The following is a 191,402-nucleotide window of genomic DNA, read 5'->3' as shown; positions in this document are numbered from 1 at the left end:
GCAAGTTGAATGGTATCAACCCGCGCGCCTACCTGGAATATGTCCTTACGCACATCGCCGATCACCAGGCCAATCGCATCGACGAACTGTTGCCCTGGAACGTCGCGAAGCACCTGTTCCCATCTCCACCTTCATCGGGTTGATCGCTTCTGCCTGCGGCAGGCTTAGCCTGCCGCATTCTCAGACGCTTGTCCAAAGAATTCTCGACGGCCCTCGCGCGACGCATACACAGATCCAGGAGAATCAATGTAAGGACGGGCGCGAGGAACCACTGGAGATTCGTGATGTTCACGAATATCTCGGGCGACTGCGGGACGAGGAAGGGAGCGCGGCTACAGCAAGCCCGTAGACGTCGCCGCGCCGGTTTGCCGGAAATGTGCCGTCTCGATAGCGCGAACAACGCTGCGCCGACCATGAAATAGACGGCGACGCAGGTCCACGCAAAACCGTGCGGGAATCGTTCGGGCGCAGCCGCGAGCGACCACCCGCGCACGATGAGCCGCGGCACGGTATGCAGATAATCCGCATAGGACGTCCAGAATGCGCTGATGCCCGTTTTAGCATCTTCACGGATGAAGATCACCCCGTCCTCGGCCCAGAGGAAGCCGTGAAACACTCGGTGCGGGTATCGATAAAGACAGAGGAGTGCGCACACTAGGCCTGCGGCTAATGCTTTAATTTTCACGGTATGTGTTCATTGCCTGAAAAATGAACGGTGCTGCTGTTGCGGCTAGAAGCGACCGGATGGACGAAGTGGCACATCGGCATCGTCCGGTCGCCGCAATCGGTCTGCGGATTACTGCGGCACCGTTGTTGCAACGTCGCGGCTGTCCTCCAGCCTGCACCACGTCTGCGGACCCGTTTGTCCAATTGCGACGATCGCTCCCCCGGGCGGCGCGCTGAAGAAAGCGGTCCAGCCACTGTATCTCGCACGCCGTCCGTATATCTTACGGATGTCGTCTCGTTCTGCGCCGACCACGCCCGTACCCAGGGTATGGCCTGCCGCATCCGTAATGACGACAGCGCCCGGCGTCTCGCGATCGTCCACATCGTAGATCGAACCAGTCGCCCGGAAAATCCCGGCAGTTCCTGTTTTCGCGATCTGATCGATAGCCCCGGTGCAGAGTCGTTGCGCCACCACTTGTCGCGGCGGTTCCAGATAGTCCGGTTGATCCGCGGCGAAAATCGAGATTCGGGCCGCTTCGGCTTGCTTCGCCGTTTCGATTAGCGCGTCGTGAAAGGGATAGACGACGCCGGTGATGTCGGGATCGTAGACATGCGCGCGCAACGCGAGGCCTGCGACGAGGCGTGCATAGGTCACGTTGCGATCGGCATTGAACGCAAAACGCTGCGCGCCGAAGACCATGACGAGCGCGACCACTCCGGTCGCGAATACGGCGCGCCGGCGTCTCGTCGGCGCGTCGCTCAGTAACCCATAGGCAAGCAACGCGAACCAGGCGCCAAGCGACGCAGTCGTATAGCGGGAGGCGAGCGCACTTTCCAGTCCGAACCACAACCGCCCGCCGGCTGTAACCACGGCGTTGCTTGTCACAAAGCCGGCGAACATCAGGAGCGATAGCGCTCGCGGCGGCGTACGACGCCGGCGTAAGGCCTCGACGCAAAATACGATGAGCGCCACAAGCGCAATGCTGCCACACACGTAAGCGCCGAGCATTCCCCGTCGCGCGTGCCACGCGGGCGCGCCAAGATACAGCAGCACGAAGCGGAGCGCATCCAGCGGATGCTCGCGCAAACCGGTGCGAAGGTCGCCGCTGCTCGCCGGCGCATGCCAGCCTACAAAAAACGCGAATACGACGACTGCCGCAATCGCCGCGATCGCCCCGATGTCCCGCCATTTCAACCGCAGGTAGATTGCCTGCACGAGGAGCACAGGGAACACCAGTACGCCGCTTGCCATCGAGAAGGCCGCCACCGACGCGCTCGCCGCGCCGGTGAGAAGCCACAGTCGCGTGTCGACGTAGCGATCTCGGGCGGCCGAAACCGACGCGCGGTCGATGCTATGGAATGCCAGAAGCGCAAACAGGTACACCGCGAACCACTGACTGTCGAAGGCCCAGGTAAAGTTCTCGTTTTGAATCCACGAATACGTAAAAACAAGCGCAGCCCCAGCGACACCCGCGCGTTCGGCTCGAGTCAGTGTCGCACACCGGTAGACCGCGACCCGGATGAATGCGAGCGCGAGGATGCCCGCCAGAATCCAGTTCGCAATCAACGAAAAGACGTTGCGTCCATGGAAATACCACATGTCGGCATAGAAAATCAGACGCGAGACAGTCAGGCGGTGCTCGTTGTGTTGTGCGAAGAACGCGCCCCACGGGTCATGCTGCGCGCGTAGATAAAACCCGATCGTGTCATCCCACGAATCCCAATACGGCACTGGCGAAAAATGTTGCCAGACGGCGAACGCGGTCGAAATGGCCGTGGTGAGTCCGAACGCGAACACAAAGTACAGACTTGCCGTACGAAGTCGGCCATGACCCTTCTGCGAAGTCACAGCGACGCGCGCTTGAACATAAACTTCGGCACCGACCGGATGATCAGCATGATGATCGACCAGAACCACGGCGTGTACAGCACATCCCGGCGTTTTTCGATACCGTGCACGATGTCCTTCGCCACCTTTTCCGGCGTCGCGACGAGGGGGTCCGGCAGCGGCAGGCCGGCGGTCATCGGCGTGGCGACGAAACCGGGCTTGATCGTCATGACGTGCACGCCCGACTTGAACAGACGCGCGTTCAGCCCTTCGCAGAAGGCGCTCAGCGCGGCCTTCGCGCTGCCGTAAAGATAATTCGACGGCCTGCCGCGATCGCCCGCCACGGACGAAAGCACCGCCAACGCGCCGCTCTTTTGCGCTTCCAGCACATTCGCGATGGGCGTGAGCAGCGCAATCACCGAGACCGCGTTCGTGTTGAATTCGCGAACCGCGAGCGCGGGATCGCTCTGGCAAGCGGCTTGATCCGGCAAGGTGCCCGGCGCCACCAGCACGATATCGATCGCGCCGAGTTCGGCCTTGCATGCATCGAGCATCGCGGCGTGCTGGTCGAGGCTGTCGATATCGAGTTGATGGCACACGGCGAGTTTCGCGCCGCGCGCGGTGAGATCGTCCGCGACTTGCTGGAGCCGCTCGCCGTTGCGCGCGACGAGAAAGAAGCGCGCGCCTTGCGACACCCACTGGCGTGCGCATGCAGTCGCGATGGCCGACGTTGCGCCGACGATCAAAATCGTTTTCATATTCTGGTAGTCCGTTCCCAGAAGCGCGACAGCAACGCAGGGTCGCGCAACGCTTCCAGTTCTTGCCATTGAGGGTAGGCGCCGCGAAAATCGGCGCCTGACATATGTGCGTCCTTGGCAGGATAGATACGCCCGCCGGCCTCGCGGACGATCGTGTCGAGTTGGGCGAAAAGCCGCGCGTTCAGCGCGTCGCGCTGCGGAAAATCCAGCGCGAGCGACGCGCCTTCGAGCGGAAACGACATCAGTCCCGGCGAGCGGATCGCGCCGCAGCGCTTGAGCACCGCGAGAAACGAGCCGCCGCCGCTTTTCGCGATCGCATCGAGGATAGCGCGGATCGCGTCGCGCGAAACCGCCGCCGGCACCACGCATTGATACTGCTGAAAGCCCGCGCGTCCATAGATACGGTTCCAGTGCAGCACGCTGTCGAGCGGGTAGAAATACGCGTCGTAACCGGTGCGCGTGCGCACCTCGGTCTCTTTCTGGCGGCGATAGTACAGCTCGTTGCCGACGCGCAAGGTCGCGCGATTGAAAATCGGCACTGGCAGCGTGAATGGCACCGAACGCTTCTTGCTGGCGGCGACTTCGAGCCCGCCGTCGGGCGCGTGATCGCCGACCATCAGAATGCCGCGCCCCAGCGCGCTTCCCCGGCTTTGGCAATCGACCCAGGCAACGCTGTATTCATGCAGCGGATCGAGTTCTTCGGAGAGCGTGAAAAACTCGTCGAGATTGGCGAAGCGAATGCTCCTGACGTCGATCATGCTCGACTGGACCGGCATCAACTGAATCTCGGCCCACACGATCAACCCGGTCAGCCCGAGGCCGCCGATCGTCGCGCTGAAAAAATCGGCGTGCTGATCCGGCGCGCATTCCATCCGCGTGCCGTCGCTGCGGACAAGCATGAAGCGCCGGACGTGCCGGCCGAACGTGCCGCGCACGTGGTGATTTTTCCCGTGGACGTCGTTCGCGATGGCGCCGCCGAGCGTCGCGTACTTGGTGCCCGGCGTGACCGGCAGCATCCAGCCGCGTGGAATCGCGACGTCGAGAATCTGTTCGAGCGTGACGCCCGGTTCCGCGCGCAACACGCCGGTTTCCCAGTCGACCGCGATCAGCCGGTCGAGCGCCAGCGTCTGAATGACCTGTCCCGACGCCGCGAGACAACTGTCCCCGTAGCTGCGGCCATTGCCGAACGGTAGCGTGGTGAAGTTGCCGGCGAGCGCGTCGCACCACACCGGCGAAACGGCATCCCGCCAGGCAACGACATGTGCCTCTTGTGGCGCACGGGGATACCGGCCCCAGGATAGGACGGTCGCCATTGTCTAGGTCGCCGCCCAGAAGACGATCCCGCATAACACCACGATCGCGATGCTCACGCGGTCGCGCGCGGCGAAGACGATCGGGTCGTCGTGCATCAGCCCGCGATGCGCGATGATCCATGTGCGGCTGACCCAGTAGAGCAGCATCGGGCAGACGAGCCAGATGAACTCGGGATTGCGGTACAGCACAGCGGTGCGGCTATCCTGGATATACATCGCGAGCACCAGAATCGCGAGATATCCCGAAGCGGAACCAAGCGACGACACAAGCGGCAGATCGCTCGCCACGTAGCCGCGGCCGCGCGTCTTGACGAGCCCGCGCTCTTTCATCGAATGCAGTTCCGCGTAGCGCTTCACGAACGCGAGACTCAGGAAGATGAACATCGAAAACGCGAGCAGCCAGAACGTGAGATGCGCGCCGATAGCCGCCGTTCCCGCGATGATGCGGACCGTATAGAGCCCGGCGAGCGTAACGACATCGACCATCACGCGGCGCTTGAGCACCATCGAATACGCGAGCGTCAGGATGTAATAGCCTGCGAGCACCGCGACGAAGGCCCACGGCAAAAATGTGCAGGCAATTGCGAACGCCGCGACCAGCAGCACTGGAAAGAGTGCGAGGCCCCAGGTCAGCGGCATCGCGCCGGACGCGAGAGGGCGCCGGCGCTTGACCGGGTGATGACGGTCGTCTTCGAGATCGAGCAAGTCGTTCAGCAGATACACGCTCGATGCGCACATGCCGAAGGTCACGAAGGCAATCAGCGCGAGCACGACGAGCGGAAGCTGGTTGACGAAGTGCCCCGCGAGCAGCGGCACGAAGATGAGCAGGTTCTTCAGCCACTGATGCAGCCGCAGCGACTTCGCCCAGACCCTGAGCGATGGCGGCCGGTTCTCGAACACGCGCTCGACGTTGTCCTGCTTGCGCGCGGCGCGCTCCACGCCTGCATGTGGATTGACGACGTAGGCGCGATCGGCCGCCGCCCAGACGGAAACATCGTCGTGCGAGTTGCCGACGTAGTCGAAACCCTTCTCGCCGTAGGCCTCGACCAGCGCGTCGCGCTTGCGCCCCGCGGACAGGTTGATCCGCTCGTTGGTGGCGAACACGCGATCGAAGATGCCGAGATGCGCCGCGATGGCAGCCGCGAAGCGCTCGTGGCTCGCGGTCGCGAGGACGAGGGTGCGGCCGGCGGCGCGCGCCTCGCGCAGCCAGGCGATCAATTCGCCGTCGTACGGCAGCACGCTCACGTCGATATGCGCCCGTTCTGCAAGCCGCGACTTGAGCGCGGGCTTGCCGCCGCGCGCGAGCCAGCCGAGCGGTTCGTAAAAGCGATGCGGCGAGGATTTAAGGAACGCGAAACCGCTCTCGACAAGGACATCCGAGCGAATCAACGTACCGTCCAGGTCGACGACAATGGGTTTGCTGCACATTCAACTAGTCACGAGATTCGGGTTCGAAACGGAGGGAGGGCACAAACGCCTCGGCGATGGCGCTATTGATGCGCTTTATATTTGTTGCGGACGCTACTTTACTATCGCTCAGCACCGGGTACAAATTCGGCCGAAGGCAGAAGATGCGAATTTTTGCACGAAGTTATCGCATTTGCGGCTATATTTGCTGCCAAATATGATCCATTGTATCAAATCGAGAGTCCCTTAAGGGCGTCGATTAGCTGGGTCAGTGGGAGCCACGAATAGCGTTGGTCTGGCGCACTCCGATGCTCGCGCTGTCCCCAGCCGCCCGGCCACCGAGAAAAGGTGCGTTTTCGCAGAGCTCTGTAGGCAAGTTGAAAGAAGAAAAACAAGAGACGCCCTGAAATAGCGAGCTTTGCATCCGTCTGCCTGCTTAGAAGACGCTAGTATCCTATTACCTATCCGCGTCACTGACGCATCGACCGAGTGCAGCGCACTCCATACGTTTACAGCCAGGCACCCGACGGGTGCACTCTTCCTGAAGCGGCAGCGGCGCTGCCAATCAAGTTAGTCGCCTCATGCGGGAAACTGAGTTCCAGAAGAACCGCATGGCCGCTGACTCTTGGCCCGATTCGCAAAACTCCATCAACTGAAAACAACTTCGCACGGACAGTGCGAACGTCCGCCTTCATATCGTCTACGGCAATCTAGCCAAGCTTGACTCACGCGGTCCCGCTCGGAGCGACCACGATGAGCAAGCTCCCAAGACGGGAATCACTTGCACCATGGGTGCGGATTTCTTTATCGCCCGAACGAAGACTCTGATTACAACTGTTGACAGGTTTGCGCGCAACCATGCAAGCGGCTCCGCCAGTGTCGCCAGCGGGCCTGCAGGCGATTGTTGCGGCGAGCGCGGCTTAAGTCTCGAAAGAGGTATGAAAATCGCGAGCTTTCCGCCCACATTCGATCGCGATAAAGCGCATCATGCTAGTTACCTATCCGCGTTCCAACGCATCGACCCGAGTGCAATGCGCTCCATCTTTCTCTTGCCGTGTGTCCGACGGACGCCACGATCTTCATCCGCAGTGACCCTGCGATTCAGCGCTGTGCACTATGCGGGAAACTGAGTTCTCCAAAAACCGCATCGGCACTGGCTTTTCAAGCGAAACGCAGTTTCGCATCGTCTGAGAACAACTTCGCACGGACAGTGCGAACGTCACCTATGCCTTTCGTCGAAGGCGACTCTCGCCAAGCCTGACTCGCGCGGTTCCAAATCGAGGCGACCGTGATGAACAAGCTCGCAAGACGGGAAATCACTTGCACCCTGCGTGCGGATTTCTATATCCCATTCTGTCGGCTCGCGCTGCCGATACCAAAAAGCGCAAAAGGAATTGCTTGGCTCGACAGGCTAACGCCTGCGGTCAGGTAGCCGTGCATCGGATTCATCCGGCGCATGGATCATCAGGCGGCAGTGCTTCCCTGCGCCGGGTGAATCGAAAATCTGATCTCTAAGATCCCGGAAAGCAAAGCGTGCAGTATTCCAACAACCCGGGACGTTCTTCTGATAGGTGAGAACGTCGCCTTTGATGCGACGGCCATGAAGATCCAATTCAACTTCTCAACCCTGTTGGACAACGCGGGGCTTCCTCAGCGGCTCACCAAAGAGCTCGCCGAACTTTTTAACCGCCACCTATCGAAACCCCATAGCACGACGCGCGTGACGTCGAACGCAATCTCCATCAAGACACAGAGCTACCGCGTGCGGCATCTCATTGCCGGCTTTCGCGAACTACGAAAGGGCGGCTTCGCGCTGCAGTCGCCCTGGAACCTCTCCGAGAAACACATCGCCTACCTCGTCAAGCTTTGGGTCGAGGAAAATGACCAGGCGCCCGGCACAGTCGAGAACAAGCTGACCTACTGGCGCACGCTCGCAGCATGGATGAAAAAGCACCAGCTCGTGGGCACCGTCGATGACTACATCAAGCGGCCCGACGGTTATCGCCGCTATTATGTGGCGCAGGAAGATAAGTCCTGGGAAGCGGCTAACGTTGACGTCAACCAAGTGATCTCCCGGCTTTGCGTGCAGGATCGGTGGGTCGCCATTCAAGTCGAATTGCAAGCGACGTTCGGGTTGCGCGCCCAAGAAAGCATGCTCCTGCGTCCACTGCAATGCCTGCGCGTCTCGGGCCACTTGCACGTGATCGATGGTACGAAGGGCGGCAGGCCCCGGCTCGTGCCGATCGATGCTGAGTGGCAATACGAAGTCCTCATCCGCGCAGCCCGGCTCGCGAACCCGCGCACCGGCTCAATGATTCCGGAGCCATGGTCGCTCAAAAGGTGGTACCGGCATTTCTATCACGTCCTACAGAAAGAGGGCATAACGCGTGGCGGGTTGGGCGTCACGGTGCACGGACTGCGCCACGCTTACCTCCAGAAGATGTACGAGGACATAACCGGTGTGCCCGCGCCGATAAAACTGCCCGATCATCGGCCCGACCCGGAACTCCATCAAAGGGCGATGCAACAGTTGGTCGAAGCTGCTGGACATAGCTTGGCGGCGAAGGCGACGGCCTACATATCGACGTTCGCCACGGCCGAGCGCCTGTCGCGACCTGTGGTGACCTTCGAGCAGGCGATCGCGGCTCTTGATGCGGCGAACGGCGTCAAATCAGAGGCGGCAAAGAGCCTAAAAATCTCAAGGCAGGCGCTTTATCGGATACTTGCAAAAGGCGGCCCGTTGCCAACTGTAACGCCTGCAAACCCCGCCGAGACCGAAGCATCACCAACGTCCGCGCCTAACGAGGTCCTCGAAGGTCCACCGTTGGCTCAGACGATCAACAACGCCGCACCGGACCAGCTTTCACTGCTTGCCGAATAGGTTTGCCGTCGTTATCCGACGACGTTGCAGTCGTCGGATGGCGACGGCTTCCGGGCCTAAGATGCTGTTGATGGTCGACGGTGGTCACGATGAACGGACATCACAGTCCTCTGCGCAAGCAAGCAAGAAGCCGCATCCTTGGGTCAACCCGCGTCACGCGTCGTCTTGCGGCGGTAGTCGCAGGAAGTGGCACCACCGCACTCGTCGCGGATTTCGATGAGCTCCGTGCTCAAGCGATCGCATGGTCATGCTCGTCTCGGACGACGCCGTGCAAGTGCGTCTCTTACAGCGTGTCGTTTGCGCCGGTCGTAGTTGTCCTGCACGGCCTGTTCCTTTGACTCGCAACCGACTATTCCGCACTCGATTGCATCATTCCACGATGTGAAAAGCGTGCCGAATAAGGGGGGTGTGAATATTCGGCACGTTTTGTAACAGGCTAATTTACCAGGAGAATCAAGCGGTTGTCTTGGCCCCGGAACGTCGAGGGACGTTATCCGGATAGCGTTGCTCGCGGCCAAACAACTGCAGGTCCGCGCTGCTCGCCCTGCACCAAGCTAGGAGGCCGGAGAAAACGAAACGCACCGGCCGCGAAGGTATAGTCTACCTTGCGCTATCCTGGCTAAGAAAATTCCTCGGTACCAGACCTAGACAAGCGCAGTCGCGATGCTTTGAGATACCGCGACTTCCGCAGCGCAAAGCGTGACCTCATCGAGGCTGCTTGTATCCAGCCAACGCATTTGTCCGCAATTGGACGAACCGACGCGAGTTCGTGAAGCGGGGAACGTGCCCGAGGCCGACTCCCGGCCAAGCCGTCCACTACTCGGCCGTCGTACTGCTAAGGAATGTTACATGAGTAGTCCGGCCGCGCCAGCGACTTCGCGGAAAGAGCGAGGCCTCCTCAAAATCCCGCGGGACGCCCGAAACGCCATCCGTTTCGAACCCGAAACTCCCGACAGCGTTCCCACTCGCCGTCATTCCACCTATGAGGCAATTATCAACTCTTCTCCGGACTTGGCTTACCACGTGTTGGTAGCGCCAATCGGCGGTGGAATTGACGTGATGAAAGCTGCGTAGAGTACGGCACGACGTCATGTAGCTGTTTTCTGTGAAGTTCGGCCCGAGTCCGCCTATGACAACACCGAACTAACTAATCAGAAGTTGTCGCACGAGGCCGGCGCACGTCGCCGTCGCCGATCATTGCAAAGAGCGGTCGGTGCTATCTCGCGCTGTTGGTGTCCGGACTGTGTGCGGCTTTTCCGCTTCGTTCGAAAGGTTTGTGTAAATGTATCAGGCAGAAAGCGATACCTTTTTCGCGCTCTTTCTACGAAAAGGGAATTATCATGATAATTCCACGGGTGTGTCCGGAGCGCGTGCGCGCTTCTCCGATACGTCACCACGCCGCCTGTTCGTCACGTCACCGCGGGTGACGCATGCTTCGTTGTCTCTTAACCGAGAGCTTGGCTGACAACCGGGTCGTGCCAGACGCGGGCCGGCGTTCCTAGCACGCACTACTTCGGTGTTCACCGCTTTCATCCAGAAAGCCTGCGATAGACGCCTCCGCCGACTCGGGCACAATTTCGGCGCTTCCAGTAATTCGTCACCGGACCTGTTTCCCTTCCTTGTTGACCGATATACGCGCCTGGGCATTGTTCGTTTTTCCGAGCGGCCGATTATTCTCTGGTCCGTGACTCGCTGGACCGCTCGCGTATTGCCTCCATCTAGCAAGCGAGTCTCACCAGAAGTTTTGCGTCCGCGCGAAAGGCATGCGCTAAGCGCGCCGGTAGCTATTCCGCCTTCGCCCGAGCCCGGGCGAGATGCAGTGTGCCGCGCAATTTCGGCGTCGACTCGATCGAAGACAGCGCTTGCAAACGCACGAACCCGCACGTGATCTCTCGGTCAACGCTATCCGGATAGCGGCCCTTTCGGGGAATGACGCACGGAAACGTATAGCTTTTCGTCAGTCGCCTTGCAGGTTCCCCACGCGCGGACGTATGCGGCAGCCAATTGCAGCCGATGCTCTCGCAGGTCTCAATAGCGCTTCTCGAGCAGCGTTACGACCGGAACACACCGCGGCGATCCAATGAGCGGGTCCCCGCAAGTTCAGCAGCGTAAAGCAGCAACGACATACGGCTATACACGCGTGAGCCAGCCTACGTGACAAAACGTAGCCTGGCTTAATCGGATGGGGCGAACTCATTTGGTTGACGCCAGCAATTCACTCGCTTCGCCGATGATTTGCTACGCGTTCGACGTCATGTTTGCGCTTTGCAAACCCGTTTCGCACTGCACCTACATACAGCGTCGCGGCGTTTCAAGCGCCACGCAATGCCTGACGAGCGATGTTTCTTCCATTTTATTGAAAGAGCTATCGAAATCGTGACCTTTTCGAACTTCGGATGCGCGGCGTCGAACCTAAGATTGTTTCTGCAGCACCCGAAACGATAAATCGAAAGCTAGTGATCACCGCAGACCTGGAGCTTTGCAATGTCAAGACGATCCCGCTCGCACGCTCAAACGCAGCCTACCGCCTTTTTTCCAACGCAGGCGTACCTCGGGTACCCCAAGGGTTACCAAAAGGAGCCTTCGCTTAGGCAACGCCGGCGCGAATACGCCGAGTTCTCGCGCAAGCTTCGCGCAATTTTCGCTCCGTTGCTATTGAACCACTATGCGTTGCACGAACACATGATGGTTCAGACCAGTCTGGGATTCTCCGGCGGGGCGGCAGGCGCGGACTGCCTGGCTGTTACTCGCTTCGGCGTCTTTGTCGTCACGCACATTCGGTCGGTTGGTACCCTAAGCTTGACAACAAACGCAAATGAGCTGCTTGTCACCGAGTCCGACACGGCGCACGCAATTCGATGTCCTCTTTGGCAAGCCGGGCCAGTCGTGCATTTCCTATCCGCGCTTTTGGCGGACCTTAAATGCCCTGTCGAGGCCATCGCCATCACAACCGACGACGCTTGCAAGATCGATTTCGACCTTCCCCCTTCAATTATGAAACTGCACGAACTCGATCAGTTCCTGCGACAAAGGTATGCCCCGTTCGTTGGAGTGCAGTGGTCCTTCTTCGATGTCAACCAAATCAGTGCGCGCATCCGGCAGGGGTGTCGTGATTGGGACGAGGAAGTGGCTGAGGCGTAGGCATGTAACGGCTTCGCGCCTGACGAGCGCCGCGCGCGCAATGGTTGGCCGAGTCGGTGCTTACATCGGCGCAGTCTCGAGCACCGGCCGACTCTCCGACCATTGCATGAACTCGGAGATTCGCTAGGTCTCGCCGCTGACGATGTCGTCCGTCACGACACGGCGCAGTTGGTGGCTCGTCATGGCATCCCGACTAACTAAGAACGTTACGCGGCAACATGCGTGTGAGGAAGCATTTTGTAAGCCGCCGATGCGATTTTTGAGCAACTGGCTGCACCAAGCTGATTTCGCAATATTTAGTTGATATCCGTTTAGAATCAAGGACCTGGGTTCCGTGGGAGCGCGAACTAAGTGGAATTATCAGGATGAAGTCTTTCGGCCCGGGTCTAGCGGTACAACACAAAGAATGGGGGTGCAACGAGGAAAGCAAGGGGGGCTGTGACGGCGACGCTAGGATGGAAGCGTGCCTTGAGAGAACTGCAGTTGAGTGAGGGTAACGCGACTCGTAGGCGAGCGCAAGCGGCATGCTGGACAGCGTCAAGCAGGACGTCCGGTTTACCGACATTCATCTTGGCCGGCGCATTGACTCATCTGAATTGCAACTCGTGCTGACCTGTTGCCTCACGTAGTTTGCTACCAGCCGGATTGTCCGGCAGGAGCGGCGCGAGGTGACGAGGCGAATCAGCATGACGACACGCAAGGAGTTGGTCGCAGCACTGCAATTGCGGTATGGCAGCGCGACGTTCAGTGACCGGATCAAGATTCTCGACGAGTTCGTGGCGCTGACCGGGTATCACCGCAAGCACGCCATCCGGCTGCTACGGGAAAAGCCCGGTGCGGCAAGGGGAACGTACGAGCGCAACCGGTTGTACGACGAGGCGGTACGTCTGGCGCTGACGGTGTTGTGGGAAGCAGCCGACCGGGTTTGCGGCAAGCGACTGAAGGCGCTAATCCCGAAGCTGGTTGATGCCATGGAGCGGCACGGTCATCTCGACCTGGATCCGGTCATCAAGGCCAAACTGCTTCAGGTCAGCGCGGCGACCATCGATCGCATGCTGGCCAATGCGCGTGCGCACATTGATGGGCAGCGCAAACGGCGCACGGGTGTGCGCTCAGCCATACGACGCAGCATCCCGGTGCGCACCTTCGCCGACTGGCGCGATCCGCCACCGGGCTTCTTCGAGATTGACATGGTCGAGCACTGTAGCGGGGTGAAATCAGAGGGGGGAGTTCGTCCACACTCTCACGTTGACGGACATCGCCAGCGGCTGGACAGAATGTGCGGCCATGCGGTTCCGTAACCAGATGCTCGTGATCGAAGGATTTGAAAAAGTAGCCGCCGATCTGCCATTCGCGATGCTTGGCGTTGACTCGGACAACGACAGTGCATTCATGAATCAAAGCGTCCTTGACTACTGCAAGGGCCGCGGTCTGGTTCAGACGCGCTCGAGAGCCTACAGGAAGAACGACCAGGCCTGGGTGAAGCAGAAGAACGGCTCCGTCGTGCGGCGCCTGCGGTTACGGTCGTCTGAGCGGTACCGACGCCAGAAACGCACTGGCGCAGCTGTACGCGTCATCACGGCTCTACACTAACTACTTCCAGCCCTCATTCAAGCTGAAATCAAAGTCGCGCGACGGCGCGCGCGTGCACAAGGTCTACCTGACGTCAGCCACACCATGCGATCGGCTTCTGGCGCACGACAGCATCGACTCCGCTATCAAGGAGAAACTGAAGGCACAGTTCGAAGGTCTTGACCCTGTGCGGCTACTGCAGGAGGTGCGAATGGCTCAGCAAATATTGAGCGAGTTCGCGGCCCAGGGCATACGTGCTGAAGCAGCGCCAGCGGAAGAATCAGACATTGCCGTGTTCCTCACGAGCCTCACTGCGGCATGGAGAGATGGCGAAGCACGTCCGACGCACCGGAAGTAGCCCAAAGCAAAGCACTGGTGGAGAAGTCGGGTAGATCCGTTTGCCGACGCGTGGCCGGTTATTGAAGGGTGGCTCGTCGCCGAACCCACTGTTCCGGCCAAGCAATTAATGGATCGGCTGGCGACGATGATACCGGACGCATACGCAAACAAGGCACAGTTACGGACACTGCAGCGCCGGGTCAGAGCATGGCGCGCCGAACACGTGAGGGAAATGGTCTTGGGGAGCCAGCGCAAGGCTACTGAAGCATCGGCTGAAGCGTGAACTCCTCTGGAGAAGTTGAAGACAGGAGGGGCCGGGCGCTGCGCGCCCGGCAACCCAAGAAAGAAAGGCGGAAGGAAAACGAAACGACAACAATCCGTCGGGTAACATTCCTTCGTGAGGCAACACGACCGGACAAAACCATTGTCGCCGCCCGGCATGCGTCATGCCGATCGGTTGCACCCGCAAGCTAATACGAACGCTTGCCGTCCGGTCGATCCGCGTGGGGCTATTGGCAGTGCAGTGACTGACTGACATAAGCGAAAAGAGGGGTTTTTATACCTCTTTTCACCGTGCCAAAGCGAAAGACGCATGTTTTCATACGCCTTTCGTGTTTGATTATGAGATTCCAACTGTAATTGGAAAAAATAGTTGCCCATTCATCCTGCCAGTATGCAATGATCCGGTCGCTCGATTTGAAGGAGACCATAATGAGCAATTCCAAAAGGCCTTATCGATTGATCAGCCGTCGTAGTTGCTGGCGACTCTCGCAGCTCTATCACCAAGGACTCGCTGAAGGAAAATGGACTACGCAACTGGATGCATTGAATGCTCTGGGCGTCAGTCAAGGTGACTTGTCATTGGCGATGCAGCTCCACGAACTACCTGAGAAGATTCTTGACTTGTTCGAAGATCACATCGACATCAGCAGCCATACGGTCCGCGTTATTCGCCACACGATCCGTCGCGATGGCCTTAGCACGGTACTAGGCCGCATCGAGCGAAGTGGGGCTTCCGGCGCAAAGCACTCGAAAAAGACAGTGTTAAGTATCGTCAAAGGTCAAGCGCTGGAGTCAAAGAAAATGCTGCGATGGTCTGGACAAGATCCAGAGAAGATCGTGTCCCGCGCGCTAGATCTTCCCAAAAACATTTCTGATCGATATCACTTGGGTGTGACTCAAGGAGAATGGGACAGTTTCAGTGCATGCGCGAAGGCACTGAGTATATCGCGACGAAATATCAGCGACGCCGTTGCCATCCGGGAGCTGCCAGATTCAATCCGCCATCTATTTCGTGAGAAGGAGTTCACGTTTTCCGTCGGGCGAAAACTGCTCGCGCTCAAGCGCGAACTCGGCCTCGACGAACTACTTTTACGGGCGCGATATAAGGACTCTATGTACGATGTTGGCGGGCGCACTGCCGACAACATCTTGTCGGAACTAAACGACGAAAATATTCGGCCGGCGAGCTCCTTCAGGCGTATCCGGATAAAGAAGGGACGAGGTCCGAATCGGCTTGTTATCGAATGTAAAGATCCAATATTGCTTCTCAGATACCGCCGTGAGATCGAGCAGGCAATCAGCAAGGTTCTGAAGAAGCGGGTTACAGACGTGGAGTACGTCGAGTTGATGCGCGAAATATTCGGCACGCCGCGCCCCATTATGCCGCGTCTGGACCGCCTGCCCGGTACATTCCGGCCGCGTCAATCCTGATCCATCCGCCGTGCTCCGACGCTAGACTCTTTCCCTGGACCGGACTCACGTCAACTGGCCTAGGGGCCTAGGGGACTTCGCGCGCCGTCGCTGTCGCAAAGGCACAAGGGCGGTCACGGCCGTACTCGCCCTCGATATCGCGGCTGACGAATGTGCGTCCATCTTCGCTTGCGTTCGGATCGTTCGCGAGATCGGTGTGTTGCCCGACAAATTCGTCGCATCCCCCGCTCACTGCCTGCCGTTGTAGCTCGATATCGGCAGGCGAAGGCGCGAGGATTCATGAGACTCGACAACCACCCTCTGATATTGCGCTCTATCATCATCCTCTCGGGCGCCTATCACCGTGCCGAACTGTCCGTGCGCAGTCTAAGCATGTAGTGACCCTAACGACGTAGTGATGGCGTGGCGGTTGTCTATCGCAGCCTATCATGTCGGGGGACGATGGAAGGAAGGATCCATACCTTCCGAGCAAGGTATTGCGTATCTAATTCTTTGGAACGTTCGGCAAGCGAGAAATGCGTTGAGCAGTTTTTCGAAGCAACATCGTCCACGCCGGCGAACCGCTAAGCGCGGCCGACTTTCCTCGTAGGCTTAAGGGACCCTTGCCATGGCGCGGCCTCCTTATTTCGCGTCATTTCGACGATCGATCCATAAGGCGAGAGCTTTCTGCTGTGTGCACCCGCGCTTGGCACACGTCACTTCGACTTCTGCGACCGGCTGTCGCCTAGCCAAGGCGTCGCCTTGACTTCTTGATGTAGCAGGCATGCTGGATTTGTCCGAACCAGATCATTGCAGACATGCCAATACAGAAACGTTTGTGCCACGCGCATTCCCCGCAACGAGCGAGACCCACCCATATTCGCGGTTCGAGTGAACACACGTCCGAACGCGAACGCACTCTCACGCCAGTGCGTGCAGCGCCCAAGCATTCCCTCCGGCAAGACCTAGCGCGATCGAAAAGTCCGCCTGCCCTCAACGAGCAGTCCCCGACGGTGCAACTGCCCGCTCGGTGCGCGGATGCGGAAATCCGACATCTTGAAGCGGTGATTCGTCACGTCGCTGGTGCTCATGGCCCGTCTATACCTGCGTACCTGCCTCAGTCCTATTGGCTCATACGGCTAGAGCGAATCGAGCGGAAGACTTGCCTCATTCCGGCTCAGCAGCAACGCATCAAGGCATTGCGAAGGTTGCTGCTGGAGAGTGAGCCGCATGAGTGTCAGTGCGCGTAGGTTCCCCCGGCGGTGCTTCCTAGCGCACCTACGCATCTTCATGTTCGCCTATTACCGCTCGCGTCACTAAATGATGCCCGGTCGAGCTGCGCCAGTAGACGTGGTCCGGCGGTAGGCGGCCTAACTTGCAGATGAGCTCGCAAGCGGCGAGCGATGAGCTTCCTTGAAAGTCCATTCTATTAACAAGAGCCGAGGGACAGAATGAAAAAGCACGATCAAGACGCAATGTCGACACACGATCTGTTGAATGAGACGACCTCCGCCGCTGACAATAGTTTCAGCCATTCCCGCAGCACAGAAGCGACCAACGGGGCGGGCAACCGTCAACGCGTGAGCCGCGCGTTGCTAATGCGCATTGTGCCCATCTTTGAGCGTGCGTGCGATGGCCGGGTGCATCTGCGCCCTGCAATCGAACTCGAACACGCACCGGGCACCAAGAACCCAATAACGCTGGTTGATTGCCTCGCAATCACGCCGTTTGGCGTCTTCGTCGTGAACCGGTTCGACTGGACGGGCCTCGTCAAGCCGTGGACCAGCGAAGATGAACTCGCCGTCGTCGACGACCTCGGCGGCGTGACGGTTCATACGTCGCCGCTGCGTCGAGCGAAGCCGGCCGTGCGGCACTTGCGCTTGGTGCTATCTCAACAGGAATGTCCGGTCGAGAGTATCGCCGTTTTCGGCGAAGCGGGCTGCAGTCTTCATCCGACTGTGCCTGATGGCATCTTGACGTTGCCGGACTTGCACTACTTCTTGCGCACGAGGTTGAACCGTTTTCGCACAACGCATCGGCGCTATTTGGATGCGGATACCCTCGCTTCGCATATCGACTGGTCTTGCTCACACAGGCGCTCGCGCCCGTGATATCGCCGCCCGCAGTCGCTGTTTCGTTGTATCGCAGCGCTGCGGCCGTCACGTGAAAACCCGAGTGAATCCTCGACTGTTGTGTGCGGCACGGCGTCGGGCCAACCTAGCCGTATAGCCCCCGAACGACAACTGCCGCTCGAGCCACCCGCACTGTGACATCGACATCTGCGATGAAACTGAAAAGACGGCGTTTTTTCGAAGCTTTCCAGCGCAAAACCGTCCGATGGGCGCTTTATATTAGTTCGACCCACCGCGTATCTACGCATCGATCTAGCAACGCACGGCTGACGTGCGCGTGCCACTTCTTCGATACCGGCCCCTCAGGGAGATCGCTGTACCGGGTCGCAGGCGAGCTCACTGAGCGACAGGCCATCGTTGTTCATCGTTGTATTCAAGCACTGGTCTTCAAGCCGGGTCGTCCTTCGTGTTTTCGTGCAAGACAAGCGCGGCTTCGTCAGGGACAAAACGCTTTGGCTCGCACGGACACCGATATCTGCTAGACGGCGACGCCCGCGTACCCGTGGTCGCCGGACGTTGCTCGTCGATCCGTTCTCAGCATCTCGGCACCACGCCGGCCCCCACTGCGTGACCAGCAATGCGTCCCGCCGTATTCACCGCTGTTCTATTTCACCACCGTAGTCTTGCTTTCGGCACATCGCCGAAAGCCGCTACTTTCTCAGCCAAGGAGGCTTTATGAAAATTGCCGTACTGGAAGTTCGCTATGCGTGCGGGTTGATCTTGACGGACCGCGTTGTCGTTCGGGCATCATCCCGGCTTATTCTGCCGCCGCGCTTGACTGCGTTGCTTGCCGAGCTCGAGCGGAGCGAGCGCCGCACGTCGACTAGCGTTACGGTAGACGGCGTCACCTATCGCGTGGAAGGCACGCCGGAAGCCGAGCTTGTCCTGGGCTCGAGGCTTGGCTTTGCGGAACGTTTGGTCAGGGGGCTGCAGTCTGTCGCATCACCCAATGCCGCTCAACGGCGCCTGAACCGGCGCTTTGCCCACATGCTGAGCGCCTTCTCGGTGATCGGCGCGTGCTACCTCGTTCAGTCGACCAAGAACTGGGACACACGCGCGATCGTCGAAACAGTGTTGCTCTGCGCCGCATCTGTCGCTCTGTTTGTCACCGGACACCTGTGCTTTGCAGGTGACCACGAATCGACATGATTGCGCATCGAGAACGTTGCCTCTATTGGCTCGATTCGGCGTTGAATCCGGCCATCTGGTCGATGCCAAACCAGTGTCCGCGCTGAAAGACGTTGATCGTGCAAACCACGCCGGCTGGCGTGGTTTGCACAAAACATCAATTGACGAGTGGCTGTGGCCAACTAGCGGGTTCACTCGTCTGGGCACTCGCTCATATCCGCTTACTGCGCGCACCGTATTCGCGTCCTGGCCCGCGTTGGCAGAAGGGCCCTCCCTCAAGCGGATAGTCTTTCGACACCTCGACCTTTGGGACGCTGCCGCGCCGTGGGCAATCGGCCGACGCGACGCCTTTTGATGGTGCCATTTCTTCGTTGATCGCGCGTCGGCGAGGCGAGTCACTCAACGCCGCAGTCACCTACGCTTGTGTGGCCGACGGGAAGGATGGATAGAAAACTCCAGGCAGTTCGACTTTCGAGAGCGGATGCACGCCCGGTACCCGAGACATCATATCGTCGTTGTTGAAAAAGCGGCATGCGCATGTTGCGTGTGTAACTGCCACCCTGATGACCGGCAAGGATATCGGAGCCGTGCAGCCGTGAGCCGACGCCTATCGTGACAGTCAGTATCGCGCGGAGAAGAAAAGCGCAAGGCTTGGAGCATATCTTTTCAAGGTTGATAGGCAAATCTCTCCGTCGCGGCCTCGCCGTCGCGGCCTCGCCGGCGACTTCTCCTACCCTGAAAGTCGTTCAGATGAGCGCCTCGTGGTGCGCATGGTTTTTGAGACCCAATTGCCTCGCGCCGGAGCAAACACATTTGGGTAAGAGATTGAGGGTTTGGTCAAGTGGTCCCGATAGTCAAAGCCGCGCAAACAAAAAAGGAGGGAAGGAGATGGCTGCAAAGATGTGGGTAGCTGCAACAATGGACGGACAAGAAGTCTCTGCCGAGACGATCGACTTTCTTCCCGTGGCTCCGTCGTTGAGATGTATGTATTGCGGTACGCCTGTGAGCTACGTTCCGCAGCACGCACGCGAATGTAGAGGAAGGACCTACCTAGTCAAGGCATATTTCCGCTTGCTTCCGAACGCGGCGCATAACGAGCGCTGCATGTTCAACGTCGAGGAGCAACTCAAAGTCATCGCTCGTCGTTCGCTTGGTCTATTGCAAGCCCTCGAACGAGGCCAATATCGTTTTCGCCTCCTTGCGATTGATGATATGCGTAATTTCGACATTCGTCTAACTCATAACTCGTTCAGCGATTTTTCGCGAAGTAGAAAAGGCGGGAAGAAGCGACGGCGCGTTTTTTTCAAGCGACTCTCGCTGTTTCCTGTCGGCATACATCAATGCGGCTAAGCGTGTTATTCAATTGGGCGCGTTGTGCTCGAGCAATCTCTTTCTTCGAGACCGTCTAGAATTCGTCTTCAATGGGATGTCGGTGAATTGGGCAGACTTCTATTACGAAGAAGAGCGGTTCCTTGCGGCTTATCGTTGGCTAGTTCAGACTGCGGCCTCTTTTCCCATCGCCCTTGTGGGCCGAGTGTCTAACGTTGAGACCATAGAAACTCATGGGCGCTTGCTGTATGTTTTGAACTTCGAGCCGTCATCGGCGCAGTCATATGCTCTTGACTCGACGGTAGGAGAGCGCACTTGCGCCACGGTATGGACCAATCAACCGAATTGGTTGTGTCCGCTAAAGCGAAACGATACGGTGCTTGTTTTCGGCCATTGGCGGCATGCAACAGCGCATACTTTTACTCGCCGTGCACGAAACGACGACACAAAGTTTCGAAAGTATCTCGATCGTCAGTTGTCGATATGGTTACACGTCAAGTCGCAGATCGCACGGCTAGCGAGGTAGTGCGCGATGAAGTTGCCGCTGGACGTCCGGATGCTATCGGCGGGATCATGGCTGTAAGTTGGTTTGATTAATAAACTGTTGCGGCTCGTATCCGTGACGTTGACGGATCCGTTTCTGTGGCGCATTCCAATCACGCCGACACCAATTCCGCGCTGAAGTGGGTTATTTGTTGACTCCAATTGACTACCCACCGGATTAGTTGCGCGATGACGAGGGCTTGTCGATCGATTAGTCGGTTGGTGGAACCGCACCTCATAGGAATGCGGCGCTGGAATTGTGGCATCTGCCATTACCGGTGACGTTAGCAATATCTTTTGGCCGAGACGAATCCGAGGGGATATGTAATAAGCGTCCGCGCGGACGTATCCTCAGTCACTGCTTGTTTTCGTTGAAGGCTCGCAGCCATAACAGGCGCGTGTTCGGTAGCACTCAGGCTCCGCTGGCGTCGAGGAGGGTAGCGGCCTCGCCCAAGCGCGTCAATAGATCGGCGCTGTACTCTTTTTCTAAATGGTGAATTTGTGTGCGGGGTGGAGTGTGCAAAGTCGGGGAAGCTGTTTGCTCGTGCTTCCACGATTGCACGCGTGCATTGCCTCTCAACGTGCTTACCGACTCCCCTCTATCTAGTTTTCGAGCGCATCAGGCATCGATTGCACAGAGAAGCGCATAATGGCTTGGTCCGACCTCATTATTCCGGTGGAAGAACTGACTGTTTCTGTTCAACGCGATTAACTACGGCTGTGTTGCTATCTAGGTGGGGCCGTTTCCTCAATGCCCCAATAACCTCTTTATTATGCCACCGTTTGAACGCTTGGCTTAAAGCAAGAAGAGAATAGCGGGGAATCTACCGACCTGGCTTCAGTCCAGCGCCTAATGACGCAAGATCAGCGAGATCCGCTCCGCCACACTTGCGAATATTGCACTACATCAGTTGCTTCCGCGTAAAGCTGCTCTCCGCGCCAGTTGAACCGCCGGATGAGTGCATTTTCCGAAATTTCCTGCTTTTCTTCATACGCGCCGCTAGACGCACGTCCTTCGTTTCACATGATGTCCCAGCCGCGGCGATCGCTTCTGGCACGATCGAGCGGAAGTCCATGCGTTAGTCCGATGTCTCAATAGGGCAATCGCGGCTTGTCACGATTCTAAGCGCTCGTCTGAGGTAGAGCTCGGCGATCTCGAGCAACGCCTGGAGACAAGCGCGAAATGGAATATCACGCGGATTCTCACGCCGTCTTTTGCGGCGACGACTTACCGCGTCGGCATGAACCCTCTAATTGTTTGCTACGAGCGGTTCATTTCAGCGAAAATGTCGGCTTTCGTCGTCCAGACAACGACCGCGGCAAGCCCAGAAATTCCGTCTTCAAGGATGCAGTTGAACCCACAATCCGTCAACGCAGGCTCAGCTCGATTGATAAGCGTATCTCTCGTCGTCTACCGGCCGCATCGTGCGATGCTGGAGCGTACGTTGCATACGCTCGACACTGCGCTGGATCGCTTCCTAAAGTCGAATCAAGCCACGTCCGCGCCGCTGTACCTCATCAACAACGGCACGGATGAACGCATCGACTGGTCGCAGCTCACCAACGAAGCCCGGCTGCAAACGAACGTCATCGAAGGCCAGGGCAACGTCGGCTACGGCCGAGGCCACAATCTCGCCATCGATCGCACATCGAGCCGCTACCACCTGATCCTAAACCCGGACATCGAACTGGAAAGCGACGCGCTCGTTCAAGCAATCGCCTTCATGGACGCGCACCCCGAAGTCGGTGTCCTTTCCCCGCTGATTCTCGAAGACGACGGCAGCCAGCAATTCCTCTGCCGCCGCTACCCCACCGTCTTCGACCTCTTCGCCCGCGGCTTCCTCCCTTCGCGCCTGCGCGCCCCATTCGCGAACCGTCTCGCCCGCTACGAAATGCGCGACGTAATCGGCGACGAAGAGGTAGTCTGGGACCCACCCATCGTCAGCGGCTGCTTCATGCTTTTCCGCACCGACGTCCTGAAAAAGCTCGGTGGCTTCGACCCGCGCTACTTCCTCTATTTCGAGGACTACGACCTGAGCCTGCGCACGCACGAAATCGCGCGCGTCGCGTACGTTCCATCGGTGCGCGTGTTGCACCACGGCGGCGATGCTGCACGCAAAGGCTGGACGCACATCAAGCTTTTCGTGACCTCCGCGTACAGGTTTTTCAACCGTTTCGGCTGGAAGTGGCTATGACCGGCCGCATTGCGATCACGGGCGCGAACGGTTTCGTCGGAAGGGCGCTGACGCGCATGCTGATGGAGCAGGGCACGCCGGTCACCGCCATCGCTCGCCCGAACACGACCTGCGAACCCGGCGTCGAAACAAAACGCATCGCATCGCTTGACGCCATCACCCGTGAAACCTTCGCCGACGTCCAAGCCGTAATCCACCCCGCGGCCCGCGTCCACGTAATGCGCGACGTCGACACCGACCCGCTCGCCGCCTTCCGCGCGACAAACGTCGAAGGCTCGCTGCGAGCCGCCGATGCCGCCGTCCGTGCCGGCGCCACGCGCTTCGTCTACGTGAGCAGCATCAAGGCGGTCGCCGAACTGGACCCCGGCCGCCCGCTAAAGGAAACCGATGAGCGCCGCCCGCCCGACCCCTACGGCGTCTCAAAAGCCGAAGCCGAAGTGAAACTACTGGAATTCGGCGCCCGCACGGGCCTCGAAATCGTGATCGTGCGTCCGCCGCTCGTCTACGGCCCGGACGTGCGCGCTAACTTCCTGAGCCTGATGAACGCGATCGCGAAGGGCATCCCGCTGCCGATCGGCTCCGTCACAGCGCGACGAAGCCTCTGCTACGTCGACAACCTGGCAAACGCGCTCGCCCTCGCTGCGACGCATCCGCGCGCGGCCGGCCAAACCTTCCACGTCACCGACGGCGACGACCCAAGCGTCGCCGACCTTGCGCGCAGCCTCGGCCGCCATCTCGGCAGGCCGGCGCGCCTAATGCCCATGCCGGTCGATATCCTGAAATTCGCCGGCCGGCTAACCGGCAAGACCGCGCAGATCGATCGCCTTACAGGCAGCCTTCGTGTCGATTCGACGTATATTCGAGATGTGCTAGGCTGGCGCCCTCCGGATTCGCTCGACGCGGGACTTGCCGCCACGGCGCGCTGGTTCCTCGCGACGCGCCGGGGCACGCGCTAGCAAACAAGCTAAAGATCGGCCCAGCCGACACGATCATCCACCATACAAATACTGGGAAATGACCCGCCCGCCGTTGCTGTTCCTGATCGATTCACCGTGGACCTCCGCCGCTGTCGTCGCGGCGCTCGCGCTCGTCGCTTCTGCGCTCATCCTGGCCGTGCTGCTCAAGACCGGCCTCGCATGGCGCCTCGCTACTGATATCCCGAACGACCGTTCGCTGCATACGCGCCCGACGCCGCGCATCGGCGGCTGGGGCATCGTGCCGGTCGCGGTTCTCGCGATGCTGATCGTCGCGCCGTCGATGTGGCTGGCCGTCGCGGGCGCCGCCTTTCTCTCCGCGGTCTCGCAGATCGACGACCGCCGCGGCCTCCCGGCCAGAGTCCGCTTCGCCGCGCATTTGCTGGCAGTCGCCGTGCTGATCGTGCTAAATCCTGCGCCGGTGCCGTGGTGGGCGCTGGCGGCGGTCGGATTCCTGATGTTGTGGCTCGTAAATCTCTATAACTTCATGGACGGAGCCGACGGCCTCGCGGGCGGCATGGCGCTGTTCGGCTTCGGCGGCTACGCGGCGGCGGCGCTCGCCGGACCCGTTCCGCAGATCGATCTCGGCCTTGCCAGCGCGGCCGTCGCGGGCGCGGCGGCGGGTTTTCTGCTCTTCAATTTCCATCCGGCCCGGATTTTTCTTGGCGATTCGGGGTCAATACCCTTAGGCTTTCTGGCTGGGGCCCTCGGCTATTGGGGCTGGTTGAAGGGCACTTGGCCGGTGTGGTTCCCGGCACTCGTGTTCGCGCCCTTCATCGCCGATGCATCGGTGACGTTGTTGAGGCGCCTCGCACGCGGGGAAAAGTTTTGGCAGGCGCACCGCGAGCATTACTATCAGCGGATGGTGCGTTTCGGCATGGGCCACGCGCGCACCGCGTTGGCGTGGTATTTGCTGATGCTTGTCGGCATACTGCTTGCTAATCTAGCATTAGGCTTCTCGCCACTCGGACAGTGGTGCGCGGTGGCAGGGTGGGCAATTGTGGTCGCGGCAGCGGGGGCGGTCGTCGATGTTTCCTGGCGGCGTCATCAGTCCCGTCCTTCCGAACAACCTTGAGGTCCACGCGGATGAATCGATTCAAAGCTTCATGGCTATCGGGCGGCGCGTTCGCATTCGACCTCGTCGCGGTCGCGGGGACGTGGATCGCGGCCTATCTGATCCGCTTCAACGGCACGGTGCCGCCTCACTTCCAGTCCAGCGCGCTGCACGCGCTCCTCTGGGTGCTCCCCGTCTACGGCATCCTATTTCGCGTATTCGGTCTCTATCGCGGCATGTGGGTCTTCGCGAGCCTGCCCGACCTGATGCGTATCTCGAAGGCGGTCGGCGCGGGCGCGCTGATCGTGATGGTCGGCGCGGTCATGGCGCAGCCGATCCCCATCATTCCCCGCTCGGTTCTCATCGTCGGGCCGATCCTGCTGTTCCTCGCGATGGGCGGCGCGCGCGCGCTTTATCGCGCGACGAAGGAGTTCTACTTGTACGGCGGCCTGGTCGGGCAGGGTAAGCCCGTGATTCTGCTCGGCGCCGGTAACGCGGCGGCGAGCCTCGTGCGCGAACTGGCGCGTTCGAGCGAATGGCGTCTCGTCGGCCTCTTGGACGACGATCCCGCCAAGCGCGGCCGAGAAGTCCTCGGACACAAGGTGCTCGGCTCGATCAGCGAGCTGCCGCACTGGGCCGATCAACTGAAAACCGATTACGCGATCATCGCGATTCCGTCGGCATCGGTGGAGGCGCAACGGCGCGTCGCGACGCTTTGCGTGCGCGCGGGCGTCAAGGCGATGGTTTTGCCGGCGCTCACGCCGCTCACGCAGGGCCAGGCGTTCCTCTCCCGCGTGCGCCAGATCGACCTGGAAGATTTGCTCGGCCGCGAGCCGGTTAAAATCGACATGCCGCATGTCGAGGCGCTGCTGCACGGCCGCGTCGTGATGGTGACGGGTGCGGGGGGGGCGATCGGTTCCGAACTGTGTCGCCAGATCCTGCGATTTTCGCCGGCGCAGTTGATCGCCTACGATCAAAGCGAATTCGCGATGTACCGGCTCACCGAAGAGTTGCACGAGAAGTTTTCAGGGCTGTCGGTGATCCCGGTGATCGGCGACGCGAAGGATTCTCTGCTGCTCGACCAGACGATGTCGCGCTTCACGCCGCATATCGTCTTCCACGCGGCCGCGTACAAGCACGTGCCGCTGATGGAAGAGCAGAACGCGTGGCAGGCAGTGCGCAACAACGTGCTCGGCACGCTGCGCGTCGCGCGCGCGGCCATTCGCCACGACGTGCGCCATTTCGTGCTGATTTCCACCGACAAGGCCGTCAACCCAACCAACGTGATGGGCGCCAGCAAGCGCCTCGCGGAGATGGCGTGTCAGGCGCTCCAGCAATCGGCGCCGCGCACGCAGTTCGAGACGGTGCGCTTCGGCAACGTGCTCGGCAGCGCGGGCAGCGTGATTCCGAAGTTCCAGCAGCAGATCGCGAAGGGCGGGCCGGTGACGGTTACGCATCCCGAGATCACGCGTTTCTTCATGACGATTCCCGAGGCGGCGCAGTTGGTTCTGCAGGCGTCGAGCATGGGGCATGGCGGCGAGATCTTCATCCTCGACATGGGGCAGCCGGTGAAGATCGTCGATCTGGCGCGCGATCTGATTCGCCTTTATGGCTTTTCGGAAGAGCAGATCCGGATCGTGTTCACGGGGCTGCGGCCGGGCGAGAAGTTATACGAAGAACTCCTCGCCGACGATGAAACGACCACGCGCACGCCGCATCCGAAACTGCGGATCGCGCGGGCGCGTGAAGTGCCGGATCACTTTCTCGATGAATTGCTGCCGTGGCTGATGCAGCATCGCGTGCTGCCGGATGAGGAAGTGCGGCGGGATTTGCGTAGATGGGTACCGGAGTACCAGACGGCGGTGCCGCCCAGCTTGCAGAGTGTGCCTTCGGTGAAGCAAGCGATTGGCGGCGGTTGAGCGCCGCGCCGTTCAAGCGAAAACAAATTTCTTGTCCAGCCAATACTTGGCGATATATCCGATCACGAGCCCCACGCCGCCCCCGGTAAGCCGCGCGGCTTCCGTGCCGAACACATGGTCGGCGCCGAATTCGAAGCCCCAGAAAATCAGCGTCGTCGCGCCGCCCATCGCGGTATAGAGGATGAAGCTCTGTATCCCGTGCGCGATATCGCGATGCTCGAAGCGGAAGATCCAGAACTTGTCGAGGAAGAACTTGACGGCTAGCCCCACGGCCGTCCCGACCAACACCGAAATCGCCACCGCATATGGGATATGCGCGGCCATCACGAAGAGCTTCTGCGAGCCGAGATTCGCGGCGATCGAAATCGCGGCGAAGATCGAATAGAGAACGACGAGTCGCGAGCGCGTCATCGAAGGCGGCATCGGTTGAACTTGACTCATAGCGACGCCCGCTTGAACAGGAACTGCGGCACGTTGCGGATGATCGACATGATGCCCCACCAGAACCACGGGGTATAAACGACGTTCGTTTTCTTGTCGATCGCCTTGACGATGTCCTGCGCGACCTTCTCCGCGGTCGCAACGAGCGGCCCCGGCAGCGGCAAGCCAGCCGTCATCGGGGTAGCGACGAAGCCCGGCTTGATCGTCAGCACATGCACGTTCACCTTGAACAGCCGCGCGCGCAATCCTTCGAGAAACGCCGACAGTGCAGCCTTCGCGCTGCCATAAAGATAATTCGACGGCCGCCCGCGATCCCCCGCCACCGACGAAATTACCGCCAGCACGCCATGCCGCTGCGCCTCCAGCACGTTCGCGTAGACCGTCAGCAGCGCGATCACCGATACCGCATTCGTATTGAACTCACGCACGGCGACCGCCGCATCGTTCTGGCACGCCTGCTGGTCCGGCAGCGTGCCGGGCGCGACGAGCAGAATGTCGATCGACTGCAATTCCGCGACGCTGCGCTGGACGATCGACGCATGCTCGTCGAGCTTGTCGATGTCGAGGTGATGGCAGGTGGCGACGGCGCCGCGCGCGCTCAGATCTGCGGCGACCTGTTCGAGCCGCTCCCCGTTGCGCGCGACGAGGAAAAAGCGCGCGCCTTGCTCCGCCCACTGGCGGGCGCATGCGATGGCGATGGCGGATGTGGCGCCCACGATGACGATATTCTTCATGACTGGATCATGCGTTCCCAAAAGCGCGACAGCATCGCCGGGTCGCGCAGCGACTCGAGTTGCTGCCACTGAGGATAAGCCGCGCGAAAATCGGCGGCGTTCATGTGCGCGTCCTTCGCCGGATAGAGTCGCCCACCGGCTTCGCGGACGATCGCGTCGAGTTGTTTGAAGAGCGGCCCGTTGCGCAATTCCTGCTGCGGAAAATCGAGCGCGAGCGACGTCCCTTCGATCGGAAACGACAGCAGCCCCGGCGACTTCACATCGCCGCAGCGCTTGAGCACGGCGAGGAACGATCCCGTGCCGCTCGCCGAGATCCGCTCCAGGATCGCGCGCGTCGAATCGCGCGCGGTGGCGGCGGGCACCACGCACTGATATTGTTGAAAGCCCGGCCGCCCGTAGATGCGGTTCCATTCGAGCAGGCTGTCGAGCGGATAGAAATAGCCGTCGTAGCCGACCCGCGACTGCACCGACGGCTTGCGTTGCCGCCGGTAGTAAAGCTCGTTGAATGCGCGCAGCGTGAGGTTGTTGACGAGCGAGACCGGCGGCGTCAGCGGCATCGTTCGCTTGCGGCGCCGCGCGACTTCGAGGGGCCCGTGCTTCGCGTGATCGCCCACCATGAAAATGCCGCGCCCGAGCGCTGCGCCGCGGCTCAGGCAATCGACCCACGCGACGCTGTATTCATGCTCGGCGTCGAGTTGCGTGGCGAGCTCGAAAAACTCGTCGACGTTGGCGAAGCGGATGCTCGTCACGTCGATGGAACTCGAACGGATCGGCATCAACTGAATTTCGGCCCAGAGGATCAGGCCAGTCAGCCCGAGGCCGCCAATCGTCGCGCCGAAGAGTTCCTCATTGAACGACGGCGTGCATTCGCTCTGGCTGCCGTCGCTGCGCGCGAGCGCGAACGCGCGTACGTGCCGGCCGAATGTACCGCGCACGTGATGGTTCTTGCCGTGGACGTCGTTCGCGATGGCGCCGCCGAGCGTCGCGTACTTGGTTCCCGGCGTGACGGGCAGCATCCAGCCGCGCGGAATCGCGACCTGCAGAATCTGCTCGAGCGTGATGCCCGGCTCGGCGCGCAACACGCCGGTCGTCCAGTCGGCTTCGATGATCCTGTCGAGCGGCAGCGTCTGCACGACGTGTCCCGATGCCGCGAGGCAACTGTCGCCGTAGCTGCGGCCGTTGCCGAACGCGAGCGTCGTGCCGTGCTCGGCATGCACGCGGTGCCAGTTTCGCGCGGCCATGTCGCGCCAGGGAATCGGATGCGGCTCTTGAGGAAAATTCGGGTAGCGGCCCCACGAAAGCAGTGCTGCCATCGATCAGGTCGCCAACCAGAAAACGACGCCGCACAACGCAACCACGATGAGGCTCGTCACGTCGCGGGCGGCGAACACGATCGGATCGTCCTTCATGTTGCCGCGATGTGTGATGATCCACGTCCGGCTGATCCAGTAGAGCAGCAGCGGACACACGAGCCAGATCGCATGCGGATGGCTGTAGAGTCTCGCCGTGTTCACATCCTGCACGTAGAGCGCGAGCACCATCACCGACAAGTAGCCGGACGACGCCCCGAGCGAGGCGAGCAGCGGCAGGTCGCTTGCGAGATAACCGCGTCCGCGTGCCGAGGTGCGGCCTTCCTTCTGCATCAGATGAATCTCCGCGTAGCGCTTGACGAGCGCGAGGCTCAGGAAAAGGAACATCGAGAACGCGAGCAGCCAGAACGTCAGGTTGACGCTGATCGCCGCCGCGCCTGCGATGATACGCGCCGTATAGAGCGCCGCCAGAAGCACTACGTCGATCATCACTTGCTTCTTGAACGCGAGCGAATAGGCGAGCGTCACCACGTAGTACCCGGCCAGCACGGCGCAAAAACGCCACGGCAGGAAAACTCCGGCGAGCGTGAACGCCGCGATCAGCAGTATCGGGAAGAGCAGCACGCCCCATATCAGCGGCATCGCGCCGGACGCGAGCGGCCGATTGCGCTTGACGGGATGATGCCGGTCGTCGTCGAGATCGACGAGATCGTTGAGCAGATACACGCTCGACGCGCAGAGCCCGAACGCAAGAAACGCGATCAGCGCCATCACGACGAGTGGCAATTCCGCGACGTGATGCCCCGCGAGCAGCGGCACGAAGATCAGCACATTCTTCAGCCACTGATGCAGACGTAGCGACTTGGCCCACACCTTCAGCGACGGCGGCCGGTTCTCGAACACGCGTTCAACGTTGCCCTGCTTGCGCGCCGCGCGCTCGACGCCCGAATGCGGATTCACCACATACGCGCGATCCGCCGACTGCCACACGGACACATCGTCATGCGAGTTGCCGACGTAGTCGAAGCCTTTCTCACCGTACTCCGCGACAAGCGTATCGCGCTTGGCGTTAGCCGACAGGTTCGTATGCTCGTTGGTGGCGAACACCTTGTCGAAGATGCCGAGATGCTCGGCGATGCGGCGCGCGAAGCTTTCGTGGCTCGCGGTCGCGAGCGCGAGCGTGCGCCCGGCGGCGCGCTCGTGGCTCAGCCAGTCGATCACCTGCTTGTCGTAGGGCAGCACGGTGACGTCGATGTCGGCGTTCTCCGCGAGCCGCGTCTTGAGCGCGGACTTGCCGCCGTTCGCGAGCCATTGGAACGGCTGATAGAAGCGCAGCGGCGTGGACTTCAGGAAGGCAAAGCCGCTCTCGACAAGAACGTCGGAGTGAATCAGCGTGCCGTCCAGATCGACGACGATGGGTTTGCTCATTCGATCCGCCGTTAAGTGTGAAGAATGAGATCGGACTGAAAATCGTACGGGCGTGTGCGTTTAATTGCGCTTAGGAAAGCACGGGCCATTGTGGCTGTGCGAATTGGCTCCCTGGGTGCGGTTGGACACAAAGAAGCGAACTGGGCCGTATGTCAACCAACATACGAAACTCCCGCGACACTCATGCACCGTAAGCGATCAAATTTCGCGTCATTAAAAATCGCGCGCGGTTTCGGCGGAAGGGCGCAAATCGAAGGGCTTTTCACGCTGATTTACCGTTCCGGGAGCATAATTGCCCGTTCGATGCGACAAATTTGCCGATTCGGCTTAAACGAGATGGCACAGCCCAATACGCTCGATGAAGTTTCCGCGTTGACGCACGCGGGTTCGCTTTTGTCGGCGGATGGCGAGATCGTCGCGCCTTACGACCTTGAAGTCGCCGATGCGCTCACTTCCGGTTTTCGACCACTTCCGGCGGTCCTCAACGCGGGAATCGCCGCTTTCGCTTGTGATTACGCCTCGCAACGCAACCTACATGTCATCAACGGCATGGGCGTGACGCTCGGCGATTCGATCATCGGACTTACCGCGCTTTTCGCGATCAGGAAGCGCCATCCGTCGCTCGGCATCACGCTGTATCGGCCGGCGCGTGCGCCGCGCTACGTTCAGCGTCTCTATGAACTGGCCGCGCCGGCGTTGGGGACGATGGTCGACCTGCCCGTCGCGCTCGATTCGCTCCCGCAAGGCGACCTGAAAATCGACATCGGCAATCATCTCTTCTGGCCCGCGTTCGCCACGCTGCCGATGATCGACTTCTTTTTGTGGGCGCTCGGCGTGGCGCCGTCGGATATTCCTTCTGACGATAAGCGCAATCGCTGGTTGGAGACACTGCCGCTGCCTGAGAGCGAACAAGGCAGCTATGTGCTCTTCTGCCCCAACGCGACCACGCCTGTCCGAAGCATCCCGCCATCGATGCATGCGCGACTCGTCGATCGTCTATGGCGCGAGTTCGGCGTACCGGTTGCAGGCTTCGCCAAGGTCGATCACCCGCACTACACCGACGTCGCATCACTCGCGCCCGATACGGCCGATTTCCTCGCGTGGATCAAGCACGCGCGGTACGTCGTCACGTCCGACACGGCCGCGCTGCACGTCGCAGCCGGCTTCGACGTACCGACAACCGGCTTCTTCACGACGATCCCGCCGTCGATGCGAGCCCGCGACTACGCAAACTGCCACGCGGTGAGCGTGCCGCTGCCGGGCCTCGACGGCATCCAGGCGAGCGCACGCTCGACCGATCTTCAGGCACTCGAACGCGCCTATACAACGCTGCTTTCACGCGATTTCAGCCTGGCGCCCTGACGCAGGCTAAATGGAAGCGTCGTACTATCGTCGTTGATTCCCGACCATAACCATTGCGCGCCAGCCCGCGACGCTCGCGCGCGCCAACAACGGAACTCACGCATGGACCGGTTTCTCGCGATGAAAGTGTTTGCGCGCGTCGTCGAAGCGGGCAGTTTCTCCCGCGCCGCCGACGCGCTGCGCCTGCCGCCCGCCAGCGTCTCGCGCACCGTGCAGGCACTCGAAGCGCATCTGGGCGCGCGGCTCATCAACCGCACGACGCGCAGCATCAGCATCACGGAAGACGGCGAGACCTACTACGAGCGCTGCGTGCGCGTGCTCGGCGAAGTGGACGACATGGAGTCGGCGGTCTCGCAATCGAAGACCACGCCGAAGGGCAAAGTGCGCGTGAGCCTCCCCGCGCTGATGGCGAAGAGCACGCTCATCCCGGCGCTGCCCGATTTTCTCGCGAGCTATCCCGACATCACCGTCGAGCTGAATCTCACCGACCGGCAGGTCGATCTCGTGGAAGAAGGGCTCGACTGCGTCGTGCGCGTGGGAGCGGTCGTCGACGAGACGCTCGTCGCGAAGCGCATCGGATGCTACTCGCAGATCACGTGCGCGTCGCCGGGGTATATCGAGAAGTACGGCGAGCCCCAGACGCCCGACGATCTGGATAATCACCTCGCCGTCGGCTACGTGCTGAACAATAGTCGCGTGCGCAACTGGGAGTTCGTGTCCGGTGGCGAGACGCGCGTGATCGCGATGCGCAACCTCGTCGCCGTCAACGATGCCGATTCGTACTTTGCTTGCGGACTCGAAGGGCTCGGCTTGATCCAGGGATCGAGTTACACACTCGAACAGCATCTGAAGAGCGGCGCATTGCGGGAAGTACTGAAGGCGTATCCGTCGTATCCGCGCGTGGTGTCGATTCTGTATGCGGCGAACCGCCATCAGCCGCGGCGGGTGCGTGTGTTCATCGACTGGCTGGCGGCGTTGTATGCGCGCCTGCCTTCCTTGCAGGCCGACAAGGCGTGCAGCGAGTCACGCTGACGTTCTTCAGAAGCCGAGCCGCTGACAAAGCCACGGCGAGTAGTGGATGAACATCGCCTGGAACGGCGCGCGATGCCCGTAAGCGATCGACGATACCGCGAGCAGCCCGAGCCCCGCGAACAGCGCGCGCGGCATGCGGCGCGGCTCGCTGAAAAGCCGCTGCAGAAACAGCAGCGCGATCGCGCCGCCGAGCAACCAGCCGGCGAGCACCTCGATGGGGGTGTGCGCATCCTCGACAATCCGGCACACGCCGATCGCCGCCGCGAGCACCAGACCGCACACCGCGCCCAGGCGATGCCACCCGGCACGCGCGCCCGACGCGAGCAGCGCGAGCGACACGGTCCAGACCGATGCCGCGAGCATCGTGTGTCCACTGATCACGCGAAACTGCACCGATTCGAATTCGAGCCCGCAGCCCGCATAAAGAAACTTCGTGACGCCGACGAGCGCCATGCCCGCCGCGAGCGACAGCAGCCAACGCAGCGCAAGATGCTTGCCGGTCACGCGCAACCAGACCGCGCACGCGAGCGCGAGCGGCAGGAGGAGGCCGGCATCGCCCAGGTTGGAGAGCCAGGTCGTATGAAGCATGCGATCCCGTCAGCGTGTGCTCGTCATGGCGCGTCGAGCTTGCGTCGTCCCGCGAGCCGGTATTCGGTCGGCGAGATCGAGAGGCGCTTGCGGAAGATCTTCGCGAGGCCGTCGCCGCTGCCCGCGCCGCAGCGCCGCGCGATCTTGTCCACCGGCAGGTCGGTCGCGGCGAGCAGCATGCAGCTTGCGTCGAGCCGCGCGCGCAGCAGATATTCCGACGGCGTCAACCCGATCTGCGCCTTGAAGCGGCGCAGGAAATTGCGCTCGCTCATCGCGGCGACGCGCGCCGCATCGGCGATCGTGATCGGCCGCACGTAGTTCTCGCGGATCCAGCGCGCGGCCGCGTCGATCTTCTGGCGCACGCCGCCGCTGTCGGTATCGTCGAGGACGGTCGCGAGCTTTTGCCACGCGCCCGGAATCGAGCGCTCCGACACTTCGCGCGCGACCGCCGCGCCGTAGTCGCGCTTGATGATCGAGAGGGCGGCCGCGATCGGGCCCTTGGGATCGTCGAGCGTCAGCGTCTGTTCGGCGATGACGAGCGAGTTCGCGAGCGCGGACGCAGCCGCAGGCTCCTCGGCGAAATCGAGCGAGCGGTTTTGCAGCGTGAGATTGGCGGCGGCGAGAATCTGCGACCCTTCGCCGATCGCCTTGACGAACGGAATCTTCGGCGCGACGCGTCCGAGGCGCTTCCTCAACACGCTGTCGTGCCGCGCGTGCTGCGCGCCTTGACCGCCCGCGATGAAGAGCGCGTCGCAGTCGTTCATCCAGCGGTTTTCGAGGCTCTCGGTCCAGATGCGCATCGAGCAGCTGCTCGCGACGCTGCCGCCATCGCTCGAAAGAAACAGGAGCGAGTAGTTCGGCGCATCGGCGCTTGCCGTGCCGTTCGCGGCCGGTTTGCGAATCTGGTTGGCGAGGGAAAACACTTCCGAGATCGAACTGACCTCGACCAGTGAGAAATCTTCGAAAATCAGAATTCCGATGCGCTTGGCCATGTCACGCGGCGCAGCATCGGATTCGGGCGAGCGCACGACCTGCAGCCGCCCCATACCATTCCCGTATCCCATCGACAGTCTCCAGCGCGAACCGCTTATCGGGAAGTCATCCGTATGCGACGCACTATACGCGGCGAGTCACTGACGCCGCCACGCTAGTCGGAAAATGACGAGGTGTTGGCAGATGGTTTCGATATTCGAGTAATAAGCTGGCCGTTCCAGTGGTCAGACGAATTATTGTTTGCCGGCGCGTCGCATAATCCTCGTGCCGCCTCGCATGCGAAGGCCGCGACACAATCGACGGGGTGATCAGATGCTCAAGGTGAAGAAGGCAGTATTTCCGGTCGCGGGTCTCGGCACGCGGTTCCTGCCCGCGACGAAGGCGAGTCCGAAGGAGATGCTGCCGATCGTCGACAAGCCGCTGATCCAGTACGCGGTTGAGGAAGCGATCGCCGCCGGGATTACGGAGATGATCTTCGTCACGGGCCGCGGCAAGCGCGCGATCGAGGATCACTTCGACAAATCGTACGAAGTCGAAGCCGAGCTGCAGGCGCGCGGCAAGCAGGCGCTGCTCGACCTCGTGCGCAGCATCAAGCCGAGTCACGTCGACTGCTTCTACGTGCGCCAAGCCGAGCCGCTGGGGCTCGGGCACGCCGTGCTGTGCGCGGAACGGATGATCGGCGAGGAGCCGTTCGCCGTGATGCTCGCCGACGATCTCATCGATGGTCAGCCGCCGGTACTCGCGCAGATGGTCGAGGTGTTCGATCACTATCATTCGTCGGTGATCGGTGTCGAGGAGATCAATCCGAACGATTCGCGCTCGTATGGCGTGATCGACGGAAAGCCTTGGGCCGATGGCCTCTTCAAGCTTTCGCGCGTGGTCGAAAAGCCGGAGCCCGAAGCGGCGCCGTCGAATCTCGGCGTGGTCGGGCGCTATGTGCTGATGCCGCGCATCTTCGAGCATCTGCGCAAGCAAAAGCCCGGCGCGGGCGGCGAGATCCAGTTGACCGACGCGATCCAGTCGCTGCTCGCGCACGAACAGGTGCTCGCGCATCGCTTCAAGGGCAAGCGGTTCGATTGCGGCAGCAAGCTCGGCTATCTGAAGGCGACAGTCGAATTTGCGCTTCGCCACCCGGAAGTGGCGACACAGTTCGACGCGTATCTGCGCGAGCATTTCGCGGCGCGTTTTGCGGCGGAGAACGCGGCGGCGGTGGAAGCGGGCAGCGTGGCCGCGCACGCCGCCAACGACGACGATTTGTCGGAAGCGATCGCTTAAGTCGCCTAGCGGAAATACGCCTTCGTGTTCTCGTGAACGTCTTCGCGCCCGAGCAGTTCGTCGGGCAGCAGCCAGGCGTACTCGCTGTGCTGGTCGAAGCGACCGATCGGCACGGTGCCGGAAAGGTTCATCGCGTAGGCGAGCACGATGTAGTGCGTCGAGATGCCGGGCGCGCCCGCGAAATTGTCGCCGTAGCGGTGCTCGAACACGCCGTAAAGCCGTGACGACGACCGCTCTACGCTCGCCACACCGAGTTCGTCGTTGACGATGCGCGTGAACGCCGCGTCGATCGATTCGTCCTTCTTGATGCGCCCGCCCGGCACGAACCACGTGCCCTGAGCGGGGCGATTGCGCCGCTGTCCCACGAGTACTCGCCGCGTGCCGTCGGTGACGATCAGGTCGATCGAGACGAGTGGCGTGAGCCGGACGACGTCCAGAAAATCCGTCTCGCTAAGCATCTTTGCTCCGCTGTAATTATGTGTGTGCCCAGGCGTCGGCCTCCCCGGTGCTGCTTTGGCCGCGCCTTCTTGCGTATGTTGTGTGTCCCGACGCCGCGATCGGGTGAATCGAGTGTAACGCGCGTCGAAAGCGAACACCCGTGCCGGGCACTGGCGAAATACGCCGAAAGATCGCTTTGGCGAGACAGGTTTCTTGCGTGCGCAAAGTCGTGTTTTATGCGCTTAAGAAGCTACTGTGCGACGTATCCTGCGGGCGTCGCCACATTGGATCGCATGAACTGCGCATTGTCGGAAACGACGTATACCGGCGACTCGGTGAGCGCCAGCGCCACGCGTCCGTTCCTGTACGGCATCGTGGTCGCGTTCCCCATCATGTCGAACACGGTCACGTTGCCGGACTTGTCCGGTGCATCGACGGTCAGGCTGTAGTTCGCCGTGTACGTCGAGCTGAAGCCGCCCGCGCCCGGCCATACCGCATTCCGGTGCGTCCACAGCGCCGTCACGACCTTCCCGCCGTTCAGCCGCTGGAACGCATACGCATAAACGCCCTTCGGCGTGCCGTTCACGGCCCCGAGCGTCGTCGTCCCGTCGATGAGACGCGTCATCGCCGCGACGCTCATCGCCGCCGGCTTCGGGCTGATCTGCGTCTGGCCGAATCCGCCTTGCGCGTTCACCAGATCGAAGAACACGCCGTAGCCCACTTCCGGTGGATCGGCGGAATAGAACACGAAGCTCACGTCCGCGCCTTCGCCGAGCAGGATCAGATGCGTGCGCGCGACTACCGCGCCCTGCGCGTACAGCACGTTCGCGTTCGGCGTGTTCGGGCCGTACTTGCTGCCGATGTCGTAGCTCACGCCCGTCTCGGTGACGAAGAGCTTCGCGCCCGGCTTGACGACGTCGGTCATCGTTCGGCGCAGTTCGCGCATCGCGCCGGGGAGCGTCTTGGCCGGATCGCCGCTGTCGGCGAAACGCTCGGGCGGATGCGACGGCGAGGTGCCGATGTCGTAATACCCGTGCGCGCTCACGCCATCCAGATACTTGCCGATGCCGAGCGGCGCGAGGCGCTTCAGCCACGTCGTGTTGGTCGAAAGCTGCGAGAGCGTGAGACCCATGACGACGGCGTTCGGGTCGGTCGCGTGGATCGATTCGTGGGTCGCCTTGAACATCGCGACGAGATTCGCGTCGGAATCGCGCCAGGGCAGGCCGCCCTCGTAGTCCGGTTCCCAGGTCACCTGATAGTAATTGTTCGTCTGCTGCGGAAAGTAGCGCTTGCGCACCGCGTTCGATTCCTCGCCGACGCGCCGCAGATACGCGCGGTATTGATCCAGCGACGCGGGCGCGTAGCTGTGCGTCCGCTCGTGCGTGGGGCTCGCCCAGCCGGGGATGCCGTCGAGCTGGATCAGCCGCAACAGATCGCCGGGCTTGAAGAACGGCGTGAGGTTATCGGCGGCGGCGTTGAACATGTTCGGGCCCTTCGGCTCGGTCATGTACCAGTTTCGGTTGTCGTTGACCCACGTGAGGCCAAGGTTCGGATAGAGCGGCCGATAACCGTCGCCGGAACAGCACGACTCGCCGGGCTTCAGATACGCGGCGCCCTGTCCGCCGAAGCGATGCTGGTCCGGATGCGCGTAGGCCACGGCGGGGAGCGCGGCCGACACGTCGGGCAGCACGCCGAACGTCGCGATGCCGGCGGGCCGCGTGCCGCGCGCCATCAGCGCGATTTTTTTCGACGCGAAACTCGCCGAGATCGCGAAGTAGCCCGCCGTCTGCGTCGTGCAAGACAGCGTGTAGGTGCCCGCGCGCGCCGCGACGGGGAAGCGGCCGCTCGCGCGCACGGTGTTCCAGGCGTCGCGGATCTGCCAGACGAGCGCATCGGCGGCGGTGGGGCGCGCCGTGAACGCGATGCGCACCGGCGCGCCGCGCGCGAACATGCGCGTGCCGTCGCTGCCGGGGGTATCGGCTTCGATCGGATCGCCCGATTCGGTCGCGGGGCCCGGCGCGCCCGGCGCCTTGCAGTCGAGTTGTGGCACGGCGGGCGGCGCGCTTGGCCGCGTGTCCGCATCGGCGACGGGCGCCATCGATGCCGGCCGCGCCCCCGGCCGCGCCGGCGATACCGCCGGGCTCGCGTACCAGCAGCGCTTGTCGGCGCCTGGGGAGGGGTCGTCGAAGGCGGTGTTGTCGCAGACGACCTCGTCCGTGAATTCCTTGACGACGTGCTGGCTCGCCGTGCCGTACATCACGCGCGCCGTGCCGCGCAGCGCGCAGGTCGCGCCTTCGCGCGCGCACGGGAGCCACGTCGTGCCCTCGATCACCATCGATCCCGACGCGGGCGCGGGAGCCGCCGCCTTCTCATCCGACGACGCCCGGTCGCAACCCTGCATCAAGACCGCCGCGATCAAGAGCGAGATCGCGCGGTACTGTTGCGTTTTTGCGACATTCGGTGAGCACGTTCGACGGCGGCGAGAGGGGGGTTTCATAGCGTCCGCAAGTGGAATTCACGACACGGCGACGGTCCGGCAGGCGCTTCTCGGCGCCGTGCTACCAAAATGAAACGTTTTTGCGACGCTTTCGCGAACTGTGCGGTACGTCACGTTTTTGTCCGAGGCCTGTTGCCCATAGCGCCTCGGCCGATGCGTCCGGACCCCACCCGGTCAACCGGGGCACCACCTGCAAACGCACTTCACACGGCCAATCCAGCATAAGTCAGGCGTTTCGGGGCGGCTAGCCGTTGCGCTGAAGGTTGGCGGACCGGGACAGCCTTCGCGGGTCGCGCCTCGGGCATCCGCCAGGCGCCTGATCCACCAAAAATCCAGCGAGTATCAGGAGTGAAACATGGTCCGATGGTCTGGACCGGGTGATCGCATCTTGCCGGTCTGTTCGACGAGAACCAGTAAAAAATGCCGCATCGCAACATGTCCCCGTTACATCATTCATCGGGAGATTAATGGCTCGCTCGGCACGCTCGCTATGACCCTTTGTCACGAATCATATGAAATGCGCCAAAGCGGATGGCGCTCACGCAGTGCGTCAAATAGCTAATGATTGGCGGACGCATCCGTAGACAAACGAACCGCGTATAGGGGACGAGGAGGCCGTGCGGCAGTGGTGCAGGGCAGCATATGCATTCATACAAATCGGACGTGTTATTCACACATATAAAAGCGGCATACGCTATCCCCCGATTAATTCCGACCCCTCTGCCACTCCGATTTTAAAATGACAACCGATTATTATTTAATCGCCCTCTGGCAATTGCGGCGTCAATAAATTGCCTGTCAAAGTTGATTCAGATCGGTAACAAAGGTAGCAAAAATGTTGAATCAAAAGAAAGGAGCCGAATCGATTGGACATTTCAATGTTTCACGGATGAATCAGTTTCTAACGTCTGAAGTTCTGCGTGCGCTAGCCCACAAACCCTGATGGGGCTTGGAGAGCCTTGTCCGACAAGGGATTCTCCGAAGCCAAGCCGCCAGAAAACGCAACCGGACTGGAAACTGCTCTAACCATTCGGGCGGAGATTGCGTTTGCTTTTTGCGCAATGCCGGCTTGTGGCAGGTCGCTGAATTCGGGGAAGCATTTCAATGTGCGTTCCGCCTCATAGCAGAACAGATTTCCCGGCTTCAGCGCGAAAATCGCAAGCGTAAAAAAGTTTGTCTGTTTATGATTCAAGCCAGCGGACCAATTCCGCCAACATCTCGCTTCCATCGGTCACGCGCAGCCTCCGTCAAATCGGCTACGACGATGATGCACCGCAATGGCAGCGAGCGTTCCACAGGTCGTGGATTACGCAAGCTGCAGAGGATGACCATGCCTTACGCAAATCTCGAACCCGCGGTCATGGGGTGGATACCCACTTCGACCAGAAGCTCGCAGTCCGAGGTGAGACGCATCGCAATCCTGCTGTACGACGGCTTTTCGCTCCTGGGCGCCGGCATCGTCGCCGAGGTCTTCCACATGGCGAACGAGCTGTCGTCGGCGAAGGGCCGGGCCGAGTGCACCTATGACGTGCGCTTCCTCTCGGTCGAAGGCGGCAACGTGGCGTGCTCGTCCTCGGTCAGGGTCTGGACCGACGGGCTCGATGCGCGCCATTACGGCGGCTTCGACGCGCTCTTCGTGGCGGGCGGCAAGGGCGCCGACGACGCGGCCGGCGACGAACGCATCATCGAATGGGTGCGCCGAGTTCATTCGAAGACGACGGTCGTCAAGTCGATCTCCGAAGGCCGTAAGGTGCTGGACGCGGCGGGTATTGGCAACGCGCACGAAACCCATGCGCGCTACGGGTCGTCGACGATGATCCACGTCGTGCGCGACGAGCAGGCGAGCGAAGCGGGCGACCGCTATGAATCGATGAAGGGCGCGCTCCTGATCGTGAAGCGCGACCTGGGACTGGACGTATCGCGTGGCGTGGCCGAACGGCTGATGCCGGGGTCCGCCGCGAAGCTGGTGTCGCTGCTCGGCGACAGTGGCGCGGCGACCGCCGGCGACAAGATCCGGGCGGCGGCGCGCTGGCTGCAGGACAACTGCGAGCGGCCGATCTCGGTGGTCGATGCCGCGCAGGTCGCGGCGATGAGCGAACGCAACTTCCTGCGCCGCTTCAAGATCGAGATGGGCATCACGCCGTCCGACTATCTGCTGCAGGCGCGGCTTGCCGTGACGTGCGCGCTCCTGACGGATTCGGAGCTGCCCGTCGACAAGATCGCCCGCAGGAGCGGCATGGGCAACGGCGACCGGCTCGCCAAGATTTTTCGCAAGCGCCTTCTGATCTCTCCGACCGAGTACCGGATGCAGAGCAGGCGCGATTCGAACGGCTGAGGCCGCTCAAGGCAAGGCGGCTTAAGGCAATTTATTTTCGCCGGCCGGGAGCGAAACGCGCCCGGCGGCACACCGTTTCGAGCGGTATTCAGGCGGAGACTTTTTCCGCGCAACGCAACATCCAGCAGGCAGGAGCCCGACGATGACGAAACACGATACGCAGGCCAAGGACGCAACCGGTTACGAGGGTGGGGTGGGGGTGGACGCAGCAGGCTCGGCCAGATTGGCCGAGCCATGCCGCTCGCTCGTGCCCGTGATCCTTGCCGGTGGCTCCGGCACGCGTCTGTGGCCGATGTCACGCGAGCAGTTTCCGAAGCAACTGATCGGCGTGGTCGGTCCCGACTCGCTGCTCCAGGCAACCGTCTCCCGCATGAAGGGCTTTCCCGGCGACTGGCAGGTCGCGGCCGAGCCCATCATCGTATGCGGCGAGGAACATCGATTCACCACTGAAGAGCAAGTGCGCTCGAGTGGCGTTGCGGCGCGCATCATCGTCGAGCCCGCCCGGCGCGACACGGCGCCCGCGCTGACGCTGGCCGCAGCGCTCGCCTGCGCCGATGGCCACGACGCAATCATCGTCGCGATGCCGGCCGATCATTCGATCGCCGACATCGACGCGCTCCACCGCGCGATCGACATCGCCGCGCAGCATGCCGAAGCGGGTGCCATCGCAACGCTCGGCATCCCGCCGACGCGCCCGGACACCGGCTTCGGCTATATCCACCTGGGCGGCGCGCTGGACGCAGGCGCGCATCAGATCGACCGCTTCGTCGAGAAGCCGGCCGCCGAACTCGCGGCGCAATACGTCGCCGCCGGCACGTACTGGTGGAACAGCGGCATTTTCGTGGTGCGCGCGAGCGTGTGGCTCGCGGCGCTCGAACGCCTCCAGCCGGAGATGCATGCAGCGTGCGTCGCGGCCGTGAAGGAAGGACGCACCGACGGCGCCTATCTGCGCCCCGATGCAGACGCATTCGGCCGCTCGCCGTCCGATTCGATCGACTACGCGGTGATGGAGCACGTCGGCACGGCGAATGCGCCTTGCGCGGGCGTCGTGGTGCCGCTCGTCGCGGGCTGGTCGGACCTGGGTTCGTGGGACGCCGTCTGGGACGCGATGGAGAAGGACGAATCGGGCAACGTGGCCGCGGGCCGCGTCGTGTTCGAAGGCGCGACGTCGAGCTATGCGCGCTCGGAAGGCGGACGCCTCGTCGCGTGCGTGGGTACGACCAACATCATCGTGGTGGAAACGGACGATGCGGTGCTCGTCTGCGACCGCTCGCGCGTGCAGGACATCAAGGGTCTCGTCGCACGCATCCGCGAAGAGCATGCGCCGGAAGCGGAAGCGCATCGCAAGGTGCGCCGGCCGTGGGGTTTCTACGACTCGATCGATCACGGCGACCGCTTCCAGGTGAAGCGCATCGTGGTGACGCCGGGCGCGCGCCTCTCGCTGCAGATGCATCACCACCGCGCGGAACACTGGACCGTCGTGTGCGGCACGGCGCTCGTCACGCGCGGCGAGGAGCAGTTCCTCCTGAGCGAGAACGAATCGACGTACATCCCGCTCGGCGTGACGCATCGGCTTGAAAACCCGGGCAAGGTGCCGCTCGAAATCATCGAAGTGCAGTCGGGCTCGTATCTCGGCGAAGACGACATCGTTCGCTTCGACGATACATACGGCCGTAGCTGAAGTAGCTGAACACACAAAAAAGACGGGACACGCAGCACGGCAGGGACACGGAGGAAGCGGCGGTTTGCGGTTCGTCATCGGAAAAGCAGGACGGGGAGAATCAGGATGCGCGATTTACAGGGACTACTGGCGCGGATATTCGACGTCGCAATGATCATCTGCGGCGCTGCTATCGCGTCGCAGATTCGTTTCGACAACATCGAGGCACATCGCTTCTACGTGGCGTTCGTCGCGTTCGCGGCCGCGTTCTCGCTCGCGCTGTTTCCGTCGTTCGGCGTGTACGAATCGTGGCGCGGACGCTCGAAGATCGTGCTCGCGAGCCAGGTGTCGCTCGCGTGGCTCATCGTGCAGGCGTGCGCACTCGTGCTGATGTTTTCGCTGCACCGGCTCGACTACGTGTCGCGGCTGTGGTTCGCGTACTGGACGGCGATGTCGGGCGGCTTGCTGATCGCCGGGCGCCTCGCCACGCATGCGGTCCTCGCCCGGATGCGCAACGCCGGCATGAACCTGCATTCGGTCGCGGTCGTGGGCTGCGGACGGCACTGCGAGTCGATCATTCGCAAGATCGACCGCTCGCCCGCCTCGGGCTTCCGCGCCTCGGCCGTGTGCAACGCGACGCCCGAAGCCGGCCCGATCAACACCCGCGTGCCGGTCTTCGAAGACATCGTCTCGTTCGTGAATTTCGTGCGCACGCAGAACGTGAACGAAGTCTGGCTCGCGCTGCCGCTCTCGCATGAACGCACGATCCTCAAGTACGTCAACGAATTCCGCGACGACCTGGTGAACGTGCGCTTCATCCCCGATGTGCGGAGCCTTGCGCTCTTCGAATCCGGCGTAACGGATTTGCTGGGCGAAACGGCGATCAACCTGGTGGCATCGCCGCTCTCGCCGAGCGCTCTGCTGCAAAAGGAACTCTTCGACCGCGTGTTCGCGGCCTGCGCGCTGCTTGCCGTCTCGCCGATCCTGATCTGCATCGCGCTCGCGATCAAGCTCACCTCGCGCGGACCGGTGTTCTTCAAGCAGCGCCGTAAGGGCGCGGATGGCCGCGTCTTCCAGATCTACAAGTTCCGCTCGATGCGAGTGCATACCGAGCAGGCCGGCGTGGTTCGCCAGGCAACGCGCAATGATCCGCGTGTCACACGTGTGGGGGCATTTTTGCGCCGCACGAGCCTCGACGAACTGCCGCAATTCTTCAACGTGCTGCGGGGTGACATGTCCGTCGTTGGTCCGCGTCCGCACGCGCTGGAGCACGATGATCTGTACCAGAAGGTGGTATCGGGATACATCCATCGTTATCGGATCAAACCTGGCATTACCGGCTGGGCACAGATCAATGGCTTTCGCGGCGAAACGGATCGCATCGAAAAAATGGAGGGACGCGTCGCACACGATTTGTATTACCTCGGGAACTGGTCGTTCGGCCTCGACATGAGAATCATCGCCGCAACGATCTTTAAGGGATTACGCCACACCAACGCTTACTGATGCAGGGGACGACCAATGCTCATTCAAAAACAACCAAGTACCACGTCGCTGACCAACAACAACCGTGGCACGTCCGGATTCCGGCTCGGCACACTCGCCGCCGCAGCAACGCTGTGCGCGCTCTTCGCAGGCTGCGGCCTGGCGCCGGGCATGCGCATGACGTCGCCGCCGACGCTGGTTGAAACCAGCAACGACGCCGGCGATCCGGCGACCGAAGTCAACATCCCGATCACGCCGATCGATCTGTCGCTCGTGCGCAAGATGCGTGCGCAGCCGGCGTCGACCGGTCCCGATCCGCTCGCGAGCCTCTTCGGCAAAGCGGGTTCCTACGCGCTCGGCGTGGGCGACGTGCTGCAGATCACGGTGTGGGATCACCCTGAACTCGTAGCCGCGCTCGGCCAGCCGAACCCGAACACGCGCACGGCGGATGCCGCACCTGGTTTCGTCGTCGATGCGGACGGCAACCTGCAGTTCCCGTACGTGACGAAGCCGCTGCACGTCGCCGGCAAGACCGCGGAACAAGTGCAGCGCGAGCTGTACAAGGAACTGTCGAAGGTGTTTGTGAAGCCGCAGATCACGGTGCGTGTCGCATCGTTCCGTTCGTCGCAGGTCTACATCGACGGCGACGTGCGCGCACCGGGCTCGCAGACCTTCAACGACATCCCGATGACGCTGACCGAAGCGATCGGCCGTGCGGGCGGCTTCGCGCCGAGCGCCGACCAGAGCCGCGTCACGCTGCTGCGCGATGGCGCCACATACACGATCAACATGGCGGCCATGACGCAGAAGGGCCGCAGCCCCTCGGACATCGTGCTGAAGCCGGGCGACTCGCTGCGTATCGATTCGCGCGAAGAGAACGGCATCTACGTGATGGGCGAAGTGAACAAACCCGCCACCGTGATCCCGATGAAGAACGGCAAGCTCACGCTTTCCGACGCGATCTCGCAGGCAGGCAGCTTGAACCAGGAAACGTCGAATCCGAAGGAAACGTACGTGATCCGCAACGGCCAGAGCGACAAGCCGGAGATCTATCGCCTGGATGCGCGCTCGCCGGTTTCGATGCTGCTCGCCAACAACTTCGAGCTGCAACCGAAGGATGTCGTTTATATCGATAACAGCGGCCTGGTCCGATTCAGCCGCGTGCTTAACCTGCTGTTGCCGGCAATCAATGCTGGTTTGACCGCAGCCATCGTCACGAAGTAAGCCGTTCGCACGGCGCGCGCATTTCGCGCGCGCCGCCCAATGCGCAGTTCAGAACGTAGTTCAGAACGAGTGAGCGACACCATGGCCATGAACTTTGATACACGATATTCGGATGTATCGTCGGGGGACGAGTTACGGTTATCGGACTATCTGGCTGCCGTGCTCGGCAACTGGAAGCTGGTAACGGTTGTCATGTTGGCGGTCATCGCATTGGGCGCGGCCTACGCGTTCCTCGCGCCTCCGACGTATCGCGCGGACGCCCTGATTCAAACGGAAGAAAGCAACGCCGGCGGCAATAACAACAACAACGCAAACGCCAACGCAGTCCAGACCGTCTCGCAGATGTTCGACGCCAAGTCGACCACCGCTGCGCAGATCGAACTCCTTCGCTCGCGCCTCGTCGTCGAAGACGCAGTGCGCCGCATGCACCTCGACATCATCGCCACGCCGCGCTACTTCCCGTTTGTCGGTGGCCTCGTTGCGAGCGCGTTCGCAGCTTTCGACAAGCCGATCCCGGCGGGCTACATGTCGCGCTTCGCATGGGGCAGCGAGCAGATCCAAGTGCCGCTCTTCGATACACCGAAGGAGCAGTACGAAAAGACTTTCACGCTCGTCGCCGGAGAAAACGGCACCTACGTGCTGAACGATCCGAACGGCATCGCGATCCTGACTGGCAAGGTCGGCCAGGAAGTGTCGGGCACGAGCTCGATAGGTCCCGTGAAGCTGAAGGTCGAGAAGCTCGTCGGCGCGCCCGGCTCGCAATTCGAGCTGCAACGCTTCTCGACGCTCGGCACCATCGACGCGCTGCAAAAGCGCCTCACGGTGACGGAAACCGCGCTGCAGTCGGGCATCATCAGCGTGAGCCTCGAAGGCGGCGACAGCAAGCAGGCCGCGGCAATCGTGAACAGCATCGCGCGCCGCTTCACGCAGCAGGACATCGAGAAGCGTTCGCTCGAAGCCGAGCGCACCCTCGCGTTCCTCGACCAGCAACTGCCCGAACTGCGCAAACAGCTCGACGCAGCCGAACAGCGCTACAACACGTTCCGCAATCGCCAGGGCACGGTGGATCTCAGCGAGGAAAGCCGTCTGCTGCTGCAACAGATCGTCGATAACAAGACGAAGCTGAGCGATCTGCAACAGCAACGCGCCGAACTGTCGCTGCGCTTCACGGCGAACCATCCTTCGGTGCAGGCGCTCGATGCGCAGATCGCGTCGCTCGCCGGTGCGCAGACGCGTCTCGGCAAGAGCGTGTCCGTGCTGCCCGATACCGAGCAGACCGCGCTGCGCCTCCTGCGCGACGTGCGGGTCAACACCGAGCTCTATACGAACCTGCTCAACAGCGCGCAACAACTGCGCATCGCGAAGGCAGGGCAGACGGGCAACGTGCGCGTCGTCGACTTCGCCGAAGCGGCCGACGATCCCGTGCGTCCGAAGCGCCTGATCGTGATCCTGATCAGCGCGGGTGTCGGCCTCGTGCTCGGCATCCTGGTGGCGTTCGTTCGCAAGGCGCTGTATGGCGGCGTCGAGCGTCCGGAAGACATCGAGCGGCAACTGGGCGTGCGCGTCTTCGCGATCGTGCCGCGCAGCAATACGCAACTGCGCCTGCAACGCAAGGTCGGCCAGCGCACCGAAGGGCTGCACGTGCTCGCCGCGCAAGCGCCGGAAGATGCAGCGGTCGAAGGCATTCGCGGGCTGCGCACGTCGCTGCAACTGCAACTGGAAGACGCGCGCAACAACGTCGTGATGCTGACGGGCTCGCGTCCCGAAGCCGGCAAGTCGTTCCTGTCGGTGAACCTCGCGACGCTCGTCGCATCGACCCGCAAGCGCGTGCTCCTGATCGACGGCGACATGCGCCGTGGCGACATCCACTCGCATTTCGGCGTGCGTCATTCGCCGGGCCTCTCTGACGTGCTGATGGGCGCGGACGTATCGAGCGCGATCCTGCGCGACGTGCTGCCGGGCGTCGACCTGATTACGAAGGGCTCGCTGCCGTCGCACCCGTCCGAACTCCTGATGAGCGACCGCCTTGGAGAAGTACTCGACGAACTCAAACACCTTTACGACCTCGTCATCGTCGACACGCCGCCTGTCCTCGCGGTCACTGATGCCACCGTCATCGGCAAGCATGCCGGCACGAGCTTGCTCGTCGTGCGTCACGGCAAGAATCAAGTGCAGGAAATCGGCGAAACGATGAAGCGCCTCCATCACGGCGGCGTGAACATGAAGGGCGTCCTCCTCACCGACGTCCCGCAATCGAAGATGCTGATGGGCAGTACCTACGCAGGCTATTACGGATACGAAAGCATCTCCGAATAACGATGCTGGCGGACACAAGTTCGGCGCGTGTCCGGCACGCGCCTTCTCGGCATGGCAAACAGGCGAGGTAGACAATGAACCGCAAAGTGGCTTTGATCACCGGCATCACGGGGCAGGATGGATCGTATCTCGCTGAGTTGCTGCTCGCAAAGGGCTACGAGGTACACGGCATCAAGCGCCGCAGTTCGCTTTTCAACACCGACCGCATCGACCATCTGTATCGCGATCCGCATGATCCGGACCAACGGCTCTTCCTGCACCACGGCGACCTGACCGATTCGACGAGCCTCCTGCGCATCGTCCAGCGCGTGATGCCCGACGAAATCTACAACCTCGCGGCGCAGAGCCACGTAGCGGTGTCGTTCGAAGAACCGGAGTACACGGCGAATGCCGACGGCATCGGCACGCTGCGCATCCTCGAAGCGATCCGCATCCTGGGACTCGAAAAGAAGACGCGCTTTTATCAGGCATCGACGTCGGAACTCTACGGTCTCGTGCAGGAAATCCCGCAGCGCGAAACCACGCCGTTCTATCCGCGCAGCCCGTATGCGGTTGCGAAGCTGTATGCGTACTGGATCACGGTGAACTATCGCGAAGCGTATGGCATGTACGCGTGCAACGGCATCCTGTTCAACCACGAGTCGCCGGTGCGCGGCGAGACGTTCGTCACGCGCAAGATCACGCGCGCGATCGCACGCATCGCGGTGGGCATGCAGGACGACCTGTATCTCGGCAACCTGTCAGCGCTGCGCGACTGGGGCCATGCGCGCGACTACGTCGAGATGCAATGGATGATGCTGCAGCAGGAGAAGCCGGAAGACTTCGTGATCGCCACAGGCGTGCAGTACAGCGTGCGCGACTTCGTTCAGCAGGCGGCTCTTGAACTCGGCGTTCACGTGCGCTTCGAAGGCGAAGGCGTGGATGAAGTGGGCATCGTGGATCGCGTCGAAGGCCGCGAAACGAAGCTCGCGCAGGGCCAGGTGATCGTGCGCGTCGATCCGCGCTACTTCCGCCCGACCGAGGTCGAGACGCTCCTCGGAGATCCGACGAAGGCGCACGAGAAGCTCGGCTGGAAGCCGGAGACGTCGTTCTCGTCGCTCGTGAAAGAAATGGTTCGCTCGGACTTCCAGATCGCACGGCGCGACGCGCTCGTCACGCTGGCAGGCTTCAAGGCTCTCGAACATCACGAGTGAACCATGGACAAGAACGCACGCATCTTCGTGGCGGGGCATCGGGGGATGGTCGGGTCCGCGCTGGTGCGGCGGCTCGCCAGCGCGGGCTACCGCAACATCGTGACGCGCACGCGTGCGCATCTCGACCTGACCGATCAGGGCGGCGTCAACCTGTTCTTCGAGGAAGAGCAAATCGATGTGGTGTTCCTCGCGGCGGCGCGCGTCGGGGGCATCTATGCAAACTCGACGATGCCTGCGTCGTTCATCTACGAGAACCTCGCGATCGAAACGAACGTAATCCACGCGGCGTCGCGCTGGAACGTGCCGAAACTGATTTTCTTCGGCTCGTCGTGCATCTATCCGAAGGCCTGCCCGCAGCCGATCAAGGAGGAATATCTGCTCACCTCCGCGCTCGAGCCGACCAACGAGGCGTATGCGATCGCGAAGATCGCGGGCCTGAAGATGTGCGAGGCCTACAACCAGCAATACGGCACGAAGTTCGTGTCGCTGATGCCGACGAATCTCTACGGCCCGAACGACAACTACGATCTGCAAAGCAGCCACGTGCTGCCCGCGCTGATCCGTAAAGCGCATGAAGCGAAGCTGCGCGGCGACGGTGTGCTCGAAGTGTGGGGCTCGGGCACGCCGTGCCGCGAGTTCCTGCACGTCGACGATCTCGCCGATGCCGCGACCTTCATGATGGAAAGCAACGTCGCCGAGGGCGTGTTCAACGTCGGCGTCGGTGAGGACCTGACGATTCGCGAGTTGGCGCAAACCGTGTGCCGCGTGGTGGGCTTCGAGGGCGAACTCGCCTTCGATGCGAGCAAACCCGACGGCACGCCGCGCAAGCTGCTCGACGTATCGAAACTGGAGCAGATGGGCTGGAAGGCTTCGATCGCACTGGAAGACGGCATCGCCGCAACGTATGCGGACTTTCTCGCGCGGTATGAAGGGCTTTCACAGACGGCGGTCGCAGCATGAGCACGCACCTGAACGCGGACGTAAAGCGTCCCACTTCCAGGGAAGCCAAAAAAATGACTTCGTCGGTCACGATTTTTCATAACGTCGTCTGGTCTCGCCACAAGGGCGCGGTGCTCTCCGCGCTGCACAACATCTCGGGGTCCGGTTCGATCCGCTATTCGATGGTGCAGATCGCCGATACGGAGCACGACCGCCTCGGCTTCTCGGATGTCGATTATTCGTTTCACCGCTATCCGATGAAGAAGCTCTACAACGGATGCTATGAAGACGTGCCCACCTGGCGCATGACGGCGCGCCTCACGTGGGAGGTACTGAAGGCCAAGTCCGATCTCGTCGTGCTGCCGGGTTATCACCGTCCCGAGTACTGGGCGATGATGATTGCGTGCATCGTGACGGGCAAGCGTCGCGCGGTGTTCTGCGATTCGACCGGCCGCGACCGGCCGCGCCGCATGCTGACCTCGATTCCGAAGCGCGTGTTCTTCTCGCTGTGCGATGGCTACTTCGCGTTCGGCACGCGCAGCCGCGAGTACCTGATGTCGCTCGGCGCGAAGCAGGACAAGATCTTCATTCCGTGCCAGGCCGCGGCGCTGCCGCGCTCGTTCTCGCCGGAGACGGCGATTGCGGACCGCCTGCATTACCGCAAGGGCGGCGCGCCGGTGTTCGTGTTCGTCGGGCGGCTGTCGGAAGAGAAGGGCATCGGCACGCTGCTCGATGCATTCGCGGGCGTGAAGCAACTCATTCCCGCGGCGACGCTGCGTATCGTCGGCACGGGTCCGATGGGCGATCAGCTCAAGCAGAAAGCCGTCGATATCGGTCTCTCCGATTCGGTGCATTTCCTCGGCAGCCTGCAGGATGCGCCGCTCTCGCGCGAATATTTCGGCGCCACCTGCATGGTGCTGCCGAGCGTGAGCGAACCGTGGGGCCTCGTCACGAACGAAGCGCTGAGCCACGGCTGCCCGGTTATCGTGAGCGAGAGCTGCGGCTGCGTGCCGGAACTCGTGATCGACGGCGTCAGCGGTTACGCGTTCCCCGCGGGCGACGTTCCGGCGCTGCAACGCACGATGCTCAAAGGTCTCGAAGCATTCGCGGATACCGAGAGTGTCGCGAGACGTTGTGTCGACGTGATCAACCACTTCGATCCGCCGTCGGCTGCGGCGAACATCGCGCGGGGCTGCGCGCTGATGCTGAATCATTGATTTCCTCTATAGGAGAACACGCGGCACCGCAACACAGAAAGGCCATGCGGATGCGGTACCGGTCCGCAGGGCGAGCGCCGGAAACGTCCCGCATCACGATGCTCGGGAGAAGGCGCGACAGTCGGGCGAGGGACCATATGAAAATTCTTATCTACGGGCTCAACTACGCGCCCGAGTTAACGGGAACGGGTAAATACACGGCTGAAATGGCCGAGGCGCTGGCCGCACTCGGTCACGACGTGCGCGTGGTGTGCGCGCCGCCGTATTACCCGGAATGGAAGGTCGCGGAAGGCTTTTCGGGCTGGCGCGGATGTCGCGAGACGCTGCGCGGCGTGCAGCTCTGGCGCGCGCCCTTGTGGGTGCCCAAGCGTCCGAGCGGCCTCAAGCGGATCCTGCATCTCGCCTCGTTCGCGGCGGCTTCGCTGCCGGCGATGATGTCGCATCTGCGCTGGCGTCCGCAGGTCGTGATGACCATCGCCCCGAGCCTTTTGAACGCACCCGCAGCGCTTGCGATTTCGCGCGTCACGGGAGCGCAGTCGTGGCTGCACATCCAGGACTTCGAAGTCGATGCCGCCTTCGACCTGGGCCTTCTCAAGAACGAACGCGCGGGCCGTGCGGCACTCGCCGTCGAGCGCTGGCTGATGCAGCGCTTCGACGTGGTCTCGTCGATCTCGGAGAAGATGATCGGGCGCGCGGCGAAAAAAGGCGTCGCGATCGCGAAAACGTTTCACCTGCCGAACTGGGTCGATACGACGGCGATCTTTCCGCTCGATCGGCGCAGCGAGTTTCGTCGCGAGCTGAACATCGGCGAGCATACGATGGTCGTGCTCTATTCGGGCAACATGGGCGCGAAGCAAGGGCTCGAAGTGCTTGCCGAGACGGCGGCGCGGATGGCCGATCGCGAGGACATCGTGTTCGTGTTCTGCGGCAACGGCGCGACGAAAGCGCAATTGCAGACACGCTGCGCGACGCTGCCCAACGTCCGCTTCCTGTGCCTGCAGCCGCTCGAACGCCTGAACGAACTGCTCAATCTCGCGGACATGCACGTCCTGCCGCAACGCGGTGATGTCGCGGATCTCGTGATGCCTTCGAAGCTGACCGGCATGTTTGCGAGCGCGCGTGCGGTGATCGCGATGGCGCAGCCCGGCACCGAACTCTTCGATGCCGTGACGACGCGCGGTGTCGTCGTGCCGCCTGAGAACGTGGACAGGCTTGCCGAGGCGATCGAGATGCTCGTTGCCGATCCTGAGTTGCGCGCGAACTTCGGCGCGGAAGGGCGGCGCTTCGCGCAGGAGCGGCTGGCACCGCTCGCGGTATTCACGCGGCTGGAAGAGAAGCTGACGGAACTCGTCGAGACTCAGCCTTCGACGGATGCCGCCGATACGCGGACCGTCGATGCCGGCGAGCGTCCGTTCGCCAAGGTCAGCGAGCGGACGGTGATCCTGCGTGTGGAAAAGGTGGACTGACGTTCAGGGCGCTGGCCGTCGGCCAGCGCTTTTCCGATGACGATGTTCCAGCCGCCGAGCACACTATCGTGCCCCTGACGCAACGGCATGTCCCAACTCCCTCACCAGGGCGACTTGTAAATCTCCCTCGGCTTCGCGGGCGCAACCGGCTTGCCGCCCGGCGATTGATAGAGCGCTGCCGCCGCGCCATCCGGCGTCAGCTTCGCATCGCGGTTGCGCGCAAGCGGCCGCAATTGCACGCGGCCGCCTTGCGGCACCATGCCGTCCTGCTGCGCGAGCATCTTTTCGGTCGGCGTAGAGGGTTGCGTCGTCTGCCCATTGGCATTCGCGCCACGCTTGCCGTTCGTGGGCGTGCCGTAGGGGTCCGCGTAGGTTCGCGGGCCGCCGAGCATGTCGAGCTCCGCCGCGTTGCCGCCATCGCCGAGCGGCGCCGCCTGCACGCCCTGCGCGCAGAGCAGTGCAGCAGGCAGGCAAAGCGCCGCGATCAGCGGATGAAACGTCGAACGAATCGTGCGTGCCATGTGGTGCTCTCCAGTGCGTGCTTGCTTGAATCGATGGTGTCGCCGGGCCGTTTCAGCGCCGGGATGCTTTCACGTCAGACGATGCGCGCGACCCTGAAAACAGCATATTCCGAGTCCCCGGCTGCTACCGCCAAAAGTCTTTCCCGTGCGGCCATTCGTGCTGTAGCGCACGCGGGCTGGCGCACGCTTCGCAGATAATCGGATCACCAAAGGTCGGTTCAAGTGACCAATCAGAGGCGACTTGCCCGTCAAGAAACGTCCCTTAAGTACGGTGATAGAGAGCATTCGCAAGTGCATGATTCGCGCTGCGGCGCGGGGCACGGTAATCACGCGGGGATCGGGCAAATGGACAGGGCAATTGGGGAAGATTGCGTCGGCCACGCAGGCGGCACCGAAAGTGCGCCGCAGAGTCCGAGCGTCGGCGCGCCGGGCAAGGTGATCGATCTGTCGCTCGCCGGCCCCGGCAACTTCGTCGCCAAACGCGGCTTCATTACCGAACTCGCGTGGTTCTTCCTTGAAGCGTGCATCATCAACAACAAGCTAATCCCGGTCTCGTTCGTGCGCGTCGCGCTGCTGCGTGCATTCGGCGCACGCATCGGGCGCAACTGCCGCATGCCGCATCCGGTCCGCGTGAAGGCGCCGTGGAATCTCGAAGTCGGCGACAACTGCTGGTTCGGTGTCGATGCATGGATCTACAACCAGACGACGCTGCGGATCGGCTCGAACGTTTGCATCTCGCAAGGCGTATTTCTCACGACGGGCTCGCACGACGTGGCGGGCAACATGGACCTGAAGGTCGCGCCGATCGTCATCGAAGACGGCGTGTGGATCACGTCGAAATGCGTCGTACAGATGGGCGTCACGATCGGCCGCTCGGCCGTCGTCACGCCGATGTCGGTCGTGCACCGTTCGCTGGAAGCGGAAGGCGTGTACGGCGGCAATCCGGTGCGGTTCATCAAGAAGCGCTTTACCGCTTGAGAAGCTGCATCGCCTGAATGCATCGCTTAAGTGCATGGCTCACAGTTCATAACAAGCAATCACGGATGCAAACCGCGGTCAAAGGACGGGCGCATCCTTGTCGCCATTTCGGGGTGACGGAAGAGACGAATAGCTTGGCTGCACAGGCTGCCAGTTTGGCGGACCAGCCATTTCTTCTGGGCCGAATATTCTTGGGGGACAACGCACGTGGGTTCTCGCTGCCGCGCGCAAGCCACGCTTGTATCGCATGCATCGCAGGGAACCGATGACGACGTTCGAATCCTGCACGAGTCCTGCCGCATCGAGCGGTATCGAAGGGACAGTGGCGGGAGTCGGCGTTTCGATTGTGGATCGCGACAGCGGACGGGTTCGATCGAGGGAATCGGTCATGAACCGGGCGAATCGCTGAGCACGAGAGAGAGGGAGCACGGGGCATGTTCATCGACAGCCGAAGAGTAGAAGATCGGGCAGTCATAGAGACCACGGTATGCATCATCGGCGCGGGGGTGGCGGGGATCACGCTCGCTCGCGAAATGGAAAAGCTGGGCATCGCCACGTGCATGCTCGAAAGCGGCGGACTCAAGCCGGATTCGGAGACGCGCGATCTGTATCGCGGGGAAAACGTCGGCGTGCCATATGAGTTCGCCGACGGCTGCCGCAGCCGCTATCTCGGCGGCAGCAGCAATTGCTGGGGCGGCTGGTGCCGTCCGCTCGATTCGTGGGACTTCGACAAGCGCGACTGGGTGAAGGACAGCGGCTGGCCCTTCGGCCTCGACGAACTGCGCCCGTACTACGCCCGCACGCATGCGCTGCTCAAGCTCGGCGAGAACAACTTCGAGCCGGCGTACTGGGAAGCGGCGATTCATCGTAACGATGTGCGGCGTCATCCGTTCCCGAGCGGCAAGGTGCGCGACACGATCTCGCAGTTCAGCCCCCCGGTGCGCTTCGGCAGGGAGTATCGCGAGGATCTGGAAAAGGCGCGGTACGTGCGCGTTTTCTTGCATGCGAACGCGCTGAACATCGATACCGATCGCGCGGCGAAAGAGGTCACGCAGATCGAGGTCGGCACGCTCTCAGGACGACGCTTTTCGATGAAGGCGAAGGTCTTCGTGCTGGCGACGGGCGGCATCGAGAATGCGCGGCTGCTGCTCTCGTCGAACAAGGTGCAGGCTGCGGGTCTCGGCAACGGCAACGATCTCGTCGGCCGCTACTTCATGGACCATCCGCGCATCATGTCGGCGAAGGTGAACTTCAAGAAGCAGTGGGCGCGCAACAAGCTCTACGACATCAAGTATCACTACCAGAACACGGCCGTCGCGGCGCACGGGACGTTCATCTCGTCGCAGTTCGCGTTGACGAAGGACGTGCTCGAACGCGAGAAGCTGCTCAACGCGCGCTCGTGGTTCTACTCGGTGTTTCGCGGCGAAAACACGAAGGGCTCGGAAGCGCTGATCCGCTGCAAGCAGGCGCTGCTCGGCAAGGACCAGCCGGGCTGGAACTTCTCGTCGGACGTGATGCAGATGATGGCGCATCCGGTCGATACCGCGTGCTTCGGTCTCGCGCGGCTGTTGCAGCCGCGTCCGCTCATCACCGAGGTGAAGATCCAGACGATCGTCGAAGCCGAGCCGAACCGCGACAGCCGCGTGACGCTCTCGGACAAGAAGGACAGCCTCGGCCTGAATCGCGTGAAGGTGGACTGGCAGGTGACGGAGCTGGTGAAGCGCACGTTCGATCGCACGGTCACGCTGATCGCGGAAGAACTGCAGCGCGGCGGTGTCGCCGATGTGGAGCTCGATGAACCGCTCGAAGGCAAGCCGTGGCCCGCGCAGCTCGAAGGGACGTGGCATCACATGGGCACGACACGCATGCACGATTCGCCGAAGGAAGGCGTCGTCGACCGGAACTGCAAGGTGCACGGCATGAGCAACTTTTATATTGCCGGCAGTTCGGTGTTTCCGACGGTAGGCGCGAACTTTCCGACCATCACGATAGCCGCGATGACGCTGCGTCTGTCCGAGCACATCGCGTATGCGTTGAAAAGCGCAGACGCCGGCGCGACGGTGACGGCTATCTCAGCCGGTGAACATCCGCAGCAGGAAGAGCCGTTGCCGTTCGCGGCATCGACGCTGCACATGCCTTCTGATCTGGCGCTGGAGATGGGGAAGAAGTAAGAACGAGGAAAAACCCGCCTCGGCGGGTTTTTCGCTTTAATGACGCTCAACGCTCAACGCTCAACGCTCAACGCTCAACGCTCAACGCTCAACCGAAGCGGTCCGCGGTCGCTCCGCGTACGCAAGGTCCCGATTTAACGCGCATTGCCGCAACACGCGCACAAGATCATGCGACATTGCATCGACCGTGAAGCGCTTCGTGAAAGTCGCGAGCGCTTGCGTGCGCATCTTCGCGGCATCGGCGGGGGGCATCGTCAGCCAGGAACGCAGCATGTCGGCCGCGCCCTCGACCGTATCCGTCCCGACGATCCCCGCGCCGTCCGTCTGCACTTCGCGCCAGATGTTGACCTTGTCGGAGATCAGCACCGGCAGCGAGCATCCGAGCGCTTCCGCCACCGCGATCCCGAAGTTTTCCTGATGCGACGGCAACGCGAACGCATCGCTCGCATGGAACGCGCCCCACTTCATGTCGCCGGCGAGCATGCCGCTCCACGTGATGCGATCCGCGATACCGAGATTGACCGCGAGCGCCTGCAATTGCGCTTGCCATTCGCCGCCGTCGGGGCCGGCCATCACGAGGTGCGCTTTCGGATCGAAATCGCGCACGGACGCGAACGCCTCGATCAGCAGATCGCAACCTTTCTTCTCATGAATGCGGCCGAGAAAGAGGATCAGGCGCTTGTCCGCAAGCTGCGGATACTGCGCGAGAAAATGCGCGCGCAGTGTGGGGGCGTCGGTCGGCGGCGGATTCGTGCCGAACGCGACGACTTCTTCGTTCGCGTGATACAGCCTGAACGACTGCCGCGCCAGCACGCGCTCTTCCTCGGCGGTGAAGAGGACGCGCTCGGCATCGCGCAGCACGCGATACTCGGCCCACGGCCAGTAGAGCCATTTCTTCAGATGCTTGAGCGGATACGTGCGCTTGAACCACGGATCGAGCATGCCGTGCGGAAACACGTAATAGGGCACGCCGATACCGCGCAGCGCCTTCCACGTCCCGTAGCTGTGGTACTGCCAAAGACCGTTGACGATCACCGCATCGAAGCGCGCCGCGTGTTCGCGCAGCCACGGCACGAGGCGCGGGCACAAGCCGTAGTTGCCCTTCGACGGACCGAGCGCATGCACCGTCAGCGGAAACGCCGCGAGCGCGGGCGTTTGGGGATCGTCGAGGGTCACGACTTCGACTTCGTGACCCATCGACTTCAGGCTGAGGCCGCTCTGGCGAACGCCCTCGGTGGGGCCGCCCGCGCGAGGGTCGATGGTCGACAGCAGATGGAGGATCTTCATGTGCATTTGCCGGTCAGTCTCTCATCAAGGCGTCGCGCGGGCTGCATCGTGTCAGGCTATGTCAGGCGAGCGGCGCGAGGGTACTCGTGCCGGAAGGCGGCTTCTCACGACCATGATCATGCGTGAGCGACGGTGCCGCCGCCGGATGCGGCGGGAGAAGCTCAGGATCGTCCTGTAGTTCGTGCGGATTGTGCGGGCGCATGCCGGGGTCCATGGGGCCGAGGTCGTGGCCGAATATCGGATGGCGCTGCATCGCGGGGTCGCTGGCGGCGCGAAGGCGCATCGCGTGGGCGATGCGTGCGTAACTCGCGACCAGCAGTCCGAGCGCCACGCCGAACACGAGGCCCGAGAAACGGTTGCCGAGCGGATTGCCGCCCACCGACGTCGCGGGCAGCGCGGCGAGCACGAGCAGCGCGCGCCCGAGCACCGGCAGATACAGCACGTCTGGCGCGCTGCGTCGCCATGCGCGATACGCCTGCGAGCCGCGCCAGAGTGCGAACAGCACGGCGAGCGGCAGCCCGATGCCGAACAGGATGCCGCCCGCGAAGAACTGATAGACCCAGAAGTTATGGCCGGCCGCCCATTCCTTGATTGCGTAGAAATCCTTCGCGCTCATCTGGCCGGCGAGTTCGGGCAGATACGTGGGCGAGTAGTGGTAGTTGTGACCGTAGCCCATGCCCGCGAGGAGCGATACCGTCGACGACGTCGTCTGGTCGTACTGGTCCTTCATTTCGGCGAGACGCGTGACGGTCGTCGGATCGCGGCCCGATTCGGTCGCGGACGAAAAGAAGATGCGCTGCGTCCAGTGTTCGGCGACCGTCGGGAAGAACGCGGCGGCGGCGAGAGTCATGCCGCCTAGCAGCACGCCGATCATCACGGCACGCGCGCTCGACTTGATCAGGCTCTTGAGCGAAGGCGACGCGATCCAGGTCGCGAACGCGAACAGCAGCACCGTGCCGACGAGGAGACTGCGCGTCACGCTCAGCAATTCGATGACGATCGTCACGAGAAAGAGCACGACCGATACCTTCGTCAGCCGTTTCGCGACGACGAATTCATGCAGCAGCAGCCCCTGTAGGCAAAGGAACGTGACCGACACGATCCGGAAGCGCACGTTCTCAAGGCTGCCGCCCGTCGCCATGCCGTAGGCGAAGCTGAAGAAAAGCGAGACGACCATCGACCAGAACATGATCTTTTCGATCTGTTCGAGGCGGTCCTGATTCCACGGATGGCAGGCGACGAAGTAGCCGAGCAGCATCAGGAGAAAGGGCAGCAGCACGCGCAGGTAGTTGCCGAAGTCGTTGCCTTGCAGAACCTGCGTGACCGCGCTGCCGACGATCGTCAGGAGCAGTGCGGCGGTGACGAACTCGCGGAGTTTCGAGCGGCGCGCGAAGTGCGGCGCGATGAGCAACAGTGCGATGCCGCCCGCGACGGCCGGAAGTACGAGGAGAACCTGCAGAACCTTGCTGCCCGTTTCCGCGCCCTTGAAGTCGAGGGCGAGAGGGAACAGGAACATCCACATCCAGAACAGGGCGTACTTGTTGCGCATGTCGATCTCGCTCGTGACTACTGGTCTTTAAGCTCTTCGTGGCGACTGCGAAGCCGCTGCATACCCTTGAAGACCATTGTCGCGCCTCGCGCGCCGGCAGTCACGGCCCTCTCCGGGTACCCCCGTATTTGTGAGTCGAATATAGCAGCGGCATAAAGTGCACGCCTTCGCGGCGGCGCCTAAGAACTAGCGTTCGGCGCGAAACGACAGACTCCCATGTGCGCCACGCCACGCATCGTCTCGCGGGCCTGGAGCACACTGCGGGAAATGTTGCAGCGCCGACACCCGGCGCATCCGATGTCGGCGAACGACCGGATGTTGGCGGATCGAAACGCCATTCCCGGCAGAAGATTCATAGGCCGGAAGAAGACGCGCAACAAGCGCATTTTCGCGCGTTTATTTCGTATGAGCGTGCGTCGTGCCGGGGAAAAACCGGCGCGTGTGGCGTCCGCTCCACAGCAGCGGGTTCGTCATGTAAAAGGTCCCTTACAGCGCTGCTTCGAGCGCAACGAGGACCGTGGTCAACGAGACCTTCGCAACGAGGGGGAACGCATGGGCTGGTTCGGCGCTTCACGCACTCAGTCATCCAGGCAGGCACCGGCACCAGGACCGGCCCGCTCGATCGAACTCGATTTCATCCGCGGAATCGCCATCATCGCGGTGATGGGCTATCACTTCCATTCGTACCCGACGGGCAGCGCAATCATCGCGGCGATCGAGATGCCGCTGAAGAGCTTCGGCCACGAAGGCGTGAACCTGTTCTTTACGCTCTCGGGCTTTCTCGTCGGCGGATTGTTGTTGAAGCAATACTCGCAGGACGGACGCATCGATGCGGGCCGTTTCATCGTCCGGCGGATGTTCAAGATCTGGCCGGCGTACTACGTGCTGATCCTCTTTCATGTATTTGCGGGACGCCATCCGACGAGCACGTTCCTCGTGCAGAACTTGACGCACATGCAGAACTATTTCGGGTCGTCGATTGCGCAGACGTGGAGTCTTGCCGTCGAGGAGCATTTCTATCTGTTCCTGCCTGTGCTGCTGATCGGCTTCGCAAGGCTCAAGCTGAGAGCCAACGCGATTCTCGGCGTGCTTTTCGCGATCTGCATGCTCGTGCTCGTCGCGCGCAGCGCGGCGGTCGCGAATGGCGACTTGAACGGGACGTTCTTCTATACGCAGTACCGCATCGACAGCCTGCTTTTCGGCGTGATGCTCGCCGCGATCTACTGGATGAAGCCCGCCGCATACCAATGGCTCGCCGTGCGCAAGAAGACGCTGATCGCGACGGTCGTGCTCCTCGTCGCGTGGCTCGTGTTCGGCACGCGCAGCGTCGCGCTCGACCAGAGCATCGGCTATACGATCCAGGCTATCGGCTTCACCGCGCTCATCGTGCTCACGCTCGAATACTCGGGATCGATTCGCGGATCGCGGATCTATCGCGGGGTCGGCTGGATCGGGCTTTATTCGTATGGCATTTACTTGTGGCATTCGCTCGCGCTCGCGCCCGGCGACATCCTGATTCGCAAGGCATCGGCGATGGGGCTGCCAGCGATTCCTTCTTGGTTCGCCATCATGGCGGCGCAGTTCGCGATCGCGACAATCGTCGGGTATGTGACGACGCGCGCGGTCGAGTTTCCGTTTCTCCGGATTCGCGATGCGCTGTATCCGGCGAAGCGGAAGCGTCCGATCGAAGTGCCTGCGGCGGGGCATGTTTCGTGATGTAAGTCGCTCTTCGCCAAATGCAAAAAGCGGCGCACGTGCGCCGCTTTTTGCATTTTCAGCGTGCCACCGAAGCCTTCAGATCACCGCCTGCCGCAACGTCTTCTTGAACTGACTGAGCGTATTACGCTCGAGCAAATGCTGTGCACCCGGCGTCGCATGGGGCACACCCGCGAGCACCACATCGAGCGCGCGATTGATCGATGCCACCGAAAGGTCATCGACCACCGGACCCAGTTCCCCCGTCCTGCAGAACCATCCGATGAGCCCATCCGCCGTCGCGATCACCGGCTTGCCGAAGCGATACGCCTGCACGAGCACGCCGCTCATGCCGTAGTGTCCCTTGTAGCCGAGCCACACGACATCGCACGCGGAGAAGAGATCGAGCTCCGCTTCGATCGAGATGAACCTGTCGAGCACGACCGGCGCCGGCACGAGTTTCGAGGTCGCCGCCTTGAGCGAAGCGCGCACTTCCTCGTCCTGCGCGCCCGCGATCACGAGCGTCGGCGCTTCCTTCGACGCGGGCCGCGCGGCAAGCGCCGCGGCAAGCTCGAATATCCCCTTGCGGTCGTTGATCGCGCCATAGACGAGCACGTGCTTGCCGCTGCCAAGTCCGAGACGCGCCTTCGCGAGCTCAGGCTCGGCGGCGCGCGCATCGGGGAACGGATCGGCGAGATATTCGATCGCGGCAGCTGCCGCCGACGCATTCAAACCACGATGCCCGATATCCGTCCACCAGCCGGCGAGCGTCGGATCGATGGTGAGGAGCGTTTTCAGGCCGCGTGTGCGGATCGCGCGCATGAAGAGCTGCGTCTTCGCGGCGTTCACGAGCGGACGACGCGGCGCCCTCACGCCCACCTGATCGTGATGAAAATTCGAGCGCATCGTGATGCCGACCCACGGCGTCGCGCCGAACGGTGAGCCGAGGAAGGGCAGCGCGAGAAAAAAGTAATCGACGTAAGGCACGACCACCAGCGCGACGCCGCGCCCGCGGCTCGCGACGTCATACGCGTGCCGAAAGTCCTGATGAAAGCGCGCATAACTGATCGACGACAGCCCCCGGCGTCCGCTGCGTTCCGGCGGCGCGACGAGCGCTATCTGCAATTCCGCTCGGTCCTCCGCCTGCAGCCGCGCGACGAGCGGATGACTCGCGTTGGAAGGCTCCGTCACGATGACGCAGCGATAACCCGCTTCCATGTAGGCGTTCGCCGCCCATTCGGCGTATCGCCAGCGATGGCCACTGAAGTTCGGCTCGATGATCAGGACGGTGTCGTTTATCATGCGTCGAAAACGTGTCGGAAAAGTGTGAGGTGCGCGCCGTCATGCGTTTTGGCGCGCAGCAAGCGGCATTGAGCCGACGAAACCCAACACTAGCACCGTGGCGCGTGCGACAAGCGCCAAAGTCGCGTGGTTTTCCGGCGTCAAAAGACAGTGGCAAAGCCCACACGATATGACGTTTCGGGCCGATTTCGACTACGGGTTGGCGTCCATTGTGGTCTTTGCCACGATACCTTTTGCATACTTCGTGGGATAAAGCACGGGCGCTCGATCGCTGCGCCCCTAGTCGCCACCTTGAACGCGTGCCGTAGCCGCCACGAGCTCAAAACGCTCGCGAGACGCCACCGCACCGCGGTTTGCAACAGCCAGCAGCGCGGGGAATACCTTGGTGAGATCTGTCCGGCTTTCGTTTCTACCGGCGCGCGCGCGATTCGATCACGATGCGGCGTTTTGGGTACTGCTGCAACAGGTAGTGGTACGGGGGCTGGTCGCGGTCAAATTTCTCGCCATCGGCCGGATTCTCGGGCCGGAGGCGATCGGCGCGGTCAGCGTGGCACTGCTCGCGGTCGCGATCGCCGAATCGCTCTCCGATACGGGACTCGCGCAGGCTGTGGTCCAGGGCCACGACGCGCCGACGCACGGCGAACTCGGTGCCGTCTGGACGACACTCGCGGCGCGCGGCGTGCTGATCGGCGTGCTGCTCGCCGCGCTCGCGCCGTTCATGAGCAGCCAGTTCCATCTGACGGGATCGATCGGGCTCCTGTTTCTCGCCGCCGTCCTGCCGATTCTGCGCGGCATCGCATCGCCCGCGTATTTCATCGTGACGCGCCAGCGCGGCTTCCAGAAGCTCGCGGGCGTCGAGACATCGACGGCGTTCGTCGACTGCGCGGTCGGTCTCGCCTGCGCGCTGGCCGGTGCGGGCGCGTACTCGGTGCTGATCGGCCTGCTTGCGGGCGAACTGCTCAAGACCACGCTCACCTGGACCACGATGTCGCCGCGTCCGCCTGTAAGGCTCGCGTTCTCCGGCATCGGGCACTACGTGAATTTCAGCCGCTGGATCTGGGCGGGCAGTGTCGTGAATCTTCTGCTGAATCAGTTCGACAAGGTGATCGTCGCCAAGCTGCTCGGGCCGCTTCAGTTGGGCGCCTACCAGATGTCGTCGAAGCTCGCGCAGATGCTGCTCGCCGATGCCGCCATCGCGATGTCGCAGTATCTCTTTCCGACGTTCTCCGAGCATCATCGACGGGATGTGGAGTCCGCGCGGCGGCTTTTCAGGCGTTATCTCGTGCTTGCGGCGATCGGCCTCGCGGCGCTCGTGATCGTACTGCGGCTCGTCGCGGAGCCGCTCTTCATGTTCGTGCTCGGGCCCGCGTGGCTCAGCGCCGTGCCGCTCTTTCGCATCTTCGTGATCAACATGGCGATCGGCGCGGTGATCGCGGTGCTGGTGTCGTGGCTGCGCGCCGTCGGCTTGCCGAAGGTCGCGACGCACGCGTCCATCATCCAGGCGGTCGTGCTGTGCGTGACCGTGCCCGTTGCGACGCACCTGTGGGGCGTCACCGGCATCGCATGGGCGATGACGGTCGGGCTCGCGTCGGCGGCGGGGTGGATGCTCTTTCGAACCGTCAGGGAGGCGTGATGCGCATACTGCACCTCGTTCTGGCTCCGCGCCTGTCGGGCGCGGAAGTGCTGGCGAAGGACCTCGCGATCTATCAGCAGCGCGGCGGCGAGACGGTGGGCGTGACCGCGCTCACGCCCCCACACGACGATTTCGTTGCGCTCCAGACCGAACTGGTCGCGAACGGCGTGCAGTGCCTTTTTCCGGAGCGCGTGCACGGGCGTGTCGGCAAGCTGTGGAGCCTGTACCGGACGGTCAGGCGCTACCGTGCCGACGTGCTGTTCGCGCACGCGACGATTCCCGCGTTCTACGCGCGCACGTTGCCGCTAAACGTGCCGGTCGTGTATGTGATGCACTCCGCCACGAACGACTTCGAGAGCCTCATGTTCCGGCGCGTCGAGCGGATGCTGTCGCGGCGCGCGCGGGCGGTGATCGCGGTGTCGCCGTCGAATATCGACGATTACGTGGGCGCGGTCGGCCGCCATCCGTCGATGACGCTGATTCCGAACGGCGTCGACATGGCGCGTTTCGCGCGGCGGCCGCTCGCCGGTATCGACGGTGTCGATGGCGGCGCGCAGATCGTGCAGATCGGGCGGTATACGTCGGTGAAGAACCAGTTGTCGACGGTGCACGCGTTCGAGCGCGTGATCCAGACGGTGCCCGAGGCGCGGCTCTTGCTGTGCGGCGTGATCGAGGACCCGGCGTATCACGCGGCCGTGGGCGATCTCGTCGCGAAGCTCGGGTTGTCGGCGCGGGTTAGCCTGCACGGGCCGCGCTCGGATGTGGCGGACCTGCTGCTGGAGTCGCGCGTCTTCGCGATGCCGTCGCGTTCGGAAGGGCACAGCATCGCGTTTCTGGAGGCGCTGGCATCGGGCGTGCCGGTGGTCGCGAGCACGATCCGGCCGTTCAGCTTCGCCGCGGATTTCCCGGGCGTCCACCTCTGCGATCCCGACGATACCGCCGCGTACGCGAGCGCGCTCGTGGCGGCGCTGCGCGAGCCGCGTTCGGTGCGTCCGCTCGGCGGGCTGACGCTCGCGGATACGGCCGCGAGGTATCTGGCGGTCGCGCATGAGGTGACGAAACGGATGCCACGGGCGGCGGTGGCTTGACGGCGCACTAAAAAGACGTTGCTCGAAGTACCGGAAAGCGGTACATTGTTACCGGTTTCCGGTACTTTCCGCTTTCGAAGTGCCCAATTTCCAAGTGCCGGTTTTCGAGTGCGTACCAGCGAAACGGTATCCCCATGCTCGCCGACTTCCTACTCACCCCCAAACAGCAGCGCATCCTGGGCGCGCTCGTCCTCAATCCGGAGCGCGGCTACTCGCTATCCGAGCTGTTCGCCCTGGGCGGCGGCGGACGCAGTTCGACGCAGGATTTCGTCGCGCGTTTGGTCGATGGCAACGTGATCCGCCAGCCTCCGGCGGGTCGCGCCGTCTACCAGGCGAACACCGATCATCCGTTGTATCCCGAACTGCGGCAGATCGCGGTGAAGAGTTTCGGCCTGAAGGAGCCGATCGAGCGCGCGCTGGCGTCGTTTCGCGACAAGGTGAAATACGCGTTCATCTTCGGCTCGATGGCGGCGGGCACGGCGGGACCGGCAAGCGACATCGACGTGATGGTCATCGGCGATGCGCGTCTCGGCCGCGTTCAGCATGAACTCGATGCGGCGGGCAAGGAACTCGGTCGCGAAGTCCACGTGAGCGTGTATCCGGAGGATGAATGGGAGCAAAAGCGCGCGTCGGACCCGGTGCTGGAATCCATCGACCACGGCCCAAAGATCATTCTCGATGTTTCCTCTTCCGCTGACTAAACACCTCTCGGACATGCTTAATGCCGGCTTTGTCCGCAAGACGCCCTTTGCGGCGAACAACGCCGTGCAGTTCCGGCGCAACACGGCGTCGTTTCTGCAGGCCGCCAAAGACGACCGGCACGCGCCGCTCGTCCGTTACGCGAACGCGTATGAAGCCGTGCATGCGCTGGCGGTCGGCTTCGTCTACCTGTATGGACTCGCGCCCGGCGGTGGCGACGGGCATCGCGTCAAGGTCATCGGCACCTTGCTGGACCATCTGAAGCCCGACCTCGATCTCGACGACCGCTCGGAGATCGAATACGCGACCCGTCAGCGCAACCAGAAGATCTACGAGTCGCCGGCGCCGCCGCCGTCCGTCAAGGCAGTCGACGATTTGATCATGAGCGTTTCGAGCGTCGAAGCGCTGGTGAAGAAGCGCTACGCTGTGTGGTACGCGCTCAGCGTCGACAAGTCGTAACCCCCCATCCCTGAAACTTTCCCCGGTTTGCGCGACGATGCTGCCTGTGCCCGTCGCGAGCGGGCCTGCGCGCGAACGCTCGACAATGCGCGCCACCTCCGCCGCACCGTCACACGTCACACACGCACAGCACACTGACCTTGGCGGCGGCCGAAAAAAGCCGCCGCCGCACAACCAAGGAGCTTCGCAGATGAGCACGATCAAGACGACGGACGGCACCGAGATCTATTACAAGGACTGGGGCAGCGGCAAGCCGGTGGTCTTCTCGCACGGCTGGCCGCTCGATTCCGACGCGTGGGACCCGCAGATGCTGTTCCTTTCGCAGAAGGGCTATCGCGTGATCGCGCATGACCGGCGCGGCCACGGACGCTCGGGCCAGCCGTCGGAAGGCAACGAGATGGACACCTACGCCGACGACCTCGCCGCGCTCCTCGACACGCTCGACATCACCGGCGCGACGCTCGTCGGACATTCGACGGGCGGCGGGGAAGTCGCGCACTACATCGGTCGTCACGGCACGAAGCGCGTCGCGAAAGCGGTGCTGATCGGCGCGGTCCCCCCGCTGATGCTCAAGACCGAGGCGAACCCCGGCGGCCTGCCGATCGACGTGTTCGATGGTATCCGCGCAGGCGTCACCGCCAATCGCTCGCAGTTCTACAAGGATCTGGCGATGCCGTTCTATGGCTTCAATCGGGACGGCGCGAAGGTGTCGCAGGGCATCATCGATTTGTTCTGGCTGGAGGGCATGCGCGGCGGCATCAAGGGGCATTACGAATGCATCAAGCAGTTCTCGGAGGTCGATTACACCGAGGATCTGAAGAAGTTCGACATCCCGACGCTCTTCCTGCATGGCGACGACGACCAGATCGTGCCGATTCACGCGGCGGCTGAACTGGCGTCGAAGATCGTGAAGGGCTCGACGCTGAAGGTGTATCCGGGCGGCCAGCATGGCATGTGCACCGTCGAGGCCGACAAGGTCAACGCGGACTTGCTGGCGTTCCTCGAGTCATAAACCTGCGCGAAAGGCCGGCTAGTCCGGCCTTATTTCTTCAGCGGATGCGCTCGGCGAAACACCATCCAGCGCGGCACCTTGAAGCGCACGATGCTGATGTATAGCCACACGTAAGTCGCCGCGAACACGACGACGAAGCAGAACAGATGCACCGTATGGCGCCAGAAGAGCGTCGCGGGAATCACGGCGACGAGGCACAGGAGCCACAGATACGGCGACGTCAGCGAATTGCGCCGCGTCAGTTCGCGCGCGTTCTGCGCACCGACCGCCCAGCGCATCAGCCGCTTGTACACCAGCATGTGCAGATGCACGCCATCGGGAATACCGGGCGAGATCCCGCGAATGAACTTCTTGCGGTAGATCGAGAAGCACGTCTCGAAGATCGGATACATGAAAAGAAGCACCGGAAACCACGCCGAGACGTCGCGATTGCGCATCACGAGCATGATCGCGAGTTCGGCGAGCATGAAGCCGACGAAGTACGCGCCGCCGTCGCCGAGAAAGATCAGGCCGGCCGGAAAATTCCAGATGAAGAAGCCGATGACCGCGCCCATCATGATCAGCGACGCCGACAGCACGATCGGGTCGTGCACCTGGAAAGCGACATACGCGAGCGACGCGAACATCATCACCGCGACCATCGATGCGAGGCCGTTGAAGCCGTCGATGATGTTGATCGCGTTCGCGAGCGCCGCGACCGCGAGCACGGTGACGGCGCACGAAATCACCGCATACGACAGCAGAAAATCGAGCGGCGGCACGCTGATGCGCGTGACCGCGATATCGAGCAGCGCGTAGGCGAGGGCGGCGGCCGCCATCGTGCAGACGAGGCGCACGAGCGGGCTCACGCGCTTGGTCAGGTCTTCGACGAGGCCCGAGAAGAACGCGGGCATGCCGCACGCGATGATCGCGAGGATGCCGGCCGAGACGGCGGGATACGCCCAGTGAAGCTGGATCGCGGAGCCGGTCAAGCCACACAGGATGCCGACGCCGCCGATGCGCGGCACCGGCGACGAATGGAATTTCTGCACGCCGGCAAGATCGGTATCGCCGATGAATCCCTCATGCAGATGCGCGAATCGCACGATCAGAAGCGTAACGAGGAGCGAAATAAGAAAAGCGAGCGCGAAACTGAGCATGAAGGATGACCGTTGAAAAAGGAAGCTCGCGGACTCGCGCGTTGTGCACGCGAGCCCGCCGGGCCTCAGGCAAAACCGTTCGGATTCTGCGACTGCCAGCGCCAGTGATCGACGCACATGCGTTCGATGCCGTACTCCGCGCGCCAGCCGATCAGCTTCGCCGCGGCGGCCGGATCGGCGTAGCACGCGCCCACGTCGCCCGGGCGGCGCGCGACGATCTCATACGGAACGGGCTTGCCCGACGCCGCTTCGAAAGCTTTCACGACGTCGAGCACGCTGTAGCCCTGGCCCGTGCCGAGGTTTACGACGAAGCTGCGATCGAGCGTCTTGAGCGCATTGATCGCCGCGATATGGCCGCGCGCGAGGTCCACGACGTGGATGTAGTCGCGTACGCCCGTGCCGTCGTGCGTCTCATAGTCGCTGCCGAAGATGCGCAGGCGCTCCAGCTTGCCGACCGCCACCTGCGCCACGTACGGCATCAGGTTGTTCGGCACGCCGGCCGGATCTTCACCGATCAGGCCGCTTTCATGCGCGCCGACCGGGTTGAAGTAACGCAGCGTCGCGATGCGCCACGACGGATCGGAAAGTTCGAGATCGCGCAGCACTTGTTCCGCGATCAGCTTCGACTGGCCGTAGGGATTGGTCGCCGAAAGCGGAAACGATTCGTCGATGGGCACGCTTTTCGGCACGCCGTACACCGTCGCCGAGGAGCTGAACACGAAGTTCTTCACGTTGCGTGCGCGCATCGTGTCGAGCACGACGAGCAGGCTGTCGAGGTTGTTGCGGTAATACTCGATCGGCTTTGCAACCGATTCACCCACCGATTTCAGCGCCGCGAAGTGGATCGCGCCAGTGATCGGATGGTTATCGAACACTTTGGCGAGCGCGGCTTCGTCGCGGGCATCGGCTTCGTAGAACGCGAGCTGCTTGCCGGCGATCTTCTGGACCCGTGCAAGCGATTGAGCATTGCTGTTCACGAGATTGTCCACCACGACGACGTCGTAGCCGTCGTCGAGCAGCTCGACGCAGGTGTGCGAGCCGATGAAGCCGGCGCCGCCGGTGACGAGGATCGTGCCCTTGGGTTGCTTGTTGTCCGTCATGTTTCGAGGTCTCCGGGTGACGCTTGGGTCAGAGTGAAACGCCGGTAATTGCGCGTATTGTGCCTTTATATCGCTCGACGACGGCTTTTTCGTCGAATTCGCGGGCGACCTTGGCGCGGCCCTGCACGCCCATCTCCGCGCGTTGCCGCGCATCGAACGTGAGCATGCGGTCGAGCTGGTGGGCGAGACTGTCCGCGCTTTTCGCTTCGCACAGAAGCCCCGTGACGCCGTCCTCGACCACTTCGCGGCAGCCGGGGACGTCCGTCGCGACGATCGGGCGTCCCATCGCCGAGGCTTCCATCAAGGTGCGCGGCACGCCTTCGCGATATGAAGGCAACACGACGCAATCGGCGTTTGCAATGTGAGGACGCACGTCATGCGCCTCGCCGAGGTATTCGATCACATTGTCGCGCTCCCACGCGTCGACTTCCGTGCGGGAGATCGCGCTCGGGTTATCGACGCCGACCGGCCCGAGCAGTTGGAAACGTGCGTTCGGATGCGTTGCGCCCACGCGCCGCGCGGCTTCCACGAATTCCGCGACGCCCTTGTCCCACAGGAGCCGCCCGATCAGGATGAACACGAACGACTCGCGCTCGGGCAAGGGTTCGAACGCGTATTCGTCGAGATCGACGCCTTCGCCGTGCAGAAGGCGCGCGCGATCCGGATGCGCGAGCAGATCCTGCCTGGCGAATGCCTCGCGGTCGTCGCGGTTGAGGAACCACACTTCGCGCGGAAAGCGGAACGCGAAACGGTACAGGCGCTTCGCGACCATCGCCGTGCGGCTCTTCTGGATGAAGACGTAGCCGAGCCCGGTCGTCACCGCGATCGACGGCACGCGCGCGAGCCACGCTGCGATCGATCCGTAGATGTTCGGCTTGATCGTGTAGTGGAAGACGACGTGCGGACTCGTCGCGCGGTATTCGCGGTAGAGCGCGGCGAGCGTCTTCAGGTCCTCGCGCGGATCGGTCCCTTTGGAGGCGACCGGCAATTCGACGCAGCGGCACCCCATCGCGACGAGCGGCTCGAACGTGCGGTCGCGCGGCGCGATGATGGTGACCTCCGCGCCGCGTTCGGTCAGCATCCGCAGCACGCCCCGCCGATACGTATAGATCGCCCACGCCGTGTTGCAGACGAGGGCGATGCGAAGGCGATTGGGTTGTGCGGTCATCCGGTATGCGTGAGAGAGGGGTTTAGCGGAGCAGGCGAGCCTTGATGCGGCGCAACGCGCGATACGGCAGCACGAGATGCGCGACGCTTTTGACCACGCCGATCCAGTCGGGAGCGTTGCCCGCACGGAAGTAACGCAGTTGCAGGCGCAGCGTTGACAGCACTTGCGTGCGGCGTTTCGTGGCGCTGATACCGGCTTCGTTCGACTCGTAATAGAGGCCGAATTCCGGCAGGTTCGCGCAGTCGTGCCGTTCCATCAGGCGCAGGATCAGATCGAGGTCTTCCGCCGCGCGATATTGCGCGCGATAGTTGCCCGCCTCGCGCACGGCATCGACGCGCAGCATCAGCGACGGATGCGCGAAGCACGAGCGCATCAGCATCACGCGGCGGATCGCGGCGGGATCGGCGGGCGGCGTGAGGTCGAAAAGCGGCGCGCCTTCGGTACTGACTACGTGCGTCCACATGCCGAGCGCAGCGACCCGTGGATGTGCCTCCATATACGCGCGCTGTTTCGCGATGCGTTGCGGCGTCGCGAGATCGCCTGCGTCGATGCGCGCTGCGTAGCGGATGCCGCGCGCGGCGAGAGCATCGATGCCCACAGCCAGCGCCCGCTCGATACCGCCGTTCGCCGGCAGACGCAGGACTTCGATGTCGAGCCCGCGCATCGATGGCGCGACGATCGGCGGTGTGCTGCCATCATCGACGATCAGCACGCGCACGGTCGAATCCTCGCGGAACGACGCGAGCGTGCGTTCGAGTTCGGCTTGTCCGTTAAACGCGGGAAGCAGGATCGCGACGTCGTTCATGCGCTCAGCCTGAAGCGGAGGTAGTAGAGATTGACGCTCGCCGCCACGAGATAACCCACCGCCAGTCCGATCAGCGCGCCGTGTCCGCCGAGACGCGGAATCGCAATCCAGTCGACGACGAACGCCACCGCCAGCGCGAGCAGCCACTTCGCGAGCAACACGAACTTGGCCTGATATTTCAGCACGACGAGATTCCCGATCGCCTCGATCCCGGCCGGGACAGAGAGCCACACCGCCCAGCGGAAGATATCGATCGCGCCTTCGTAGTCCGGCCCGAACACCCGCGTGATGATGAACCCGGCGAGCAGATCGAGCACGATCGCGCCGGCGATCATCAGCGCGGCCGTCATCGCGACGAGTCGGATGATGTTGCGCTTCAGCAGCTTCGTGTCCTGCACGCGATAGACGAAGGCCGGCCCAATGGTCTGCGCGAGCATCAGCGCGAGCGTGATCCAGTTTTCGTTCAGCTGCTGCGCGGCGGAATAGCGCCCGAGATCGGCGAACGAGATGAAGCGTTCGAGCATCAGGCGATCGAGTTTAAGGAACAGATACATGCATACGAGACCGATCCAGAACACCGTGCCCGCGCTCGCGAACTGGCGAAAGAGGCGCCCGTCGAATTCCCAGCCGAGCGTGCCGCCGTGGCGCTTTCTGTAGTAATGCAGCAGCAAGCCCGCGATCGCAGCCGCTTCCAGCGCCCACAGCCATCCGAAGCTCGCGAAACCCGCACTCGCCCGCACGAACGCATAGACGAGCGCGGCCTTTACAAGCGCCGTGAACATGCTCGCCGCGAGCTGCGGCTTGCTGTAGGTCATGCTCTGGAGCCACGCATTGATCACGCCGACGAGCGGCTCGCGAAACAGCATCGTCACCGCGAGCCCGGCCAGCATCGCGCCGACGAGCGCATCGAGATGGCCGAACGCGATCCACGCCCACGTCGCGACGAGCGCGAGCACGGACACGGCCATGCGCAATACGAACGCGCTGCCGAGCACCCGGCCGACTTCGCCCGCCGGCCGATGAACGATGGTCGGCACGAGGATTTCGGCGCCGCACACCCAGGTGAGCGGCGCGAGCACGAGCAGCAGCGTGTTCGCGTACTGCCACTTGCCGAACGCGTCAGGACCAAAATATCGCGCGAGCAGCCCACTGATGACGATCGCGACAACGATCTGCGTCACGCGTTCGAGCCCGAGCCAGACGATATTCGCGAGCGCTTTCGCGATATCGGGGTTGCCGACGCGACTCAGCATGCGGGACCGGGCACGCGATGTGCTGGCGTGGTCCGATCACCCGATGCAATGAGCGAGTCGTGGCAGAAAGAATGTGCGTTTGACCGCTCAGGCGCCGCATTTCGTGCATTCGAGGCTAAGGGGCGGCGGGGCATTGGATTAGAATGTTTGCGCAGGAATTTGCTAGGAAACTGCTGAAAGACTGCGATTATAAGTGTGAACGGGATCGCTCCCATCGAAGGCGCGGCCCGGACGCGAAGCTGCTTGGCCCATGCAACATTGTTGCTTTCGAAGTTGGCCGCACGCGTGGCGCTCGTTCGCGTGCATGTCCGTCGGTCACGACCTGCAAGCCCGCTGGCTGCATCGCCGAGAATCCATCAACAAATAGACAGGTAGCCATTCCATGAGCCAGTCACAGATTTCCCAATCCATCTTCAAGGCGTACGACATTCGCGGCATCGTCGGCAAGACCGTCGATGCGGAAGTCGCGCGCAGCATCGGCCGCGCCTTCGGTAGCGAGATCAGGAAGCAGGGCGGCGACTCCGCCGTCGTCGCGCGCGATGGCCGACTGTCGGGCCCGGAACTCGTCGGCGCGCTCGCCGACGGCCTGCGGCAAGCGGGCGTCGACGTCGTCGATGTCGGCATGGTGCCCACGCCCGTCGGCTATTTCGCCGCGAGCGTACCGCTGCAATTGCCCTCGGGCGAGCGTCGCGTCGATTCGTGCATCGTCGTGACGGGCAGCCACAATCCGCCGGACTACAACGGCTTCAAGATGGTCCTGCGCGGCGCGGCGATCTACGGCGACCAGATCCAGGAACTGTACAAGCGCATCGTCGACGAGGACTTCACGCAAGGCGAAGGCACGTACACCGAGTACGACATCCAGCAGGTTTATCTGGACCGCATCGTGAGCGACGTGAAGCCGGTGCGCCCGATGAAGATCGTGATCGATACGGGCAACGGCGTCGCGGGCGGGCTCGCGCCGCGTCTTTTCAAGGCGCTCGGCTGCGAACTCGTGGAGTTGTTCACGGACATCGATGGCAACTTCCCGAATCACCATCCGGACCCGGCGCATGCCGAGAACCTGCAGGATGTCATCAAGGCGCTGAAGGAAACCGACGCCGAAATCGGCTTCGCATTCGACGGCGACGGCGACCGCCTGGGTGTCGTGACGAAAGACGGCGAGATCATCTACCCGGATCGCCAGTTGATGCTGTTCGCGCAGGAAGTGCTGTCGCGCAACAAGGGCGGCCAGATCATCTATGACGTGAAGTGCACGCGCAATCTCGCGAAGTGGGTGCGCGACCAGGGCGGCGAGCCGGTCATGTGGAAGACCGGCCACTCGCTCGTGAAGGCGAAGCTGCGCGAAACCGGCGCGCCGCTCGCGGGCGAAATGAGCGGCCACGTGTTCTTCAAGGACCGCTGGTACGGCTTCGACGACGGCCTCTACACCGGCGCGCGGATGCTCGAAATCATCTCGCGCGTGGCCGATCCGAGCAAGTTGCTCAACGACCTGCCGAACTCGCTCTCGACGCCCGAACTGCAACTGAAGCTGAACGAAGGCGAGAACTTCGAGCTGATCGCGCGTCTGCAGAAATCGGCGAAATTCACCGGCGCCGACGACGTGCTGACCATCGACGGCCTGCGCGTCGAGTATCCGGACGGCTTCGGCCTCGCGCGTTCGTCGAATACGACGCCGGTCGTCGTGATGCGCTTCGAGGCGGACAGCGAGGAAGCGCTCAAGCGCATTCAGGAAGACTTCCGCCGCGTGATCCTCGCGGAGAAGGCGGACGCGAAGCTGCCGTTCTGACCGTTCGATGTGAAGAAACGGCGCGGTTCCCCCGGAACCGCGCCGTTTCTTATGGCGCCGCCGCATCCCGGCCGCGCTAAAATCGCCCATCTCATTTTGTCCACGCGCCGCGCCGACGTGCGGCGCTCATCGTCCACAGCGTGCAAAAGATCTTGATTGTCCGGGTGTCGTCGCTTGGCGACGTCGTCCACAACATGCCGGTCATCGCCGACATCCGCCGCCGATACCCCGACGCGCAGATCGACTGGCTCGTCGAGGAAAGTTTCGCGAGTCTCGTCGAACTCGTCGACGGCGTGCGCCGCGCGATCCCGTTTTCCTTGCGGCGCTGGCGCAAGCGCTGGTTCTCGGCCGCGAACTGGAGCGAGATCGGCAAGTTCCGGCGCGAGCTGGAAGCGGAAAAGTACGACCTCGTGATCGACTGCCAGGGGCTCATCAAGACGGCGTGGGTGGCGAGCTGGGCGCGCGGGCCGCTCACGGGTCTCGCGAATCGAACCGAAGGCGCGGGGTTCGAATGGCCGGTGCGCTTTTTCTATGACCGGCGCGTGCCGATCGAATCGCGCACGCACGTTGTCGAACGCACGCGGCAGCTCGTTGCGGCGGCGCTTGGCCTGCCAGCGCCGCAACCGACCGACGACATCGACTTCGGCCTCGACACGAAGCGCGCCGCGCTGGCTTTGTCGCAGACGGGGCTGAACCTGCCGGTGCCGTACGTGGTGTTCGTGCATGCCACTTCGCGCGCCGACAAGCAATGGCCCGACGCCGCGTGGATCGAGCTCGGGCAGTCTTTGGTGCGGCGTGGCGCGTCGATCGTCCTGCCGTGGGGCAGCGAGGCCGAACGCGCGACGAGCGAGAAGCTCGCGAAGGAATTCGGCGCGGCGGCGATCGTGCCGCCGAAGCTGTCGCTGCCAGCGGTGGTCGGGCTGATCGATGGTGCGGCGGCGACGGTCGGCGTCGATACCGGCCTCGTTCACATTGCCGCCGCGCTGAAGCGGCCGACGGTCGAGTTGTACAATTTCTCGACCGCCTGGCGCACGGGCGGCTACTGGTCGCCGCAGGTCGCCAATCTCGGCCAGGCGAACCATCATCCGACGCTCGCCGAAGTGAAGGCGGCGCTCGCGGGCTTCGGGTTGCTGTGACACGCGGGCACCGCATCGGAATATCGAAGGCACATGACCGAATCTCAAATCATCGAAGTCGCTTCGTGCGACTGGCAGGGTAAAGACCTCTCCGTGCCGCGCGAGACGCTCGTCGCGGGCGTCGAGCGCGGCAAGGTGCTGTACTTCCCGCATCTGCGCTTCGCAATCGAAGGCGGCGAGAAAGCGCTGCTCGATCCGAAGATCGCCGATCCCAAGCGCAAGAACATCAGCTTGGCGCCGAACGGCGGCGCGCTCGCGGGCGTGCTTGGAGACGCCGTCATGCAGTCGGCGGTGCGTGCGCTCGTCGCGCGCTATCAGGCGAATGCGCGCTCGCTCGTCGACGGGCTTTTCCCCGAATACAACGGCAAGCTGCGCGTCGCGCCGACGAGCCTGCGCCTGCATCAGGTCGAGACGCGCGAAACGTCGTGGCGCAAGGACGACAGCCGCCTGCACGTCGATGCGTTTCCGTCGCGGCCGAACTACGGCGAGCGCATCCTGCGCGTGTTCACGAACGTGAATCCGCACGGCGCGCCGCGCGTGTGGCGCGTGGGCGAACCGTTCGAGGACATGGCGAAGCGCTTCCTGCCGGCGATCAAGCCGCAGATGCCCGGCGCCGCGTGGCTCATGAACCTGCTGCACATCACGAAGACGCCGCGCAGCGACTACGATCACCTGATGCTGCATCTGCATGACGCGATGAAGGCCGATCTCGACTATCAGAAAGCCGCGCCGCAGGAGGAGATGCCGTTTCCGCCGGGCTGCGTGTGGGTGTGCTTCTCCGACCAGACGTCGCACGCGGTGATGTCCGGGCAGTACATGCTCGAGCAGACCTTCTTCCTCCCTGTCGATGCGATGGCGCAGCCCGATTGCGCACCGCTCGGCATCCTGCAGCGCCTGAAGGGCAGGGCGCTCGTTTGAGCGCCGCTCGCCACGTGCGGGGGCGCGCATGCTGAGGCCGATCTATCGCGCGCTATGGTGGATCGTCGCGCCGCTCGCGGTGCTGCGTCTTCTGATCCGCTCGCGCAAGGAGCGCGGGTATCGCGAGCATATCGCCGAGCGTTTTGGCCGCGGCCCCGGGCGGCGCGCCGACGATCTCGCGCCGCTCATCTGGGTGCACGCGGTGTCGGTCGGCGAGACGCGCGCGGCGCAGCCGCTGATCGACGCGTTGATGAAAGCGCATCCCGAAGCGCGCATCCTGCTCACACACATGACGCCGAGCGGCCGCGCGACCGGCGAGCAACTTTTCGGCGATCGCGTGCTGCGCAGCTATCTGCCCTACGACCTGCCGCATCTCGTGCGGCGTTTCCTGCGCGCATGGCGGCCGACGCTCGGCATCGTCATGGAGACGGAGGTGTGGCCGACGCTCATCGACGAATGCAAGCGAGCCGACATGCCGCTCGTGCTGACGAACGCGCGGATGTCGGAGCGTTCGTACCGGCGCGCGGCGAAGTTCGGTCGCGCGACGCGCGAGGTGTTCGGCGGCTTTGCTCGTGTGCTGGCGCAGAGTCCATCGGATGCGGAGCGGCTGACTGCGCTCGGCGCGCGCAATGTCGCCGTGCTCGGCAACCTCAAGTTCGACATGAGCGCGCCGCCCGAGCTGGAAGCGCGCGGGCACGCGTGGCGCACGGCGATCGGCGAGCGGCCGGTGTGGGTCGCGGCAAGCACGCGTGAAGGCGAGGAGGTGCTGGTGCTGCAGGCGTTCGGCGCGCTCGACGTGCCGAATGCGTTGCTGATTCTGGTGCCGCGCCATCCGCAACGTTTCGATGAAGTCGCGGCGCTGGTGGCGGGCGCGGGGATGTCGTGTGTGCGGCGCTCGGCGTGGGCGCCGAAGGCGGTGGCGGCGGGATCGGGCGTGGATGCGGCGCGGCCGTTGCCGTCGAGCGCGCAGGTGCTGCTCGGCGATTCGATGGGCGAGCTCGGCGCTTACTATGCGGCGTCCGATCTGGCGTTCATCGGCGGGAGTCTGTTGCCGCTCGGCGGGCAGAATCTGATCGAGGCGTGTGCCGAAGGCGTGCCGGTGCTGATCGGGCCGCATACGTTCAACTTCACGCAGGCGACGCAGGATGCGATTGCGGCGGGGGCTGCGCTGCGGGTCGATGATCCGCAAGGGCTTGCGCGCAGCCTTCGCGAGCTGTTCAGCGACAAGCCGCGGCGGCTCGCAATGAGCGCGGCGGCATCGGCGTTCGCGGCGCGGCATAAGGGCGCGACGCAAAGGACGGTGGGGGTGTTGGGGGCGTTGCTGGAAACGCAGGAGGAAGCGGCGAAGTGAATCAGGCTGGCGCGATCGCCTCGAGTCGCCTTGCCAACATCCCCGACAAACATTCGTCGAGCCGCACGTTGCTCGCCTCGATGCCGTAAAACGTCGCGCGTTCATGCGAGCGCTGCTTCAAGCCATCACGCAACGCATCGTCGGACAGCACGCGCCAGATCGCATCCGCGAGCGCCGCTTCGTCCCCGACCGGCACGAGCAAACCATACCGCCCCTCGTCCAGCATCTCGCGCGGCCCGGTCGGGCAATCGCTCGCGACCACTGCCTTTCCGAGCGCGAGCGCTTCGAGCAGCACCATCGGCAGGCCCTCGTAGCGCGAACTGAGCACATGCATCTGCGCGCCCGCGATCAACGGATGCGGATTGTTCCGATACCCCTGAAAATGCACCCGCGCCGCGATGCCGAGCTCTTTTGCGAGCGCTTCGAGTTCGCCGCGATTCGCGCCATCGCCGACGATCACGAGGTCTTCCGTCACAGCCCGCTCGCGCACGAGCCGCGCATAAGCGCGCAGCAGCGTGCGATGGTCCTTCTGCATTTCATCGAGCCGCGCGACCGACACGATGTACGGCGCGCTGCAAGGCCGCGCCTCCACGATCGACGCACGCTCGCGAATCCGCGCGATGTCGATCGCGTTCGGCAGCACGAACACGTTGCGCAAGTTGTCGCCGAACATCACGGCGGCTTCGTCGGCCATGTGCTGGTTGAGCGCGGCGATGCTGTCGTAGCGCGCGAACTGCGTCATCAGACGCCTGCGCTTGCGCGGCCGCGAGCCGAGCCGCGCATCGAAGCTGAAATGATTGACGCCGAGCCACGCGACATCGAATTCGCCCGCGATGCGCCGCAGCGACATGTCGAAGTCGACGATGATGTGGAAGCGCCGTGCGAGCGCGGCAAGACGCTCCTTCACATAAGGCCGCACGACGAGCGTATTGAACACGTCGCGGCCCAGGCGGCCGAGCTTCGACAGGCGCTTCGCGTAGCGGCGCGCCTGGAAGTAGTTGAGCCAGGGCTTGTCGGCGAGGATCTCGATGGGGACGTCGGCGGGGATGAGCGCCTTGAAGCGCGTCTCGTACGCGGGCGACGTGAACATCACCGAGAGCGTGACCGCGAAGCGCTTGCGATCGAAGACGCGCAGCCACGAGATCAGCGCGGACTCGATGCCGCCGTCGCCGAAATCGACGATATGGAAGAGGACCGGGATGCGCGCACGAGGCGCCGCTGCCGAAGCGGATGACGACGATGCAACGGATTGCTTCGCCTGATCGTTACGGGTGAGCATGAGAGGCACGGTACGGTTTCTCGCCCGTTGCCAGGCGAGCAATGCGAATTGCGAATCCGCCATGCTACAGCAATCGTTTGGCATGCCGCATAAGCGGCCCGCCGTGCCCTCGTGCTCAAGCCGCGAGCAAGCCCTTCTCTTCGATGAAGCGGATCACTTCATCCAGCCCGTCGAGCGCCTTCAGGTTGCACATCACGAACGGCCGCTCGCCGCGCATTTTCTTGGCATCAGAAGCCATTACGTCGAGGTTTGCACCGACATAGGGCGCGAGATCGGTCTTGTTGATCACGAGCAGGTCCGATTTCGTAATTCCCGGGCCGCCCTTGCGCGGAATCTTCTCGCCGCCCGCGACATCGATCACGTAGATCGTCAGGTCCGACAGTTCCGGGCTGAACGTCGCAGCCAGATTGTCGCCGCCCGATTCGATGAACACGATGTCGGCATCGGGAAAGCGCGCGATCATCTGGTCGACGGCTTCGAGATTGATCGACGCATCCTCCCGGATCGCCGTGTGCGGGCAGCCGCCTGTCTCGACGCCCATGATGCGTTCGGCCGGCAGCGCGCCCGCGACGGTCAAGAGGCGCTGGTCTTCCTTCGTGTAGATGTCGTTGGTGATCGCGACGAGGTCGTACTTTTCGCGCATCGCCTTGCACAGCATTTCGAGCAGCGTGGTTTTGCCGGAGCCGACCGGACCTCCGACGCCGACGCGCAACGGCGGCAGCTTCTTGGTTCGGCGATGAGCGGCGGAATAGGCGGGCGTGTTCATGTTCGATGAGGTCTTCAGGAGCGAAAGAGCCGCGAATACTGCGATTCGTGTCGAGCCGACAGAATGCCCAGTTGCGGCGCGAAAGTGTTGATGTGATCGGGCGGAGTCGCGAGCGCGCGCGCGACGGCGCGATCGATCGGATCGCGCAATGCGACGATGATGCGCTGCCCCGCAAGCTGCCCGAGCGGCACGGCCTTGAGCGCCGCGGCCGCCTGGTTCTCGACCCAACCGAACGCGTAGGCGGCCAGGGCCGATTCGGGCGAGAGGTCGTGCGCGTAGGCGGCGAACGCGAAGGCGGTCGGCTGCGCGATCGGCTTCAAGGCGTTGAGCGTCGCGCGTCGTTCTGCGTCGCCCCATTCGAGCGACGTGCACAACTGCGCGAGCGACCAGCCCATTTGCTGCGTCTCGCGCCGCAGTTCGGCCGATTCGCGGCTCGCGAGAAACTCTTCATCGGCAATGGCGAGCGCGCTTGCATCATGCATGCGCCAGCGTTCGATCTGATGCGCGAGGAACGGCAACTCGCCGCGCGCGAGCACATGCGTGAGACCGCTCGCGATCCAGTTGCGCGCGGTATCGCCATCGTGGATCAGGCCGTGCTCGATCGCGGCTTCGAGACCCTGCGAATAGCTGAACGCGCCGATCGGCAACGCAGGCGATGCGAGATGCAGCAGCGCCGTGAGTTCAGCGATGCGCATGACCGTGGTCGTGGCTGCACGTCGAGTGGTCGTGGTCATGACCATGATGTTCATCGAAGACCTTCTGCGCGAGCGCGTAGTCCTCGGTGAAGGTTTCATCATGACCATGCTTGTGGCCGCCGCCATACGCGCCCGTCTCCGGCTGGAACGGCTGCGATGCGTGTTCGACTTGCGCGCCCAAACGACGCAGCATGTCTTCGAGCACCGGATCGGCTTCGAGCTTCAGGTGATCCGCGCTCACTTCCACCGGCGTGTGGCGGTTGCCGAGATGATAGGCCGCACGCGTGAGCGTCAGCGCATCCGGCGCGCGCACGACGAGCACGTCCTGCGCCGCCGCGATCACGCGAACCAGCGCGCCATCGTCGGCGACGAGCACGTCGCCATCGCGCAGTACCGAGCCGCGCGGCATCACGAGCGCAACTTCCTCACCCGTGTCGAGCGTCGCGGCGAGGCGGCTCTTGCAGCGCGCATCGAAGGGAAGGGTGAGCGTCGCGGCGCGCTTGATCAGCACGGGTGCGAGCTTCGCGGTGAGACGTTTGTCGATCGTACGCATGGTTCAGAAGAGGAAATAGCGCTGCGCCATCGGCAGCACGGTAGCGGGATCGCAGGTCAGCAACTGGCCGTTCGCGACCACCTGATACGTCTCGGGATCGACGGTGATCGATGGTTGCCACGCGTTGTGGATCATATCGGCCTTCGTGATCTTGCGGCAGTCCTTCACCGGCACCACATGCTTCGAAAGTCCATAGCGATCCGCGATGCGCGCATCCGCCGCCATCTGCGAGACGAACGTGAGCGACGTCTTGCCGAGCGCGCCGCCGCGTGTCGCGAACATCTCGCGGTAGTGCACCGGTTGCGGCGTCGGAATCGAAGCGTTCGGGTCGCCCATCTGCGCGACCGCGATCATGCCGCCCTTTACGATCATCGCGGGCTTCACGCCGAAGAACGCCGGTTCCCAGAACACGAGGTCCGCCCACTTGCCCGGCTCGATCGACCCGACTTCATGCGCGATGCCATGCGTGATCGCCGGGTTGATCGTGTACTTTGCGACGTAGCGTTTCGCGCGGAAGTTGTCGTTGCGTGCGCTGTCCTCGGGCAACGCGCCGCGCTGTATCTTCATCTTGTGCGCGGTCTGCCAGGTGCGGATCACGACTTCGCCGACGCGGCCCATCGCCTGCGAATCGGACGAGAGCATCGAGAGCGCGCCCAGGTCGTGCAGGATGTCTTCGGCGGCGATCGTCTCGCGGCGGATGCGCGACTCGGCGAACGCGATGTCTTCCGCAATCGACGGATCGAGGTGATGGCAGACCATCAGCATGTCGAGGTGTTCGTCGAGCGTGTTGATGGTGTAGGGGCGCGTGGGATTCGTCGACGAAGGCAGCACGTTCGATTCACCGCAGACCTTGATGATGTCCGGTGCATGGCCGCCGCCCGCGCCCTCCGTGTGATACGTGTGGATCGTGCGGCCCTTGAATGCGGCTACCGTCGTTTCGACGAAGCCCGCTTCGTTCAGCGTATCCGTGTGGATGGCGACTTGCGTGTCGGTATCGTCGGCGACCGAGAGGCAGTTGTCGATCGCGGCGGGCGTCGTGCCCCAGTCTTCGTGCAGCTTCAGGCCGATCGCGCCCGCCTTGATCTGCTCGACGAGCGGCGCCGGCAGGCTCGCGTTGCCCTTGCCGAGAAAGCCCAGGTTGACGGGCCAGCCGTCGGCGGCCTGCAGCATGCGTTCGATGTGCCACGGACCGGGCGTGCAAGTAGTCGCGTTCGTGCCGGTGGCGGGACCGGTGCCGCCGCCGAGCATCGTCGTCACGCCGCTTGCGAGCGCTTCGTCGATCTGCTGCGGGCTGATGAAGTGGATATGCGAATCGATGCCGCCCGCCGTCACGATCATGCCTTCGCCCGCGATCACTTCGGTGGCCGCGCCGATCGCGATCGTCACGCCGGGCTGGATGTCGGGATTGCCCGCCTTGCCGATGGCGAAGATGCGTCCGCCCTTGATGCCGATGTCGGCTTTCACGATGCCCCAGTGATCGAGGATCAGCGCATTGGTGACGACCGTATCGACGACGTCGTCCGCGACGCGTTGCGACTGGCCCATGCCGTCGCGGATCACTTTGCCGCCGCCGAATTTCACTTCTTCGCCGTAGGTGGTGAAGTCGCGTTCGACTTCGATCAGGAGGTCGGTGTCGGCGAGACGGACACGGTCGCCGGTGGTCGGGCCGAACATTTCCGCGTAGGCGCGGCGGCCGATGCGTAGCGTCATTGCTTTTTATCCCGATAGAGTCAGAGCGGTCCCATCACGAGACCGTTGAAGCCGTAGACGGCGCGATCGCCCGCGAGCGCGACGAGCTCGACGGTGCGTTCCTGTCCCGGCTCGAAGCGCACGGCGGTGCCCGCCGCGATGTTCAGGCGAAAGCCGCGGGCTTTCTCGCGTTCGAAGACGAGCGCCGTGTTGACTTCGTAGAAGTGGTAGTGCGAGCCGACCTGCACGGGGCGGTCGCCGGTATTCGACACGACGACCGACACGGTTTCGCGGCCTGCGTTGAGTTCGTGTTCGCCGTCGTCGATCAGATATTCGCCGGGGATCATGGCGCGGGTTCCTCTTTGATCAGGGGATCGGATGATGGACGGTCACGAGCTTCGTGCCGTCGGGGAAGGTGGCCTCGATCTGGATGTCGGGGATCATCTCGGGGACGCCTTCCATGACGTCATCGCGGGTCAGCAAGGTGGTGCCGTAGTGCATCACATCGGCGACGGTCTTGCCGTCGCGGGCCGCTTCCATCAGCGCTGCCGAGATGAAGGCGACGGCTTCCGGATAGTTCAGTTTCAGGCCGCGGGCGCGGCGGCGTTCCGCTAATAGCGCAGCCGTGAAAATCAGTAGCTTGTCTTTTTCTCTTGGGGTGAGTTTCATCGGTTGGTCTTGTTTCGCTTCGCTTTAGGCGGGTTGCGTTAAGTTACACCGTTTGATGCGCTCGTGGTTCTATGGAACTTGCATTCTTAACGGTCTATTTGCTCTGCCCCTGTCCGGGGCGGGACTCACTTTCTTTGCTGCTGCAAAGAAAGTAAGCAAAGAAAGCAGCTTCCAACCGCCAGCGCTAACAAATCCTCACTCGCATAGAAACGGATTGGCGCTGGAGAGTAAGTGTCGCCCTCACGGCAGAACCGGGCTTGGCTCGCGGACCCACTGTGGCAACGCGCACTTCCTCTGAGTGGTATGCGCTCCGTTTGGCGCCGTCCTCGCTTCGCTCCGACGTCGGGTTCACAAAAGCCATCTTTTGCTTGCGCTCCCTGCTTGCCTTAATTCCCCGCGCCGTGCACCAACGTCTGAGCGCGTAGCGCGAGGACGGATGTATGACTGCTGCACCTCTCCGGTGTACTGCGAGTTGCCACAGTGGGTCCGCGAGCCAAGCCCGGTTCTACCGTGAGGGCGACACTTACTCTCCAGCGCCAATCCGTTGATACGCGAGTGAGGGTTTCTTAGCTTTGGCGGTTGGAAGCTGCTTTCTTTGCTTACTTTCTTTGCAGCAGCAAAGAAAGTGAGTCCCGCCCCGGACAGGGGCAGAGCAAATAGACCGACAAGAAAACAAGTTCCCTAAAAGCGCGAGCGCATCAAACGGTGTTCACTTAACCCCACCCCACCCCACCCCAAGCCATCAAAAATCATTGAATAAACTTCTGCAATTCAATCGTGGTCGGCCGTTCAAAAATCTCCTCCGGCGTGCCGCTTTCCCACACACGCCCTTGGTGCATGAATACGACCTTGTTGCTCACCCTCCGCGCAAAGCGCATCTCATGCGTGACCATGATCAGGGTCATCCCGTCGCGCGCGAGGTCTTCCACAACGGCGAGCACCTCACCGACCAGTTCAGGATCGAGTGCCGAAGTAATCTCATCGCAAAGCAGAACGGTAGGCTTCATTGCAAGCGCCCGGGCGATCGCAACGCGCTGTTGCTGCCCGCCCGACAGTTGCTCCGGATAAGCATTGAACTTGTCCGCGAGACCCACCCGTTCGAGCACTTGCTCGGCAGTCGCGCGAGCCTTCGCCTTGTGCACTTTCTTGACCACCGTCTGCGCCAGCATCACATTCTGGCCAGCCGTCAGATGCGGAAAGAGGTTGTATTGCTGAAACACCATGCCGACTTTCAAGCGCAGCGCACGCAAATCCGCATGGCGCGCATCCATGTGCTCGCCGTCGATTTCGATCGAGCCTTCGTCGATGCTTTCAAGGCCGTTCAACGTGCGCAGCAGCGTGCTCTTGCCCGAGCCACTACGTCCGATGATCGCCACGACCTGTCCAGGCTCGACCGAAAAATCGATGCCCTTCAGGACCTGGTTCGATCCAAACTGCTTCTTGAGACTGCGTGTTTCAACGAGCGGCATTCCATTTCCTTTCCAGCGTGCGCGCGTAGCGAGTGAGCGGATAACAAAGCACGAAATAAATCACGGCGACGAGGCCATACACGAGAAACGGCTTGAACGTGGCGTTCGAAATCATCGTGCCGGCCTTGGTGAGTTCGGTAAAGCCGATGATCGAGACGAGCGCCGTGTCCTTCACGGCCTGCACGCCGAAACCGACCGTCGGCCCCACCGCGATTCGCGCGGCCTGCGGCAAAATCACGTGACGAAGCTGCTCGAAGTAATTCATCGCGAGACTCGACGACGCCTCCCATTGCCCCTTCGGAACCGCCTCGACGCAGCCGCGCCAGATCTCCGCGAGATAAGCGCTCGTAAAGAGCGTGAGGCCGACCGTCGCGGCGATCCACGGCGATACCTCGATGCCGAGCAGCGGCAAGCCGAAGAACACGAGGAACAGTTGCATCAGCAGCGGCGTGCCCTGAAACACTTCGATATAGCCCTTCACGATCGTGCGCAGCAAGCGCGACTTCGATACGCGCATCACGAGCAGCGCAAAGCCGACCACGCCGCCCGCAATGAACGACACGATCGACAAAACGATCGTCCAGCGCGCGGCGAGCAGCAGGTTCGTGAGGATCTGCTCAAAGGTGAATTCGATCATCGCGCGCCTCGCAGATTGCGTGAGAAGAGGCGCTTGCCGGCCGAGTTGAGCAGCAAGCGCAAAATGATCGCCATCACGAGATAGGCCGCCGTGATCAGGAAGTAGGTTTCGAACGCGCGGAAGTTGCGCGACTGGATGTAGCTCGCCGCATACGTGAGATCGGGCACCGAGATCTGCGAGACGACAGCCGAGCCGAGCATCGTGATGACGATCTGGCTCGATAGCGCGGGGAAGACCTTGGCGATCGCCTGCGGCAATACGACGTGCCGGAAGGTCTGTCCGCGCGACATCGCAAGCGATGCCGCCGCTTCCAGATGACCCTTCGGCACCGCGGCGATCCCCGAGCGGATGATCTCCACCGAATACGCGCCGAGGTTCAGCGTCATCGCGAGAACGGCCGCTGTATATTCGCCGAGATGCACGCCCAATGCGGGCAGGCCGAAGAACACGAAGAACAGTTGCACGATGAACGGCGTATTGCGGATCGCTTCGACATAGCCTCGCACGAGGCCGCGTAACCACGTGTGCTTGCTGCCGCTGCCCGCCGCACCCGCTACGCCAACGGCGATGCCGAGCGCCGTCGAGACGGCGGTGAGGGCGAGCGTCGTCGCGCCGCCGCTCGTGAACATGCCGACGTATTCGCCGAGATCGCCAAATTGAAGTTCATAGGCCATTAAAAGCGTTGCCTTAATTTATATGCGTGTTAGAGGCTCGCGGGCAGCGGCTGGCCGAACCACTTCTTCGACATCCCTTCGAGCGTGCCGTCCTTCTTAGCCTGCTCGATGGCCGCATCGACCTTCGCGACGAGGCGCGGCTCGTTCTTGTTCATGCCGACGAAGCACGGCGAATTCTTGATGACGAACTTCGCTTCCGGACGGCGCGGCGGGTTCTTCGCGAGAATCGCAGCCGCGACGATGTTGCCCGCCGCGATCAGTTGCACCTGGCCCGAAAGGAACGCGGAGATCGTTGCGTTGTTGTCCTCGAAGCGCTTGATCGTCGCGTTCGGCGCCATCTGCGTGAGCGCGATTTCTTCGAGTGCGCCACGCGTCGCGCCGACCGTCTTGCCGGTCAGGTCGGCGGGGCCGGCCACCTTGATGTCGGCGGGACCGAACACGCCCTGGAAGTACGGCGCATAAGCGGTCGAGAAATCGACGACCTTCTCGCGCTCAGGCGTCTTGCCAAGCGATGAAATCACGAGATCGACCTTGTTCGTCGTGAGATACGGAATGCGGTTCGCACTGTTGACCGGCACGAGTTCGAGCTTCACGCCCATCGCCTTGGCGAGGACGCCCGCCATGTCGATGTCATAGCCTTGCGGCTTCATGTCGGCACCGACCGCGCCGAACGGCGGATAGTCTTCCGGCACCGCGACGCGCAGCGTGCCGCTCTTCGTGATCGTATCGACGGCGTCGGCGTGGGCCGCGACCGGTGCGAGAGCGAAGAGGGGCACCGCGATGAGGGCGGTGAGAGCCGTGCGGCGCGCGCGGGAAAGCGTGTGATTCATCGATGATCCTGTTATGTGTGTTGCGCGCCTAAGCCTTCTTTGCGTAGGCGCGAGCTTGAGCCGGATCACTTAAGCGAGAGTCATGCCATCGCGCCTAGGCTTAGAGCCCGCAAGCCTTGGCGTCATCGTTCAAGCTAACACGCACAAAATCGGGCGCAATAAAGCGCTGCTTTGGTGCGCCAGATCAAGTCGTCCAGAGACGCAAAGGCTTCGCATCGATGCCGTGGACCAGCGGACGCAACTGCATCCAGCAATCGGTGAGTGCGCGTTGCAGCGGCTCCATCGAGCGGCTGACGGCGCGCACGATCAGCACGCCAGGAGCTACGCACGAGGCGGCGGCGCGCAGGGTGTCGTCGAAGGGAAGATGGGCGGTGAGCGATTCGGCGAGGGCGTCGTCGCAAGTAGGGCCGATGGCCCAGAGCGTGCCGTAGGCGGGGAACGAAGCAAGACCTTGCGGCGCATCGCGCAGCGGATCGTCGGCGCTGAGATGGGCGCGTTCGAACCATCGCAAGCGGCCGTCGCTAGTCCGGATGCTCGATGTGGCCGCGAGTCTGCCATCGGACCATCGTTCGCCCGAGGACTGGCGGCCGAGTTGCATCGCGTCCCAGCCGATGGCGGTGGCGTCGTCGTCGAGAGTCAGCGTGAAGGCGAGCTCCACATTCGACGACTCGAACACGATGTTGTTCTGCGGCAGCCAGTCGAGCTTCGCGCCCGCGCCACCGCGAATGTCGATACGCTGAGTCGCGAGCTTGCCGTTAGACTTGTACCACTTGGTGGCGCCAGGTGTCGTGATGACGGCGTGCGTTTGCGCCGCAAGATCGATGTCGATGGCGAGCCGGTCGCCGCCCGCGACGCCGCCCGGCGGATGCACGATCACCGCGTGGCAAGTCGCATCGCCTTCGGGATAAAGCGGCCGTTGCAGGCGCAGCGGCCCTTCGTGCCTGCGATGCGTGAGCACCGTGCGCGCGTGTTGCCGCGTGAAGCCGAGTTCGAGGCGACCGTGCCATTCGTCGGCGGGTGTGAGCGCTGCGTGGGGTGCGTGGTGCATGAATGCGAGGCGTGACGGATGGAGCCGCAATGGTACGGCCGCATTCACACTGCGATCAACTCCCTCACGCCGTGCGCTTCCATGTCGGTGCCTTCGCCGCCCGCGACGATCTCGCCGCGGCTCATGACCCAGTAGCGGTCGGCGAGTTCGCGTGCGAAGTCGTAATACTGCTCGACGAGCAATACCGTCATGCCCATTTCATCGACGAGTTGCCGCAACGTGCGCCCGATGTCCTGGATGATCGATGGCTGGATGCCTTCGGTCGGTTCATCGAGGATCAGCAGTTGGGGTTCGCTCATGAGCGCCCGGCCGATGGCGAGTTGCTGCTGCTGTCCGCCGGAGAGGTCGCCGCCGCGGCGGCTCTTCATGTCGCGCAGGACGGGGAAGAGTTCGTAGATGCGGTCCGGCACTTTCGACGGCGCCTTGCGGCTTGCAGCACCGACCATCAGGTTTTCTTCGACGGTGAGGCGGCCGAAGATATCGCGGCCTTGCGGCACGTAGGCCAGGCCGTTCGCGACGCGCTTGTAAGTCGGCATCGAAGAGATCTTCGCGCCGCGCCAGGTGATCGTGCCGCTTTTGGTCGGCACGACGCCCATCAGGCAGCGCAGGAGCGTCGTCTTGCCGACGCCGTTGCGGCCGAGCAGTACTGTCAGCTTTCCGTCGGGCACCGTCATCTTCACATCGCGGAGGATGTGGCTGCCGCCGTAGTACTGGTTAAGGGAATCGACTTCCAGCATGGGTTTGTATCCTGTTTGATGCACTTGCGCGCTAGCGCCCCAAGTACGATTCGATCACCGCTTCATTGCGCTTGACCTCGTCGAGCGTACCTTCCGCAAGCACGCTTCCTTCGGCCATCACAGTGACCTTTCCGGTCGCTCCAGAAAGCGCGGCGACAAACTCCATATCGTGCTCGACGACCATCATCGAACAGGTCCCGCGCAGCTTGTTGAGCAATTCCGCGAGTTCCATCGTCTCGTGATCGGTCATGCCCGCAGCCGGCTCATCGAGCAGCAAAAGGGCAGGCTGCTGCATCAGCAACATCCCGATCTCCAGCCGCTGCTTTTGCCCGTGCGAAAGCTCACCCGCAGCGCGCGTCGCGTCATGCTGCAGGCGAATCAATTCGAGCGTCTCTTCGATGCGAGCCTGCGCACTACGATCCAGCCGCGCGCGCAACGAAGCAAACCACCCCTTATCGGTCTTCATCGCGAGTTCGAGGTTCTCCCACACCGGATGGTTCTCGAACACCGTCGGCTTCTGAAACTTGCGCCCGATGCCGGTACGCGCGATCACCGGCTCCGACATCCGCGTCAAATCCAGCGTCTGCCCGAGAAAGACCTTTCCGCCGTCGGGACGCGTCTTGCCGGTGACGACGTCCATCATCGTCGTCTTGCCAGCGCCGTTCGGGCCGATCACGCAGCGCAACTCGCCGACGTCGATCGACAGTGTCAGCTTGTTCAGCGCGCGAAAGCCATCGAAGGAAACGGTCACGTCTTCGAGATAAAGAATCGTGCCGTGCGATATGTCGATCTCGCCGGGCGCCAGGATATGCCCCAGCCCCGTGATGCCGTTCATGTTGCGTTCGCTGACTTCCGGCAAGGGCGGCAAGTCGACGATCAACGCGTTGTGTGCGGTCATTGCGCATGCCCTCCGGTCTTCTTGCGGCGCAGCGCCATGTCGATCAATCCCATGATTCCCTGCGGCAAGAGAAGCGGCACGAGCGTGAAGATGAGCCCAAGGAAAAACAGCCAGTATTCAGGGAAATTCGCCGTGAAAAAACTCTTCGCGCCATTCACCGCGAACGCTCCCACAATCGGTCCGATCAGCGTGCCACGACCACCGACCGCGACCCAGATCGCCATCTCGATCGAGTTCGCCGGCGACATCTCGTTCGGATTGATGATGCCAACTTGCGGCACATAGAGCGCCCCCGCGATGCCGCACAACACTGCCGACACGGTCCAGATGAAGAGCTTGTAAGCGAGCGGGCTATAGCCTAAGAACATCAGCCTCGCTTCGCCGTCGCGCACGCCGGTGACCACGCGCCCGAGCTTCGACGTGACGATCGCACGCGCCGCGATGAACGCAAGCACGAGCACCGCGAACGTGATCAGGAAGAGGGCGGTACGCGTGCCCGGATGCGTGATCGGAAAGCCTGCGATGCGTTTGAAGTCCGTGAAGCCGTTGTTGCCGCCGAAGCCCGTCTCGTTGCGATAGAAGAGCAGCATCGCGGCGAACGTCATCGCCTGCGTGATGATCGACAGGTACACGCCCTTCACGCGCGAGCGGAACGTGAAGAAGCCGAACACCCACGCGAGAATGCCCGGCACCAGCACGACGAGCGCGAGCGCGTACCAGAGATGCTCGGTGCCCTCCCAGTACCACGGCAGCTTGTGCCAGTCGAGGAACACCATGAAGTCGGGCAGGTCGCTCTGATACGTGCCTTCGCGCCCGATCGAGCGCATCAGGTACATGCCCATCGCATAGCCGCCGAGCGCGAAGAAGAGCGCGTGCCCGAGGCTCAGGATGCCGCAGTAGCCCCACACGAGATCGAGCGCGAGTGCGCCGATCGCGTAGCACATGAGCTTGCCGATCAGCGTCATCGCGTACGCGGAGAGGTGGAACGTGCTCGTCTCCGGCAAGACGAGCGCGGCGATCGGCACGCAGATGCCCATCGCGAGGATCAGCGCGACGAGCGCGAGCCAGCCGTTGCGCGGCAGGAGCGCGGCGCGCGGCGGCAGGCCGAGCGCGAAGCCTTCAAGCCGCGCGCGTTCGTCGGGTTGCGGCGCGACGTCGAGATTCGCGCCGACATCGGTCGAGGAAGCGGTCATCTCAAGCCTCCGCGCTGCGGCCCTTCAGGGCGAACATGCCCTGAGGACGCTTCTGGATGAACAACACGATGAGCACGAGCACCGCGATCTTCGCGAGCACCGCGCCCCAGAACGGCTCGATCGTCTTGCTGATGAGCCCGAGGCCGAAGCCGCCGATGACCGTTCCCGCCAACTGCCCGACGCCGCCGAGCACGACCGCCATGAACGAATCGATGATGTAGCTCTGGCCGAGGTCCGGCCCGACGTTGCCGATCTGCGAGAGCGCGCAGCCGCCGAGTCCCGCGATGCCCGCGCCGAACGCGAATGCGTACGAATCGACGCGCGCGGTTTTCACGCCGACGCACGCCGCCATGCGGCGGTTCTGCGTCACGGCGCGCACGAAGAGACCGAGGCGCGTCTTCGTCAGCACCGCCCACGCGATGAACACGACGACGATCGAGAAGCCGAGGATCGTCAGGCGGTTGTACGGGAGGATCAGGTTCTGCATCACGTTGACGCCGCCGCTCATCCACGACGGGTTCGTCACCTGCACGTTCTGCGCGCCGAAGATCGTGCGCGTCGCCTGGATCAGGATCAGGCTGATGCCGAAGGTCGTCAGCAGCGTTTCGAGCGGGCGTCCGTAGAGATGCTTCAGCACGAGCCGTTCGAGCACGATGCCGACCACCGCCGCCGCCGCGAAAGACACCGGCACCGCGAAGAGCGGATACCAGTTGAACGCGGCGGGCGCGTAATGCTGCACGACGTTCTGCACGACATACGTGGCGTACGCGCCGATCATCAGGAACTCGCCATGCGCCATGTTGATGACGCCGATCAGGCCGTACGTGATCGCCAAGCCGAGCGCGGCGAGCAAGAGCACGCTGCCGAGCGAGAGCCCCGCGAACAGCGTGCCCGCGATCTGGCCGCGCCGCTGGATCGAGTCGAGGTCTGCGATGCCTGCCTGCGCTGCGGCGCGCACGCGTTCATCGGATTCGTTGAACGTGCCGTCCGCTTTCTTCGCGACGAGCGGACGCAGCAGTTCATTCATGTCGAGGTCATGCCGCGCGACGACGAGCTGCACTGCTTCCAGGCGATTCTTCGCGTCGGGATCGTGCAGCGCGGTCATCGCCCAGAGCGTGTCGAGGCGCTTCTTCAAATCGGCATCGGTTTCGCCGGCGCGCGCCTTGTCGATGAGCGGCTTCATCGTCGGATCGGGATTCTTCAGCAACGCGGCGACGGCGTCGCGGCGTTTCGCGACATCGGTGGAGGCGAGCTGCAGCGCCGACAACGCGCCCGCGACCTTCGCGCGCAGCAGGTTGTTCAGCGTGATCGATTGCGCATCGGGTGCTTCCACGGCCTTGCCGGTCAGCGGGTCCTTGTTGCCGTCGTCGGTCTGCACGAGCACCTGGCCCTTGTCGGTCGCGACGAGCGAGCCGTCCGCGAGCGCGTTGAGCACCGCGATCGAGGGGGCGTCGGCATTGGCGACGAGCTTGTCGATGGCGGCGGATTTGGCATCGAAATCGTCGGCGCCGAGCGGGGCGAGATCGTCGGCGGAGAGGGCTGCGAACGCGGCGAGCGGCGCGCAGGCGAGCAACACGGCGCAGAGCGCGCGGCGTGCGGCGCGCGCGAGGGTGTTTCCAGGCAAACCGGTCATGATGGCCTTTCAGGTGAGGCTGGGCGTTCTCGTGAAGACGCCGCGCCCAAGCGTGTTGCGTGCAACGTTGCAAACATTGCAATGGTCGCGGCGGTAAGGCTTCAGCACGTCAGGCTAAAAACGCGATGCTCACGCCACGCGCGAACGGCGCAGGAACGCCGGGATCGACGACACGACATCCGGCTTGCCCTGATTGCCGGCGATATACGGGCTCCACGGCTGCGCGCGGATCGCGGTCTTCGTCTTCCACACGACGTTGAACTGCCCGTCGCCGCGGATTTCGCCGATCATCACCGGCTTGTGCAGATGGTGGTTGCCGTCCATCGTCAGCGTGAAGCCCGAGGGCGCGGCCATCGACTGGCCGATCATCGCGACACGCACCTTGTCGACATCCGTGCTCTTCGCCTTCTCGACGGCCTGCTTCCACATGTGGATGCCGACGAAGGTCGCTTCCATCGGGTCGTTCGTCACGCGCTTCGTGCCGCCCGGCAGGTTCTGCGACTTGACCCATTCGGCCCATTCGGTCTCGAACTTCTTGTTGTTCGTGTTCTTCACCGACATGAAGTAGTTCCACGCCGCGAGGTGCCCGACGAGCGGCTTCGTATCGATACCGCGCAGTTCTTCCTCGCCGACCGAGAAGGCGACGACCGGCACGTCGGTCGCTTTCAGGCCCTGGTTGCCCAGTTCCTTGTAGAACGGAACGTTCGAGTCGCCGTTGATCGTCGAGACGACCGTCGTCTTGCCGCCCTGCGAGAAAGTCTTGATGTTCGCGACGATGGTCTGATAGTCGCTATGTCCGAACGGTGTGTAGACCTCTTGTATATCCTCATCCTTGACTCCCTTCGAGTGGAGGAAGGCGCGCAGGATCTTGTTGGTCGTGCGCGGGTACACGTAGTCAGTGCCAAGCAGGAAGAAGCGCTTGGCGTTGCCGCCTTCGGCGCCCATCAGGTACTCGACGGCGGGAATCGCCTGCTGGTTGGGCGCGGCGCCCGTGTAGAACACATTGCGCGACATCTCTTCGCCTTCGTACTGCACAGGGTAGAAGAGGAGGCCATTCAGTTCCTCGAAGACGGGCAGCACCGACTTGCGCGAAACCGAGGTCCAGCAGCCGAACACGACGGCCACCTTGTCCTGCGTCAGAAGCTGACGTGCCTTCTCGGCGAAGAGCGGCCAGTTGGAGGCCGGATCGACGACGACCGGCTCGAGCTTGCGGCCCATCACGCCGCCGTTCTTGTTGATGTCGGCGATGGTCATGAGGGCGGTGTCTTTCAGCGACGTCTCGGAGATCGCCATCGTGCCCGACAGGGAATGCAGGATGCCGACCTTGATCGGGCCGGTATCGGCGGCTTGCGCTTTCGAGATCGGCAATTGTCCCGCGACCGCGAGCGCGCCGGACATCGAGCCGAATTTCAGGAGACTGCGTCGTTTCATGTGTTTCCCCTTGCCGATATGTTGTGTGAGCCGTAAAGAGCACGTGTTCTGGCTGGCTTTCCCGCCTTGGGCGGACGAGCAGCGCATTTGTTACTGCAAGGGATATGCCAATATGCAATAGATGCTGAATTGGCGGGGGTTTGGCGGGTGTTTGATGAAGAGCGGAGAGGAGTGGGCTGATGGCGGCGCGGGGTGTTTTGGTGCATTGGCGCGAGGACGTGCCTCATCGAGGTGCGCAACGGCGCTTCGCTGAGGCCTGGCGCCTTGGCTCACACGGGCGGCGAGCCAATGAAAAAGGGCTTCCGCCGCGAAACGGAAGCCCTTTGTTAAGACAGTTGCTTCAGCGGTTCACGGTGCGCGCCGGCACGCTCAGCACGAGCAGCGCGCCGAAAATCAGGAACCCCGCAAGCATGTACATCCCGCTCGAATTCGAAGCGGTCGCCTGCTTGAGCCAACCTACGAGATACGGGCTCAGGAAACCGGCGAGGTTCCCGAGCGAGTTGATCATCGCAATACCGGCCGCCGCGCCCGTGCCCGCGAGAAACGCCGTCGGCAGGCTCCAGAAGAGCGGCAGTGTCGTGAGGATGCCCATCGTCGCGAGCGTGAGGCCGAGCATCGCGAGCGCCGTGTTGTTCGCCCAGATCACCGAGAGCACGAGCCCGATCGACCCGAGCACCGCCGGAATCGCGATGTGCCAGCGGCGCTCGCCGCGCTTGTCCGCGCTCTTCGCGACCACCAGCATGCTGACCACCGCCGCGCCGTACGGAATCGCGGAGAGCAGGCCGATGGAGAGCGCATCGGTCACGCCGGTCGCCTTGATGATCGTCGGTAGCCAGAAGCTCACGCCGTAGAGCCCCATCACGAATGAGAAGTAGATCAGGCTCATGAGCCACACCTTCGGGCTCGAAAAGATCATGCCGATCGACATGTCTTCCTTCTCGACGTTGTCCGCGGCGATGTTGCGCTCGAGCAGTTCGCGCTCTTCCTGTGTCAGCCACTTCGCCTTCGAGATGCGGTCGTCGAGCATGAAGAACACCACGAGGCCGACGACGATCGACGGAATCCCTTCGAGCAGCAGCAGCCATTGCCAGCCGTGCCAGTGGTTGACGCCATCGAAGGACTTCATGATCCAGCCCGACACCGGCCCGCCGATGAGGCCGGACAGCGCGATCGCCGTCATGAAGAGCGACGTCATGCGCCCGCGCCGATGCGCCGGATACCAGTAGGTGAGGTACAGGATGATCCCGGGGAAGAAGCCCGCTTCCGCGATGCCGAGAAGAAAGCGCATCACGTAGAACATCGTCGGCGTGGTGATGAACATCGTGAGCGCGGAGATGATGCCCCACGTGATCATGATCCGCGCGATCCACACGCGCGCGCCGACCTTGTGGAGGATCACGTTGCTCGGCACCTCGAAGATGAAGTAGCCGAAGAAAAAGATGCCGGCGCCGAAGCCGTAGACGGCGTCCGAGAGACCGAGGTCGGTGCTCATCTGCAGCTTCGCGAAGCCGACGTTTACGCGGTCCAGGTACGCGACGACGTAGCAGATCAGAAGCAGTGGCGAAAGCCGCCACGCGACCTTGCGATACGTGGCTTCCTCGAACGCGGAAGGCGCCCCGGCGCCGGGGCGCTGCAACGGATTGGCGGTGCTGGCCATACCTGTCTCCTCAATTTTTATTTAATCGAAATGGTTTTGTAAAAAACCCGATGCTGCTGGATTCTAGCCGCTCGGATGGGCGCCAAGCGGCTGTTTTGGATGGGGAAAACACTGATGAGCGAGCGCCCGATCGCGCCCGCGTGCCGGGCGTCAGACGCAGCGTCCGCCGTCGACTTCGAGGCTCACGCCGGTGATGAACTCGGCATCGTCGGAAGCGAGGTAGAGCGCGGCGTTCGCGATGTCCTGCGGCGTCGAGAGGCGCCCGAGCGGAATCGTCGCGAGGAACTTCTGGCGGTTCGCGGGCGTGTCCTCCATGCCCATGAATTCGGACAGGAGACCGGTTTCGCCCATCACCGGATTGATGCAGTTCACCCGGATGCGGTCAGGCCCGAGTTCGACGGCGAGCGCCTTGCTCGCGATGATCACCGCCGCCTTGCTGCCGTTGTACCAGACGAGGCCCGGCCGCGGCCGCACGCCCGCCGTCGACGCGATGTTGATGAACGCGCCGCCGCCTTGGCGCCGGAAGTACGGCACGAACTGCTCGACGCTCCAGTAGATGCTCTTCACGTTCACTGCATAGACGCGATCGAACTCGGCTTCGGTCACTTCCATCACCGGCTTGTTCCGGTGCGTCGTGCCCGCGTTGTTCACGACGACCTGCACGCTGCCGAAGTCCTCGATGGCGGCGTCGAAGAGGGTTTTCCAGTCGGCCTGTTTCGTGACGTCGCCGGCGACCGCGATCGCGCGGCCTCCCGAGAGCGCGATCTCGCTCGCCACGCGCTCGGCCGACGCCCCGTTCAGATCGTTCACGACGACGTTCGCCCCTTCGCGCGCGAACGTCTTCGCGATGCCTTCGCCAAAGCCCGAACCGCCGCCTGTCACGATCGCCGTTTTGCCTTGCAGTCGCATGTTGTCTCCTTTTTTTAGCCGTGTTTAATCGCGATGGTTTTCAGGACGGTGAAGCCGTAGAGCGCCTCGAAGCCCTTTTCGCGCCCGTGTCCCGAATGCTTGACGCCGCCGAATGGCAATTCGACGCCGCCGCCCGCGCCATAGTTGTTGATGAACACCTGCCCCGAGCGCACGCGGCGCGCGAGGCGCATCTGGCGGCCGCCATCGCGCGTCCAGATCCCGGCGACGAGGCCGTAGTTCGTGTCGTTGGCGAGGCGCAGGGCGTCGTCTTCGGAGTCGAAGGGCATCGCCGCGAGCACCGGGCCGAACACTTCCTCTCGCGCGAGCCGGTGCGTGCGCGGGACGTCGCGCAACAAGGTCGGCGCCTGGTAGAACCCCGCTTCCGGCGCCTCCGACACCACTTCGCCATGCGCCGCCATCGCGATGCCGTCGTGCTGCGCATCGGAGAGGAAATCCCACACCCGCTGCTGCTGCTTCGCGCTGATGAGCGGCCCGCAGTCGAGATCGAGTTTGCTCGGACCGACCTTCAGCGCGGAAAACGCCTCGGCGAGCCGTTCCAGCAGCGGTTCGTACGCGGCGCGCTCGATCAGCACGCGGCTGCCCGCCGAGCACGTCTGCCCGGCGTTCTGCACGATCGCCGAGACGAGCACCGGCAGAGCGGCGTCGATATCGGCATCGGCGAAGACGATTTGCGGCGACTTCCCGCCGAGCTCCAGCGTCACGGGGACGTGGTTGTCCGCCGCCATCTTGACGACCGCCGCGCCCGTCGCGGGCGAGCCGGTGAACGAAATGTGATCGATCCCCGGATGCCGTGCGAGCGCGGCGCCCGCCTCGTAGCCGTAGCCCGTCACGATGTTGAGCGTGCCTTCGGGCAGGCCCGCCTCGGCGGCGAGCTCGGCGATGCGCAGGACCGACAGGCACGCGTCCTCGGCCGGTTTCACGACGCACGCGTTGCCCGCCGCGAGCGCCGCCGCGACGCTGCGCCCGAAAATCTGCAGCGGATAGTTCCACGGCACGATGTGCCCGGTCACGCCGTGCGGCTCGCGGATCGTGAGGACCGTGTAGCCGGTCTGGTAGGGCAGGGTTTCGCCGTGCAGCTTGTCGGCGGCGCCCGCGTAGAACTCGAAGTAGCGCGCGACACCCGCCGCGTCCGCGTGCGCCTGCTTGAGCGGCTTGCCGGTGTCGCGGGCTTCGAGCTGCGCGATCTCGTCGTGGCACGCGCCGATCAGCATCGACAGGCGCGCGAGCATGCGCCCGCGGTCCGCGGCGCTCGTGCGGCCCCAGGCGCCGTCGTAGGCGGCGCGCGCGGATTGCACGGCGCGGTCGATGTCGGCGGCGTTGCCGCGCGCGAGCTGCGAGAACACCTGGCCGTCGGACGGATCGACGACGGGGATCGTTTCGCCGACGGCCGGCGCGACCCATCGGTTGCCGATGAAATGCTTCGCTTCTTCCATGCACTGTCTCCTGGATTCCGGTGCGCGTTTCGCCGCGTCCGTCTCACCCGATTATCGCGCCATCGGACGAGTCTGAATGCGGGTCTCGATTGGCTATAATGACGCATTCGCGCGGTTTCATGCCGCAGTCTCAGCTGCTCCGGCGCGGCGCGCATCATCCGGCTTCAGAACCTCAACTTTCTCAGAGAGCGCTCATGAGCTTCAATAACGTACCCCCGGGCAAGGATCTTCCGCAGGATTTCAACGTCATCATCGAAATCCCGGCGCAAAGCGATCCCGTCAAATACGAAGCGGACAAGGACATGGGGCTGCTCGTCGTCGACCGCTTCATCGGCACGGGCATGCGCTATCCGGCCAACTACGGCTTCATCCCGCAGACGCTCTCCGGCGACGGCGACCCCGTCGACGTCCTCGTCATCACGCCGTTTCCGCTGCTGGCGGGCTCGGTCGTGCGCGCCCGCGCGCTCGGCATGCTGCAGATGACCGATGAATCGGGCGTGGATGCGAAGCTCGTCGCGGTGTGCCACGACAAGATCTGCCCGATGACGGCGCACATGAAGACGGTCGACGACGTGCCCGAGTACCTGAAGGACCAGATCAAGCACTTCTTCGAGCAGTACAAGGCGCTCGAGAAAGGCAAGTGGGTGAAGGTCGAAGGCTGGGCGGGCGTCGATGCCGCGCACCAGGAAATCACCGACGGCGTCGCGAACTACAAGAAGTAAGCGGGTTTGAAGAGGCTGCGTGTGGATCGAGCACGCGGCCTTTTCCATGCCTGGAATACTAGCTAGACCTCCGGGTTTTCCTCCGGCTCCGGCACCGGCATCACCGATTCCAGCGTCCGCACTCCCGCGATCAACGCGCGCTTTTCGATCGCGCTCAGCCGCTTGACCCAATACTCCGCGCGCGACGCCTCCGATCTCCCCACTAGCTCGAACGAAGCCAGCACACGCACGGGTTTCCGCGAACGCGTATAACGCGCGCCTTTTCCGCTCGAATGCTTTTCGAAGCGCGCGTCGACATCGGTTGCGATGCCCGTGTAGATGCTGCCATCGGCGCATTCGATCAGGTACAGGAACCACGGCATGGCGTCGTGCGTCGTCTCAAAACGGTGGAAATTGCCGCGCATTATCGCCGAGAGCACCGCTTTCGGGCGAACCAGCGCGACTAGCAAAAGCCAAATAAGCGTTCCCGACACAATCGACGCATTTTTTCGACTTGCGCGAGAATAGCCCCTTTGCGGCGCGCATTTCGTCGACTGCGCGCCGTGCATCGATCATTCAGCGGGGACGGCTCTTGAATCGCGACGTCGAAATACATGTGGTCGAAACGCTCGAAGGTGTCTCCTCCGATGACTGGAACCGCCTCGCCGGCGACAATCCGTTCGTGCGGCACGAGTTTCTATCCGCGCTGAAGGACACGCGCTGCGCGATCGCACGCACCGGCTGGCGCGCGCATCATCTCTTGCTCAAGCGCGGCGGCCAGCTCGCCGGCGCGATGCCGCTCTATTTGAAGTCGCATTCACGCGGCGAATACGTATTCGACCACGCCTGGGCCGACGCCTTCGAGCGCCACGGCATTCGCTATTACCCGAAGGCGCTGTCCGCCGTGCCGTTTTCGCCGGTGACCGGGCCGCGCCTGATCGCCGCGAACCACGCGGACCGCGTGATGCTCGCGCGTGGTGCAATCGAGCTGACGAAGCGGCTGGAACTGTCGTCGCTGCATGTGCTGTTTCCGCAGCAGCAGGATCTCGAAGCGCTGACGGATGCCGGATACATGCTGCGCGAAGGCGTCCAGTTCCACTGGGAGAACCTGCCCGGCGACGGCTACGAGAGCTTCGCCGCCTTCCTCGCGGCGATGAGCCACGACAAGCGCAAGAAGGTGAAGCAGGATCGCCGTCACGTGAGCGAGGCGGGCGTGACCTACACGTGGCTGCGCGGCGCGCAGGTCGACGAGGCGGCGCTCGATTTCTTCTACTCGTGCTACGAGAACACGTATCGCGAGCACTGGAACCCGCCGTATCTCACGCGCGAGTTCTTCGCCGTGATCCACGCGGCGGCGCCCGAAAGCATCCTGCTCGTGATCGCCGAAGCCGATGGCGAGCGCCTTGCGTGCGCGCTCAACATGATCGGCGGCGACGTGATGTATGGGCGATATTGGGGCACGCGCGAGTTCGTGTCGGGGCTGCACTTCGAGACGTGCTACATGCAGGGCATCGAATATTGCATCGAGCACGGGCTTGCTCGCTTCGAGGGCGGCGCGCAGGGGGTGCACAAGATGTCGCGCGGGCTGTTGCCGACGCCGACGTGGTCCGCGCACTGGATCGCCGACCGGCGGTTCGCGCATGCGATCGGCGAGTTTCTCGATGAGGAAACCGCTGCGATGGAACAACACATCGGCGAACTCGAAGCGCACACGCCGTTCAGGAAGAAGACGTGAGACAGTGCGCAGCCCAGGTTGCACCATTATGGATCGACGTCGTAGCCCTCGATTGACGTGATCGATTGCACCTCGTGGTTGAACGAATCGCTGGCTCGATGAAAGCCGTCTAGAATCGAATGCATCTGTCAGAGTTCGACGATACCGACCATCCGAAAGACCACCCGAAACGAGGCTAGCCATGAAACGCATCACCGCAATCATCAAACCGTTCAAGCTCGACGAAGTTCGCGAAGCACTGGCCGAAGTCGGCCTCACGGGTCTGACGGTCACGGAAGTGAAGGGCTTCGGCCGTCAGAAAGGCCACACCGAGCTATATCGCGGCGCGGAATACGTCGTCGATTTCCTGCCGAAGGTGAAGATCGAAGTGGTCGTCGCGAACGACCAGACCGAGCAGGTTATCGATGCGATCGTCGGCGCGGCGCGCACCGGCAAGATCGGCGACGGCAAGATTTTCGTCGCCGACGTCGAGCGCGTCATCCGTATCCGCACCGGTGAGGAAAACGAAGCCGCCGTCTGACTCGGCGCCCTTCGCAGCAGCAAATTCTCGCGGCCCCACGCGTGCACCATTGCGGCGCGCGTGCGGGCCGCATTTCGACGGCGCATGCCTTGCCGTGCCCTCGCATCGCCATCCCGAATTTTTCGAACCCGCCGGCTACTCCAAAAGTCGATGCGGTAACATCGCCGTCTCCGTCAACTTTTTGTAAGGATTTGTGAATGCACCACGCGATCGGCTTTATCCAGGATCTGGCAGTGATCATGGCGATCGCGGGCGTCGTGACGGTGCTTTTTCATCGCTTGAGGCAGCCGGTGGTGCTGGGGTACATCGTCGCGGGCGTGATCATCGGGCCGTATACGCCGCCGTTCCAGCTAATCCACGACGAAGCCACGATCCAGACGCTCGGCGAACTCGGCGTCGTGTTCCTGATGTTTTCGCTCGGGCTTGAATTCAGCCTGCGCAAACTCTTCAAGGTCGGCGCGACGGCGTTTGTCGCGGCGCTTTCCGAGATCGTGCTGATGATCTGGATCGGTTATGAGATCGGCCGCTGGTTCGGCTGGAACTCGATGGATTCGCTGTTTCTCGGCGCCGTGCTCGCCATTTCGTCGACGACTATCATCGTCAAGGCGCTCTCCGAGCTCGGCATGAAGGGCGAGGAGTTCGCGCAGCTCATTTTCGGGATATTGATCGTCGAGGATATTCTCGCGATCGCAATGCTCGTGCTGCTCTCCGGCATCGCGCAGACGGGTTCGGTGAGCGCGGGCGTGGCGTTCGCGACGCTGGGGCAATTGCTGCTTTTCATGACGGTGTCGCTCGTGGTCGGCATCCTGATCGTGCCGCGCGTGCTCGATTACGTCGCGCGCGCGAAAAGCGATGAAATGCTGCTCGTGACCGTGCTCGGCTTCTGCTTCGGCTTTTGCCTGCTGGTCGTGAAGCTCGACTACAGCATCGCGCTCGGCGCGTTTCTGATCGGCGCGATCATGGCAGAAGCGCGCAGCCTGCATCGCATCGAACGGGTGATCGCGCCGGTGCGCGACATGTTCTCCGCGATCTTCTTCGTGACGATCGGCCTGCTGCTGAACCCGACGGTGCTGATCGACTACGCGTGGCCGATCGCCGTCATCACGTTCGCGGTCGTGGTCGGCAAGATCGTGTCGTGCGGGCTCGGCACGTTCCTAGCGGGCAAGGACGGACGCACGTCGATGCGCGTCGGCATGAGCGTCGCGCAGATCGGCGAGTTCTCGTTCATCATCGCGTCGCTCGGGTTGTCGCTGAAGGTGACGAGCGGCTTCCTCTACCCGATCGCGGTCGCCGTCTCGGCGCTCACGACGCTCTTCACGCCCTACCTGATCCGCGCCGCCGATCCGATCACGCTGCGCATCGCCCGCTCGATGCCCGCGCCGATCGCCAACACGTTCGGGCTCTATTCGCAGTGGCTAGCGAGCATCCGCCCGGAGTCCGGCGCGCCGACGATCTTCAGCATGACGCGGCGCATCGTGCTGCAGATCGCGGTGAATCTCGCGCTCGTCGCGGCGATTTTCCTGGGCGCGTCGTATTCCGCGCCGTACGCGACCGAGTATCTGTCGCGCTGGCTGCAGACGAACGATGCACAGCGCGTCGTGCTTTGGAGCGCGGCGCTCGTCGTGTCGATGCCGTTTCTCGTCGCCGTGTATCGCAAGCTTGAATCGCTCGCGCTTTTGCTCGCCGAAGTCAGCGTGCAGCCGGCGAAGGCGGGGCGCTTCACTAGCGCGATCCGCTCGACGATTTCCGGCCTGATTCCGATCGTCGCGATGTTCGGCGTGTTCCTGCTGGTGGCGGCGCTCTCGGGCGCGATCCTGCCGCCGTTCGGCCTGATGATCGCCGTGCTGCTTTGCGCGGCGCTGTTGCTCACGGTATTGTGGCGCTGGTGCGTGAAGATCCACGCGACGATGCAGATCGCGTTGCGCGAGACCTTCGAGGAGCCGCGCGACCACTCGTGATCCTTTCCGATGCGCGATTCATCCGGTTCCGGCAATAATGTGAGCAATTGTTTGACGGTTTGCCGCGTCCGGACCAGAGGCGGATAATCAACTTCTGTCCATTCTCACAGCGCACAAAGCGCCTGAAACGGAATGAGCGAAAATAAAACGCCTGACGCCGGAACACCCGGCGAATCATCTTCCAGCGCGGCTTCGGCATCATCGGCCGGCGCTGACAGCAAAGCCGCTTCGTCCACGACGGCGCCTTCCACTCCCTCGGGAATTCCTGCGGCGGCCGCACCCGGTCCACAGGCGAGCGCCGCCGAGCGCGCATCGACCGACCAGCCCGCGAGCGCATCGAACGTCGAGCCGACCGACAAAGCTGCTGCCCAGCGTGCCGAAGCGCGCGCAGGGCGGGCGTCGGCGGCAAGCGCGACGGCCGCGCAGGAAGCGAGCGTGCGCGCGGGTAACCCGGCGGCGGCGAGGGCGAACCTCGCCGCGAACATTGAAACCGCGACGGAAGCGGAAGCCGCGTTGAAGGCGGAGGAAGTGGAGACGGTCGAATTCCGCACGACGAGCCTGCCTTCCGACTTCACGTCCACGCCGGACATCACCGCGTCGAACCCCCCGCCGATTCCCCCGAACCCGCCGCCCGGCGCGCAGGCGCCGCCCGCGTACCTGAAGCGCACGGATTCGGCGTGGTCTGTATTCGGCCGCGTGATGGCGGCGCGCGCACGCCAGATCTTCGATCGCGCGGGGCAGCGGATCACGCAGCGCACGTTGCGCATCGGCGTATCGGCGCGGATCTTTCACCCGGAGCCGGGCGCGAAGGGCCTGCGCGGCAAGACGCTGCAGTATCTGGAGGAATCGATCGCTCACTGGGTGATGTCGCGCGACGTGCTCGTGTTCATGATTCCGACGGTCGGCCATCAGGGCATGCTGCATCCGAGCAACATCCGTCTTCGCGACTACGCGAAGCATCTCGACGGTCTACTGCTGCAAGGCGGCGCCGATGTCTCGCCGCAGTCGTATGAGGAAGCGGCGACGCGTCCCGAATGGCCCGGCGATCGCGTGCGCGACATGTACGAACTGGAGCTGCTGCACGAGTTCATCGAGTCGGGCAAGCCCGTGCTCGGCGTGTGCCGCGGCTGCCAGTTGATCAACGTCGCGTTCGGCGGGACGCTGTATCAGGACATCGCAACCGATGTCCCGATGGCGGGCGTCCACGTCAACGAGCAGTACGACCAGCATCGCCACTCGATCCGCTTCCCCGACGGCTCGACGCTCGCCAACATGTTCCCTGGACGCCAGGACGCGATCGTCAACTCGATCCACCACCAGGCCGTGCGGACCGTGGGGCGCGATCTGAACATCGAGGCGGTGTCGGCATCGGACGGGATCATCGAGGCGGTGCGGTATCGGCGGGCGCCGTTCGTCGTCGGCGTGCAGTGGCACCCGGAGTTTCATCGGGCGGGCGGGGAGGAACTGCTGGATTGCACGCCGCTGCTCGATACGTTCCTGCGCGTCGCGCGCGAGACGCGGTTCTGATCTTTGCTTTGAAGAACACCGCTTGAAATGCAAAAGGCCCGCTGTCTGACAAGCGGGCCTTTTGCATGGTCTTGTGAAGTCGCTCAGCGTTCCGACGTAACGCCGAGCGACGGCAAACCGGCTTCGTTCTGATGCTGAAGCTGCTCGACTTGCCGTTGCAAATCGCGCAGCTTACGTTCGGCGGAAAGCTTGTCTCCCTGCAGCGCAACCGATTCCACCTGCAACTGCTGCTGACGCTGCGAGACTTCGCTGTCCTGCGCCCGCGCGATCGACAGATCGGCGGAAAGACGCTTCGCCCGATCATCCGATATCGCGATCACGCGTTCGAGCAGCGCCTTCTGCGACTGCAACTGCATCCGACAGATTTCACCGTCGGCGAGGTCGTAGCTCTTGCGCGCGAACTGCGCGCAGGCGCTTTCGGCGCGCGCATCGTCCTGGGTTTTCACGACGCGCCAGAAGCGCTTGTCCTGGAACAGCGCGACGTAATACACCAAATCCTGCGGATAGAAGAAGAACGTCGCGCCATAGCTGCCGTTGTAGGTCGTGCGCAACTCGGTGAGTTGATTCGATTGCACCATCTGCTTCAATTCCGCGACGTTGCCCTGCGCTTGTGAAGCGGCTTCGTCGGCGTCATCGTCGGGGGAGAAAATGTGTTTCGAATTCGACGCGGCGGAGGCGCTTGCCGGAAGCGGCGGGGCGAGCAGTTCGAGTGCGTGCGCGGCGGGCGCGAGCGCCGAGCAAAGGGCAATGGCGACGGCAAGCGTCGCGTGCCGCAATTGAGTGATAGGCGTCATGGAGCGGGGAGCGGAAAAAGTTGGAAAGGCAAATCTGGGCGCGCTCGCAGGCCGGTGCCGCAGGGGCGGGCGCGGGTTGCAAACGCGGGGTGCATCACTTCGTGAAGTCGCCGGGGGCGTCGGTGACGCGCTGCTTCGAGAGCCGCAGGTTGCCGCTCGATGGTTCGACCGCGCTCGACTGGCCGCGCGGCGAGGGGCGCGCGAGGGAACTGTTGTCGTCGAGCGTTGGCGAGTGCTGGAGCATGTTGTACATCTCGGCGACGCTCATGCCGTGTTGAGCGGCTGGGCGTGCGACCGGCGCCTCGGGCTGACGCGCGACCGCGCGAGCCGGACGGCGATACGAAGTGTCCTGTTCGATGACGTCGTCGCCGTCGCGCATCGCGACGAGGCGGTCGTAGCCGGCACCGCGCGTCCGCCCCGCCGATGCCGCCGCGCCGCGCCGCTTGCCGCGCAATTCTTCGACGCCCGACTGACGCGCCGTACGCCGTGCTTTCTTCGCGGCGCGCGTGGTCGTGGGATAGATCTCCTCCGCCGTCGACTTCGTGCGCTGCGCTACCGCGACGGTCTTCACATCGGCTGTCGCGGACTTCGCGACCGCGCCGGTAGTCGCAGCGACGCGCGGAACCGGAGTCGGAGCCGGCTTCGATCGCGCCGCGATATCGACCGGGATCGCCGCGACCGGCTTGGCCGCCGTGACAGTTTTCGCGATCTTCGAAACGACGGGCTCGTTGGCTGCGGGAAACGCGCTCGCCGCAGCAGGGGCGTAGCTCGCCGGCGCGGCGGGCGTTGCCGCTGGCGTCGCGGCCTGCGTGAGTTCGGCTCGTCCGCTTTCGTCCTTGCGCGTCTGCCCGCACCGAACATCAGCCAAGCGAGCAGCCCGACGCTCGCCAGCGCGATCGCGCCGCCCACGAGCTTCCTGTTGACCTGCCGCCTGACCGGTGCAACCACGCGAGGTCCGTCCGAATCCGCTTCGAACGGCTCGAACGGCGCCGTCGCCTTCGACGCAGCCGCCGACGTGATCGCTGCCGCCGTCGCGCGTGGCATGAACGCCTCGAACTCCGTGCGCGACAGCTTGTTCCACAGATTGGATGGCGCGTAGGCATACGGCGAATCGCGCAACGTCAGCGCGCTGACGTAGGCCGTCAGGAGTTTCGCGGCGTAGAACGGAACCTCGTACTCCGAGAACGCGGGGCGCGCGTGCGCTGACGCCCATTCGCGACCGAAGGTCACGGCCTGATTGGCAAGCGGATACAAGGTAGGTAAAAGCAAGTCGCCTTGCACGTCGATCATGGGAGCGGTCATGGGTCTTCTCTGTTTCCGGATTCACGCGTCGGGGCTGCTCGTGGCGAGCAGCCTGCCCGTAAAAGTCACCTGACGAACCGCCAGACAACGGGTACCAGATGCGGAAAAAGCACCCTGACCGGCGATGAAAGCAACCCGCGATCATACGGAGCAAGGAAGTCGAAAACGATCAGAACCCTCCGAGTTATGCATCGGATCGGCAGCCAGGCTTGACAAAGCTTGGAAAAGACAGTAGTGCCAACAAGTGCGTCTAATCGAGCTCGTAGGAATACACGAGGGAAACCAGATCGATGCCGCCCATGTGGTCGTATTCGCGCGCAGCGAAGCGCCATCCGCGCGATTCATAGAAGCCGATCGCGGGCCGATTGTCTTCCAGCACCAACAAGTGCAGGCGACTCGCGCCGCGCTCGCGCGCCCACGCCTTCGCGGCATCGAGCATCGCGCTGCCGGCGCCCGTACCGCGATAACCCGGCAGCGCGTGCAGGTTGTCGACGAGAACGCTGCCGCTCGCGTCCGGATTCGCGAGACAGACGAAGCCGACCGGCACCGCGTCCAGTTCGGCGATCAGCGCGATTCCTTCGCCCGCTTCGAGTTCCACCATGCGCTTTTCCCAATGTGCCACGCGTTCGATGGGCGCTTCTTTGTCGAGGAAATCGTCGGGGAGGATGCCGCGATACGCCGCCGCCCAGCTTTCTGTGTGCATTCGCGCGATGAGCTTCGTGTCCGCGCGCGTCGCCTTGCGTAACCGTAAGATGGGTTGGTGTTCCGTATGGCCGAAGATAGGCATATGTAAGATGACGTTCTTATCAGGATGAGCGAAATTAGACGACGTTCGCAGCGACGTATTTCGCCGTCACGAGTTAATATTGAGCACTTCGCGGCTTGCGAAAACCGACGGAAACACCCCTGTTCCGGCGCCGCATCGGACTTGCCGATGCTTGCCGCCGGGTTTTATCGAGAGAGTCATGTCCACGTCACACCCCGTTCTCCCCAACGAATCGAAGTTCAAGACGGTCTTTCGCGTCGTCAGTGGCAATTTTCTTGAGATGTACGACTTCATGGTCTACGGCTACTACGCCTCGGCCATCGCCAAGACCTATTTTCCCAGCGGCAACGAATTCGCCTCGCTGATGCTCGCGCTCTCCGTGTTCGGCGCCGGCTTCCTGATGCGACCCGTCGGCGCGATCGTGCTCGGCGCCTATATCGACCACCACGGTCGGCGCAAGGGCCTCATTCTCACGCTTACATTGATGGCGATCGGCACGGCGTGCGTCGCGCTCGTGCCGGGCTACGCGACCATCGGTGCGCTCGCACCGATCATCGTGCTCGGCGGGCGCTTGCTGCAAGGCTTCTCGGCGGGTGTCGAACTCGGCGGCGTGTCGGTTTATCTCTCCGAGATCGCGACTAAGGGCAACAAGGGCTTCTATTGCTCGTGGCAGTCCGGCAGCCAGCAAGTGGCCGTGGTGTTCGCGGCGCTGATCGGCGTGATCATGAACCGGTGGCTCCCCGCCGACCAGATGAGCGCGTGGGGCTGGCGCGTGCCGTTCCTGATCGGCTGCCTGATCGTGCCGTTTCTCTTCATTATTCGCCGGTCGCTGCGCGAAACCGATGAATTCCTCGCGCGGAAACACCGTCCGGACATGCGCGAGGTCGCGAAATCGATGGTGCAGAACTGGAACATCGTCATCGCCGGCATGGGCATGGTGATCATGACGACCGTCTCGTTCTACATGATCACCGCCTATACGCCGACGTTCGGCAAGGAAGTGCTGAAGATGTCGGCGATCGACACGCTCGTCGTGACGGTGTGCGTCGGCTTGTCGAACCTCGTGTGGCTGCCGGTGATGGGCGCGCTGTCCGACCGCATCGGCCGCCGGCCCGTGTTGCTCTTTTTCACGATTCTCACGATCGTGACGTCGTATCCGGCAGTGCAGTGGCTGGTCGCGGACCCGTCGTTCCTGCGGCTTCTTGGCGTCGAGTTGTGGCTCTCGTTCCTGTACGGCAGCTACAACGGCGCGATGGTCGTGGCGCTGACCGAAGTGATGCCGGTCGATGTCCGCACAACGGGCTTTTCGATGGCCTACAGCCTCGCGACGACGATCGGCGGATTTACGCCCGCGATCTCCACTTACCTGATTCACTCGACGGGCAACAAGGCAGCTCCGGGCCTGTGGATGGGACTCGCCGCGGTCTGCGGCCTGATCGCGACGCTCGTGCTGTATCGCTCGCCTGAGGCGCGGAATCAGTACAAGACGGCCTGACGTCGCAGGTCGCAGAAACAAACCCCTCGCTCTGAAAAAGACGAGGGGTTTGTTTCTAGGCTTTGCGCACCGCTGCGGCCACCTTGTCCACGACATCCGCCCACGCACCCGGCTCAGGCTGCCGGTAAAGCCGCGCCGTCGGATACCACGCGCTCGACGGCGCATCGATGCCCCAGCGCCAGTCGGCGGCGTGCGGCAGCATCAGCCAGAGCGGCCTGCCGAGCGCGCCCGCCAGATGCGCCACCGACGTATCCACCGACACCACGCCATCCAGCCGATCAACGATCGCGCCGGTATCGGCGAAGTTTTCGAGACGGCCGTCCAGGCGATGGATCGACTTCGAGAACGGATGCGCGGCGAGCGCGGCGCGTTCTTCACTCGTCAGCACAGGCTGCAAAGCGATCCAGTCGATGCCTTCGATCGCGAAGAGCGGATCGAGCAGGGCGAGCGGGATCGAGCGCGTTTCGCCGGGCTGCAGCCGCCCCGACCACGCGATGCCGATCCGGCGCTTCGCGTGCCCGCCGATCGACCCGCGCCACTTGCGCCGGTATGCCGCCGGGATCACGAGATAAGGCGTGCGCGCGGGCATCGCGTCCTGCGTCGTCATGCCGAGTGCGAGCGGCAGGCTCAGGAGCGGACAGAAGGCGTCGGCTTTCGGCGTGGCGTCGGCGGCGCTCGTCAGTTCGACGCGCGCTGCACGCGCCGCTGGTTCCAGCAGCGGCAAAAGCGCCGGCTGCACCTGCAGCACGACGCGGCCCGCAAGCTTCGCGGCGTAAGGCGCGAAGCGGACGAACTGCAGCGTGTCACCGAAACCCTGTTCCGCGCGCACGAGGAGCGTGCGGCCGGGCATCGGCTCGCCGCTCCAGCGCGGCACCGGCGGCGTCTTGGCCGCGCCGGGCGTCGCGAGCCGCGCTTCGTATGCGGCGAGGCCACGCGCGTAATCGCCGAGCGAGAGAAGAGCCAGCGCGCGATTCAGTTGCGCAGCGGGTTCGCCGGGCGCGAGGCGAAGCGCCTGATCGAACGCGCGGATCGCCGCCTGATGCGCGCCGAGCGCGAGATGCGCGTTCCCGAGACCTAGCCACGCGACCCCATATTTCGGATCCAGCCCGACCGCGCGCTCGAACTGCGGCAGCGCTTCCTTCTGACGGCCGAGCGTCGCGAGCGCGTGCCCGAGGCCGAAATGCGCGGGCGCGAACTGCGGATGCATGCGGATCGTCTTTTCGAGCACGTCGACGGCTTCCGCCGGCCGGCCGGTCGCATCGAGCAGATTGCCGAGGTTGAAATGCGCGGCGACGTAGTTCGGCTCGACCTCGATCGCGATGCGGAACTGCTCGATCGCGCCGTCGATGTCGCCGAGTGCGTTCAGCGCCATTCCGAGGTTGTTGTGCGCGCCGGCGTGTCCTGGACGGATCGCGAGCGCGCGGCGGAACGCCTTCACGGCATCGTCGAAACGGCGCAGCGCCGAAAGTGCGTTGCCGAAGTTGTTCCATGTCGGGGCGTCGTTCGGCTGCAGGCGCAGGGCTTTCTCAAAGGCGTCGGCGGCGTCTTCGTGGCGGCCGACTGCGGTGTACGCGTTTCCGAGGTTGTACTGCGCGAGCGGAAAGCCGGGCTGCAGCGTGAGCGCGTTGCGAAATCGCTCGATGGCGTCGTCGATGCGGCCGAGCGCCTTCAGCGCGTTGCCGAGGTTGAGCTGCAGGCCGGCGTCCGTCGGACGCAGGTCCACCGCGCGACGCACAAGGGCAGCCGCTTCCGCGTGCTGCCCTTGCTGGTGGCGCAGCACGCCGAGCAGATGCAGGGCGTCGACGTGTCGAGGTTCGGCGGCGAGCGCGGCTTGATAGTCGCGTTCCGCTTCGGTCAGGCGGCCGTCACGATGGGCCGCGAAACCGCGGGCGAATACAGTGTCCATGACGGGAAGAAAGCGAAAACCCCGCATTTTCCCACACACTCGGGCGACGCCCGCCGAATTGACAGTTCGGCGCTCAAGGAACTAACATGTGAACAGCTATTCATATGTTTTCTTTCGACCGCACATGGCTTCGCTTCCCAATGCTTCCGATGACCGTGTCGTCCCGCTTGCCGATCTGTTTCGCCTCCTCGGCGATCCGACGCGCCTTCGCATCGTGCTCGCGTGCGTCGACGAGAAGCGGGCGGTGGGAGCGATCGCGGAGGCGCTCGGGTTGTCGGCGTCGCTCGTCAGCCATCATTTGAGGCTGCTGCGCGCGGCGCGGATCGTGCGCGCGGAGCGGCAGGGCAAGCAGGTCTTCTATCTCGCCGCCGACCGGCATATCAGCGCGATGCTCGGCGAACTGCTGGAACATGTCGCCGAGCCGCAAACCGACTTCAGACCGGACAACGAGTAAATGAATACGCATTCGCACGGGCAGCACGAGCATGAGCACGAGCACGAGCACGGATATGCGCATGAAGAGCATGCGCACGGTCACGGCCACGCGCACAAAGAGCACTCGCAGGGCCACGACCACGCGCACGACCACGGCGGCCACGGCCATCACCACCATCACGCGCCGCAGGAAGGCCAGAGCGGCACGTTCGCGCTCGCCGTCGGGCTGAACATGCTGATCGTCGTCGTGCAGGCGGTGTACGGCTTCATCGCCCACTCGACGGCGCTCCTCGCCGACGCCGGCCACAATCTCTCCGACGTCCTCGGCCTCCTGCTCGCGTGGGGTGCGGTCTGGCTCGGCAAGCGCGAGCCGTCGCAGCGCTACACCTTCGGCCTCGGCAGCTCGTCGATTCTCGCGTCGCTCGCGAACGCCGCGCTTTTGCTCTTCGCGTGCGGCGCGATCGTGCTCGAATCGATTCAGCGGCTCCTGAACCCGGCGCCAGTCGCGGGCCTCGACGTCTTCATCGTCGCGACGCTCGGGCTGGTCGTGAACGGCTTCTCCGCGTGGCTCTTCATGCGCGGCAGCAAGGAAGACCTGAACGTGCGCGGCGCCTTCCTCCACATGGCCGCCGATGCCGCGATCTCCGCCGCCGTCGCGGTGAGCGGGCTCGTGATCCTGTTCTCGGGCTGGAGCTGGATCGATCCGCTGATGAGCCTCGTCGTGGTCTCGGTGATCGTGTATGGCACGTGGGGGCTCGGACGCGACGCGATGCGCCTCGCGATGGCCGCCGTCCCGCCGAGCGTCGACATGACGCGCATCCGGCAATATCTGTCCGATTTACCCGGCGTCGACGACGTGCACGACCTCCACGTCTGGGCCCTCTCCACGACCGAAAACGCGATGACGGCGCACCTCGTCATGCGCGCGGGCCATCCGGGCGATGCGTTCGTCGACGGCATCGTGGAGACATTGCGCGCCGACTATGCGATGCATCACGCGACGCTGCAAGTGGAGCTCGGCACGACGCATCATCATTGTGCGCTGCACACGCGCGGCTGATTCCGACCGATCTCCCGCCAGCCGAAACCGCGAACGAGCGGCGTACACTGATACGAACGTGACGTATCAGGGAGGAGTGCATGTTCGCCCCAAAGCTGAATCCGCACGACAAGCTCGACGTGGCGCCGGTGCTGATCGTCGGGGCGGGGCCGACGGGTCTCGCCGCCGCCATGAGTCTCGCGCGCGCGCACATTCCGGTTCGGCTCATCGACAAGGCGCGTGCGCCGTCGCCGTATTCGCGCGCGATCGGCATTCAGGCGCGCACGCTCGAACTCTTCGAGCAGCATCGCATCGTCAAGCCGTTTCTTGAAAAGGGGCATCGCGCGCGGGTCGCCAATCTGTATTCGAACGGTCAGCGGCTCGCGCGGCTCGACTTCGATCCGCTGCAGACGCGCTATCCCTATCTTCTTTTTCTCGAACAGTCCGAAACCGAGCGGCTCCTCACCGAGCATCTGGCGAGCTTCGGCGTGTGGATTGAGCGCGGCGTCGAGCTGCACGATTTCTCGCAGGGCGCGGCGGGCGTGCAGGCGTCGCTGCGTCATCCGAACGGACGCGAGGAAACGCTGCGGCCGTCGTACATGATCGCCGCAGATGGTGCGCACAGTCTGGTGCGGCATCGGCTCGATATCGGCTTCACGGGCAAGACCTTCGAGCAGACCTTTCTTCTCGCCGACCTGCAAGTCGATTCCGACTGGGCCGACGATGAGTTCCACATTTTCGCGTCAGGCGAGGGCCTGGCTGCGCTCTTCCCGATGGGCAACGATCGCGCGCGGCTGATCGCGGACCTGCACGTCGCGCCCGAATCCGACCACGGCCCGACGCTCGACGACTGCCGCGCGATCGTCGAGCGGCGAGTGCATCATCGCGTGACGCTGTCGAGCATCGGCTGGTCGTCGTATTTCCGGCTGAACAGCCGCATGGTGGACAGGCTGCGCGTCGAGCGCATCTTTCTCGCGGGCGATGCCGCGCATGTCCACAGCCCGGCCGGCGCGCAGGGCATGAACACGGGCATCCAGGAAGCGCTCAACCTCGGCTGGAAGATCGCGCGGATGCTCTCCGGCGGCGCGTCCGATCGCCTGCTCGACACCTATCACGCGGAGCGCCATCCGATCGAGCGCGACGTGCTGCGGCAATCGAGCATGCTCACGCAGATGGCGAGCGCCGAGCACGGTCCGATGAAGCTGATCCGCGATCACGTGATGCCCGCGCTCTCCGCGATCGGCCCGCTGCGCGACGCGATGCGGCGTACTGTGAGCGAGCTGTCGATCCAGTACCGGCGCAGTCCGCTGACGATGGAGCGTCTGCTCGATGGCGGCCCGCGCGCGGGCGAGCGGGCGCCGGATGCGCGGGTGCACGTGGTCGATGGGCCGCTCGGGCGCGTGCCGGGCTTTGGCTGTCTTTTCGACCTGCACGATCCCGGGTACTTTTCGCTGTTCCTGCTGGTGACTCCCGAAGGCGAGGACGACATCGCGCTCGCGCCCGCGACCATCACGGTGGCGCACGCGATGCGCGACCCCGATCTCGATGGGCTGGGCGGTCAGATGGAGAGGGTGTTGCCCAACGCGGTGCGCGTGTGGCGTATCACGGACGTCATGCAGGGAGAAGGCGCGCAGTCGCTCACCGACAATTACGGACGCACGCGGCCATCGTTTTATCTCGTGCGGCCGGACGGCTATATCGCGGCGCGCGGACGGGCGCCGTCGGATGTGCACGGACTTCTGCGACATTGCGAGACGTGGTTCAGCGCGAACGCGAGCGCCGCCGATGCGGCGCCCGAGCACGAGTACAAGGAAGACTAGGCCGCTGGAGCCTTGGCAGGCGTCAGATCCTGCCGATGCTCGATCAGCGCCTCGTGCACGATCGGCGTCATCGTGGCGCTCACTTCAGGATCATCGAGCGCGTTGAGGATCGCGAGCCGCATGCGCGGCTCCCAGAAGCGGCGAATGTGATCGGCGATGCTGTCGGTCGCTTCGTGCTGGTCCGGCAGCGAATCGAAAAAATCGCCGATGCGGTTCGCCATGTCGATCAGGTTGGCTACGTCCATTTTTCTTTCCTATTTCCCTGAGGTCGTGACGAGCGCGCCTTCTTCCGTACGCATCTCCAGCAGGCCGAGCTGCTGCGAGTTGAAGCGCGAGTAGTCCTTCTGCCATTGCGACGGCTGCTCGACCGGCATCACCTGCACTGCCGTCACCTTGTATTCCGGACAGTTGGTCGCCCAGTCGGAGGAGTCGGTGGTGATTACGTTCGCGCCCGATTCCGGGAAGTGGAACGTCGTGTAGACGACGCCCGGCTGCATCCGCTCGGTGATCTTCGCGCGCAAGACGGTCTGCCCCGCACGCGATTCGATGCCGACCCAGTCGCCCGTCTTGATGCCGCGATCCTCGGCATCGACCGGATGAAGCTCCAGCCGGTCCTCGTCGTGCCAGCGCGAGTTCTCCGTGCGCCGCGTCTGCGCGCCGACGTTGTACTGCGACAGGATGCGCCCCGTCGTCAGCAGCAGCGGGAACTTGCGCGTGACCTTCTCCGGCGTCGCGACGAACTTCGTGATGACGAAGCGCCCCTTGCCGCGCACGAATTCGTCGATGTGCATCGTCGGCGTGCCTTCCGGCGCCGATTCGTTGCACGGCCACTGGATGCTGCCGAGCTCGTCGAGCCGCTTGTACGACACACCGTGGAACGTCGGCGTGAGACGCGCGATCTCGTCCATGATCTGCGACGGATGCGTGTAGCCCATCTCGTAGCCGAGCGCGCGGGCGAGCAGGATCGTCACTTCCCAGTCGGCGTAGCCGGCGAGCGGCGGCATGACCTTGCGCACGCGCGAGATGCGGCGCTCGGCGTTGGTGAACGTGCCGTCCTTTTCCAGGAACGTCGCGCCCGGAAGCAGCACGTGCGCGTACTTCGCCGTCTCGTTCAGGAAGATGTCCTGCACGACGATGCACTCCATCGACGACAGCGCACCCGTCACGTGATGCGTGTTCGGATCGGACTGGACGATGTCCTCGCCCTGGCAGTAGAGGCCCATGAACGTGCCGTGCGACGCGGCATCGAACATGTTCGGAATGCGCAGGCCCGGCTCCGATTGCAGCTTGCAGTCCCACGCTTCCTCGAAGAGGGCGCGCGTCGCGGCGTCGCTGATATGGCGGTAGCCCGGCAGTTCGTGCGGGAACGAGCCCATGTCGCACGAGCCCTGCACGTTGTTCTGGCCGCGCAGCGGATTCACGCCGACGCCTTCGCGCCCGATGTTGCCCGTCGCCATCGCGAGGTTCGCGATGCCCATCACCATCGTCGAGCCTTGCGCGTGTTCCGTGACGCCCAGGCCGTAGAAGATCGCCGAGTTGCCAGGCCGCGCGTAGATGCGTGCGGCTTCGCGCACCAGATGCGCGGGGACGCCGGTGATGGCTTCCATCGCTTCGGGCGAGTTCTCCTCGTGCGAGACGAAGTCGCGCCATTGACCGAACGCGCGCGCTTCGCAGCGCTCGGCGACGAACGCTTCGTTGACGAGCCCTTCGGTCACGATCACGTGCGCGATCGCGTTGATGATCGCGACGTTGGTGCCGGGCCGCAGCGCCAGGTGATGTGACGCCTTGATGTGCGGGCCGTCGACGATATCGGTGCGGCGCGGATCGATCACGATCAGTTGCGCGCCTTCACGGATGCGCTTTTTCATGCGCGACGCGAAGACCGGATGGCCGTCGGTCGGATTCGCGCCGATCACGACGATCACGTCCGATTTCTCGACCGACGCGAACGTCTGCGTGCCCGCCGATTCGCCGAGCGTCGTCTTGAGGCCATAGCCGGTCGGCGAGTGGCAGACGCGCGCGCAGGTATCGACGTTGTTGTTGCCGAACGCCGCGCGCACGAGCTTCTGCACGAGGTACGTTTCCTCGTTCGTACAGCGCGACGACGTGATCCCGCCGATCGAATCGCGGCCGTACTTGTCCTGGATGCGGCGGAATTCGCTCGCCGCGTATTTGAGCGCTTCGTCCCATGACACTTCGCGCCACGGATCGGTGATCTTCGCGCGGATCATCGGCTTGGTGATGCGGTCCTTGTGCGTCGCGTAGCCCCACGCGAAGCGGCCCTTCACGCACGCGTGGCCTTCGTTCGCCTGGCCGTTCTTGTTCGGCACCATGCGCACCACCGTGCTGCCTTTCATCTCCGCCTTGAGCGAGCAGCCGACGCCGCAGTACGCGCACGTCGTCACGACCGAATGCTCCGGCTGGCCGAGCATGATGACGGTCTTTTCCTGCAGCGTGGCGGTCGGGCACGCGGCGACGCACGCGCCGCACGACACGCACTCCGATTCCATGAACGGCACGTTTTCACTCGCGGCGACGCGCGATTCGAAGCCGCGCGCGGCGATCGTCAGCGCGAAGGTGCCTTGCGTTTCCTCGCAGGCTCGCACGCAGCGATTGCAGACGATGCACTTCGACGCATCGTAGGTGAAGTACGGGTTCGACTCGTCTTTCTTGTCCTTCAGGTGGTTCTTGCCTTCGTAGCCGTAGCGCACTTCCCGCAGGCCGACGACGCCAGCCATGTCCTGCAGTTCGCAGTCGCCGTTGGCGGGGCAGGTGAGGCAGTCGAGCGGGTGATCGGAGATGTAGAGCTCCATCACGTTCTTGCGCAGCGACTGCAGGCGGTCGCTTTGTGTGCGCACCTTCATGCCCGCTTCGACCGGTGTCGTGCACGACGCGGGATAGCCGCGCTTGCCTTCGATCTCGACGAGACACAGGCGGCACGAGCCGAACGGTTCGAGCGAATCCGTCGCGCAGAGCTTCGGCACGTTGACGCCAGCTTCGATCGCCGCGCGCATCACCGAGGTGCCGGCCGGCACCGTGACCGCTTCGCCGTCGATTTCGAGCGTCACGTCGATGTCGGCGTGGCGCAGCGGCGTGCCGTAGTCGGTGAAGTCGAAGGGATCGCCCTTTTGCACCGATGCCGCGCTCTTGCACGCGCAATTTCCGGAGCCGCAGCCGTTGTTCGTGTTGGACATGTCTTTTGTCTCCATTTGGCCAGCGCTTTACTCGCTGGCCCATGCAATCTGGTTGCTATGCCGCTTTCTTGGACGGCGCTTTCGCAAGACCGAAGTCTTCGGGGAAATGGTCGAGCGCCGACAGCACCGGGAAGGGCGTCATGCCGCCCATCGCGCAGAGCGAGCCGGACACCATCGTGTCGCACAGGTCGCGCAGCAGCGTGACCTGTTTCGGGGACGTATCGCCCGAGCGGATCTTCGCGATCACCTCGACGCCGCGCGTCGAGCCGATCCGGCACGGCGTGCACTTGCCGCACGATTCGAGCGCGCAGAAATGCATCGCGTACTGGGCGAGGTCGGCGAGGTTCGACGTGTCGTCGTGGACGACGAGGCCGCCGTGGCCCACCACCGCACCGACTGCCGCGTAGGCTTCGTAGTCGAGCGGAATGTCCCACTGGCTTTCCGGCAGATACGTGCCGAGCGGGCCGCCCACCTGCACCGCGCGCGCCGGTCGGCCGCTCGCCGTGCCGTCGCCGTATTCGTAGACGAGTTCGCGCAGCGTCACGCCGAACGCGAGTTCGACGAGGCCACCTTGCCTGATGTTGCCCGCGAGCTGGAACGGCAGCGTGCCGCGCGAGCGTCCCATGCCGAAGTCGCGATAGAACGACGCGCCCTTCGCGAAGATGATCGGCACGGTCGCGAGCGTGATGACGTTGTTGATGACGGTCGGCTTGCCGTACAGGCCGACGAGCGCCGGCACCGGCGGCTTCGCGCGCACGATGCCACGCTTGCCTTCGAGCGATTCGAGCAGCGCCGTTTCCTCGCCGCAGACATACGCTCCCGCGCCTTTCGCCACTTCGAGCTCGAACGCGTGCGACGAACCGAGCACGCTTTGACCCAGCCAGCCGGCATCGCGCGCGCGGTCGATCGCGCGGTTGAGCGTCACGATCGAATGCGGATACTCGCTTCGCACGTAGATGTAGCCCTTCGTCGCGCCCGTCACGATGCCCGCGATGATCATCCCTTCGATCAGCACGTACGGATCGCTTTCCATGACGAGTCGGTCGGAGAACGTGCCGGAGTCGCCTTCGTCGGCGTTGCAGACGATGTACTTCTGGTCGCTGAGCGCGCCGCGCACCGTGCGCCATTTGATGCCGGCAGGGAACGCCGCGCCGCCGCGTCCGCGCAGGCCCGATTCGATCAGCGCTTCGCAGGCGGCATCGCCGTTCATGTCGAGCGCCTTCCGCAATCCTTCGATGCCGCCGTTCGCGACGTAGTCGTCGATCGAAAGCGGGTCCGTGATGCCGATGCGCGCGAACGTCAGGCGCTGCTGCTTCTTCAAATAAGGCAATTCGTCGACCACGCCGACATTTCTCTCATGCGCGGCGCCTTCGATGAACCCGGCATCGAAGAGCGCGGCGACTTCCTCAGCCTCGACATTCGAATAACCGATGCGGCCGTTCGCCGTCTCAACTTCGACGAGCGGTTCGAGCCACAGCAGGCCGCGCGAACCGTTGCGCACGATCTGGACGTCGATGCCGCGCGTGGTGGCTTCATCGGCGATGGCGGCAGCGACGGCGTCGGCGCCGAGCGCGAGCGCGGACGAATCGCAGGGGACGTAGATGCGTGTCATGCCGTTTCCTCCGATTTCGTGCGGGCCTCTGCGGCCGCGAATAGCCGGTCGAACTTCTGCGGCGTGACCTTGGCGTACAGCTCGCCATTGATCATCATCGACGGCGACAGCGCGCACTGGCCGAGGCAGAACACCGATTCGAGCTCGGTTTCCTCGTGATGGCCGCTGTCGAACTTGCAGCCTGTGTGGCCTTCGACATGCTGCGCCAGCGCTTCCGTGCCCATGCTGCGGCACGCTTCAGCGCGGCACAACTGCACGGTGACGCGCGCAGGCGGCTCCGACCGGAAATGATGGTAGTAGGTGATGACGCCGTGAACCTCGGCGCGTGAGAGCGAAAGCGCCTGCGCCAGATGCGGAACGGTCGCGGGCGGCACGAAGCCGACGTCGTCCTGGATCGCATGCAGGATCGCCATCAGCGTGGCGCCCTGGGTGGCATGGCGGCGCACGAGCTCATCGGGCGCGGGTACGGCTTGCTGCGGGTGTGTCATGGGGCTCCTCCAACGCTCGGTATATGTTTATCGTGTGCATATTAGAGACTTATAATTTGTGCACCGAGCCGATGAAGTGAACAATAGGCGCCGTGATATATCTTGGCAATAGGAACCGGGAGTGCATATGGTCGATGTCCAATGCCGTGCAGAACTCGTGCTGCGCGACGCCGATGGCCGGGAAACCAGTCTCAGCGCGGTTGTGCCGCTTTTGCTGCTCGTTTCCCAGACTGGGAGCATCGCCAATGCCGCGTCCGCTAAGGGTTTGTCCTATCGGCACGCATGGGGCTTGTTGCGCGAAATCGAGGCCCGTCTGGGCGGCGCGCTGATCACGAAATCGCGTGGGCGCGGGTCGGTGCTGTCGGAACTCGGCGAATCGGTTTTGCGCGCGCAGCGTATTTCCGGCGAACGGCTCGACGCGCCGCTGCAATCGGTCGCGACTGAAGTCGCGCATGAGCTGAACCGGCGCCTCGCACGCGAAGCTGCGCAAGTGCGCATTCACGCGTCGCACGGCTACGCGGTCGCGACGCTCGTGCGCGCGCTCGGCGTCGAGCGCATTCCCGTCGACATCAAATATCGCGAGAGCGCCGAAGCCGTCAGCGCACTGGCACGCGGCGAGTGCGAACTCGCGGGATTTCACCTGCCGGTCGGCGAATTCCGTTCGACCTGCGCGCAGATCTACCGAGAGTTCCTCGATCCGGAACGGCATCAGCTCATTCACCTCACGCGCCGCACGCAAGGGCTTTTCCTGCCGAAGGGCAACCCGAAACACATCGAAGGCTTGCACGACCTCGCACGCGACGACGTGCGCTTCGTCAACCGCCAGCCGGGCTCGGGCACGCGGATGCTGCTGGATCTGTCGCTGAGAAGCATCGGCGTCGATCCGGACCAGATCAACGGCTACGCGACCACCGAACTTACGCACTCGGCGATCGCCGCGTTCGTCGCGAGCGGCATGGCCGACCTGGGCTTCGGCGTGCAGCCCGCGGCGCAGCATTTCGCGCTCGACTTCATCCCGGTGATCGACGAGGACTACTTCTTCGCCTGCGAACGCTCGCGGCTGAACGAAGCGCGGCTCGCGAGCGTGCTCGACGTCCTGAGAAGCGATGCGTTCAACGTGAGCGTCGCGCATCTTGAAGGCTACGATCCGGCGCGCTGCGGCTTGTTGGTCGGCGTGGAGGAGGGTTTGAGCGGTGCGTGAGGCGTAGCTGCTGGCTTTCTCGAAACGAACGGTAAAATTAACGCTTTGCCGGGCGCTGCCCTGCGTCTCAAATTACGTTAACCTAGCGCCTTGCCGTTCACGTCTTAGCGCGACTCGAAACCGCGCCACATCTCGCCATGAAATTGCCTCTTATTGCTTCCACGTGCGCCGCGCTCGTCGCAGGCGCGGTTTATCTTGCCCCGGTCGCTTTCGCGCAAAACTCGCCGGGTGTTCCCGGCGGCGTCCTGCAGGAGCAGTTCCGCCTGAATGAGCACCCGCAAATGCCGTTCGCCGCGTCCGCGCCCAGCGACAAATATCAGCAAGGCAAGTCCGCCGCACGCCGCCGCGCCGACAACGGCGACCCGAACGGCTGCAACCTGAAGTGCCCGAAGGACACGGAGTAATTCCCCCGGCGCAGGTTCACGGTCGCCGCGACTGTGAGCCCGCCGCATCCCCCCCAGATCGATTGGCTGAAAGCCGAATCGAATCGACCGAGGCGCCCGGAACAGGCGTCAGATGACACCCCGCTTACAGTCCGGCGACGCGTCCACGCGCCGTCCACGCCATCTCGCGCCCCAATTCAATAAACGCTGCACGGCGACCGAAAAACACTACGAGATGGCGGGCATTTGGTATGACGGGAGGAGTACCTTAAGTCAAGCGTGATCGATCGATATCCGATGACAAGCGACTTTTCCTCTTATAAACGATAAAAGAAGCGCGTCGGTTGCCCGGCATCCGCGCACGACACGGCGTCCGGCAGTTGGGGGAGAATGGTCCCAATGCCTGCCGGGCCACGGACGACGCTTCGGAATTGCCGAGGGACTGCATAAATGCGAATTCTCCAGGTCATACTGGCGCCGCGCCTGTCGGGGGCAGAAGTGCTTGTGAAGGGCGTCGCGATCGGCCACCAGCGGGCCGGCCACAGTGTGTGCATCGCATCGCTTCTGCCGCAGCACAGCGACTTCGAGCACATCAGCGACGAACTTCGCACGCACGGCGTGATGTGCCTGTTCCCGAAGAAGAGCCATCGCAAGATCGGCAGGCTGCTGTTCCTCTATCAGGCGATTCGCACGTTCAAGCCCGACATCATCTTCGCGCATGCGACGATTCCCGCCCTCTACGTGCGCGCGCTGCCGACGCGCGTGCCGATCGTCTGGGTGATGCACTCCGGCGCCAACGATTTCTCCAACTACGCGCTGCTGCGCGCCGAGCGCCTGCTGTCCGGCCGCGCGAAGGCGGTGATCGGCGTGTCGCAGAAAAATATCGACGATTACGTGAAGGAGATCGGCACGCATCCGTCGATGATGGTGGTGCCGAACGGCGTCGATATTTCGCGTTTCACCGACGACGTCGCCCCCGTTCCGGTCGCGCACAAGCAGATCGTGCAGGTCGGGCGCTATATCCCCGAAAAGAACCAGTTGCAGACGGTGCATGCGTTCGCGCGCGTCGCCCAAGCCGATCCGGACGCGCGCCTGCTCCTGTGCGGCGTGATCGAGAACCTGGCGTATCACGCGGCGGTGGTCGATCTCGTCGCGAAGCTGGCGCTGCAGGAGCGCGTGGTGATCGACGGGCCGCAGATGAATGTCGCGCAGATTTTGCGGGCGTCGGCGGCGTTTGCGATGCCGTCGAGTTTCGAGGCGCATAGCATCGGATTTCTGGAGGCGCTGGCGTCGGGTATTCCGGTCGTCGCGAATTCGATTCCGTCTTTTGCGTTCGCGAGCAATTTCCCGGGCGTGCAACTGCTCGATACCAACGATGCCGATGCCTACGGCCGTGCGCTGCTCGAATCGCTCTCGGAGCCGCGCGCGACGCGGCCGCTCCACGGGTTCACGCTGCAAAGCACCGCCGACCGCTATCTGGCGATCGCGCGGGAAGTGCTGAATTTGCGGGTGGCGGCGGGTTGAGTTTTTAACGCCGTTATTGCGCCAGCGACCTCAGCCACAGCGATTCCGAATACAACCCCGGCAGATTGCCCCAGATCTGCACCGGCCCAAGCCTCGACGGCCCGACGAAGTCGTAACCCCACAAGCTCGGCTCCCCGCCCGTGAAATAGAACTCGCCGAGCGTCGCGTTGGCACGCTTGAAGAGCATCAGCGTCGCGCGGTCGTTGCGGCGGATGAGCGCGGGCATCGAATCGGCCCAGGACGCGTCGGCGAGCGTCGCGACGCGCACTGGCGCACCATTCTTGATCTTCCACACGTCGATGCTCGCGCTGTCGCCGCGCGGCTGTAGCACGACGAGATCGTCGATGCCGTCGCCGTCCACGTCGCCCGCTGCCACTTTCACTGCTGATGGCGTGAACTGAGGGTAGGGCGTGCCGCGTTCGGGCGCGGCGAACGCGCCGCCGGTGTTCGCGATCCGCGTGACGGCGAGCGCAGAATTCATGTTTTCGATCGCCATCAAGCCCACGCGCGTTGATCCCGCGACGCGCGCCGGCAGAAAACGCGCGGCGGCATCAAGCTGGGGAGCTTCGAGCCAGCGTACCGGCGCGCTCCCGGTCGAATTCGCGTTGCCCGCGAGCATCCACAGGTCGAGGCCGGTATCCGGACGCTTCTGCGCGATCACCACGTCCGCGCGACCGTCGCCGTTGAAGTCGGCGGCGACGTACTGCTGTGCTAGCGCGGGCGTCCATGCGGCACTCGTCTGATACCAGAGACGCGGTGTATCGAAGCGGCTGCCGGTGCTGCGTAGCAGCCAGAACGCGGTGCCGCCGTTACGCGGTGTCACGACCATCAGATCGGCGCGTCCGTCGCCGTCGAAATCCGCGACGAGAAAGCGCGCGCCGTCGAAGCAGAGCGTGTCGGCGCGGCACGTCGGCGCGGTGGCCTCGTGATCGAACGGAACCGCGTTCAGGTACCACGGCATCGCGCCCTCGAATCGCGACATCTCCGCGACCCACACGTTGAAGCCCGGCCCGTCCTTGCGACGCTGGACGTAGACCGTGCTGTCGCGGCCCGCGCCGCGGACGTCGCCATAGAGCGCACCTTCCTCGCGCGTGTCGGTCCACTGCGAGTGCGGCGAGATCGCCCAGCGATATTCGGCGGTCAGCAGCGAACAGCGTCCCGCCGATACCGCGCCGTTCACCGCGCCGAGGCAATGCCCGAGCGGTGTGTAGACGAGCCCGAAATCCCATGGCGTCCAGCGTTGGGCGGCCGCGCTTGGGTCGCAGGCTTCCTCGACGAGGCGTCCGTCGCGTTCGGCGATGCACTGGCGCGTCGCCTCATTGACGAGTTGCGCGTCGTTCTTGTCGCCGGGCGTGACGGGGAGCGGCTGCCAGTGCCAGTTCTGCGTGGCGGCGCCCGAGCACGCCGCGAGACGCGGACTTTTCCCCGCGCCGCCGCCGGAGCCGAGGCACTGGCTCGAATACTCGTTGACGAGCTGGATCGGCTTCGGCTGAAATTCGGCGCCGGCGTCGCCGGCGCGCGCGGCGCTCCAGTAGCGGCGCGCGACCCAGTTGCCGTCCCACTGGTATTCGCCGAAGACGTGGCCGGCGTCGTTTCCGTCGATCGCGAAATAGCTGCCGACGACGTCGCGCTTCTTCAGCGTCTCGGCGGCGCTGAGGTTTTTCGGCAGGCCGCCGGTCGGATAGGTGACGTGATAGCCGATCGGCAGGTCACGGTTTAGCCCCTGCGCGACGACGCGAGCGATCCTTGCGGCGTAGATGTGGTCCGGATGCTCGATGAACGGGACGGTGTCCGGATTGAGCGTGTAGAGCTCGGTCGCCGGCGACAGGATCGCGCGCATCGTGGCGATCAGTGCGGCGCGGTCGTAGGTCGTGGCGCCTGTGCCGCCGGCGTTCATCGGATAGGTGGTGAGCGTCTCGCCGCGGTCCCACAGAAGACCGAGCGGCACCTTGCCGCCGCGTACGGCGCCGCCGGGCAGGCGCAATTCGAGGAGTTTGACCTTCGGCTGCGCTTTTAGCACGAGTTCGTGGACCGGCTTGCCGGCGAAGACGGGGTTGGATTCGACCCACTCGTCGGGCACGCCCGCCATGCGCGCATAGGCGAGCTTCGTGCCGGTCTCGCGTAGCAGCACGTAGTCGAACTTGGCGCCGTTCGCGCCGCCGATCAGATGCACGACGGTGACGCACCAGCCGGCATTGAGCTTGTCGCTGATGCCGGGGTTGACGAAGAGGAGGTCGTCATCGAGATGCGCGACGACGGTGACGAGCGTGCCGGCGTGGCAATCGGCGGTTTCGGCTGCTTTCGCGTGCAGTGGCATCAGCGCCGCGAAGAAGGCGAAGAGGAGCGCGATCGACATCGACTTCACGTGGCGCATGCGTACTCCGTGAACGCTGAATTAGCGCGGCAAAGCAGAAGAGTGCCGCCGACGGGCGACACAGTCAGTGCTCAAGCGTACATGTATGAAGTTTCGATGGAGTACGCGAAGTTGTCGATCAGTGAGTTGGCTCCGGCTTATCGATTCCCGCTGCGCCATTTATAAAGTTTTTTTAGATTCTGCCGTTAGCCCGATTACGGATCGATCTGCGGATGTTTGGAGATTGAGGGTGGCGTGACGAATGTCGGGGCGAAAAAACAAAGCCCCGATGTGCTCGTAACACAATCGGGGCTACTAATCCCGCCGTCTGCGCCGAAGCACGGGACCGGCGTGGAGTTTACTGTAGCAACGTTCGGTTGATAAACCGAGTTACGGTCATACCCGCATTCAGTTATCGAGTGCGGCCCTCCGCAGCATCTGTCCTGCTCGACAGGTTTTACATCGAGCCCACAACACCTACTACAAAGGAATTCTCAGATGCGCAAATTCTTCAAACTGTTTGTCCGCGACGAGCGCGGCGTCAGCGCCATGGAATACGCTGTCCTCGCGGGTATCGTGGTGATCGCTCTCGGTGGCATGGCGGTCACGTTCAAGGACAGCATCAAAACCATGTATGACGATCTGTTCACGAAAGTAACGACTTCACAGGGGACGTAAGGGTATGCGGGCGCAATAGCCGTTGCGCCCTTGCATCATCCGCTTTCCTTGCCGGGGTGCAATTCCTGCACCCTTTCTGCGTTTGATTCTCCCTCTCAGCTGGTGTCCCGGCGACGCCCGGATTTCGACCCTTCCCCGGCTTGCCGATTCCACGCCGCGCTGCACATGCGGCCCAGGAACTGCTCGCGGGCGTTGGACAACCGTGCTTCGAAGGGTCTGTGAGAGCCTCGAGCCGCTCGCTGTCACCGTCGATCTGACGGCCGGTCGTCAACGCGTTCCAGCCGACAAACGCGCCGTTGGCCCAATCTTGAAATTACAGCGCGGTTCTCTAGTGGTCCCGCGCGTGCACTGCGCAGTCCATCAATCGCCGAATTTCGCTTTCGGCGGAAGCGGTGATATCGGCGTAGGTCCAGTTTTGCTCGTTCGAGTTGAGACGCCCGTGCGCTTCTCCGCATTTCTTGAGGTCGTTCGCATCAACGGCTACAGCGATTTTCTTGCGCGCCTCATCCCGCGTGCGACGTGCCTCGCTGAGTGTGAGCACCGGATAGGTGCCGAAGGCAAGCGTCCATTTCTTGTCGTCGAGACGATATATGAGCATTTATCGTTTTGAGTCGGCAGGGGTGATGAGCAAGTGCAAGCCGCCGCCGTCGGAAATCTTTCTGCTGTCTCCCGTTTGGCTGGGCTTTACGGATTGCGAGATCGGTCAGAGGCATTGGCATGCGCCGCGGTGGCGCCCTTGGGGGTGGGGGGTCGACTTTCCAAGCCGTCGAAAAACCCCCAGGAAAACCCCCTTTAAGGGGGACTGAAGGTGACGACCTGTGACAGAGTCTGAATGTGATTTGCAGAAAAAAACCCCGAAAGCCAAGGCCGTCGGGGTTTAAGTGGGGCAGCTTGAGGGTCTATGAAACCCCCTGAACACTAAGATTGGTGGAGGCGGCGGGAATCGAACCCGCGTCCAGTAGCGCTCTACGACCAGTTCTACATACTTAGTTCTGTCATTTGATTTAGCCATAAAGACGCGGACGAACACGCTTCCTTACAGCGATTCACTAAATTTTCGACCTTGGCGTCGTGACGCCGACAAGGCTTAACTGACGTATATGACCTCTCTCGGTATTGCTACCGGTCTTGCGACTCTAGTCCGTCAGTGAACTAGGGAGAGGCAGGCGGCCCTTAGGCTGCCAGTGCGAACGTTTCGTCGTTTGCAGTTACGTTTTTCCCATTGATTAACGAGGTGACGGGTCCTCGGTATGCCCTAGCCGCTTTGCAACCCCTGTCGAAACCAGGTCGCCCCCAAAGCGAAAGTAAATTATCCCACGAAAAGCCGATATCAGGCGAATCGGCGTGCTTTCAATGCGCCCCGCGTAGAGCGTTCTAGCCGATGTCGCGCAGCAACTGCTGCAGCTCGAACGGCGAATCGACGACATGATTCGCATGCCAGCGGCGCGGCGGGATGTCGTCGCCGCAATAGCCGTAGGCCGCCGCGACCGTGATCATGCCCGCAGCGAACCCCGCCTGCACGTCGCGCAGGTCGTCGCCCACGTAGACGATGCGCTCCGGTGCCACGTCGAGCAGTTCCGCCGCGTGCAGGAGCGGCGCGGGGTGCGGCTTCGAATGCGGCGTGGTATCGCCGCAGACGAGGCACGCCGCACGCGTGTCGAGCCCGAGCAGCGCGACGAGCGGCTCGGAGTAGCGCGTCACCTTGTTGGTCACGATGCCCCAGCGCACGCCGCGTGCATCGAGCTGGTCGAGCAACACGTCGATGCCGGGAAAAAGCGTCGTCTCGATGCACAGATCCGCTTCGTAGTTGGCAAGGAACTCGTCGCGCATTGCCGGGAAATCAGGATGCTCCGGCCCGATTTCGAACGCGCCGCCGAGCAGCCCGCGCGCGCCCGCCGATGCGAACGGCCGCAGCATTTCAAGCGGCCGCATTTCGAGCCCGCGGTCGTGGCGCATCTTGTTGACGGCCGCGACGAGGTCCGGCGCGGTGTCGGCGATGGTGCCGTCGAGGTCGAACAGGACCGCCTGGCAGAGGCCCAGGCGGTCGTCGTCGATGAGTGCTTGCGGCAGCGGGGTAGGGTCGTCGGGCAGGACCGTCGGTTTTTGTTCGCCCGTCAGATCGTCGTGGTTCATGGCGTCAGGCTTCGCGGCGGCAAGCCATCAGGTAGTTGATGCTGGTGTCGCTGGAAAGGCCGAAGTGCTTGCTCAGCGGCCGGTACGTGATGCCCTTGATGTCGACCGGCGCTAGCTCGGCTGCGCGCGCGAAGCCCGCGAGCTCCGACGGCTTGATGAAGCGCGCGTAGTCGTGCGTGCCCTTGGGCAGCATCCGCGCGATGTACTCGGCGCCGATCACGGCGAAGAGATACGCCTTCGGATTGCGGTTCAGCGTGGAAAAGAACACCCAGCCGCCCGGCTTCACGAGCGACGCGCACGCCGCGACGGTGCCCGCCGGATTCGGCACGTGTTCGAGCATCTCCATGCAGGTGACGATGTCGTACGTGCCGGGTTCGCGTGCGGCAAGCGCCTCGGCCGAGATTTCCTCGTACGCGACTTCGACGCCGCTCTCGAGGCTATGCAGATCCGCGACGCCGAGCGCGCTCGTCGCGAGGTCGATGCCTTTGACAGTCGCGCCGCGCGTCGCCATCGATTCGGACAGAATGCCGCCGCCGCAGCCGATGTCGAGCACGCGCTTGCCCATCAGATGCGCGTGGGCGTCGATCCAGTCCAGCCGCACGGGATTCAGTTCGTGCAGCGGCTTGAACTCGGCGTTCGGGTCCCACCAGCGATGCGCGAGCTCGCTGAATTTCTGAAGTTCGTGGGGATCGACGTTCGTCATGGTGAAAGCAGCCTTCCTGATGTCGTGATGATTAGCCCCGAGTATATAGGCGCCGAATGGGGCGGGCAAAAGCGGTGGGTGGTGCGCCTGAGCGTCGCGCGGGGCAAACGGCTACCACGCCGGCGCCGAAACCACGCTCGCCGCGCGGACATAAAAAAACCCCCGCCGAGGCGGGGGTTCGATCCTGCGGTAACTCTTGCGCTATTACTGCGGAGCGCGCGAGGTACCCACAACTTCGACTTCCACGCGACGATCCGGTGCGAGGCAGGCGATGAGTTGCTTGCGGTTCTTCTGGTTGCAACCGGTCGTGACCGGGTTCTTCTTGCCCTTGCCTTCCGTGTAGATACGGTTGGCTTCGATGCCCTTGCTGACCAGGTATGCCTTGACAGCTTGAGCACGACGCAGGGACAGGCGATCGTTGTACTTGTCCGAACCGATGCGGTCGGTGTAGCCGGTAGCGACCACGACTTCCAGGTTCAGGCCGCCGATCTTCGATGCGAGATCGTCGAGCTTTTCCTTACCAGCCGGCTTCAGGACTGCCTTGTCGAAGTCGAACAGAGCGTCAGCTTGGTAGGTGACCTTTTGGCTCACGATAGCGGGCGGAGCGACCTGTGCCGGCGGCGTCGGTGCTGTAGCGACCAGCGCGCCGTCGCACTTTGCGTTTGCCGTGGCCGGCGTCCAGAACGCATCGCGCCAGCAAAGCTCGTTCGTGCCGTTCATCCACACGTATTCGCCCGTGCCGTTCACCCAGTTGTCGTTCACGGCTTGTCGCGATGCCGGCACCGACTGTGCCGAAGCCGATGCAGCCATAACTGCGGTAGCTGCAATGAACGCGAGCTTTGAAAGTTTATTCATATTTCTCCTCTCGAAATTGAGATTACCGCAGGTTTACTGCGAGCCTGTTGACAAAGACAAGTCATACATTGCTCGAAGTATAACATTACCGCGGAACAAAACGCGCCGTGTAGACTTCGAGCAGTGTCTAACTTTGTGCGTTGGCATTTTGCCATATCGTTCCCTTGCACCGATAAAAAATATCCCTGCTCCTATAGACCCGCAACCATATGTGGTGCATGAGCAACAAGAAAGGGACAGGAAACGAATGGGGCCGTCTTGCGCGCGCGGCTTGCGCATTTTGCGTGCCACTTCTCGCATTTTTCAGCGGTTTTTCGCCCGATCGCGTGAAAGGGTCCAAACATGTGAGGCGGCATCATAGCCGGTTCACCTGACGAATTCACGCGCTGTCTTGAAGCAATTTGTAAGCGCTTTCCGAGCCGTCACCGACGCGCTTCATGTCAGAGTTTCCGAGCCGCAGTTGACACGCGTCGAAGGTATACGGTCGGAATCCCTCCGCTATTCCATTCACCCCTCTGTATACGTACCGCGGCCGGGCGCAGATGTCGCGCATGTTAGAATTATGGGATTCGCTGCGTTCGCGGCGTCGTTTGCAAGCGACAGCAAAACAGGTCCGAAAGCGCCTCTGACGGCCTTCGCGGCGTGCTGTCGCCGCACAGTTCAAGACACGGATAATGGATCAATTCGCCAAAGAGACTCTGCCAATCTCCCTCGAGGAGGAAATGCGCCGTTCGTATCTCGATTACGCGATGAGCGTGATCGTCGGACGGGCGCTTCCCGATGTCCGCGATGGCCTGAAGCCGGTGCATCGTCGCGCGCTGTATTCGATGCACGAGTTGAACAACGACTGGAACCGCGCCTACAAGAAGTCGGCGCGTATCGTCGGCGACGTGATCGGTAAATATCACCCGCACGGCGACGCCTCTGTATATGAGACCATCGTGCGCATGGCGCAGCCGTTTTCGCTGCGCTACATGCTGGTGGACGGGCAGGGCAACTTCGGTTCGGTCGACGGCGACAACGCTGCCGCCATGCGCTACACCGAAATCCGCATGGCCAAGATCGGTCACGAACTGCTCGCGGATATCGATAAAGAGACCGTCGACTTCGGCCCGAACTACGACGGCAGCGAGAACGAGCCGCTCGTTCTCCCGGCGCGTATCCCCAATCTGCTGATCAATGGCTCGGCGGGCATCGCGGTCGGCATGGCGACGAACATTCCGCCGCATAACCTGCGCGAAATCGTCGATGCGTGTCTGCACCTGCTGAACAACCCCGACACCACCGTCGACGAACTGATCGAAATCGTGCCGGCGCCAGATTTCCCGACAGCGGGCGTGATCTACGGCGTCGCGGGCGTGCGCGACGGTTACCGCACCGGGCGCGGCCGGGTGGTGATGCGCGCGACCACGCACTTCGAGGAAATCGACCGCGGCCAGCGCATGGCGATCATCGTCGACGAGATTCCGTATCAGGTGAACAAGCGCACGCTGCTCGAGCGCATCGCCGAACTCGTCAACGAAAAGAAGATCGAGGGCATCTCCGATATCCGCGACGAATCCGACAAGAGCGGCATGCGCGTCGTGATCGAGCTGAAGCGCGGCGAAGTGCCCGAGGTCATTCTCAACAATCTATATAAACAGACGCAGCTTCAGGACACCTTCGGCATGAACATGGTCGCGCTCGTCGACGGCCAGCCCAAGTTGTTGAATCTGAAGGAAATGCTGGAGTGCTTTCTGTCGCATCGGCGGGAAGTACTCACGCGGCGCACTGTATACGAACTGCGCAAGGCGCGGGATCGGGGCCACATCCTCGAAGGTCTCGCGGTCGCGCTGGCGAACATCGACGACTTCATCGGGATCATCAAGGCCGCGCCCACGCCGCCGGTCGCGAAGCAGGAGCTGATGAACCGCTCGTGGGATTCGCAGCTCGTGCGCGAAATGCTCACGCGCACCGAGACGGAAGCGGTCGGTGGGCGCATCGCGTATCGGCCGGAGGGGCTGAACCCGGCGTATGGCCTGCAGGAAGACGGCCAATATAGATTGTCGGACATCCAGGCGCAGGAAATTCTGCAGATGCGCCTGCAGCGCCTGACGGGGCTCGAACAGGACAAGATCGTCAGCGAGTATCGCGAGGTGATGGCGCAGATCGCCGACCTGCTCGATATCCTGGCGCGGCCGGAGCGGATTCGTCAGATCATCGTCGATGAGCTCGGCCAGGTGCGAAACGAATTCGGCGACGAGCGCCGTTCGCGTATCGAGATGAACGCGACCGAGCTGAACACCGAAGACCTGATCACGCCGCAGGAAATGGTCGTGACCATGTCGCATACGGGTTACGTAAAGTCGCAACCGTTGTCGGAATATCGCGCGCAGAAGCGCGGCGGGCGCGGCAAGCAAGCCACGCAGATGAAGGAAGACGACTGGATCGACACGCTCTTCATCGCGAACACGCACGATCACATGCTGTGCTTCTCGAACCGCGGCCGCGTGTACTGGATCAAGGTCTACGAAGTGCCGCAGGGCTCGCGCAACTCGCGCGGCCGGCCGATCGTCAATATGTTCCCGCTGCAGGAAGGCGAGAAGATCAACGTCGTGCTGCCGATCAAGGAATTCTCCGCCGACAAATACGTCTTCATGGCGACCGCGCTCGGCACCGTCAAGAAGACGCCACTCGAAGCGTTCAGCCGGCCGCTGCGCAAGGGCATCATCGCGGTCGGGCTCGATGAAGGCGATTACCTTATCGGCGCGGCCATTACCGACGGCGAACACGACGTCATGCTGTTCTCCGATTCCGGCAAGGCCGTCCGTTTCGACGAAAACGACGTCCGCGCGATGGGCCGCGAAGCGCGCGGCGTGCGCGGCATGCAACTTGAGGACGGCCAGCAGGTCATAGCACTGCTCGTCGCGGGCGGGGAAAACCAGTCGGTGCTGACGGCAACGGAGAATGGATACGGCAAGCGCACGCCGATCAACGAGTACACGCGTCACGGCCGCGGCACAAAGGGCATGATCGCGATCCAGACGTCGGAACGTAACGGCAAGGTCGTCGCCGCGACGCTCGTCGAGCCGGAAAGCGAGATCATGCTGATCGCCAATTCCGGCGTCCTGATCCGCACCCGTGTTTCCGAGATACGCGAAATGGGGCGCGCAACCCAAGGTGTTACACTCATCAGTCTTGACGAGGGGACGAAGCTCTCGGGACTGCAGCACATCGCCGAAGCGGAAGCTGAGGTCGAGCTGGACGCGGACGTCGAAGATGACGCGAGCGGGAGCACCGAGACCGGCGATGAGAAGAATGACGACAACGGTGATGCGGTTTAATTGGCTGCATGCGCCGTTGCCTGAGTCGCGCTTCTCTTGCGCGACTCGTGTTCTGCTTTCAAAAGCCTGAATGGATCTGGTTGTGCGACCTGGGGCTTGGCCGCCGGGTTTCGCTCGTCAAACGACGAGTGACGCCGCGAGCGGCGAAGCTGCGTCGCACGGCTGCGATTGAATACTTTTCAAAGGGAGTAATGATGCAAAAACGATTTAAACAGTGGATGTTGCTGGCTGCTTTCGTACCGACCTTCGCAATGGCCCAGTCGCTGCAAAACCAGGCGCCGAATCAGGCCGCTCCGGCGGCCGCTGCGGCAGCCCCGGTCGACTCCGCGAAGCAGGCAGCCATCAACGATCTGCTGGCAGCAATCGATGCGCAGAAGCTCGTTGGCGCCATCGGCAACAGCGCGCAAATGCAATCGAAGCAACTCGTCCCGGCTATTCTTTCGGACGCGCTCTCCGAGAACAAGTCGCTGAACGACAAGCAGAAGCAGGCCGCCGTGCCGTCGCTGCAGAAGAACGCCGTGCCGAAGCTGGTTGACTCGGCAGGCCAGGTGTTCGCAACGGACTCGTTCCGCCAGGACGCGATGAAGGCCCAGTTCGACGCCTACGCGAAGTACTACACCACGGACGAAATCAAGGATCTGACGGCGTTCTACAAGAGCCCGACCGGTCGCAAGTTCATCCAGGTGCAGGATCAGGTTGGCCGCGACGTCGTGAACGGCCTGATGCAGAAATACATGCCGCAAGCCATCAAGGCGACGCGCACGCAGGCCGACAAGGAAGTGGCCGACGTCAAGCCGGGCAAGTAAGCCCGCTGGCTCGCCGGTCCTGAAGGCCGCCGCGCGGCGTCCCTCGGATTGGCGGGTTTTCAGGACGGTGCGATAATGGCTGTTTGCGCGAAAGCGCAAACAGCCATTTCTTTTCCGGGCGCGGTTTTCAGTACGAGTGGTTCCTTCCCGCCGCGCCTGGCCATTCGGGGTTCTCAGATGCGCGTGTTCAATTTCTCCGCCGGTCCTGCGGCGATGCCCGAAGAAGTGCTGCGCCAAGCGGCCGACGAAATGCTCGACTGGAACGGCAGCGGCATGAGCGTGATGGAAATGAGCCATCGCGGCGCCGAATTCATGTCGATCCACGAAGCCGCGCTTACCGACCTGCGCGAGTTGCTGAGCGTGCCGGCATCGCATCGGATTCTGTTTCTGCAGGGCGGTGGGATTGGCGAGAACGCCATCGTGCCGATGAACATGCTCGGCACGAAGAAGACCGCCGATTTCATCGTGACCGGTTCGTGGTCGCAGAAGTCGTTCAAGGAAGCGCAGAAATACGGCGCCCCGCACATCGCCGCGAACGGCAAGACGGAGCAGGGCTTCACGCACGTGCCGCACATCGCCGAGTGGCATCTCTCCGACGATCCCGCCTACGTGCATCTGTGCACGAACGAAACCATCGACGGCGTCGAGACCTTCGAAATCCCCGATCTCGGCGATATTCCGCTCGTCGCGGATGCTTCGTCGCACATTCTTTCGCGCCCGATGGACATCGCCAAGTACGGCGTGCTCTTCGGCGGCGCGCAGAAAAACATCGGCATGGCGGGCGTGACCGTCGTGATCGTGCGCGAAGACCTGCTCGACCGCGCGCTGCCGATCTGCCCGTCCGCGTTCGAATGGAAGACGGTTGCCGAGAACAATTCGATGTACAACACGCCGCCCACCTACGCGATCTACATCGCGGGGCTGGTCTTCAAGTGGCTGAAGAAGCAGGGCGGCCTGTCAGCAATCGAAGCGCGCAACGCCGAGAAGGCGAAGCTGCTCTACGACACCATCGATTCGAGCAATTTCTACGTCAACAAGGTGGAGCGCCAGTCGCGATCGCGCATGAACGTGCCGTTCTTCCTCGCCGACGAATCGCGCAACGCCGATTTCCTGGCCGGCGCGAAAGCGCGCGGGCTGCTGCAACTGAAGGGCCACAAGTCCGTAGGCGGCATGCGGGCATCGATCTACAACGCGGTGCCGTTCGAGGGCGTGAAGACGCTCGTCGAATACATGAAGGATTTCGAGCAGGGCCGCGCGTGAATCACGCCAGAAGTCGCGCATCCGCCGATGCGCCGCCTTGCACTCCGCACACTGTTTTGCCCTCATTTGCCCGCCAGGCAACGCATGGACGACGACCTCAATTCAAAACTCTTACCGCTGCGCGAACGCATCGACGCCATTGATGCGCAACTCATCGCGCTCTTGAATCAACGCGCCGCGGTGGCGCTGGAAGTCGGCGAGGTGAAGAAGCACTTCAACGCGCCGGTGTTTCGCCCCGAGCGCGAGATGCAGGTGATCCAGCGCCTGCAGGACATGAGCGACGGCCCGCTCGCCGACGATCACATCAGCTCGATCTGGCGCGAAATCATGGCCGCGAGCCGCGCGCTCGAACAGACGATCCGCGCCGCGTATCTCGGCCCGGTCGGCACCTACAGCGAGCAGGCGATGTTCGAATACTTCGGCCATTCGATCGAAGGGCTGCCGTGCCCGTCGATCGACGAAGTGTTCCGCTCGGTCGAGGCGGACGCGGCCGAATTCGGCGTCGTGCCGGTCGAGAATTCGGCGGAAGGCGCGGTGTCGCGCACGCTGGATCTGCTGCTGCAGTCGTCGCTGACGATCGGCGGTGAACTCGCGCTGCCGATTCATCACAATTTGTTGACGGCGTCCGGCAAGCTCGACGGCGTGACGCGCGTCTGCGCGCATCCGCAGGCGCTTGCGCAGTGCCAGCGCTGGCTCACGCAGAACGCGCCGCATCTGGAGCGCCAGGCGGTGTCGAGCAATGCCGAAGCGGCGCGCATGGCGGTGAAGGATTCGACGATCGCGGCTATCGCCGGCGATCGTGCCGCCACGCATTACGGCCTCGGCAACGTCTTTTCACATATCCAGGACGATCCGCACAACCGCACGCGTTTCGTGATGATCGGCAAGCAGCCGACCGGCCCGAGCGGCTACGACCAGACGTCGCTGATCGTGTCGGTTGCGAACGAGCCGGGCGCGATGTTCAAGCTGCTCGAACCGCTCGCGAAGCACGGCGTCTCGATGACGCGTTTCGAGTCGCGTCCGGCGCGCATCGGGACGTGGGAGTACTACTTCTACATCGACCTGGAAGGCCATCGCGATGACGTGTGGGTCGCCGCCGCGCTCACCGAGCTCGGTCAGAAGGCCGCATTCCTGAAAATCCTCGGTTCCTACCCGCGCGCGCGTTGAACCCGCTTTCCGCTTGATCGACTGGAGAAAAACATGACATCGCAATTCGGCCCAACGTATGTGCGCGGGATCGCGCCGTACATCGCCGGCAAGCCGATTTCGGAAGTGGCGCGCGAGTTCGGCCTCGATGAAACGACGATAGTGAAACTGGCGTCGAACGAGAATCCGCTTGGGATGCCGGAATCGGCGAAGCAGGCGATTGCGCTTGCCGTCGCGGAACTGGGGCGCTATCCGGATTCGAACGGTTTCGAGCTGAAGGCCGCCTTGAGCGAGCGCTACGGCGTGCCGCCAGAGTGGATCACGCTCGGCAACGGCAGCAACGACATTCTCGAAATGGCCGCGCACGCGTTCGTCGAGAAGGGCCAGTCGATCGTTTATTCGCAATATTCGTTCGCCGTGTACGCGCTCGCGACGCAAGGCCTGGGCGCGCGCGCGATCGTCGTGCCGGCGGTGGCGTACGGTCACGATCTCGACGCGATGCTCGCCGCCATCGATGACGACACGCGGCTCGTCTTCGTCGCGAATCCGAACAACCCGACCGGCACGTTCATCGACGGCCCGGCGCTCGAGGCGTTCATCGCGAAAGTGCCGCACCACGTCGCGATCGTGCTCGACGAGGCGTACACCGAATATCTGTCGCCGGAGCATCGCTACGATTCGATCGACTGGGTGCGGCGCTATCCGAACCTGCTCGTCTCGCGCACGTTTTCGAAGGCGTTCGGGCTGGCGGGCTTGCGCGTCGGCTTTGCGATCGCGCAGCCGGAACTGACCGATCTGCTGAACCGCCTGCGCCAGCCGTTCAACGTGAATTCGCTCGCGCAGGCGGCGGCCGTCGCTGCGCTCAAGGACGCCGCGTTTCTGACGGAAAGCGCGTCGGTGAATGCGCAGGGTTATCGGCGCCTGACCAAGGCGTTCGACAAGCTCGGTCTCGAATACGTGCCGTCGTACGGCAATTTCGTGATGGTGCGCGTCGGCGACGACGACGGCGCGGGCGCGCGCGTCAATCTCGAATTGCTGAAACAGGGCGTGATCGTGCGGCCGGTTGGCAACTACGGTTTGCCGCAGTGGCTGCGCGTGACGATCGGCCTGCCGGCCGAAAACGAAGCCTTCATCGCCGCGCTCGAAAAGACGCTCGCGACTGTCTGAACCCCCGCGCCGAAAGGCGCGCTTCTGGCGAGGCTCCGTGGCTGCGTTCACATTCAACAAACTAGTTATCTTCGGCGTCGGCCTGATCGGCGGGTCGCTTGCGCGCGCGTTGCGCGAAAGGGCGGGGCTCGCGGGCGAGGTCGTGGGGGTCGGGCGGTCGGTGAAAACGATCCAGCGCGCGCTGGAACTCGGCGTGATCGACTCAGCCGCATCGCTCGACGACGACGCCGCGCTCGGAAAAGCACTCAGCGGCGCTGACGTCGTGCTGCTCGCCGCGCCGGTGGCGCAGACCGAGCCGTTGCTTGCGCGCATCGCGCCGTTCCTCGATGCATCGACCGTCGTGACGGACGCTGGCAGCACGAAAAGCGACGTCGTCGCGGCGGCGCGCGCCGCGCTCGGCGCGAAGGTCGCGCAGTTTGTGCCTGGGCATCCGATTGCGGGGCGCGAGTCGAGCGGCGTCGATGCCGCGCTGCCCGATCTCTACGTCGGGCGCAACGTCGTGCTCTGTCCGTTGGCCGAGAATTCGCCGGACGCCGTAGAACGGGTCGAAGCGATGTGGCTGGCGACGGGCGCGAGCGTCCACCGCATGAGCGAAGCGCAGCACGACCGCGTGTTCGCGGCGGTGAGCCACCTGCCGCACGTGGCGTCGTTCGCGCTCGTCGAGCAGATTCTCGAAGCGCCCGACGCCGCGCTCAAGTTCTCCTTCGCCGCCGGCGGGTTCCGCGATTTCACGCGGATCGCGGCGTCGAGCCCCGAAATGTGGCGCGACATCTGCATCGCGAACCGCGCTGCGTTGCTCGCCGAACTCGATGCGTACACGACGGTACTCGCGCGTTTTCGCGCCGCCATTGACGCCTCCGACGGCGCCGCGCTCGAACAGGCGTTCGCGCGCTCGCGCGTGGCGCGCACCGAATGGCAGGAACGCGGCGGCGCGAAGCTCCGCGAAACCCCTGCGAAATAAGGACTCAATCATGGAATATCTCGATCTCGGACCCTTTTCGCGCGCGTCCGGCACGGTCCGGCTGCCCGGCTCGAAGAGCATTTCGAACCGCGTGCTGCTGCTCGCCGCGCTCGCCGACGGCGAAACCACGATCACCAACCTGCTCGATTCCGACGACACGCGCGTGATGCTTTCCGCGCTGGAGACGCTCGGCGTCGGCGTCCGGAACGACGGCGACCGGTGCGTCGTGACCGGCACGGGCGGCGCGTTCGAATCGAAATCGGCCGAGCTTTTCCTCGGCAACGCGGGCACGGCGGTGCGCCCGCTCACGGCTGCGCTCGCGGTGAATGGCGGCGAATATCGCGTGCACGGCGTGCCGCGCATGCACGAGCGGCCGATCGGCGATCTCGTCGACGGCTTGCGGCAGATCGGCGCCGACATCGATTACGAACTGAACGACGGCTTCCCGCCGCTCAAGATCCACCCCGCGCAAATCGCCGTCGATAAACCGATTCGCGTGCGCGGCGACGTGTCGAGCCAGTTCCTCACCGCACTTCTGATGACGCTTCCGATCGTGAAATCGGCGAGCGGCGCGATCACGATTGAAGTCGAAGGCGAGCTGATCTCGAAGCCGTACATCGACATCACGATCCGCCTGATGGAGCGCTTCGGCGTGACCGTCGCGCGCGACGGCTGGGCGCGCTTCACCGTGCCGGCGGGCGCGCAGTACCGGTCGCCGGGCACGATCATGATCGAAGGCGACGCGTCGTCGGCGTCGTATTTCCTCGCGGCGGGCGCGATCGGCGGCGGACCGGTGCGCGTCGAGGGCGTCGGGCGGGCGAGTATCCAGGGCGACGTCGGTTTCGCCGACGCGCTGATCCGCATGGGCGCGAACGTCATGATGGGCGACGACTGGATCGAAGTGCGCGGCGTCGAGTCCGACGACGGGCGCCTCGCCGCCATCGACATGGACTTCAACCTGATCCCCGACGCGGCGATGACGATCGCCGTCGCCGCGCTTTTCGCCGACGGCAAGACCACGCTGCGCAACATCGCGAGCTGGCGCGTGAAGGAAACCGACCGCATCGCCGCGATGGCGACCGAGCTGCGGAAGGTCGGCGCAATGGTCGAAGAGGGCGCGGACTACCTGATCGTGACGCCGCCCGCCTCGCTCACGCCGAACGCCGCCATCGATACCTACGACGACCACCGCATGGCGATGTGCTTCTCGCTCGTCGCGCTGGGCGGGGTTCAAGTGCGCATCAACGACCCAAAATGCGTCGGCAAGACCTTCCCTGACTACTTCGACCGCTTCGCGACTCTGGCCAAAGCATGACCGAAATGACTGCAACAACGCGCCAGAACGGCCCCGCTCAATGAAACCGACCCGTCCCTTTCATCAATCTCCAGTGATCACCATCGACGGACCGACGGCGTCGGGCAAAGGCACAGTCGCCGCGCTGGTCGCAGCGACGCTCGGTTTCCACCTGCTCGACAGCGGCGCGCTCTACCGCCTGACCGCGCTCGCGAGCATGAGCTACGACATCGACCCGGCGGACGCCGAGGCGCTCGCAAAACTCGTCGGCGCGCTCCATATCACGTTTCGCGAAGGCTGCGCGCAGCTGGACGGCGTCGATGTATCGGCGGAAATTCGCGCCGAAGAGGTCGGCAACCGGGCTTCGGCGATCGCGGTTCATCCCGAAGTTAGGAAGGCGCTGATTGCCCGCCAGCGGGCGTTCCGCAAGCTGCCGGGGCTCGTCGCGGACGGCCGTGACATGGGCACGGTGATCTTTCCTGATGCCCCGCTCAAGGTGTTTCTCACCGCCAGCGTCGAGGCTCGCGCGGCCAGACGGTATAAGCAATTGATACAAAAAGGATTTTCTGCTAATATGGAAGACTTGCTGAGAGATTTGCGTGAACGCGACACGCGCGATACAAATCGCAGCACCGCGCCACTGAAGCCCGCAGCAGACGCGAGAACGCTGGACACATCCGGCTTGTCCGTCGACCAAACGGTCGAACAGATCATTGGCTGGTTCAACGAGATTCGCGTCTAGTTTCAGGTAGTAAAGCGCAGTAGCAGTAAAGGCGGGTCGTTCCAGCCCGCTTGCATGGTGCTCCGCGAGAAACACGGAGCGTGTTCAAACCCTTTAACCCCGCGTGGCTCTCGTTTTTTTGCCAGTTGGCCGTCACCGGACGGCAGGCATCGCGATCAAGCCGTGCAAACCTCGATTTTTATGTCCGACCTGCAAACCTCCACCCCGAATACCGAATCTTTTGCGGCTCTGTTCGAAGAGTCGCTGACCAAGCAGGACATGCGCGCCGGCGAAGTGATCTCCGCCGAAGTCGTGCGTGTCGACCACAACTTCGTGGTCGTCAACGCTGGTCTCAAGTCCGAAGCCTACATTCCGCTCGAAGAATTCCTGAACGACGCGGGCGAGGTAGAAGTGCAGGCGGGCGACTTCGTTTCCGTCGCGATCGACGCGCTGGAAAACGGCTATGGCGACACCATCCTGTCGCGCGACAAGGCGAAGCGCCTCGCTTCGTGGCTGTCGCTGGAAAAAGCCCTCGACAACAACGAACTCGTGACCGGCACGATCACGGGCAAGGTCAAGGGCGGCATGACCGTCATGGTCAACGGCATCCGCGCGTTCCTGCCGGGTTCGCTCGTCGACACGCGTCCCGTCAAGGACACGACGCCGTACGAAGGCAAGACCCTCGAATTTCGCGTGATCAAGCTCGACCGCAAGCGTAACAACGTCGTGTTGTCGCGCCGTGCCGTGATCGAAGCCACGCAAGGCGAAGAGCGCGCAAAGCTGCTCGAAACGCTGAAGGAAGGCGCGATCGTGGAAGGCGTGGTCAAGAACATCACCGACTACGGCGCGTTCGTGGACCTCGGCGGCATCGACGGCCTGCTGCACATCACCGACATCGCATGGCGTCGCGTGCGTCACCCGAGCGAAGTTCTGTCGGTTGGCCAGGAAGTCACCGCGAAGATCCTCAAGTTCGACCAAGAGAAGAACCGCGTCTCGCTCGGCATCAAGCAGCTCGGCGACGATCCGTGGGAAGGCATCTCCCGCCGTTACCCGTCGGGCACGCGCCTGTTCGGCAAGGTCACGAACATCACCGACTACGGCGCATTCGTCGAAGTGGAATCGGGCATCGAAGGCCTGGTCCACGTGTCGGAAATGGACTGGACGAACAAGAACGTTGCACCGTCGAAGGTTGTACAGCTCGGTGACGAAGTCGAAGTCATGGTTCTCGAAATCGACGAAGACCGCCGCCGTATCAGCCTCGGCATGAAGCAGTGCAAGCCGAACCCGTGGGACGACTTCAGCCGCAACTTCAAGAAGGGCGACAAGATCAGCGGCGCCATCAAGTCGATCACCGACTTCGGCGTGTTCATCGGTCTGCCTGGCGGCATCGACGGTCTGGTTCACCTCTCGGACCTGTCGTGGAGCGAAACCGGCGAAGAAGCCGTGCGCAAGTACAAGAAGGGCGACGAAGTCGAAGCCGTGGTTCTGGGCATCGACGTCGAGAAGGAACGCATTTCGCTCGGCATCAAGCAACTCGAAGGCGATCCGTTCAGCAACTTTGTCGCGATCAACGACAAGGGCGCGATTGTTGACGGTACGGTGAAGTCGGTGGACGCGAAGGGTGCGGTCATCACGCTGACGGCTGACGTCGAAGGCTACCTCCGCGCGTCGGAAATCGCTCAGGACCGTGTCGAAGACGCTCGTAACGTGCTGAAGGAAGGCGACAAGGTCAATGCGATGATCATCAACATCGACCGCAAGTCGCGTGGCATCAACCTGTCGGTCAAGGCCAAGGATTCGGCTGAACAACAGGAAGCGATTCGCGGTCTGGCAGCATCGGACTCGAACGCCGCTGCTACCGGCACGACCAACCTCGGCGCGCTGCTCAAGGCCAAGCTCGACGGCCAGAACAGCTAAGCCTTAACGATACCGCTGCAGTATGACCAAATCGGAATTGGTCGCCCAACTGGCGTCGCGTTTTCCGCAACTTGTCCTCAAGGATGCGGATTTCGCGGTGAAGACGATGCTCGATGCGATGTCGGAGGCTTTGGCCAACGGTCATCGCATCGAAATTCGCGGCTTCGGCAGCTTCGGGCTCAATCGTCGTCCGTCGCGCGTCGGGCGCAATCCGAAGTCGGGTGAGAAGGTGCTGGTGCCGGAGAAATTTGTGCCGCACTTCAAACCGGGCAAGGAATTGCGTGAACGCGTCGACGGCCGCGCAGGCGAGCCGCTGAAAATATCGGACGATGAAGACGACGATCTCTGATCGAACTCCGAATCGGCCGGTTCTAAAGCCGCAGTGTCGTACCAGACGGCAATGACCGGAAAAGAGCACCCCCAGGGGTGCTTTTTTTTCGCCTGCACTTTGCTCATACGTTTCTCAGGGTCGCTTCCAATCGATAGGTGCGCGTCTTGCTCACCAACTGATACGCGCCGCAGCAACCGCTTACCGCCCGCAACCGCCGCCCTGACGACGATACGCATCATTTACAATACCGGTCACTTTCGGCCCGGTGACCGTGCTGCGCGGGCTTCACGCGCAACGCGACATCCGATGCCGTCTGCAACCGCCGTCGAGAGAGTCTCCATGAAATTTTTTGTCTGGCTGATCCGCGTCCTCGTCTTCGTCCTGCTGCTGGTGCTGGCGCTCGCCAACACGCAACCCGCGACGCTCAATTTCCTCGCCGGCTATTCCTGGCAAGCTCCGTTGATCCTGATCGGCCTCGCGTTTTTCGTTGTCGGCTTGCTGGCGGGGCTCGTGTCCGCGCTGCCCGCGATGTTCCGCCTGCGCATGGAGAACGGGCGTTTGAGGCGCGAGCTGCGCGTCGCGCGCGAGGCGCCCGTTCCCGTGCAGGAACCCCCGATGCCGCCGCTCATCTGATCCAGCCAGCGCCGGCGCACATGCAGACGCGCCGCCATCCACCCCGACTCACCGACTATTCGCATGGATCTAGACTTCTGGTGGCTGCTTGTCGTCCCTGTCGCGTTCGCGCTTGGCTGGATGGCATCCCGCTATGACCTGAAAGCGCTGCTGTCCGAAAACGCGAATCTGCCGCGCTCGTACTTTCGCGGCCTCAATTTCCTGCTCAACGAGCAACACGACAAAGCGATCGACGCCTTCATCGAAGTCGCGAAGCTCGACCCCGAAACCATCGAATTGCACTTTGCGCTCGGCAATTTGTTTCGCCGGCGCGGCGAGACGGATCGCGCGATCCGCGTCCACCAGAACCTCTTGAGCCGCGCCGACCTGCCCGTCGCCGAGCGCGATCACGCCCTCTTCGAACTCGGCCAGGACTTCCTGAAGGCCGGCCTGCTGGATCGCGCAGAGGAAACGTTCCGCTCGCTGGAAGCCGGCGAATACGAACTCGGCGCGCAGCGCGCGTTGCTGACGATCTACGAGATCGAGAAAGACTGGCCGAAGTCGATCGTGACCGCGGAGCGCATCGAGAAGATGGGCGCGCCGTCGCTGGCGAAGGAAGTCGCGCATTTTCACTGCGAACTCGCGCAGGAAGCGCTGCAGCGCAAACAGCCCGACGAAGCCCGTGCCGAGCTGAAACTGGCTCTCGCGGCCAACTCCGACAGCGTGCGCGCGACCATCCTCGCGGGCGACGTCGATGCCGCCGGCGGCGATCTCGTCTCGGCGATCGCTTGCTGGAAGCGCGTCGAGGAGCAGAATGCGGCGTATCTGCCGCTCGTCGCCGAGAAGCTGATGGACGCGTACACGAAGCTCGATCGCGCGGAGAACGGCGTCGATCTGTTGACCGGCTACGTGCACCGCTATCCGTCGACCGATCTGCTCGACGTCGCGTTCAAGCACGTCGAGGCGCTACGCGGCCTCGACGCCGCGCACGCGCTCGCGCGCACGCAGATGCAGACGTCGCCGAATCTCGCGGGCATGCTGCGCCTGCTCGAATCGCAGGAAGCGGGCGCCGAAGAACCGCGTCGTGGTGAACTGCAACTGATGCGCGCGCTCGTCAAGCAGCGCACCAAGAACCTGCCGCGCTATACGTGTCAAACTTGTGGCTTCCGCGCCCGTCTTTTCTACTGGCAATGTCCCGGCTGCAGCGGCTGGGAAACGTATGCGCCGCGCCGCGTCGAACCCATTACTTCGGCCTGACGGCGCGCGCGGCTAATCGGCAAGCCGGCTGCGCGGGAGGCGAGCGGGTCGATGCTGACCCGGCTTCCGGCCATCGCCGGCATCTTCAGAACAACCGGAACGCGTATGAAAATTACCATCGTCGGCACGGGTTACGTCGGTCTGGTGACCGGCGCGTGCCTTGCTGAAATCGGTCACGACGTGTTTTGCGTCGACGTCGATCCGCGCAAGATCGAAATCCTCAACAACGGCGGCGTGCCGATCCACGAGCCAGGGCTGCTGGAAATGCTCCGGCGCACGCGCACGGCCGGCCGCATCCAGTTTTCGACCGACGTGAAGGCGAGCGTCGAGCACGGCGAGATCCAGTTCATCGCGGTCGGCACGCCGCCCGACGAAGACGGCTCCGCCGACCTGCAATATGTGCTCGCGGCGGCGCGCAACATCGGGCGTTATTCGAACGGCTTCAAGGTAATCGTCGATAAATCGACGGTGCCGGTCGGCACGGCGCTCCAGGTGCGGCGCGTGGTCGAGGAAGAGTTGACGGCGCGCGGGCTGGAAGCATCGGGCAAGCACGGCTTTTCGGTCGTGTCGAATCCGGAGTTTCTGAAGGAGGGCGCGGCGGTCGATGATTTCATGCGCCCGGACCGCATCGTAATCGGGCTGGACGACGACGAAGCCGGCCACCTCGCACGCGAGAAAATGAAGCGGCTCTACGCGCCGTTCAACCGCAATCACGAGCGCACGCTGTACATGGACGTGCGCTCGGCGGAATTCACGAAGTACGCGGCCAACGCAATGCTCGCGACGCGCATTTCGTTCATGAACGATCTGTCGAACCTGGCCGATACGGTCGGCGCCGATATCGAATCGGTGCGTCGGGGAATCGGCTCCGATCCGCGCATCGGCTACGACTTTTTGTATGCGGGCTGCGGCTACGGTGGATCGTGCTTCCCGAAGGACGTGCAGGCGCTCGTGCAGACGGCGCGTGAAAACGGCCATCGGCTGCGCATTCTGGAAGCGGTCGAGGACGTCAACGACGCGCAGAAGGAAGTGCTCGTCAGCAAGATCGTGAAGCGCATGGGCGAAGACCTGCGTGGGCGCACGTTCGCGGTCTGGGGCCTCGCGTTCAAGCCCAATACCGACGACATGCGCGAGGCGTCGAGCCGGCGCCTGATCGACGCGCTGCTCGCGCGCGGCGCCACGGTGCGCGCGTACGATCCGGTAGCGCTCGATGAAGCGCAACGCGTCATCGCGCTCGATCTCGCCAATCGTCCCGACGACATGAAGCGCCTCTCGTTCGTCCACACGCAAAAGGACGCGCTGCCCGGCGCCGATGCGCTCGTGATCGTGACCGAGTGGAAGGAATTCAAGAGCCCCGACTTCGCCCATCTCAAAAGCGAACTGAAAATGCCGGTCGTCTTCGATGGCCGCAACCTGTACGAACCCGAAGCGATGGCGGAACTCGGCATCGACTATTACGCGATAGGACGTCCCCATGTCGAACTCGACGGCGCCGGCTCCGGCCACTAAGCCCGCCCCCATTCCGGTCGTGCCGCGCGCGCGGATTTCGGCGGCGCGCGTTTTGGTCGTCGGCGACGTGATGCTCGACCGCTACTGGTTCGGCGACGTCAACCGCATTTCGCCGGAAGCGCCGGTGCCGGTCGTGCATGTGCAGCGCAAGGAAGACCGCCTCGGCGGCGCGGCGAACGTCGCGCGCAACGCGGCGGCGCTCGGCGCGCAGGCGGGGCTGCTCTGCGTGGTGGGCCACGACGAACCGGGCGAGCGCATCGTCGAGTTGCTCGGCGAGAGCAAGGTCGCGGGGCACCTCGAACGCGATCCCGAACTGCTCACGACGATCAAGCTGCGGGTGCTGTCGCGCCAGCAGCAGTTGCTGCGCGTCGATTTTGAGAACTCGCCGACGCACGAAGTGCTCGCCGCGTGCCTCGCGCGTTTTGCCGATCTGTTGCCGCAGTACGACGTCATCCTGATGTCGGATTACGCGAAGGGCGGCCTGACGCACGTGACGCAGATGATCGCGGACGCGCGTCGCGCGAACAAGCCGGTGCTGGTCGACCCGAAAGGCGACGACTGGGACCGCTATCGCGGCGCCACGCTGATCACGCCGAACCGCGCGGAGTTGCGCGAGGTCGTCGGGCGGTGGCATTCGGAGGAGGATTTGCACGAACGCGTCGCGAAGCTGCGCGCCGAGTTGCAAATCGACGCGCTGCTGCTCACGCGTTCCGAGGAGGGCATGACGCTCTTCACGGACAACCGCGTGCTGCACACGCAAGCCGACGCGCGCGAGGTCTACGACGTGTCCGGCGCGGGCGACACCGTCATCGCGACGGTCGCGACGATGCTCGGCGCAGGCGTGCCGCTCATCGACTCGATCGCCTATGCCAACCGGGCGGCGGGCATCGTCGTCGGGAAGCTGGGCACGGCGACCGTCGACTACAACGAACTTTTCGCTTGAGAACATCATGACCATCATCGTCACCGGCGCGGCCGGGTTCATCGGCAGCAATATCGTGAAGGCGCTCAACGATCGCGGCGAACATCGCGTGATCGCCGTCGACAACCTGACGCGCGCCGACAAGTTCAAGAATCTCGTCGATTGCGAGATCGACGACTATCTCGACAAGACCGAGTTCGTCGAGCGTTTCAAGCGCGGCGACTTCGGCAAGGTACGCGCGGTGTTCCACGAAGGCGCCTGTTCGGACACGATGGAAACCGACGGCCGCTACATGATGGACAACAACTTCCGCTACAGCCGCGACGTGATGGACGCGTGTCTCGAGCAGGGCGCGCAGTTCCTGTATGCGTCGTCGGCGGCGACTTATGGCGGGTCGAGCCAGTTCGTCGAGGACCGCGAGTTCGAAAAGCCGCTGAACGTCTACGGCTACTCGAAGTTCCTCTTCGACCAGATCGTGCGCCAGACGCTTCCGAAGGCGAAGAGCCAGATCGTCGGATTCCGCTATTTCAATGTCTACGGGCCGCGCGAGACGCACAAGGCGCGCATGGCGTCGGTGGCGTTTCACAACTTCAACCAGTTCCGCGCCGAGGGCAAGGTCAAGCTCTTCGGCGAGTACAACGGCTACGCGGCGGGCGAGCAGACCCGCGATTTCGTGTCGGTCGAGGACGTGGCGAAGGTCAACCTCTTCTTCTTCGATCACCCGGAGAAGTCGGGCATCTTCAATCTCGGCACGGGCCGTGCGCAGCCGTTCAACGACATCGCATCGACGGTCGTGAACACGCTGCGCTCGATGGACGGCGAGGCGACGACGCTGTCGCTCGCCGAACTCGCGCAGCGCGGGCTGATCGAGTACATCCCGTTTCCCGACGCGCTGCGCGGCAAGTATCAGTGCTTCACGCAGGCGGATCAAGCGAAGCTGCGCGCCGCGGGCTATGACGCACCGTTTTTGAGTGTGCAGGAAGGCGTTGACCGCTACGTGCGTTGGCTGTTCGGCCAGCTATAAAAGGCTGGCGCGTTTTTTTAAACTGGGTCTCACGGTCAGCGACGGACGCTGGCCGGTTCCTCAAGGTTCTTCAAGGGAGACTCAGATGATCAAAAAAGTAATCGCAGCGTTCGCGCTCGCCATGTCGGTCGGTTCCGCTCTCGCGGCCGTCGACGTCAACACCGCCAATACCGATGCGCTGCGCGGCATCAAGGGCATCGGTCCGGCAAAAGCCAAAGCCATACTTGACGAGGGCGACGCGCACGGCCCGTTCAAGGACGCCGCCGAAATGCGCAAGCGCGTCAAGGGCATGGGCGGCAAGACGATGGAACGCCTGCAGGCCGAAGGGCTCACCATCGGACCGGCCGGCAAGACGGCCGCCGCAGCGCACGCGGGCTCCGGCGCGCTTGCGGCCAATGCGGCTGCGGCTGCGGCGGCGCATCAACCGGTCGTCGTGAAGAAGTAGACGCGGCGCGGCGCATGCAGCCGACGCGCCGGTCGGCTCGTGCGCCGCGCAACGCGGGTTGAAACAGCTCGGTGATTGGCTCCCACGGCACCGCCGCGGGCTTTTTGCCGTCGAGGCCACAGCGCATGAACAACCCCAACCCCTGTAACCGATAGGGGCGGGCGGCAGCGAAAGGACCGCTGGGCTACAATCGGTGGATTCCCCGCATCCCAATATTCACGCATCGGCTGCACTAGCGGCCGCACACAGCACCGCTTATGGCTTACATGACAATCGAAGACACGATCGGCAATACGCCGCTCGTGCAGCTCGTCCGTCTGACGGACGACGACATCCGCAGCCGCAATAACGTCCTTCTCGGCAAGCTGGAAGGCAACAATCCGGCGGGCTCGGTGAAGGACCGTCCGGCGCTCTCGATGATCAAGAAGGCCGAAGAGCGCGGCCGCATCAAGCCCGGCGACACGCTGATCGAAGCGACGAGCGGCAATACCGGCATCGCGCTCGCGATGGCCGCCGCCGTGCGCGGCTACAAGATGGTGTTGCTGATGCCCGAGGACCTTTCGGTCGAGCGGCGCCAGAGCATGGCCGCTTACGGCGCGCAGATCGTGCTGACGCCGGTAACGGGCGGCATGGAATACGCACGCGATCTCGCCGACCAGATGCAGCGCGAAGGCAAGGGCGTCATCCTCGACCAGTTCGCGAATCCCGACAATCCGCTCGCGCACTATGAGACGACCGGGCCGGAACTGTGGCGGCAGACGGAAGGGCGCATTACGCATTTCGTCTCGGCGATGGGTACGACCGGTACGATCATGGGCGTGTCGCAGTACCTGAAGGAACAGAACGAGAAGATCGAGATCGTCGGGGCGCAGCCGGAAGAGGGCTCGCGCATTCCGGGCATCCGCAAGTGGCCCGAGGCTTATCTTCCGAAGATTTTCGACCGTAGTCGCGTTGATCGTGTGGAGAACGTGAGTCAGGCGGCATCGGAAGCGATGGCGCGCCGGATGGCATCGGTCGAGGGGATTTTCAGCGGGATTTCGTCGGGCGGCGCGTGCGAAGTCGCGTTGCGCATCGCGCGGCAGGTGGAGAACGCGACGATCGTGTTCATCGTCTGCGATCGTGGCGATCGGTATCTTTCGACGGGTGTTTTCCCCGCGTGAAGGTCTAGCACGTCTCAAAGTACAGAAGGCCGTTCATTTGAACGGCCTTCTGTACTTTGATGCGGCTTCAGAAACGTCACTGCACCGTCGACGTTCCCGTATCGCCCGCCGCGATGCGCGCCTTCACCGCCTCGCCCAATTGATACACCGACAACGCATAAAAGAAACTGCGGTTGTAGCGCGTCAGAACGTAGAAATTCTTCGTACCAAGCGTGTATTCGGTCGGCCGTCCCGGCGTCGGCAAATCGACGACCGTCACCGGCGTTCCCGCCTCCGAAGCCGTATTCAACGACGGCTCGTTCAGCAGCATGCCCGCTTTGAGCAATTGCGCGAGCGACCAGTGCGGCTCCGGCGCGCCATCGGCCGCCGCCTGCGCGATGCCCTGGCTGCCGACATCGCCCGCGATGCGCCACACGACCGGACGCCCACCTTCCCAGCCGTGCTTGTTCAGGAAATTCGCGACGCTGCCGATCGCGTCGGCCTGGCTCGTGCGCAGGTCGATGCGGCTGTTGCCGTCGTAATCGATTGCGTATTGCACGATGCTGCTCGGCATGAACTGCGGAATGCCGATCGCGCCGGTGTACGAGCCGAGCACGGTGGACGGATCGATCTGCGCGTCGCGCGTCCAGACGAGCAGGTCTTCGAGGTTCTTGCGGAACGTCGCCTGCCGCTCGGCGCGATTCGGCGTGTTCGGGTAATCGAAGGTGAGCGTGGTCAGTGCATCGAGCGCGCGGAAGTTGCCCATGTAGCGCCCGTAGATCGTCTCCACGCCGATGATGCCGACGATCACCTCCGGCGGCACGCCGTATTGCTCCGACGCGCGCTGCAGCGTGGCCTGATTCGCGCGCCAGAACTTCACGCCGGCGTTGATGCGCACCGGCTCGATGAAGCGCCCCTGATACGCGCGCCAGTTCTTTGTGGCGGGCGTCGGCGCGGGCGTCACGAGCTTGACCGCGGTCGTCGAATAGCTGACGCGATTGAACAGGTCGTGCAGCGCGCTTGAATCGAAGTCGTAGCGCGCGACCATGTCGTTGATGAACGCATCGACATTCGGGTTTTTCGCGTAGCGCTGCGGCACGATTTCTTCTTCGAAGTCCTGCCCTTGCGGCGTCGCGGTTTGAGGCTGCGACTGTGACTGCGACTGCGCAAAGGCACTGCCGGCGGCGAGGGCGCCGAGAGCACAAACGAGGAAGGCTTTGGAGACGACGGTGGCGAGTGAGTGCGGCTTGAACGCGTCGGGCAAATCAAGCGGAGCAAACTTGAAGGTCATAGTGTGCGCGGTTGTGACGATGTGTGGCAGTGCGTCGAGTGTCGGGGCAGTATAACCGACGCCCTTAAGCCCGCATGCCGCCTCGAAGCCCTGAATTAACGGCAGGGACGGGAATAAACGGTGTGGTAACTTAACGTCAATCGCGCGGCGTGTGGCCGTGCGTATGACGAAAAGACACGAGACACGCGGTCCGGCGCACACCGGCCGCAGAAAGCCTATGGCGACCGCCTTCTATTCCCACCCTGACTGCCTTCTCCACGACATGGGTCCGTGGCATCCCGAATGCCCGGACCGTTTGAAGGCGATCGAAGACCAGTTGATCGGAAGCCGCATCGACGCCCTGATCGAGCGCGAAGAAGCGCCGCTTGCAAGCGAGATCGACCTCGCGCGCGTGCACACGCAGGCGCACATCGACTTCGTGCGGAAGTGCCAGCCGACCGAGGGCCGCGCCGAAATCGATCCCGACACGCTGATGTGTCCGCATTCGTATCAGGCGGCGTTGCGCGCGGCGGGCGCTGCGATCGCCGCGACCGATGCCGTGATCGAAGGCCGCTACGACAACGCGTTCTGCAGCGTGCGCCCGCCCGGCCATCACGCCGAACCTGCGCGCGCGATGGGGTTCTGCTTCTTCAACAACATCGCCGTTGCGGCGCGCCATGCGCTGGAAGTGCACGGCCTGCAGCGCGTCGCGGTGATCGATTTCGACGTGCATCACGGCAACGGCACGGAAGCCGCGTTCGCGGGCGACCCGCGCGTCCTGATGTGCAGCTTCTTCCAGCATCCGTTCTATCCGTATTCCGGCGCCGACAGCCAGGCGCCGAACATGGTCAACGTGCCGATGCCCGCGCGGACCGCGGGCATGGCCGTGCGCGAGGCGGTGGATCTGCTGTGGCTGCCGCGGCTCGACGCGTTCAAGCCGGAGATGATCTTCGTGTCGGCGGGGTTCGACGCGCATCGCGAGGACGATCTCGGCAACATGGGCCTCGTCGAGGACGATTACACGTGGCTCACGCAGCAGATCCGCGCGGTGGCCGATCGTCACGCGAAGGGGCGCATCGTGAGTTCGCTTGAGGGCGGATACAACCTGTCGGCGCTCGGACGCAGCGTCGTCGCGCACGTGCGGGCGCTGGCCAATATCTGAACGGCGCGGCGGCTACATCCGCGAGCGCTGAAGATTGGCGCGCACGAGCGTCCAGTCGATCAGCGCGCGGATCACGCGATCGCGGTCGAGATCGTTCAGCGTCTCGTGAAAGCTGCCTTCCAGCATCAGAAGCGTGCTGTCGGTCGAGCTTGTGGCCGCTTCGAAATCGCGGCTGCCGTCGGGTTCAGTGAGCTTGTCGGCGGTACCGTGGAAGACGAAGAGCGGCAGCGCGATCGACGCGCGTTTCGCTTCGATGCGCGTCATCCCGGCGAGCAACTGGGCGCCGGTGCGGGCGGGAATCGCGTCGTGATGGACGAGCGGGTCGCGCCGGTTCGCCTCGACGACACCCGACGCCCGCGACAACAGCGCCGGATCGATCGTCAGCGCCGGGAAGCGCGGCCTGATTGCGCCGATGATCTTCCCCAGCGCGAGTTGCCAGCGCGGCACGTCGCGGCCGGGTTTCAGCGCGGCGCTCGACAGGATCAGCCCCGCGAGCTTGCGCTTCGCCGCCCGCTCGGCGACGTACAGCGCCGCGATCGTTCCGCCCATGCTGTGGCCCATCAGGAAGAGCGGCACGCCAGCCGGCGCGCTCGTCTCGGCGACTTCGACGAGCACGTCGGCGTCGAGCAGATAATCGTCGAAACGATCGATCCACACGCGTTCCCCCGACGAGCGCCCGTGTCCGCGCAAATCCACCGCGATCAATTCGATGCCCGCCGCGTTCAGCCGCTGCGCGAAGGCGTCGTAGCGTTGCGCGTGCTCGGCGAGCCCGTGCAGCAGCGCAATTCGCGCAAGAGGCTTCCCCGCCTGCCAGCGATGCAGGAACAACTCGACGCCCTGACGCGTCTTGACGGTACTCGTGGAATACATGTCCTTAAATGCCCCGAAGTAATTAGCGGCATGGAAATCATTATTAAAGCGAATGATAAGCGTGCGGTAAAATTTCAGATTAAGACTACGAACTTCGACGGCGGCCGGCGGCCCGGGTGCGACACCCGCGCGGAGCCTCCGCCGTTTGCATTTACATGATCGAAATACGCAATCTGTCACAACGCTTCGCCGGGCCGCGGGGCTGGGTCGAAGCGCTGCATAACGTCAATCTGACGATTCCCGCCGGCGAAGTCTTCGGCATCATCGGGCGAAGCGGGGCCGGCAAAAGCACGCTGGTCCGCACGATCAACCTGCTGACGCGCCCGAGCGAAGGCAGCGTGATTGTCGAGGGGCGCGATCTCACCACGCTTTCCGCCGCCGATTTGCGTGCCGCGCGCCGCGACATCGGCATGATCTTCCAGCATTTCAACCTGCTCTCGTCGCGCACGGTGTTCGACAACGTCGCGCTGCCGCTCGAACTCGCTGGCATGAAGCGCGCCGAGATCGAGGCGACCGTCCTGCCGCTGCTCGACCTCGTCGGCCTGACGACGCAGAAAGACCGCTATCCCGCGCAGATCAGCGGCGGGCAGAAGCAGCGCGTGGGCATCGCGCGGGCGCTGGCGAGCAAGCCGAAAGTGCTGCTCTCGGACGAAGCGACTTCCGCGCTCGATCCCGAAACCACGCGCTCGATCCTCGACCTCCTGCGCAAGATCAACCGCGAACTGGGCTTGACGGTCGTGCTGATCACGCACCAGATGGACGTGATCAAGCAGGTCTGCGACCGCGTCGCCGTGCTCGACGCGGGGCGCGTGGTCGAAGAGGGGAACGTGGTCGACGTGTTCATGCAGCCGCATCACGAAGTCACGCGCGCGCTGATCGGCGACGTGATCGCGCACGAGTTGCCGCCCGCGATGAAAAAACGCGTCGCCGAGCGGCTGAAGACGGGCAGCGGCCACTTGCTGCGGCTTGCGTTCACGGGCTCGGGCGTCGATCAGCCGATTCTCTCGGAGACGATCCGCCGCTACGAGCTCGATTTCAACATCCTGCACGGTCAAATCGACGAGATTCAGGGCCAGGCGTTCGGCTCGCTCGCGGTGCTGGCGGGCGGGCAGCCGGTCAAGGTCGCCGAGGCGATCACTTTTTTGCGCTCTCAGGGCGTGGTGGTGGAGGAGCTTTCGTATGTTGAGTGAAATGTTCGACATGTTCGTGCAGTCGTTCTGGGAAACACTCGTCATGGTCGGCATCTCTGGGCTCGTGGGCGCCGCGATCGGCCTGCCGCTCGGCGTGCTGCTCTATCTCACCGACCGCGACGGCGTTCTGCAGAACCTCGGCGTGAACCGCGTGCTCGGCGGCATCGTCAACGCGGTGCGCTCGACGCCGTTCATCATCCTGCTCGTCGCCGTGATTCCGTTCACGCGGCTCGTGGTCGGATCGTCGATCGGCACGGCGGCGGCGGTCGTCCCGCTGACGATCGCCGCCGCGCCGTTCATCGCGCGGCTCGTCGAGACGGCGCTGCGCGAAGTCGACCGCGGCCTGATCGAAGCCGCCCAGGCGATGGGCGCGACCACCCGCCAGATCGTCTTTAAGGTGCTGCTGCCGGAATCGCTGCCGGGCGTCGTCGCCGGGCTGACGATCACGTTCGTGTCGCTCGTCGGCTATTCGGCGATGGCGGGCGCGATCGGCGGCGGCGGTCTCGGCGATCTCGGCATCCGCTACGGCTATCAGCGCTTCTTGCCCGAAGTCATGCTGACGGTGGTCGTGATCCTGATCGTGTTCGTGCAGCTCGTGCAGTCGTTCGGCGACTGGCTCGTGCGGCGTCTGAGCCACAAGTAACGTCAATTTTTCCATTAAAAACAAAGGCCAATCCATGCAACGCCGATTTATTCTCAAGTTTGCCGCCGCGCTCTCCGCGGCCACGCTGTTCGCGAGCACCGCCGCTCACGCCGATGAAGCCATCAAGCTGGGCGTCACGGGCGGCCCGCACGCGCAGATCATGGACGTCGTCAAGCAGGTCGCGGCGAAGAACGGGCTGAAGATCACGGTCGTCGAGTTCTCGGACTACGTGCAGCCGAACGCCGCGCTCGCCGCTGGCGACCTCGACGCGAACAGCTACCAGCACGCGCCGTATCTCGACGCGCAGGTGAAGGACCGCGGCTACAAGCTGATCAAGGTCGCCGATACGGTCACGTTCCCGATGGGAATCTATTCGAAGAAGGTGAAGTCGCTCGCCGAACTGCAGCCGGGCGCGCGCATCGCCGTGCCGAACGATCCGACCAACGGCGGCCGCGCGTTGCTGCTGCTCCAGAAGCAGGGCCTGCTCAAGCTGCGCGCCGACGCCGGATTGAAGGCGACGCCGCTCGACATCGTCGAGAACCCGAAGAAGCTGAAGATCGTCGAACTCGATGCCGCGCAGATCCCGCGCTCGCTCGGCGACGTCGATGCCGCCGCGATCAACACCAATTTCGCGATGGAAGCGGGCCTGAAGCCGAAGTCCGACGCGATCGCGATCGAAGACCCGAAGGGACCGTATTCGAACATCATCGCGATCCGCGCCGCCGATAAGGACAAGCCGTGGGTCGCGAAGCTGGTCGCGGCGTACCACTCGTCGGAAGTGAAGCAGTACATCGAAGGGAAGTATGCGGGCGCGGTGATCGCGGCCTGGTGAGCGGCGGTCGAGACGTACCCGGGTTTCTTTGTATATGAAATAGAACGATCGTTCTATATTATCTCAACCATTGCTGATTGTCCGTCTGCCTGGCGGCCGCTCCCGGCCATTCCGCGGTCCGGGGGCGCGTGTCGCTCGTATAATGAGACGCTGGGTTGACGTAATCGTAACTTTGGAGCGTGTGCATGAAAATCCTGGTGCCAGTGAAAAGAGTGGTCGACTACAACGTGAAAGTCCGCGTGAAATCGGACGGCAGCGGCGTCGATATCGCGAACGTGAAGATGTCGATGAACCCGTTCGATGAGATTGCTGTTGAAGAAGCGGTGCGCTTGCGTGAGGCGGGTGTGGCGACTGAGGTTATTGCTGTGTCGTGCGGCGTGACGCAATGTCAGGAAACGCTGCGTACGGCAATGGCCATTGGCGCCGATCGCGCGATTCTCGTCGAATCGACTGAGGAATTGCAGCCGCTGGCGGTCGCGAAGATCCTGAAGGCGCTGGTGGATAAGGAGCAGCCTCAACTGGTCATCCTCGGCAAACAAGCCATCGATGACGATTCGAATCAAACCGGTCAGATGCTCGCTGCGTTGGCTGGCCTGCCGCAGGCGACGTTTGCCTCGAAGGTTGTGGTCGCCGATGGCAAAGCCACGGTGTCGCGTGAAGTCGATGGCGGTTCGGAAACGCTGTCGCTGAAGCTTCCCGCCGTGATCACCACCGACTTGCGCCTGAACGAACCGCGCTACGTGACGCTGCCGAACATCATGAAGGCAAAGAAGAAGCCTTTGGAAACGTTGAAGCCCGCTGACCTTGGCGTCGATGTCACGCCGCGCCTCAAGACGCTGAAAGTCGCCGAGCCGCCCAAGCGCTCCGCCGGTGTGATGGTGCCGGACGTGAAGACGCTGGTCGACAAGCTGAAGAACGAAGCCAAAGTGCTTTAAAGGGAGACAAGCATGGCAATTCTGGTAATCGCAGAGCACGACAACGCATCGATCAAGGCGGCGACGCTGAACACCGTTGCAGCGGCCACGAAGATCGGCGGCGATATTCACGTACTAGTCGCGGGTTCGAACGCGCAAGCCGCAGCCGATGCTGCCGCGAAAATCGCAGGCGTTTCGAAGGTCCTGCTCGCCGATGCCCCGCAACTCGCCGATGGACTGGCTGAGAACGTCGAAGGGACGGTGCTGACGATTGTGAAGGACCCGGCGAAGGATTATTCGCACATTCTGGCTCCGGCTACCGCTTACGGTAAGAACATCGCACCGCGTATCGCCGCGCATCTGGACGTCGCGCAAATCAGCGATATCACCGCCGTCGATTCCGCCGATACGTTCGAACGCCCGATCTACGCCGGTAACGCGATCTCTATCGTGCAATCGAGCGATCCGATCAAGGTGATCACCGTCCGCTCGACGGGTTTCGATCCGGTGGCGGCAGAAGGCGGTAGCGCATCGGTGGAGAAGATCGAAGCGGCCGCCGACGCAGGCATCTCGCAATTTGTTAGCCGCGAGCTCACGAAGCTGGATCGTCCGGAACTGACGTCGGCTTCAATCATCGTGTCGGGCGGCCGTGGTCTGGGCAACGGCGAGAACTACACGAAAGTTCTGGAACCGCTCGCGGACAAGCTCAACGCGGCGCTCGGCGCATCGCGCGCAGCCGTCGATGCAGGTTTCGTCCCGAACGATTACCAAGTCGGCCAAACCGGCAAGATCGTGGCACCGCAGCTGTATGTCGCAGTCGGGATTTCGGGCGCGATCCAGCATTTGGCCGGGATGAAAGACAGCAAGGTCATCGTCGCGATCAACAAGGACGCGGAAGCGCCGATCTTCGGCGTCGCCGATTACGGCCTTGTCGGCGACCTGTTCACCGTCGTACCGGAACTGGTGAAAGAACTCGGCTGATTCACCGAAACCGAAACCAGCCAGCACGCAGGGCAAAAAAAGGGGCGCGACGATCGTTTGCGCCCCTTTGCACATCTGGAGCAGGAGCAGACCATGAGCTACGCGGCACCCGTGAAGGACATGCTGTTCGTCATGAAGGAACTGGCTGATCTGGAGCGCATCGCGGCGCTGCCGGGTTTCGAGGACGCGAATCTCGACACCGCGCAGGCGGTGCTCGACGAAGCCGCGAAATTCAACGGCGAAGTGCTCGCGCCACTCAATTTCGAAGGCGATAAAAATCCGAGCGCGTGGCGTGACGGCGAAGTCACGACGACGCCCGGTTTCAAGGAGGCCTTCCGCCAGTTCAGCGAAGGCGGCTGGCAGGGCGTGATGCATCCGGTCGAATACGAAGGTCAGGGCTTGCCGAAGCTCATCGCGACGCCCTGTATCGAAATGCTGAACGCCGCGAACATGTCGTTCGCGCTGTGTCCGCTGCTGACGGACGGCGCGATCGAAGCGCTGCTGACCGCCGGCACCGAGGCGCAGAAGCAACTCTACGTGCCGAAACTGATCTCGGGCGAGTGGACCGGCACGATGAACCTCACCGAGCCGCAAGCCGGCTCCGATCTCGCCCAAGTCCGCACGCGCGCCGAGCCACAAGGCGACGGCAGCTACAAGCTTTTCGGCACAAAAATTTTCATCACGTACGGCGAGCACGACCTCGCGAAGAACATCGTCCATCTCGTGCTCGCGCGCACGCCGGACGCACCCGAAGGCGTGAAGGGCATCTCGCTATTCCTCGTGCCGAAGTACAACGTCAACGCGGACGGCTCGCTCGGCGAACGCAACGACGTACTTTGCGTCTCGATCGAGCATAAGCTCGGCATCAAGGCGAGCCCGACCGCCGTCCTGCAATACGGGGACCACGGCGGCGCGACCGGGTATCTGATCGGCGAGGAGAGTCGCGGGCTGGAGTACATGTTCATCATGATGAACGCGGCGCGCTTTGCGGTCGGCATGCAGGGCATCGCGGTGGCGGATCGCGCGTACCAGAAAGCCGTCGCCTACGCGAAGGAGCGCGTGCAAAGCCGCCCGGTCGACGGCTCAGCGAAACAGCCGGTGACGATCATCCACCACCCCGACGTGCGCCGCATGCTCGCCACGATGCGCGCGCTGACCGAAGGCGCCCGCGCGCTCGCGTACGTGGCGGCCGCGCATTCCGACCTCGCACGCCATCATCCGGACGAAAAGGCGCGCGTGAGCCACCAGGCGATCTACGAGTTCCTCGTTCCGATCGTGAAGGGCTGGAGCACGGAAATGTCGATCGATGTCGCGAGCCTCGGCGTGCAGGTGCACGGCGGGATGGGCTACATCGAGGAGACGGGCGCCGCGCAGTTTTACCGCGACGCGCGCATCCTGACGATCTACGAGGGCACGACCGCGATCCAGGCGAACGACCTGATTGGCCGCAAGACCATGCGCGACGGCGGCGCGACCGCGCAGGCGCTGCTCGCGCAGATCGACCAGACGATCGCCGCGCTCGCCGAACGCGACGGCCAGCCGTTCGCATCGATGCATAGGCATTTGAGCGCGGGGAGTTTGTCGCTGGCTCGCGCGATCGAGTTCGTCGTCGCGAAGGTCAAGAGCGATCCAAACGCCGTCTTCGCCGGCAGCGTGCCGTATCTGAAGCTGGCGGGGATCGTGTTGTCAGGCTGGCAGATGGCGCGGGCGTTGCTCGCGGCGAGCGACAAGCGCGGGGAGGACGAGTCTTTCTACAGCGCCAAGATCGCGACCGCGCAGTTTTACGCGGAACATGTGCTGTCGATGGCGCCGGGGATCGAGGCGTCGATCGTCAGCGCGAGCGGCGATCAAGGCGTCCTCGCATTGCGCGAAGATCAGTTCTGAAATTTGTGTCGCAGATGTAAAAACGGCGCCCCGCGGGGCGCCGTTCTCGTTCAAGCCTCGTTCAAGCCTTCGCGTAAGACGGCCGCGTATTCACGCGCGTCTCGCCGAAGTAGCGATGCACCGACAAATCGTCCGATTGAATCGCCGGCTGCTTGCCCGACATCAGATCGGCGAGCAACTGGCCCGAGCCGCACGACATCGTCCAGCCGAGCGTGCCATGACCGGTGTTCAGGAACAGGTTCGGCACCTGCGTACGGCCGACGATCGGCGTGCCGTCCGGCGTCATCGGGCGCAGACCCGTCCAGAACGTTGCCTTCGACGTGTCGCCGCCGCCGGGGAACAGGTCGTTCACGCACATTTCGAGCGTCTCGCGGCGCGCTTGCTTGAGGCTCTTGTCATAGCCGACGATCTCCGCCATCCCGCCGACGCGAATCCGGTCGTCGAAACGCGTGATTGCGATCTTGTAGGTCTCGTCGAGCACGGTCGAAACCGGCGCAGACGCCGCGTTCACGATCGGCGCGGTGATCGAATAGCCCTTCAGCGGATAGACCGGGATCTTGACGAGATCGCCGAGCAGCGTCTTCGAATACGAGCCGAGCGCGACGACATACGAGTCGCCCTGCACGATCTCGTTGCCGCATTTCACGCCGGCGATACGGCCGTTAGCCATGGCAAGCGCGTCGATCGACGTGTTGTAGCGGAACTTCACACCGAGCGCTTCGGCCATCGCGGCGAGTCGCGTGGTGAACTTCTGGCAGTCGCCGGTTTCGTCGTTTGGCAGGCGCAGGCCGCCCGTCAGCTTGTGCGATACGGCGGCAAGCGCAGGCTCGGCCTTGAAGAGTTCAGCCGGCGAAAGGAGCTCGAACGGCACGTTTGCGTCCTTCAGCACGGCGATGTCCTTCGCGGCGCCGTCGAGTTGCTGCTGAGTGCGGAACACCTGCAGCGTGCCGCCAGTGCGGCCTTCGTACTGGATTCCGGTATCTGCGCGCAGCGCTTGCAGACAATCGCGGCTGTATTCGGCGAGGCGCACCATGCGGCCCTTGTTGACCGTGTACCGGTCCTGCGTGCAGTTCTGCAGCATCTTCCACATCCACTGCAGCTGGAACGCCGTGCCGTCGAGGCGGATGGCGAGTGGCGCGTGCTTCTCGAACATCCACTTGACGGCCTTCAGCGGCACGCCGGGTGCCGCCCACGGCGACGCATATCCGGGCGAAATCTGGCCGGCGTTGGCGAAACTCGTTTCGAGGGCGGGGCCGGCTTCGCGGTCGATGACCGTGACTTCGTGACCCGCGCGGGCGAGGTAATAGGCGCTCGTGACGCCGACGACGCCGCTTCCCAGGATGACGATACGCATGAGTTCTCCGTGCTGAATTCGAGATTGTCGTCACTCATGCGCGTTCGAAAGTGGATCGAAGCCGTGATTGACGGTTGGGCCAGTGTTATCGACTATACTATTGAGATATCACTAGTTTTTGTTATTGTTTTTGGTCGATTTTCAGTGGAAAACCATGAGAACGCAGCGTAATCCGGTCCGCGCGCTAGATAAGCTCGATCACAAGATTCTTCTTATCCTTCAACAGGATGGGCGGATCGCAATGAAGGACCTGGCGGAGCGCGTTGGGCTGTCGGTGACGCCTTGTATCGAGCGCGTGAAGCGGATGGAGCGTGACAACGTGATCACCGGCTACTACGCGCGTGTGAACCCGGTCGCACTGGGCGCGGCGCTGCTGGTTTTTGTGGAAATTACGCTCGATCACAAGAGCGGCAACATGTTCGAGCAGTTTCGCCGCGAAGTGCAGCGCATTCCCGAAGTGCTTGAATGCCACCTCGTCTCAGGTGATTTCGACTATTTAATCAAGGCGCGCATCGGCGAAATGGCCGATTACCGGAAGCTCCTCGGCGACATCCTGTTGCAATTGCCGGGGGCGGTGCAGTCGAAGAGTTACGTGGTGATGGAAGAGATCAAGGAGACGCTGACGATTCCCGTCGACGTCTGATTTGCACTTTGCGGGTTGCTCGTGTGTACTGTATATTTGTACAGTATTTTTATGTTCACGGCCACCCGCCATGCCCTCAGACGACCGCGAATTTCCCGTCGCTCCGCCAATGCCGCTCAAAGGACGGGGTGCCGTCACGAACCTGCAGGGACGTTACGAGAAAGACGAGCGCGAACGGATCGACGACGGCTGGCTGCACGCAACAGATAGCGAGGACGACGCGCCGCCTCTGCGCACTCAAGTGTTTGAAGAGCGCGCGAAAAGCATCCTGACGCGCAATTCGTCGCCGGATATTCCGTTTTCGGTTTCGCTGAATCCGTATCGAGGCTGCGAGCACGGCTGCATCTACTGCTTCGCCCGGCCGACGCACAGCTATCTCGGTTTGTCGCCGGGGCTGGATTTCGAAAGCCGCATCTACGCGAAGATGAACGCGGGCGAGTTGCTCGAACGCGAACTCGCGAAGCCGTCGTACCAGCCGGAGCCGATCGCGCTCGGCGTCAATACGGACGCTTATCAACCGGTCGAGCGCGATCTGCGACTGACGCGCCGGGTGATCGAAATCCTGCATGAGCGCGGACATCCGTTCGCGGCGATCACGAAGTCGTCGCTGATCGAGCGCGACATCGACCTGCTCGCGCCGATGGCCGAGCGCGGCCAGGTGATGGCGGCAGTCACCATCACCACGCTCGACGCCGATATCGCGCGCACTTTGGAGCCGCGCGCGGCAACGCCGTCGCGGCGCCTTCGCACGATCCGCACGCTGAGCGAGGCGGGGATTCCGGTCGGCGTGAGCATCGCGCCGGTGATTCCGTTCGTCACGGAGCAGGACATGGAGCGCGTGCTGGAAGCCTGCGCGGGCGCGGGCGCGACGAGCGCGAGCTACATCGTGCTGCGTCTGCCGTGGGAAGTAGCGCCGCTGTTCAAGGACTGGCTGGCCGCGCATTTTCCGGATCGCGCGGACCGCGTGATGAGCCGTGTGCGCGACATGCGCGGCGGCAAGGATTACGACTCAAATTTCGCGACGCGGATGAAAGGCGAGGGCCTCTGGGCCGACATGCTGAAGCAGCGTTTCCAGAAGGCGACGAAGCGGCTGGGGCTGAACGCCCGACAGCGCGGGATTCTCGATATGTCGGGGTTCAGCCGCTCGGAGCACGAGCAAGCGAAGGCGCCCTCTAGCCCGCAAATGACGCTGTTCTGACGCCTACGCTTACTGCGACAGTTGCTTCGCCGCCTGGACCTGACCTTCGAAATAGGTCTGGAACGTAAGCGCGAGGCCGGTCATGAGCAAAAACGCGCCGATCAGCAGCGAGAAAATCACGACGAATATGACCGTCCAGCCGGAGCGGCTGTGCCGGCCGGTGTGCGCGTTGAACTGCGCGTCCCACTTCGCGTCGGGGCGCAGCCCATAGACGATCGCCGACAAAAACGCCGCCAGCAACGACACGGCGCCGGGGAACGCGAGAACCCAGCCGAGCATCGACGCGCGCTCGGTCGCGGCGAGCAGCATATAACCGACAACCCCGAGCGCGATCCCGACGATATGCGCCCAGCCGAACTTGTCCCGCATTCCATATAGATAGAAGCGATGCGCGCCGAGGCTGCCGAAGAAGAAAGCGAGCGCCGCGGTGAGGGTTTTCGAACGGAAGCGCTGCGCGGCGGGCTTGCCGGACACATTCGATGCGGGCGGTTGCGTGGCGGAGGACGAGGAATTCATCGGCGAAGGCTGGAAGCGGAGTGAAAAAAGCGAAGACACGCTTGACGCCCGCATTCTACGCTGCACGAAGACGGCCGGTCTTGTGCGGCGGGGTTAAAATGCGGCTATTTCCCGTCCCGACGAAGCCGAAGCGCCTCGCGTCGTCGGGACATATAGCGATTAATCGGGTTAAGTGTTTGTTAAGGCTCCGGTTTCCCGCTATAATCGCGTGTTCTGGTAGTTCCGAACCCCGGTTTTCTAAGGATTTCAGCATGGTCATCATCCGCTTGGCTCGTGGCGGCTCCAAGAAGCGCCCGTTTTACAACATCGTCGCAACTGATTCGCGTAGCCGCCGTGACGGCCGCTTCATCGAGCGCGTGGGTTTCTACAACCCCGTCGCGACCAAAGGTGAATCGCTGCGCATCGCGCAAGACCGCCTGACCTACTGGCAAGGCGTTGGCGCGCAACTGTCGCCGACCGTCGAGCGTCTGGTCAAGCAATCGCAACAAGCTCAGCCGGCTGCCTAAGTGAAGTTCGGCGGTGGCGCGCGCTGCAAGCCGGCGCGCAACATCCAGTCGAGATTCGCTGCCGAGGTTCGGTCGAGATTTGCTGAAGGATTCGCCAATGTCCGCGCGTGAAGTGAAGCCAGCGGCGAAGCCGGAAGACAAAGAGGCTGCCACGTTCGGTGCGTTCGTCCGCAAGCCGGGAACGCGCCGCGTGGCTGCTGACGTTTCTGGCGGCGAGCAAGCGGGCGTCATCGAGCCGGTCGAAAACCTGCCGGACGACGCAATCGAGGTCGGCGCGGTCGTCGATGCGTATGGCCTGAAGGGCTGGGTCAAGGTCGTGCCGCACGCAAATGCAGGTCGCGGCGGTGACGCGATGCTGGCCGCGAAACGCTGGTGGCTCGTGAAGGGCGCGGATCGCAAGTCGGCGCGTTGCGTGCAGTCGAAGGTGCATAGCGACACGATCGTCGCGCATCTTGCCGGCTGCGCCGACCGCGATGAAGCGCTCGCGCTGCGTGGCCACGCGGTGCACGTTTCGCGCAACGATTTCCCGAAGCTCACCGACGAAGACGAGTTCTACTGGGTCGATCTGATCGGCCTGGATGTCGTGAACGAGGCGGGCGTGGCTTTGGGCCAGGTCGCCGACATGATCGACAACGGCGCGCATTCCATCATGCGCATCGAATATCCGGCGACGTCGAAAGACGGCACGCCGACCACCGGCGAGCGGCTGATTCCGTTTGTCGGCGTGTATGTGAAGACGGTGGATCAGGCGGCGAAGAAGATCGTCGTCGACTGGGACGCCGACTATTAAAACCTGCAACGAACGGAGAGAGCGATGCAGTTCGATGTCGTGACGCTCTTTCCCGAAATGTTTCGCGCATTGACCGACTGGGGCATCACCAGCCGGGCGGTGAAGCAGGAACGGTTCGGTCTGCGTACGTGGAATCCGCGCGATTTCACGACCGACAACTACCGGACCATCGACGATCGTCCTTATGGTGGTGGTCCCGGTATGGTGATGCTGGCGCGCCCGCTCGAAGACGCGATCACCGCGGCGAAAGCGGCGCAGGCGCAGCAGGGAATCGCCGTTACGCGGGTCGTGATGATGTCGCCGCAAGGCGCCACGCTCGACCATGATCGCGTGATGCGGTTCGCGCAGGAGCCGGGTCTCATCATGCTGTGCGGGCGGTATGAAGCGATCGACCAGCGGCTGATCGACCGCGTCGTCGACGAGGAAGTGAGTCTCGGCGATTTCGTGTTGTCCGGTGGCGAATTGCCAGCAATGGCGCTGATGGATGCAGTCGTGCGGCAGCTTCCGGGCGTGCTGAACGATTCGCAGTCGGCGGTGCAGGACAGTTTCGTCGACGTGCTGCTCGATTGTCCGCATTACACGCGTCCCGAAGAATACGAAGGCGCGCGCGTCCCCGATGTGCTGCTTGGCGGTCATCACAAGGAAATCGAAGCGTGGCGGCGCCGTGAAGCGCTGAAGAACACGCTGATGAAGCGCCCCGATCTGATCACGCGGGCGCGCAGGAACAAGATGTTGAGCCGTGCCGACGAGGCATGGCTCGCAAATCTCGCGAAAGAGGCATCGAAGGCCGACTAGGCCGGCGGTCCGAACGTCGCGGGAACCCAGGCGGCGCCGTCCGATGGAAGGCGCCAGTTGCAAACCCATCCTCTACCGGGGCCACGCAAAGCGAGGCACACAACTCCGGCAAGATGGCACAAGGAAACAATCATGAATCTGATTGAAAAACTCGAGCAGGAAGAAATCGCGCGCGCACTCGGCGAAAAGACCATCCCCGAATTCGCCCCCGGCGATACGGTGATCGTCAGCGTCAACGTGGTCGAAGGTACGCGCAAGCGTGTCCAGGCTTACGAAGGCGTCGTGATCGCGAAGCGCAATCGTGGTCTGAACTCGAATTTCATCGTCCGCAAGATTTCGTCGGGCGAAGGCGTCGAGCGTACGTTCCAGACCTACTCGCCGCTGCTCGCGAGCATCGTTGTGAAGCGTCGCGGTGACGTGCGTCGTGCAAAGCTGTACTACCTGCGCGATCGCTCGGGCAAGTCGGCTCGGATCAAGGAAAAGCTGGTCTCGAAGGACCGTGCTGCTTCCAAGGCTTAAGAGCTGCACACCGAAAAAAGCACCCATCCGGGTGCTTTTTTCTTTGGTGTGTTCAAATTGGTTTTCCGCCTCCCTCCGTTCCCTCTGTGTCCCCAAGCAAGCAATCGACCCCGCGCATCCTCGAGCCTGAACTTCTGCCCGTCGTTTCGACCGGAGACAACCTGCCGCCCGTTCCCCCCGAGCGCCTGACGCCCGATGGCCTGCGCGCACGTTTCACGCAGACGCTCGAGTGGTCGCAGGAAGCGCCCGAAGCGCGAATCAAGGCGATCGGCGGCGATCCGCGTGTGGCGTCGGTGCTGGTGGCGCTCGTCGTGCGCGAAGCGGGGCTGACCGTGCTGCTCACCCAGCGTGCCGATCACCTGTCGGACCATGCGGGACAGATCAGCTTCCCAGGCGGCCGCCGCGAACCCGAAGACGCCGATGCCGCCGCCACCGCCTTGCGCGAAGCGCAAGAGGAAGTGGGGCTGGCGTCGGAGCACGTCGAGGTGCTCGGCGCGCTGCCGGACTATTTGACGGGCACCGGCTTTCGCGTGACGCCGGTCGTCGCGCTGGTGCATCCGCCGTTCGCGCTCGAGGCCGATACGCTCGAAGTCGCCGACATTTTCGAGGTGCCACTCGCCTGGCTGATGAACCCCGCGAATCACCAGGTGCGCCTTTTCCAGTGGGAAAACGGCGAGCGTCGTTTTTTTGCGATGCCTTACGCCGCCAGTGAAAAGCAGGCTCCGTATTTCATCTGGGGCGCAACGGCCGGCATGTTGCGCAATTTCTACCGCTTCCTCGCGGCGTGAGCGCGCGAGGGCAAGCCAGGCTTATCGGCGGCCAATTCGTTAGTGCACTAAACGCGTGCGGCGCTGTGCTATCGTTACGCGAAATTCGTATAACCCGAATGTCTCGGCGCTTCGCATGACTTTTTTCTCTGTATTGCTGGCTCTCATCATCGAGCAGGTGCGCGCGCTCTCGCCGCACAATCCCGTCGCCGCGCTGCTCAAATATCATGCGGAATCCGCCGCGCATGGGTTCGATGCCGGCAAGCAGAAGCACGGCATTCTCGCGTGGCTCGTCGTCGTGCTGCCGTGGACGCTCGCGGTCGGCCTCATCTATTACGTGCTGTTCCGGATCAACTTCGTGCTGGCGTTCCTGTGGAACGTCGTGATCGTGTACTTCACGCTCGGCTTCCGGCAGTTCAGCCACTATTTCACCGATATCCACCTCGCGCTCAACAATGACGACGTCCCGCGCGCCCGCGAAGTGCTCGCCGAGTGGACCGGGCTCGACACCGTCGACATGCCCGTCAGCGAGATCGTGCGCCACACGCTCGTGCATGCGGTCGTGGCGTCGCATCGGCATGTGTTCGGCGTGTTCTTCTGGTTCCTGATCCCGGTCGGGCCGGCCGGCGCGGTGTTCTACCGGATCGCCGAGTATCTGGCGCGGTCGTGGGGCACGCCCAGCGAGGAGCGTTCGGCGCCGTTTTCGTCGTTTGCGCGGAAGGCGTTCTTCTTCATCGACTGGGTGCCGGCGCGGTTGACGTCGCTCGGGTTCGCGATCGTCGGTAATTTCGAGGATGCGATCTACGCGTGGCGCAATCACGCGCGGCAATGGCCGGATGCGAACGAGGGCGTGTTGCTCGCGGCCGGTAGCGGTGCGCTGGGCGCGCGGCTCGCGGGGCCGCTCGCGGAGCCGCTGAGCGTGGAAGCGCTCGCTGTCGGCGATGCGAGCCCGCTGCCCGTCGGCGACGACTGCACGCCGCGCACGCTGCAATCGGCCGTCGGGCTGGTGTGGCGCGCGGTGGTCCTGTGGATGCTGCTGCTTTTGATGCTGACGATCGCCGTCTGGCTCGCCTGAGCCGCGCTTCAGTCGCTTTCAATCGTTCAGCGGATCGCGCTCCGTTCCGCACTGCCAGCACACGGTGAACTGCGCTTCGAGCACTTCACCGCACTTCGCGCAACGCCAGGGCCGCGCATTCGACGCCGGTCCGTTGCGCGCTCCCTCCAGCATCCGCAAGGCGAGTGTTTCGTCGCGATCGTCGACGATCCATATTTCCGGCGCGCACTGATCCGCCGGAATCTCGCCGAGCGCCCCGTTCAGATAGCGATTGTGTAGTTGACACGGCACACCCGCCGTCGACAGCACGTTTATCCAGTGCTGAGCCGTGATCAGGTTCGGCGCGCGCGTGAGGCGCTTCATGACGAGGCGCCGCGTGTCATCGGACGATCTGGCTGGCTTCGTGCACGAGTTGCGCGTAGAGCGCGTGCCGCTCGGGCGTGATCGCGCCTTCGTCGATGGCTTCGAGGATCGCGCAGCCCGGCTCCTGCAGATGATGGCAGTTGTAGAAGCGGCATTTGCCAAGATACGGCCGGAAATCGGCGAACGCGCGCTCCAGTTGCCCCTCCGACAAATGGTGCAGCCCGAACTCCTGGAATCCCGGCGAATCGATCAGCGATCCACCAGCCGGCAGCGGATAGAGACGCGTGAACGTAGTCGTGTGGCGGCCGCTGTTGAGCGCCGTGGATATTTCGCGCGTCGCCACTTCCGCGTTCGGCACGAGGATGTTCACGAGCGTCGATTTGCCCATGCCCGACTGGCCGAGGAGAAGCGTCGCGCGGTCTTTCAGGCGCGCGTCGAGTTGCGGATGCACGGCGCCCGGCGCGACTTTCGCCGACAATTCGACCACCGTATATCCCAGCCCCCGATACAGCGCGAGCCGCTTGCGCGCGTGCGGCAACGCCGTTTCGACGTCTATTTTGTTCAGCACGACGAGCGGTTCCAGCCCGTGCGCCTCGGCCGCGATCAGCGCGCGCCCGAGCAGGTCTTCGCTGAAATGCGGCTCGGTGGCGAGCACGATCAGCAACTGATCGAGATTTGCCGCGAACAGCTTCGACTTGAACTGATCCGATCGATAAAGCAGGTTGCGCCGCTCGCCGATCTCGACGATCACGCCCTGATCCGCCGACGACTGCTCGTAAATCACACGATCTCCGACCGCGACTTCGCTGCGCTTGCCGCGCGGGAAGCATTGCAACATCGCGCTGCCATCGATGGGGGCGACGAGATAGTGCCGTCCGTGCGCCGCGATCACCGTGCCTTCGATCCGCGCGCCCGACGCGCGCGACGCCTTCGCCGTGCGCCCCGTCATGCGGCGTGCTGCATCAGGCGGTCGATCCGCTGCGACGCTGGCGGATGCGAGTAGTAAAACGCGGTGTAGAGAGGATCGGGCGTGAGCGTCGACGCGTTGTCCTCGTACAGCTTGACGAGCGCGTTGACGAGATCCTTCGGATCGGTCTGACTGGCGGCGAACGCGTCGGCTTCGAATTCGTGCTTGCGCGAACTGAGGCTGCCGAGCGGCGTCACGAAGAACATGAAGACCGGCAGCGCGAGCATGAAGAGCACGAGCGCGAGGCCGTTGTTGCTGCCGGTGAGCGACGGGCGGACGCCCAGGCCCTCATAGAACCACACCGTCTGCGCGAGCCAGCCGAGCAGCGCGAGCATGACGAGGCTGATCGCGAACATGACGATCAGCAGTTTCAGCACGTGACGCCGCTTGAAATGGCCGAGTTCATGCGCGAGCACGGCTTCGATTTCGCTTCCCGAGAGGCGCGCGAGCAGCGTATCGAAGAAAACGATACGTTTCGCCGCGCCGAAGCCCGTGAAATAGGCGTTGCCGTGCGCGGACCGGCGGCTGCCGTCCATCACGAACAGGCCCTTCGCCGCGAAGCCGGTGCGCGACATGAGGTTTTCGATGCGCGCGCGCAGCGCTTCGTCTTTCAACGGCTCAAATTTATTGAAAAGCGGCGCGATGAAGGTCGGATAGATGATCATCGCGAGCAACTGGAACGCGACCCAGACCATCCACGTCCAGAGCCACCAGAACGCGCCCGCGCGGTCCATCAGCCAGAGCGTGACGAACAAAAGCGGCAAGCCGACCGCGATGCCGAGCAGTACGCCCTTCACCAGATCGACGAAAAAGAGCTTTTTCGACATCCGGTTGAAGCCGAATTTCTCCTCGATCACGAAATGGCGGATGTAATCGAACGGCAAGTCGATCAGGCTCGTGATCGCGATCACCGATCCCACGAGCGCGATCTGCCCGAGATAGCCGCGCCCGAGCCAGCCGCTGATCGCGAGATCGAGCTGCTGCACGCCGCCGAGCAGCGTCAGCGCGACGAGCACGACGGCGCTCACCACGACTTCGATCATCGTCAGGCGTGTGCGCTCGACAGTGTAGTCGGCGGCGCGCTGGTGCGCGGCGAGGGCGATCGTGCCGGTGAATTGCTGCGGCACGTCGTTGCGGTTTGCCGCGACGTGGCGGATCTGGCGCGAGGCCAGCCAGAGCTTGGTTCCGACCATCGCGACGAGCGCAACGACGAACACTACGGAGACGACGAGATTGAGATTGGACATCCGAGGATTCCGATTGAACTATGCGAGAATTATAGGTTCTTGGCCGCGCTCGCGCCGGCCGCTGCAGCGGGCTTTTTGCCCGGCGCGGGACTTTCAAGCGGCGCGGCGCCTACACCCAGCGCCTACACCTCCCAGGCTTCCTACATGACCGACATCCTCGACTCTTCCAGCGAACCAATCCTCGCGCGCAGCGACATGAACCTCGTGTGGCTTGACATGGAAATGACGGGGCTCGAACCCGATAACGACCGCATCATCGAAATTGCGGTCGTCGTGACGAATTCGACGCTCGACAAGCTGGTGGAAGGGCCGGTTCTCGCGATTCATCAGAGCGAGGAAGCGCTCGGCAAGATGGACGAATGGAACCGCAACACGCACGGCCGCTCGGGACTGACGGAGCGCGTGCGGGCATCGACGGTCGATGAAGCCGAGGCCACGCGGCAGATTCGCGAGTTTCTCGGACAATACGTGCCGCCGGGCAAGTCGCCGATGTGCGGCAATTCGATCTGCCAGGACCGCCGTTTCATGGCGCGCTGGATGCCGGAACTGGAAACGTTCTTCCACTACCGCAATCTCGACGTCAGCACGCTGAAGGAATTGTGCCGCCGCTGGCAGCCGGCCATCTACAAAGGCTTTCAGAAGCGCGCGATGCACACCGCACTCGCCGACATTCACGAGTCCATCGACGAACTCAAGTATTACCGCGAGCATTTCCTGATTCCGTCGGCGCCGACAACTGCTTCGGCTGACGGCGAGGCGGCGACTTCTTAAAGTTTGGCCGGCCGGATCGCGTTTTTCGGCCGGAACGCGGCCACGACTTCCGGCTGCGTCTCGATATACGGCCCTCCAATCAAATCGATGCAATAAGGCACCGCGGCGAAGATGCCCGGCACTCTTGTGTTGCCTTCGTCGTCTCTCAGGCCTTCCAGCGTCTCGCGGATCGACTTCGGCTGGCCCGGGAGGTTGATGATCAGCGCAGCGTGATCGGCGGTTTCGCGGATCACGGCCACTTGCCGCGACAGAATCGCCGTCGGCACGAAGTTCAGGCTGATCTGGCGCATCTGCTCGCCGAAGCCGGGCATCGGCTTTGTGGCGACTTCGAGCGTCGCCTCGGGCGTCACGTCGCGGCGCGAAGGACCGGTGCCGCCGGTCGTCAGTACGAGGTCGCATCCGACGACATCCACCAGTTCGACGAGCGTCGCGGAAATCGTGGCGGCGTCGTCCTGGATCAGGCGCGTTTCGGTGCGCCACGGCGACGCAAGCGCCTCGCCAAGCCACGTTTCCAGCGACGGAATCCCTTTGTCCTCATACACGCCCGCCGACGCGCGGTCGCTGATCGACACGAGCCCGACGATCAATTCGTCGGGATGATTACGCTTCGGCGTGGTCATCGTCGTCTTCCGGGGCATCGTCGTCGTCTTTCACGCCCGCCGCGTTCTTGATCCACTGGAACAGTTCGCGGAAATAGCGCGGCGGCTTCTGCTGCTCGCGTTCCTTGCGCGCGTTGCGGATCAGCGTACGGCCTTCCTGCGCATCGACGCCCGGATGCTGGCGGATGAATTCGGTCAGCGCGGCGTCGTCGGCGAGCAGCTTTTCACGCGTGCGCTCGATCCAGTGCAGCTTCGCCGTCTCGGCGCGATTCACGCCGCGATAGCTGTCGAGCGCGGTGCGCAACGCGGCGGTTTCGTCGTCGACGAGCGAGCGCATCACGCGGCCCACGTACTGCACCTGGCGCCGCTTGCCTTCGTGATCGGTGATGCGGCGCGCCTCGCGCACGGCTTCGTCGAGTTTTTCGGGCATCGGCATGCGCTTCAGCGCATCTTTCGGCAGCGCGATGAGCGCCTCGCCCAGTTCCTGCAGCGCGTGCATGTCGCGCTTCAACTGGGATTTGCTGGGACGGTCGTAGCCGTTATCGTCCACGTCCTGCTCGGTGGCGGGCGCGGTTTCGATCGGTTGAATGCGGGTTTTACGGTTCATGACGACATTGTAGCTTGCCCGCCTGCAGGGGTTTTCCCGCGATGCGTCGAACCGCGCGGCCGCCCCGTTCGACGATGGCGAGTGAAGCCGCGCCGACCTTGCTATGATCGCGTGATACGCGAAGCTTGCAGCGACGCAGCAGCGATCCTACGTAACGAGAACCCGCGGGCCACGGTCGGCCCGTCTCCCACAGGTCACGAAAAATGGCAGCAGACATGGACGTCAAGCAACGCTTTTTCCCGCATACCCAGGACGAGCTGAAGGAAATCGCGTCCGACATCCTGCGTCACGCGAAGGAACTCGGTGCGACCGACGCGGCCACTGAAATCTCCGAAGGCGACGGGCTTTCCGTCAGCGTGCGTCGCGGCGAAGTCGAGACCATCGAGCACAACCGCGACAAAATGGTCGGCGTCACGGTGTTCATCGGCAAGAAGCGCGGCAACGCGAGCACGGCGGACTTCTCGCGCGAAGCGCTGAAGGACACGGTCGCGGCGGCGTACAACATCGCGCGCTTCACCGCCGAGGACAGCGCCGCCGGCCTCGCCGAAGAGGAATTGCTCGAAAAGTCGCCGCAGGATCTGGATCTCTATCACCCGTGGGTCGTCGATGCCGAGGAAGCCGCCGAAATCGCGCGTCGCGCCGAAGCAGCCGCGTTCGACGTCGATCCGCGCATCAAGAATTCGGAAGGCGCGAGCGTTTCGGCGCAGCACTCGCAGTTCGTGCTCGCCACTTCGCGCGGATTCCTCGCGGGCTATCCGTACTCGCGCCACTACATCGCGTGCGCGCCGATCGCCGGCAGCGGCCGCGACATGCAGCGCGACGACTGGTACACGTCGCGGCGCAGCGCGGCCGATCTGGCGGCGCCGGAAGCCGTCGGACGATACGCGGCCGAGCGAGCGCTCTCGCGCATCGGCGCGCGCAGTCTCGACACGCGCAAGTGCCGCGTGCTGTTCGAGGCGCCGCTCGCGGCGGGTATCCTCGGCTCATTCGTGCAGGCGGTGAGCGGCGGCGCGCTGTATCGCAAGACTACGTTCCTCGTCGACAGCCTTGGCAAGCCGGTGTTCGCACCGCACATCCAGGTGGTCGAGGATCCGCACGTACGCGGCGGCATGGGCAGCGCGCCGTTCGACGAGGAAGGCGTGCGCACGCAGCATCGCAACGTGGTGGACGACGGCGTCGTGCAGGGCTACTTCCTTTCGACATATTCGGCGCGCAAGCTCGGCATGAAGACGACCGGCAACGCGGGCGGCTCGCACAATCTGTCGATGCGCAGTTCGCTGACAAAGCCTGAGGACGATTTCGAGGAAATGCTGAAGAAGCTCGGCACCGGCTTGCTCCTGACCGAACTGATGGGGCAGGGCGTGAACTACGTGACGGGCGATTATTCGCGCGGCGCGTCGGGGTTCTGGGTCGAGAACGGCAAGATCCAGTATCCGGTGGAGGAAATCACGGTCGCGAGCACGCTGCAGGAGATGTTCCGCCACATCGAGGCGGTCGGCGCGGATACCGTCGTGCGCGGCAACAAGGAAATCGGCTCGGTGCTGATCGAGAAGATGACGATCGCGGGGCAATAACTCGGCTTCAGTGCCTGTAAAAAACCCCCGCTAGCCGGGGGTTTTTTGTGCCCTCGCTCAAGCCTTGCGCCGATACACCACGAACGCATACTCGAAATCGTTCGGCGCCGCAGCGCGGTGCGTCTCGCGCGAATCCTCGATCCACTGCGACGGATCGATCGCATCGAGCTTCGTGTTGCCTTCGAAGTCGGCATCGATCTCGGTGACGATCAGCCTGTCCGCATGACCGATCGCATCGCGAAACAACTGCGCCCCGCCGATCACGAACGCCTCGCGCGCTTCGTCCCGCGCCGCGAGGGCGAGGGCGTCGTCGAGATTCGTGACGGTGTCGCAGCCTTCGTAACGGCGCGCGGCATCGCGCGACATGACGATGTTGCGACGTCCCGGCAACACCCGGCCGATCGATTCGTGCGTCTTGCGGCCCATGATGATGGGCGAGCCCATCGTGGTGCGCTTGAAGAACGCGAGGTCTTCCGGCAGGCGCCAGGGCAGGTCGTTGTCGCGTCCGATCACGCCATTGCGCGCGCGGGCGACGATCAGGGTCAGCGTCGTCATGTCAGGGGAAGAGGTAGAACCGGGTTGCGCCGGCGCCAAGCCGGCGGCGGGCCCCAATTCTAACCGAGGCGGCATGCGTCCGATCGGCGCTCCGCTGCGTATCTGACGTTGCGCTTTTAGGCGCTGACCGTACCCGCTTCCCGGCCGGCATCGACGGGAACCGGGACCGGCTGCGGAAGGGGCGTTGGCGCGGGAGCGGGCGTGGGTGACGTGATCTCGTCCCACAGGGTAATGGTCGTAACGCTCGGCGCGGCCGTAACGACGTCGATCCGCGCTGGCGTCTCCCGCTCGACGGGCGTGCGGGCCTCGACGGCCGAGTCAACCGCCGACGCAGAGGCGACGGCCAAGCCGGTATTGGCGAAAACGAGAGTTGAATTCGATTCGGGATTTCCGAACGTACGTGCCTTAATACGCATTGCTGACTCCGGTGGCATTCTTATTTAGCGAGTTTTATGCCATCACGCTGAAAGCCTTGTCGGAGTTAGGCGTTGCCCGAATTGATGAAGAACGCGAGATAAAAAGCCGGCGAAAACGTTTCACGTCTGAAACGGAACGCCGGAAACACGCAGAAATGAGTGGAATTGCGTACAGACGGACGTCGTGTTTTTAACGACACGACCGCATTTATTAATCGAATGACGAAATCCGCAGAGCCCCGCCTGATAAGGGATTGAGGCGAACGAGGAGACTTTTTAAGGATATTTGTTTTCCATTTTTCTGCGTTATAGTAGTCTCTCAAAATAGCACAATCAGACAAAAGGTAATGGAGGACACAGGCGTCAAAGTAATTTATGCATTTCGGGGGTCACGGTGTTTGAAATAATTGCATGGTCGTACCGAGTAGCGTGCTTGCGTCGAAGTCTCGATGTACAGAGGGCCTGAACTACGCGACCTTTTCAACTACCGTTGAAGAAAGGATCTGAATAATGGAAGTCGCTCGGCGGCAACTCATCTATGTGACTCGCGATCCAAGCGAGACGCTATGCGCGCGATTCGAGGAGCGCGGATGGCACATTGAAGTCGTGGCGAGCGCGCGAGAGGCGCGCAAGTCGCTGCGCAACGATCTGGCGATCGGCGGCTTGCTCGACCTGTCGAGCCGCTTCGAATCGCATGAACTGGCGGCGTTCGAAGCGTCGCTCACGATGACGAATGTCGGCTGGGTGGCCGCAACGGTTTCCGGCCAGCTCGAGGACGCTGCCGTACGCAGGCTGATCCGCGATTATTGTTTCGATTACGTGACGTTGCCGACTTCGAACGACCGCATCGTCGATTCCGTGGGCCACGCGTACGGCATGGTGGCGCTGCACGACGCAGCCTCGAACGACGCGCGCGCGATCGGCGGCGAAGGCCGCGCCGAGGGCGAAATGGTGGGCTCGTGCGACGCGATGCTCGCGCTCTTCCGCTCGATCCGCAAGGTCGCCATGACCGACGCGCCTGTCTTCATCTCCGGCGAATCGGGTACGGGCAAGGAACTCACCGCCGTTGCAATACACGAGCGTTCAGCGCGGCGCGACCAGCCGTTCGTCGCGATCAATTGCGGCGCGATTCCCGCGCATCTGCTGCAATCTGAGCTCTTCGGCTACGAACGTGGCGCATTTACCGGCGCGAACCAGCGCAAGATCGGCCGCGTGGAAGCGGCGAATGGCGGCACGCTCTTCCTCGATGAAATCGGCGATCTGCCGCTGGAAAGCCAGGCGAGCCTGCTGCGCTTCCTGCAGGAACGCAAGGTCGAACGGCTGGGCGGACATGGGTCCACGCCGGTGGACGTGCGCATCATTTCTGCGACGCACGTCGATATGCAGACGGCGATGATCGAAGGGCGTTTTCGCGCGGACTTGTATCACCGCCTGTGCGTCCTGCAGATCGACGAGCCGCCGCTGCGCGCGCGTGGCAAGGACATCGAGTTGCTCGCGAAGCACATGCTCGACCGCTTCAAGAAGGACGCGAGCCGGCGTCTGCGCGGTTTCTCGCCGTGTGCGATCGCCGCGATCCACAACTACGGCTGGCCCGGCAACGTGCGCGAACTTATCAACCGCGTGCGCCGCGCGATCGTGATGTCGGAAGGGCGGCAGATCACCGCGCGTGATCTCGAACTCGGCGAATACGTCGAAGTTGCACCGGTATCGCTGGCGCAGGCGCGTGAAGCGGCCGAGCGGCAGGCGATCGAACTCGCGTTGCTGCGCCATCGCGGACGCTTGGGCGACGCAGCCCACGAACTCGGCATCTCCCGCGTGACGCTGTATCGCCTGCTGAGCGCGCACGGCATGCGCCATATCGAAGTCGACGCGCCCACGGAGCACGCGACACGCGGCTGAGAGACACCCAAGCACCCATCGACGGGCGCCATTCGAGCGCCCGTTTTTTTATCGTTTCGCAATTCGCGCCACGCCCGCGTGGATTTCGCACGCTTGGTAAAATCACGCTCTTATGCCTTTTAATTGAGCGAGCCGCAGAGGCGCGTCGAAGGAAATCGAATGAAACAGTATCTCGAGCTCGTGCGCACGATTCTCGATACCGGCTCGTGGCAGGAAAACCGCACGGGAATCCGCACGATCAGCATGCCCGGCGCGATGCTGCGCTTCGACCTGCAGCAGGGCTTCCCGGCCGTGACGACGAAAAAGCTCGCGTTCAAGTCGGCGATTGGCGAGATGGTGGGTTTTCTGCGCGCGTCGAAGAGCGCGGCGGACTTTCGCGCGCTCGGCTGCAAGGTCTGGGACGCCAACGCGAACGAAAACCCGCAGTGGCTCGCGAATCCGTATCGCCAGGGCCCGGACGATCTCGGCGATGTCTACGGCGTGCAGTGGCGCGAATGGCCGGCGTACAAGGTCATCGACGCGAACGCGGGTGGTGACCAGATCGCCGATGCGACGAATCGCGGCTATCAGGTCGTGACGAGCTTCGTGGAGGGCGGACGCGAGCAGGTGCTCCTGTACAAGGCGATCGACCAGTTGCGCCAGTGCCTCGATACGATCATCGAGAACCCGGCCGACCGGCGCATCCTGTTCCATGCGTGGAATCCGGCGAAACTCGACGAAATCGCGCTGCCCGCGTGTCATCTGCTGTATCAGTTCATCCCGAACGTGACGAAGCGGGAGATTTCGCTGTGCCTGTATATCCGCAGCAATGATGTCGGGCTGGGTACGCCGTTCAACCTGACCGAGGGCGCGGCGCTGCTGCATCTGGTCGGGCGACTGACGGGATACACGCCCCGCTGGTTCACGTATTTCATCGGCGACGCGCATATTTACGAGAATCAGCTCGATATGCTCAACGAGCAGTTGACGCGCGAGCCGTTCGCGAGCCCGCAGTTGATTTTGTCGGATCGTGTGCCTGATTACGCGAAAACTGGCCGCTACGAGCCGGAATGGCTGGAAAAGATCGAGCCGACGGATTTCGCGCTCGAAAGGTATCGGCATCATGAGGCGTTGAAGGCGCCGATGGCGGTTTAAAAGATTTTTTTCATGAAACGCGCGGCCTCAACCGCGCGTTTTGCTTTATCGATCCGACAAAAACCGCTCGAAATGGCTGCGACCGGCGGGCGTGACGCGCAGCACACGGCGTTTGGTCGTCTGTTCCAGCCAGCCGTGCGCCGCGCAGCTTTCCAGAAACGCTGCGCCGAGCGCACCGCCGAGATGCGGCCGCCGCTCGCTCCAGTCGATACACGTACACGCGAAGCGCCTCCGACGCGCCCGCTGCGCCTTCAAATCGATGCCGAGCTGCGCGAATTCCCGCGCGCCTTCAGGCGTGGGTTCGAGTTGCGTCGGGCCGTTTGGCTCGCGGCCGTCAGCGGCGAGCCAGTGACGCGCGAGCATCCGGTCGAAGATCTGCACGGCCAGTTCGCCCGCCAAGTGGTCATAGCAGGTGCGGGCATAGCGCATTTCGAGCGGCACCGCGTTCGGCGGCCGCTCGGGCGTGCGTTGCGGGGCGCTCGCGTGCGCAAGATTGGCCAGCGCCTCGATGGCCGTCGCGATGTCGGGCGTCGCGATCCGGTAATAGCGATGCCGGCCGCTCACCTCCATCGCGAGCAGGCCGCCTTCGGTCAGCCGCGCGAGATGGCCGCTCGCGGCCGACGGCGACAGCCCCGCGATCATCGTCAGCTCGCCGGCGGGGCGGGCTGTGCCGTCCATCAGCGACCACAGCATCGCGGCGCGTCCCGGATCGGCGAGCAGTGCGCCAATGCGCGAGAGGCCGGGGAAGTGGCGGGCGCGGGGATCGGTGTCGTCGTGGGTCATGGGCGTCTCCTTGGGTCTCTGCGTTCTTACTTTAGACGCTCCCCGCATCCGATGTTTCAGCATGACCTGAAATGTCGATGCGCGCCCGCAGCAGCGACGGGGCTAGAATGGCTGACCACGTTTATCGATGTCGTTGCAAGGAAATGCATATGTTCAAGGTCATTCTGGCGGCCGCAGTGCTGCTGTGCGCGGGCTGTTCGGGCGTGCCGTCTTCGTCGTCGGGTGATTCGAGCGGGATCACGATGTACGGCACGATCGATCAGGGCGTGACGATCCGCAAGTAGGCGGCGGCGCGCTTCGAACGGCGCACGGAAAGCGCGCGCTTGCAAGTGCGCGCGCCCGATGCTTGAAAAGCGCGTCCAGCTACGCGCAGGACCTGGCGTGCGCCCCAGCCTTGGCCTTTTTGCCAAGGCTTTCGTGCCCCTATAATCCTTTCACCCCATCCCACGCGGGCACCGCCCCGCACCGCGAGCCGCCATGAATACGCCGATCCCATCGCTCCAGGCCGACACCGTCCCGGCCGACCGCTCCGAAACCACCTTCCGCTTCCTCGCCGAGCCGACTTCGGTCAACTTCGGCGGCAAGGTCCACGGCGGCGCGCTGATGAAATGGATCGACGAAACCGGCTACGCGTGCGCCGCCATGTGGTCGGGGCGCTATTGCGTGACGGTGAGCGTCGGCAACATTCGCTTCCGCCGCCCGATTCTCGTCGGCAACCTGGTCGAACTGCGGGCGCGCGTCGTCGCGACGGGGCGCACCAGCATGCACCTGCACATCGCCGTCCACGCGGGCGACCCGAAAGGCGGCACCCTCCAGCAGACGACGGATTGTCTCGTCGTCTTCGTCGCCGTCGATGAAAAAGGGCGGCCGGTGCCGGTACCCGCGTTCGTCCCGGTGACGGACGAACAAAAGCGCCTCGCGAAATACGCGATGGACGTGAAGGACGCGCTCGACGCGATCGTCGAGTTGAAGCCGGAAGAAGTCGTCGCCGGCAAGGTCTAGAAAGCCTAAAAAACGCCGCTTTTTGCCCTGATTCAGTCAATTTCAGTGACAAATAGGAGGCTTCTCATTCATCGATCCGTCCTTGGCGGGCATAGTGCAGCGCAATCTTACTGGCGCGTCTGAACGCCGCGCCGCGCGGATTCACCACTTGAAATCGATGAAGGGAGCAAGCATGAGCTGGGCTGCGGGTTACAACAATTCGGTCGCGTACACGACCGGCTACTACCAGGAACAGAGTCCCACGTGGCTGAAGGCGGCGCTCGTGATGCAGCGCATCGCGCCGCCCGCCGAGGGCAAGTTCACCTACTGCGAATTGGGCTGCGGCCAGGGCCTGACGTCGCTGATCCTCGCGGCGACCCATCCGGAAGGCGACTTCTACGCCTGCGACTTCAATCCGCTGCACGTCATCGCGGCGTCCGCGATCCGCAACGAAGCGAAGCTGCCGAACCTCACGCTCCTCGAAAACAGCTTCGGCCAACTCGCCGACGGCGAAGTCGACCTGCCGATGTTCGATTTCGTGACGCTGCACGGCATCGTGTCGTGGGTGTCGGACGAGACGCGCGCGCAGATCGTGCGGTTTCTCGCGCGTTATCTGAAGCCGGGCGGCGTCGTGCAGATCAGCTACAACGCGAAGACCGCGTGCGCGCAGGTGCAGCCGCTGCAGCGCCTCCTGACGATGCATGCCAACAATCGCGGCGAGAACTGGGCGGGCGCGGCCGCTTTCGCGAAGGAACTGGTCGATACGGGCTCGCTGCATTTCCAGCGCAACCCGGACGCGGCCGCGCGCGTGAATTCGTTCGCCACCTCCGATCAGCGCTATCTGGTGCACGAATACATGCACGCGCAGTGGACGCCGTTCCACTTCACCGACATCGCGAACGAACTGACCGACGCCAAGCTCGTGTTCGCGGGCAGCGCGCGCTACGGGCAGATGCAGCCGGTCGCGTGGCTCACGGACGCGCAGGCCGCCGTCGTCGCTGAGATCAGGGACCCGATGTTCGCCGAGGAAGTCCGCGATTACTTCTGCAACCGATCGTTTCGCTCCGACATCTTCGTGCGCGGCAAGGCGGCGCTCAACGACGTGCGCCTGCGCGAACACGCGAAGCGCATTCATCTGTGGGCCAACGTGAAGGTCGAGTACGAGCCGACGGTCAAGCTCGAGCATGCGTCGGTCAATCGCAGCGAGGGAGCGCATCGGCCGGTGTACGACCTGTTGCGCCAAGCGCCGGAAATGACCCTCGACCAGCTCTTCGATGCGCCCGAACTCGCCGGCCATGGCATCGACACGATCATGCAGATCGTGCGCTTTTCGCTGGCCGTCGGCGAGACGTCCCTCCGGTATGGCGACGTGCAGCCGCGCGCGGCCGCCGATCGCCTGAACACGGTGCTGCTGGATCAGGCGGAACGCGGAGAGAAGTGGGACGCGCTGGCGTCGCCCAGGTTTGCGGGCGGCGTGTCGGTCGGCTTGCTGGACCAGTTGCTGATCGCGCCGCTGCGCGCAAAGCGCGATCCGAAGGGCGCGCTGACGAGCGAAATCGACGAAATCGTCACGCACGTCGAGCGTTCGCTGTCGAACACCGGGCTGAATCTGAACGTCGGCGATCGCATTACGCCGCGTGAGGAAATGCCGGCGGCGATTCGCAAGATTCTCGCGGACTCCGGCCCGGCGCTCCTCGCCCTATGCGATGACAATGACTTCTGGCGCGGCAAATAAAGCTGCAGTCCAAGCGGCCTGAAGCACCGAAGCGCAGCGGCACCCAGCCGCTGCGTTTTTTTTTCGCCCGATTTCAGCGCTTGCCGACCATCTCCTCCGGCTTGACCCACTCGTCGAACTGCTGCTCGGTGACATAGCCGAGCCCGAGCGCCGATTCCTTCAGCGTCGTGCCTTCCTTGTGCGCCTTCTTCGCGATCTTCGCGGCCTTGTCGTAGCCGATGTGCGGATTGAGCGCCGTCACCAGCATCAGCGATTCGTTCAAGAGGCTCTCGATGCGCTTCCCGTTCGGCTCGATGCCGACCGCGCAGTTGTCGTTGAAGCTCAGCGCGCCGTCGGCGAGGAGACGGATCGACTGCAGCACGTTGTGCGCGATCATCGGACGGAAGACGTTCAGCTCGAAATTGCCGCTCGCCCCGCCGAAATTCACCGCGACATCGTTGCCGAACACCTGGCAGCAGAGCATTGTGACGGCTTCCGACTGCGTCGGGTTCACCTTGCCCGGCATGATCGAGCTACCCGGCTCGTTCTCCGGAATCGACAGTTCGCCGAGACCGCAGCGCGGGCCGCTCGCGAGCCAGCGGACGTCGTTCGCGATCTTCATCATGCCCGCCGCGATGGTCTTCAGGGCGCCGTGCGCGGCGACGAGCGCATCGGCGGCGGCCATCACTTCGAACTTGTTCGGCGCGGTTTCGAAGGGCAGGCCGGTCAGCTTGCCGATCGCGCCCGCGACCTTCGCCGCGAACTCCGGATGTGCGTTCAGCCCCGTGCCGACCGCCGTGCCGCCCTGCGCCAACTGATACAGATGCGGCAGCGTCGCCTCGACGTGGCGGATGCCCTGTTCGAGCTGCGCGACGTAGCCGGAGAACTCCTGCCCGAGCGTGAGCGGCGTGGCGTCCTGCAAGTGCGTGCGACCAATTTTGACGATGTGCTCGAACGCCTTCGATTTCTTGTCAAGCGTGTCGCGCAGCGTCTTCAGCGACGGCACCAGGTGCTTCACGATCCCGTAGGCCGCGGCGATGTGCATCGCGGTCGGAAACACGTCGTTCGACGATTGCCCGCGGTTCACGTCGTCGTTCGGGTGCACGAGACGCTCTTCGCCGCGCTGGCCGCCCATCAGCTCGCTCGCGCGGTTGGCGATCACCTCGTTCAGGTTCATGTTGGTCTGCGTGCCGGAGCCCGTCTGCCAGACGGCGAGCGGAAATTCGTCCGGATGCTTGCCGTCGATGATCTCGTCGGCAGCCTCGATGATCGCGCGCGCCTTCTTCTCGTCGAGCACCTTCAGTTCCGCGTTCACTTCGGCGGCGGCGCGCTTGATGATCGCGAGCGCCGTGATCAGCTCCGGCGACTGCTTTTCGCTCGAAATCTTGAAATTCTGTAGCGAGCGCTGCGTCTGCGCGCCCCACAGTTTCGTGTTCGGGACGGCGATTTCGCCGAACGTATCCTTTTCCAGCCGTACATCGTTTGACGCTTGATCAGACATGGCTTCGAAGCTCCTTCAAAGCTGCTCGTCGACGGGCAGCAAAGTGAAAAGACCGGTCATCGCGTTGCGGTAGAAGCCCGCTTCCGGATCGAAGTTATAGGTGACGGTGCCGATGCGTTCCTCCGTCGTCCAGACGAGCGGAGAAACCGGCGAACCGGTCGACTTCAACCGCGCGAGCTCATCCGGCGACGCCAGCTCGACGCGATAGGCCGATTGCGGCCGCACGCCGCGCTCGAAGAGCAGGGCGGCCTGTTCCGCAATCGTCTTATTGTGAATCACGAGTGCGAGCTCGGTGTTCAAAAGCGCCGAGCGCGGATCGAGATTCATCGAGCCGATCACGAGAATACTCCGATCGATGACGTACGCCTTCGCATGCAGGCTCGCGCGCGACTGGGAACCGAAAAGGCCGGCGGTCGGTTTTCCTTCGCCTTCGCCCTGAATCGCCTTGAATTCATATAGTTCGACGCCGTTTTGCAACAGCGGCACACGATACGGCGCGTAGCCCGACTGCACGGCAACGGCATCGGTGGCGGAGAGCGAATTGGTCAGCACCGCGACGCGCGCGCCGCGCTGCGTGAGCGCGCTGAGCGCCTTGACGCCGACCTCGTGCGGCACGAAATAGGGCGAAAGGATCAGGAATTCGCTCTTGGCCTCCTTGATCAAGGCAGCCAGGCGTTCCATCGGCGGGCTTTTGTAGTCGTCGCTGGGATGCTCGATCTTCGACGGCGAATCGGCTTCGAACTCCGTCGGCGCCCAGACGAGTTCCAGTTGCTCGTGCGCTATCTGCTCCGCGAGCGGCGTGCGGTTCAGCGGCTTCGCGTTGAGCGGATCGGCCTGCGTGCGCCAGTGGTGGCGCAGGTCGTCGCGGGTCTTGTCGAGATCGGCGGCATCGAAGGTTTGCTTGTTCAGCGCGCGCAGCGGGTACGCGAGCGTGCTGTTCCAGTAGTCGTCGAAACTTGCCGAGATGCGGTGCGCGACCGGGCCGGCGGTGAAGACGTCGAGATCGCGGAACTGCAGCGTCGGGCTCGCGCTGAAATACTCGTCGCCGAGATTGCGGCCGCCGACGATCGCGATCTGGTTGTCCGCAATCATCGACTTGTTGTGCATCCGGCGCGTGAAATGGCCGAGTTGCGTGAACACGTTCTGCGTGCGCTGCGCAAAGCTCTGCTGCGCGCTGCCGAACGGATTGAACACGCGAATCTCGATGTTGTCGTGCGAATTGAGCGCCGCCATGATCTGGTCGATGTCCTTGAAATTCAGGTCGTCGACCAGCATGCGCACCCGCACGCCGCGATCCGCCGCGTAGAGCGCGGCGCCGAGCAGCAGCTTGCCGGTGCTGTCCTCGTTGGCGATGTAGTACTGCATGTCGAGAGTCTTCGTCGCGGCGCGGGCGAGCGCGATGCGGGCCTGCAGCGCGTCGGTGCCGCTCGGCAGCAGGCGCACGCCGGATTCGCCTGGGTGCGCGGTTTCGAGCGGGGCGAGGGCGGTCTGGAGCGGCGTCGGGGCGGTGGCTTCGAGCGCGTGGGAGACGGGGCGATCGAAGGCGGTGGCGGGCGGGCGCGTCGCGCAGGCTGTGAGCGTGAGCGTGAGCGTGAGCGCGAGAACGGCGGCGGCCGTCGCGCCGAATCGGCTCATGCTGGTTATGTGATCACGCGTCGCCGCATGTGCTGATGCTGCTGAACTTCCCCGGCTTTCCGACACGACCTGTCCTCTTTTTTATCCGCGCGATGCATGACACCGATGCGCGGCTTTTGGAACTTCGCTCATAGCAAGGTTTGTGCTTGGCGGGCATCGGCTGAGGACGATTTTAGGGGAAACAGGCTTGGCGGCAAGAACAGGGGCGGCGCTTGCGCTCGTTTCGTCACACAACGCGCGGCCCAAACGAAAAAAAGCCCGCCATCAAGGCGGGCTCAATACCCCTGTCACTAGAGTCTCAAGGAGGAGACGGCTCAATCCTAGCGCCCGATCGGCGCCGCTCCAACCAAGTATGCGTGCTTTGCTTATCGCGTCACGTGTACGGCGCTTATGCATTCCGCCGCAACTCGCCCGCGCCTTTCCCGATACCGCCCTCGATCATCCGCCGGCTCATCCGGTGAAAGCGCCACGTCATCAGCGCGGCGACGCTCGCGAGGCCAGCCGCGAGCCCCCACCAGAGCCCCTTGGTGCCCGCCTGGAAGTGGAACGCGAGCACATAGCCCGTCGGAAAGCCGATCCCCCAGTAGCCGAACGCGGCGGCGAGCATCGGAATGCGCGTGTCCTTCAGGCCACGCAGGCAGCCGGAGCCGACCGTCTGCATCCCGTCGACGATCTGGAACACCGCCGCCACGCCCAATAACGACGTCGCGAGCGCGACGGTCCGGGCGTTCGCGGGATCGTCGAGATGGAGGTACAGGCCGACGATCGCGTGCGGCGCCACGATCAGCACCACCCCCGAGAGCATCATGAACACGACGCCCAGCCCGATCGCGACGAACCCCGCGTGGCGCGCCGCGACTGGCACGCCTGCACCGATCCAGTAGCCGACGCGCACGTTCGCCGCCTGTCCGATCGCAAGCGGCACCATGAACGCCACCGACGCCACGTTGAGCGCGATCTGGTGCGCGGCGAGCGGCGCCTCGCCGAGCAGGCCCACGGTCATCCCGGTCGCGAGAAAGAGCGTCGACTCAACGCCGTACGTGATCGCGACCGGCCAGCCGATGCCAAACAGCTCGCCCATCAGCGGCAGGCGCGGGCGCGATGCGACGACGAAATGCCGGTAGCGCGGCCGCAGGTGCAAAAACGCGACGAGCGCCAACGCGATCGCCCAGACGGTGAACGTGGTCGCCGCCGCGGAGCCGAGAAAGCCGTATTTCGGCAGGCCGTACGCGCCGTGAATCAGCCCGTAGTTCAAAAAGCCGTTGACAAACACCCCACCGATCGACACCCACAAAAGCCGCCGCGCCGCGCCGATCGCCGGCAGGAACGCGCGCATCATCCCGATGCCGATCAGGCTGCCCGGCGCGCCCCAGCGCAGCACCGCGCAGTATTCGCCGACGTTCCTCGCAAGCGTCGCGGGCTCGTTGAACGCGAGCATCAGTTGCTCGGCGTAGCTCAAGAGCACGAACGCGGGAATCGCGAGCAGGATCGAGAGCACGAGCCCCGTCCAGTAGATATGCGGGACGCGATCGTCGTCGTTGGCGCCGCGCGCGTGCGCCACCGACACGCTCACCGACGTCAGCACGCCCTGCAACAGCGTCACGACGACGAAAAACAGGTTCGCACCGAGGCCGCCGGCCGCGAGCGCGTCGGGGCCGAGCGAGCCGAGGAGGATCGTGTCGGTGACGCCCATCGCCATCTGCGACAACTGTGCGATGGCGAGCGGCGCGGCGAGCCGCGCGGTATCGACGGCATGGCGGGACAAGCTGGGCGGCGGTGTGGCCGCGTGCGTGAAGCGGGGTTGCATGTCGGATCGGAGTGAAGACGGCCGCGCAACCGCGCCGCCGGAGGTGTAAACGCTGGCGGACGATGCGTCGTCCGCCTGGTTCGCGAGTTTCGAAACGTATTGCGGAGCCGCGAACCAAAGACGACTAGCTTATTGCCTGCGCGACGGCATGTCGATGCCGGCGCGCTTCAGACGGCCTTGAGAACCCTGATCTTCGATCCGTCGAGCAGGACTGTCTGGCCCGCGCGGATCTTGCACGTCTTGCGCAATTCGACCTTGCCGTCGACCTTCACGTCGCCCATCGCGACGCGTGCCTTCGCTGAGCCGCCGCTATCGGCGAGGCCCATCAACTTCAGCAGGTTGTGCAGTTCGATGAACTCGCCCGTCAGTGTGAATTCGAGTTGCGGCATGGTGGGCGGGGCGCTTTCGACGGCGTCGGTACATGAGAGGGCGCCCATGATAAACCACGCGGGCACACGGCGTGCTGGAGCCAACGGGCGGACAAAAACGCGCTTTGTGCCGATGTTGGCAAATGTAGCCAAGTGAAACGGTCGGTAACAATGACTGATTCTGGCGAACTCGGTTCGCGGCGCGTGGGTCTGACCGTGTGATCGATGCGTTTTTGCTCGTTCATTCATCAATCGAAGAAGTCGGGCAAGCACGGGGTTCATCCGCTTCGCCCGAGTGCAACCAAGAGAGGAATAACTCATGAAGAAGATTCAAACGCTGCTGATCGGCTCCGCTTTCGCTGCAATCGCTACGACGTCCGCCTTCGCGCAGACCGCTCAACCCGTGGACGGCGGTGCTCAGATGTCCGCGCAAGTGCAAGGACAACCGGGACAACCGGGCGTAACGCCGCCGTCGCAGAACCTGGTCGCGCCGGCGCCGACCGATCCGCTCGTCCAGAAGCGCAACGCGAATGCTGCGGCGAACGCGGAATATAGCGCGTCGAAGAAGGCGTCCAAGCAGGAACTGAAGGCGACCAGCCAGCAGGCCAAGGCGCAATACAAGGAAGAGGTGCGCAACGCCAAGATCAACCGCAAGGCGGATAAGGATGCCGCCAAGGCCGAACTGAACGCGGCCGAGCCGGCCACGCCGAAGGACACCGGTCTGCAGCACTAAGCCGCGCCGGGAAGGAGCAGCGGTCGCCGGAATCCGGCGGCCGCGCCACGAACAATACAATGCAACTGCGTTGCATTGGACCAGAGTAAGCGTTTAGGACCAGAGTAAGCGCTAAAGCGCCAACTCTGGCCGACAGCGCCAATTCTGGTCGACACGGGAGAACCACATGACGACCACAACAAAACTCTGCGTTGCGCTCCTGGCGGGCGTATTCGCGACGGCCACGACGGCATCGTTCGCGCAGACGGCCGACCCCGCGCCGATGACGCACGCCGACAAAAAGGCCGCGAAGAAGCAGGACGAAGCCAACAAGGACGCCGCCGTCGCGCAGGCGAAGGCCGACAAGAAGAAGACCGAATCGCAATCGGAGGCGAACGAAGCCGCCGCCGATGCCAACCTGAAGAACGCGAAGAAAGCGCAGTAAAGCAGCGAAATCGTTCGGTTTGAACCAGAGGCCCCGCATGCGGGGCCTCATCGTTTTCGGGCACTTGCGTGCGCGGGTTGTATGGATATACAGTGTGCGTCACTTCCGCCCGCCCACTTTTTTACATTCGTGCTCACCGATACCCCCACCGCCGATCCCGCCGTCGCGTCCTATCTGGCGAAGCTCAATGACGCGCAGCGCGAGGCCGTCGAGTTCGGCATCGAGGCGCCGGGTGCGTCAGGCGCACCGGGCGGCCCGCTGCTGGTGATCGCGGGCGCGGGGTCGGGCAAGACGAATACGCTTGCGCATCGCGTGGCGCATCTGCTGGTGAAGGGCGCCGATCCGCATCGGATCCTGCTGCTGACGTTTTCGCGCCGCGCCGCGCTCGAAATGACGCGCCGCGTGACGCGCATCGCGATCGGCGCGCTTGGCAGCAAGAGCGCGATCGCGCAAGGGCTCACGTGGTCGGGCACGTTTCACGGCGTCGGCGCGCGGCTGTTGCGCGATTACGCCGATCTCGTCGGCTTGTCGCCGTCGTTCACGATCAACGACCGCGAAGATTCCGCCGACCTGATGAACCTCGTGCGCCACGAACTCGGGCTGTCGTCGAAAGAGAAGCGCTTCCCCGCGAAATCGACGTGTTTCGCGATCTATTCGCGCGTCGTGAACACGGGCGCGTCGCTCGCGACCGTGCTCGACCAGGCGTTTCCGTGGTGCCGCGAGTGGGAGGCCGACCTGCGCCGCCTCTTCGCCGCGTATGTTGCCGCCAAGCAGTCGCAAAGCGTGCTGGACTACGACGACCTGCTGCTCTACTGGTCGCATCTGGCCGCGGAGCCAAGCATCGCCGCCGATCTGTCGAGCCGCTTCGATCACGTCCTCGTCGACGAATATCAGGACACGAACCGGCTGCAGGCGTCGATCCTCCTTTCGATGAAGCCGGACGGGCGCGGCCTGACCGTCGTCGGCGACGATGCGCAGTCAATCTATTCGTTTCGCGGCGCGACCGTGCGCAACATCCTCGACTTCCCGAACCACTTTGATCCGCCCGCGCGCTGCGTGACGCTCGAGCGCAATTACCGCTCGACGCAGCCGATTCTGGAGGCATCTAACGCGGTGATCGAGCTCGCGACCGAGCGTTTCACGAAGAACCTCTGGACCGACAAGGCCTGCGCGCAGAAGCCGCGCCTCGTCTCGGTCGCGGACGAGGCCGATCAGGCGCGCTACGTCGTCGAAAAGGTGCTGGAGGCGCGCGAGGCGGGCATGACGCTCAAGTCGCAGGCCGTGCTGTTTCGCACGTCGAGTCACAGCACGACCCTCGAAATCGAGCTCACGCGGCGCAACATTCCGTTCGTGAAGTTCGGCGGGCTGAAGTTTCTCGATTCCGTGCACGTCAAAGACGTGCTCGCCGTGCTGCGCTGGGCGGAAAATCCGCGCGATCGCGTCGCGGGGTTTCGCGTCGTGCAACTGCTGCCGGGTATCGGGCCGGCGATTGCGGGGCGCGTGCTCGATCAGGTGTCGGCGGGCGATACGCCGAAAGCGCTCGCATCGTTCGCCGCGCCCGCGCGGGCGAGCGAGGACTGGCCGCAATTCGTCGCGCTGATGGCGAAAGTCTGCGGGCGCGAGACCGGCTGGCCCGCTGAGTTCGAGATGATCCGGCGCTGGTACGAGCCGCATCTGGAGCGCAATCACGAGGATGCCGCGATCCGTCACGGCGACGTGCTGCAGATGGAGAGCATCGCGTCGACGTATCCGACGCGCGAGCGCTTTCTCACGGAACTGACGCTTGATCCGCCCGACGCGACGAGCGACGAATCCGGCGTGCCGCTGATCGACGAGGATTACCTGATTCTTTCGACGATTCATTCCGCGAAAGGGCAGGAATGGCGCAATGTCTTCGTGCTGAATGGCGTCGACGGGTGCATTCCGTCCGATCTGGGCACGGGCAGCGACGAGGAAATCGACGAGGAACGGCGGCTTCTATACGTCGCGATGACGCGGGCGAAAGAGGATTTGCACGTCATCACGCCGCAGCGGTTCTACGTGCATAACCAGACACATCTGGGCGACCGGCATGTGTGGGCGTCGCGCACGCGCTTCATTCCGGCGCAAGTGATGGACAAGTTCGAGGCGGCGGCGTGGCCGGTGGTGCCGGTCGCCGCCGCGCCGACGGCAGCGGGGCTGGCGGCCGCGGCCAAGGCGAAGATCGATATCGCGGCGAGGTTGAAGGGGATGTGGGATTAAATCGCCCGCTCCTACCTCACCGCTGCGCCGGACGCGAAGCCCGCGGCGCCTTCGCCACCGGCGCGAAAACATTCCTCAGCCAATTGGCGAATCGCGTGAACCCATCGTAAGGCTCTTCGACGAAAAGCTCGGGCTTCAGCGACCGCAGATACTCCAGCACCTGTTGCGCCTCCTGCTTCTGAATCGACCCGTGAAAAATCCCCAGCCGCAGCAAACACCGCAGCTCGCCCAGCTTCTCCCGCGCCGTCGACCCCACGCTGTGCTCCACTGCGATCTTCGTCTCATAAACACGCTGGCGCAGTGAATCGGCGAGACGCCACGCGGGCGTCTGCATCTTCTCCTCGACTTCGCGGATATCCATCGCCGCCGACTTGATCTGCGACGCGAGCACGTCGATCTGCGACGCATCGCCGTTCGCCTCGGTCACGATCGCGGTCGCCCATGCGCGCGACTGCTTGATCAGGTCGTCGGCCGTCCAGTCGGAACGGATCGCGAAACTGAAGCCGTGCTCGGCCGCCTGCCGGATCAGGATCTCGACGACATCCGGAAACTCCTTGTCGAGCGCGCGCTTCGCCCAGGCGTACTGACCGTGCGTCAACATGCGCTGCACGGCTTGCTCGGTGAGCGGCGTCGGGTTGTCGAGGAGCTTCGCGCGCAGGAAGTCCTCGAACGACGGCGTGATGAACTGCGGATCGATCTTGAGCGACAGCCGCGTGAACGACTCGAAGTCGCGATGCAGCGAAGCGATCGTTTCGTCGCGAAGCGAAAGGGTGATTTGACGCATGATGGTTCCCGGTTCCGCGCTCAGACCGTGCTGATGGCGGGAGTGCAGTCGGCCGCGCCGCGAGGGCGAAGCCGTTCGACTCTTATAACGGCGCGCGGGCCGGGAACTTGAGGGGATTCGAGCGCGGCTTCAGGCCACCACGACCAGTTGCCAGAAGAAGAACACCGCGAGCGACACCGCGATCGTCAGCAACGGCCGGCGCGTCGCGAAGCACACCCCGATCGCGACGATCGCCGCGACCAGTTGCGGATTGCGCCACGTGAGTTCGGCGCCGTTGCCGTGCGGCGAGACGGTCATCGGGACGATGATCGCAGTGAGTACCGTCACGGGCACGAAGGAGAGCGCTGTGCGCACGAGCGGCGGGAAGGCGAGCTTGTCGCCGAAGACGAAGACGGCCGCGCGGATCAAATAGGTCACGAGCGCCATGCCGAGGATCAGCAGGATGTAGCTCGTTGAGAGCGTGTGTACCAGGGAACTCATCGCGTGCCTCCTTGCGCATGCTGATTGCGCGGACGGCCTTCGATCAGCGTCAGCGCCGTTCCCACCGCGACGCCGACGAGCACCGCCGCGAGCAGCCCGAGCTTGTACGGCCAGCCCTGCCACGCGAACGACAGCACGCCCGCCGCCAGCGATGCCGCCACGAACCGCACCGCGACGAGCTGCGGCACGACGATCGCGATGAACGTCGCGACCATCGCGAAATCGAGTCCGAGCGATTGCAGCCCTGGAAACGCGGCGCCGAAGACGAGGCCGAGCACCGTCCACAGTTGCCAGTTCAGGTACATCGCGAGGCCGGAGCCGAAGAAAAAGTACGGACCGGTCTCGCCCGGCGGACGCTTCTGGTAATGCGCGTAGGCGACGGCGAAAACCTCGTCGGTCATCAGCGCGCCGAGCGTCCAGCGCCAGCGCGCGGGCAAGTGAGAGACATACGGCGCGAGCGTCGCGGAGTAGAGGATGTGGCGCAGGTTGACGATGAGCGTCGTCGCCCAGATGACGGCGAAGCTCGCATGGCCCGCGATCAACCCGACCGCGATGAATTGCGCAGAGCCCGCGAAGACGGCGAGCGACATCAACTGGCCGTGCCACGGGCTCAACGGGCTCGCGGTCACGAGCGTGCCGTAGATGACGCCGAACGGCGCCGCGCCGATCATCATCGGGAGCGTGTCGCGGGCGCCGGCGGCGAATTCGCTGAAGGTGTTGCCGGGTGATTTCAAGATGTCCTCCCTTGGCAGCGAGGATAGGGCGCTACGAGCGCAGACGCTTGTACGTTCTTGCGGTCGCGCGCTGCGTGAAGGCTTAGGGCTGTGCTGAAGAAGCGGGGGTTTTCACGGGATCGTCGTTGCTGATTCCACGATGCGAGAATGGCGACGCGCTCGC

At 63.3% G+C, this 191,402-nt stretch carries 167 protein-coding genes, 1 other RNA gene and 1 pseudogene; 92 read left to right on the top strand and 77 right to left on the bottom strand.

Annotated elements, in window-relative coordinates:
• Nucleotides 1-143 (top strand): transposase domain-containing protein (locus tag AWB67_RS11040; protein WP_143328403.1); only part of this gene is annotated, 143 nt, incomplete at its 5' end.
• A 653-nt stretch (nucleotides 144-796) separates the two neighbouring features.
• Here the strand turns inward: AWB67_RS11040 and AWB67_RS11035 are convergent.
• The 4 genes from AWB67_RS11035 to AWB67_RS11020 are packed head-to-tail and all read right to left on the bottom strand — an operon-like array spanning nucleotide 797 to nucleotide 5,993.
• Nucleotides 797-2,584 carry a hypothetical protein gene (locus tag AWB67_RS11035; protein ID WP_125477577.1) on the bottom strand — a complete coding sequence of 596 codons (1,788 nt, stop codon included), beginning with the start codon at nucleotides 2,582-2,584 and terminating at the stop codon, nucleotides 797-799.
• Nucleotides 2,512-3,252 carry an SDR family oxidoreductase gene (locus AWB67_RS11030; RefSeq protein WP_087656276.1) on the bottom strand — a complete coding sequence of 247 codons (741 nt, stop codon included), beginning with the start codon at nucleotides 3,250-3,252 and terminating at the stop codon, nucleotides 2,512-2,514. Before AWB67_RS11030 ends, AWB67_RS11035 begins: the two co-directional genes overlap by 73 nt.
• On the bottom strand, nucleotides 3,249-4,565 hold the full coding sequence (locus tag AWB67_RS11025) for an FAD-binding oxidoreductase (RefSeq protein WP_087656275.1): 1,317 nt from the start codon (nucleotides 4,563-4,565) through the stop codon (nucleotides 3,249-3,251). The genes AWB67_RS11030 and AWB67_RS11025 overlap by 4 nt, the downstream gene beginning before the upstream one ends.
• Before the next feature lie 3 nt (nucleotides 4,566-4,568).
• Nucleotides 4,569-5,993 carry a UbiA family prenyltransferase gene (locus AWB67_RS11020; RefSeq protein ID WP_087656274.1) on the bottom strand — a complete coding sequence of 475 codons (1,425 nt, stop codon included), beginning with the start codon at nucleotides 5,991-5,993 and terminating at the stop codon, nucleotides 4,569-4,571.
• Nucleotides 5,994-7,572: 1,579 nt separating this feature from the next.
• On the opposite strand from AWB67_RS11020, the gene AWB67_RS11015 reads away from it, so the two are divergent.
• The 4 genes and pseudogenes from AWB67_RS11015 to AWB67_RS11000 all read left to right on the top strand — a co-directional run bounded on the left by AWB67_RS11015 (nucleotide 7,573) and on the right by AWB67_RS11000 (nucleotide 15,618).
• On the top strand, nucleotides 7,573-8,853 hold the full coding sequence (locus AWB67_RS11015; RefSeq protein ID WP_087656273.1) for an integrase domain-containing protein: 1,281 nt from the start codon (nucleotides 7,573-7,575) through the stop codon (nucleotides 8,851-8,853).
• A gap of 2,484 nt (nucleotides 8,854-11,337) precedes the next feature.
• Complete coding sequence (locus tag AWB67_RS11010) at nucleotides 11,338-11,994, top strand: hypothetical protein (RefSeq protein ID WP_087656272.1); 657 nt, start codon at nucleotides 11,338-11,340, stop codon at nucleotides 11,992-11,994.
• 686 nt (nucleotides 11,995-12,680) lie between these two features.
• A pseudogene (locus AWB67_RS43340) lies at nucleotides 12,681-14,188 on the top strand (integrase catalytic domain-containing protein).
• 428 nt (nucleotides 14,189-14,616) lie between these two features.
• Nucleotides 14,617-15,618: a ParB/RepB/Spo0J family partition protein gene (locus tag AWB67_RS11000; RefSeq protein WP_125477576.1), complete on the top strand. Its 1,002-nt coding sequence runs from the start codon at nucleotides 14,617-14,619 to the stop codon at nucleotides 15,616-15,618.
• Nucleotides 15,619-17,192: 1,574 nt separating this feature from the next.
• On the opposite strand, the gene AWB67_RS39495 is transcribed toward AWB67_RS11000, so the two are convergent.
• Nucleotides 17,193-17,432: a hypothetical protein gene (locus AWB67_RS39495; protein WP_125477575.1), complete on the bottom strand. Its 240-nt coding sequence runs from the start codon at nucleotides 17,430-17,432 to the stop codon at nucleotides 17,193-17,195.
• Here AWB67_RS39495 and AWB67_RS43335 point away from each other — a divergent pair.
• The 7 genes from AWB67_RS43335 (at nucleotide 17,340) to AWB67_RS10965 (ending at nucleotide 26,871) form a co-directional block, all read left to right on the top strand.
• The gene (locus AWB67_RS43335; protein ID WP_374729812.1) at nucleotides 17,340-17,708 is read left to right on the top strand and encodes a hypothetical protein; all 369 of its coding nucleotides are present in this window, start codon (nucleotides 17,340-17,342) and stop codon (nucleotides 17,706-17,708) included. The genes AWB67_RS39495 and AWB67_RS43335 overlap by 93 nt on opposite strands.
• 696 nt (nucleotides 17,709-18,404) lie before the next feature.
• Complete coding sequence (locus AWB67_RS10990) at nucleotides 18,405-18,878, top strand: hypothetical protein (RefSeq protein WP_087656269.1); 474 nt, start codon at nucleotides 18,405-18,407, stop codon at nucleotides 18,876-18,878.
• 867 nt (nucleotides 18,879-19,745) lie between these two features.
• The gene (locus AWB67_RS10985) at nucleotides 19,746-20,207 is read left to right on the top strand and encodes a hypothetical protein (protein WP_087656268.1); all 462 of its coding nucleotides are present in this window, start codon (nucleotides 19,746-19,748) and stop codon (nucleotides 20,205-20,207) included.
• A gap of 1,868 nt (nucleotides 20,208-22,075) precedes the next feature.
• Nucleotides 22,076-22,924 carry a glycosyltransferase family 2 protein gene (locus AWB67_RS10980; protein WP_087656267.1) on the top strand — a complete coding sequence of 283 codons (849 nt, stop codon included), beginning with the start codon at nucleotides 22,076-22,078 and terminating at the stop codon, nucleotides 22,922-22,924.
• Nucleotides 22,921-23,880 (top strand): NAD-dependent epimerase/dehydratase family protein, encoded by a 960-nt coding sequence (locus AWB67_RS10975; protein WP_087656266.1) that lies wholly within the window; start codon nucleotides 22,921-22,923, stop codon nucleotides 23,878-23,880. The genes AWB67_RS10980 and AWB67_RS10975 overlap by 4 nt, the downstream gene beginning before the upstream one ends.
• 58 nt (nucleotides 23,881-23,938) lie before the next feature.
• Nucleotides 23,939-24,973, top strand: a complete 1,035-nt coding sequence (locus tag AWB67_RS10970) for an MraY family glycosyltransferase (RefSeq protein ID WP_087656265.1) — start codon at nucleotides 23,939-23,941, stop codon at nucleotides 24,971-24,973.
• 11 nt (nucleotides 24,974-24,984) lie between these two features.
• Complete coding sequence (locus AWB67_RS10965; protein WP_087656264.1) at nucleotides 24,985-26,871, top strand: polysaccharide biosynthesis protein; 1,887 nt, start codon at nucleotides 24,985-24,987, stop codon at nucleotides 26,869-26,871.
• 12 nt (nucleotides 26,872-26,883) lie between these two features.
• Here the strand turns inward: AWB67_RS10965 and AWB67_RS10960 are convergent, their stop codons facing one another.
• The 4 genes from AWB67_RS10960 to AWB67_RS10945 are packed head-to-tail and all read right to left on the bottom strand — an operon-like array spanning nucleotide 26,884 to nucleotide 30,784.
• On the bottom strand, nucleotides 26,884-27,312 hold the full coding sequence (locus AWB67_RS10960) for a GtrA family protein (RefSeq protein ID WP_374729811.1): 429 nt from the start codon (nucleotides 27,310-27,312) through the stop codon (nucleotides 26,884-26,886).
• The gene (locus tag AWB67_RS10955) at nucleotides 27,309-28,046 is read right to left on the bottom strand and encodes an SDR family oxidoreductase (protein WP_087656262.1); all 738 of its coding nucleotides are present in this window, start codon (nucleotides 28,044-28,046) and stop codon (nucleotides 27,309-27,311) included. Before AWB67_RS10955 ends, AWB67_RS10960 begins: the two co-directional genes overlap by 4 nt.
• Nucleotides 28,043-29,359, bottom strand: a complete 1,317-nt coding sequence (locus tag AWB67_RS10950) for an FAD-binding oxidoreductase (RefSeq protein ID WP_087656261.1) — start codon at nucleotides 29,357-29,359, stop codon at nucleotides 28,043-28,045. Before AWB67_RS10950 ends, AWB67_RS10955 begins: the two co-directional genes overlap by 4 nt.
• 3 nt (nucleotides 29,360-29,362) lie before the next feature.
• The gene (locus AWB67_RS10945; RefSeq protein WP_087656260.1) at nucleotides 29,363-30,784 is read right to left on the bottom strand and encodes a UbiA family prenyltransferase; all 1,422 of its coding nucleotides are present in this window, start codon (nucleotides 30,782-30,784) and stop codon (nucleotides 29,363-29,365) included.
• A 336-nt stretch (nucleotides 30,785-31,120) separates the two neighbouring features.
• Between AWB67_RS10945 and AWB67_RS10940 the strand changes: the two genes are divergently transcribed.
• Both AWB67_RS10940 and AWB67_RS10935 read left to right on the top strand, forming a co-directional pair.
• Nucleotides 31,121-32,146 (top strand): glycosyltransferase family 9 protein, encoded by a 1,026-nt coding sequence (locus AWB67_RS10940; protein WP_087656259.1) that lies wholly within the window; start codon nucleotides 31,121-31,123, stop codon nucleotides 32,144-32,146.
• A gap of 102 nt (nucleotides 32,147-32,248) precedes the next feature.
• Nucleotides 32,249-33,178, top strand: coding sequence for a LysR family transcriptional regulator (locus AWB67_RS10935; RefSeq protein WP_087656258.1), 930 nt, complete (start codon nucleotides 32,249-32,251; stop codon nucleotides 33,176-33,178).
• A gap of 6 nt (nucleotides 33,179-33,184) precedes the next feature.
• Here the strand turns inward: AWB67_RS10935 and AWB67_RS10930 are convergent, their stop codons facing one another.
• Together AWB67_RS10930 and AWB67_RS10925 are read right to left on the bottom strand one after the other, a co-directional pair.
• Entirely contained in the window at nucleotides 33,185-33,766 is a 582-nt protein-coding gene (locus AWB67_RS10930) for a phosphatase PAP2 family protein (protein WP_087656257.1), read from the bottom strand.
• A gap of 23 nt (nucleotides 33,767-33,789) precedes the next feature.
• Entirely contained in the window at nucleotides 33,790-34,830 is a 1,041-nt protein-coding gene (locus AWB67_RS10925) for a GlxA family transcriptional regulator (RefSeq protein WP_087656256.1), read from the bottom strand.
• Nucleotides 34,831-35,071: 241 nt separating this feature from the next.
• On the opposite strand from AWB67_RS10925, the gene galU reads away from it, so the two are divergent.
• Nucleotides 35,072-36,034, top strand: a complete 963-nt coding sequence (gene galU / locus AWB67_RS10920; RefSeq protein ID WP_087656255.1) for a UTP--glucose-1-phosphate uridylyltransferase GalU — start codon at nucleotides 35,072-35,074, stop codon at nucleotides 36,032-36,034.
• A gap of 5 nt (nucleotides 36,035-36,039) precedes the next feature.
• On the opposite strand, the gene AWB67_RS10915 is transcribed toward galU, so the two are convergent.
• The 3 genes from AWB67_RS10915 to AWB67_RS39490 form a co-directional block, all read right to left on the bottom strand.
• A complete protein-coding gene (locus tag AWB67_RS10915; RefSeq protein WP_087656254.1) occupies nucleotides 36,040-36,492 on the bottom strand; it encodes a GDP-mannose mannosyl hydrolase in 453 nt (150 codons plus the stop codon).
• Between the two features lie 230 nt (nucleotides 36,493-36,722).
• Entirely contained in the window at nucleotides 36,723-38,873 is a 2,151-nt protein-coding gene (locus AWB67_RS10910; protein ID WP_087656288.1) for a hypothetical protein, read from the bottom strand.
• 1,021 nt (nucleotides 38,874-39,894) lie between these two features.
• Complete coding sequence (locus tag AWB67_RS39490; RefSeq protein WP_125477574.1) at nucleotides 39,895-40,161, bottom strand: hypothetical protein; 267 nt, start codon at nucleotides 40,159-40,161, stop codon at nucleotides 39,895-39,897.
• 138 nt (nucleotides 40,162-40,299) lie between these two features.
• Between AWB67_RS39490 and AWB67_RS10905 the strand changes: the two genes are divergently transcribed.
• The 9 genes from AWB67_RS10905 (at nucleotide 40,300) to AWB67_RS10865 (ending at nucleotide 52,804) form a co-directional block, all read left to right on the top strand.
• Nucleotides 40,300-41,304 (top strand): GlxA family transcriptional regulator, encoded by a 1,005-nt coding sequence (locus AWB67_RS10905; protein ID WP_087656253.1) that lies wholly within the window; start codon nucleotides 40,300-40,302, stop codon nucleotides 41,302-41,304.
• A gap of 142 nt (nucleotides 41,305-41,446) precedes the next feature.
• The gene (locus AWB67_RS10900; protein WP_087656252.1) at nucleotides 41,447-42,985 is read left to right on the top strand and encodes a mannose-1-phosphate guanylyltransferase/mannose-6-phosphate isomerase; all 1,539 of its coding nucleotides are present in this window, start codon (nucleotides 41,447-41,449) and stop codon (nucleotides 42,983-42,985) included.
• 105 nt (nucleotides 42,986-43,090) lie between these two features.
• Nucleotides 43,091-44,470, top strand: coding sequence for an undecaprenyl-phosphate glucose phosphotransferase (locus AWB67_RS10895; RefSeq protein ID WP_087656251.1), 1,380 nt, complete (start codon nucleotides 43,091-43,093; stop codon nucleotides 44,468-44,470).
• A gap of 15 nt (nucleotides 44,471-44,485) precedes the next feature.
• Nucleotides 44,486-45,673, top strand: a complete 1,188-nt coding sequence (locus AWB67_RS10890; RefSeq protein ID WP_087656250.1) for a polysaccharide biosynthesis/export family protein — start codon at nucleotides 44,486-44,488, stop codon at nucleotides 45,671-45,673.
• An 81-nt stretch (nucleotides 45,674-45,754) separates the two neighbouring features.
• Nucleotides 45,755-47,989 (top strand): polysaccharide biosynthesis tyrosine autokinase, encoded by a 2,235-nt coding sequence (locus tag AWB67_RS10885; RefSeq protein WP_087656249.1) that lies wholly within the window; start codon nucleotides 45,755-45,757, stop codon nucleotides 47,987-47,989.
• 74 nt (nucleotides 47,990-48,063) lie between these two features.
• Entirely contained in the window at nucleotides 48,064-49,182 is a 1,119-nt protein-coding gene (gene gmd / locus AWB67_RS10880) for a GDP-mannose 4,6-dehydratase (RefSeq protein WP_087656248.1), read from the top strand.
• Nucleotides 49,183-49,185: 3 nt separating this feature from the next.
• Nucleotides 49,186-50,142: a GDP-L-fucose synthase family protein gene (locus tag AWB67_RS10875; protein ID WP_087656247.1), complete on the top strand. Its 957-nt coding sequence runs from the start codon at nucleotides 49,186-49,188 to the stop codon at nucleotides 50,140-50,142.
• A gap of 53 nt (nucleotides 50,143-50,195) precedes the next feature.
• Nucleotides 50,196-51,338, top strand: a complete 1,143-nt coding sequence (locus AWB67_RS10870; RefSeq protein ID WP_087656246.1) for a glycosyltransferase family 4 protein — start codon at nucleotides 50,196-50,198, stop codon at nucleotides 51,336-51,338.
• A gap of 137 nt (nucleotides 51,339-51,475) precedes the next feature.
• Nucleotides 51,476-52,804: a glycosyltransferase WbuB gene (locus tag AWB67_RS10865; RefSeq protein ID WP_087656245.1), complete on the top strand. Its 1,329-nt coding sequence runs from the start codon at nucleotides 51,476-51,478 to the stop codon at nucleotides 52,802-52,804.
• A gap of 101 nt (nucleotides 52,805-52,905) precedes the next feature.
• Here the strand turns inward: AWB67_RS10865 and AWB67_RS10860 are convergent, their stop codons facing one another.
• The gene (locus AWB67_RS10860; RefSeq protein ID WP_087656244.1) at nucleotides 52,906-53,325 is read right to left on the bottom strand and encodes a hypothetical protein; all 420 of its coding nucleotides are present in this window, start codon (nucleotides 53,323-53,325) and stop codon (nucleotides 52,906-52,908) included.
• 345 nt (nucleotides 53,326-53,670) lie between these two features.
• Here AWB67_RS10860 and AWB67_RS10855 point away from each other — a divergent pair, with 345 nt between their 5' ends.
• Complete coding sequence (locus tag AWB67_RS10855) at nucleotides 53,671-54,303, top strand: DapH/DapD/GlmU-related protein (RefSeq protein ID WP_087656243.1); 633 nt, start codon at nucleotides 53,671-53,673, stop codon at nucleotides 54,301-54,303.
• A gap of 434 nt (nucleotides 54,304-54,737) precedes the next feature.
• Nucleotides 54,738-56,474 (top strand): GMC oxidoreductase, encoded by a 1,737-nt coding sequence (locus AWB67_RS10850; protein WP_087656242.1) that lies wholly within the window; start codon nucleotides 54,738-54,740, stop codon nucleotides 56,472-56,474.
• Between the two features lie 81 nt (nucleotides 56,475-56,555).
• Here the strand turns inward: AWB67_RS10850 and AWB67_RS10845 are convergent, their stop codons facing one another.
• Together AWB67_RS10845 and AWB67_RS10840 are read right to left on the bottom strand one after the other, a co-directional pair.
• On the bottom strand, nucleotides 56,556-57,761 hold the full coding sequence (locus AWB67_RS10845) for a glycosyltransferase (RefSeq protein WP_087656241.1): 1,206 nt from the start codon (nucleotides 57,759-57,761) through the stop codon (nucleotides 56,556-56,558).
• A gap of 61 nt (nucleotides 57,762-57,822) precedes the next feature.
• Nucleotides 57,823-59,310 carry a hypothetical protein gene (locus tag AWB67_RS10840; protein WP_087656240.1) on the bottom strand — a complete coding sequence of 496 codons (1,488 nt, stop codon included), beginning with the start codon at nucleotides 59,308-59,310 and terminating at the stop codon, nucleotides 57,823-57,825.
• Nucleotides 59,311-59,862: 552 nt separating this feature from the next.
• Between AWB67_RS10840 and AWB67_RS10835 the strand changes: the two genes are divergently transcribed.
• Nucleotides 59,863-61,026, top strand: a complete 1,164-nt coding sequence (locus tag AWB67_RS10835; protein ID WP_087656239.1) for an acyltransferase family protein — start codon at nucleotides 59,863-59,865, stop codon at nucleotides 61,024-61,026.
• A 78-nt stretch (nucleotides 61,027-61,104) separates the two neighbouring features.
• Here the strand turns inward: AWB67_RS10835 and AWB67_RS10830 are convergent, their stop codons facing one another.
• Complete coding sequence (locus AWB67_RS10830; protein WP_087656238.1) at nucleotides 61,105-62,307, bottom strand: glycosyltransferase; 1,203 nt, start codon at nucleotides 62,305-62,307, stop codon at nucleotides 61,105-61,107.
• A gap of 385 nt (nucleotides 62,308-62,692) precedes the next feature.
• Here AWB67_RS10830 and AWB67_RS10825 point away from each other — a divergent pair, with 385 nt between their 5' ends.
• The 5 genes from AWB67_RS10825 to AWB67_RS10805 all read left to right on the top strand — a co-directional run bounded on the left by AWB67_RS10825 (nucleotide 62,693) and on the right by AWB67_RS10805 (nucleotide 67,198).
• Nucleotides 62,693-63,940 (top strand): oligosaccharide flippase family protein, encoded by a 1,248-nt coding sequence (locus AWB67_RS10825; RefSeq protein WP_087656287.1) that lies wholly within the window; start codon nucleotides 62,693-62,695, stop codon nucleotides 63,938-63,940.
• Complete coding sequence (locus AWB67_RS10820; RefSeq protein WP_087656237.1) at nucleotides 63,940-65,028, top strand: glycosyltransferase family 4 protein; 1,089 nt, start codon at nucleotides 63,940-63,942, stop codon at nucleotides 65,026-65,028. The genes AWB67_RS10825 and AWB67_RS10820 overlap by 1 nt, the downstream gene beginning before the upstream one ends.
• A gap of 134 nt (nucleotides 65,029-65,162) precedes the next feature.
• On the top strand, nucleotides 65,163-65,729 hold the full coding sequence (locus tag AWB67_RS10815; RefSeq protein ID WP_087656236.1) for a nucleotidyltransferase domain-containing protein: 567 nt from the start codon (nucleotides 65,163-65,165) through the stop codon (nucleotides 65,727-65,729).
• Complete coding sequence (locus AWB67_RS10810) at nucleotides 65,707-66,186, top strand: hypothetical protein (protein ID WP_125477573.1); 480 nt, start codon at nucleotides 65,707-65,709, stop codon at nucleotides 66,184-66,186. The genes AWB67_RS10815 and AWB67_RS10810 overlap by 23 nt, the downstream gene beginning before the upstream one ends.
• Nucleotides 66,187-66,376: 190 nt before the next feature.
• Nucleotides 66,377-67,198, top strand: coding sequence for an alpha/beta fold hydrolase (locus AWB67_RS10805; RefSeq protein ID WP_087656234.1), 822 nt, complete (start codon nucleotides 66,377-66,379; stop codon nucleotides 67,196-67,198).
• Between the two features lie 29 nt (nucleotides 67,199-67,227).
• On the opposite strand, the gene AWB67_RS10800 is transcribed toward AWB67_RS10805, so the two are convergent.
• From AWB67_RS10800 to AWB67_RS10780, 5 genes are all read right to left on the bottom strand, one after another.
• Nucleotides 67,228-68,337: an MraY family glycosyltransferase gene (locus AWB67_RS10800; protein WP_087656233.1), complete on the bottom strand. Its 1,110-nt coding sequence runs from the start codon at nucleotides 68,335-68,337 to the stop codon at nucleotides 67,228-67,230.
• A gap of 65 nt (nucleotides 68,338-68,402) precedes the next feature.
• A complete protein-coding gene (galE, locus tag AWB67_RS10795) occupies nucleotides 68,403-69,437 on the bottom strand; it encodes a UDP-glucose 4-epimerase GalE (RefSeq protein ID WP_087656232.1) in 1,035 nt (344 codons plus the stop codon).
• A gap of 28 nt (nucleotides 69,438-69,465) precedes the next feature.
• Complete coding sequence (locus AWB67_RS10790) at nucleotides 69,466-70,605, bottom strand: glycosyltransferase family 4 protein (protein ID WP_087656231.1); 1,140 nt, start codon at nucleotides 70,603-70,605, stop codon at nucleotides 69,466-69,468.
• A gap of 22 nt (nucleotides 70,606-70,627) precedes the next feature.
• Entirely contained in the window at nucleotides 70,628-71,410 is a 783-nt protein-coding gene (locus AWB67_RS10785) for a glycosyltransferase (protein ID WP_087656230.1), read from the bottom strand.
• Nucleotides 71,407-72,663, bottom strand: a complete 1,257-nt coding sequence (locus AWB67_RS10780; protein ID WP_087656229.1) for an oligosaccharide flippase family protein — start codon at nucleotides 72,661-72,663, stop codon at nucleotides 71,407-71,409. The genes AWB67_RS10785 and AWB67_RS10780 overlap by 4 nt, the downstream gene beginning before the upstream one ends.
• Before the next feature lie 382 nt (nucleotides 72,664-73,045).
• Between AWB67_RS10780 and AWB67_RS10775 the strand changes: the two genes are divergently transcribed.
• From AWB67_RS10775 to waaA, 4 genes are all read left to right on the top strand, one after another.
• Nucleotides 73,046-74,452: a phosphomannomutase/phosphoglucomutase gene (locus AWB67_RS10775; protein ID WP_087656228.1), complete on the top strand. Its 1,407-nt coding sequence runs from the start codon at nucleotides 73,046-73,048 to the stop codon at nucleotides 74,450-74,452.
• 140 nt (nucleotides 74,453-74,592) lie between these two features.
• Entirely contained in the window at nucleotides 74,593-75,588 is a 996-nt protein-coding gene (gene waaC, locus AWB67_RS10770; protein ID WP_087656227.1) for a lipopolysaccharide heptosyltransferase I, read from the top strand.
• A gap of 33 nt (nucleotides 75,589-75,621) precedes the next feature.
• On the top strand, nucleotides 75,622-76,506 hold the full coding sequence (kdoO, locus tag AWB67_RS10765; protein WP_087656226.1) for a Kdo hydroxylase KdoO: 885 nt from the start codon (nucleotides 75,622-75,624) through the stop codon (nucleotides 76,504-76,506).
• Nucleotides 76,507-76,534: 28 nt separating this feature from the next.
• Complete coding sequence (gene waaA / locus AWB67_RS10760; RefSeq protein WP_087656225.1) at nucleotides 76,535-77,857, top strand: lipid IV(A) 3-deoxy-D-manno-octulosonic acid transferase; 1,323 nt, start codon at nucleotides 76,535-76,537, stop codon at nucleotides 77,855-77,857.
• Between the two features lies 1 nt (nucleotide 77,858).
• On the opposite strand, the gene AWB67_RS10755 is transcribed toward waaA, so the two are convergent.
• The 20 genes from AWB67_RS10755 to AWB67_RS10655 all read right to left on the bottom strand — a co-directional run bounded on the left by AWB67_RS10755 (nucleotide 77,859) and on the right by AWB67_RS10655 (nucleotide 98,078).
• Entirely contained in the window at nucleotides 77,859-79,136 is a 1,278-nt protein-coding gene (locus AWB67_RS10755) for a glycosyltransferase (protein WP_087656286.1), read from the bottom strand.
• A gap of 115 nt (nucleotides 79,137-79,251) precedes the next feature.
• Complete coding sequence (ureG, locus tag AWB67_RS10750) at nucleotides 79,252-79,902, bottom strand: urease accessory protein UreG (RefSeq protein ID WP_087656224.1); 651 nt, start codon at nucleotides 79,900-79,902, stop codon at nucleotides 79,252-79,254.
• Nucleotides 79,903-79,916: 14 nt separating this feature from the next.
• Complete coding sequence (locus AWB67_RS10745; RefSeq protein ID WP_087656223.1) at nucleotides 79,917-80,597, bottom strand: urease accessory protein UreF; 681 nt, start codon at nucleotides 80,595-80,597, stop codon at nucleotides 79,917-79,919.
• Entirely contained in the window at nucleotides 80,584-81,150 is a 567-nt protein-coding gene (ureE, locus tag AWB67_RS10740; RefSeq protein WP_087656222.1) for an urease accessory protein UreE, read from the bottom strand. Before ureE ends, AWB67_RS10745 begins: the two co-directional genes overlap by 14 nt.
• A gap of 3 nt (nucleotides 81,151-81,153) precedes the next feature.
• A complete protein-coding gene (gene ureC / locus AWB67_RS10735) occupies nucleotides 81,154-82,860 on the bottom strand; it encodes an urease subunit alpha (RefSeq protein WP_087656221.1) in 1,707 nt (568 codons plus the stop codon).
• A 20-nt stretch (nucleotides 82,861-82,880) separates the two neighbouring features.
• Nucleotides 82,881-83,186, bottom strand: a complete 306-nt coding sequence (locus AWB67_RS10730) for an urease subunit beta (RefSeq protein WP_087656220.1) — start codon at nucleotides 83,184-83,186, stop codon at nucleotides 82,881-82,883.
• 19 nt (nucleotides 83,187-83,205) lie between these two features.
• Entirely contained in the window at nucleotides 83,206-83,508 is a 303-nt protein-coding gene (gene ureA / locus AWB67_RS10725; protein ID WP_087656219.1) for an urease subunit gamma, read from the bottom strand.
• A 749-nt stretch (nucleotides 83,509-84,257) separates the two neighbouring features.
• Nucleotides 84,258-84,977: an amino acid ABC transporter ATP-binding protein gene (locus tag AWB67_RS10715; RefSeq protein WP_087656217.1), complete on the bottom strand. Its 720-nt coding sequence runs from the start codon at nucleotides 84,975-84,977 to the stop codon at nucleotides 84,258-84,260.
• Nucleotides 84,964-85,614: an amino acid ABC transporter permease gene (locus AWB67_RS10710; RefSeq protein WP_087656216.1), complete on the bottom strand. Its 651-nt coding sequence runs from the start codon at nucleotides 85,612-85,614 to the stop codon at nucleotides 84,964-84,966. The genes AWB67_RS10715 and AWB67_RS10710 overlap by 14 nt, the downstream gene beginning before the upstream one ends.
• The gene (locus tag AWB67_RS10705; RefSeq protein ID WP_087656215.1) at nucleotides 85,611-86,288 is read right to left on the bottom strand and encodes an amino acid ABC transporter permease; all 678 of its coding nucleotides are present in this window, start codon (nucleotides 86,286-86,288) and stop codon (nucleotides 85,611-85,613) included. Before AWB67_RS10705 ends, AWB67_RS10710 begins: the two co-directional genes overlap by 4 nt.
• A gap of 29 nt (nucleotides 86,289-86,317) precedes the next feature.
• Nucleotides 86,318-87,118 (bottom strand): transporter substrate-binding domain-containing protein, encoded by an 801-nt coding sequence (locus AWB67_RS10700; RefSeq protein ID WP_087656214.1) that lies wholly within the window; start codon nucleotides 87,116-87,118, stop codon nucleotides 86,318-86,320.
• Nucleotides 87,119-87,302: 184 nt separating this feature from the next.
• Nucleotides 87,303-88,166, bottom strand: coding sequence for an urease accessory protein UreD (locus AWB67_RS10695; protein ID WP_087656285.1), 864 nt, complete (start codon nucleotides 88,164-88,166; stop codon nucleotides 87,303-87,305).
• 44 nt (nucleotides 88,167-88,210) lie between these two features.
• Complete coding sequence (urtE, locus tag AWB67_RS10690) at nucleotides 88,211-88,903, bottom strand: urea ABC transporter ATP-binding subunit UrtE (RefSeq protein ID WP_087656213.1); 693 nt, start codon at nucleotides 88,901-88,903, stop codon at nucleotides 88,211-88,213.
• A gap of 31 nt (nucleotides 88,904-88,934) precedes the next feature.
• Complete coding sequence (gene urtD / locus AWB67_RS10685) at nucleotides 88,935-89,738, bottom strand: urea ABC transporter ATP-binding protein UrtD (RefSeq protein ID WP_200822207.1); 804 nt, start codon at nucleotides 89,736-89,738, stop codon at nucleotides 88,935-88,937.
• A 59-nt stretch (nucleotides 89,739-89,797) separates the two neighbouring features.
• Nucleotides 89,798-90,994: an urea ABC transporter permease subunit UrtC gene (urtC, locus tag AWB67_RS10680; RefSeq protein ID WP_087656211.1), complete on the bottom strand. Its 1,197-nt coding sequence runs from the start codon at nucleotides 90,992-90,994 to the stop codon at nucleotides 89,798-89,800.
• 1 nt (nucleotide 90,995) lies between these two features.
• Nucleotides 90,996-92,627 (bottom strand): urea ABC transporter permease subunit UrtB, encoded by a 1,632-nt coding sequence (urtB, locus tag AWB67_RS10675; protein WP_087656210.1) that lies wholly within the window; start codon nucleotides 92,625-92,627, stop codon nucleotides 90,996-90,998.
• A gap of 129 nt (nucleotides 92,628-92,756) precedes the next feature.
• On the bottom strand, nucleotides 92,757-94,058 hold the full coding sequence (gene urtA, locus AWB67_RS10670; RefSeq protein ID WP_087656209.1) for an urea ABC transporter substrate-binding protein: 1,302 nt from the start codon (nucleotides 94,056-94,058) through the stop codon (nucleotides 92,757-92,759).
• 340 nt (nucleotides 94,059-94,398) lie between these two features.
• Nucleotides 94,399-95,715 carry an MFS transporter gene (locus AWB67_RS10665; protein ID WP_087656208.1) on the bottom strand — a complete coding sequence of 439 codons (1,317 nt, stop codon included), beginning with the start codon at nucleotides 95,713-95,715 and terminating at the stop codon, nucleotides 94,399-94,401.
• A 150-nt stretch (nucleotides 95,716-95,865) separates the two neighbouring features.
• Nucleotides 95,866-96,624: an SDR family oxidoreductase gene (locus AWB67_RS10660; protein ID WP_087656207.1), complete on the bottom strand. Its 759-nt coding sequence runs from the start codon at nucleotides 96,622-96,624 to the stop codon at nucleotides 95,866-95,868.
• 14 nt (nucleotides 96,625-96,638) lie between these two features.
• Nucleotides 96,639-98,078 carry an aldehyde dehydrogenase family protein gene (locus AWB67_RS10655; protein WP_087656206.1) on the bottom strand — a complete coding sequence of 480 codons (1,440 nt, stop codon included), beginning with the start codon at nucleotides 98,076-98,078 and terminating at the stop codon, nucleotides 96,639-96,641.
• 194 nt (nucleotides 98,079-98,272) lie between these two features.
• On the opposite strand from AWB67_RS10655, the gene ppa reads away from it, so the two are divergent.
• Entirely contained in the window at nucleotides 98,273-98,800 is a 528-nt protein-coding gene (gene ppa / locus AWB67_RS10650) for an inorganic diphosphatase (protein WP_087656284.1), read from the top strand.
• A gap of 62 nt (nucleotides 98,801-98,862) precedes the next feature.
• Here ppa and AWB67_RS10645 read toward each other — a convergent pair whose 3' ends face one another.
• Nucleotides 98,863-99,162 carry a GIY-YIG nuclease family protein gene (locus tag AWB67_RS10645; protein WP_087656283.1) on the bottom strand — a complete coding sequence of 100 codons (300 nt, stop codon included), beginning with the start codon at nucleotides 99,160-99,162 and terminating at the stop codon, nucleotides 98,863-98,865.
• 209 nt (nucleotides 99,163-99,371) lie between these two features.
• On the opposite strand from AWB67_RS10645, the gene AWB67_RS10640 reads away from it, so the two are divergent.
• The 4 genes from AWB67_RS10640 to AWB67_RS10625 all read left to right on the top strand — a co-directional run bounded on the left by AWB67_RS10640 (nucleotide 99,372) and on the right by AWB67_RS10625 (nucleotide 104,519).
• On the top strand, nucleotides 99,372-100,514 hold the full coding sequence (locus tag AWB67_RS10640; protein WP_087656282.1) for a GNAT family N-acetyltransferase: 1,143 nt from the start codon (nucleotides 99,372-99,374) through the stop codon (nucleotides 100,512-100,514).
• 181 nt (nucleotides 100,515-100,695) lie between these two features.
• Nucleotides 100,696-101,034 carry a P-II family nitrogen regulator gene (gene glnK, locus AWB67_RS10635; protein ID WP_087656205.1) on the top strand — a complete coding sequence of 113 codons (339 nt, stop codon included), beginning with the start codon at nucleotides 100,696-100,698 and terminating at the stop codon, nucleotides 101,032-101,034.
• A gap of 197 nt (nucleotides 101,035-101,231) precedes the next feature.
• Entirely contained in the window at nucleotides 101,232-102,992 is a 1,761-nt protein-coding gene (locus AWB67_RS10630; RefSeq protein ID WP_087656204.1) for a cation:proton antiporter, read from the top strand.
• A gap of 132 nt (nucleotides 102,993-103,124) precedes the next feature.
• Nucleotides 103,125-104,519: a gamma-glutamyl-gamma-aminobutyrate hydrolase family protein gene (locus tag AWB67_RS10625; RefSeq protein ID WP_087656203.1), complete on the top strand. Its 1,395-nt coding sequence runs from the start codon at nucleotides 103,125-103,127 to the stop codon at nucleotides 104,517-104,519.
• Between the two features lie 83 nt (nucleotides 104,520-104,602).
• Here the strand turns inward: AWB67_RS10625 and AWB67_RS10620 are convergent, their stop codons facing one another.
• Both AWB67_RS10620 and AWB67_RS10615 read right to left on the bottom strand, forming a co-directional pair.
• Nucleotides 104,603-105,313: a DUF2968 domain-containing protein gene (locus AWB67_RS10620; RefSeq protein WP_087656202.1), complete on the bottom strand. Its 711-nt coding sequence runs from the start codon at nucleotides 105,311-105,313 to the stop codon at nucleotides 104,603-104,605.
• Nucleotides 105,314-105,407: 94 nt separating this feature from the next.
• Nucleotides 105,408-106,181, bottom strand: a complete 774-nt coding sequence (locus AWB67_RS10615; RefSeq protein ID WP_087656201.1) for a hypothetical protein — start codon at nucleotides 106,179-106,181, stop codon at nucleotides 105,408-105,410.
• Nucleotides 106,182-106,232: 51 nt separating this feature from the next.
• On the opposite strand from AWB67_RS10615, the gene AWB67_RS10610 reads away from it, so the two are divergent.
• On the top strand, nucleotides 106,233-106,412 hold the full coding sequence (locus tag AWB67_RS10610) for a hypothetical protein (RefSeq protein WP_087656200.1): 180 nt from the start codon (nucleotides 106,233-106,235) through the stop codon (nucleotides 106,410-106,412).
• A 453-nt stretch (nucleotides 106,413-106,865) separates the two neighbouring features.
• On the opposite strand, the gene AWB67_RS10605 is transcribed toward AWB67_RS10610, so the two are convergent.
• A complete protein-coding gene (locus AWB67_RS10605; RefSeq protein WP_235025101.1) occupies nucleotides 106,866-107,318 on the bottom strand; it encodes a GNAT family N-acetyltransferase in 453 nt (150 codons plus the stop codon).
• A gap of 262 nt (nucleotides 107,319-107,580) precedes the next feature.
• On the opposite strand from AWB67_RS10605, the gene AWB67_RS10600 reads away from it, so the two are divergent.
• Nucleotides 107,581-108,876, top strand: a complete 1,296-nt coding sequence (locus tag AWB67_RS10600; protein ID WP_087656198.1) for an MFS transporter — start codon at nucleotides 107,581-107,583, stop codon at nucleotides 108,874-108,876.
• A 55-nt stretch (nucleotides 108,877-108,931) separates the two neighbouring features.
• On the opposite strand, the gene AWB67_RS10595 is transcribed toward AWB67_RS10600, so the two are convergent.
• Nucleotides 108,932-110,782 (bottom strand): tetratricopeptide repeat protein, encoded by a 1,851-nt coding sequence (locus AWB67_RS10595; protein ID WP_087656281.1) that lies wholly within the window; start codon nucleotides 110,780-110,782, stop codon nucleotides 108,932-108,934.
• A gap of 124 nt (nucleotides 110,783-110,906) precedes the next feature.
• On the opposite strand from AWB67_RS10595, the gene AWB67_RS10590 reads away from it, so the two are divergent.
• From AWB67_RS10590 to AWB67_RS10580, 3 genes are all read left to right on the top strand, one after another.
• Nucleotides 110,907-111,236, top strand: a complete 330-nt coding sequence (locus AWB67_RS10590; protein ID WP_087656280.1) for an ArsR/SmtB family transcription factor — start codon at nucleotides 110,907-110,909, stop codon at nucleotides 111,234-111,236.
• Nucleotides 111,237-112,277 carry a cation diffusion facilitator family transporter gene (locus tag AWB67_RS10585; RefSeq protein WP_087656197.1) on the top strand — a complete coding sequence of 347 codons (1,041 nt, stop codon included), beginning with the start codon at nucleotides 111,237-111,239 and terminating at the stop codon, nucleotides 112,275-112,277. It begins immediately after the preceding gene.
• A gap of 80 nt (nucleotides 112,278-112,357) precedes the next feature.
• On the top strand, nucleotides 112,358-114,076 hold the full coding sequence (locus tag AWB67_RS10580; RefSeq protein WP_087656196.1) for an FAD-dependent monooxygenase: 1,719 nt from the start codon (nucleotides 112,358-112,360) through the stop codon (nucleotides 114,074-114,076).
• Here AWB67_RS10580 and AWB67_RS10575 read toward each other — a convergent pair.
• From AWB67_RS10575 to AWB67_RS10560, 4 genes are read right to left on the bottom strand one after another with little or no spacing between them, the layout of a single operon-like run.
• The gene (locus tag AWB67_RS10575; protein ID WP_087656195.1) at nucleotides 114,073-114,321 is read right to left on the bottom strand and encodes a formate dehydrogenase subunit delta; all 249 of its coding nucleotides are present in this window, start codon (nucleotides 114,319-114,321) and stop codon (nucleotides 114,073-114,075) included. The genes AWB67_RS10580 and AWB67_RS10575 overlap by 4 nt on opposite strands.
• Before the next feature lie 9 nt (nucleotides 114,322-114,330).
• Nucleotides 114,331-117,270, bottom strand: a complete 2,940-nt coding sequence (gene fdhF / locus AWB67_RS10570) for a formate dehydrogenase subunit alpha (protein WP_087656194.1) — start codon at nucleotides 117,268-117,270, stop codon at nucleotides 114,331-114,333.
• A 55-nt stretch (nucleotides 117,271-117,325) separates the two neighbouring features.
• Nucleotides 117,326-118,882, bottom strand: coding sequence for an NADH-ubiquinone oxidoreductase-F iron-sulfur binding region domain-containing protein (locus AWB67_RS10565; RefSeq protein WP_087656193.1), 1,557 nt, complete (start codon nucleotides 118,880-118,882; stop codon nucleotides 117,326-117,328).
• A complete protein-coding gene (locus tag AWB67_RS10560; protein ID WP_087656192.1) occupies nucleotides 118,879-119,370 on the bottom strand; it encodes an NAD(P)H-dependent oxidoreductase subunit E in 492 nt (163 codons plus the stop codon). Before AWB67_RS10560 ends, AWB67_RS10565 begins: the two co-directional genes overlap by 4 nt.
• 127 nt (nucleotides 119,371-119,497) lie before the next feature.
• On the opposite strand from AWB67_RS10560, the gene AWB67_RS10555 reads away from it, so the two are divergent.
• The 3 genes from AWB67_RS10555 to AWB67_RS10545 all read left to right on the top strand — a co-directional run bounded on the left by AWB67_RS10555 (nucleotide 119,498) and on the right by AWB67_RS10545 (nucleotide 122,478).
• Complete coding sequence (locus AWB67_RS10555; RefSeq protein WP_087656191.1) at nucleotides 119,498-120,571, top strand: substrate-binding domain-containing protein; 1,074 nt, start codon at nucleotides 119,498-119,500, stop codon at nucleotides 120,569-120,571.
• Nucleotides 120,572-120,708: 137 nt separating this feature from the next.
• Nucleotides 120,709-120,975 (top strand): hypothetical protein, encoded by a 267-nt coding sequence (locus AWB67_RS10550; protein ID WP_087656190.1) that lies wholly within the window; start codon nucleotides 120,709-120,711, stop codon nucleotides 120,973-120,975.
• Nucleotides 120,976-121,404: 429 nt separating this feature from the next.
• Complete coding sequence (locus AWB67_RS10545; RefSeq protein WP_087656189.1) at nucleotides 121,405-122,478, top strand: glycosyltransferase family 4 protein; 1,074 nt, start codon at nucleotides 121,405-121,407, stop codon at nucleotides 122,476-122,478.
• 13 nt (nucleotides 122,479-122,491) lie between these two features.
• Here AWB67_RS10545 and AWB67_RS10540 read toward each other — a convergent pair whose 3' ends face one another.
• A complete protein-coding gene (locus AWB67_RS10540; RefSeq protein ID WP_235025100.1) occupies nucleotides 122,492-124,852 on the bottom strand; it encodes an FG-GAP-like repeat-containing protein in 2,361 nt (786 codons plus the stop codon).
• A gap of 477 nt (nucleotides 124,853-125,329) precedes the next feature.
• Between AWB67_RS10540 and AWB67_RS10535 the strand changes: the two genes are divergently transcribed.
• Nucleotides 125,330-125,509, top strand: a complete 180-nt coding sequence (locus tag AWB67_RS10535) for a Flp family type IVb pilin (RefSeq protein ID WP_087656188.1) — start codon at nucleotides 125,330-125,332, stop codon at nucleotides 125,507-125,509.
• A gap of 328 nt (nucleotides 125,510-125,837) precedes the next feature.
• Here AWB67_RS10535 and AWB67_RS10530 read toward each other — a convergent pair whose 3' ends face one another.
• The 5 genes from AWB67_RS10530 to ompA form a co-directional block, all read right to left on the bottom strand.
• Nucleotides 125,838-126,107 (bottom strand): Arm DNA-binding domain-containing protein, encoded by a 270-nt coding sequence (locus tag AWB67_RS10530; protein WP_087656187.1) that lies wholly within the window; start codon nucleotides 126,105-126,107, stop codon nucleotides 125,838-125,840.
• Between the two features lie 327 nt (nucleotides 126,108-126,434).
• Nucleotides 126,435-126,804, bottom strand: a transfer-messenger RNA (tmRNA) gene (ssrA, locus tag AWB67_RS10525).
• 79 nt (nucleotides 126,805-126,883) lie between these two features.
• Complete coding sequence (locus tag AWB67_RS10520) at nucleotides 126,884-127,642, bottom strand: HAD family hydrolase (protein WP_087656186.1); 759 nt, start codon at nucleotides 127,640-127,642, stop codon at nucleotides 126,884-126,886.
• A 4-nt stretch (nucleotides 127,643-127,646) separates the two neighbouring features.
• Nucleotides 127,647-128,345, bottom strand: coding sequence for a bifunctional 2-polyprenyl-6-hydroxyphenol methylase/3-demethylubiquinol 3-O-methyltransferase UbiG (gene ubiG, locus AWB67_RS10515; RefSeq protein ID WP_087656185.1), 699 nt, complete (start codon nucleotides 128,343-128,345; stop codon nucleotides 127,647-127,649).
• A gap of 204 nt (nucleotides 128,346-128,549) precedes the next feature.
• Complete coding sequence (gene ompA, locus AWB67_RS10510; RefSeq protein ID WP_087656184.1) at nucleotides 128,550-129,200, bottom strand: outer membrane protein OmpA; 651 nt, start codon at nucleotides 129,198-129,200, stop codon at nucleotides 128,550-128,552.
• Nucleotides 129,201-129,874: 674 nt separating this feature from the next.
• On the opposite strand from ompA, the gene gyrA reads away from it, so the two are divergent.
• The 17 genes from gyrA to cysM all read left to right on the top strand — a co-directional run bounded on the left by gyrA (nucleotide 129,875) and on the right by cysM (nucleotide 149,055).
• Nucleotides 129,875-132,523, top strand: a complete 2,649-nt coding sequence (gene gyrA, locus AWB67_RS10505; RefSeq protein WP_087656183.1) for a DNA gyrase subunit A — start codon at nucleotides 129,875-129,877, stop codon at nucleotides 132,521-132,523.
• Nucleotides 132,524-132,717: 194 nt separating this feature from the next.
• Nucleotides 132,718-133,329: a DUF2059 domain-containing protein gene (locus AWB67_RS10500; protein ID WP_087656182.1), complete on the top strand. Its 612-nt coding sequence runs from the start codon at nucleotides 132,718-132,720 to the stop codon at nucleotides 133,327-133,329.
• A 177-nt stretch (nucleotides 133,330-133,506) separates the two neighbouring features.
• A complete protein-coding gene (gene serC / locus AWB67_RS10495) occupies nucleotides 133,507-134,589 on the top strand; it encodes a 3-phosphoserine/phosphohydroxythreonine transaminase (protein ID WP_087656181.1) in 1,083 nt (360 codons plus the stop codon).
• 84 nt (nucleotides 134,590-134,673) lie between these two features.
• The gene (gene pheA / locus AWB67_RS10490; RefSeq protein ID WP_087656180.1) at nucleotides 134,674-135,756 is read left to right on the top strand and encodes a prephenate dehydratase; all 1,083 of its coding nucleotides are present in this window, start codon (nucleotides 134,674-134,676) and stop codon (nucleotides 135,754-135,756) included.
• 33 nt (nucleotides 135,757-135,789) lie between these two features.
• On the top strand, nucleotides 135,790-136,902 hold the full coding sequence (gene hisC, locus AWB67_RS10485) for a histidinol-phosphate transaminase (RefSeq protein WP_087656179.1): 1,113 nt from the start codon (nucleotides 135,790-135,792) through the stop codon (nucleotides 136,900-136,902).
• 37 nt (nucleotides 136,903-136,939) lie between these two features.
• Nucleotides 136,940-137,863, top strand: a complete 924-nt coding sequence (locus AWB67_RS10480) for a prephenate dehydrogenase (protein WP_087656178.1) — start codon at nucleotides 136,940-136,942, stop codon at nucleotides 137,861-137,863.
• Between the two features lie 10 nt (nucleotides 137,864-137,873).
• Entirely contained in the window at nucleotides 137,874-139,178 is a 1,305-nt protein-coding gene (gene aroA, locus AWB67_RS10475) for a 3-phosphoshikimate 1-carboxyvinyltransferase (RefSeq protein WP_087656177.1), read from the top strand.
• Nucleotides 139,179-139,218: 40 nt separating this feature from the next.
• Entirely contained in the window at nucleotides 139,219-139,899 is a 681-nt protein-coding gene (cmk, locus tag AWB67_RS10470; RefSeq protein WP_087656176.1) for a (d)CMP kinase, read from the top strand.
• Nucleotides 139,900-140,061: 162 nt separating this feature from the next.
• Nucleotides 140,062-141,795, top strand: a complete 1,734-nt coding sequence (rpsA, locus tag AWB67_RS10465) for a 30S ribosomal protein S1 (RefSeq protein ID WP_200822206.1) — start codon at nucleotides 140,062-140,064, stop codon at nucleotides 141,793-141,795.
• Between the two features lie 22 nt (nucleotides 141,796-141,817).
• Nucleotides 141,818-142,144, top strand: coding sequence for an integration host factor subunit beta (locus tag AWB67_RS10460; RefSeq protein WP_087656174.1), 327 nt, complete (start codon nucleotides 141,818-141,820; stop codon nucleotides 142,142-142,144).
• A gap of 321 nt (nucleotides 142,145-142,465) precedes the next feature.
• Complete coding sequence (locus AWB67_RS10455; protein ID WP_087656173.1) at nucleotides 142,466-142,759, top strand: LapA family protein; 294 nt, start codon at nucleotides 142,466-142,468, stop codon at nucleotides 142,757-142,759.
• Nucleotides 142,760-142,822: 63 nt separating this feature from the next.
• The gene (gene lapB / locus AWB67_RS10450) at nucleotides 142,823-143,995 is read left to right on the top strand and encodes a lipopolysaccharide assembly protein LapB (protein WP_087656172.1); all 1,173 of its coding nucleotides are present in this window, start codon (nucleotides 142,823-142,825) and stop codon (nucleotides 143,993-143,995) included.
• Nucleotides 143,996-144,100: 105 nt separating this feature from the next.
• Nucleotides 144,101-145,504 carry a UDP-glucose dehydrogenase family protein gene (locus tag AWB67_RS10445; RefSeq protein ID WP_087656171.1) on the top strand — a complete coding sequence of 468 codons (1,404 nt, stop codon included), beginning with the start codon at nucleotides 144,101-144,103 and terminating at the stop codon, nucleotides 145,502-145,504.
• Nucleotides 145,470-146,447: a D-glycero-beta-D-manno-heptose-7-phosphate kinase gene (gene rfaE1, locus AWB67_RS10440; protein WP_087656170.1), complete on the top strand. Its 978-nt coding sequence runs from the start codon at nucleotides 145,470-145,472 to the stop codon at nucleotides 146,445-146,447. The genes AWB67_RS10445 and rfaE1 overlap by 35 nt, the downstream gene beginning before the upstream one ends.
• 7 nt (nucleotides 146,448-146,454) lie before the next feature.
• Nucleotides 146,455-147,450 carry an ADP-glyceromanno-heptose 6-epimerase gene (rfaD, locus tag AWB67_RS10435; RefSeq protein WP_087656169.1) on the top strand — a complete coding sequence of 332 codons (996 nt, stop codon included), beginning with the start codon at nucleotides 146,455-146,457 and terminating at the stop codon, nucleotides 147,448-147,450.
• 85 nt (nucleotides 147,451-147,535) lie between these two features.
• Nucleotides 147,536-147,895 (top strand): ComEA family DNA-binding protein, encoded by a 360-nt coding sequence (locus tag AWB67_RS10430; protein ID WP_087656168.1) that lies wholly within the window; start codon nucleotides 147,536-147,538, stop codon nucleotides 147,893-147,895.
• A gap of 257 nt (nucleotides 147,896-148,152) precedes the next feature.
• Nucleotides 148,153-149,055 (top strand): cysteine synthase CysM, encoded by a 903-nt coding sequence (cysM, locus tag AWB67_RS10425; protein WP_087656167.1) that lies wholly within the window; start codon nucleotides 148,153-148,155, stop codon nucleotides 149,053-149,055.
• Between the two features lie 76 nt (nucleotides 149,056-149,131).
• Here cysM and mltB read toward each other — a convergent pair whose 3' ends face one another.
• Complete coding sequence (gene mltB / locus AWB67_RS10420) at nucleotides 149,132-150,325, bottom strand: lytic murein transglycosylase B (RefSeq protein WP_087656166.1); 1,194 nt, start codon at nucleotides 150,323-150,325, stop codon at nucleotides 149,132-149,134.
• 217 nt (nucleotides 150,326-150,542) lie between these two features.
• Between mltB and AWB67_RS10415 the strand changes: the two genes are divergently transcribed.
• Entirely contained in the window at nucleotides 150,543-151,466 is a 924-nt protein-coding gene (locus AWB67_RS10415; RefSeq protein WP_087656165.1) for a histone deacetylase family protein, read from the top strand.
• Between the two features lie 12 nt (nucleotides 151,467-151,478).
• Here the strand turns inward: AWB67_RS10415 and AWB67_RS10410 are convergent, their stop codons facing one another.
• Nucleotides 151,479-152,336: an alpha/beta hydrolase gene (locus tag AWB67_RS10410; protein WP_087656164.1), complete on the bottom strand. Its 858-nt coding sequence runs from the start codon at nucleotides 152,334-152,336 to the stop codon at nucleotides 151,479-151,481.
• Between the two features lie 155 nt (nucleotides 152,337-152,491).
• Here AWB67_RS10410 and AWB67_RS10405 point away from each other — a divergent pair, with 155 nt between their 5' ends.
• From AWB67_RS10405 to AWB67_RS10380, 6 genes are all read left to right on the top strand, one after another.
• Complete coding sequence (locus AWB67_RS10405; RefSeq protein ID WP_087656163.1) at nucleotides 152,492-153,526, top strand: methionine ABC transporter ATP-binding protein; 1,035 nt, start codon at nucleotides 152,492-152,494, stop codon at nucleotides 153,524-153,526.
• Nucleotides 153,516-154,169, top strand: coding sequence for a methionine ABC transporter permease (locus tag AWB67_RS10400; RefSeq protein ID WP_087656162.1), 654 nt, complete (start codon nucleotides 153,516-153,518; stop codon nucleotides 154,167-154,169). Before AWB67_RS10405 ends, AWB67_RS10400 begins: the two co-directional genes overlap by 11 nt.
• A 34-nt stretch (nucleotides 154,170-154,203) precedes the next feature.
• Nucleotides 154,204-155,001, top strand: coding sequence for a MetQ/NlpA family ABC transporter substrate-binding protein (locus AWB67_RS10395; protein ID WP_087656161.1), 798 nt, complete (start codon nucleotides 154,204-154,206; stop codon nucleotides 154,999-155,001).
• Nucleotides 155,002-155,186: 185 nt separating this feature from the next.
• On the top strand, nucleotides 155,187-155,936 hold the full coding sequence (locus AWB67_RS10390) for an electron transfer flavoprotein subunit beta/FixA family protein (protein WP_087656160.1): 750 nt from the start codon (nucleotides 155,187-155,189) through the stop codon (nucleotides 155,934-155,936).
• A 12-nt stretch (nucleotides 155,937-155,948) separates the two neighbouring features.
• A complete protein-coding gene (locus tag AWB67_RS10385) occupies nucleotides 155,949-156,896 on the top strand; it encodes an electron transfer flavoprotein subunit alpha/FixB family protein (RefSeq protein ID WP_087656159.1) in 948 nt (315 codons plus the stop codon).
• 93 nt (nucleotides 156,897-156,989) lie between these two features.
• The gene (locus AWB67_RS10380) at nucleotides 156,990-158,780 is read left to right on the top strand and encodes an acyl-CoA dehydrogenase (RefSeq protein WP_087656158.1); all 1,791 of its coding nucleotides are present in this window, start codon (nucleotides 156,990-156,992) and stop codon (nucleotides 158,778-158,780) included.
• Between the two features lie 61 nt (nucleotides 158,781-158,841).
• On the opposite strand, the gene AWB67_RS10375 is transcribed toward AWB67_RS10380, so the two are convergent.
• Nucleotides 158,842-160,134, bottom strand: coding sequence for a D-amino acid dehydrogenase (locus tag AWB67_RS10375; protein WP_087656157.1), 1,293 nt, complete (start codon nucleotides 160,132-160,134; stop codon nucleotides 158,842-158,844).
• A gap of 154 nt (nucleotides 160,135-160,288) precedes the next feature.
• Here AWB67_RS10375 and AWB67_RS10370 point away from each other — a divergent pair, with 154 nt between their 5' ends.
• Together AWB67_RS10370 and AWB67_RS10365 are read left to right on the top strand one after the other, a co-directional pair.
• Nucleotides 160,289-160,777: an Lrp/AsnC ligand binding domain-containing protein gene (locus tag AWB67_RS10370; protein WP_087656156.1), complete on the top strand. Its 489-nt coding sequence runs from the start codon at nucleotides 160,289-160,291 to the stop codon at nucleotides 160,775-160,777.
• Nucleotides 160,778-160,847: 70 nt separating this feature from the next.
• On the top strand, nucleotides 160,848-161,975 hold the full coding sequence (locus AWB67_RS10365; RefSeq protein WP_087656155.1) for a PA0069 family radical SAM protein: 1,128 nt from the start codon (nucleotides 160,848-160,850) through the stop codon (nucleotides 161,973-161,975).
• Between the two features lie 9 nt (nucleotides 161,976-161,984).
• On the opposite strand, the gene AWB67_RS10360 is transcribed toward AWB67_RS10365, so the two are convergent.
• Nucleotides 161,985-162,491, bottom strand: a complete 507-nt coding sequence (locus tag AWB67_RS10360) for an NINE protein (protein WP_087656154.1) — start codon at nucleotides 162,489-162,491, stop codon at nucleotides 161,985-161,987.
• 251 nt (nucleotides 162,492-162,742) lie between these two features.
• Here AWB67_RS10360 and rpsP point away from each other — a divergent pair, with 251 nt between their 5' ends.
• From rpsP to AWB67_RS10330, 6 genes are all read left to right on the top strand, one after another.
• A complete protein-coding gene (gene rpsP, locus AWB67_RS10355; protein ID WP_035925539.1) occupies nucleotides 162,743-162,997 on the top strand; it encodes a 30S ribosomal protein S16 in 255 nt (84 codons plus the stop codon).
• Between the two features lie 97 nt (nucleotides 162,998-163,094).
• Complete coding sequence (rimM, locus tag AWB67_RS10350) at nucleotides 163,095-163,787, top strand: ribosome maturation factor RimM (RefSeq protein WP_087656153.1); 693 nt, start codon at nucleotides 163,095-163,097, stop codon at nucleotides 163,785-163,787.
• Nucleotides 163,788-163,811: 24 nt separating this feature from the next.
• Nucleotides 163,812-164,582 carry a tRNA (guanosine(37)-N1)-methyltransferase TrmD gene (gene trmD, locus AWB67_RS10345; RefSeq protein ID WP_087656152.1) on the top strand — a complete coding sequence of 257 codons (771 nt, stop codon included), beginning with the start codon at nucleotides 163,812-163,814 and terminating at the stop codon, nucleotides 164,580-164,582.
• Nucleotides 164,583-164,714: 132 nt separating this feature from the next.
• Complete coding sequence (gene rplS / locus AWB67_RS10340; RefSeq protein WP_087656151.1) at nucleotides 164,715-165,101, top strand: 50S ribosomal protein L19; 387 nt, start codon at nucleotides 164,715-164,717, stop codon at nucleotides 165,099-165,101.
• Between the two features lie 86 nt (nucleotides 165,102-165,187).
• A complete protein-coding gene (locus AWB67_RS10335) occupies nucleotides 165,188-165,889 on the top strand; it encodes a CoA pyrophosphatase (RefSeq protein ID WP_087656150.1) in 702 nt (233 codons plus the stop codon).
• A 115-nt stretch (nucleotides 165,890-166,004) separates the two neighbouring features.
• Complete coding sequence (locus AWB67_RS10330; protein WP_087656149.1) at nucleotides 166,005-166,943, top strand: CobD/CbiB family protein; 939 nt, start codon at nucleotides 166,005-166,007, stop codon at nucleotides 166,941-166,943.
• An 18-nt stretch (nucleotides 166,944-166,961) separates the two neighbouring features.
• Here the strand turns inward: AWB67_RS10330 and AWB67_RS10325 are convergent, their stop codons facing one another.
• The 3 genes from AWB67_RS10325 to AWB67_RS10315 are packed head-to-tail and all read right to left on the bottom strand — an operon-like array spanning nucleotide 166,962 to nucleotide 169,499.
• Nucleotides 166,962-167,285 carry a putative signal transducing protein gene (locus AWB67_RS10325; protein ID WP_087656148.1) on the bottom strand — a complete coding sequence of 108 codons (324 nt, stop codon included), beginning with the start codon at nucleotides 167,283-167,285 and terminating at the stop codon, nucleotides 166,962-166,964.
• Nucleotides 167,286-167,301: 16 nt separating this feature from the next.
• Nucleotides 167,302-168,234, bottom strand: a complete 933-nt coding sequence (rsgA, locus tag AWB67_RS10320; protein ID WP_087656147.1) for a ribosome small subunit-dependent GTPase A — start codon at nucleotides 168,232-168,234, stop codon at nucleotides 167,302-167,304.
• On the bottom strand, nucleotides 168,231-169,499 hold the full coding sequence (locus tag AWB67_RS10315; RefSeq protein WP_087656146.1) for a M48 family metallopeptidase: 1,269 nt from the start codon (nucleotides 169,497-169,499) through the stop codon (nucleotides 168,231-168,233). The genes rsgA and AWB67_RS10315 overlap by 4 nt, the downstream gene beginning before the upstream one ends.
• A 144-nt stretch (nucleotides 169,500-169,643) precedes the next feature.
• Between AWB67_RS10315 and orn the strand changes: the two genes are divergently transcribed.
• Entirely contained in the window at nucleotides 169,644-170,270 is a 627-nt protein-coding gene (orn, locus tag AWB67_RS10310; RefSeq protein ID WP_087656145.1) for an oligoribonuclease, read from the top strand.
• Here orn and mog read toward each other — a convergent pair.
• Both mog and yjgA read right to left on the bottom strand, forming a co-directional pair.
• Nucleotides 170,267-170,890: a molybdopterin adenylyltransferase gene (mog, locus tag AWB67_RS10305; RefSeq protein WP_087656144.1), complete on the bottom strand. Its 624-nt coding sequence runs from the start codon at nucleotides 170,888-170,890 to the stop codon at nucleotides 170,267-170,269. The two genes, orn and mog, sit on opposite strands and share 4 nt — an antisense overlap.
• Complete coding sequence (gene yjgA, locus AWB67_RS10300; RefSeq protein WP_087656143.1) at nucleotides 170,871-171,476, bottom strand: ribosome biogenesis factor YjgA; 606 nt, start codon at nucleotides 171,474-171,476, stop codon at nucleotides 170,871-170,873. The genes mog and yjgA overlap by 20 nt, the downstream gene beginning before the upstream one ends.
• Before the next feature lie 203 nt (nucleotides 171,477-171,679).
• Here yjgA and pmbA point away from each other — a divergent pair, with 203 nt between their 5' ends.
• Nucleotides 171,680-173,050: a metalloprotease PmbA gene (gene pmbA, locus AWB67_RS10295; protein WP_087656142.1), complete on the top strand. Its 1,371-nt coding sequence runs from the start codon at nucleotides 171,680-171,682 to the stop codon at nucleotides 173,048-173,050.
• A gap of 57 nt (nucleotides 173,051-173,107) precedes the next feature.
• Here the strand turns inward: pmbA and AWB67_RS10290 are convergent, their stop codons facing one another.
• Both AWB67_RS10290 and AWB67_RS10285 read right to left on the bottom strand, forming a co-directional pair.
• A complete protein-coding gene (locus AWB67_RS10290; protein WP_087656141.1) occupies nucleotides 173,108-173,605 on the bottom strand; it encodes a dihydrofolate reductase in 498 nt (165 codons plus the stop codon).
• Between the two features lie 116 nt (nucleotides 173,606-173,721).
• Entirely contained in the window at nucleotides 173,722-174,021 is a 300-nt protein-coding gene (locus tag AWB67_RS10285) for a hypothetical protein (protein WP_087656140.1), read from the bottom strand.
• 510 nt (nucleotides 174,022-174,531) lie between these two features.
• Here AWB67_RS10285 and AWB67_RS10280 point away from each other — a divergent pair.
• Both AWB67_RS10280 and AWB67_RS10275 read left to right on the top strand, forming a co-directional pair.
• Nucleotides 174,532-175,920, top strand: a complete 1,389-nt coding sequence (locus AWB67_RS10280) for a sigma-54 dependent transcriptional regulator (protein WP_087656139.1) — start codon at nucleotides 174,532-174,534, stop codon at nucleotides 175,918-175,920.
• 159 nt (nucleotides 175,921-176,079) lie between these two features.
• On the top strand, nucleotides 176,080-177,054 hold the full coding sequence (locus AWB67_RS10275; RefSeq protein WP_087656138.1) for a thymidylate synthase: 975 nt from the start codon (nucleotides 176,080-176,082) through the stop codon (nucleotides 177,052-177,054).
• A 45-nt stretch (nucleotides 177,055-177,099) separates the two neighbouring features.
• On the opposite strand, the gene AWB67_RS10270 is transcribed toward AWB67_RS10275, so the two are convergent.
• Nucleotides 177,100-177,837 (bottom strand): ArsR/SmtB family transcription factor, encoded by a 738-nt coding sequence (locus AWB67_RS10270; RefSeq protein ID WP_087656137.1) that lies wholly within the window; start codon nucleotides 177,835-177,837, stop codon nucleotides 177,100-177,102.
• A gap of 149 nt (nucleotides 177,838-177,986) precedes the next feature.
• Between AWB67_RS10270 and AWB67_RS42995 the strand changes: the two genes are divergently transcribed.
• From AWB67_RS42995 to AWB67_RS10260, 3 genes are all read left to right on the top strand, one after another.
• Entirely contained in the window at nucleotides 177,987-178,121 is a 135-nt protein-coding gene (locus tag AWB67_RS42995; protein WP_268807997.1) for a hypothetical protein, read from the top strand.
• A gap of 193 nt (nucleotides 178,122-178,314) precedes the next feature.
• Nucleotides 178,315-178,839, top strand: coding sequence for an acyl-CoA thioesterase (locus tag AWB67_RS10265; protein WP_087656136.1), 525 nt, complete (start codon nucleotides 178,315-178,317; stop codon nucleotides 178,837-178,839).
• A gap of 172 nt (nucleotides 178,840-179,011) precedes the next feature.
• Entirely contained in the window at nucleotides 179,012-180,553 is a 1,542-nt protein-coding gene (locus AWB67_RS10260) for a class I SAM-dependent methyltransferase (RefSeq protein ID WP_159964820.1), read from the top strand.
• Nucleotides 180,554-180,626: 73 nt separating this feature from the next.
• Here the strand turns inward: AWB67_RS10260 and fumC are convergent, their stop codons facing one another.
• The 4 genes from fumC to AWB67_RS10240 all read right to left on the bottom strand — a co-directional run bounded on the left by fumC (nucleotide 180,627) and on the right by AWB67_RS10240 (nucleotide 185,864).
• Nucleotides 180,627-182,033, bottom strand: a complete 1,407-nt coding sequence (fumC, locus tag AWB67_RS10255; protein WP_087656134.1) for a class II fumarate hydratase — start codon at nucleotides 182,031-182,033, stop codon at nucleotides 180,627-180,629.
• Between the two features lie 15 nt (nucleotides 182,034-182,048).
• Nucleotides 182,049-183,668: a phospholipase D family protein gene (locus AWB67_RS10250; RefSeq protein ID WP_087656133.1), complete on the bottom strand. Its 1,620-nt coding sequence runs from the start codon at nucleotides 183,666-183,668 to the stop codon at nucleotides 182,049-182,051.
• 388 nt (nucleotides 183,669-184,056) lie between these two features.
• Nucleotides 184,057-185,475, bottom strand: a complete 1,419-nt coding sequence (locus tag AWB67_RS10245; protein ID WP_087656132.1) for an MATE family efflux transporter — start codon at nucleotides 185,473-185,475, stop codon at nucleotides 184,057-184,059.
• Between the two features lie 167 nt (nucleotides 185,476-185,642).
• Nucleotides 185,643-185,864 carry an RNA-binding S4 domain-containing protein gene (locus AWB67_RS10240; RefSeq protein WP_087656131.1) on the bottom strand — a complete coding sequence of 74 codons (222 nt, stop codon included), beginning with the start codon at nucleotides 185,862-185,864 and terminating at the stop codon, nucleotides 185,643-185,645.
• A gap of 298 nt (nucleotides 185,865-186,162) precedes the next feature.
• Between AWB67_RS10240 and AWB67_RS10235 the strand changes: the two genes are divergently transcribed.
• From AWB67_RS10235 to AWB67_RS10225, 3 genes are all read left to right on the top strand, one after another.
• The gene (locus AWB67_RS10235; RefSeq protein ID WP_087656130.1) at nucleotides 186,163-186,576 is read left to right on the top strand and encodes a hypothetical protein; all 414 of its coding nucleotides are present in this window, start codon (nucleotides 186,163-186,165) and stop codon (nucleotides 186,574-186,576) included.
• Between the two features lie 166 nt (nucleotides 186,577-186,742).
• Nucleotides 186,743-187,000 carry a hypothetical protein gene (locus AWB67_RS10230; protein WP_087656129.1) on the top strand — a complete coding sequence of 86 codons (258 nt, stop codon included), beginning with the start codon at nucleotides 186,743-186,745 and terminating at the stop codon, nucleotides 186,998-187,000.
• A gap of 81 nt (nucleotides 187,001-187,081) precedes the next feature.
• Nucleotides 187,082-189,241 (top strand): ATP-dependent helicase, encoded by a 2,160-nt coding sequence (locus AWB67_RS10225; protein ID WP_087656128.1) that lies wholly within the window; start codon nucleotides 187,082-187,084, stop codon nucleotides 189,239-189,241.
• A 16-nt stretch (nucleotides 189,242-189,257) separates the two neighbouring features.
• Here the strand turns inward: AWB67_RS10225 and AWB67_RS10220 are convergent, their stop codons facing one another.
• The 3 genes from AWB67_RS10220 to AWB67_RS10210 all read right to left on the bottom strand — a co-directional run bounded on the left by AWB67_RS10220 (nucleotide 189,258) and on the right by AWB67_RS10210 (nucleotide 191,179).
• A complete protein-coding gene (locus tag AWB67_RS10220; protein ID WP_087656127.1) occupies nucleotides 189,258-190,025 on the bottom strand; it encodes a DUF4088 family protein in 768 nt (255 codons plus the stop codon).
• A gap of 129 nt (nucleotides 190,026-190,154) precedes the next feature.
• Nucleotides 190,155-190,505, bottom strand: a complete 351-nt coding sequence (locus AWB67_RS10215; protein WP_087656126.1) for a branched-chain amino acid transport AzlD family protein — start codon at nucleotides 190,503-190,505, stop codon at nucleotides 190,155-190,157.
• Nucleotides 190,502-191,179, bottom strand: coding sequence for an AzlC family ABC transporter permease (locus AWB67_RS10210; protein ID WP_087656278.1), 678 nt, complete (start codon nucleotides 191,177-191,179; stop codon nucleotides 190,502-190,504). Before AWB67_RS10210 ends, AWB67_RS10215 begins: the two co-directional genes overlap by 4 nt.
• Nucleotides 191,180-191,402: the final 223 nt, after the last annotated feature.

It is taken from the genome of Caballeronia terrestris, assembly GCF_001544515.1.
GTDB lineage: Bacteria > Pseudomonadota > Gammaproteobacteria > Burkholderiales > Burkholderiaceae > Caballeronia > Caballeronia terrestris.
This window is presented reverse-complemented; position numbering and strand designations above follow the sequence as displayed.

What these genes read in the sequence shown, in the direction of transcription:
- AWB67_RS11030 (WP_087656276.1), bottom strand. Translation starts at nt 3,252, where the DNA reads ATGAAAACGATTTTGATCGTCGGCGCAACGTCGGCCATCGCGACTGCA.
- AWB67_RS11025 (WP_087656275.1), bottom strand. Translation starts at nt 4,565, where the DNA reads ATGGCGACCGTCCTATCCTGGGGCCGGTATCCCCGTGCGCCACAAGAG.
- AWB67_RS11020 (WP_087656274.1), bottom strand. Translation starts at nt 5,993, where the DNA reads ATGTGCAGCAAACCCATTGTCGTCGACCTGGACGGTACGTTGATTCGC.
- AWB67_RS11015 (WP_087656273.1), top strand. Translation starts at nt 7,573, where the DNA reads ATGAAGATCCAATTCAACTTCTCAACCCTGTTGGACAACGCGGGGCTT.
- AWB67_RS11010 (WP_087656272.1), top strand. Translation starts at nt 11,338, where the DNA reads ATGTCAAGACGATCCCGCTCGCACGCTCAAACGCAGCCTACCGCCTTT.
- AWB67_RS11000 (WP_125477576.1), top strand. Translation starts at nt 14,617, where the DNA reads ATGAGCAATTCCAAAAGGCCTTATCGATTGATCAGCCGTCGTAGTTGC.
- AWB67_RS39495 (WP_125477575.1), bottom strand. Translation starts at nt 17,432, where the DNA reads ATGAACCGTCACGCCGCCGAGGTCGTCGACGACGGCGAGTTCATCTTC.
- AWB67_RS10990 (WP_087656269.1), top strand. Translation starts at nt 18,405, where the DNA reads ATGAAAATTGCCGTACTGGAAGTTCGCTATGCGTGCGGGTTGATCTTG.
- AWB67_RS10985 (WP_087656268.1), top strand. Translation starts at nt 19,746, where the DNA reads ATGGCTGCAAAGATGTGGGTAGCTGCAACAATGGACGGACAAGAAGTC.
- AWB67_RS10980 (WP_087656267.1), top strand. Translation starts at nt 22,076, where the DNA reads ATGCAGTTGAACCCACAATCCGTCAACGCAGGCTCAGCTCGATTGATA.
- AWB67_RS10975 (WP_087656266.1), top strand. Translation starts at nt 22,921, where the DNA reads ATGACCGGCCGCATTGCGATCACGGGCGCGAACGGTTTCGTCGGAAGG.
- AWB67_RS10970 (WP_087656265.1), top strand. Translation starts at nt 23,939, where the DNA reads ATGACCCGCCCGCCGTTGCTGTTCCTGATCGATTCACCGTGGACCTCC.
- AWB67_RS10965 (WP_087656264.1), top strand. Translation starts at nt 24,985, where the DNA reads ATGAATCGATTCAAAGCTTCATGGCTATCGGGCGGCGCGTTCGCATTC.
- AWB67_RS10960 (WP_374729811.1), bottom strand. Translation starts at nt 27,312, where the DNA reads ATGAGTCAAGTTCAACCGATGCCGCCTTCGATGACGCGCTCGCGACTC.
- AWB67_RS10955 (WP_087656262.1), bottom strand. Translation starts at nt 28,046, where the DNA reads ATGAAGAATATCGTCATCGTGGGCGCCACATCCGCCATCGCCATCGCA.
- AWB67_RS10950 (WP_087656261.1), bottom strand. Translation starts at nt 29,359, where the DNA reads ATGGCAGCACTGCTTTCGTGGGGCCGCTACCCGAATTTTCCTCAAGAG.
- AWB67_RS10945 (WP_087656260.1), bottom strand. Translation starts at nt 30,784, where the DNA reads ATGAGCAAACCCATCGTCGTCGATCTGGACGGCACGCTGATTCACTCC.
- AWB67_RS10940 (WP_087656259.1), top strand. Translation starts at nt 31,121, where the DNA reads ATGGCACAGCCCAATACGCTCGATGAAGTTTCCGCGTTGACGCACGCG.
- AWB67_RS10935 (WP_087656258.1), top strand. Translation starts at nt 32,249, where the DNA reads ATGGACCGGTTTCTCGCGATGAAAGTGTTTGCGCGCGTCGTCGAAGCG.
- AWB67_RS10930 (WP_087656257.1), bottom strand. Translation starts at nt 33,766, where the DNA reads ATGCTTCATACGACCTGGCTCTCCAACCTGGGCGATGCCGGCCTCCTC.
- AWB67_RS10925 (WP_087656256.1), bottom strand. Translation starts at nt 34,830, where the DNA reads ATGGGATACGGGAATGGTATGGGGCGGCTGCAGGTCGTGCGCTCGCCC.
- galU (WP_087656255.1), top strand. Translation starts at nt 35,072, where the DNA reads ATGCTCAAGGTGAAGAAGGCAGTATTTCCGGTCGCGGGTCTCGGCACG.
- AWB67_RS10915 (WP_087656254.1), bottom strand. Translation starts at nt 36,492, where the DNA reads ATGCTTAGCGAGACGGATTTTCTGGACGTCGTCCGGCTCACGCCACTC.
- AWB67_RS10910 (WP_087656288.1), bottom strand. Translation starts at nt 38,873, where the DNA reads ATGCAGGGTTGCGACCGGGCGTCGTCGGATGAGAAGGCGGCGGCTCCC.
- AWB67_RS10905 (WP_087656253.1), top strand. Translation starts at nt 40,300, where the DNA reads ATGCCTTACGCAAATCTCGAACCCGCGGTCATGGGGTGGATACCCACT.
- AWB67_RS10900 (WP_087656252.1), top strand. Translation starts at nt 41,447, where the DNA reads ATGACGAAACACGATACGCAGGCCAAGGACGCAACCGGTTACGAGGGT.
- AWB67_RS10895 (WP_087656251.1), top strand. Translation starts at nt 43,091, where the DNA reads ATGCGCGATTTACAGGGACTACTGGCGCGGATATTCGACGTCGCAATG.
- AWB67_RS10890 (WP_087656250.1), top strand. Translation starts at nt 44,486, where the DNA reads ATGCTCATTCAAAAACAACCAAGTACCACGTCGCTGACCAACAACAAC.
- AWB67_RS10885 (WP_087656249.1), top strand. Translation starts at nt 45,755, where the DNA reads ATGGCCATGAACTTTGATACACGATATTCGGATGTATCGTCGGGGGAC.
- gmd (WP_087656248.1), top strand. Translation starts at nt 48,064, where the DNA reads ATGAACCGCAAAGTGGCTTTGATCACCGGCATCACGGGGCAGGATGGA.
- AWB67_RS10875 (WP_087656247.1), top strand. Translation starts at nt 49,186, where the DNA reads ATGGACAAGAACGCACGCATCTTCGTGGCGGGGCATCGGGGGATGGTC.
- AWB67_RS10870 (WP_087656246.1), top strand. Translation starts at nt 50,196, where the DNA reads ATGACTTCGTCGGTCACGATTTTTCATAACGTCGTCTGGTCTCGCCAC.
- AWB67_RS10865 (WP_087656245.1), top strand. Translation starts at nt 51,476, where the DNA reads ATGAAAATTCTTATCTACGGGCTCAACTACGCGCCCGAGTTAACGGGA.
- AWB67_RS10860 (WP_087656244.1), bottom strand. Translation starts at nt 53,325, where the DNA reads ATGGCACGCACGATTCGTTCGACGTTTCATCCGCTGATCGCGGCGCTT.
- AWB67_RS10855 (WP_087656243.1), top strand. Translation starts at nt 53,671, where the DNA reads ATGGACAGGGCAATTGGGGAAGATTGCGTCGGCCACGCAGGCGGCACC.
- AWB67_RS10850 (WP_087656242.1), top strand. Translation starts at nt 54,738, where the DNA reads ATGTTCATCGACAGCCGAAGAGTAGAAGATCGGGCAGTCATAGAGACC.
- AWB67_RS10845 (WP_087656241.1), bottom strand. Translation starts at nt 57,761, where the DNA reads ATGAAGATCCTCCATCTGCTGTCGACCATCGACCCTCGCGCGGGCGGC.
- AWB67_RS10840 (WP_087656240.1), bottom strand. Translation starts at nt 59,310, where the DNA reads ATGCGCAACAAGTACGCCCTGTTCTGGATGTGGATGTTCCTGTTCCCT.
- AWB67_RS10835 (WP_087656239.1), top strand. Translation starts at nt 59,863, where the DNA reads ATGGGCTGGTTCGGCGCTTCACGCACTCAGTCATCCAGGCAGGCACCG.
- AWB67_RS10830 (WP_087656238.1), bottom strand. Translation starts at nt 62,307, where the DNA reads ATGATAAACGACACCGTCCTGATCATCGAGCCGAACTTCAGTGGCCAT.
- AWB67_RS10820 (WP_087656237.1), top strand. Translation starts at nt 63,940, where the DNA reads ATGCGCATACTGCACCTCGTTCTGGCTCCGCGCCTGTCGGGCGCGGAA.
- AWB67_RS10815 (WP_087656236.1), top strand. Translation starts at nt 65,163, where the DNA reads ATGCTCGCCGACTTCCTACTCACCCCCAAACAGCAGCGCATCCTGGGC.
- AWB67_RS10810 (WP_125477573.1), top strand. Translation starts at nt 65,707, where the DNA reads ATGTTTCCTCTTCCGCTGACTAAACACCTCTCGGACATGCTTAATGCC.
- AWB67_RS10805 (WP_087656234.1), top strand. Translation starts at nt 66,377, where the DNA reads ATGAGCACGATCAAGACGACGGACGGCACCGAGATCTATTACAAGGAC.
- AWB67_RS10800 (WP_087656233.1), bottom strand. Translation starts at nt 68,337, where the DNA reads ATGCTCAGTTTCGCGCTCGCTTTTCTTATTTCGCTCCTCGTTACGCTT.
- galE (WP_087656232.1), bottom strand. Translation starts at nt 69,437, where the DNA reads ATGACGGACAACAAGCAACCCAAGGGCACGATCCTCGTCACCGGCGGC.
- AWB67_RS10790 (WP_087656231.1), bottom strand. Translation starts at nt 70,605, where the DNA reads ATGACCGCACAACCCAATCGCCTTCGCATCGCCCTCGTCTGCAACACG.
- AWB67_RS10785 (WP_087656230.1), bottom strand. Translation starts at nt 71,410, where the DNA reads ATGAACGACGTCGCGATCCTGCTTCCCGCGTTTAACGGACAAGCCGAA.
- AWB67_RS10780 (WP_087656229.1), bottom strand. Translation starts at nt 72,663, where the DNA reads ATGCTGAGTCGCGTCGGCAACCCCGATATCGCGAAAGCGCTCGCGAAT.
- AWB67_RS10775 (WP_087656228.1), top strand. Translation starts at nt 73,046, where the DNA reads ATGAGCCAGTCACAGATTTCCCAATCCATCTTCAAGGCGTACGACATT.
- kdoO (WP_087656226.1), top strand. Translation starts at nt 75,622, where the DNA reads ATGACCGAATCTCAAATCATCGAAGTCGCTTCGTGCGACTGGCAGGGT.
- waaA (WP_087656225.1), top strand. Translation starts at nt 76,535, where the DNA reads ATGCTGAGGCCGATCTATCGCGCGCTATGGTGGATCGTCGCGCCGCTC.
- AWB67_RS10755 (WP_087656286.1), bottom strand. Translation starts at nt 79,136, where the DNA reads ATGCTCACCCGTAACGATCAGGCGAAGCAATCCGTTGCATCGTCGTCA.
- ureG (WP_087656224.1), bottom strand. Translation starts at nt 79,902, where the DNA reads ATGAACACGCCCGCCTATTCCGCCGCTCATCGCCGAACCAAGAAGCTG.
- AWB67_RS10745 (WP_087656223.1), bottom strand. Translation starts at nt 80,597, where the DNA reads ATGCGCATCGCTGAACTCACGGCGCTGCTGCATCTCGCATCGCCTGCG.
- ureE (WP_087656222.1), bottom strand. Translation starts at nt 81,150, where the DNA reads ATGCGTACGATCGACAAACGTCTCACCGCGAAGCTCGCACCCGTGCTG.
- ureC (WP_087656221.1), bottom strand. Translation starts at nt 82,860, where the DNA reads ATGACGCTACGCATCGGCCGCCGCGCCTACGCGGAAATGTTCGGCCCG.
- AWB67_RS10730 (WP_087656220.1), bottom strand. Translation starts at nt 83,186, where the DNA reads ATGATCCCCGGCGAATATCTGATCGACGACGGCGAACACGAACTCAAC.
- ureA (WP_087656219.1), bottom strand. Translation starts at nt 83,508, where the DNA reads ATGAAACTCACCCCAAGAGAAAAAGACAAGCTACTGATTTTCACGGCT.
- AWB67_RS10715 (WP_087656217.1), bottom strand. Translation starts at nt 84,977, where the DNA reads ATGCCGCTCGTTGAAACACGCAGTCTCAAGAAGCAGTTTGGATCGAAC.
- AWB67_RS10710 (WP_087656216.1), bottom strand. Translation starts at nt 85,614, where the DNA reads ATGATCGAATTCACCTTTGAGCAGATCCTCACGAACCTGCTGCTCGCC.
- AWB67_RS10705 (WP_087656215.1), bottom strand. Translation starts at nt 86,288, where the DNA reads ATGGCCTATGAACTTCAATTTGGCGATCTCGGCGAATACGTCGGCATG.
- AWB67_RS10700 (WP_087656214.1), bottom strand. Translation starts at nt 87,118, where the DNA reads ATGAATCACACGCTTTCCCGCGCGCGCCGCACGGCTCTCACCGCCCTC.
- AWB67_RS10695 (WP_087656285.1), bottom strand. Translation starts at nt 88,166, where the DNA reads ATGCACCACGCACCCCACGCAGCGCTCACACCCGCCGACGAATGGCAC.
- urtE (WP_087656213.1), bottom strand. Translation starts at nt 88,903, where the DNA reads ATGCTGGAAGTCGATTCCCTTAACCAGTACTACGGCGGCAGCCACATC.
- urtD (WP_200822207.1), bottom strand. Translation starts at nt 89,738, where the DNA reads ATGAACGGCATCACGGGGCTGGGGCATATCCTGGCGCCCGGCGAGATC.
- urtC (WP_087656211.1), bottom strand. Translation starts at nt 90,994, where the DNA reads ATGACCGCTTCCTCGACCGATGTCGGCGCGAATCTCGACGTCGCGCCG.
- urtB (WP_087656210.1), bottom strand. Translation starts at nt 92,627, where the DNA reads ATGACCGGTTTGCCTGGAAACACCCTCGCGCGCGCCGCACGCCGCGCG.
- urtA (WP_087656209.1), bottom strand. Translation starts at nt 94,058, where the DNA reads ATGAAACGACGCAGTCTCCTGAAATTCGGCTCGATGTCCGGCGCGCTC.
- AWB67_RS10665 (WP_087656208.1), bottom strand. Translation starts at nt 95,715, where the DNA reads ATGGCCAGCACCGCCAATCCGTTGCAGCGCCCCGGCGCCGGGGCGCCT.
- AWB67_RS10660 (WP_087656207.1), bottom strand. Translation starts at nt 96,624, where the DNA reads ATGCGACTGCAAGGCAAAACGGCGATCGTGACAGGCGGCGGTTCGGGC.
- AWB67_RS10655 (WP_087656206.1), bottom strand. Translation starts at nt 98,078, where the DNA reads ATGGAAGAAGCGAAGCATTTCATCGGCAACCGATGGGTCGCGCCGGCC.
- ppa (WP_087656284.1), top strand. Translation starts at nt 98,273, where the DNA reads ATGAGCTTCAATAACGTACCCCCGGGCAAGGATCTTCCGCAGGATTTC.
- AWB67_RS10645 (WP_087656283.1), bottom strand. Translation starts at nt 99,162, where the DNA reads ATGCCGTGGTTCCTGTACCTGATCGAATGCGCCGATGGCAGCATCTAC.
- glnK (WP_087656205.1), top strand. Translation starts at nt 100,696, where the DNA reads ATGAAACGCATCACCGCAATCATCAAACCGTTCAAGCTCGACGAAGTT.
- AWB67_RS10630 (WP_087656204.1), top strand. Translation starts at nt 101,232, where the DNA reads ATGCACCACGCGATCGGCTTTATCCAGGATCTGGCAGTGATCATGGCG.
- AWB67_RS10625 (WP_087656203.1), top strand. Translation starts at nt 103,125, where the DNA reads ATGAGCGAAAATAAAACGCCTGACGCCGGAACACCCGGCGAATCATCT.
- AWB67_RS10620 (WP_087656202.1), bottom strand. Translation starts at nt 105,313, where the DNA reads ATGACGCCTATCACTCAATTGCGGCACGCGACGCTTGCCGTCGCCATT.
- AWB67_RS10605 (WP_235025101.1), bottom strand. Translation starts at nt 107,318, where the DNA reads ATGCACACAGAAAGCTGGGCGGCGGCGTATCGCGGCATCCTCCCCGAC.
- AWB67_RS10600 (WP_087656198.1), top strand. Translation starts at nt 107,581, where the DNA reads ATGTCCACGTCACACCCCGTTCTCCCCAACGAATCGAAGTTCAAGACG.
- AWB67_RS10595 (WP_087656281.1), bottom strand. Translation starts at nt 110,782, where the DNA reads ATGGACACTGTATTCGCCCGCGGTTTCGCGGCCCATCGTGACGGCCGC.
- AWB67_RS10590 (WP_087656280.1), top strand. Translation starts at nt 110,907, where the DNA reads ATGGCTTCGCTTCCCAATGCTTCCGATGACCGTGTCGTCCCGCTTGCC.
- AWB67_RS10585 (WP_087656197.1), top strand. Translation starts at nt 111,237, where the DNA reads ATGAATACGCATTCGCACGGGCAGCACGAGCATGAGCACGAGCACGAG.
- AWB67_RS10580 (WP_087656196.1), top strand. Translation starts at nt 112,358, where the DNA reads ATGTTCGCCCCAAAGCTGAATCCGCACGACAAGCTCGACGTGGCGCCG.
- AWB67_RS10575 (WP_087656195.1), bottom strand. Translation starts at nt 114,321, where the DNA reads ATGGACGTAGCCAACCTGATCGACATGGCGAACCGCATCGGCGATTTT.
- fdhF (WP_087656194.1), bottom strand. Translation starts at nt 117,270, where the DNA reads ATGTCCAACACGAACAACGGCTGCGGCTCCGGAAATTGCGCGTGCAAG.
- AWB67_RS10565 (WP_087656193.1), bottom strand. Translation starts at nt 118,882, where the DNA reads ATGACACGCATCTACGTCCCCTGCGATTCGTCCGCGCTCGCGCTCGGC.
- AWB67_RS10560 (WP_087656192.1), bottom strand. Translation starts at nt 119,370, where the DNA reads ATGACACACCCGCAGCAAGCCGTACCCGCGCCCGATGAGCTCGTGCGC.
- AWB67_RS10555 (WP_087656191.1), top strand. Translation starts at nt 119,498, where the DNA reads ATGGTCGATGTCCAATGCCGTGCAGAACTCGTGCTGCGCGACGCCGAT.
- AWB67_RS10550 (WP_087656190.1), top strand. Translation starts at nt 120,709, where the DNA reads ATGAAATTGCCTCTTATTGCTTCCACGTGCGCCGCGCTCGTCGCAGGC.
- AWB67_RS10545 (WP_087656189.1), top strand. Translation starts at nt 121,405, where the DNA reads ATGCGAATTCTCCAGGTCATACTGGCGCCGCGCCTGTCGGGGGCAGAA.
- AWB67_RS10540 (WP_235025100.1), bottom strand. Translation starts at nt 124,852, where the DNA reads ATGCGCCACGTGAAGTCGATGTCGATCGCGCTCCTCTTCGCCTTCTTC.
- AWB67_RS10535 (WP_087656188.1), top strand. Translation starts at nt 125,330, where the DNA reads ATGCGCAAATTCTTCAAACTGTTTGTCCGCGACGAGCGCGGCGTCAGC.
- AWB67_RS10530 (WP_087656187.1), bottom strand. Translation starts at nt 126,107, where the DNA reads ATGCTCATATATCGTCTCGACGACAAGAAATGGACGCTTGCCTTCGGC.
- AWB67_RS10520 (WP_087656186.1), bottom strand. Translation starts at nt 127,642, where the DNA reads ATGAACCACGACGATCTGACGGGCGAACAAAAACCGACGGTCCTGCCC.
- ubiG (WP_087656185.1), bottom strand. Translation starts at nt 128,345, where the DNA reads ATGACGAACGTCGATCCCCACGAACTTCAGAAATTCAGCGAGCTCGCG.
- ompA (WP_087656184.1), bottom strand. Translation starts at nt 129,200, where the DNA reads ATGAATAAACTTTCAAAGCTCGCGTTCATTGCAGCTACCGCAGTTATG.
- gyrA (WP_087656183.1), top strand. Translation starts at nt 129,875, where the DNA reads ATGGATCAATTCGCCAAAGAGACTCTGCCAATCTCCCTCGAGGAGGAA.
- AWB67_RS10500 (WP_087656182.1), top strand. Translation starts at nt 132,718, where the DNA reads ATGCAAAAACGATTTAAACAGTGGATGTTGCTGGCTGCTTTCGTACCG.
- serC (WP_087656181.1), top strand. Translation starts at nt 133,507, where the DNA reads ATGCGCGTGTTCAATTTCTCCGCCGGTCCTGCGGCGATGCCCGAAGAA.
- pheA (WP_087656180.1), top strand. Translation starts at nt 134,674, where the DNA reads ATGGACGACGACCTCAATTCAAAACTCTTACCGCTGCGCGAACGCATC.
- hisC (WP_087656179.1), top strand. Translation starts at nt 135,790, where the DNA reads ATGACATCGCAATTCGGCCCAACGTATGTGCGCGGGATCGCGCCGTAC.
- aroA (WP_087656177.1), top strand. Translation starts at nt 137,874, where the DNA reads ATGGAATATCTCGATCTCGGACCCTTTTCGCGCGCGTCCGGCACGGTC.
- cmk (WP_087656176.1), top strand. Translation starts at nt 139,219, where the DNA reads ATGAAACCGACCCGTCCCTTTCATCAATCTCCAGTGATCACCATCGAC.
- AWB67_RS10460 (WP_087656174.1), top strand. Translation starts at nt 141,818, where the DNA reads ATGACCAAATCGGAATTGGTCGCCCAACTGGCGTCGCGTTTTCCGCAA.
- AWB67_RS10455 (WP_087656173.1), top strand. Translation starts at nt 142,466, where the DNA reads ATGAAATTTTTTGTCTGGCTGATCCGCGTCCTCGTCTTCGTCCTGCTG.
- lapB (WP_087656172.1), top strand. Translation starts at nt 142,823, where the DNA reads ATGGATCTAGACTTCTGGTGGCTGCTTGTCGTCCCTGTCGCGTTCGCG.
- AWB67_RS10445 (WP_087656171.1), top strand. Translation starts at nt 144,101, where the DNA reads ATGAAAATTACCATCGTCGGCACGGGTTACGTCGGTCTGGTGACCGGC.
- rfaE1 (WP_087656170.1), top strand. Translation starts at nt 145,470, where the DNA reads ATGTCGAACTCGACGGCGCCGGCTCCGGCCACTAAGCCCGCCCCCATT.
- rfaD (WP_087656169.1), top strand. Translation starts at nt 146,455, where the DNA reads ATGACCATCATCGTCACCGGCGCGGCCGGGTTCATCGGCAGCAATATC.
- AWB67_RS10430 (WP_087656168.1), top strand. Translation starts at nt 147,536, where the DNA reads ATGATCAAAAAAGTAATCGCAGCGTTCGCGCTCGCCATGTCGGTCGGT.
- cysM (WP_087656167.1), top strand. Translation starts at nt 148,153, where the DNA reads ATGGCTTACATGACAATCGAAGACACGATCGGCAATACGCCGCTCGTG.
- mltB (WP_087656166.1), bottom strand. Translation starts at nt 150,325, where the DNA reads ATGACCTTCAAGTTTGCTCCGCTTGATTTGCCCGACGCGTTCAAGCCG.
- AWB67_RS10415 (WP_087656165.1), top strand. Translation starts at nt 150,543, where the DNA reads ATGGCGACCGCCTTCTATTCCCACCCTGACTGCCTTCTCCACGACATG.
- AWB67_RS10410 (WP_087656164.1), bottom strand. Translation starts at nt 152,336, where the DNA reads ATGTATTCCACGAGTACCGTCAAGACGCGTCAGGGCGTCGAGTTGTTC.
- AWB67_RS10405 (WP_087656163.1), top strand. Translation starts at nt 152,492, where the DNA reads ATGATCGAAATACGCAATCTGTCACAACGCTTCGCCGGGCCGCGGGGC.
- AWB67_RS10400 (WP_087656162.1), top strand. Translation starts at nt 153,516, where the DNA reads ATGTTGAGTGAAATGTTCGACATGTTCGTGCAGTCGTTCTGGGAAACA.
- AWB67_RS10395 (WP_087656161.1), top strand. Translation starts at nt 154,204, where the DNA reads ATGCAACGCCGATTTATTCTCAAGTTTGCCGCCGCGCTCTCCGCGGCC.
- AWB67_RS10390 (WP_087656160.1), top strand. Translation starts at nt 155,187, where the DNA reads ATGAAAATCCTGGTGCCAGTGAAAAGAGTGGTCGACTACAACGTGAAA.
- AWB67_RS10385 (WP_087656159.1), top strand. Translation starts at nt 155,949, where the DNA reads ATGGCAATTCTGGTAATCGCAGAGCACGACAACGCATCGATCAAGGCG.
- AWB67_RS10380 (WP_087656158.1), top strand. Translation starts at nt 156,990, where the DNA reads ATGAGCTACGCGGCACCCGTGAAGGACATGCTGTTCGTCATGAAGGAA.
- AWB67_RS10375 (WP_087656157.1), bottom strand. Translation starts at nt 160,134, where the DNA reads ATGCGTATCGTCATCCTGGGAAGCGGCGTCGTCGGCGTCACGAGCGCC.
- AWB67_RS10370 (WP_087656156.1), top strand. Translation starts at nt 160,289, where the DNA reads ATGAGAACGCAGCGTAATCCGGTCCGCGCGCTAGATAAGCTCGATCAC.
- AWB67_RS10365 (WP_087656155.1), top strand. Translation starts at nt 160,848, where the DNA reads ATGCCCTCAGACGACCGCGAATTTCCCGTCGCTCCGCCAATGCCGCTC.
- AWB67_RS10360 (WP_087656154.1), bottom strand. Translation starts at nt 162,491, where the DNA reads ATGAATTCCTCGTCCTCCGCCACGCAACCGCCCGCATCGAATGTGTCC.
- rpsP (WP_035925539.1), top strand. Translation starts at nt 162,743, where the DNA reads ATGGTCATCATCCGCTTGGCTCGTGGCGGCTCCAAGAAGCGCCCGTTT.
- rimM (WP_087656153.1), top strand. Translation starts at nt 163,095, where the DNA reads ATGTCCGCGCGTGAAGTGAAGCCAGCGGCGAAGCCGGAAGACAAAGAG.
- trmD (WP_087656152.1), top strand. Translation starts at nt 163,812, where the DNA reads ATGCAGTTCGATGTCGTGACGCTCTTTCCCGAAATGTTTCGCGCATTG.
- rplS (WP_087656151.1), top strand. Translation starts at nt 164,715, where the DNA reads ATGAATCTGATTGAAAAACTCGAGCAGGAAGAAATCGCGCGCGCACTC.
- AWB67_RS10330 (WP_087656149.1), top strand. Translation starts at nt 166,005, where the DNA reads ATGACTTTTTTCTCTGTATTGCTGGCTCTCATCATCGAGCAGGTGCGC.
- AWB67_RS10325 (WP_087656148.1), bottom strand. Translation starts at nt 167,285, where the DNA reads ATGAAGCGCCTCACGCGCGCGCCGAACCTGATCACGGCTCAGCACTGG.
- rsgA (WP_087656147.1), bottom strand. Translation starts at nt 168,234, where the DNA reads ATGACGGGGCGCACGGCGAAGGCGTCGCGCGCGTCGGGCGCGCGGATC.
- AWB67_RS10315 (WP_087656146.1), bottom strand. Translation starts at nt 169,499, where the DNA reads ATGTCCAATCTCAATCTCGTCGTCTCCGTAGTGTTCGTCGTTGCGCTC.
- orn (WP_087656145.1), top strand. Translation starts at nt 169,644, where the DNA reads ATGACCGACATCCTCGACTCTTCCAGCGAACCAATCCTCGCGCGCAGC.
- mog (WP_087656144.1), bottom strand. Translation starts at nt 170,890, where the DNA reads ATGACCACGCCGAAGCGTAATCATCCCGACGAATTGATCGTCGGGCTC.
- yjgA (WP_087656143.1), bottom strand. Translation starts at nt 171,476, where the DNA reads ATGAACCGTAAAACCCGCATTCAACCGATCGAAACCGCGCCCGCCACC.
- pmbA (WP_087656142.1), top strand. Translation starts at nt 171,680, where the DNA reads ATGGCAGCAGACATGGACGTCAAGCAACGCTTTTTCCCGCATACCCAG.
- AWB67_RS10290 (WP_087656141.1), bottom strand. Translation starts at nt 173,605, where the DNA reads ATGACGACGCTGACCCTGATCGTCGCCCGCGCGCGCAATGGCGTGATC.
- AWB67_RS10285 (WP_087656140.1), bottom strand. Translation starts at nt 174,021, where the DNA reads ATGCGTATTAAGGCACGTACGTTCGGAAATCCCGAATCGAATTCAACT.
- AWB67_RS10280 (WP_087656139.1), top strand. Translation starts at nt 174,532, where the DNA reads ATGGAAGTCGCTCGGCGGCAACTCATCTATGTGACTCGCGATCCAAGC.
- AWB67_RS10275 (WP_087656138.1), top strand. Translation starts at nt 176,080, where the DNA reads ATGAAACAGTATCTCGAGCTCGTGCGCACGATTCTCGATACCGGCTCG.
- AWB67_RS10270 (WP_087656137.1), bottom strand. Translation starts at nt 177,837, where the DNA reads ATGACCCACGACGACACCGATCCCCGCGCCCGCCACTTCCCCGGCCTC.
- AWB67_RS42995 (WP_268807997.1), top strand. Translation starts at nt 177,987, where the DNA reads ATGTTCAAGGTCATTCTGGCGGCCGCAGTGCTGCTGTGCGCGGGCTGT.
- AWB67_RS10265 (WP_087656136.1), top strand. Translation starts at nt 178,315, where the DNA reads ATGAATACGCCGATCCCATCGCTCCAGGCCGACACCGTCCCGGCCGAC.
- AWB67_RS10260 (WP_159964820.1), top strand. Translation starts at nt 179,012, where the DNA reads ATGAGCTGGGCTGCGGGTTACAACAATTCGGTCGCGTACACGACCGGC.
- fumC (WP_087656134.1), bottom strand. Translation starts at nt 182,033, where the DNA reads ATGTCTGATCAAGCGTCAAACGATGTACGGCTGGAAAAGGATACGTTC.
- AWB67_RS10250 (WP_087656133.1), bottom strand. Translation starts at nt 183,668, where the DNA reads ATGAGCCGATTCGGCGCGACGGCCGCCGCCGTTCTCGCGCTCACGCTC.
- AWB67_RS10245 (WP_087656132.1), bottom strand. Translation starts at nt 185,475, where the DNA reads ATGCAACCCCGCTTCACGCACGCGGCCACACCGCCGCCCAGCTTGTCC.
- AWB67_RS10240 (WP_087656131.1), bottom strand. Translation starts at nt 185,864, where the DNA reads ATGCCGCAACTCGAATTCACACTGACGGGCGAGTTCATCGAACTGCAC.
- AWB67_RS10235 (WP_087656130.1), top strand. Translation starts at nt 186,163, where the DNA reads ATGAAGAAGATTCAAACGCTGCTGATCGGCTCCGCTTTCGCTGCAATC.
- AWB67_RS10230 (WP_087656129.1), top strand. Translation starts at nt 186,743, where the DNA reads ATGACGACCACAACAAAACTCTGCGTTGCGCTCCTGGCGGGCGTATTC.
- AWB67_RS10225 (WP_087656128.1), top strand. Translation starts at nt 187,082, where the DNA reads ATGGATATACAGTGTGCGTCACTTCCGCCCGCCCACTTTTTTACATTC.
- AWB67_RS10220 (WP_087656127.1), bottom strand. Translation starts at nt 190,025, where the DNA reads ATGCGTCAAATCACCCTTTCGCTTCGCGACGAAACGATCGCTTCGCTG.
- AWB67_RS10215 (WP_087656126.1), bottom strand. Translation starts at nt 190,505, where the DNA reads ATGAGTTCCCTGGTACACACGCTCTCAACGAGCTACATCCTGCTGATC.
- AWB67_RS10210 (WP_087656278.1), bottom strand. Translation starts at nt 191,179, where the DNA reads ATGATGATCGGCGCGGCGCCGTTCGGCGTCATCTACGGCACGCTCGTG.